198 protein-coding genes, 2 tRNA genes, 4 pseudogenes and 1 riboswitch (1 of these 205 cut by a window edge) are annotated in these 230,686 nt (G+C 61.2%); of the genes and pseudogenes, 78 read left to right on the top strand and 126 right to left on the bottom strand.

The genetic code is table 11. The features are described 5' to 3' along the window. From AD659_RS08855 to ccmA, 3 genes are all read right to left on the bottom strand, one after another. A protein-coding gene (locus AD659_RS08855; protein WP_053120321.1) for a heme ABC transporter permease crosses the window boundary here: on the bottom strand, positions 1-175 show its beginning. It extends 581 nt beyond the left edge of the window; 175 of the gene's 756 nt are visible here — the first part of the coding sequence; it begins with the start codon at positions 173-175; the stop codon falls past the left edge of the window. Positions 176-269: 94 nt separating this feature from the next. Continuing rightward, the gene (gene ccmB / locus AD659_RS08850; RefSeq protein ID WP_003183957.1) at positions 270-938 is read right to left on the bottom strand and encodes a heme exporter protein CcmB; all 669 of its coding nucleotides are present in this window, start codon (positions 936-938) and stop codon (positions 270-272) included. After that, positions 935-1,570 (bottom strand): cytochrome c biogenesis heme-transporting ATPase CcmA, encoded by a 636-nt coding sequence (ccmA, locus tag AD659_RS08845; RefSeq protein WP_053120319.1) that lies wholly within the window; start codon positions 1,568-1,570, stop codon positions 935-937. The genes ccmB and ccmA overlap by 4 nt, the downstream gene beginning before the upstream one ends. Positions 1,571-1,768: 198 nt before the next feature. Here ccmA and fliK point away from each other — a divergent pair, with 198 nt between their 5' ends. After that, positions 1,769-3,340, top strand: a complete 1,572-nt coding sequence (gene fliK / locus AD659_RS08840; RefSeq protein ID WP_053120313.1) for a flagellar hook-length control protein FliK — start codon at positions 1,769-1,771, stop codon at positions 3,338-3,340. Beyond that, positions 3,337-3,666, top strand: coding sequence for an EscU/YscU/HrcU family type III secretion system export apparatus switch protein (locus AD659_RS08835; protein WP_003199146.1), 330 nt, complete (start codon positions 3,337-3,339; stop codon positions 3,664-3,666). The genes fliK and AD659_RS08835 overlap by 4 nt, the downstream gene beginning before the upstream one ends. 497 nt (positions 3,667-4,163) lie before the next feature. On the opposite strand, the gene AD659_RS08830 is transcribed toward AD659_RS08835, so the two are convergent. The 49 genes from AD659_RS08830 to AD659_RS08590 form a co-directional block, all read right to left on the bottom strand. Beyond that, complete coding sequence (locus tag AD659_RS08830; RefSeq protein ID WP_003183966.1) at positions 4,164-4,559, bottom strand: DUF2802 domain-containing protein; 396 nt, start codon at positions 4,557-4,559, stop codon at positions 4,164-4,166. A 1-nt stretch (position 4,560) separates the two neighbouring features. After that, positions 4,561-5,046 (bottom strand): chemotaxis protein CheW, encoded by a 486-nt coding sequence (locus tag AD659_RS08825; protein WP_003199144.1) that lies wholly within the window; start codon positions 5,044-5,046, stop codon positions 4,561-4,563. 70 nt (positions 5,047-5,116) lie between these two features. Continuing rightward, complete coding sequence (locus tag AD659_RS08820; RefSeq protein ID WP_053120311.1) at positions 5,117-5,992, bottom strand: CheW domain-containing protein; 876 nt, start codon at positions 5,990-5,992, stop codon at positions 5,117-5,119. Between the two features lie 96 nt (positions 5,993-6,088). Beyond that, a complete protein-coding gene (locus AD659_RS08815; RefSeq protein WP_053120309.1) occupies positions 6,089-6,880 on the bottom strand; it encodes a ParA family protein in 792 nt (263 codons plus the stop codon). Positions 6,881-6,929: 49 nt separating this feature from the next. Further along, on the bottom strand, positions 6,930-7,814 hold the full coding sequence (gene motD / locus AD659_RS08810) for a flagellar motor protein MotD (protein WP_053120307.1): 885 nt from the start codon (positions 7,812-7,814) through the stop codon (positions 6,930-6,932). 15 nt (positions 7,815-7,829) lie between these two features. After that, positions 7,830-8,570 (bottom strand): flagellar motor protein, encoded by a 741-nt coding sequence (locus AD659_RS08805; RefSeq protein WP_003199135.1) that lies wholly within the window; start codon positions 8,568-8,570, stop codon positions 7,830-7,832. After that, the gene (locus AD659_RS08800) at positions 8,570-9,703 is read right to left on the bottom strand and encodes a protein-glutamate methylesterase/protein-glutamine glutaminase (RefSeq protein ID WP_053120305.1); all 1,134 of its coding nucleotides are present in this window, start codon (positions 9,701-9,703) and stop codon (positions 8,570-8,572) included. Before AD659_RS08800 ends, AD659_RS08805 begins: the two co-directional genes overlap by 1 nt. Positions 9,704-9,751: 48 nt before the next feature. Then, on the bottom strand, positions 9,752-12,010 hold the full coding sequence (locus AD659_RS08795; RefSeq protein ID WP_053120303.1) for a chemotaxis protein CheA: 2,259 nt from the start codon (positions 12,008-12,010) through the stop codon (positions 9,752-9,754). A gap of 28 nt (positions 12,011-12,038) precedes the next feature. Further along, positions 12,039-12,824, bottom strand: coding sequence for a protein phosphatase CheZ (locus AD659_RS08790; protein WP_053120301.1), 786 nt, complete (start codon positions 12,822-12,824; stop codon positions 12,039-12,041). A gap of 18 nt (positions 12,825-12,842) precedes the next feature. Next, positions 12,843-13,214, bottom strand: a complete 372-nt coding sequence (locus AD659_RS08785) for a chemotaxis response regulator CheY (protein ID WP_003199125.1) — start codon at positions 13,212-13,214, stop codon at positions 12,843-12,845. Positions 13,215-13,381: 167 nt separating this feature from the next. Beyond that, positions 13,382-14,125: an RNA polymerase sigma factor FliA gene (gene fliA, locus AD659_RS08780; RefSeq protein WP_003184000.1), complete on the bottom strand. Its 744-nt coding sequence runs from the start codon at positions 14,123-14,125 to the stop codon at positions 13,382-13,384. Next, positions 14,122-14,952, bottom strand: coding sequence for a flagellar synthesis regulator FleN (gene fleN, locus AD659_RS08775; RefSeq protein ID WP_003184001.1), 831 nt, complete (start codon positions 14,950-14,952; stop codon positions 14,122-14,124). The genes fliA and fleN overlap by 4 nt, the downstream gene beginning before the upstream one ends. A 115-nt stretch (positions 14,953-15,067) precedes the next feature. Next, positions 15,068-16,417: a flagellar biosynthesis GTPase FlhF gene (gene flhF / locus AD659_RS08770; protein WP_053120298.1), complete on the bottom strand. Its 1,350-nt coding sequence runs from the start codon at positions 16,415-16,417 to the stop codon at positions 15,068-15,070. A gap of 11 nt (positions 16,418-16,428) precedes the next feature. Beyond that, on the bottom strand, positions 16,429-18,558 hold the full coding sequence (flhA, locus tag AD659_RS08765; RefSeq protein ID WP_053121336.1) for a flagellar biosynthesis protein FlhA: 2,130 nt from the start codon (positions 18,556-18,558) through the stop codon (positions 16,429-16,431). Between the two features lie 231 nt (positions 18,559-18,789). Next, complete coding sequence (gene flhB, locus AD659_RS08760; RefSeq protein WP_053120296.1) at positions 18,790-19,926, bottom strand: flagellar biosynthesis protein FlhB; 1,137 nt, start codon at positions 19,924-19,926, stop codon at positions 18,790-18,792. Positions 19,927-19,929: 3 nt separating this feature from the next. Then, a complete protein-coding gene (gene fliR, locus AD659_RS08755) occupies positions 19,930-20,706 on the bottom strand; it encodes a flagellar biosynthetic protein FliR (RefSeq protein WP_172681719.1) in 777 nt (258 codons plus the stop codon). A 10-nt stretch (positions 20,707-20,716) separates the two neighbouring features. Then, positions 20,717-20,986 carry a flagellar biosynthesis protein FliQ gene (gene fliQ, locus AD659_RS08750; protein WP_003184009.1) on the bottom strand — a complete coding sequence of 90 codons (270 nt, stop codon included), beginning with the start codon at positions 20,984-20,986 and terminating at the stop codon, positions 20,717-20,719. A 23-nt stretch (positions 20,987-21,009) separates the two neighbouring features. Then, positions 21,010-21,759 (bottom strand): flagellar type III secretion system pore protein FliP, encoded by a 750-nt coding sequence (fliP, locus tag AD659_RS08745; protein ID WP_053120292.1) that lies wholly within the window; start codon positions 21,757-21,759, stop codon positions 21,010-21,012. Then, positions 21,759-22,196 carry a flagellar biosynthetic protein FliO gene (fliO, locus tag AD659_RS08740; RefSeq protein ID WP_053120290.1) on the bottom strand — a complete coding sequence of 146 codons (438 nt, stop codon included), beginning with the start codon at positions 22,194-22,196 and terminating at the stop codon, positions 21,759-21,761. The genes fliP and fliO overlap by 1 nt, the downstream gene beginning before the upstream one ends. Further along, positions 22,197-22,655: a flagellar motor switch protein FliN gene (gene fliN / locus AD659_RS08735; protein ID WP_053120289.1), complete on the bottom strand. Its 459-nt coding sequence runs from the start codon at positions 22,653-22,655 to the stop codon at positions 22,197-22,199. 60 nt (positions 22,656-22,715) lie between these two features. After that, the gene (gene fliM, locus AD659_RS08730) at positions 22,716-23,684 is read right to left on the bottom strand and encodes a flagellar motor switch protein FliM (RefSeq protein WP_053120288.1); all 969 of its coding nucleotides are present in this window, start codon (positions 23,682-23,684) and stop codon (positions 22,716-22,718) included. A 9-nt stretch (positions 23,685-23,693) separates the two neighbouring features. Further along, complete coding sequence (gene fliL / locus AD659_RS08725) at positions 23,694-24,197, bottom strand: flagellar basal body-associated protein FliL (RefSeq protein ID WP_053120287.1); 504 nt, start codon at positions 24,195-24,197, stop codon at positions 23,694-23,696. 236 nt (positions 24,198-24,433) lie between these two features. After that, on the bottom strand, positions 24,434-25,804 hold the full coding sequence (locus tag AD659_RS08720) for a flagellar hook-length control protein FliK (protein WP_053120285.1): 1,371 nt from the start codon (positions 25,802-25,804) through the stop codon (positions 24,434-24,436). A gap of 89 nt (positions 25,805-25,893) precedes the next feature. Further along, complete coding sequence (locus tag AD659_RS08715; protein ID WP_053120282.1) at positions 25,894-26,238, bottom strand: Hpt domain-containing protein; 345 nt, start codon at positions 26,236-26,238, stop codon at positions 25,894-25,896. Positions 26,239-26,269: 31 nt separating this feature from the next. Further along, positions 26,270-27,976: an ATP-binding SpoIIE family protein phosphatase gene (locus AD659_RS08710; protein ID WP_053120280.1), complete on the bottom strand. Its 1,707-nt coding sequence runs from the start codon at positions 27,974-27,976 to the stop codon at positions 26,270-26,272. A 5-nt stretch (positions 27,977-27,981) separates the two neighbouring features. Next, the gene (locus AD659_RS08705; protein WP_053120278.1) at positions 27,982-28,287 is read right to left on the bottom strand and encodes an STAS domain-containing protein; all 306 of its coding nucleotides are present in this window, start codon (positions 28,285-28,287) and stop codon (positions 27,982-27,984) included. Positions 28,288-28,389: 102 nt separating this feature from the next. Next, entirely contained in the window at positions 28,390-28,839 is a 450-nt protein-coding gene (gene fliJ / locus AD659_RS08700; protein ID WP_053120276.1) for a flagellar export protein FliJ, read from the bottom strand. Positions 28,840-28,845: 6 nt separating this feature from the next. Continuing rightward, positions 28,846-30,204, bottom strand: a complete 1,359-nt coding sequence (fliI, locus tag AD659_RS08695; protein ID WP_053120274.1) for a flagellar protein export ATPase FliI — start codon at positions 30,202-30,204, stop codon at positions 28,846-28,848. Then, complete coding sequence (fliH, locus tag AD659_RS08690) at positions 30,194-31,039, bottom strand: flagellar assembly protein FliH (protein ID WP_053120272.1); 846 nt, start codon at positions 31,037-31,039, stop codon at positions 30,194-30,196. Before fliH ends, fliI begins: the two co-directional genes overlap by 11 nt. A 7-nt stretch (positions 31,040-31,046) precedes the next feature. After that, positions 31,047-32,066: a flagellar motor switch protein FliG gene (gene fliG, locus AD659_RS08685; protein WP_003199086.1), complete on the bottom strand. Its 1,020-nt coding sequence runs from the start codon at positions 32,064-32,066 to the stop codon at positions 31,047-31,049. Then, on the bottom strand, positions 32,059-33,843 hold the full coding sequence (gene fliF, locus AD659_RS08680) for a flagellar basal-body MS-ring/collar protein FliF (protein ID WP_053120270.1): 1,785 nt from the start codon (positions 33,841-33,843) through the stop codon (positions 32,059-32,061). Before fliF ends, fliG begins: the two co-directional genes overlap by 8 nt. A gap of 15 nt (positions 33,844-33,858) precedes the next feature. After that, positions 33,859-34,185 carry a flagellar hook-basal body complex protein FliE gene (gene fliE / locus AD659_RS08675; RefSeq protein ID WP_003199082.1) on the bottom strand — a complete coding sequence of 109 codons (327 nt, stop codon included), beginning with the start codon at positions 34,183-34,185 and terminating at the stop codon, positions 33,859-33,861. A 249-nt stretch (positions 34,186-34,434) separates the two neighbouring features. Next, complete coding sequence (gene fleR, locus AD659_RS08670; RefSeq protein ID WP_053120268.1) at positions 34,435-35,829, bottom strand: sigma-54-dependent response regulator transcription factor FleR; 1,395 nt, start codon at positions 35,827-35,829, stop codon at positions 34,435-34,437. A 5-nt stretch (positions 35,830-35,834) separates the two neighbouring features. Continuing rightward, a complete protein-coding gene (locus AD659_RS08665) occupies positions 35,835-37,043 on the bottom strand; it encodes a sensor histidine kinase (RefSeq protein ID WP_053120267.1) in 1,209 nt (402 codons plus the stop codon). A 110-nt stretch (positions 37,044-37,153) separates the two neighbouring features. Continuing rightward, complete coding sequence (locus AD659_RS08660; RefSeq protein ID WP_003199076.1) at positions 37,154-38,629, bottom strand: sigma-54 dependent transcriptional regulator; 1,476 nt, start codon at positions 38,627-38,629, stop codon at positions 37,154-37,156. 169 nt (positions 38,630-38,798) lie between these two features. Further along, entirely contained in the window at positions 38,799-39,095 is a 297-nt protein-coding gene (gene fliT, locus AD659_RS08655) for a flagellar protein FliT (RefSeq protein ID WP_053120262.1), read from the bottom strand. 24 nt (positions 39,096-39,119) lie between these two features. After that, positions 39,120-39,524 (bottom strand): flagellar export chaperone FliS, encoded by a 405-nt coding sequence (gene fliS, locus AD659_RS08650; RefSeq protein WP_053120260.1) that lies wholly within the window; start codon positions 39,522-39,524, stop codon positions 39,120-39,122. A gap of 151 nt (positions 39,525-39,675) precedes the next feature. After that, positions 39,676-41,064 carry a flagellar filament capping protein FliD gene (fliD, locus tag AD659_RS08645; RefSeq protein WP_053120258.1) on the bottom strand — a complete coding sequence of 463 codons (1,389 nt, stop codon included), beginning with the start codon at positions 41,062-41,064 and terminating at the stop codon, positions 39,676-39,678. Positions 41,065-41,146: 82 nt separating this feature from the next. Next, positions 41,147-41,497, bottom strand: a complete 351-nt coding sequence (locus tag AD659_RS08640; protein ID WP_053120257.1) for a flagellar protein FlaG — start codon at positions 41,495-41,497, stop codon at positions 41,147-41,149. A 74-nt stretch (positions 41,498-41,571) separates the two neighbouring features. Then, positions 41,572-43,017 (bottom strand): flagellin N-terminal helical domain-containing protein, encoded by a 1,446-nt coding sequence (locus AD659_RS08635; protein ID WP_053120255.1) that lies wholly within the window; start codon positions 43,015-43,017, stop codon positions 41,572-41,574. 250 nt (positions 43,018-43,267) lie between these two features. Next, complete coding sequence (locus AD659_RS08630; RefSeq protein WP_053120253.1) at positions 43,268-44,197, bottom strand: ketoacyl-ACP synthase III; 930 nt, start codon at positions 44,195-44,197, stop codon at positions 43,268-43,270. Positions 44,198-44,512: 315 nt separating this feature from the next. After that, positions 44,513-46,099 (bottom strand): flagellar hook-associated protein 3, encoded by a 1,587-nt coding sequence (locus tag AD659_RS08625; protein WP_053120251.1) that lies wholly within the window; start codon positions 46,097-46,099, stop codon positions 44,513-44,515. 12 nt (positions 46,100-46,111) lie between these two features. Next, positions 46,112-48,127: a flagellar hook-associated protein FlgK gene (flgK, locus tag AD659_RS08620; RefSeq protein ID WP_053120249.1), complete on the bottom strand. Its 2,016-nt coding sequence runs from the start codon at positions 48,125-48,127 to the stop codon at positions 46,112-46,114. Between the two features lie 10 nt (positions 48,128-48,137). Continuing rightward, the gene (flgJ, locus tag AD659_RS08615) at positions 48,138-49,445 is read right to left on the bottom strand and encodes a flagellar assembly peptidoglycan hydrolase FlgJ (protein WP_408003300.1); all 1,308 of its coding nucleotides are present in this window, start codon (positions 49,443-49,445) and stop codon (positions 48,138-48,140) included. Positions 49,446-49,456: 11 nt separating this feature from the next. After that, the gene (locus AD659_RS08610) at positions 49,457-50,527 is read right to left on the bottom strand and encodes a flagellar basal body P-ring protein FlgI (RefSeq protein WP_162277324.1); all 1,071 of its coding nucleotides are present in this window, start codon (positions 50,525-50,527) and stop codon (positions 49,457-49,459) included. A 45-nt stretch (positions 50,528-50,572) separates the two neighbouring features. Continuing rightward, on the bottom strand, positions 50,573-51,268 hold the full coding sequence (gene flgH, locus AD659_RS08605) for a flagellar basal body L-ring protein FlgH (protein ID WP_053120247.1): 696 nt from the start codon (positions 51,266-51,268) through the stop codon (positions 50,573-50,575). Positions 51,269-51,340: 72 nt separating this feature from the next. Next, positions 51,341-52,126, bottom strand: a complete 786-nt coding sequence (gene flgG / locus AD659_RS08600; RefSeq protein ID WP_053120245.1) for a flagellar basal-body rod protein FlgG — start codon at positions 52,124-52,126, stop codon at positions 51,341-51,343. A 49-nt stretch (positions 52,127-52,175) separates the two neighbouring features. After that, positions 52,176-52,913, bottom strand: coding sequence for a flagellar basal body rod protein FlgF (locus tag AD659_RS08595; RefSeq protein ID WP_025212468.1), 738 nt, complete (start codon positions 52,911-52,913; stop codon positions 52,176-52,178). A 341-nt stretch (positions 52,914-53,254) separates the two neighbouring features. Further along, the gene (locus AD659_RS08590; protein ID WP_053120241.1) at positions 53,255-54,817 is read right to left on the bottom strand and encodes a sigma-54-dependent transcriptional regulator; all 1,563 of its coding nucleotides are present in this window, start codon (positions 54,815-54,817) and stop codon (positions 53,255-53,257) included. Positions 54,818-55,248: 431 nt separating this feature from the next. Here AD659_RS08590 and phhA point away from each other — a divergent pair, with 431 nt between their 5' ends. The 3 genes from phhA (at position 55,249) to AD659_RS08575 (ending at position 57,683) form a co-directional block, all read left to right on the top strand. After that, positions 55,249-56,034: a phenylalanine 4-monooxygenase gene (gene phhA / locus AD659_RS08585; RefSeq protein WP_053120239.1), complete on the top strand. Its 786-nt coding sequence runs from the start codon at positions 55,249-55,251 to the stop codon at positions 56,032-56,034. Positions 56,035-56,133: 99 nt separating this feature from the next. Then, positions 56,134-56,490 carry a 4a-hydroxytetrahydrobiopterin dehydratase gene (locus AD659_RS08580; RefSeq protein ID WP_003184087.1) on the top strand — a complete coding sequence of 119 codons (357 nt, stop codon included), beginning with the start codon at positions 56,134-56,136 and terminating at the stop codon, positions 56,488-56,490. Continuing rightward, a complete protein-coding gene (locus AD659_RS08575) occupies positions 56,490-57,683 on the top strand; it encodes an amino acid aminotransferase (protein WP_053120237.1) in 1,194 nt (397 codons plus the stop codon). Before AD659_RS08580 ends, AD659_RS08575 begins: the two co-directional genes overlap by 1 nt. Before the next feature lie 244 nt (positions 57,684-57,927). Here AD659_RS08575 and AD659_RS08570 read toward each other — a convergent pair whose 3' ends face one another. Then, on the bottom strand, positions 57,928-58,491 hold the full coding sequence (locus AD659_RS08570; RefSeq protein WP_053120235.1) for an NAD(P)H nitroreductase: 564 nt from the start codon (positions 58,489-58,491) through the stop codon (positions 57,928-57,930). A 161-nt stretch (positions 58,492-58,652) separates the two neighbouring features. Here AD659_RS08570 and AD659_RS08565 point away from each other — a divergent pair, with 161 nt between their 5' ends. Continuing rightward, on the top strand, positions 58,653-60,107 hold the full coding sequence (locus tag AD659_RS08565; protein ID WP_053120234.1) for a TrkH family potassium uptake protein: 1,455 nt from the start codon (positions 58,653-58,655) through the stop codon (positions 60,105-60,107). On the opposite strand, the gene AD659_RS08560 is transcribed toward AD659_RS08565, so the two are convergent. Next, positions 60,064-61,125, bottom strand: coding sequence for an AraC family transcriptional regulator (locus AD659_RS08560; protein WP_082341887.1), 1,062 nt, complete (start codon positions 61,123-61,125; stop codon positions 60,064-60,066). The genes AD659_RS08565 and AD659_RS08560 overlap by 44 nt on opposite strands. Positions 61,126-61,424: 299 nt before the next feature. Here AD659_RS08560 and AD659_RS08555 point away from each other — a divergent pair, with 299 nt between their 5' ends. Then, on the top strand, positions 61,425-61,736 hold the full coding sequence (locus AD659_RS08555; protein WP_053120230.1) for an Mpo1-like protein: 312 nt from the start codon (positions 61,425-61,427) through the stop codon (positions 61,734-61,736). Positions 61,737-61,748: 12 nt separating this feature from the next. Beyond that, a complete protein-coding gene (locus tag AD659_RS08550) occupies positions 61,749-62,336 on the top strand; it encodes an HD domain-containing protein (RefSeq protein ID WP_053120228.1) in 588 nt (195 codons plus the stop codon). 119 nt (positions 62,337-62,455) lie between these two features. Here AD659_RS08550 and AD659_RS08545 read toward each other — a convergent pair whose 3' ends face one another. Then, positions 62,456-63,271, bottom strand: a complete 816-nt coding sequence (locus AD659_RS08545) for a UDP-2,3-diacylglucosamine diphosphatase (RefSeq protein ID WP_053120226.1) — start codon at positions 63,269-63,271, stop codon at positions 62,456-62,458. 134 nt (positions 63,272-63,405) lie between these two features. Here AD659_RS08545 and AD659_RS08540 point away from each other — a divergent pair, with 134 nt between their 5' ends. Next, a complete protein-coding gene (locus AD659_RS08540; RefSeq protein ID WP_053120224.1) occupies positions 63,406-64,155 on the top strand; it encodes a helix-turn-helix transcriptional regulator in 750 nt (249 codons plus the stop codon). Between the two features lie 135 nt (positions 64,156-64,290). Beyond that, the gene (locus AD659_RS08535) at positions 64,291-65,181 is read left to right on the top strand and encodes a DMT family transporter (protein ID WP_053120222.1); all 891 of its coding nucleotides are present in this window, start codon (positions 64,291-64,293) and stop codon (positions 65,179-65,181) included. Here the strand turns inward: AD659_RS08535 and AD659_RS08530 are convergent. Further along, on the bottom strand, positions 65,175-65,462 hold the full coding sequence (locus AD659_RS08530) for an Rdx family protein (RefSeq protein ID WP_053120220.1): 288 nt from the start codon (positions 65,460-65,462) through the stop codon (positions 65,175-65,177). The genes AD659_RS08535 and AD659_RS08530 overlap by 7 nt on opposite strands. 71 nt (positions 65,463-65,533) lie before the next feature. On the opposite strand from AD659_RS08530, the gene AD659_RS08525 reads away from it, so the two are divergent. Beyond that, positions 65,534-67,723: a patatin-like phospholipase family protein gene (locus AD659_RS08525; protein WP_053120217.1), complete on the top strand. Its 2,190-nt coding sequence runs from the start codon at positions 65,534-65,536 to the stop codon at positions 67,721-67,723. A 169-nt stretch (positions 67,724-67,892) separates the two neighbouring features. Here AD659_RS08525 and AD659_RS08520 read toward each other — a convergent pair whose 3' ends face one another. The 3 genes from AD659_RS08520 to recQ all read right to left on the bottom strand — a co-directional run bounded on the left by AD659_RS08520 (position 67,893) and on the right by recQ (position 72,658). Further along, complete coding sequence (locus tag AD659_RS08520) at positions 67,893-69,866, bottom strand: FimV/HubP family polar landmark protein (RefSeq protein WP_053120215.1); 1,974 nt, start codon at positions 69,864-69,866, stop codon at positions 67,893-67,895. Positions 69,867-69,979: 113 nt separating this feature from the next. After that, the gene (locus tag AD659_RS08515; protein WP_003199001.1) at positions 69,980-70,414 is read right to left on the bottom strand and encodes a MarR family transcriptional regulator; all 435 of its coding nucleotides are present in this window, start codon (positions 70,412-70,414) and stop codon (positions 69,980-69,982) included. A 117-nt stretch (positions 70,415-70,531) separates the two neighbouring features. Further along, entirely contained in the window at positions 70,532-72,658 is a 2,127-nt protein-coding gene (recQ, locus tag AD659_RS08510) for a DNA helicase RecQ (protein WP_053120213.1), read from the bottom strand. 426 nt (positions 72,659-73,084) lie between these two features. Between recQ and AD659_RS08505 the strand changes: the two genes are divergently transcribed. Continuing rightward, a complete protein-coding gene (locus AD659_RS08505; RefSeq protein ID WP_053120211.1) occupies positions 73,085-73,672 on the top strand; it encodes a UPF0149 family protein in 588 nt (195 codons plus the stop codon). Positions 73,673-73,680: 8 nt separating this feature from the next. Next, positions 73,681-74,076: a YbaN family protein gene (locus AD659_RS08500; protein ID WP_053120209.1), complete on the top strand. Its 396-nt coding sequence runs from the start codon at positions 73,681-73,683 to the stop codon at positions 74,074-74,076. A 245-nt stretch (positions 74,077-74,321) separates the two neighbouring features. On the opposite strand, the gene AD659_RS08495 is transcribed toward AD659_RS08500, so the two are convergent. Further along, positions 74,322-82,163, bottom strand: coding sequence for a retention module-containing protein (locus tag AD659_RS08495; protein WP_053120207.1), 7,842 nt, complete (start codon positions 82,161-82,163; stop codon positions 74,322-74,324). A 453-nt stretch (positions 82,164-82,616) separates the two neighbouring features. Between AD659_RS08495 and AD659_RS08490 the strand changes: the two genes are divergently transcribed. The 3 genes from AD659_RS08490 to AD659_RS08480 all read left to right on the top strand — a co-directional run bounded on the left by AD659_RS08490 (position 82,617) and on the right by AD659_RS08480 (position 87,801). Further along, positions 82,617-83,975: a TolC family outer membrane protein gene (locus tag AD659_RS08490; protein ID WP_053120205.1), complete on the top strand. Its 1,359-nt coding sequence runs from the start codon at positions 82,617-82,619 to the stop codon at positions 83,973-83,975. A gap of 19 nt (positions 83,976-83,994) precedes the next feature. Then, the gene (locus AD659_RS08485) at positions 83,995-86,154 is read left to right on the top strand and encodes a type I secretion system permease/ATPase (protein WP_053120203.1); all 2,160 of its coding nucleotides are present in this window, start codon (positions 83,995-83,997) and stop codon (positions 86,152-86,154) included. Positions 86,155-86,436: 282 nt separating this feature from the next. After that, positions 86,437-87,801, top strand: coding sequence for an HlyD family type I secretion periplasmic adaptor subunit (locus tag AD659_RS08480; protein ID WP_053120201.1), 1,365 nt, complete (start codon positions 86,437-86,439; stop codon positions 87,799-87,801). 156 nt (positions 87,802-87,957) lie between these two features. On the opposite strand, the gene AD659_RS08475 is transcribed toward AD659_RS08480, so the two are convergent. Further along, positions 87,958-88,554, bottom strand: a complete 597-nt coding sequence (locus tag AD659_RS08475; protein ID WP_053120199.1) for a tRNA-uridine aminocarboxypropyltransferase — start codon at positions 88,552-88,554, stop codon at positions 87,958-87,960. A gap of 2 nt (positions 88,555-88,556) precedes the next feature. Continuing rightward, a complete protein-coding gene (locus tag AD659_RS08470; protein WP_053120197.1) occupies positions 88,557-89,450 on the bottom strand; it encodes a LysR family transcriptional regulator in 894 nt (297 codons plus the stop codon). 440 nt (positions 89,451-89,890) lie between these two features. Here AD659_RS08470 and speB point away from each other — a divergent pair, with 440 nt between their 5' ends. The 4 genes from speB (at position 89,891) to AD659_RS08450 (ending at position 94,393) form a co-directional block, all read left to right on the top strand. Then, positions 89,891-90,841, top strand: a complete 951-nt coding sequence (gene speB / locus AD659_RS08465) for an agmatinase (RefSeq protein ID WP_053120195.1) — start codon at positions 89,891-89,893, stop codon at positions 90,839-90,841. A gap of 9 nt (positions 90,842-90,850) precedes the next feature. Beyond that, a complete protein-coding gene (locus AD659_RS08460) occupies positions 90,851-91,258 on the top strand; it encodes a YybH family protein (protein WP_053120193.1) in 408 nt (135 codons plus the stop codon). Positions 91,259-91,309: 51 nt separating this feature from the next. Continuing rightward, positions 91,310-92,815, top strand: a complete 1,506-nt coding sequence (locus AD659_RS08455) for a purine-cytosine permease family protein (RefSeq protein WP_162277325.1) — start codon at positions 91,310-91,312, stop codon at positions 92,813-92,815. A gap of 189 nt (positions 92,816-93,004) precedes the next feature. Further along, the gene (locus AD659_RS08450; protein WP_053120189.1) at positions 93,005-94,393 is read left to right on the top strand and encodes a sodium:solute symporter family protein; all 1,389 of its coding nucleotides are present in this window, start codon (positions 93,005-93,007) and stop codon (positions 94,391-94,393) included. Between the two features lie 272 nt (positions 94,394-94,665). Here the strand turns inward: AD659_RS08450 and AD659_RS30345 are convergent, their stop codons facing one another. Next, positions 94,666-94,794, bottom strand: a complete 129-nt coding sequence (locus tag AD659_RS30345; protein WP_003198971.1) for a PA1414 family protein — start codon at positions 94,792-94,794, stop codon at positions 94,666-94,668. A 139-nt stretch (positions 94,795-94,933) separates the two neighbouring features. After that, a complete protein-coding gene (gene ptrR / locus AD659_RS08445; RefSeq protein WP_053120186.1) occupies positions 94,934-95,827 on the bottom strand; it encodes a putrescine utilization regulator PtrR in 894 nt (297 codons plus the stop codon). A gap of 104 nt (positions 95,828-95,931) precedes the next feature. Here ptrR and AD659_RS08440 point away from each other — a divergent pair, with 104 nt between their 5' ends. Continuing rightward, a complete protein-coding gene (locus AD659_RS08440) occupies positions 95,932-97,104 on the top strand; it encodes an MFS transporter (protein WP_053120185.1) in 1,173 nt (390 codons plus the stop codon). Here the strand turns inward: AD659_RS08440 and AD659_RS08435 are convergent, their stop codons facing one another. Further along, the gene (locus tag AD659_RS08435; protein ID WP_053120183.1) at positions 97,105-98,559 is read right to left on the bottom strand and encodes an NCS1 family nucleobase:cation symporter-1; all 1,455 of its coding nucleotides are present in this window, start codon (positions 98,557-98,559) and stop codon (positions 97,105-97,107) included. Between the two features lie 439 nt (positions 98,560-98,998). Next, positions 98,999-99,835 (bottom strand): CvfB family protein, encoded by an 837-nt coding sequence (locus AD659_RS08430; RefSeq protein WP_053120181.1) that lies wholly within the window; start codon positions 99,833-99,835, stop codon positions 98,999-99,001. A gap of 339 nt (positions 99,836-100,174) precedes the next feature. On the opposite strand from AD659_RS08430, the gene AD659_RS08425 reads away from it, so the two are divergent. From AD659_RS08425 to AD659_RS08415, 3 genes are all read left to right on the top strand, one after another. Continuing rightward, positions 100,175-100,363, top strand: a complete 189-nt coding sequence (locus AD659_RS08425) for a hypothetical protein (RefSeq protein WP_018607615.1) — start codon at positions 100,175-100,177, stop codon at positions 100,361-100,363. A gap of 195 nt (positions 100,364-100,558) precedes the next feature. Beyond that, complete coding sequence (locus AD659_RS08420; RefSeq protein ID WP_053120179.1) at positions 100,559-101,269, top strand: TorF family putative porin; 711 nt, start codon at positions 100,559-100,561, stop codon at positions 101,267-101,269. Positions 101,270-101,350: 81 nt separating this feature from the next. Beyond that, positions 101,351-102,217: a DUF6279 family lipoprotein gene (locus tag AD659_RS08415; RefSeq protein WP_053120177.1), complete on the top strand. Its 867-nt coding sequence runs from the start codon at positions 101,351-101,353 to the stop codon at positions 102,215-102,217. Between the two features lie 135 nt (positions 102,218-102,352). Here the strand turns inward: AD659_RS08415 and AD659_RS08410 are convergent, their stop codons facing one another. Next, complete coding sequence (locus AD659_RS08410) at positions 102,353-102,745, bottom strand: hypothetical protein (RefSeq protein WP_053120175.1); 393 nt, start codon at positions 102,743-102,745, stop codon at positions 102,353-102,355. Between the two features lie 185 nt (positions 102,746-102,930). Between AD659_RS08410 and AD659_RS08405 the strand changes: the two genes are divergently transcribed. From AD659_RS08405 to AD659_RS08395, 3 genes and pseudogenes are all read left to right on the top strand, one after another. Next, positions 102,931-103,662 (top strand): DUF899 domain-containing protein, encoded by a 732-nt coding sequence (locus AD659_RS08405; protein WP_053120174.1) that lies wholly within the window; start codon positions 102,931-102,933, stop codon positions 103,660-103,662. 409 nt (positions 103,663-104,071) lie between these two features. Further along, a complete protein-coding gene (locus tag AD659_RS08400; protein WP_053120172.1) occupies positions 104,072-104,344 on the top strand; it encodes a hypothetical protein in 273 nt (90 codons plus the stop codon). 52 nt (positions 104,345-104,396) lie between these two features. Next, positions 104,397-104,558 (top strand): annotated as a pseudogene (locus AD659_RS08395) (helix-turn-helix domain-containing protein); the annotation flags it as partial. Between the two features lie 240 nt (positions 104,559-104,798). Here AD659_RS08395 and AD659_RS08390 read toward each other — a convergent pair. From AD659_RS08390 to AD659_RS08380, 6 genes and pseudogenes are all read right to left on the bottom strand, one after another. Beyond that, positions 104,799-104,978 carry a hypothetical protein gene (locus tag AD659_RS08390; RefSeq protein WP_231987733.1) on the bottom strand — a complete coding sequence of 60 codons (180 nt, stop codon included), beginning with the start codon at positions 104,976-104,978 and terminating at the stop codon, positions 104,799-104,801. A 65-nt stretch (positions 104,979-105,043) separates the two neighbouring features. Beyond that, positions 105,044-105,745, bottom strand: coding sequence for a transposase (locus tag AD659_RS29130; protein WP_082343534.1), 702 nt, complete (start codon positions 105,743-105,745; stop codon positions 105,044-105,046). 63 nt (positions 105,746-105,808) lie between these two features. Continuing rightward, positions 105,809-105,937, bottom strand: a pseudogene (locus tag AD659_RS29125) (transposase domain-containing protein); the annotation flags it as partial. 135 nt (positions 105,938-106,072) lie between these two features. Further along, positions 106,073-106,411: an Imm45 family immunity protein gene (gene imm45, locus AD659_RS29120; RefSeq protein ID WP_197676978.1), complete on the bottom strand. Its 339-nt coding sequence runs from the start codon at positions 106,409-106,411 to the stop codon at positions 106,073-106,075. After that, positions 106,411-120,975, bottom strand: coding sequence for a hemagglutinin repeat-containing protein (locus AD659_RS08385; protein ID WP_082343533.1), 14,565 nt, complete (start codon positions 120,973-120,975; stop codon positions 106,411-106,413). The genes imm45 and AD659_RS08385 overlap by 1 nt, the downstream gene beginning before the upstream one ends. A 23-nt stretch (positions 120,976-120,998) precedes the next feature. Beyond that, on the bottom strand, positions 120,999-122,705 hold the full coding sequence (locus AD659_RS08380) for a ShlB/FhaC/HecB family hemolysin secretion/activation protein (protein WP_053120170.1): 1,707 nt from the start codon (positions 122,703-122,705) through the stop codon (positions 120,999-121,001). A 221-nt stretch (positions 122,706-122,926) separates the two neighbouring features. Here AD659_RS08380 and AD659_RS08375 point away from each other — a divergent pair, with 221 nt between their 5' ends. Then, the gene (locus AD659_RS08375; protein ID WP_053120168.1) at positions 122,927-123,202 is read left to right on the top strand and encodes a hypothetical protein; all 276 of its coding nucleotides are present in this window, start codon (positions 122,927-122,929) and stop codon (positions 123,200-123,202) included. Between the two features lie 237 nt (positions 123,203-123,439). Here the strand turns inward: AD659_RS08375 and AD659_RS08370 are convergent, their stop codons facing one another. Further along, entirely contained in the window at positions 123,440-124,786 is a 1,347-nt protein-coding gene (locus AD659_RS08370) for a DEAD/DEAH box helicase (protein ID WP_053120166.1), read from the bottom strand. A 193-nt stretch (positions 124,787-124,979) separates the two neighbouring features. Between AD659_RS08370 and AD659_RS08365 the strand changes: the two genes are divergently transcribed. After that, the gene (locus AD659_RS08365) at positions 124,980-126,278 is read left to right on the top strand and encodes a mechanosensitive ion channel family protein (protein WP_053120164.1); all 1,299 of its coding nucleotides are present in this window, start codon (positions 124,980-124,982) and stop codon (positions 126,276-126,278) included. A gap of 133 nt (positions 126,279-126,411) precedes the next feature. On the opposite strand, the gene AD659_RS08360 is transcribed toward AD659_RS08365, so the two are convergent. After that, positions 126,412-127,278 carry a carboxylate/amino acid/amine transporter gene (locus tag AD659_RS08360; RefSeq protein WP_053120162.1) on the bottom strand — a complete coding sequence of 289 codons (867 nt, stop codon included), beginning with the start codon at positions 127,276-127,278 and terminating at the stop codon, positions 126,412-126,414. 169 nt (positions 127,279-127,447) lie between these two features. Here AD659_RS08360 and AD659_RS08355 point away from each other — a divergent pair, with 169 nt between their 5' ends. Beyond that, positions 127,448-128,149 carry a cyclase family protein gene (locus AD659_RS08355; RefSeq protein WP_053120160.1) on the top strand — a complete coding sequence of 234 codons (702 nt, stop codon included), beginning with the start codon at positions 127,448-127,450 and terminating at the stop codon, positions 128,147-128,149. A 198-nt stretch (positions 128,150-128,347) separates the two neighbouring features. Here the strand turns inward: AD659_RS08355 and AD659_RS08350 are convergent, their stop codons facing one another. Beyond that, positions 128,348-128,947, bottom strand: a complete 600-nt coding sequence (locus AD659_RS08350; RefSeq protein ID WP_053120158.1) for an FMN-dependent NADH-azoreductase — start codon at positions 128,945-128,947, stop codon at positions 128,348-128,350. Between the two features lie 150 nt (positions 128,948-129,097). Further along, positions 129,098-129,412: a hypothetical protein gene (locus tag AD659_RS08345; RefSeq protein WP_053120156.1), complete on the bottom strand. Its 315-nt coding sequence runs from the start codon at positions 129,410-129,412 to the stop codon at positions 129,098-129,100. 50 nt (positions 129,413-129,462) lie between these two features. On the opposite strand from AD659_RS08345, the gene AD659_RS08340 reads away from it, so the two are divergent. The 5 genes from AD659_RS08340 (at position 129,463) to aqpZ (ending at position 134,972) form a co-directional block, all read left to right on the top strand. Beyond that, positions 129,463-130,386 carry a PA3225 family LysR-type transcriptional regulator gene (locus AD659_RS08340; protein WP_053120154.1) on the top strand — a complete coding sequence of 308 codons (924 nt, stop codon included), beginning with the start codon at positions 129,463-129,465 and terminating at the stop codon, positions 130,384-130,386. 14 nt (positions 130,387-130,400) lie between these two features. Then, positions 130,401-131,204, top strand: coding sequence for an alpha/beta fold hydrolase (locus AD659_RS08335; protein ID WP_053120152.1), 804 nt, complete (start codon positions 130,401-130,403; stop codon positions 131,202-131,204). 4 nt (positions 131,205-131,208) lie between these two features. Further along, positions 131,209-131,772, top strand: a complete 564-nt coding sequence (locus AD659_RS08330; RefSeq protein WP_053120150.1) for a peptidylprolyl isomerase — start codon at positions 131,209-131,211, stop codon at positions 131,770-131,772. Positions 131,773-131,856: 84 nt separating this feature from the next. Next, positions 131,857-133,689: an ABC transporter ATP-binding protein gene (locus AD659_RS08325; RefSeq protein ID WP_053120148.1), complete on the top strand. Its 1,833-nt coding sequence runs from the start codon at positions 131,857-131,859 to the stop codon at positions 133,687-133,689. Positions 133,690-134,282: 593 nt separating this feature from the next. Next, entirely contained in the window at positions 134,283-134,972 is a 690-nt protein-coding gene (gene aqpZ / locus AD659_RS08315) for an aquaporin Z (RefSeq protein ID WP_053120144.1), read from the top strand. A 16-nt stretch (positions 134,973-134,988) separates the two neighbouring features. Here the strand turns inward: aqpZ and AD659_RS08310 are convergent, their stop codons facing one another. The 7 genes from AD659_RS08310 to aceK all read right to left on the bottom strand — a co-directional run bounded on the left by AD659_RS08310 (position 134,989) and on the right by aceK (position 146,279). Continuing rightward, complete coding sequence (locus tag AD659_RS08310; RefSeq protein WP_053120142.1) at positions 134,989-136,113, bottom strand: GNAT family N-acetyltransferase; 1,125 nt, start codon at positions 136,111-136,113, stop codon at positions 134,989-134,991. Between the two features lie 140 nt (positions 136,114-136,253). Then, positions 136,254-137,564: an OprO/OprP family phosphate-selective porin gene (locus tag AD659_RS08305; protein ID WP_053120140.1), complete on the bottom strand. Its 1,311-nt coding sequence runs from the start codon at positions 137,562-137,564 to the stop codon at positions 136,254-136,256. Positions 137,565-137,833: 269 nt separating this feature from the next. Further along, positions 137,834-138,070: an anti-sigma factor family protein gene (locus tag AD659_RS08300; protein WP_053120138.1), complete on the bottom strand. Its 237-nt coding sequence runs from the start codon at positions 138,068-138,070 to the stop codon at positions 137,834-137,836. Continuing rightward, positions 138,064-138,675, bottom strand: a complete 612-nt coding sequence (locus tag AD659_RS08295) for an RNA polymerase sigma factor (protein WP_053120136.1) — start codon at positions 138,673-138,675, stop codon at positions 138,064-138,066. The genes AD659_RS08300 and AD659_RS08295 overlap by 7 nt, the downstream gene beginning before the upstream one ends. Positions 138,676-138,858: 183 nt before the next feature. After that, on the bottom strand, positions 138,859-139,980 hold the full coding sequence (locus AD659_RS08290; protein ID WP_053120134.1) for a beta-ketoacyl-ACP synthase III: 1,122 nt from the start codon (positions 139,978-139,980) through the stop codon (positions 138,859-138,861). 339 nt (positions 139,981-140,319) lie between these two features. Then, complete coding sequence (hrpA, locus tag AD659_RS08285; RefSeq protein ID WP_053120133.1) at positions 140,320-144,231, bottom strand: ATP-dependent RNA helicase HrpA; 3,912 nt, start codon at positions 144,229-144,231, stop codon at positions 140,320-140,322. A 326-nt stretch (positions 144,232-144,557) separates the two neighbouring features. Beyond that, complete coding sequence (gene aceK / locus AD659_RS08280; protein WP_053120131.1) at positions 144,558-146,279, bottom strand: bifunctional isocitrate dehydrogenase kinase/phosphatase; 1,722 nt, start codon at positions 146,277-146,279, stop codon at positions 144,558-144,560. Between the two features lie 130 nt (positions 146,280-146,409). Between aceK and AD659_RS08275 the strand changes: the two genes are divergently transcribed. Beyond that, positions 146,410-147,315: a DMT family transporter gene (locus AD659_RS08275; protein ID WP_053120129.1), complete on the top strand. Its 906-nt coding sequence runs from the start codon at positions 146,410-146,412 to the stop codon at positions 147,313-147,315. Positions 147,316-147,370: 55 nt separating this feature from the next. Here AD659_RS08275 and AD659_RS08270 read toward each other — a convergent pair whose 3' ends face one another. The 3 genes from AD659_RS08270 to cysK all read right to left on the bottom strand — a co-directional run bounded on the left by AD659_RS08270 (position 147,371) and on the right by cysK (position 150,848). Next, on the bottom strand, positions 147,371-148,234 hold the full coding sequence (locus AD659_RS08270) for a DMT family transporter (RefSeq protein WP_053120126.1): 864 nt from the start codon (positions 148,232-148,234) through the stop codon (positions 147,371-147,373). Positions 148,235-148,573: 339 nt separating this feature from the next. Beyond that, a complete protein-coding gene (locus AD659_RS08265) occupies positions 148,574-149,512 on the bottom strand; it encodes an aspartyl/asparaginyl beta-hydroxylase domain-containing protein (protein WP_053121330.1) in 939 nt (312 codons plus the stop codon). A gap of 361 nt (positions 149,513-149,873) precedes the next feature. After that, positions 149,874-150,848, bottom strand: coding sequence for a cysteine synthase A (cysK, locus tag AD659_RS08260; protein WP_053120124.1), 975 nt, complete (start codon positions 150,846-150,848; stop codon positions 149,874-149,876). A gap of 146 nt (positions 150,849-150,994) precedes the next feature. Here cysK and AD659_RS08255 point away from each other — a divergent pair, with 146 nt between their 5' ends. The 3 genes from AD659_RS08255 (at position 150,995) to AD659_RS08245 (ending at position 154,416) form a co-directional block, all read left to right on the top strand. Next, positions 150,995-152,071: a DUF748 domain-containing protein gene (locus AD659_RS08255; RefSeq protein ID WP_053120122.1), complete on the top strand. Its 1,077-nt coding sequence runs from the start codon at positions 150,995-150,997 to the stop codon at positions 152,069-152,071. 286 nt (positions 152,072-152,357) lie between these two features. Next, complete coding sequence (locus AD659_RS08250; RefSeq protein ID WP_003184225.1) at positions 152,358-153,203, top strand: AAA family ATPase; 846 nt, start codon at positions 152,358-152,360, stop codon at positions 153,201-153,203. Between the two features lie 34 nt (positions 153,204-153,237). Next, positions 153,238-154,416: a vWA domain-containing protein gene (locus tag AD659_RS08245; protein ID WP_053120120.1), complete on the top strand. Its 1,179-nt coding sequence runs from the start codon at positions 153,238-153,240 to the stop codon at positions 154,414-154,416. 214 nt (positions 154,417-154,630) lie between these two features. On the opposite strand, the gene AD659_RS08240 is transcribed toward AD659_RS08245, so the two are convergent. From AD659_RS08240 to AD659_RS08230, 3 genes are read right to left on the bottom strand one after another with little or no spacing between them, the layout of a single operon-like run. After that, positions 154,631-155,173 (bottom strand): DUF2937 family protein, encoded by a 543-nt coding sequence (locus tag AD659_RS08240; RefSeq protein WP_053120118.1) that lies wholly within the window; start codon positions 155,171-155,173, stop codon positions 154,631-154,633. 12 nt (positions 155,174-155,185) lie between these two features. Next, a complete protein-coding gene (locus AD659_RS08235) occupies positions 155,186-155,962 on the bottom strand; it encodes a class II glutamine amidotransferase (protein WP_053120116.1) in 777 nt (258 codons plus the stop codon). Between the two features lie 32 nt (positions 155,963-155,994). Beyond that, positions 155,995-156,492, bottom strand: a complete 498-nt coding sequence (locus AD659_RS08230) for a hypothetical protein (protein ID WP_053120114.1) — start codon at positions 156,490-156,492, stop codon at positions 155,995-155,997. A 135-nt stretch (positions 156,493-156,627) separates the two neighbouring features. Between AD659_RS08230 and AD659_RS08225 the strand changes: the two genes are divergently transcribed. Continuing rightward, positions 156,628-158,682, top strand: a complete 2,055-nt coding sequence (locus AD659_RS08225) for a S9 family peptidase (protein ID WP_053120112.1) — start codon at positions 156,628-156,630, stop codon at positions 158,680-158,682. 216 nt (positions 158,683-158,898) lie between these two features. Further along, positions 158,899-159,372, top strand: coding sequence for a cyclic nucleotide-binding domain-containing protein (locus tag AD659_RS08220; RefSeq protein WP_053120110.1), 474 nt, complete (start codon positions 158,899-158,901; stop codon positions 159,370-159,372). Positions 159,373-159,528: 156 nt separating this feature from the next. On the opposite strand, the gene AD659_RS29110 is transcribed toward AD659_RS08220, so the two are convergent. Beyond that, positions 159,529-159,816, bottom strand: coding sequence for a hypothetical protein (locus AD659_RS29110; protein ID WP_082343531.1), 288 nt, complete (start codon positions 159,814-159,816; stop codon positions 159,529-159,531). A 73-nt stretch (positions 159,817-159,889) separates the two neighbouring features. Here AD659_RS29110 and AD659_RS08210 point away from each other — a divergent pair, with 73 nt between their 5' ends. The 4 genes from AD659_RS08210 to AD659_RS08195 all read left to right on the top strand — a co-directional run bounded on the left by AD659_RS08210 (position 159,890) and on the right by AD659_RS08195 (position 162,109). Beyond that, entirely contained in the window at positions 159,890-160,576 is a 687-nt protein-coding gene (locus tag AD659_RS08210) for a spermidine synthase (RefSeq protein WP_053121328.1), read from the top strand. A 48-nt stretch (positions 160,577-160,624) separates the two neighbouring features. Then, on the top strand, positions 160,625-160,999 hold the full coding sequence (locus AD659_RS08205) for a YajD family HNH nuclease (RefSeq protein WP_053120106.1): 375 nt from the start codon (positions 160,625-160,627) through the stop codon (positions 160,997-160,999). A 184-nt stretch (positions 161,000-161,183) separates the two neighbouring features. Further along, entirely contained in the window at positions 161,184-161,654 is a 471-nt protein-coding gene (locus AD659_RS08200; protein WP_003198862.1) for an RNA methyltransferase, read from the top strand. A 77-nt stretch (positions 161,655-161,731) separates the two neighbouring features. Further along, positions 161,732-162,109 carry a YgaP family membrane protein gene (locus AD659_RS08195; RefSeq protein ID WP_053120104.1) on the top strand — a complete coding sequence of 126 codons (378 nt, stop codon included), beginning with the start codon at positions 161,732-161,734 and terminating at the stop codon, positions 162,107-162,109. Positions 162,110-162,307: 198 nt separating this feature from the next. Here AD659_RS08195 and AD659_RS08190 read toward each other — a convergent pair whose 3' ends face one another. Beyond that, positions 162,308-163,537, bottom strand: a complete 1,230-nt coding sequence (locus AD659_RS08190) for a hypothetical protein (RefSeq protein WP_053120102.1) — start codon at positions 163,535-163,537, stop codon at positions 162,308-162,310. Between the two features lie 32 nt (positions 163,538-163,569). Continuing rightward, positions 163,570-164,019: a YcgN family cysteine cluster protein gene (locus AD659_RS08185; protein ID WP_053120100.1), complete on the bottom strand. Its 450-nt coding sequence runs from the start codon at positions 164,017-164,019 to the stop codon at positions 163,570-163,572. 160 nt (positions 164,020-164,179) lie between these two features. Between AD659_RS08185 and AD659_RS08180 the strand changes: the two genes are divergently transcribed. Continuing rightward, positions 164,180-164,773: a nitroreductase family protein gene (locus tag AD659_RS08180; protein WP_053120098.1), complete on the top strand. Its 594-nt coding sequence runs from the start codon at positions 164,180-164,182 to the stop codon at positions 164,771-164,773. Positions 164,774-164,957: 184 nt separating this feature from the next. On the opposite strand, the gene AD659_RS08175 is transcribed toward AD659_RS08180, so the two are convergent. From AD659_RS08175 to AD659_RS08150, 6 genes are all read right to left on the bottom strand, one after another. Continuing rightward, entirely contained in the window at positions 164,958-165,890 is a 933-nt protein-coding gene (locus tag AD659_RS08175; RefSeq protein WP_053120096.1) for a D-2-hydroxyacid dehydrogenase, read from the bottom strand. Between the two features lie 126 nt (positions 165,891-166,016). Then, positions 166,017-166,310, bottom strand: coding sequence for a YcgL domain-containing protein (locus AD659_RS08170; protein WP_053120094.1), 294 nt, complete (start codon positions 166,308-166,310; stop codon positions 166,017-166,019). Continuing rightward, a complete protein-coding gene (rnd, locus tag AD659_RS08165) occupies positions 166,307-167,440 on the bottom strand; it encodes a ribonuclease D (protein WP_053120092.1) in 1,134 nt (377 codons plus the stop codon). The genes AD659_RS08170 and rnd overlap by 4 nt, the downstream gene beginning before the upstream one ends. Positions 167,441-167,561: 121 nt before the next feature. Further along, the gene (locus tag AD659_RS08160; protein WP_053120090.1) at positions 167,562-168,203 is read right to left on the bottom strand and encodes a class I SAM-dependent methyltransferase; all 642 of its coding nucleotides are present in this window, start codon (positions 168,201-168,203) and stop codon (positions 167,562-167,564) included. 69 nt (positions 168,204-168,272) lie between these two features. Beyond that, positions 168,273-169,922: a phosphoethanolamine transferase gene (locus AD659_RS08155; RefSeq protein WP_053120088.1), complete on the bottom strand. Its 1,650-nt coding sequence runs from the start codon at positions 169,920-169,922 to the stop codon at positions 168,273-168,275. A gap of 175 nt (positions 169,923-170,097) precedes the next feature. Next, on the bottom strand, positions 170,098-171,480 hold the full coding sequence (locus tag AD659_RS08150) for a glutamine synthetase family protein (RefSeq protein ID WP_053120086.1): 1,383 nt from the start codon (positions 171,478-171,480) through the stop codon (positions 170,098-170,100). 521 nt (positions 171,481-172,001) lie between these two features. Between AD659_RS08150 and AD659_RS08145 the strand changes: the two genes are divergently transcribed. Continuing rightward, the gene (locus tag AD659_RS08145) at positions 172,002-172,943 is read left to right on the top strand and encodes a LysR family transcriptional regulator (protein ID WP_053120084.1); all 942 of its coding nucleotides are present in this window, start codon (positions 172,002-172,004) and stop codon (positions 172,941-172,943) included. Here AD659_RS08145 and AD659_RS08140 read toward each other — a convergent pair. The 6 genes from AD659_RS08140 to AD659_RS08115 form a co-directional block, all read right to left on the bottom strand. After that, a complete protein-coding gene (locus tag AD659_RS08140) occupies positions 172,937-173,302 on the bottom strand; it encodes a 5-carboxymethyl-2-hydroxymuconate Delta-isomerase (protein WP_053120082.1) in 366 nt (121 codons plus the stop codon). The genes AD659_RS08145 and AD659_RS08140 overlap by 7 nt on opposite strands. Positions 173,303-173,406: 104 nt before the next feature. Further along, positions 173,407-174,330 (bottom strand): LysR family transcriptional regulator, encoded by a 924-nt coding sequence (locus AD659_RS08135; RefSeq protein ID WP_053120080.1) that lies wholly within the window; start codon positions 174,328-174,330, stop codon positions 173,407-173,409. 207 nt (positions 174,331-174,537) lie between these two features. Continuing rightward, entirely contained in the window at positions 174,538-176,622 is a 2,085-nt protein-coding gene (locus AD659_RS08130; RefSeq protein WP_053120078.1) for a DUF6311 domain-containing protein, read from the bottom strand. Beyond that, positions 176,619-176,954: a GtrA family protein gene (locus tag AD659_RS08125; protein ID WP_053121326.1), complete on the bottom strand. Its 336-nt coding sequence runs from the start codon at positions 176,952-176,954 to the stop codon at positions 176,619-176,621. Before AD659_RS08125 ends, AD659_RS08130 begins: the two co-directional genes overlap by 4 nt. Before the next feature lie 44 nt (positions 176,955-176,998). Continuing rightward, on the bottom strand, positions 176,999-177,709 hold the full coding sequence (locus tag AD659_RS08120; protein ID WP_053120075.1) for a class I SAM-dependent methyltransferase: 711 nt from the start codon (positions 177,707-177,709) through the stop codon (positions 176,999-177,001). 2 nt (positions 177,710-177,711) lie between these two features. After that, positions 177,712-178,680, bottom strand: coding sequence for a glycosyltransferase family 2 protein (locus AD659_RS08115; RefSeq protein WP_053120073.1), 969 nt, complete (start codon positions 178,678-178,680; stop codon positions 177,712-177,714). 303 nt (positions 178,681-178,983) lie between these two features. On the opposite strand from AD659_RS08115, the gene AD659_RS08110 reads away from it, so the two are divergent. The 3 genes from AD659_RS08110 to AD659_RS08100 all read left to right on the top strand — a co-directional run bounded on the left by AD659_RS08110 (position 178,984) and on the right by AD659_RS08100 (position 180,628). Beyond that, positions 178,984-179,175 carry a YegP family protein gene (locus AD659_RS08110; RefSeq protein WP_014337049.1) on the top strand — a complete coding sequence of 64 codons (192 nt, stop codon included), beginning with the start codon at positions 178,984-178,986 and terminating at the stop codon, positions 179,173-179,175. Positions 179,176-179,351: 176 nt separating this feature from the next. Then, positions 179,352-180,158 carry an AraC family transcriptional regulator gene (locus tag AD659_RS08105; protein WP_053120072.1) on the top strand — a complete coding sequence of 269 codons (807 nt, stop codon included), beginning with the start codon at positions 179,352-179,354 and terminating at the stop codon, positions 180,156-180,158. A 101-nt stretch (positions 180,159-180,259) separates the two neighbouring features. Next, on the top strand, positions 180,260-180,628 hold the full coding sequence (locus AD659_RS08100; RefSeq protein ID WP_053120071.1) for a cupin domain-containing protein: 369 nt from the start codon (positions 180,260-180,262) through the stop codon (positions 180,626-180,628). Between the two features lie 11 nt (positions 180,629-180,639). Here AD659_RS08100 and AD659_RS08095 read toward each other — a convergent pair whose 3' ends face one another. The 3 genes and pseudogenes from AD659_RS08095 to AD659_RS30465 form a co-directional block, all read right to left on the bottom strand. Continuing rightward, on the bottom strand, positions 180,640-181,386 hold the full coding sequence (locus tag AD659_RS08095) for a phytanoyl-CoA dioxygenase family protein (RefSeq protein WP_053120069.1): 747 nt from the start codon (positions 181,384-181,386) through the stop codon (positions 180,640-180,642). 12 nt (positions 181,387-181,398) lie between these two features. Further along, on the bottom strand, positions 181,399-182,178 hold the full coding sequence (locus AD659_RS30470; protein ID WP_425287141.1) for a methyl-accepting chemotaxis protein: 780 nt from the start codon (positions 182,176-182,178) through the stop codon (positions 181,399-181,401). A 78-nt stretch (positions 182,179-182,256) separates the two neighbouring features. Then, positions 182,257-183,033, bottom strand: a pseudogene (locus AD659_RS30465) (MCP four helix bundle domain-containing protein); the annotation flags it as partial. Between the two features lie 343 nt (positions 183,034-183,376). Here AD659_RS30465 and AD659_RS08085 point away from each other — a divergent pair. Together AD659_RS08085 and AD659_RS29940 are read left to right on the top strand one after the other, a co-directional pair. Next, on the top strand, positions 183,377-183,643 hold the full coding sequence (locus tag AD659_RS08085; protein WP_041475780.1) for a hypothetical protein: 267 nt from the start codon (positions 183,377-183,379) through the stop codon (positions 183,641-183,643). Positions 183,644-184,680: 1,037 nt separating this feature from the next. Then, on the top strand, positions 184,681-184,827 hold the full coding sequence (locus tag AD659_RS29940; RefSeq protein ID WP_167352862.1) for a hypothetical protein: 147 nt from the start codon (positions 184,681-184,683) through the stop codon (positions 184,825-184,827). Between the two features lie 154 nt (positions 184,828-184,981). Here AD659_RS29940 and AD659_RS08080 read toward each other — a convergent pair. The 5 genes from AD659_RS08080 to dapA all read right to left on the bottom strand — a co-directional run bounded on the left by AD659_RS08080 (position 184,982) and on the right by dapA (position 188,670). Then, positions 184,982-185,071 (bottom strand) — tRNA-Ser (locus AD659_RS08080). An 83-nt stretch (positions 185,072-185,154) separates the two neighbouring features. After that, the gene (gene purC / locus AD659_RS08075) at positions 185,155-185,868 is read right to left on the bottom strand and encodes a phosphoribosylaminoimidazolesuccinocarboxamide synthase (RefSeq protein WP_030141208.1); all 714 of its coding nucleotides are present in this window, start codon (positions 185,866-185,868) and stop codon (positions 185,155-185,157) included. Between the two features lie 27 nt (positions 185,869-185,895). Continuing rightward, positions 185,896-186,654, bottom strand: coding sequence for an MBL fold metallo-hydrolase (locus tag AD659_RS08070; protein ID WP_053120065.1), 759 nt, complete (start codon positions 186,652-186,654; stop codon positions 185,896-185,898). A gap of 4 nt (positions 186,655-186,658) precedes the next feature. Beyond that, complete coding sequence (gene bamC, locus AD659_RS08065) at positions 186,659-187,774, bottom strand: NlpB/DapX family lipoprotein (RefSeq protein WP_053120063.1); 1,116 nt, start codon at positions 187,772-187,774, stop codon at positions 186,659-186,661. A gap of 17 nt (positions 187,775-187,791) precedes the next feature. Then, the gene (gene dapA, locus AD659_RS08060; RefSeq protein ID WP_053120061.1) at positions 187,792-188,670 is read right to left on the bottom strand and encodes a 4-hydroxy-tetrahydrodipicolinate synthase; all 879 of its coding nucleotides are present in this window, start codon (positions 188,668-188,670) and stop codon (positions 187,792-187,794) included. A 316-nt stretch (positions 188,671-188,986) separates the two neighbouring features. On the opposite strand from dapA, the gene AD659_RS08055 reads away from it, so the two are divergent. Together AD659_RS08055 and AD659_RS08050 are read left to right on the top strand one after the other, a co-directional pair. Next, complete coding sequence (locus AD659_RS08055) at positions 188,987-189,547, top strand: glycine cleavage system transcriptional repressor (protein WP_003184325.1); 561 nt, start codon at positions 188,987-188,989, stop codon at positions 189,545-189,547. Between the two features lie 10 nt (positions 189,548-189,557). Next, on the top strand, positions 189,558-190,031 hold the full coding sequence (locus AD659_RS08050) for a peroxiredoxin (RefSeq protein WP_053120058.1): 474 nt from the start codon (positions 189,558-189,560) through the stop codon (positions 190,029-190,031). 133 nt (positions 190,032-190,164) lie between these two features. Here AD659_RS08050 and AD659_RS08045 read toward each other — a convergent pair whose 3' ends face one another. Further along, on the bottom strand, positions 190,165-191,235 hold the full coding sequence (locus tag AD659_RS08045) for an AI-2E family transporter (protein ID WP_053120056.1): 1,071 nt from the start codon (positions 191,233-191,235) through the stop codon (positions 190,165-190,167). 31 nt (positions 191,236-191,266) lie between these two features. Next, on the bottom strand, positions 191,267-191,506 hold the full coding sequence (locus AD659_RS08040; protein ID WP_053120054.1) for a sulfurtransferase TusA family protein: 240 nt from the start codon (positions 191,504-191,506) through the stop codon (positions 191,267-191,269). A 98-nt stretch (positions 191,507-191,604) separates the two neighbouring features. Between AD659_RS08040 and AD659_RS08035 the strand changes: the two genes are divergently transcribed. Next, complete coding sequence (locus AD659_RS08035; RefSeq protein WP_053120052.1) at positions 191,605-193,038, top strand: M48 family metalloprotease; 1,434 nt, start codon at positions 191,605-191,607, stop codon at positions 193,036-193,038. 62 nt (positions 193,039-193,100) lie between these two features. Here AD659_RS08035 and AD659_RS08030 read toward each other — a convergent pair whose 3' ends face one another. The 4 genes from AD659_RS08030 to rpoE form a co-directional block, all read right to left on the bottom strand. Then, positions 193,101-194,531, bottom strand: a complete 1,431-nt coding sequence (locus AD659_RS08030) for a DegQ family serine endoprotease (RefSeq protein ID WP_053120050.1) — start codon at positions 194,529-194,531, stop codon at positions 193,101-193,103. A gap of 233 nt (positions 194,532-194,764) precedes the next feature. After that, positions 194,765-195,715: a MucB/RseB C-terminal domain-containing protein gene (locus AD659_RS08025; protein ID WP_053120048.1), complete on the bottom strand. Its 951-nt coding sequence runs from the start codon at positions 195,713-195,715 to the stop codon at positions 194,765-194,767. Between the two features lie 12 nt (positions 195,716-195,727). Next, on the bottom strand, positions 195,728-196,315 hold the full coding sequence (locus AD659_RS08020) for a sigma-E factor negative regulatory protein (RefSeq protein ID WP_053120046.1): 588 nt from the start codon (positions 196,313-196,315) through the stop codon (positions 195,728-195,730). Between the two features lie 31 nt (positions 196,316-196,346). Next, a complete protein-coding gene (rpoE, locus tag AD659_RS08015; RefSeq protein WP_003172477.1) occupies positions 196,347-196,928 on the bottom strand; it encodes an RNA polymerase sigma factor RpoE/AlgU in 582 nt (193 codons plus the stop codon). A gap of 559 nt (positions 196,929-197,487) precedes the next feature. On the opposite strand from rpoE, the gene nadB reads away from it, so the two are divergent. Beyond that, on the top strand, positions 197,488-199,104 hold the full coding sequence (gene nadB / locus AD659_RS08010; RefSeq protein ID WP_053120043.1) for an L-aspartate oxidase: 1,617 nt from the start codon (positions 197,488-197,490) through the stop codon (positions 199,102-199,104). On the opposite strand, the gene AD659_RS08005 is transcribed toward nadB, so the two are convergent. After that, complete coding sequence (locus tag AD659_RS08005; protein ID WP_053120041.1) at positions 199,073-199,525, bottom strand: protein YgfX; 453 nt, start codon at positions 199,523-199,525, stop codon at positions 199,073-199,075. The genes nadB and AD659_RS08005 overlap by 32 nt on opposite strands. Then, entirely contained in the window at positions 199,509-199,763 is a 255-nt protein-coding gene (locus tag AD659_RS08000) for an FAD assembly factor SdhE (RefSeq protein ID WP_003184348.1), read from the bottom strand. Before AD659_RS08000 ends, AD659_RS08005 begins: the two co-directional genes overlap by 17 nt. A gap of 149 nt (positions 199,764-199,912) precedes the next feature. Here AD659_RS08000 and ygfZ point away from each other — a divergent pair, with 149 nt between their 5' ends. Beyond that, positions 199,913-200,854, top strand: coding sequence for a CAF17-like 4Fe-4S cluster assembly/insertion protein YgfZ (ygfZ, locus tag AD659_RS07995; protein WP_053120038.1), 942 nt, complete (start codon positions 199,913-199,915; stop codon positions 200,852-200,854). Between the two features lie 35 nt (positions 200,855-200,889). Further along, complete coding sequence (locus AD659_RS07990) at positions 200,890-201,711, top strand: HDOD domain-containing protein (protein WP_053120036.1); 822 nt, start codon at positions 200,890-200,892, stop codon at positions 201,709-201,711. 167 nt (positions 201,712-201,878) lie between these two features. On the opposite strand, the gene AD659_RS07985 is transcribed toward AD659_RS07990, so the two are convergent. Together AD659_RS07985 and AD659_RS07980 are read right to left on the bottom strand one after the other, a co-directional pair. After that, positions 201,879-203,270 carry a sensor histidine kinase gene (locus tag AD659_RS07985; RefSeq protein ID WP_053120034.1) on the bottom strand — a complete coding sequence of 464 codons (1,392 nt, stop codon included), beginning with the start codon at positions 203,268-203,270 and terminating at the stop codon, positions 201,879-201,881. After that, positions 203,263-203,934, bottom strand: coding sequence for a response regulator (locus tag AD659_RS07980; RefSeq protein ID WP_003198779.1), 672 nt, complete (start codon positions 203,932-203,934; stop codon positions 203,263-203,265). The genes AD659_RS07985 and AD659_RS07980 overlap by 8 nt, the downstream gene beginning before the upstream one ends. 233 nt (positions 203,935-204,167) lie before the next feature. On the opposite strand from AD659_RS07980, the gene AD659_RS07975 reads away from it, so the two are divergent. The 5 genes from AD659_RS07975 (at position 204,168) to AD659_RS07955 (ending at position 209,599) form a co-directional block, all read left to right on the top strand. After that, positions 204,168-205,460 (top strand): OprD family porin, encoded by a 1,293-nt coding sequence (locus AD659_RS07975; RefSeq protein WP_053120032.1) that lies wholly within the window; start codon positions 204,168-204,170, stop codon positions 205,458-205,460. Positions 205,461-205,537: 77 nt separating this feature from the next. After that, entirely contained in the window at positions 205,538-206,530 is a 993-nt protein-coding gene (locus tag AD659_RS07970) for a Bug family tripartite tricarboxylate transporter substrate binding protein (RefSeq protein WP_053120030.1), read from the top strand. 55 nt (positions 206,531-206,585) lie between these two features. Beyond that, complete coding sequence (locus AD659_RS07965; protein ID WP_053120028.1) at positions 206,586-207,047, top strand: tripartite tricarboxylate transporter TctB family protein; 462 nt, start codon at positions 206,586-206,588, stop codon at positions 207,045-207,047. A gap of 1 nt (position 207,048) precedes the next feature. Beyond that, positions 207,049-208,563 carry a tripartite tricarboxylate transporter permease gene (locus AD659_RS07960; RefSeq protein ID WP_053120026.1) on the top strand — a complete coding sequence of 505 codons (1,515 nt, stop codon included), beginning with the start codon at positions 207,049-207,051 and terminating at the stop codon, positions 208,561-208,563. Beyond that, the gene (locus tag AD659_RS07955) at positions 208,556-209,599 is read left to right on the top strand and encodes an AbrB family transcriptional regulator (RefSeq protein ID WP_053120024.1); all 1,044 of its coding nucleotides are present in this window, start codon (positions 208,556-208,558) and stop codon (positions 209,597-209,599) included. The genes AD659_RS07960 and AD659_RS07955 overlap by 8 nt, the downstream gene beginning before the upstream one ends. 106 nt (positions 209,600-209,705) lie before the next feature. Here AD659_RS07955 and ung read toward each other — a convergent pair whose 3' ends face one another. Then, positions 209,706-210,398: a uracil-DNA glycosylase gene (gene ung / locus AD659_RS07950; protein WP_053120022.1), complete on the bottom strand. Its 693-nt coding sequence runs from the start codon at positions 210,396-210,398 to the stop codon at positions 209,706-209,708. Between the two features lie 131 nt (positions 210,399-210,529). On the opposite strand from ung, the gene AD659_RS07945 reads away from it, so the two are divergent. Further along, positions 210,530-211,642 carry an enoyl-CoA hydratase/isomerase family protein gene (locus AD659_RS07945; RefSeq protein WP_053120020.1) on the top strand — a complete coding sequence of 371 codons (1,113 nt, stop codon included), beginning with the start codon at positions 210,530-210,532 and terminating at the stop codon, positions 211,640-211,642. 184 nt (positions 211,643-211,826) lie between these two features. Here AD659_RS07945 and AD659_RS29100 read toward each other — a convergent pair whose 3' ends face one another. Further along, positions 211,827-212,231: a hypothetical protein gene (locus AD659_RS29100; RefSeq protein WP_082341875.1), complete on the bottom strand. Its 405-nt coding sequence runs from the start codon at positions 212,229-212,231 to the stop codon at positions 211,827-211,829. Positions 212,232-212,535: 304 nt separating this feature from the next. Beyond that, a riboswitch (guanidine-I (ykkC/yxkD leader) is annotated at positions 212,536-212,637 on the top strand. Between the two features lie 60 nt (positions 212,638-212,697). Here AD659_RS29100 and AD659_RS07940 point away from each other — a divergent pair. The 14 genes and pseudogenes from AD659_RS07940 to AD659_RS07875 all read left to right on the top strand — a co-directional run bounded on the left by AD659_RS07940 (position 212,698) and on the right by AD659_RS07875 (position 227,346). Then, a complete protein-coding gene (locus AD659_RS07940) occupies positions 212,698-213,765 on the top strand; it encodes a putative urea ABC transporter substrate-binding protein (RefSeq protein ID WP_053120018.1) in 1,068 nt (355 codons plus the stop codon). Positions 213,766-213,780: 15 nt separating this feature from the next. Further along, a complete protein-coding gene (locus tag AD659_RS07935) occupies positions 213,781-214,596 on the top strand; it encodes an ABC transporter permease (RefSeq protein WP_053120016.1) in 816 nt (271 codons plus the stop codon). Continuing rightward, entirely contained in the window at positions 214,593-215,381 is a 789-nt protein-coding gene (locus tag AD659_RS07930; RefSeq protein ID WP_053120014.1) for an ABC transporter ATP-binding protein, read from the top strand. The genes AD659_RS07935 and AD659_RS07930 overlap by 4 nt, the downstream gene beginning before the upstream one ends. 13 nt (positions 215,382-215,394) lie before the next feature. Beyond that, positions 215,395-216,120, top strand: coding sequence for an urea amidolyase associated protein UAAP1 (locus AD659_RS07925; protein WP_053120012.1), 726 nt, complete (start codon positions 215,395-215,397; stop codon positions 216,118-216,120). A gap of 11 nt (positions 216,121-216,131) precedes the next feature. After that, a complete protein-coding gene (locus AD659_RS07920; protein WP_053120010.1) occupies positions 216,132-216,773 on the top strand; it encodes an urea amidolyase associated protein UAAP2 in 642 nt (213 codons plus the stop codon). Between the two features lie 300 nt (positions 216,774-217,073). Continuing rightward, positions 217,074-220,754, top strand: a complete 3,681-nt coding sequence (uca, locus tag AD659_RS07915) for an urea carboxylase (RefSeq protein ID WP_053120008.1) — start codon at positions 217,074-217,076, stop codon at positions 220,752-220,754. Positions 220,755-220,776: 22 nt separating this feature from the next. Further along, complete coding sequence (atzF, locus tag AD659_RS07910; protein WP_053120006.1) at positions 220,777-222,555, top strand: allophanate hydrolase; 1,779 nt, start codon at positions 220,777-220,779, stop codon at positions 222,553-222,555. Positions 222,556-222,802: 247 nt separating this feature from the next. Next, a pseudogene (locus tag AD659_RS07905) lies at positions 222,803-223,420 on the top strand (GGDEF domain-containing protein); the annotation flags it as partial. Further along, positions 223,413-223,631 carry a cysteine-rich CWC family protein gene (locus tag AD659_RS07900; protein ID WP_053120002.1) on the top strand — a complete coding sequence of 73 codons (219 nt, stop codon included), beginning with the start codon at positions 223,413-223,415 and terminating at the stop codon, positions 223,629-223,631. The pseudogene AD659_RS07905 and the gene AD659_RS07900, both read left to right, overlap by 8 nt. Before the next feature lie 35 nt (positions 223,632-223,666). Then, positions 223,667-224,359 (top strand): pseudouridine synthase, encoded by a 693-nt coding sequence (locus AD659_RS07895; RefSeq protein WP_053119997.1) that lies wholly within the window; start codon positions 223,667-223,669, stop codon positions 224,357-224,359. A 310-nt stretch (positions 224,360-224,669) separates the two neighbouring features. After that, complete coding sequence (locus AD659_RS07890; RefSeq protein WP_053119995.1) at positions 224,670-225,554, top strand: alpha/beta fold hydrolase; 885 nt, start codon at positions 224,670-224,672, stop codon at positions 225,552-225,554. Positions 225,555-225,716: 162 nt separating this feature from the next. Beyond that, positions 225,717-225,790: transfer RNA gene (locus tag AD659_RS07885), tRNA-Gly, on the top strand. A 141-nt stretch (positions 225,791-225,931) separates the two neighbouring features. Continuing rightward, positions 225,932-226,498 (top strand): hypothetical protein, encoded by a 567-nt coding sequence (locus AD659_RS07880; protein ID WP_053119993.1) that lies wholly within the window; start codon positions 225,932-225,934, stop codon positions 226,496-226,498. 548 nt (positions 226,499-227,046) lie between these two features. After that, positions 227,047-227,346, top strand: coding sequence for a DUF3077 domain-containing protein (locus AD659_RS07875; protein WP_053119991.1), 300 nt, complete (start codon positions 227,047-227,049; stop codon positions 227,344-227,346). A gap of 145 nt (positions 227,347-227,491) precedes the next feature. On the opposite strand, the gene AD659_RS07870 is transcribed toward AD659_RS07875, so the two are convergent. Continuing rightward, positions 227,492-230,686 (bottom strand): beta strand repeat-containing protein (locus tag AD659_RS07870; protein WP_156330582.1); only part of this gene is annotated, 3,195 nt, incomplete at its 5' end.

The following is a 230,686-nucleotide window of genomic DNA, read 5'->3' as shown; positions in this document are numbered from 1 at the left end:
AGATGATGCGGAAGCTGTTGCCCTGCTGGTAATCCGGCGGCGCGAAAGCCAGGCCCCAGACCAGGCCAACGCCGATCAGCAACAGGGCGAAGAGGCTCAACCAGGGCAACATTTTTCCGCTGATGCCGTAGAACCACTTGGGTGAGCCGAGCTTATGAAACCAGGTCCAGTTCATTGCTGTTTCCATCACGGTTGCGGCTCGTCATCACGAGCTGCCGGGGCTGCCTTAACTTCCGCAGAAGTGGTCAATGCTTGACCAGGCCTCATTATTATTCGCCGACGCTGATCTTCAGGCCAGCGGCTATTGCAAAGGGTGTCAGGGTTATCGCCAGGGCGGTCAGGCTACCAAGCCAGAGCAGATAACCGGTCGCGGGCATGCCCTGCAATGCCGCTTGCAAAGCACCACTGCCCAGGATCAGCACGGGGATATACAACGGCAGGATCAACAGCGCCAACAACAGGCCGCCGCGCTTCAACCCCACCGTCAACGCCGCGCCCACCGCACCGAGCAGGCTCAGCACCGGCGTGCCCAGCAGCAGCGACACCAGCAGCACCGGCATGCACGCGGCGGGCAAGCCCAGCATCATCGCCAGCAACGGCGAGAGCAACACCAGCGCCAGCCCGGAAAAAACCCAGTGTGCCAGTACTTTGGCCAAAACCAGAAGGGCCAGGGGGTGCGACGAAAGGACCCACTGTTCCAGTGAACCGTCTTCAAAATCACTGCGAAACAGCCCGTCCAGCGAGAGCAGGACCGATAAAAGCGCGGCCACCCAGACCAGTCCCGGAGACAAGGTTTGCAACAATTGAGTCTCCGGACCGACCGCCAACGGGAACAGCGCGATGACAATCGCGAAGAACACCAGCGGATTGGCCAATTCGGCCGGACGCCGGAACAACAGGCGCGCCTCGCGCGCAAGCAACAGGCCAAACACACTCATACGGCCCAGTTCCCCAGATCGATGTTGCGATAACCGGACGGCATCCGCGCCAATGTGTGGTGGGTGGTCAACAGCACCATGCCGCCGTTTTCGCAATGCCGGGCGAGGTGTTCCTCGAGCTGCGCGACGCCCTGCTTGTCCAGGGCGGTGAACGGCTCGTCGAGTATCCACAGCGGCGGGCTGTCCAGGTACAACCGGGCCAGGGCCACTCGGCGCTGCTGGCCGGCGGACAGGGTGTGGCTCGGCACATCCTCGAAGCCGCGCAGCCCGACCGCCGCCAACGCCTGCCAGATCGCCTCGCGGTCGGCCGGCGTATGCAGGGCACAGAGCCAACTGAGGTTTTCTTCGGGGGTCAGCAAATCCTTGATGCCGGCGGCATGGCCGATCCAGAGCAGGTTACGGGCCAACTCGCTGCGCTGGCTGTGCAAGGGCTGGCCATTGAGCAACACGTGGCCCGCGGTGGGCTGCATCAACCCGGCGAGCAGGCGCAACAGGCTGGTCTTGCCGCTGCCGTTGGGGCCACTGATCTGCACCATGTCGCCAGGCGAGAGTCTCAATTCGAGATGTTCGAAAAGCAGCCGCAAGTCTCGCTCACAGGCGAGGCCAACGGTTTGCAGGAGAGGACTGGTCAAGGGATCACGGGCCTTATACGGTTCAAGTCGGCGGTGCAGCGGCCGTTAAAGAGGTGCAGCATAGATGCATTGACGGCCCGATCCACAGAGCTGCGTCAACGAATTGCAAGATTTTCGCCGCTCCCGGAAAGACGGGCGGCATTATACATGCCCCAACCGACTCTCAAGAGCGCTTATTTCTCCAAGGTAAGACCGCAGATGACAGGCGACATGAACATCCTGCCGCTGCCCCAGGCCACGGCAACGACGCGTATGCCGGCGGTGACGGGTGAGCTGCTCAAGCTGCTGGCACCGGCCGAAGGGCTGATCGCCCCTGGCCAGACCGCCAAGGCCGAGGTGCTGTCGCTCAAGCAGGCGGACCAGACCTTCCAGCTGCTGCTCAAGGTCACGCTGGAGAGCGGCCGACAGGCCACCGTGCAGGCCACCAGCACCCAGCCATTGCCCCAGGGCACCAGCCTGGCCGTGACCCAGCCGTCCGCCAGCAACCTGGCTATTGCCGTGCAGCAGGCCGTCGCCTCCAGCGTTGCTACCTTGACGCGCATCGACACGGCGCAGATGCCGGTCGGCACGTTACTGCAAGGCAAGGTGCTGACCAGCCAGGCGCTGCCCCCACTGCCTGGGCAGCCGCTGGTATATCGGTCACTGGTGAGCCTGCTCAACACCGCCCAGGCCGGCAGAACCCTGGACATCGACAGCCCGCAACCGCTGCGCGTCGGCACGCTGTTGAGCGCCCAGGTACAAGATCCCCAGACGCTGAAATTCGTGCCCCTGAGCAACCGCCAGGAGCAACTGGCGGTGAGCCAGCAACTGGTCACCCAGGTAAGCCGCCAGGGCTCGCTGGACAGTTTGATCACCGCCCTGCAAAACCTGCCGGCCACTGACGACACCGGTACCGAGCTGCGCGCCGCGGTAACTCGCTTGCTGGCAGGCCTGCCGGATGTCCAGCAACTGAGCACGCCCAAGGGCTTGGCCCAGGCCATGGTCGCCAGCGGTGTGTTCCTGGAAAGCAAACTGCTCGCCGGACAGCCACCGAGCCTGGCGCCGGACACGAAAGGCGACTTGCTGAAACTGATTGCCCAACTGACACCGGCCCTGCCCGCTGCCACTAACCTCGGCGCCATCATCGCCGCCAACACACTGGCCCAGGCGCTGCCGAGTTTCGTGCGCAGCGCCTTGGGGATGCTCGGTCAGGTCAGCGCCAAACCGCCGCCCACCAGCTTTCCCCTGCCCTCGCGCCAGCTGAAGGAGCAAGACGAAGAAGGCGATCTGGAACACCTGCTGCGCCTGGCCGCGGCTGCCGTGTCACGCCTGCAAAGCCATCAGTTGTCGAGCCTGGAACAGACCGGCCTGACTGACGACGGTCGGCTGATGAGCACTTGGCAGTTGGAGATCCCGATGCGCAACCTGCAGGACATCGTGCCGTTGCAGGTCAAGTTCCAGCGCGAGGAAACCCCGCCCCGGCAGCAACCCGACGAGCGCCGGGAGGAACGCGAACCGAAACAGCAGCTCTGGCGGGTCGAGCTGGCGTTCGACATGGAACCGCTCGGCCCGTTGCAGATTCAGGCCCAGTTGCTCAGCGGCAGCCTGTCCAGCCAGTTGTGGGCAGAACGGCCGTATACCGCGAGCCTGATCGAAAGCAACCTGACCGCCTTGCGTGAACGCCTTGTGACCTGTGGCCTGAACGTCGGCGACCTGGACTGCCACCTCGGTACCCCGCCCCAAGGCCCCAAGACTCGCCTGGAACAACGCTGGGTGGACGAGACCGCATGACAACCCACACCGAACCCCGCCAGGCCATCGCGCTCAAGTACGACGGCCACCACGCCCCCACCCTCACCGCCAAAGGCGACGAAGCCCTGGCCGAGGAAATCCTGCGCATTGCCCGGGAGAGCGAAGTACCGATCTATGAAAATGCCGAACTGGTGAAGCTGCTCGCACGCATGGAACTGGGGGACAGCATCCCGGAAGAGCTGTACCGCACGATTGCCGAAATCATCGCGTTTGCCTGGAATCTCAAGGGCAAGTTTCCCCAAGGCTATGACCCGAACGCGCCGAGTGTCGAAAAGGATGTGACCGACCGCGGCGACGATTATTGATCACAGCTACAAAGGCTGTGCTTGGACTGGACTGATCACTCTGTAAGCGCCAGAAAACCTGTAGGAGGAGCTTGCTCGCGATGGGGTCCTGTCAGTCAACATTGATATTGACTGCCACACCGCTATCGCGAGCAGGCTCGCTCCCACATGGGTTCTGCGCCAGAGCGCGGGCAATCGTGGCGAGGGAGCTGGCTCCCGCTCGGCTCTGTAGGAGCTGTCGAGTGCAACGAGGCTGCGATCTTTCCCCAGACACTTGAGTCCCAAGCGAAAGATCAAAAGATCGCAACCTTCGGCAGCTCCTACACGCAGGCCAGCGGGAGCAAGCTCCCTCGCCACAGGGACTGCGTTTGGGTTGGAATGATCTGTGTGTGAGCACCAGAAAAACCTGTGGGAGCGAGCTTGCTCGCGATGGGGCCCTGTCAGTCGGCATTGATATTGACTGATATACCGCTATCGCGAGCAAGCTCGCTCCCACAGTTGGATCGGGGTGAAGGCGATCAGCCGCCCTTGTGCAGCTTGCTCATCAACTCCGCCTCGGCCTGGGTCAGGCCGCAGGCTTGGGTCAGTTCGTCGACGCTGGCGCCCATGCCCACCAGGCGGGCGGCCTGGGCGAAGGACAGGCTGGAGGGGTCGCGCTGTTCCAACTGGGCGAGTTTGTCCGGCAACGGCGCGACCACGGCACGCAGCTCATGGAGCGCTTCGCCCATGCGCACGGTGCCGTTCTGGTAATCGTCGACACGCTTGGCCAGGTCCTTGATGCGCTGGTCGCGCAGCGCATCGCCCTGGGCCTGCTGAGCGGCGATCTGCCGCTGGCCACGTATGTATGCCAGGAACATCGCCAACGTGCCTGCCCAGAAAAGGAACAGGACAATGACTGCTACCTCAAGAATCAAATCAGATACTCTCCAGTTCCGACCACTCTTCTTCGCTCATCATCTTGTCCAGTTCAACCAGGATCAGCAACTCGTTATTCTTGTTGCACACGCCCTGAATGAACTTGGCGGATTCTTCGTTACCCACGTTCGGTGCGGTCTCGATTTCCGATTGGCGCAGGTAAACCACTTCGGCGACGCTGTCGACCATGATGCCAACCACTTGCTTGTCGGCTTCGATGATGACGATCCGGGTGTTGTCGCTGATCTCGGCGTTCATCAGGCCGAAGCGCTGACGGGTATCGATCACGGTGACCACGTTGCCGCGCAGGTTGATGATGCCCAGTACATAGCTCGGTGCACCCGGTACCGGAGCGATCTCGGTATAGCGCAGCACTTCCTGAACGCGCATCACGTTGATGCCGTAGGTTTCGTTATCGAGCTTGAAGGTCACCCATTGCAGAATCGGATCTTCAGAACCCTTTTGAGACGACGCCTTATCATTCATACCCTGACCCCTCGAAAAACCGCCTGTGGCGGCGTGTATTCTGTCCGGCGACTGTGCGCCGCCGGTTGTCTTATTTCGGTTTCCGGACCGGCTTCTTGCTGCCGTCCAGGTGTTTTGCCCCGCCGCTGGCGATCAGCTCCGCCAGTTCGGAAACGTCCAGCAAGGCGCACATGTGCTCGATCACCGTACCGGCCAGCCATGGCCGTTGCCCTCGATGGCTGCGCCACTTGATCTCGTTCGGGTCCAGGCGCAGCGAACGGCTGACCTGGTGCACCGCCAATCCCCACTCATAACCTTGCACCGAAATCACGTATTGCAAGCCCTGGCGAAAGTCATCGCGATAACGGTCCGGCATCACCCAGCGCGCCGTGTCCAGCACCTTCAGGTTGCCTGCCTGGCTCGGCAGGATCCCGAGGAACCATTCCGGCTGCCCGAACAACGGCGTCAGTTCCTGCCCGGCCAGGGAGTAGATCGATCCCAGGCAGACCAGCGGCACCGCCAGGGTCAACCCGGCCACATCGAACAACAGACACTCGAACGGCTCGGCCGCCCAGGCCGGACGATCATCGCCCGGCACCGGTGGCGGTGGGCTGCTCGGCGGCAAGTGGACTTCCACCACCGGCGTCACCAGGCCCTGCAGCAACGGGGCAACGGTCGAGACCGGTGCCAGGATCGGCGCAGGTGCGTCCATGACCGCCAGTTGCGGCTTGATGAACGGTGCTTCGACCGCCGCAGCGATCACCGATTTCTGCGCGTCACGGGCCTGCTCTTCGAGCACGGCCGCTTGAAACTCATCCAGCACACCCTCGGCTTCGACGTGTTCGGGCAACGCCTCGATCACGCTTGGCGGTGGTGGCAATTCTTCGGTCGCTTCCTGCAACAGCCCATCCAGGTAGGACTGCAGGGCCATTTGCGGACGCGAGGTTGTCTTTATCGGGCGGCTCATGGGAACAGTGCGCCACTTGAAGAGGTTATCGGCATGAATGCGGTAGGACTTGAGCGCTCGCAAGCGAACGCGATGCCACTGGAAAGCCTCGTCACCTTAAGCCACCTGCTGCGGAACAAGCTGTTGGGCCAGCAGATGCTTGAGCAGCGCGCGGTAGGCCAGCACGCCACGGCTCTTGCCATCGAATTGCGAAGGGGTCACACCGGCACGGCTGGCATCCCGCAAGCGAGTATCGACGGGGATATAACCTTGCCAGATGTCCTCCGGGTACATGTCCCGCAACACGCGCAGGGTCCCCAGGGACGCCTGGGTGCGACGGTCGAACAGGGTCGGCACGATGTTGAAGGCCAGCGTCTGCTTGCGCGAGCGGTTGACCATTGCCAGTGTATTGACCATGCGTTCCAGGCCCTTGACCGCCAGATGCTCGGTCTGCACCGGGATCACCAACTGCTGGCTGGCTGCCAAGGCATTGACCATCAACAAACCCAGCAGTGGCGGGCTGTCGATGATCGCGTAATCGAAATCCTGCCACAGCTGCGCCAGACTCTTGGCGATCACCAGGCCCAGGCCGCTCTGCCCGGGCGACTGTCGCTCCAGGGTGGCCAGGGCAGTGCTGGACGGCAACAGGGAAATCCGCTCGTCGCTGGTGGATAACAGCAATTGTCCCGGCAGGCCCTCGGGCACAACGCCCTTGTGCAGGAACAGGTCGTAGTTGCTGTGCTCCAGGCTGTCGGGATCGTAGCCGAAATAGCTGGTCATCGAGCCATGGGGGTCCAGGTCGACGATGACCACGCGCTTGCCCGCCTCGGCCAGCAACCCGGCTAAAGCGATGGAAGATGTGGTCTTGCCCACACCACCTTTTTGATTGGCGACTGCCCAGACTCTCATTCGGATCGTTCCTCCCGGTCGAAACAGGCTCGACCGAGAAATAGCTCGGTTATAAAGCGGGTGACGGAGAATTGACGGCACTCTGTCTTCCCGGCGACTTGACCGGTGCCGGTGCAGTTTGTGTGCCAGCCCGCTTCAATGCCGCATCCGGTGTTGCATTGGCCGTACCGGTACCGGTCAGGCTGCGACGCACATCGAGGTTACGCGACACCACCAGTATCACGCGGCGGTTGCGTGCACGCCCCTCGGCGGTGGCGTTGTTGGCCACCGGCTGGAACTCGCCATACCCCACCGAAGCCAGGCGCCCGGGATTCAGACCCTGCATCGCCAGCATGCGCACGATGCTTGCCGAACGGGCCGAGGACAATTCCCAGTTGGTCGGGTACTGCGCGGTACGGATCGGCTGGTCGTCGGTGAAGCCTTCGACGTGGATCGGGTTGTCGAACGGTTTGAGGATCGCCGCGACCTTATCGATGATGTTGAACGCCATGTCGCTGGGCATCGCGTCGCCGCTGCCGAACAACAGGCTGGAATTGAGTTCGATCTCGACCCACAACTCGTTGCCGCGCACGGTCATCTGGTTGGAGCTGATCAGGTCGCCAAACGCCGCGCTGATGTCGTCGGCGATGCTTTTCAACGGATCGCTACTGCCGGCGATACCGGCGTCGACCTGCTCGCTGTCCTTGACCAAAGGTTTGGCCGGCGTAGTGGTCTTGGGCCGCTCCTCACCGATAGGAATGGGCTTGAGGGCCCGGTCGGAATCAGTGAAGACCCCGATCAACGCCTCGGAAATGACTTTGTACTTGCCTTCGTTGACCGACGAAATCGAATACATGACCACGAAAAAAGCGAACAGCAGCGTGATGAAGTCGGCGTAGGAAACCAGCCAGCGTTCATGGTTGACGTGTTCTTCACGATGCCTGCGACGTGCCATGCTCCATATCCCCCATCAGTCCATGAAGCCCTGGAGCTTCAACTCAATGGAACGCGGATTTTCACCTTCGGCGATCGACAGAATTCCTTCCAGCAGCATTTCGCGATAGCGCGACTGGCGCAACGCGATGGACTTGAGCTTGGCGGCGATCGGCAGCAGCACCAGGTTGGCACTCGCCACGCCATAGATCGTCGCGACGAAGGCCACGGCGATGCCGCTGCCCAGTTGCGACGGATCGGCCAGGTTGCCCATCACATGGATCAGGCCCATCACCGCACCGATGATGCCGATGGTTGGCGCGTAGCCGCCCATGCTTTCGAAGACCTTGGCCGCTTCGATGTCGCGGCTTTCCTGGGTGTAGAAATCCACTTCCAGGATGCTGCGGATGGCTTCCGGCTCAGCGCCGTCCACCAGCAATTGCAGGCCTTTGCGCGAGTAGCTGTCGGGTTCGGCATCGGCCACCCCTTCCAGGCCCAGCAAGCCTTCCTTGCGAGCGGTCAGGCTCCAGTTCACCACGCGGTCGATGCCACCGGCCAGGTCGACACGGGGCGGAAACAGAATCCAGATCAGCACCTGCATGGCGCGCTTGAACGCGCTCATGGGCGACTGCAACAGCGCCGCGCCAATGGTGCCACCGAGCACGATCAATGCCGCCGGGCCGTTGGCCAGCGCGCCCAGGTGACCGCCTTCCAGATAATTGCCGCCAATGATGGCGACGAACGCCATGATGATGCCAATCAGGCTGAGCACATCCATTACAGGCAGGCCTCGACCAGGTGTCTACCGATGTCGTCCAACCCGTACACCGCGTCGGCAAGATCGGCTTTGACGATGGCCATCGGCATGCCGTAGATCACGCAGCTGGCTTCGTCCTGGGCCCAGATCGCACTGCCGCCCTGCTTGAGCAGCCGTGCGCCTTCGCGCCCGTCGGCACCCATGCCGGTGAGCACCACCGCCAGAACTTTGTCACCGTAGGACTTGGCGGCGGAACCGAAGGTAATGTCCACGCAAGGCTTGTAGTTCAGACGCTCATCGCCTGGCAGGATTTTCACCGCGCCACGGCCGTCGATCATCATCTGCTTGCCACCCGGCGCCAGCAACGCCAGGCCTGGACGCAAGATGTCGCCATCCTCGGCTTCCTTGACGCTGATGTTGCACAGCTTGTCCAAGCGCTCGGCAAACGCCTTGGTGAACGCCGCGGGCATGTGCTGGATCAGCACGATAGGGGCCGGGAAGTTGGCCGGCAATTGAGTCAGGACCCGTTGCAGCGCCACCGGGCCACCCGTGGAGGTGCCGATGGCAACCAGCTTGTAGGCTTTGCGCTTGGGTGCCGGCGACGATGCACTGGCAGGCGCCGAGCGCGTCGGCGCAGGTGCCGGGGCGCTACGCACCGGTGCCGGACTGAAGCTGCTCGAAGGCGCAGGCGCAGGCGCCGGGCTTGGCGCCGCGACCGGGGCGGGTGCCGGCGCGCTGTAGGCACTGACACGGCGATTGCTGCGGGAAATGCTGTGGACCTTTTCGCACAGCAACTGCCGGACCTTGTCGGGGTTGCGCGAAATGTCTTCGAAATTCTTCGGCAGGAAGTCCACGGCCCCGGCGTCCAGCGCATCGAGGGTCACCCGGGCGCCTTCATGGGTCAGGGAGGAGAACATCAAGACCGGGGTCGGACAGCGCTGCATGATATGCCGCACCGCCGTGATGCCGTCCATCATCGGCATCTCATAGTCCATGGTAATCACGTCCGGCTTGAGGGCCAGGGCCTGATCGATCGCCTCTTTGCCGTTAGTCGCGGTACCGACAACCTGAATACTCGTGTCCGCCGAAAGAATTTCCGAGACGCGGCGTCGGAAAAACCCCGAATCGTCCACCACCAGGACTTTAACTACCATAAACACTCCGTTAGACGAGACGTGGCCCTGGGCCACGCCCCTCCAGAATCAAATACGCCGGGCGGCGTAACGCTTGAGCATGCTCGGCACATCGAGGATCAACGCGATGCGACCGTCGCCGGTGATGGTGGCGCCGGACATACCCGGGGTGCCCTGGAGCATCTTGCCCAACGGCTTGATGACCACTTCTTCCTGGCCCACCAACTGGTCGACGACGAAGCCGATCCGCTGGGTGCCCACCGAAAGGATCACCACGTGGCCTTCGCCCTGCTCCACATGCGCCGCGGAGCTGACCAGCCAGCGCTTGAGGTAGAACAACGGCAAGGCCTTGTCCCGAACGATGACCACTTCCTGGCCGTCCACCACGTTGGTGCGCGACAGGTCGAGGTGGAAGATCTCGTTGACGTTGACCAGTGGGAAGGCGAAGGCCTGGTTGCCCAGCATCACCATCAGGGTCGGCATGATCGCCAGGGTCAATGGGACCTTGATGACGATCTTCGAGCCCTGGCCCTTGGTCGAGTAGATGTTGATCGAACCGTTGAGCTGGGAAATCTTGGTTTTCACCACATCCATGCCCACGCCACGACCCGACACATCGGAAATCTCGGTCTTGGTCGAGAAGCCTGGGGCGAAGATCAGGTTGTAGCACTCGGTGTCGCTCAGGCGGTCGGCGGCATCCTTGTCCATCACACCGCGTTTCACCGCGATGGAACGCAACACGTTCGGGTCCATGCCTTTGCCGTCGTCGGAGATCGACAGCAGGATATGATCGCCCTCCTGCTCGGCGGCCAGAATCACCTTGCCACCGCGGACCTTGCCCGAGGCTTCGCGCTCTTCCGGCGACTCAATGCCGTGATCGACCGCGTTGCGCACCAAGTGGACCAGCGGGTCGGCCAAGGCCTCGACAAGGTTCTTGTCGAGGTCGGTCTCTTCACCCACCAGTTCCAGGTTGATTTCTTTCTTGAGCTGGCGAGCCAGGTCACGAACCAGGCGCGGGAAGCGCCCGAAGACTTTCTTGATCGGCTGCATCCGGGTCTTCATGACCGCGGTCTGCAGATCCGCCGTGACCACGTCGAGGTTGGACACGGCCTTGGACATGGCTTCGTCCTGACTGTTGAGGCCCAGGCGCACCAGACGGTTACGCACCAGCACCAGTTCGCCGACCATGTTCATGATCTCATCCAGGCGTGCGGTGTCGACCCGAACGGTGGTCTCGGCTTCGCTCGCCGGTTTTTCCGCTGGAGGCGCCGCCGGAGCCCGGGCGGGCGCCGGTGCAGCAGCGGCGGCAGGCTTGGCGGGTTCCGCCTTGGGTTCCGGTGCCTTGGCGGCGGGTTTGGGCGCAACCTTGGCCGCCGGTGCAGCCGCCGTGGCGGCAGCAGGCGCAGCGGAAGCGGTACCGACTTCGCTGAACTTGCCCTTGCCGTGCAGCTCATCGAGCAGTGATTCGAATTCGTGGTCGCTGATCAGGTCGCTACCTGCGGCAGCGGCAGCGGGCTTGGCCGGCGTCGGTGCCGAAGCGATGGCCGAATCCAGCGCGTCAACGGCAAAGTTGCCCTTGCCATGCAACTGGTCGAGCAAGGCTTCGAATTCGTCGTCGGTGATGTCCGAGCTGTCGCCCGCCGCTTTTGGGGCGGCCGGGGCGGCTGTCGGAACAACGGCATCCGGCGCGAACTGGCCCTTGCCGTGAAGCTGATCGAGCAGCGATTCGAATTCGGCATCGGTGATTTCGTCGCTGGCAGGCCCATCGGCGGCCTGCGCAACAGGAGCAGCCTGGGCAACTGGCGCCTCGGCCTGGGCCTTGACGGCACTCAGGGAGTCCAGCAACTGTTCGAATTCATTATCGGTGATATCGCCCGATGCCTCGGCGACCGGTTCTTCAACCGCCGCCTCGACAACTGGCGCCGCTTCGTCAGCCGATTGCGGCTCGGCCAGGCGCGACAGCGCGGCGAGCAGCTCGGGAGTGGCAGGGGTAATCGGCGAGCGCTCACGCACTTCGCTGAACATGCTGTTGACCGCATCCAGCGCTTCGAGCACCACGTCCATCAATTCCGAATCAACGCGACGCTCACCCTTGCGCAGGATGTCGAACACGTTCTCGGCAATGTGACAGCACTCCACCAGCTCGTTGAGCTGGAGAAAGCCGGCGCCTCCTTTTACAGTGTGGAAACCGCGAAAAATTGCATTGAGCAGATCCGCATCATCAGGTCGGCTTTCCAGCTCGACCAGCTGTTCGGACAGTTGCTCTAGAATCTCGCCGGCCTCAACCAGGAAATCCTGAAGGATCTCTTCATCGGCGCCGAAGCTCATTAATGGCTGCTCCTAAAATAGGGCTAAATCAAAATCCAAGGCTGGACAGCAAATCGTCCACATCGTCCTGACCGGACATAACGTCTTCTCTTTTATCGGCATGAATTTGCGGACCTTCACCCTGAGAGAGATGTTTTTGTGGATCTTTTTCAGCAAGCATCGCTTCACGGTCGTGTTCGATGCCTGCAAAGCGGTCGACCTGGCTAGCCATCAACACCAGTTTGAGCAGGTTGCTTTCCACTTCGGTGACCAGTTGGGTCACTCGCTTGATCACCTGGCCGGTCAGGTCTTGATAGTCCTGGGCCAGCAGAATGTCGTTGAGGTTGCTGGCCACGGCGCGGTTCTCGTTGCTGCTGCGCGTCAGGAAACCGTCGACCCGACGGGCCAGCTCCCGAAACTCTTCAGCACCGACCTCGCGACGCATGAACCGGCCCCAGTCGCTGCTCAAGGCCTGGGCTTCTTCGCTCAGGCCATTGACCAGCGGCGTTGCGCTTTCCACCAGGTCCATGGTGCGGTTCGCCGCGGCCTCGGTCAGCTTGACCACATACCCCAGGCGCTCAGTGGCGTCGGTGATCTGCGAGACTTCCTCGGCCTGCGGCATGTGCGGGTCGATCTGGAAATTGACAATCGCGCTGTGCAATTCACGCGTGAGCTTGCCCACTTCCTGATACAGACCACGGTCACGGGTCTGGTTGAGCTCATGGATCATTTGAACCGCATCGCCAAAGCGACCTTTTTCAAGGCTGTCGACCAGTTCGCGGGCATGTTTTTTCAGGGTCGATTCGAAATCGCCCATTGAAGATTCGTTGTCCATAGCTCCCCCGTGGCGCCGTTAACCGATGCGTTCGAAGATTTTTTCGATCTTCTCTTTCAACGCCTGGGCCGTGAAGGGTTTGACCACATAGCCGTTTACACCGGCCTGGGCCGCTTCGATGATCTGCTCGCGCTTGGCTTCGGCAGTCACCATCAGCACCGGGAGGTGCTTGAGTTTTTCGTCGGCACGCACCTGGCGCAGCAGGTCGATGCCGGTCATGCCCGGCATGTTCCAGTCGGTGACCAGAAAATCGAAGTTGCCACTGTGCAGCATCGGGAGCGCAGTGGTCCCGTCATCTGCTTCGGCCGTGTTGGTGAACCCAAGGTCACGCAACAGGTTTTTAATGATCCGCCGCATCGTTGAGAAGTCATCAACGATGAGGATTTTCATGTTCTTGTCCAATTCGACCTCCAAGCAGTCTTAAACGCGCCCAGCACCTGGACGCGCCATTTCAATCAATCCGGCACAACACTCGACAACGGTCTGGAGCACAACGGATGGAGACTGGCGCAGAACCTGCCAGGCCAGCCTCGTTCGCAGTGTCCCCACACTGCCTGTCAACGCGCTCGCCACTCCCCCAAACGCCCCCGCAAACGGGCCGCGCACTGGCTGTGTAACTGGCTGACCCGCGATTCGCTGACCCCCAGGACCTCACCGATTTCCTTGAGGTTCAGCTCTTCGTCGTAGTACAGCGCCAAGACCAGTCGCTCACGCTCCGGCAAATTGGCAATCGCATCCGCCAGCGCGCTCTGGAAACGTTCATCTTCCAGGTCACGCGATGGCTCCATGTGAGCACTTGCGCCATCCTCATGCAGCCCTTCGTGTTCGCCGTCCTGCAGCAGGTCGTCGAAACTGAACAGGCGGCTGCCCAAGGTATCGTTCAAAATCCCGTAATAATCATCGAGACTCAACTGGAGTTCGGCCGCAACCTCGTGATCTTTAGCGTCACGCCCGGTTTTCGCTTCAATTGCCCGAATTGCGTCACTGACCATGCGGGTATTGCGGTGCACCGAACGCGGTGCCCAATCGCCCTTGCGGACTTCATCGAGCATCGCCCCGCGAATGCGAATCCCGGCATAAGTCTCGAAGCTGGCGCCTTTGCTGGCGTCGTATTTGTTCGACACTTCAAGCAGGCCGATCATGCCGGCCTGGATCAAGTCCTCGACCTGGACACTGGCCGGCAACCGCGCCAGCAAGTGATAGGCGATACGCTTGACCAGTGGCGCATAACGCTCGATCAATTCGTACTGGGCGTCCCGTGCCGATTTTTTGTAGAGATGGTTGTAACCGCTGGCTGTCATAACACGGGCCCTGCTGTTTGTTGCACAAGACGCTCGACGAAAAATTCCAGATGCCCGCGGGGGTTGGCCGGCAGTGGCCAAGTATCGACCTTCTGGGCGATCGCCTTGAACGCCAGCGCGCATTTGGAACGTGGAAAGGCTTCATAAACGGCACGTTGCTTCTGGACGGCCTTGCGGACGCTTTCGTCGTAAGGCACTGCGCCGACGTATTGTAGGGCGACGTCCAGGAAGCGATCGGTGACCTTGGTCAACTTGGCGAACAGGTTGCGTCCTTCCTGTGGGCTCTGGGCCATGTTGGCCAGGACGCGGAAGCGGTTCATGCCATAGTCGCGGTTAAGCAGTTTGATCAGGGCGTAGGCGTCGGTGATGGACGTCGGTTCGTCGCAGACCACCAGCAGCACTTCCTGGGCGGCGCGCACGAAACTGACGACCGAGTCGCCGATGCCAGCCGCGGTGTCGATCACCAGCACATCGAGGTTGTCGCCGATGTCGCTGAAGGCCTGGATCAGGCCCGCGTGCTGCGCCGGAGTCAGGTGAACCATGCTCTGGGTGCCGGAGGCAGCCGGCACGATGCGAATCCCGCCCGGCCCCTGCAACAGCACGTCGCGCAGTTCGCAACGGCCTTCGATCACGTCAGCCAGGGTGCGTTTGGGGGTAAGCCCCAGCAACACGTCGACGTTCGCCAGGCCCAGGTCGGCGTCCAGCAGCATGACCCGTCGGCCAAGCTCTGCCAGAGCCAGGGACAAGTTCACTGACACGTTAGTCTTCCCGACGCCACCTTTGCCGCCGGTCACCGCGATCACCTGTACGGGATGCATGCTGCCCATGTTCGTTCTTTACCTTGTCTTCTTAGACGGAGGCCACATTACTGGCTGCGCGTTCGCATAAGGAACAATGCATGGCAGACCATCGATGTAGGTACAAAAAATATTCATGATTACCTCAGCCAACCTGCTTGGTCGGGCTGTGGTAGATATCAGCGAACATGTCAGCCATGGCTTCTTCGCTGGGTTCTTCCTGCATTTGCACACTCACGGCACGACTGACCAGTTGATGACGGCGCGGCAGATGCAAATCATCCGGGATCCGCGGCCCATCGGTCAGGTAGGCCACCGGCAGTTCATGACCGATCGCCAGGCTCAACACCTCGCCCAGGCTTGCCGTTTCGTCCAGCTTAGTCAGGATGCAGCCGGCCAGCCCGCAGCGTTTGTAGCTGTGGTATGCGGCGGTTAGAACCTGTTTCTGGCTGGTGGTTGCCAACACGAGATAATTTTTTGACTTGATACCGCGTCCGGCCAGGCTTTCGAGCTGCATGCGCAGGGCCGGATCGCTGGCTTGCAGGCCCGCGGTATCGATCAGCACGACGCGTTTGCGCAGCAGCGGCTCCAGCGCCTGGGCCAGGGATTGGCCCGGATCCACATGGGTCACCGACACATTGAGGATCCGGCCCAGGGTCTTGAGTTGTTCCTGGGCACCGATGCGGAAACTGTCCATGCTCACCAGGGCAATGCTCTGGGCGCCGTACTTGAGTACATAACGGGCGGCGAGCTTGGCCAGGGTGGTGGTCTTGCCCATGCCGGCAGGGCCGACCATGGCAATCACCCCGCCCTCTTCCAGCGGCTCGACTTCCGGCGTGGCGATCATGCGTGCCAGGTGCGCCAGCAGCATGCGCCAGGCCTGGCGCGGCTCTTCGATACCATTGATCAGTGCCAGCAGGTCGCGGGACAACGGGCCGGACAAGCCAATGCGTTGCAGGCGACGCCACAGGTTGGCCTGGGCCGGACGGCTGCCTTGCAGCTGGTTCCAGGCCAGGGAGCCGAGCTGGACTTCCATCAGCTCGCGCAGGCTGTTGAGTTCGAAGCGCATCGAGTCCAGGGCGCGCGGGTCGACCCCGCGGGCAGGCGCGGCGGGTGCCGGCTCCGGACGACGCGGTTCGGCCTGGGCCTGTTCGATCAGCGGCTCGGCAGCGGTCAACGGCAGGCCGGCGGTCAGCGGCTGACCGGCGAACAATTGACGATTGGTGCCCGCGGCACCCTCGCCTTCGCTGCTGCGCAGGCTCAGTTCGGCCTGGGCGCTGGCGATGCGCGATTGGGTCTTGCGCAGCTCGTCTTCGAGTTCCATGTTCGGAATCCGTGGAGCCAGCGCCGACAATTTGTAATCCAGGGCCGCCGTCAGCTCGACACCGCCGGCGATACGACGGTTGCCAATGATGGCTGCTTCAGCGCCCAGCTCGTCACGAACCAGTTTCATGGCCTGACGCATGTCTGCGGCGAAAAAACGCTTCACTTGCATAAACCACTACCTCAGCCGTTGGGCCCTACTGTCGCAACGATGGTCACTTGCTTGTTGTCCGGTATTTCCTGGTACGCCAGCACATGCAGCCCCGGGACCGCGAGGCGACCGAATCGCGAGAGCATCGCGCGAATCGGACCGGCCACCAGCAGGATCACCGGTTGGCCTTGCATCTCTTGCCGCTGGGCTGCATCGATCAGCGAACGCTGCAGCTTCTCGGCCATGCTTGGCTCCAGCAGAACACCCTCTTCCGAGCCTTGTCCTGCCTTCTGCAGACTATTGAGCAATATCTGTTCCAACCTTGGCTCCAAGGTGATCACAGGCAGCTCAGACTCAGTGCCTACAATGCTTTGGACGATTGCACGGGACACGCCGACGCGCACGGCGGCCACCAAGGCGGCGGTATCTTGACTCTTGGACGCGTTGTTGGCGATGGCTTCGGCAATACTGCGTATGTCGCGCACAGGCACTTGTTCGGCCAGCAGCGCCTGCAGCACCTTCAGCAACTGCGACAACGAAACCACGCCCGGCACCAGCTCTTCGGCCAGCTTCGGCGAGCCTTTGGCCAGTACTTGCAGGAGTTGCTGGACTTCTTCGTGGCCAATCAGCTCGCTGGAGTGCTTGTACAGGATCTGGTTCAAGTGGGTCGCCACCACGGTACTGGCGTCCACCACGGTATAACCGAGGGACTGGGCCTGGGCCCGCTGGCTGATTTCGATCCACACCGCTTCCAGGCCGAAAGCCGGATCCTTGGCGGTAATGCCGTTGAGGCTGCCGTAGACCTGGCCAGGGTTGATCGCCAGTTCACGGTCGGGGTAGATCTCGGCTTCGGCCAGGATCACCCCCATCAACGTCAGGCGATAGGCGCTCGGCGCCAGGTCGAGGTTGTCGCGGATATGCACGGTGGGCATCAGGAAGCCCAGGTCCTGGGAGAGCTTCTTGCGCACCCCCTTGATCCGCGCCAGCAACTGTCCCCCCTGGTTACGGTCGACCAACGGAATCAGGCGATAGCCGACTTCCAGGCCGATCATGTCGATCGGGGTCACGTCATCCCAGCCCAACTCCTTGGTTTCCATGGCGCGGGCCGGCGACGGCAACAGTTCCTGCTGGCGCTTGACCTCTTGCAGGGCCTGGACTTTCTGCACGTTCTGCTTCTTCCAGAACAGGTAGGCACCACCGGCCGCCATGGCCGCCATGCTCAGGAAGGAAACGTGCGGCATGCCAGGCACCAGGCCCATCACCGCCATCAGGCCGGCGGCAACAGCCAGAGCCTTGGGCGAGGCGAACATCTGCCGGCCGATCTGCTTGCCCATGTCTTCGGAGCCCGAAGCACGGGTCACCATGATCGCCGCCGCTGTGGATAACAACAGTGATGGCAATTGCGCCACCAAACCGTCACCAATCGTCAGCAAGGCGTAGACCTTGCCCGCATCGCCGAAGGTCATGCCATGCTGGAAGATGCCGACAGCCATGCCGCCGATCAGGTTGATGAACAGAATCAACAGGCCGGCGATGGCGTCACCGCGCACGAATTTGCTCGCACCGTCCATGGAACCGTAGAACTCGGCTTCCTGGGCCACTTCCAGACGACGCAGCTTGGCCTGGCTCTGGTCGATCAGGCCGGCGTTGAGGTCGGCGTCGATCGCCATCTGCTTGCCGGGCATCGCATCGAGGGTGAAACGCGCGCTCACCTCGGAAATACGTCCGGCGCCCTTGGTCACCACGACGAAGTTGATGATCATCAAGATGGCGAAAACCACGATACCGACCACGTAGTTGCCGCCGATCACCACTTCACCGAAAGCCTGGATCACCTTACCGGCGGCGGCGTGGCCGTCCTGGCCGTGGAGCATGACCACCCGGGTGGACGCCACGTTCAGCGCCAGGCGCAACAGCGTGGCCACCAGCAGGATGGTCGGGAATACGGCGAAATCCAACGGCCGCAGGGCGTATACGCAGACCAGCAGCACGACGATCGACAAGGCGATGTTGAACGTGAAGAACACGTCCAGCAGGAACGGCGGCATCGGCAGCATCATCATGGCAAGCATGACCAGCAGCAACAGCGGCACGCCCAGATTACCCCGGCTGAGGTCTACGACATTGCTGCGCGCGGCGCTGAACAACTGAGAGCGATCCACCAATATTCCCCGTTCCTGTGAAGCAAACTTTTGACGCCCGGAAGGGGCGCAGGCGGGGTATTGCAAGAAGCCTTCCAACTTTTCCCGGAGGCTGGAATAGAGGGGTTGAGAAGACGCCGACCTGTGGAAGCGAGCTTGCTCGCGATAGCGATTTGTCAGTCACTGCTGTAGGCAACCGATCCAACGCAATCGCGAGCAAGCTCGCTCCCACAGGGCTTGTATCAGCCAGACTCAGGAGTCGCGGCGCAAATCCGGCGGAATCGGCAAGTCCTTGAGCGGTTCGGGGCGCTTGCCTTTGCCGGCGCGGTGCTGACGGATCTGGTAGACGTAGGCCAGCACCTGGGCCACCGCCAGGTACAGGCCGCCAGGGATTTCCTGGTCGAGTTCGGTGGAGTAGTAGATCGACCGCGCCAGCGCCGGGGATTCGAGCAGCATCACCTCATTGGCCACGGCAATCTCACGGATTTTCAGCGCCAGGAAGTCACTGCCCTTGGCCAGCAACACGGGAGCGTTGCCTTTTTCGGGGTCGTACTTGAGGGCGACGGCGTAGTGAGTCGGGTTGGTGATGACCACATCGGCATCGGGGATGGCCGCCATCATCCGCCGCTGGGAGACCTCGCGCTGCAATTGCCGGATCCGCTGCTTGACCTCCGGCTTGCCTTCCTGGTCCTTGTGCTCGTCGCGTATCTCCTGCTTGGTCATCATCAGCTTCTGCTTGCTCTGATAGAGCTGGATCGGCACATCGATGGCAGCGATCAGGATCAGGCCGCAAGCCATCCACAACGTACTCCAGCCCACCAACTGCACGCTGTGGATAATCGCCTGCTCCAGCGGTTCGTGAGCAATGCGCAGCAGGTCGTCGATATCGGCCTGCAGCACCGTCAGCGCGACGAACAGGACCAGTAGGAATTTCCCCAGCGCCTTCAGTAGCTCCATGACCGCCGTGGTGGAAAACATCCGTTTGAGACCCGCAGCAGGGTTCATCCGGCTGAACTTCGGAGCCATGGTCTTGCCGGAAAACAGCCACCCCCCCAAGGAAATCGGCCCTAGAAAAGCTGCCAACAGCAAAAAAATCAGGATCGGTTGCAACGAAATGATCGCGATCTTGCCGGAATGCAACAGATACTGCGCCATGGCGCCAGGACTCAGCAGCACTTCCCGGGGCAGGGAGAAATTCAGGCGCATGATTTCCAGCAGATCCAATGCCAGTCCGCCGCCATATATCAGCAGCCCGCCGGCACCGGCGAGCATGATCGCAAGGGTGTTCAGCTCTTTGGATCGCGCAATCTCGCCCTTTTCCCGGGACTCACGCAGGCGCTTTTCCGTGGGGTCTTCTGTCTTGTCCTGACCACTCTCGCTTTCGGCCATGGTTCAGCGTGCCTGTGCCATGTCACGTAGCAACTGCAAAGCCTGAGTAGCCAGCGGCTGATACTGGTTGAGAATATCCCCCAGGCTGATCCAGAAAATCACCATGCCCAGTACGAGGGTCAGGGGGAAACCAATGGAAAAGATGTTCAATTGCGGCGCCGCGCGGGTCATCACGCCAAAGGCAATGTTGACCACCAGCAATGCGGTGATCGCCGGCAATACCAGCACCATCGCCGCCCCCAGGACCCAGCCGAGCTTGCCGGCGATTTCCCAGAAATGATTGACCAGCAAAGCGCTGCCGACCGGCATGGTGGTAAAACTCTCGGTCAGGACTTCGAACACCACTAGATGTCCGTTCATGGCGAGAAACAGCAACGTTACCAACATCGTCAGGAACTGACCGATCACCGCCGAGTTGACGCCGTTGGTGGGGTCGATCATGGACGCAAAGGCCATGCCCATCTGAATCGAGATGATTTGCCCGGCCACCACGAATGCCTGGAAGAACAGCTGCAGCGAGAATCCCATCAAGGCCCCGATGAGAATTTGCTCGGCCACCAGCATCAGCGCGCTGAGGTCCAGGGCATTGACCGGCGGCATCGGCGGTAGCCCAGGCGCGATGACCACCGTAATCGCCAGGGCGAAATACAAACGCACCCGGGTCGGTACCAGTGTCGTACCGAAGACCGGCATGCTCATCAGCACCGCGGTGACGCGAAACAGCGGCAGGATGAACGATGCCACCCAGGAACTGATCTGGGTGTCGGTCAGCGCGAGCATCGACATGAGATCAGCCGATCAACTGCGGAATACTGCCGTACAACTGCAGGATGTATTCCATGAAGGTTTGCACCAGCCAGGGGCCGGCGACGATCAACGTCACCAGCATCACCAGCAGGCGCGGCAGGAAGCTCAAGGTCTGTTCGTTGATCTGGGTCGCGGCCTGGAACATCGCCACCAGCAATCCCACCAGCAGACTGGGAATCACCAGGATGGCAACCATCATGGTGGTCAGCCAGAGCGCTTCCCGGAACAGGTCTACCGCTACTTCAGGCGTCATATCGTCCTACCTGCACAAAAGACCTAAACACCGCCGAAACTGCCTGCCAGGGTACCGATGATCAGCGCCCAGCCGTCCACCAGCACAAACAGCATGATCTTGAACGGCAGGGAAATGATCAGCGGCGACAGCATCATCATACCCATGGCCATCAGCACGCTGGCGACCACCAGGTCAATGATCAGGAACGGGATGAAAATCATGAAGCCGATCTGGAATGCGGTTTTCAGCTCGGACGTCACGAACGCCGGCACCAGGATAGTCAGCGGCGCCTGGTCGGCACTGGGGATGTCGGTGCGCTTGGACAGGCGCATGAACAGTTCCAGGTCACTGCTGCGGGTCTGGGCCAGCATGAAATCCTTGATCGGCACTTCAGCCTTGGCCACGGCATCCTGGGCAGTGATTTTTTCTGCCAGGTAGGGTTGCAGCGCATCCTGATTCACCCGGTCGAACACCGGCGCCATGATGAACATGGTCAGGAACAGCGCCATGCCGGTGAGGATCTGGTTCGAGGGGGTCTGTTGCAAGCCCAGGGCTTGGCGCAGGATCGAAAAGACAATGATGATCCGGGTGAAACTGGTCATCAGCATGACGAACGCCGGAATGAAGCTCAGCGCGGTCATGATCAGCAGGATCTGCAGGCTGACCGAGTATTCCTGGGCGCCTTCGGCATTGGTCCCCAGGGTGATCGCCGGGATCGATAGCGGGTCGGCGGCGAACGCCAACGGTGCGGCCAGCATCAGGGCCAATGCCAACAGAATGCGCAACGGCATTACTTTTTATCCTTCTGGTCTTTCCCCAGCAGCTCCATGAGGCGCTGGGCAAATTCGGGGCTGGCCGGCTCGGTGGCGGGCACCTGAACGGGCTCCTTGAGGACGTGCAAGGCGGTGATGGTGCCGGGGCTCAGGCCCAGCAGGATCTGCTCGTTGCCAACCTGCACCAGCACCAGCCGGTCCCGCGGACCGAGCGCGCGGGAACCGACGATGTCGATGACCTGGCCCTTGCCGGCCGGCCCCGCCTGCTGCACGCGCCGCAGCATCCAGGCGAGAAAGAAGATCAAGCCCAGCACCAGCAGCAAGCCAAGTACCAGTTGCGCCAGTTGCCCGGCGACACCCGTGCCCGACGCCGGCGCAACGGCCGCCGTGGCAACCGGTTCGGCCGCCAACACGCTCAATGGCAGCATCGACGCTGCGGCGAGGAAACCTTTCACTCAGCGCAGCTTCTTGATGCGTTCGCTCGGACTGATCACGTCCGTCAGGCGAATGCCGAACTTCTCGTTGACCACTACCACTTCGCCATGAGCGATCAAGGTGCCGTTGACCAACACGTCGAGCGGCTCGCCAGCCAGGCGGTCCAGCTCGATCACCGAGCCCTGGTTGAGCTGCAGCAGGTTGCGGATGTTGATATCGGTGCTGCCCACTTCCATCGAGATCGACACCGGGATATCGAGGATCACGTCCAGGTTCGGCCCGTCCAGCGTCACCTGTTCGTTGCTCTTGGGCACGCTGCCAAACTCTTCCATCGGCAACCGATTGGAGCCGTGATTGCCGCTATCGGCGGCCAGCAAGGCATCGATGTCAGCCTGCCCGGCATCGCCGGTTTCTTCCAGGGCCGCAGCCCATTCGTCGGCCAGCGCCTGGTCATCCTGGGTGTTCATATCGTTAGCCATCATTTGTCCTCGGCGGGCAAAAATCAGTTAGAAACGCAAAACTTAAAAATTCGACACCGCTCAGCGGCGTTCGATCGGCTCGATCACCTGCAACGCCAGGTTGCCTTTGTGAGAGCCCATCTTGACCTTGAAGGCCGGTACGCCATTGGCGCGCATGATCATGTCTTCCGGCATCTCGACGGGGATGATGTCCCCCGGCTGCATGTGCAGGATGTCCCGCAGGCGCAGTTGGCGCCGGGCGACCGTCGCGCCGATGGGCACATCGACATCCAGCACGTCCTGGCGCAAGGCATTGATCCAGCGCTCGTCCTGGTCGTCGAGGTCCGACTGGAAACCGGCGTCGAGCATTTCGCGCACCGGCTCGATCATCGAATACGGCATGGTCACGTGCAGGTCGCCGCCACCGCCATCGAGCTCGATGTGGAAGGTCGAGACCACAATGGCCTCGCTCGGCCCGACGATGTTGGCCATGGCCGGGTTCACTTCCGAGTTGATGTACTCGAAGTTCACTTCCATGATCGCCTGCCAGGCTTCCTTCAAGTCGATGAAGGCCTGCTCCAGCACCATGCGCACCACCCGCAGCTCGGTCGGGGTGAACTCACGGCCTTCGATCTTGGCGTGACGACCGTCGCCACCGAAGAAGTTATCCACCAGTTTGAACACCAGCTTGGCGTCGAGGATAAACAACGCGGTGCCGCGCAACGGCTTGATCTTCACCAGGTTGAGGCTGGTGGGCACGTACAGCGAATGCACGTACTCGCCGAACTTCATCACCTGCACGCCACCCACGGCCACATCGGCCGAACGGCGCAACATGTTGAACATGCTGATGCGGGTATAACGGGCGAAACGCTCGTTGATCATTTCCAGGGTCGGCATGCGTCCGCGAACGATGCGATCCTGGCTGGTCAGGTCGTAGCTTTTGACGCTGCCCGGTTCAGCAGCGTTTTCGGTCTGTACCAGACCGTCGTCGACACCATGCAACAGCGCATCGATTTCGTCCTGGGACAGCAGGTCCTGCACGGCCATGTCGTGTTCCTACTGCAATACGAAGTTAGTGAAGAGCAACTGTTCGATCACCACTTTGCCGAGCTCTTTCTGAGCCACTTCCTGCACGCTGGCCGTGGCTTTCTGGCGCAGCATTTCCTGGCCGACGGGGGTGGCCAGGGTGTCGAAACTCTGTCCGGAAAACAGCATCACCAGGTTATTGCGGATCAGCGGCATGTGCACCCGCAGCGCTTCCAGGTCAGCCTGGTTGCGACCTTGCAAAGTAATACTGACCTGCATGTAGCGTTGACGACCGTTCACGGTGTAGTTGGCCACGAAGGCCGGCGCCATCGGTTCGAAAATCGCCGGCTGCTTGCCCACTGGCGCAGCCTCGGCCGCCACTGCCGGTTTGCTTTGAGCGCTGTGCATGAAATACCAGGTAGCCCCCACGGACACGCCGATCGCCAGGAGCAAACCCACCACGATCATGATGATCAGCTTGAGTTTGCCTTTGGTTGCAGGGTCTTTTACAGCTGCTGCTTCGCTCTTCGCCATGCCAATAATCCGTCACTAATCGGGGTTTTCACTGTTGCACGGCAAGGCAGGAGCAAGTGTTATGCCAGAAATGTCGGTACGTGAGATGACGGGTAAGTACGATCTTCAGAGCCCAACAAAACCAATGTGGGAGCGAGCTTGCTCGCGATAGCGGTGGATCAGTCCCAGCAAAGGGTGACTGACAAACCGCTATCGCGAGCAAGCTCGCTCCCACATGAGGGGTGAACAGCGTTGGATCAGGCGTAGTAGTCGACCGCGCTGGTGCCGATGACGCTGGTCGTGCTGGCGGCCACTTCAGCGATGCTGGCCGGAGCGGCTTCATCCGCGGCATCCACCGCCCCACCGGAGGAAGTCGTACGCCCCGCCCTGGCTTGCTGCTGGGCCTGCTGCTCCTGGTTCTGCGAACCACGGGACTGATCCGACACGCTGACGTCGACCTGGCCCATGCCCTGCTGGGTAAAACTTTCACGCAGGCGATGCAACTGGCCTTCGAGGGCTTCGCGAACGCCGGAGTGGGCGCTCATGAACGTGACCTGGGTCTGCTGGTCCGGCACCATGTTCACCCGGATATCCAAGCGCCCGAGTTCGGCGGGTTGCAACTGGATGTCGGCCGCCTTGAGATTGACGCTGGACAGGTACATTACCCGGTTGACTACCTCTTCGGTCCAACCGCTCTGGTTCATCGCGATAGGTTGGTTGACCGGCACCGCGTTGGCGGTCTTGGGCGTAGCGGCCTGGGTCAGTGCGGCCAGGCGGTTGGCGAAATCGTCCACGCGGGTGTCGCTGGACGCAGACCCCAAGTCCTTGAGGCCCTCGCTGATCAAACCGCCGAAAGCCTTGTCGCCGCCCTGGCTGCCGGACTCGGTGCTGTTCTGATCGGCTTGCACGCCGAGCATGCTGGCCATACCGGCGGCAAAGGTCTGCGCCGACGTCGGCTCACCGTCGAGGGACGCCGGGGCAGCGCTCTTGGGTTGTGCCTGGCTGGTGGCTGAAACATGACCGCCCTGCTCCATCGCCAAGCGCAAGGCGGGCAATGCGTCGAGCGGATCGGCTTGTGGATCGAAGGTTGGATCGACGACCGGGACAGCAGGCTGGACCGGCGCGCCCGACAGGACAACCGGTACCGCGACTGCGCCGGTTAACTGGGCCTCAGCCGCGACCACCACGGGGGCAGGTTCCACCGGGGCTGTCGCGACCGGCACCGTCATGTCCGGCAGCACGCCTGGGTCAAGGCTCGGATCTACAGGAGCCGCATCCGCCACAGGCGGTTCAGCCGAGGCCGCGCCGTCATCGCTGGCAGCCTTGTCGTCGGCACTGGTCGGTTTTTCCGCGGGCAAGGGTTTGCCGCTATCGGCAACCGTCGGCTCCGGGGCGGCAGACGTTTCGTTGCCGGTGTCTTTTTTGACGGTGTTGTCAGCGGCCTTGTCGCGCGCCGGTTTCACCGAAGGCTCAGGGGCCGTGGCTTTGGCAGGCGCCTGCTTGGCGAAGACTTGAGCGAAGCTGGAGGCTCTATCCCCGAGGTCCGGGGCCGCTGCCGGTGAATTGACGGCGACCTGGGGCTTGGCCTGGACAGGGGCCTGCAGCAATGAATTGGGGGTAATGGGCATAAAAAAGTCTCCGCTGCACTGGAATCATAGGTACAGTCGAGACTAGGCAATGCAAGGCACGGGCCAACGTTTTACCCGGCCATCAACTCTCAGCAGTGGAAGCCTTCACGCTCTTCCCGGCACAGCTTGCGGACGTGGGCGAATTCGCTGTCGATTTCGTTGACCAGGCTCTCGATGCCGCCCAATGACGGCTGCTTGGCGCGCTGTTCCAGTTCGCCGCACAACTCGGCCAGGCGGATGGCGCCCATGTTGCTGCTGCTGCCCTTGAAGCTGTGGGCGGTAGCGCTCAGTTTTTCAGCGTCCCGCGCTTCATGCAGCACGCGCAGGCGAGCCTCGGAGTCGTTGAGAAATGTATCCAGTAACTCCAGATACCCCTCCTCCATGACTTCTTTCAACGTGCTGAGCACGTCGCGGTCCAGATGAATCTCGTTCACTTGCTCGCTCCCTGATCAAGAATGGCCCCAATTATGCCAGAGCCTCCCAGAAAAACTCCACGCGCGCTCTACGACCATCGTCTGACCAACTGGCCTGGTGGCTCAACTGGCGTACCAGGCTCACGCCGCGCCCCGACAACCGATCACTGTCCACGGGCCGTGCCAGCACCCGGGCGACATCGAACCCCTCGCCACTGTCTTCGACCTCGATGGTCAGGCGACCGCCCTCGCCGTTTGGCGAAACGTGCAAGTGCACCCGCACGTAACCGTCGCTCAGCTCATCCAGGCGCGTGTTGCGATCGCTGTAGTATCGGGCGAAACCCGCCGCATCACGCTTGAGACTCGAGTCGAGCCCCAGCACGCCGTGATCCAGCGCATTGGAGTAAAGCTCCGACATGACGCTGTAGAGGGCACCACTCTGCGCCCTGAGCCCATGCACCTCAAGCAGCAACTGCAACAGGTAGGGCATCGGGTTGAAGCGCTTGAGCGTCTGCGCCCGAAACTCGAAGCTCACCGACCAATCCAGCGGGCTGGACTGGCCGCTGTCGGAATAGACCGGCGGTGGTGGATTGAGTTGCGTCGGGGCGACCAGTCGCACCTCGACCATGCTGAAGTCGTCCCGGGCCTCACCGCGAAAATCGCGCAGGGCCTGCTGGATATCCTCAAAAAGACGGTCAGGCTCACGGTTGGCCGAAAATACCTGCTGCAACCGCTCCACGCCAAACGGTTGGTCATCACGGTCACTGGTTTCTATTACGCCATCCGACAACAGGAACACGCGGTCCCCCAGCGACATCGGATGCACTTCGGTGCGGTCATCGAATAACTGCGGCGTGAGTACGCCCAATGGCAAGTGCCGCGCCGGAAGCGGCGTGCGCACGCCGCTGAGGCTGTCATGCAGGTAACCATCGGGCATTCCGCCGTTCCAGATCTCCACTGTGCAACGCTGGAAGCTCAGGCATAACAGCGTCGCACAACAGAACATATCCACCGGCAGGATGCGCTTGAGCTTGGCATTCATCTCCCGCAGGATCTGCGCCAGGCCGTAGCCTTTGGCCGTCATCCCGTAGAACACTTCCGCCAGTGGCATCGCACCGACCGCCGCCGGCAGACCGTGCCCGGTGAAATCCCCCAGCAGGACGTGCATGTCGCCGGCCGGGTTGAACGCCGCCAGCAGCAAGTCGCCATTGAACAAGGCATAGGGTGATTGCAGGTAGCGGATGTTTGGCGCGCTCAGGCAGCCGGAGTGGGCGATCTTGTCGAACACGGCCTTGGCGACCCGTTGTTCGTTGAGCAGGTAGTCATGGTGCCGGGCGATCTGGTCGCGCTGTTCCACCACCGTGGCCTGCAACCGGCGCAAGCGGTCCATGGCCTTGATCTTGGCCGCCAGGATCACCTGGTTGTAGGGCTTGGCCAGAAAGTCATCGCCGCCGGCTTCCAGGCAACGGGCCAGGGCTTCGCTCTCAGTCAGCGAGGTGAGGAAAATGATCGGGACCAATTGATCCCCAGCCAACTGCTTGATTCGCTGCGCGGCTTCGAAGCCGTCCATCACGGGCATCATCGCGTCCATCAGCACCAGGTGCGGACGCTGTTCCAGATAGACGTCGACCGCTTCTGCGCCATCGGCCGCGGTGAGCACATGGTGACCCTGGCGGCGGACAATGGTCGACAACAGCAGTCGATCAGCGGCACTGTCTTCGGCAATCAGGACCGTCAGTGGCTCCGACGACGATTGCATGGCGATCAACTGATGTCGAACAGCTTGTCGAAGTTGGAGATCGCAAGGATTTTCTTGACGTCGCTGCTGCTGTTGACGACCCGGATGTCCGAGTCGTCGCCACCGGCATGATCACGTAACAGCAAGAGCATGCCCAAGGCGGAACTGTCGAGATAGGTGGCCTTCTTCAAATCCACCACAATAGACTCGGGCTTGCTATTGAGCCTCTCGTAAGACTCGCGAAACTCCTGGTGCCGTCCGAAATCGAATCGACCTTCGATCGAAATCGTCAACTTCTTCCCATCTTGGGATACTTCTGTAACGACTGACATGTTCAGCTTCCCTGTCATGGACATACGTGTACAAGGTGTAGCATCAGGTAAAGATCTGAGCAAGGTTTTGCCTCGATCATCCGACAAAATCCTGGTTCCCTATCAGTAGGGATTCTGCCGCGGCAGGCGCTGGGACAATTCATCGAGCAGTTTCTGTTCGCGTCTGTCTTCCAGTTGCCGCGCCTCATCGATATAGCGCTGTACCAGTTTGCGCAGCCCTTCGACCCGGGCAAACGCCTCTTGCCAGCTCTGGCGGGCCTTCTCCAGATTGTTCTGGTGCCAGACCAGGCTTTGGCGCTGCTGGTCGATGGCGGTGCCCAACTGCGCCAGGAACCCCTGGTAACCCAGCAGCCATTGCCCGGAGACGCCGTGGCTGCCACGGGCAATCCACTGTTCCTGATATTCGAGTCGAAAGTTTTCAAGGTCTGCCAGCTTGCTCTCGGCAACGGCCACTTGCCCCTGGAAATACGCCAGTCGCTGGACAGCGGTCTTCTCGGCCTTCTCCGCCATGTCCACCACGGGGGCCAGGCGCGCCGCACGACTCGTGGCCATGGCCGGTTACGTGCCTGAGACCGGAGCGAAAATAGTCTGCAAGTGCGCTTCGCTGGCGCCCATGCCGATGTTGTCGTTCAAGCTCTGGCGCAGGTAGACGGCCATGGATGGGTAAAGACTGATGGCAGTGTCGGTCTCGCGGTCGCCGCCGGGCACATAGGCGCCGACGCTGATCAGGTCGCGGCTCTGCTGGTAGCGCGACCAGTATTGCTTGAACTGCTGGGCCCGCTTCATGTGCTCGGCGCTGATCACTGACGGCATGACCCGGCTGATGGACGCCTCGATGTCGATAGCCGGGTAGTGCCCTTCTTCAGCCAGGCGCCTGGACAGCACGATGTGGCCATCGAGTACGCCCCGGGCCGAGTCGGCGATGGGGTCTTGCTGGTCATCGCCTTCGGACAGCACGGTATAGAACGCGGTGATCGAACCCCCGCCCTTTTCCGCATTGCCGGCGCGTTCGACCAGTTTCGGCAGCTTGGCGAAGACCGAAGGCGGATAACCCTTGGTGGCCGGCGGCTCGCCGATAGCCAGGGCGATCTCCCGCTGGGCCTGGGCGAAACGGGTCAGCGAATCCATCAGCAACAGGACGTTCTTGCCCTTGTCGCGAAAATACTCGGCAATACGCGTGCAATACATGGCCGCCCGCAAACGCATCAGCGGCGCATCGTCCGCTGGCGACGCCACCACGACCGAACGCTTGAGCCCTTCCTCGCCGAGGATGTGCTCGATGAATTCCTTGACCTCACGGCCCCGCTCGCCAATCAGCCCCACCACGATGATGTCGGCTTCGGTGAAGCGGGTCATCATGCCCAGCAGCACACTCTTACCCACGCCGGTACCTGCAAACAGGCCCAGGCGCTGGCCGCGACCGACCGTCAACAAACCGTTGATGCAACGGATGCCCACGTCCAGCGGCACGCTGATGGGGTCACGCTTGAGGGGGTTGATCGTCGGGCCGTCCATCGGCACCCAGTCTTCGGCCTTCATGCCGCCCTTGCCGTCCAAGGCCCGTCCGGCCCCGTCCAGCACCCGCCCGAGCATGCTCATGCCCATGGGCAGGCGACCGTTGTCGGCCAGGGGCACCACGCGTGCGCCGGGGGCGATGCCCGCGACACTGCCCACCGGCATCAAGAAGACCTTGCTACCAGAGAAGCCCATGACTTCGGCTTCGACCTGCACCGGGTGGTAGCTGTCGTCGTTGATTACCATGCAGCGACTGCCCATGGCGGCACGCAGGCCCTCGGCTTCGAGGGTCAGGCCGACCATGCGCAGCAGGCGCCCTTCCAGAATCGGTTGGCCGGCCAGCTCACTGGCCTCGGCGTAACTGCCCAGGCGCTTGCTGAAGCTGGTTCGCTCAAGGCGCATCGCGGCTGTCCAGTGCAGAAGCGTCCAATTCAGGCACGTCCAACCCAGCATCGGCTGGCGCCGCATCGGCACCGATCAGAGGTTCGTCCGGCAACTCGAGGCTCAGGTCGGCCGCGGCCGGGTGCAAGGCCTGCTCGTGCAATTGGTCGAACAACTTGGCCATGATCTGGCTGATGCGGGTCTCGACGGTGGCGTCGATGCGGCTGTGTTCGGTTTCCACCCGGCAACCGCCCGGCAGCAGCGTCGCGTCCTCGACGATACGCCAGGTTTCTTCATGACGCTCGCGCAGGGCCTTGACCAGTTCGAAGTCCTGGGGATTGATGTACAGCCGCACATTGCCCACGCCCAACGGCAACAACTTGAGCGCTTCGCGCATGACCTGCTCGATCTGGGTCGAGTCGATCGCCAGTTCGCGCTGGATCACTTGCTTGGCGATGTGTTGCACCAAACCCACCAGGGATTTCTCGATCTGGGTGTCCTGCTCGGCAATGGGGTCGAACAGGTTGAGCATCAGCGATTCCAACGCACGGAGCTTGGCCGTCAGCGCCACGTCGGCTTCCTGGCGGACCTTGAGCGTGGTGCTGTGGAAGCCTTCCTTTTCACCCACGGCGAAGCCTTCGTTATAGGCCTCCTGGCGAATGCTCTCGACTTCCTCGAGGGTCAGTGGCTGGACTTCTTCCAGCGGCACCTCCTCCATCTCCGGCAGTTCTTCCACCGGCTCCGGCTCCGGCTCCGGCACGTGGGGGTCGAAGCTGGGCAGCGACCAGACGTCGAAACCACCGACGTCCCGGGCGCGGATCAGGTCGCTGGGTGCTTCATCACTCTTGGCAGACATAACGACCTTAGATCATCTCTTCGCCGCCCTTGCCACCGAGAACGATCTCCCCGGCTTCGGCCATGCGGCGGGCGATGGTGAGGATTTCCTTCTGTGCGGTTTCCACGTCGCTGACGCGCACCGGGCCCTTGGCCTCGAGGTCGTCGCGCAACAGTTCGGCCGCCCGTTTGGACATGTTCTTGAAGATCTTTTCCTTGACGCCTTCGTCCGAGCCCTTGAGGGCCAGTACCAGCACGTCGGACGACACTTCGCGCAACAGGGCCTGGATGCCACGGTCGTCGACATCGGACAGGTTGTTGAACACGAACATGAGGTCTTCGATCTGACCGGACAGGTCTTCGTCGAATTCGCGGATCGAGTCCATCAACTGACCTTCGATCGAACTGTCGAGGAAGTTCATGATGTCCGCCGCGCGCTTGATGCCACCCAGGGTGGTGCGCGAGGCATTGGAATTGCCCGAGAATTGCTTCTCGAGAATCTGGTTCAATTCTTTCAGGGCGGCCGGCTGCACGGTGTTGAGCGACGACACCCGCAGGATGATGTCCAGGCGCACCTTGTGGTCGAAGTTGCCCAGCACTTCACCGGCCTGGTCCGGGTCGAGGTAAGCCACCACGATCGCCTGGATCTGCGGGTGCTCGTAACGGATCACGTCGGCAACGGCCCGTGGCTCCATCCACTTGAGGCTGTCCAGGCCGCTGGTATTGCCGCCCAGCAGGATCCGATCGATGAGACCGTTGGCCTTGTCCTCGCCCAGGGCCTGGGTGAGCATCTTGCGCACGTAGTCGTCGGAACCGACGCCCAGGCTAGTCTGATCGCCGACGATGTCGACGAACTCGCTCATCACCTGCTCGACCTGCTCACGGTGCACGTTGCCCATCTGCGCCATGGCCACGCCGACGCGCTGGACCTCCTTGGGTCCCATGTGGCGCAGCACTTGGGCAGCGTCGGTCGAACCCAGGGACAGCAGCAGGATCGCGGCTTTGTCGACCCGGGACAATTTGGCAACAGCGGCTCGATTATCACTCATCTGCGTTAATCCACTCTTTCACGACCTGGGCCACACGACCCGGGTCTTCTGCCACCAGACTCTTGATGGCGTTCAACTGAGCGTCATAGCCTTCGCTCGGGCTTGGCAGCAGAATGCTCTGCGGCCCGCCGAGGCTGACGCGATCATTGGCCAATTCGCCATCCAGGCCGCCCATGCCTCCCAGCTCGACATCACCCAAACCTGCCAACTGCTTGTTCTTGCCGCCACCGGTGATGTTGTTGAGCACCGGACGCAGCACGCCAAACACCAGCACCAGGATAAACAGCACACCCAGTACTTGCTTGACCACATCCCAGAACCAGGGTTGCGAATAAAACGGAATATCGGCGATCACCTCGCCACGCTCCGAAGAGAACGGCACGTTGATCACGCTGACGCTGTCGCCGCGGCTGGCGTCGAAACCGACGGCGTCCTGCACCAGGCGAGTGAAGCGCGCCAATTCGTCGGCACTCCAGGGCGCACGGCTGGTTTCGCCGTTGGCCGGGTTGACCTTGACCTGGTCGTCCACTACCACGGCAACCGACAGCCGATTCAAACGGCCCTGCTGCTGCTTGGTGTGACTGATGGAACGGTCGAGCTCGAAGTTCTTGGTGGATTGCTGACGCTTGTCGGCCGGGTACGGCGCGAGCATCGGCTGGCCGGTGGCCGGGTCCATGATCTGCTGGCCATTGGCGTCGATCAGCGGCTGGCCTGGCTGCACCATGCCGGCGGCCGCCGTGGCGCCCCCGGTGGTTTGCGGTGCGCTGGCTGGCGACGGCGGCTGGTTGCTCAGGGCACCCGGCACGCCTTGCGGGCCATTGCTGGCGGTACGCTGCTCACTTACCGATTGCTCGCTGCGCAACGCTGGTTGATCCGGGTTGAACTGCTCGGAGGTGGACTCGACGGCACTGAAGTCGACGTCGGCCGACACTTCGGCTTTATAGCGATCGTTACCCAGGATCGGTTGCAGGATGTTGTGCACCCGCTGGGTCAGCATGCCTTCCATGCGACGGCTGTAATCGAATTGCTTGCCGGCCATGGTCAGTTCGGAGTTTTCCGCCTGATCGGACAGCAGGTTGCCTTTCTGGTCGACCACGGTGATCTGCGACTTGCTCAGCTCAGGTACGCTGGTCGCCACCAGATTGACGATGGCCAAGACCTGGCCTGGCTCCAGGGAGCGACCCGAGTAGAGTTCGACCAATACCGAAGCACTGGGCTTGCGCTCATCGCGCACGAACACCGAGCTTTTCGGAATCGCCAGGTGCACGCGGGCGCCCTTGACGTTGTTCAGGCTGGAAATGGTCCGCGCCAGCTCACCTTCCAGGCCGCGACGATAACGGGTCGCTTCCATGAATTGGCTGGTGCCCAGGCCCTGGTCCTTGTCGAGGATCTCGAAACCGATGTTGCCATCGGTCGGCGTCACGCCAGCGGCGGCGAGCTTGAGGCGCGCACGCGCGACGTCGTCGGCCTTGACCAGCAAGGCACCGGAATTGGGTTCGACGGTATAGGGAATGTCGGCAGAAGCCAGGGTCTCCATGACTTGCTTGGCATCCATGCCCTCCAGGCTGCCGTACAGCGGACGGTAGTCTGGCTGCTGGGACCACAACACCACGGCGAAACCAATCGCCACGCTGGCAGCCAGGCCGACCAACAGGCCGACCTGACGCAACATGGTCATCTCGGAGAGATTTTCCAGGAAGGACAGGCCGAACAACGGCGGTTTGCCGTCTACCGGAGTGGCCTTGGCTGGAACGTTATCAACGGCTGCTTCTGCCATGACTCAATAATTTCCTTAAACCGGCATCTGCATGATGTCTTGGTAGGCTTGAACCAGTTTGTTGCGAACCTGGGTCAGCGCCTGAAACGAGACACTGGCTTTCTGCGAGGAGATCATTACGTCCGTCAGGTCGACGCCACTTTTGCCAATCTCGAAAGCACTGGCCAACTGGTTCGACGCCTGCTGGGTATCGTTCACTTTATTGACGGCCTGACCGAGCATGTCGGAAAAGCTGCTGCCACCCACCTGGGGGACCGCGACCGATTTAGGCTGGGCCATGGCGTCCATTTGCATGGCCCGCATGTCCAACATCAACCGATTAAATTCAATACCTTGGCTCATGGTCTATTCTCTCTGGCGGCCCGCATTTTTTTGACACTTACTCAGCGGGTACTCAGGTATTAGCAACAAGGGTGCCAGCTCCATGGCGATAAAAAACAAATGCGCACGCGAGCTCATCCAAACTCCTGTGGGAGCGAGCCTGCTCGCGATAGCGGTCTGTCAGTCAACATCTACATCGTCTGAATCATCGCCTTCGCGAGCAGGCTCGCTCCCACAGGTTTTAGCAGTGCAATTCCTTGGATCAATGATTCAACTGGCGAACAGATAAGCCTCGACGTCCATGCCGGCGTCGCGCATTTGCGCCAGCTTGTAGCGCAGGGTGCGCGGGCTGATCCCCAGGCGTTCGGCCGCTTCCTTGCGACGACCGCGTTCGGCGCGCAGGGTGTCGATGATCATCTGGAACTCGCGACGCCGCAGATCGTCGCCCAAGGCACCGACCGAATCGCCCTCGACATCCACCGGGGGCGCGAAGGTTGCTGTCGGTGCCGGTGCCAATGCGGGCAATGGCGCACAGGCTACCGGGCCGGCCAGGCAGAAATCCTCCGGCTGGATCAAGCCGCCCTGCTGCAGGATCAAGGCCCGCTGGATGGCGTTATCCAACTCCCGGACATTACCGGGCCAGGGGTAAGCGATCAGGCAAGCCTGGGCTTCGGCGGACAGGCGCGCCGACGCGTGCTTCATTTTATTGACGTGCTTGTTCAGCAGGCGCTCGGCCAGCGGCAGGATATCGGCGGTGCGCTCGCGCAACGGACGCCAGGCCAACGGAAACACCGACAGACGGTAATAGAGGTCTTCACGGAAACGCCCCGCCGCCACTTCGCCGGCCAGGTCGCGGTTGGTGGTCGCCACCACGCGGATGTCCAGGCTGATGGGCTTGCGCGCCCCGACCCGCTCCACTTCACGCTCCTGCAATACCCGCAACAGCTTGGCCTGCAGGCCCAACGGCATTTCGGAAATCTCATCGAGCAGGATCGTCCCGCCGTCAGCTTGCTCGAACTTGCCAGCCTGGGCCGCAATGGCACCGGTGAACGACCCCTTTTCGTGGCCGAACAGCGTCGCCTCGAGCATGTTGTCGGGGATCGCCGCGCAATTGATGGCAATGAACGGTTCCCCGGCGCGCCGGGATTGTTGATGGATGTAGCGCGCCAGCACTTCCTTGCCCGTACCGGACTCGCCGGAAATCAACACGGTTGAGTCACTGCGCGCGACCCGTGCAGCCAACTCCAGCAGTTGCGCACTGGCCGGCTCGATGGCCACCGGGCCTTCGCCCTCCACCGCGAGACTGCCCAAGGCATGGCGCGCGACCAGGTCCAGCAGTGCTTTTGGCTCGAACGGCTTGACCAGGTAATCCGCAGCGCCCTGGCGCATGGCGTCCACCGCTCGCTCGACGGCACCGTGAGCGGTCATCAGCAGGACCGGCAGTTGCGGCTGACGGGCGCGCAACAGGCCGAGCAATTGATGGCCGTCCATGCCCGGCATGTTGACGTCACTGACCACCAGGCTGAACGCCTCCCGACCCACCGCCAGCAGTGCTTCTTCCGCCGAACCGACGGCAGCGTAATCGTGCCCGGCCAGCACCAGCGTATCGGCCAGTGCTTCGCGCAGGGCCCGGTCATCCTCAACCAGCAACACCTTGATCGCCATTGCGTTCACTCCACCCCTGGCGCGTTGGAAAACAGCGGCAGGATCACCGTCGCACAGGTGCCACGGCCCAGCCGCGAGCGCAGGTGCAATTCTCCCTGATGGGCGCGGGCCACGGCCTTGACCACAGTCAGGCCCAGGCCGGTGCCGGTGGTCTTGGTGGTAAAGAATGGCTCGCCCAGGCGCGCCAGCACCGCCGGTTCGATGCCGCTGCCGTTGTCGCTGACCGACAGGCGCAAGGTGTTATTGCGTGTATATAAGTGCACTTTCAGCCGGACGTCGCCGCCGCTGGCCTGGATCGCGTTTTCAATGAGGTTCAACACCGCGCCCACCAAGGTGTCGCGGTTGCACAACACTTCACCGACATGGCTATCGCACTGCCAGCGGATCGGCAATTCCTGCACATGGGTCAACGCTGCGGCCTGCAGCGATTGGAGCAAGGCCTTGGGGCTGACACGGTCGGTCAACGGCAGCTCGCCGCGGGCGAACACCAACATGTCGCGCACTTGGTGTTCCAGCTCATGCAGGCGCTCTTTCAAACGTCCGGCAAAGCGTTGCTGGGTTTCCACTGGCAATTGCTGCTCAGTCAGATGACTGGCGTAAAGCAGCGCGGCGGAAAGCGGCGTACGAATCTGATGGGCCAGCGAGGCCACCATTCGCCCCAGGGAAGACAGGCGCTCATGGCGCGCCAACTGGTCTTGCAGGTGACGGGTTTCAGTCAAGTCATTGAGCAACACCAGTTGCCCTGGCTCGGCGTCCAGCGAGCGCGTCGAGATGGACAGGCGCCGACCGTCCTTGAGGGACACTTCATGGCCGTCGTCTTCACGAGGTGCAAAGCAGCGGGCGATAACATGCCGCCACAACTCGCCTTCCAACGGCAGGCCGAGCAATTCGCAGGCCGCCGGGTTGGCTTCGCGCACGAAACCGTGGGCGTCGATGACGATGACGCCGCCAGGCAAGAGGTCGAGAAGGTTTTGCAGCCGATTGGCCAGGCGTTCCTTTTCCGCCAACTCCTGCATGCGCTGGGCACTGACCACGGCGAGTTCACCCTTGAGTTCGGTGACCCGGGCTTCGAGCAGGCTGTAGGAATCGGTCAGTTGGCTGGACATCTGGTTGAACAGCGAAAATGCCTGCTCAAGTCCAAGCCGGCTCGCCTGTTCGGCGGACGGCAGGTGTCCCGGTTCGGGGACAGGAGACATCTGGGCGGCTTGGGTCATCGTGCTCTCTCGCTTGGCTGACCGTCAGTTAAACGGAACGTTGCGAGGGCTATAGCAATACCCGTGCCGAAAAAAAACCGCCTGAAAATCAGGCGGTTGGAAAACAGGCGTCAATCATCCGCCTGTTCATCTCCTTCGCGGCGACTCATGCCGTACTTGCGCATCTTCTCCACCAGGGTGGTGCGGCGGATGCGCAGGCGCTCTGCCGCACGGGCCACGATACCGTTGGCATCGTCCAGCGCCTGCTGGATCAACCCTTGTTCAAGGCCTCCCAGGTAATCCTTGAGGTCCAGGCCTTCGGGCGGCAACAAGGCATTGGCGGTGAAGTCCGGCGTGTGGCCGTTGATCGCCACCCGTTCCTCCAGGTCGCTGCGCAGGCTGTCGACCATTTGCTCGTCTTCGTCGTCGACGTAGCGGAATTTCTTCGGCAGTTCGTTCACGCCGATCACCCCATACGGGTGCATGATCGCCATGCGCTCCACCAGGTTGGCCAGCTCCCGGACGTTACCCGGCCAGCCATGGCGGCACAGGGACATGATCGCCGCCGAATTAAAGCGGATCGAGCCGCGCTTTTCGTGCTCCATGCGTGAGATCAGCTCGTTCATCAGCAACGGGATATCTTCGACACGCTCACGCAGCGGCGCCATTTCGATCGGGAAAACATTGAGGCGGTAATAGAGGTCTTCGCGGAAACTGCCGACCTCGATCATGCTTTCGAGGTTCTTGTGCGTGGCGGCAATGATTCGCACATCGACGCTCTGGGTCTTGTTGCTGCCCACGCGTTCGAAGGTGCGCTCCTGCAGGACCCGCAACAGCTTGACCTGCATCGGCAGCGGCATGTCGCCGATTTCATCGAGAAACAGCGTACCGCCATTGGCCAGTTCGAAACGCCCGGCGCGGCTGGTGATTGCGCCAGTGAAGGCGCCCTTCTCATGGCCGAACAGTTCGCTTTCCAGCAACTCGGCCGGGATCGCGCCACAGTTGACCGGCACGAACGGCGCCTCGCGGCGCTTGGAGTGGTAATGCAGGTTGCGCGCAACCACTTCCTTGCCGGTGCCCGACTCACCCAGGATCAGCACACTGGCGTCCGTATCGGCGACCTGCTGCATCATCTGGCGCACATGCTGGATCGCCCGGCTGGTGCCGACGAGACTGCGGAACAGGTTGGGTTCGCGATGCCGGCCGCGCTCGCGGGCCTGATCGTACATCTCGCGGTAAACCTGCGCGCGGTGCAGCGAATCGAGCAGCTTGCTGTAGCTGGGCGGCATTTCGAGGGTGGAAAGCACCCGGCGACGCTGGTCCTCAGGCAAGTCAAGGGAAGAATTTTCGCCCATTAACAAAACCGGAAGGAACTCATCCCAGGTTGAGAGTGTCTTTAGCAAGCCCAAAAGCGTTGCGGGAGCATTTACGGTCCCGATAAGGACACAGATGACTTCCCGACTGGACGACAATGAGCCGACTGCCTGCTGCCAATCATGGCTTCCGCAGGGTAAATTTTCTTCGCCAAGAAAATTCAGGATCACCGCCAAGTCGCGGCGGCGGACGCTATCGTCATCGATCAGGAGAATTTTGGTTTCACGCCACATGCAATAGCAACTTCCCTAGTCAACCCAATGCCCGAAATTAGGGGGCAAGCTAGACGCTTGCAGACTTGTTATGCCTGTAGACGCCTTAAATCTGTAAACAGCTACTAGTTAAGTCAAAAAACCGTGCACAGTCAAATTTATGGCGCAACGGACTCGGATTAACTGAGCATTAACCAAACAGATGGTAAACCTTTGCCGCGTTCTGTGCTTGATGGATCTGCTGCATCTCATCGACGATCGCCTGACGCTCTCCTGTCGCCGCCTCCAGTAATTGCCGGTACACCGTCAATAACGCCTCAAGATTGGTCCGTAATGCCGCCTCGTCTACCTGGGACTCGCTCAGGACGTCCTCCATGCAGGAACGACAAGCCAGATCCAGCTGGCTGATTGCCTCCCAGTCATGCTTGGCCAGGGCATCGACCAGGGCATCACGGGTTTGTTCGATTCGCTGCAGTGCTTGGCTCATGACATGATCCTCAGGCCCATCGGCTTATTGATTGGCAATCCCATGATCGCCAATTGCATCCCAACCACTTTTCAGCGTGTCGAGCAAACCCGAGACCTCATCGATGATCGCGACATCGTTGTTACGGTTGGCTTCCATGAGACGCGTCATCATGTAGGCGTACAAATTGTCGAGTTGCTGGAGGGACGCCGGGTCTTCGGTCTTTTCCGGATTCAAGCCATCACGCAGGCCGATGATAATGTCGACGGCCTTGCCCAGCATCAACCCCTTGAGCGCAATGTCACCCCGCGCCATCGCGCCCTTGGCCTGCGCCATCCGGTCCAGTCCGCCCTCCATCAACATCTGGACCAGGCGATGAGGTGAGGCTTCAGATACCTGGGCATGGGAATTGACCTTCTGGTACTGGCGAAGGGCTCTCAGGGGGTTCATGTTTCTACCTCGTAGCAGATAACTACTGGAAAAGGATCGCTCTGATCTTTATGTCGACTGAGCGCTGCATAACTTTAACGCAGGCTCGCCATCAATGAAAAAACCCAGGCGCTGCCATGGCAGCAAACCTGGGTTCTTGCACCGGGCTCAATCAGTCGTCGCTATTAGATTTATTGAGCGCATTCAGGGTGGCCAGGACGCTGTCACTCTGCGCCCGCAGTCGGGCCACCAAGGAGTCCATGGCGGTGTACTTGGCCGTCAGGCTCGTTTGCAGACTGACCATTCGCGCATCCAGGGTGTCCTGTTGCTTTTTCAGGTCGGTCAGGCTATCGGTCAGAGTCGCCGAGCGTGCGGCGAACACGCCGGTCTTGCTCAGCGCGAAGCTGTCAGTGGCGCTCTTCATGCGTGCCAGCAAACCGGTGTCGCCCGAGAAGATGCCATTGATGTCAGCCGCATTGGTCAACGCTGCAGCATCGAACAGCTTGTCATTGATCGACAGCAAGCCAGTCTTCTGGTCGGTCTGGACGCCGAACTGGGAGAGCGCTTTCAACTGGCCAGTGCCCGACATTGCGTTCAACTCGGTTCGCACCGCCGACAGCATCGAGCGCAACGAGGCATCGCCCGTCAACGCCCCGGACGTCACGGAACCGTCGGCATTGGTCGTGACCTGCGTCTCGGCGTTGGCCGCCTTGATCAACGCGTTGTAGCTGTCGACAAAGCCCTTGACCGACGATTTCAGTGTCGCACTGCTGGCCGCCACCGAGATGGTGGTCGGCGTCGCCGCACCACCACCGGATGGAACAACCGAAGCGCCCGTCAGCTTGAGGGTCACCCCACTCACCGCGTCAGCAATGGTATTGGTCTTGGACTCCATGGCCAGGCCATCAAGCTTGTACTGGGCATTCTGCGGAGTAGCCAGAATCGAAGTCCCGGTTTCCAAGCCGGAATCGCCCGTCAAGGTCAGGTCCGAACCGACACCGGTCGTCGTCGAGGTCAGCACCATGCGAGAGCCATTGGCATCCGTCACGATGTTGGCGCTCAAGCCCTGGTTGGCGTACTGGGAGTTGATCGAATCGCGAACTTGCTGCAAGGTCGCGCCGGCGGGAACGCTGACGGCGAATGTGTTGGTGCCCTGCTTGATATTCAGCGTAGTCGGTGCCGCACCGGCGTTCACTACCGAAGAAGCGCCACTGGCAAAGACCTTGGTGGAAAGCTTCGAAGCCGTGGCCAATTGAGTGACCAGCAGCGAAAAACTACCGGCTGCCGCACCGTTTCCCGTTGTCACGGTAGCGACTTTTTCATCGGACGACGAACCGGTCAACCCGCTAAAGCTGGAAGCGGTCTTCATGTTGTCCAATGCGCCACGGAAAGCATCCAGTGCCGCCTGGATTTTACCGATCGACGACAGCGAGGTGGTCGCTTTCAGCGTCTGGTTGTTGATTTGCGTCTGCTTCGGCGCCTTTTCGGCGGCGACCAGGGATGCCACGATCGCTTGAGTATCGATATTCGAACCAACACCACTAACCGTTGTACCCGCCATCATCTTTCTCCTTAATCCACTGGCTGCCGCTTTTTTGACTTAGAGCGCCTTAATCAGCGACAACAACAATATTCGTGCCAGCTCAGACCCTGTCGTTGAACAACAAGTTGCTGGCGTCCGACAGGCTTTGCGCCAGTTTCAGTGCGGTTTCCGAAGGGATCTGGCGAATCACGTCACCGGTTTCAGTGGCGATGACCTTTACCACGATCCGCCCGGAGGAATCATCAATGGAGAAATCCAGTTTGCGCTGCGCAGCCTGGACGAACTCCTGAATATCAGTCACGGCCTTTTCCAGATCCTCGCGCTTGGGCTCGGCATCCGGTGATACAACGGCCTCGGCCTTGGGCTGGTCCGATTTGCCGACAACGATGGGCGCTGCGCTCTGAGGGGCAACGGCCGGATAAGACAGGTTCAACTTTACGCTCATGTCCATGCTAGATCACCTCATCACGGAAAAGACAAAAGGGCACGTAAACGCGCCCTTCCGTCAATCACCAAGCGCTGGAATTACTGAAGCAGCTTCAGTACAGCGGATGGCAGTTGGTTCGCCTGGGACAGGATCGCAGTGGAAGCCTGTTGCAAGGTTTGTTGCTTGGTCAGCTGAGCGGTTTCCGACGCGAAGTCGACGTCCTGGACCACACCACGAGCAGCAGTGGAGTTGTCCGAGATGCTGCGCAGGTTAGCCACGGTGCTGTCGAAACGGTTTTGTACAGCACCGAGGTCAGCACGCTGGGAGTCGATGTTGGCAATGGCCTGGGTGATCACGTCAACAGCGTTTTGCGCGTTGGTGGCAGTGGTCACGTCAGTGTTGCTGACTACGGTTTTGGTCGAGCTGACGGTAGTACCGGCGGCTACGAACAGACCAGTAGCACCGGCACCGTTCATCGAGTAGCTGTTGGTGGAGTTCAGGGAAACAGCACCGGTCACCTGGATGGCAGTAGCAGCGGCGGCCACAGCGGCACCGTAAGTACCAGCACCATCTTTGGCAGCCACGGTGATACCGGCGATTGCACTGGCGTCACCTGCGTTCAGGGTGATGTTCTCACCGGTGTCGGACTTGATTTCCAGGTTGTTGGTGGTGGCGTTGAAGTTAACGCTGATGCCCAGTTTGGCGGCGTTGGACTTCAGTTGGTCAGCCAGACCAGCGGTGTCGGTTACGCCGACGATGTTGACCGCAGTACCCGAACCTACCTGAATGCTGAAGTTCGCAGTGCCAGGCGCAGCACCGGTGATGGCTGCGGTGTTTACACCGAAGCGTACTTCAGTGCTGGCGGTAGCCGACAGGCCGCCGATAGCGCCGTTCAGTTGAGCAGCGGTAGCCTTGGCAGACTGGCCGGCAGCAACAGTAATGCTAGCGGTCTGACCACCACCGGTGATTGCTACAGCACCGCCGGCAACACCGGTAGCGCTTGGCGCGATGGCCACGCTTTTCAGCTGCTGGGAGCCAATGCTGTTGGCCGATACGTCACCCAGGGACATGTTGATGGTTTCGTTGGCGTTTGCACCCACTTGGAAAGCGGTGGTACCGAACGAACCGTCCAGGATCTTGCGACCACCGAAGGTAGTGGTGGTAGCGATACGGCTCAGCTCAGCGGTCAGAGCGGCGTATTCGGAGTTGTTCGACTTACGGTCTTCAGCGCTTGGCGAGCCGTTGGCGGAAGCCAGGGCCAGGGTACGCATTTTCTGCAGGATGTTGGTGGATTCCTGCATCGCACCTTCAGCAGTCTGTGCGATGGAGATACCGTCACCGGCGTTCTTGATAGCAGTCTGCAGGCCGTTGATCTGGCTGGTCAGACGGTTGGAGATTTGCAGGCCAGCCGCGTCATCTTTAGCGCTGTTGATACGCAGGCCGGAAGACAGGCGTTGCATCGAAGTTTGCAGGGCGTCGGACGAACGAGTCAGGTTCTTTTGAACGTTCAACGATGCAATGTTGGTGTTTACTGTTAAAGCCATGACGAAATCCTCGTTGGATGGATACTGCGGCTTCCGGCCCTGACATCCGTCGGGTGTGGCCTAGAGAACCTACATACTAGTTATCGTCGTGAAGGTGCTTTGCTTGAGGAGATTTTTGGATATTTTTAGTGGCAGGGGGCCAGCCCTTTATTTTCAAGGCTTTAGCGCTTTTTTCTGGCGTCAAAAAAAACAAAAACGCCCGAGAACTTTTGTTCCCGGGCGTTTTTCATGCAACGACAAGCCGTACGGTTCAGCCGCGATAAAGGATCGCCGAGCCCCATGACAAGCCGACACCAAAGCCGCTGATGGCCACGCGCGTCCACTTGGAATCAAACACATGGTTTTGCAACAACAGCGGGATACTCGACGAGACCGTGTTGCCGGTCTCCAGCATATCCTTGACGAACCGCGCCGACCCACTCTCATCGAAACGACGCGCCACGGCATCGACGATGGCCGCGCTGCCTTGGTGAATGCAGAAGGCATCGATATCGCCCGCCTGCAAATTTGACTCCTCCAGCAACTCATGCAGATGCGCAGGGACTTTCAACAAGGCAAAGTTGAAAACCTGGCGACCGTTCATGAAGAAAACGCCATCGCTGACCTTGAGGTGCGGTGCACCGGAGCCGTCAGTACCGAATTTAGACTTGCCCAACTGCCAGATAGCGTTTTCACCCATCCAAGTGGCAGTGGCGGCATCGCCGAACAGCATGGTGGTGTTGCGGTCTTCCGGATCGACGATCTTGGAATACGGATCGGCAGTCACCAACAGGCCATTCTTCAGCCCTGCCGCCTCCATGAACCCCTTGAGGGCATAGAGGCCATACACGTAGCCGGAACAGCCCAGGGAAATATCAAAAGCTGCAACCTGGGTCGACAAGCCCAGCTTGTCCTGAACGATTGCAGCCGTGTGCGGCAAGCCTTCTTCATCGCCGTTCTGGGTGACAACAATCAAGCAATCAACGGATTCACGCTTGAGCTCAGGGTTGGCGGCAAACAATGCATTGACGGCTTCAACGCACAGATCGGAAGTTTCCTGTTCGGCCCCCTTGCGCGGCAAAAACGCCGAGCCAATCTTGCCAAGGATGAAAGTTTCGTCCTTGTCGAACTTTGCACCCTGGGCGTAGTTGTCAACCCCGGCCGCCGGCACGTAACTCGCTATATTTTTTATGCCAATCATTTATGGCTTCCCAGTAATAAACAGCTGAACACCGCCGCTCGCTGAATCGAAGGCGTCTACAGACCAGGGATCGGCCCCCCAAGGGAGCTAGCGCCGGGCCTCCAATATCAAACTAGACGGCCTACCACCCTCACCGCCCGCAGACAGGATACATTGAAGATGCGCGTTTTGACTGACGGGTCACTCAGCGATCAGCGGTTTATTTGATTTTATAGCCCTGATGACGCTCCACACCACTTCGCCACCCCTTGAAAAAACTCAAAAAAAAAGCCAGCTCCCTGTGACAGGAGCCGGCTGCAAGGGGTCAAGACCCGCTTAAAGCTTGTTGAACAGACCCAACTGAGAAATCTTCGAGAATGCCAGCTGTGCCGCCTGCAGCATCGTCTGCTGCAGGGTCAGGCGTGTCAGCACTTCGGCCGGATCGGTGTTCTTGATTCCGTTCTGGGTCGAATCGTTGATCAGGCCTGTGCTCTGGTTCTGATCGCTCTGCATGTCCATGACATTACCCCGGGCACCAATGGCGCCACGTGCCAGGTCGACCTGGTTCTTGGCATTGCCCAGGTTGGCGATGGATGACGCGATAGTGTCTTCCAGCAAGCGTTGTGCAGCGGGATTGCCCTGGGTCGGCGTATTCAGCGTCTGACGCAGTTGGCTGATGGTATCCAGCACGTTCTGGGTCTGATGGGTATTGACCGCTATGTCGAACTGGTCACCGGCAACGGGTGCGCCACCCCCCAGTGTGAAGCTGACACCTGCAGCAGTCGCCACGCCAGCGGCCACGGTTCCGGAGCTGACTGGAGTGCTGGTATTGGTCAGTGGACGGGCATACAGGTCGAACGTTGTCGGGCTGGTGAACTTCAGTACAGCCCCGCCTTCAGGGAAAAAGCTCTTGTAATCCGCTGCGTTGGTTACCGCAGCCTGGCCGATCACTGCTGTCGACCCGTTACCCGGGGCGCGGTTGCCGACGAAGCTGTCGGGCTTGGCCGCCAGCTGGAAACTGTGACCGGCAAGCACCGCATCAGCACTGGCAGCGTCAGCAGGGTTGTCACCCGCCTGGAAAGTAATATCGAGCTTGAACACCGCGCCGCGGAAGTTGATGTCGGAGCCACCCTCCTTCTTAGGGTCGAATACCCCGCCCTGACTCGCTTCCGCGGTCACGTCATTGCCCAAGGCATCGGTGATTACAAACTGGGTACTGCTGGTGAACGACAGAGTGTAGGGCTGGCCGCCACGGAAATTCGCATCGAAACTCGGATTGGAAGTGACCAGGCCTTCCGACACGGCCACGCGCCCATCATCAACTGCCGGCGCAGTCATCGTGGTCATGCTGCGACTGGCATTGATCGCCTGCTGGAATACATCCCAACCGGTATCGTTGAGCCCCAGGGACATCGAGTCACCGATCTTCAATTGCAGTTGAGTCTGGTCGCCCTGGTAGCTGTAGGTGCCGTCGCTGTTGCGCACAAAGGGCTCGGTATTGTTGCTGGCACCGGAAAAAATGAACTTGCCATTGGCATCCTTGCTGTTCATCAGGCTCAGCAATTGATCTTCGGACGCGCCGAGCTCGGCGGCAATGGACTTGCGGTCGTCGTCGTTCAATGAACCGCCGCCGGCACGTACCGCCAGCTCGCTGACCTTCTGCAGCACGTTGTTGATACTGTCCAGCACGGCCTCTTCCTGCGCCTGGGCCGTATTCAAAGCACTGATATTGGTGGTGTATTGCCCCAACATGGCTTTTTGCTGGTCGAGCTGCAGCAGACGGGCCGCACCGACCGGGTCATCCGCCGCGGTCTCGAGTTTCACGCCGCTGCTGGCCTGTTCAGCCGTCTTGACCAGGTTATTGAAGTTACGCTGATAGTTGGCAGCCGTCGCCGCATAGTACTGAGCAGTAGAAATACGCACGTTTACGGCTCCTTAAAGGGCGTTGATCAATGTGTTGAATGTGTCTTGCGCAGCCTTGATGATCTGCGAAGAAGCCGAGTAGTACTGCTGGTACTTGACCAGGTTGCCGGTCTCCTCATCAAGGTCGACACCGGACATCGAGTCGCGGGAGTTGCGCGCCTGGGTCAGGATGGTACCGGTAGCCGTGGCGTCGAGCTGGCCTTGCTTGGCCTGGGAACCGACCGATGAAACGAGAGCACCGTAGGCATCGGTGAAGCTCACGCCCGGACTGGTGGCATTGGCGCCGACCGTAGCCTTGGTTTGCAGGCCAAGCAACGCCTGGGCATTGCGGTTGTCAGTGCTGCTGGGCGTCGTCAAGGCGATATTGAAGCTGTCATCCGCAGCGGGACTGCCGCTGAGGGTCATCGCTACGCTGAACGTCTTGGGCGCACCACCGCCGTCGATGTAGGGCACCGAAATGCTCAAGTCGTTGTTCTGGCCAGGTACGATGCTGCCAGTGCCGATGCTGTTGCCCTTGGCGTCGAAGGCTTCATAGGCGGTCGCACTGGTCATGAGCAGGCGAATCGGCATCGAATTCTTGACCGCTGTCTGCACCTCCAGGCGCTGGACCGGATCGTAGATATCCAGGACCGTGCTCAGGGTCGGCTGACCGATGGCGCCAGTACCATCGTTGCCCGAGGCTTTGGTGGACGTCAGCGGCGCGGCGGTGGCCAATGTCTTGGCATCAGTCATGACGACTTGCATGTCAGCGGCGGAAGAGCGAGTCGGGGTAATCTTGAAACTGTCACCCGCGTTTACCGGGCCGGCATTGAGGCTCAGGCTGAAGCCGTCAATAACCGGAGCAGGTGTCGCGCCCAGCGTGAAAGTGCCCATGTCGGTGTTGTCTGACAAGCGACGTACGCTGTAGCCCGTAGCACTGGTAAACGTGACCTGATAATCGCTGGCCGCCAGCTTGCTGGTGTCCTTGATGGTCACGTCCAGATTGCCGGACGCCGGGTTGTTGTTAGCGTTGACAATGCTGCGCTGGCTGATGGCGGCAGCACTGTTGATGTCGTTGAACAATGACGCGCCAAAGTTACCGTTCTGATCCAGGCCCTGGCCCAACTGCCTGTTGACCTGATCGGTAACCACCATGGCGATGCGTCCCAGGCTGTTGACCGCCGGCGTCAGCACCTCATTGCGGTAGCGCAACAGGCCCCCTATCTGGCCGCCGCTCGTCACAGATGTGATGTCGAGCGTCGAGCTGCCACGCTTCATGATGATTGCGGAACGGGTCGGGTCGTTCTGGTCCACCGTCACCTGCAGGGTATTGGCAGTATTACCAATGACCAGGGGCTGGCCGCTGCCCAGGTAGATATCCATCCTGCCGTCGGTTTCGGTTACCTGCGCGCCCACCAGCGCAGACAATTGGCGTACGGCCTCATTGCGCTGGTCCAACAGATCATTGGGCATGCCACCGGCACCCGATCCCGAGGCCTCGCTGATTTTCTGGTTGTATGCCGCAACAGTGCTCGCCAGCTTATTGACTTGTTCGGCCATGGAGCCCAACTGGTCATTGATATAGGTGCTCTGTTGGGTCAACTGCTGGGAGATGGCGTTGAAGCGGTTGCTCAATCCCTGGGCATTGGTCAGCAACGCCTGGCGCGCAGCCGTGTCGTTGGAGTTGCCCGCCAGCGTCTGCAAAGATGCAAAGAAAGACTGCAGCGTCTTGGTCACGCCGGTACCGCTGTCAGACAGCAGCTTGTCCACCTGGGTGGCCTGCCCCAGGTAAATCTGTGCGTCGTTGTCGAGCGACGTCGAGGTTCGTAGCTGCGCGTCGAGGTAGCTGCTGTACACCCGGCGCACGTCCGCCAGTGTCGTACCGGAGCCGATGAACACGTTGCCGTACTGGTTCGATGCCTTGGTGGTTTGCACGGTCTGCTGACGCGAGTAACCAGCGGTATCGACGTTGGCAATGTTGTTACCGGTGGTCATCAATGAGGACTGGCTTGCGGACAGACCCGACATCCCGATATTGAGCAAACTCATGGTTCAGACCTTATAAAGTCGTGGTGGCACCAGCCGACGCGTAGTTTTGGTAACTCGTCATCTGCCGGGCTATGTTCGAAATCTTATTGGCGTAGTTCGGGTCGGTGGCGTAACCGGCCTTCTGCAACTCGCGTACAAACTGTTCCGGTTTATCGGCCGACTTCAGCACATCTTGATAGCGGCTGTTGCTTTGCAGCAGATTGACCAAGTCATGGAAACTGTCGCGGTACGAGGCGTAGGAACGGAACTCGGCCGTCTCCTTGACCATCTCGCCATTGCGAAATTCGCTGGTGATCGCCCGCGCCGAATCGCCCTTCCAGTTGGCGCTGGCCTTGATGCCGAACAGGTTGTGGCTGCTGCTGCCATCAGGCTGGCGCATCACCGATTTACCCCAACCGGTTTCCAGGGCGGCCTGGGCCACCAGGTAACGGGGGTCGACACCGATGCGGTCCGCGGCTTCCTTGGCCATTGGCAGCATGGCGTTGACGAATTCATCGGCATCGCGGAAGGCCTTGCGCGCCGGCGCCAGCGGTGGCTGGGCCACGGCGCGACCATAGACCTGCATGTCACCTTTGGGCTCGGACGCCTTGAGCGCGGCCAGCCAGTCGCCATTGGCCAGTTCGCCGGTGGCCGGCTTGACGGCGGCGATGGCGCGATCCGGCAGCAGGTTCTGCGCAGGGACATCGGCATTGGCCGCTGCCGAAGGCACCAGCCCGGCGAGCAGGCGGTCAGCCAGTTTCGGCGGCAGGGCCAAGCGACGCTGGTTGAGCAGTTCCATGTCGTTGCGATGGACGCCCTCAGCCCCTTGCGGCGCACTCACGGCCCGCGAAGCCCACAACGGACGCTGGCCATTGGTGCGCGACAACGGGCCATCGGTGGGCAGGGTCCCAGCCGCCACAGGCGTCGGCACCGGTGCCTGATTGACTTTGTCCTGCGCCTCTTGCTGCTTGGCAGCCGACAACGTCGCCGCCTCGCCGGACACCAATGGCTTGTTCTTCGACATCTGGCGCAACAGCACATCGGCCAGGCCGATACCACCGCCTTCGCGGGACATGGAAACGGCCAACTGCTGGTCGTACATTTCCTGGTATTGCTTGGCTTCCGGCGTGTTCATCGGGTTGTCCTTGCCCAAGGCCTCGGTGGCCGAACGCATGGACTTGAGCATTTCGCCGAGGAACAGCGACTCGAATTCCTGCGCCACTTTGCGCAGGTTGCCTTCGCTGTTCTTGTCGCCGACCTTGAGCTGGTTGAGGCGGTTCAGGTCCGAGTAGGACCCCGAATCCCCGCTGATCAAGGCGCCTTTGCGCATATCCACCATGGCCGTTTTCCTTAAATCACGATCAGGTCGGCTTGCAACGCGCCGGCCTGCTTCAAGGCTTCGAGGATGGCCATCAAGTCGCCCGGCGCCGCGCCGACCTGGTTCACTGCCCTGACGATTTCATCCAGGGTCGTGCCCGGGCCGAACTTGAACATCGGCTTGGCTTCCTGTTCGGCATTGACCCGCGAACGCGGGACCACGGCGGTCTGGCCATTGGACAATGGCCCCGGCTGGCTGACGATCGGGTCTTCGGTGATGGTCACGGTCAGGCTGCCGTGGGTCACGGCGGCTGGGGAAACCTTGACGTTCTGGCCGATCACGATGGTGCCGGTACGCGAGTTGATGATGACTTTCGCCACCGCCTGGCCCGGATCGACTTCGAGGTTTTCCAGGATCGACAGGTAGTCGACCCGCTGGCTCGGATCCAGTGGCGCGGTGACGCGAATCGAACCACCGTCGATGGCCTGGGCCACGCCTGGGCCGAGCATGTCGTTGATCTTGTCGACGATGCGCTTGGCCGTGGTGAAGTCGGAACGGTTGAGGTTCAAGGTCAGGCTGTTACCCTGGTTGAAACCGCTCGGCACCGCACGCTCCACCGACGCACCACCGGGGATGCGACCGGCCGACGGAACGTTGACGGTGATCTTCGAACCGTCGCGACCCTCGGCATCGAAACCGCCCACCACCAGGTTGCCCTGGGCAATGGCGTAGACGTTGCCGTCGATCCCCTTGAGCGGCGTCAGCAACAAGGTGCCGCCACGCAGGCTCTTGGAGTTACCGATAGACGAAACGGTGATGTCCACCTGTTGGCCCGGCTTGGCAAACGCCGGCAGATCGGCACTGATCGACACCGCCGCGACGTTCTTCAACTGCACGTTGCCGGAGCCGGCCGGCACCTTGATGCCGAACTGCGACAGCATGTTGTTGAACGTCTGCAGGGTGAACGGGGTCTGGGTGGTCTGGTCACCGGTGCCGTTCAGGCCCACGACCAGGCCGTAGCCGATCAACTGGTTGGAACGCACGCCGGAAATGCTGGCGATGTCCTTCAGACGCTCGGCTTGAGCGGCGAAGGCTGCCGACATCACCAGGGCACCGATCAACAGCTGTTTAAGATTCAACTGGGCCACCTAGAAAGGGAACTTCGGGCTGAGGAAGAAGCGATCGAACCAACCCGGTTGACTCGCATCGGCAAAGGCGCCGGTGCCCGAATAGGTGATACGCGCATCGGCCACGCGGGTGGACGGAACCGTGTTGTCAGTGGAAATGTCATCAGCACGGACCATGCCGGCAATGCGCACCAGTTCATCGCCCGTGTTGAGGGTCAGCCATTTTTCTCCGCGCACGGCGATGATGCCGTTGGGCAACACATCGGCGACGGTGACAGTGATCGAACCGGTCAGGCTGTTGCTCTGGCCGGATTGGCTGTCGCCCTTGGTGGCCCGATCGGAGCTGTACCCGGCGTTGAGGCTCAGGTCGCCGCCACCGATCGGGTTGTTGGTGGTCAGGCTGGAGCCGAACAGCGAGGTCAGGCCGACGCTGGTCTCGCTGGTCTTGTCGATCTGCGAGTTGGCGTTCTTGCTGGCCTGGGTCCGCTCGTTCAGGGTGATGGTGATGATGTCACCGACCCGGAAAGCCTTGCGGTCGCTGTACAGGTTCTGCTCGAAGCCGGCCTGGTAGATCGAGCCATTGTTGGCGGCAGCCGGCAACGGCGTACGCGGCAACACCGGAGCGTAATACGGGTCATTGGGCCTGGGTGTCGGCGCGACACAGCCCGCGAGTGCGGTGATCCCACTCAGTGCCAGAACAGATACGAAGCGTTTCATGACCCTACCTCTTGGTGTTGCAGGCGACCCTGGGGCCGCCCTGTCTACGTGATGACGGACGTTGCGACGTGATTACAGATTCTGCGTGACGAACGAGAGCATCTGGTCGGCAGTGGAGATCACCTTGGAGTTCATCTCGTAGGCGCGCTGGGTGGTGATCATGTTGACCATCTCCTCGACAGTGCTCACGTTGGAGGTTTCCAGGGTGTTCTGCAGCGTGGTACCGAAACCGTTCAGGCCCGGGGTGCCGACTTGCGGCGCGCCACTGGCAGCGGTTTCCAGGAACAGGTTGTTGCCCACCGCTTGCAGGCCGGCCGGGTTGATGAAGTCGGCGGTCTGCAGGTTGCCGATCACCTGGGCGGCCGGGTTGCCCGCCACGGTGATGGACACGGTGCCGTCACGGCCCACGGTGAAGGTCTGGGCATCGTTCGGAATGACGATGGCCGGTTCCAGGGCGAAACCGCTGGCATTGACGATCTGGCCGTTGGAGTCGAGGTGGAAGGTACCGTCACGGGTGTAGGACGTGGTGCCGTCCGGCTGCAGGATCTGGAAGAAACCGCGACCGTCGATGGCCATGTCCAGCGGCTGCTCGGTGGTTTGCAGGCTGCCGGCGTTGAAGTTTTTCTGGGTGCCGACAATGCGCACACCGGTACCCACTTGCAGGCCCGACGGCAGTTCGCTGTCCTGGGTCGACTGGGCGCCTGGCTGGCGTTTTACCTGGTAGAGCAGGTCCTGGAACTCGGCGCGATCACGTTTGAAGCCCGTGGTCGAGACGTTCGCCAGGTTGTTGGAAATAGTAGAAAGGTTGGTGTCCTGGGCGGACAGACCTGTTTTGGCAACCCAAAGAGCCGGAAGCATTCGATTCTCCTCGTACGCCTGTTTTTCGGCGCAGCGCTGTAATTAATAGTTAGATCTGCAAGACCCGAGCCATGGCTTCATCGCCTTCTTTGGCGGTGTTCATCATCTTGACGTGGAGCTCGAACTGCTTGGCCAGGGCCAGCACCGAAGTCATTTCATCCACGGCGTTGACGTTGCTCGCCTCCTGGAAACCCGACACCAACTGCACGTTGCCGTCGATGGGGGCAGGCTGACCGTCCTTGGTCCGGATCGAGCCGTCCAGGCCCTTGGTCATGGTCTTGAGGTCCGGGTTGACCAGCTTGATGCGGTCCACTTCAGCCATTACACGCGGGCCTTCGCCCATGGCGCGGATGCTGATAGTGCCGTCCTGGCCGATTTCGATTTTCTGCTCTGGCGGCACGGCGATCGGACCACCGTTGCCCATCACCGGCATGCCGTTGCCGGCCCGCAGCACGCCCAGGGCGTCAACATTGAGGCTGCCGGTGCGCACGTAACTTTCGCCGCCGTCAGGGTTCTGCACGGCCATCCAGCCCGGCCCGCTGACCGCCACGTCCAGGTCACGACCGGTTTCCACCAGCGCACCCGGGGTGAAGTCCGTGGCAGGCCGCTCGGACATGGCAAACGCCCGCGCCGGAAAGCTGTCGCCGAACACCGGCATCGAGCGCGCCTGCTCCAGGTCTTTCTGAAAGCCATTGGTGGAGATGTTCGCCAGGTTGTTGGCATGGGCCCGCTGCGCCAGTGCGTTCTGGCTGGCGCCGGTCATTGCCACATAAAGGTACTTGTCCAATGTCGTTCCTCTGCATGCCGGACGTTTGCCGCCCACTGCTGTGTTGCACAGCCTTAAGCAATTTGCAGACCAACTTTTTTCTGGCGCGGACGGGCCCGGTAAACAAAGGGCTTGGGGGGATCTGAAGGGATTATGGGTAGGTATCGAAGACGAAAAACCGGCGGTGTCGTGCCGCTTACGGCAAGTGTCCGCCTAACCTGATCAAATAGACGACCCGTGGCGAGGGAGCTTGCTCCCGCTGGGCCGGTCCGACGCCTCGGGCGTAGCGGCCCCACACTTTTGGCGATTGCTGCGCAATCGAGCGGGAGCAAGCTCCCTCGCCACGAAACGCCTATCTTTCTTTACGCGCCGGATTCTTTACCCACTTCATACTCACGCAACTTATTGGCAATGGTCGTATGGGAAACCCCCAGCCGCTTGCCCAGTTGCCGGCTGCTCGGGTGTTCGGAGTACAAGCGCTCCAGCACCGCTTTCTCGAAACGCCCGACGATCTCGTCCAACCCTCCGTCCAGGGAAAAATCGCCAAGGGGCTGACGCACCCCGTAATCCGGCAGACGGATATGCTCGGCCTTCACCTTCCCGCCGTCGCACAGGGAAACCGCCTGAAACAATACGTTTTCCAACTGCCGGACGTTGCCCGGCCAGTGGTAGTGACTGAGGCGGTCCATCGCCGCCGGGGCCAGCTTGGGCAGCGCACAGCCGATCTGGCGGCTGGCCTGGTCGAGGAAATGGTCCACCAGCGGCGCCAGGCCATCGAGGCATTCGCGCAGGGGTGGGATGTGCAGGGAAAGCACATTCAAGCGGTGGTACAAATCCTGACGGAATTCGCCTCGGGCGCAGAGTTCGGACAGGTCGACCTGGGTGGCGCAAATCACCCTGACGTCCAGATACACCTCTTCATCGCTGCCGACACGCCGGAAGCAACCGTCCTGCAGGAAGCGAAGCAATTTCACTTGCAAACGCGGGCTCATCTCCCCGACCCCGTCGAGGAACAGCGTTCCCCCGGCGGTCAGTTCCAGCAGGCCGAGCTTGCCTTCGGCCCGGGCGCCTTCGAAGGCCCCCGGCCCGTAGCCGAACAGCTCGGTCTCAGCCATGGACTCCGGCAGCCCGGCGCAGTTGAGTGCCATCAAGGGCGATTGCCCGCGCGGGCTCGCCAGGTGACAAGCGCGAGCCAGCAGTTCCTTGCCGGTGCCGGTTTCGCCCTCTATCAATAGCGGCGCGTCCAGCGGTGCCATGCGCCGGGCCTCACGGACCACCGCCGCCATCACCTTCGAACTCTGGAAAATGCTGTCGAAGCCGCGCAACTCCTGCTTGCGCACGTTGTAGATCCGTTCGCCCACCCGGTCGGCCCGATGCAGGGTCAAAACCGCCCCGGCCATGGCTTCGCTGTCATCGTGCTCCGATTGCAGTGGCGCGATGTCCGCCAGGAACACATCGCCCTTGACCTTGACCCGCAGGCCGTTGATGCGCGACTGGTTGGCGCGCACCAGTTCCGGCAAGTCGAAATCCTCGGCGTAGCGAGACAGGGGAATCCCCGGCACCTCGTCCACCCGCACCCCGAGCAACTGCGCCGCCGCCCGGTTGGCTGCGACGATGGAGCCGCCCATGTCGATGGACAGCACCGGAAACTCCAGGGCGCCGAGCAAGGCGTTGAGTTCCATGTGCCGACGCTCGCTGGGCATCAATCCTACGCGCTTGACGCCAAACACCCCGGCGATGCCTTCGAATTTCGGACGCAACGCCTGGAACTGGATGTTGATCAGGTTCGGGCAGTGCAGGTAGATGGCGTTGCCATGCTCACCACCGACCTCCCCCCGGGCGACGTTGATGCCGTACTCCACCAACAGGTTGAGGATGTCTCGCAGGATGCCGATGCGGTTCTGGCAATGGACTTTGATGCGCATGAAAAAGGCCCGATGTGTATAGAAGTTCGTGGTAAGCGAGCCGTTCCCGCTTGTAGGAGCTGCCGAGCGAAGCGAGGCTGCGATCTTTTCCCAGACAGTTGAATCCCAAGCGAAAAGATCAAGATCAAAAGATCGCAGCCTTCGGCAGCTCCTACGACGCAGCCCGGCCTTTGCCATGAGGGTTTCTGACCGGCAGCGGAAATAATCGTCAAGATTATGTGACAGCTGTAGGCAGATTCCCACCAGAAAATCCCGACAACATCGGTACACCCGTCAATTCGTAACGAAAATTTTACGAATTGACGATTCCCTCTCCCAATCCATCTTCGCCAGCCTACTGCACACGCCCCCGCTTCGAGTTATCTCTAATACATCGCTGGACATAAAAACAAACACATCTTCCCCCTGAGGGAAATCAGCAGGAGAGCAGCATGAAGCAGACGCAATACGTGGCCCGCGAGCCCGATGCGCAAGGTTTTATCCACTACACCGCTGAAGAACACGCGGTGTGGAACACGCTGATCACCCGCCAGCTGAAAGTCATCGAAGGCCGTGCGTGCCAGGAATACCTGGACGGCATCGACAAGCTGGGCCTGCCCCACGACCGCATACCGCAACTGGACGAAATCAACAAGGTGCTGGGCGAGACCACGGGCTGGCAAGTTGCCCGGGTGCCGGCGCTGATCCCCTTCCAGACCTTCTTCGAATTGCTCGCCAGCAAGCAGTTTCCAGTGGCGACCTTTATTCGTACCCGGGAAGAGCTGGATTACCTGCAAGAGCCCGACATTTTCCACGAGATTTTTGGCCATTGCCCGCTGCTGACCAACCCCTGGTTTGCTGAATTCACCCACACCTACGGCAAACTCGGCCTACAGGCCTCCAAGGAAGAACGGGTTTACCTGGCGCGCCTGTATTGGATGACCATCGAGTTCGGCCTGGTGCAAACCCCGCAGGGCCGACGCATCTACGGCGGCGGCATCCTCTCGTCACCCAAGGAAACCGTGTACTGCCTGTCCGACGAGCCTGAGCACCAGGCCTTCGATCCATTGGAGGCCATGCGCACGCCGTATCGCATCGACATCCTGCAACCGGTGTATTTCGTGCTGCCCGAACTCAAGCGCCTGTTCGACCTGGCCCACGAAGACATCATGGGTATGGTCAAGCGCGGTCGGGAACTGGGCTTGCATGCCCCGAAATTCCCACCCAAGGCGGCGTGAACCGCGTCTTTTAATCCCAATTGAGTCTGTTGCACGACGCGGCTTTGCTTTAGCGTGGGTGCATCGACGTTTTTCAAATATTCGATCCAGGAACACACCATGAACACTCTGAACCAAGCCCATTGCGAAGCCTGCCGCGCCGATGCCCCACAAGTCAGCGACGAAGAACTGCCGGTGCTGATCAAGCAGATCCCCGACTGGAACATCGAAGTGCGCGACGGCGTGATGCAGCTGGAAAAAGTTTTCCTGTTCAAGAACTTCAAGCACGCCCTGGCGTTCACCAACGCCGTCGGCGAGATCTCCGAGGCCGAAGGCCACCACCCGGGCCTGCTCACCGAATGGGGCAAAGTCACCGTGACCTGGTGGAGCCACTCCATCAAGGGCCTGCACCGCAACGATTTCATCATGGCCGCCCGCACCGATGACGTGGCCAAGACCGCCGAGGGCCGCAAATAATGCATTTCGATGCCATCGGCCGGGTCCCCGGCGACCCGATTCTCGGCCTGATGGAGGCCTACGGGGCGGACAGCAACCCGAGCAAGTTCGATTTGGGCGTGGGCGTCTATAAAGACGCTCAGGGCCTGACGCCGATCCTTCAATCGGTGAAGCAGGCCGAACAGCGGTTGGTGGACCGCCAGGTCACCAAGACCTACATCGGCGGTCATGGCGACGCCGCGTTCGGCCAGTTGATCAATGAATTGGTGCTGGGCGCCGACTCGCCGCTGATCAGCGCAAAACGCGCCGGTGCCACCCAGACACCCGGCGGCACCGGTGCCCTGCGCCTGAGCGCCGACTTCATCGCCCAATGCCTGCCGGGCCGTGGCGTCTGGCTGAGCAACCCGACCTGGCCGATCCACGAAACCATTTTCGCCACGGCCGGGCTCAAGGTCAGTCATTACCCTTATGTGGGCGCCGATAACCGCCTGGATTTCGAGGCGATGCTGGCGACCCTGAACCAGGCGCCCAAAGGCGATGTGGTGCTGTTGCACGCCTGCTGCCACAACCCCACCGGGTTCGACCTGTCCCACGAGCAATGGCGGCAGGTGCTGGAGGTGGTGCGCAACCGCGACCTGCTGCCGCTGATCGACTTCGCCTACCAGGGCTTCGGCGATGGGTTGGAGCAGGACGCCTGGGCGGTCCGGCTATTTGCCGAAGGGTTGCCTGAAGTGCTGGTCACCAGTTCCTGCTCGAAGAACTTTGGCCTGTACCGCGACCGTACGGGGGCGTTGATCGTCTGCGCCCGGGATGGCGAGAAGCTGGTGGATATCCGCAGCCAACTGGCAAACATCGCCCGGAACCTGTGGTCGACACCGCCGGACCATGGCGCGGCCGTGGTGGCGACCATCCTTGGCAGCCCGGAACTCAAAAGCCTGTGGGCCGATGAAGTCCAGGCAATGCGCCTGCGCATCGCGCAATTGCGCAGCGGTTTGCTGGAGGCCCTTGAACCCCATGGCCTGCGCGAGCGCTTCGCCCATATCGGCGTACAGCGCGGGATGTTTTCCTACACCGGCCTGACGCCGGAACAGGTCAAGCACCTGCGCGAGCGCCACAGCGTCTACATGGTCGGCACCGGCCGGGCCAACGTGGCCGGTATCGATGCGACGCGCTTGGACCTGCTGGCCGAGGCGATTGCTGACGCGTGTAAATAACACCACCGTCAGCCGTTGATCTTGTGGCGAGGGAGCTTGCTCCCGCTCGGCTCTGTAGGAGCTGGCGAAGCCTGCGATCTTTTGATCTTTCGCTTGAGACTCAAGTGTCTGGGGAAAGATCGCAGCCTCGTTGCACTCGACAGCTCCTACACTGCTCCTACACAGCTCCTACAGCCCAGCGGGAGCAAGCTCCCTCGCCACAGTGGATCAAACCGGCCTCAATCCATCCGCCGCCCTTGAGCCGTTATTGGCCCGTCCACTCCCGGACAAATTGCCCGACATCTTCCTGTGGCGCCGTGCGCGCTTCTTTCTGCGGCGTGCCCAGGTAAAGGAAGCCGATCACCTCTTCCCCCTCTTCAAGACCAAGCCCCCGGGCCACATGCGGCGAGTACGCCAGCTCACCCGTACGCCAAACGCCACCGACTCCCAGGGCATACGCGGCCAGCAGGATGCCATGGGCCGCGCAGCCGGCCGCCAGCAGTTGTTCGGATTTGGGGATCTTGAAATGGTCCTGCAGACGGGCGATCACCACCACGACCAAAGGTGCGCGCAACGGGCCGTTGAGGGCTTTTTCCACGACGGCGTCGGGTACCAGCGGGTCATTGAACTTTGCCGCTTCGGCCAGCAGTTCACCCATGCGCTGCCTCGCCTGCCCTTCAACCGTCAGAAAGCGCCATGGCCGCAACTGGCCGTGATCCGGTGCCCGCATGGCTGCGGCGAACATGAGCTCACGCTGTTCCGGCGTGGGGGCCGGGTCCACCAGGCGCGGGACGGAAACACGGTTGAGCAAAGCGTCGAGAGCCTGCATCGGCCACCTCCTGAAAAAATGTCCAGCTATTCTAGTGGCTGTGCGGCGAGTTCGTCAGCGCAAATTCCGCGGCCAAGCAGCCAGGCGCCGCCGAGTGCCGGTTTACAGGGCGCTGGTCGCAGGTAGAATGGCGCCCTTCCCTTTCAGCCTGAGCGGACTTCATGGCGTTGCCGACCCTGCGAATCATTGGTTTCATCATCGGCATCTTCCTGATCACCCTGGCGATCTTCATGGTCGTGCCCATGATCACGCTGATGGTCTTCGAGCGCACCCGCGACCTGCCGTCGTTCCTCTGGTCGAGCATGATCACTTTCCTCGCCGGCCTGGCGCTGGTGCTTCCCGGGCGCCCGGAACACATCCACCTGCGGCCGCGGGACATGTACCTGCTGACCGTCAGCAGTTGGCTGGTGGTGTGTATCTTCGCTGCGCTGCCGTTCCTGCTGACCCAGCACATCAGCTATACGGACTCGTTCTTCGAAAGCATGTCGGGCATCACCGCCACCGGTGCCACCGTCCTGAGCGGCCTGGACAACATGTCCCCGGGCATCCTGATGTGGCGCTCCCTGCTGCACTGGCTCGGCGGCATCGGCTTCATCGGCATGGCGGTGGCGATCCTGCCCCTGCTGCGCATCGGTGGCATGCGGCTGTTCCAGACCGAGTCATCGGACCGCTCGGAGAAAGTCATGCCCCGTTCCCACATGGTGGCGCGGCTGATCGTGGCGTCCTACGTGGGCATCACCATCCTCGGCACCCTGGCGCTCTGGTGGGCCGGGATGAGCCTGTTCGATGCCGTCAACCATTCGATGTCGGCGATCTCCACCGGCGGCTTCTCCACCTCGGACCTGTCCCTCGCCAAGTGGACCCAGCCGGCGGTGCATTGGGTCGCCATCGTCATCATGATCCTCGGCAGCCTGCCGTTTGCCCTGTACGTCTCGATGTTGCGGGGTAATCGCCGGGCGTTGATCAAGGACCAGCAGGTCCAGGGGCTCATTGGCGTGTTGCTGGTGACCTGGCTGGTGCTCGGCACCTGGTACTGGGCCACCACCGACCTGCATTGGCTGGACGCGCTGCGGCACGTGGCGCTGAACGTGACGTCCATCGTCACCACCACCGGCTTCGCCCTGGGCGACTACAGCCTGTGGGGCAATTTCTCGCTGATGCTGTTCTTCTACCTGGGGTTCGTCGGCGGTTGTTCGGGTTCGACGGCCGGCGGGATCAAGATCTTTCGCTTCCAGGTCGCCTACATCCTGCTGCGGGCCAACCTTAATCAACTGATCCATCCTCGTGCGGTGATCAAGCAGAAATACAACGGTCATCGCCTCGACGAAGAAATCGTCCGCTCGATCCTGACGTTCTCGTTCTTCTTCGCCATCACCATCTGCGTCATCGCCCTGCTGCTGTCGCTATTGGGCGTGGAATGGATGACGGCCCTGACCGGCGCGGCCAGTACCGTGTCCGGCGTCGGCCCGGGGCTGGGGGAAACCATCGGGCCAGCCGGCAACTTCGCACCGCTGCCGGACGCGGCCAAGTGGATTCTGTCGGCGGGCATGCTGCTGGGCCGGCTGGAGATCATCACGGTGTTCGTGCTGTGTATCCCGGCGTTCTGGCGTCACTGACCGGCTCAGGCTGGCTCGCCAACCGTGCCCGGTATTCGCCGGGCGTGGTGTCGAACCAGCGGCGAAAGGCCCGGAAAAAATTGCTTGGATCGGCGAATCCCAACAGGTAGGCGATTTCCAGCAACGTCATGCCCGCCTGCGCCAGATACTGCTCGGCCAGCTCGCGTCGAGTATCTTCCAGCAGGCTCTGGAAACTCGTGCCCTCTTCCTGCAAACGCCGCTGCAAGGTGCGCTGGGACAGGTGCAGTGCCTGTGCCACCACGTCACGCTTGGGCTCACCTTGGGGCAACAGCCGGCACAACACCTGTCGCGCCTTGTGCGTCACGCGGCTTTCCGAAAAACGCGCGAGGTACTCCCCGGCAAACCGGTCGTGAAGTTGCGCCATGGCTTCATTGGCCGTCGGCAGCGGCGCCTCCATGTCGGCCCGTTCGAAGATCAGCGCGTCATAGGGCGCGCCAAACACCAGCGGCGCAGGGAAGGCGCGCTGGTAAGGTGCCAGGTCCGAGGGCTCGGCGCCCTGGAACAGCACCTTCACCGGGCGCAGGGTGCGCCCGGTCAACCAACTGCACAGGGCTAGCGCACAGGCCAGGGACGCCTCGGCGCTTTGGCGGGTCGGGGGCAGATGGTCGCCGTGCACAGTCAGGATCAGCCCATAACCGCCTTCCAACGGACGAAAACTCAAGTCGGCGCTTTCGGCGATGATCCGCTGGTACCGCACCAGCCGTTGGAAACCCTCCACCAGGGTGCGACTGGACATCAAGGCGTAGCCGGCCACATGGAACGAAGCCGGGCGCACCACTTTACCCATGTTCAAGCCAATGGCCGGGTTTCCCGACAACTCCACCGCCCGTTGCCAGAGCCGCGTCATCGAGTCCTGGGGGAAACGCGCATCCGGATCGTCCAGTGCCTCAAAGTCCAGCCCCAGTTGCTTGAACAGCGCCCGACAATCCAGGCCGTCCATTTCCAACGCCTTGACAATCCCCATCGCCCAGCTTGAAGAAGTGGTTCGTTCGCTCATGACGTTTTACTTGCATGACGAGCCGCAGGGTACGGCTGGATTTGCGAAGGATAGCAGTGTCCGGTCTTACCAATAACGCCCCTTTTGGACGAGCGGCTGTTGTTGTCAGGCAAGGCGCCGCGACGAGTCATAGCCCGCTATGGCGAGGAGCGGCAACGCAGCATGACGACAACAGAAGCCGTCCAAGAGGGGCGTTATTGGTAAGACCGGACACTAGAGTGGCGCTGATTGTCACTGGCCGTAGCAATTGATAGCTCTAGACTTCAAGTATCAGAACAATAACCACAGAGTCAGCCGTCGTGGAAAACGCTAAACGATTCAATACTTTCGCCGAGTTCTACCCGTATTACCTCAGCGAACACAGCAACAGCACCTGCCGACGATTGCATTTCATCGGCACCTCCCTGGTCATCCTGGTATTCGCCCTGGCCCTCGTCGTTGGCGCCTGGTGGCTGTGGGTCGCCCTGCCGGTGGCCGGCTACGGCTTTGCCTGGGTCGGGCATTTCTTCTTCGAAAAAAACCGTCCCGCCACCTTCCAGCATCCGCTCTACAGCCTGCTCGGCGATTTCGTCATGTACCGCGACATGCTGCTGGGCAAGGTTGCGTTCTGATAAGGAGTGTCGATGAGCAACCATGCACGCTTTACCCACATGCAGGAAGGTACTGCAGAAGATTGGGCGATCATCGCGGCCGATTTCAGCGCCTACGCCCGACAATTGCCAGGCCGGATCCTGGCCCACTTGCAACTGCTGGACGGTGATTTCGGTGGGTTCCCGGTGGATCGCCTGACCCATTCCCTGCAAACCGCCACCCGCGCCTACCGCGACGGGCGGGACGAGGAGTATGTGGTCTGCGCCCTGCTCCACGACATTGGCGACACCCTCGGCTCGTATAATCACCCGGACATCGCCGCGGCGATCCTCAAGCCCTTCGTCAGCGCCGAAAACCTGTGGATGGTGGAAAAGCACGGGATTTTCCAGGGTTACTACTTCTTCCATCACCTGGGCATGGACCGGCACCTGCGCGAGCAGTTTGTCGAACATCCGCAGTACCAGGCGACCATTGATTTCTGCGCGAAATATGACGCGGCGGCGTTCGATCCCGAGTACGACACGCTGCCGTTGAATTTCTTCGAACCGATGCTGGAAAGGGTGTTTGCCGCGCCGAAGCAATCGATCTACAAGGCGGCGATGACTGAAACACCGGCCTGACGAACACCAAACGTCCCCTGTAGGAGCTGACGAGTGCAACGAGGCTGCGATCTTTTGATCTTTCGCTTGAGACTCAAGCGTCAGGGGAAAGATCGCAGCCTCGTTGCACTCGTCAGCTCCTACGCAGGTTCGGCGACTTTCAGGGCTTTCAACTGCGCTTCGCGCGCCTGGGCCTCCGCCAACCGGTACAACTCGATCGACCCGTCCCAATGCTCGATCAGCGCCGTGCAGGATTCGACCCAATCGCCACAATTGAGGTATTCCACCTCGCCTACCCTGCGCATCTCGGCGTGGTGGATGTGCCCGCAGACCACGCCATGCAGTTCGCGCTTCACGCACTCGTGGGCGATGGCTTCTTCGAAATCGCTGATGAAGCTGACGGCGGTCTTGACCTTGTGCTTGAGGTACGCCGACAGCGACCAGTAGCCGTAGCCATAACGGGCTCGCCAATGGTTGAGCCAGCGATTCAGCGTGAGGGTGAATTCGTAGGCCGAGTCCCCGAGGAACGCCAGCCAACGGTGGTAACGGGTGATGACGTCGAACTGGTCGCCATGGATCACCAACAGGTGCCGACCATCGGCGGTGACGTGCACCGCTTCGTCCACCAATTGGATATTGCCCAGGATCAGCTTCGAATAGCGCCGCAGGAATTCGTCATGGTTGCCGGTGACGTAGATCACTTCGGTGCCGCGCTTGCTCATGGTCAGCAAGCGGCGGATGACGTTGGTGTGGGCCTGGGGCCAATACATGCCACCGCGCAGCTTCCAGCCGTCGATGATGTCCCCTACCAGGTAGATCTTGTCGGCGTGGTAGCCCTTGAGGAACTGCGACAGGTGCTCGGCCTGGCAGTCCCGGGTGCCCAGGTGCACATCGGAGATCCACAGGGTGCGTACACGCTGCTTGCGGCTGGGTTTGGCGAGCTCGGCGCTGGTCATTGGGCAACCCTCTGATCGTTTTCGCCACTGTGCACCCCAGCGGTTAATGGCCCATGACAAACACAAGTCCATTGCATGACAGCGCCGGGCGTTGCCCCTCGGTGTATGCTGGCGGCCTGACACGGGAGACCGCGATGCGACCGATCCTCACGCTACGCCACTACAGCCACGACTTGATCGCCCACAGCCATGACCATGCGCAACTGGTGTTCGGGCTGTCCGGCGCGCTGGATTTCGAAGTCGAAGGCCGTGGCAGCCAAGTGGTGCAACAGAGCTTCGTGGTGGTACCCGCCGGCGCCCATCATGGCTGTGGCAGCCCCCACGGCAGCCGCTGCCTGGTACTGGATGTGCCCAGTGACGACTGGGTCGGACAATGCCTGGGGGATCACGCCGACGCCAGCCGCCGCTTGCTCGACGACAGCGCTCGCCTGCCCCTGGACGCAGGACAGAGCCAGTTGGTCAGCTGGCTGGCGAGCAGTCCGGTGGACGATCCGGTGATCGCCCAGCAAGGCGCGGTGCTGCTACTGGCGAGTCTCAACGGCGTTCGCCAGCAAACCCTGGGTGGCCGGCGCCTGCCCTACGCCGCGCTCAACGCCCACATCGACCAGAACGCGGCCTACCCGCTGCAAGTGGCGGACCTGGCACGGGTGGCCGGCCTTTCCAGCGCCCGCCTGCATGCGCGCTTCATCGCCGAGTGCGGGCAAACCCCGATGGAGTACATCCGCAGCCGCCGCTTGCACCAGGCCGTGGCGTTGTTGCGTGAGTCGGACTTGCCCATCGGCGAGATCGCCCACCGGGTCGGCTACAGCTCCCAGAGTGCCTTCGCCGCGGCGGTGCTGCGGGAATTCGGCGCCTCGCCAGGCAAGCTGCGGCACCCACGCTAGGTTCGCGCTAAAAATCGCTAGGATCGCGACAGACGCCATCCCCTCCCAGACGCTTAAATGCCTTATAGGAGCCGTCAGCTCCTACAGGGATAGATGTTTATCCGTTGGTTTTGGCTTAACTGTTGAAGGATTGAAATGACGCCTCGTACCGCCCTCGGCGCCCTGCACATTGGCGCACTCATGTTTGGCCTGACCGGTGTCTTCGGCAAACTCGCCGCGGCTTCGCCGGCGGTCATTGTGTTCGGTCGCGCCGTCTTCGCCGTGCTGGCCCTGGCGGTGTTTGCCCGGTTCGCCAGTAGCAGCCGCTGGCAGAAACTGCGGGCGCAGGATAGCCGACGATTGCTGCTGGGCGGCCTGTTGCTGGCCGGGCACTGGGTGAGTTTCTTCATCGCCGTGAAAGTGGGCGGCGTGGCGATCGCCACGTTGGGGTTTGCCAGTTTCCCGGCCTTCACGGTGTTGCTCGAGGGGCTGATCTTCCGCGAGCGGATTCGCGCCAATGAAATCTGGCTGGTGGTGTTAGTGAGCGTCGGCCTGGTGCTGGTCACGCCAAACTTCGACCTGGCCAGCGGTGCCACTACCGGTTTGCTCTGGGCCGTGGCGTCGGGGCTGCTGTTTTCCCTGTTGTCATTGACCAACCGCGCCGGCGCCGCCCATGTGCCGCCGGTGCAGGCCGCGCTGTGCCAGAACGTGGTGGTCGGGCTCTGCCTGCTGCCGATGGCCGCGCCACAATTGAGCGACGTGCGCCCCATCGACTGGTTGTGGATCGGCTTGCTCGGCGTGTTCTGCACCGGCCTGGCCCACAGCCTGTTCGTCGCCAGCCTGGCCGTGATCAAGGCCCGCAAGGCGGCGGTGGTCTTCGCCATGGAACCGGTCTACGGCATCGCCATGGCCTGGTGGTTGTTCGACGAGAGCCCGACATTGCGCATGTTGTTGGGCGGCGTGGTGATCATCGCGGCCATCGTGATTTCAAGCCAGGCGGGCGGCTCGAAAAAACCGCAGGTGGAGACCCAAGCCACGTCTCACTGACCCCGATCGTTGTGACCCAGGTCCCGCTCCGGGTCGATCCGGTCGCGGACCCGCTGCTTGAGGACCTTGGCCTCGGGAAAACCACCGTCGGCCTTGCGCTCCCAGATCTGCACACCGTCGCAGTTGATGTGGAACACACCACCGGTGCCCGGCACCAGCGACACTTTGCCCAGATCGTCGCCAAAGGTACTGAGCAGTTCCTGGGCCAGCCAGGCGGCACGCAGCAGCCATTGGCACTGGGTGCAATACGTGATGATGACTTCTGGTTTGTGTTCGGTCATTGCGGGTGAGCTCCTGGGTTCGAAGGCGTCGTTATAATACCTGCCTTTGATCGCCCGCCCCGAGATTGACGATGCGCCGCCTGCTCCCCCTCCTGCTTCTGCTGCTGTTGCCCCTTTTCGTCCAGGCTGTCGAAGCGCCACGCCCGAAAATCGGCCTGGTGCTGTCCGGCGGCGCGGCGCGCGGGCTGGCCCATATCGGTGTGCTCAAGGCCCTGGAAGAGCAAGGCATCAAGATCGATGCCATTGCCGGCACCAGCATGGGCGCGGTGATCGGCGGGCTGTATGCCTCGGGCTACAAGATCGACGAACTGGAAAAACTCGCCTTGGGCATCGACTGGCAACAGGCCTTATCCGATGCGCCACCCCGCAAGGACGTGCCCTTCCGGCGCAAGCAGGATGACCGCGATTTCCTGGTGAAGCAGAAACTGAGCTTTCGTGACGACGGCAGCCTCGGCCTGCCCTTGGGCGTCATCCAGGGCCAGAACCTGGCCCTGCTGCTCGAAAGCCTGCTGGCCCACGCCAGCGATACCCGGGATTTCGACAAATTGCCGATCCCGTTTCGCGCCGTTGCCACCGACATTGCCACGGGCGAAAAAGTAGTGTTCCGCAAAGGCCACCTGCCCAAGGTCATTCGCGCCAGCATGTCGATCCCGGCGGTGTTCGCCCCAGTGGAATTGGACGGTCGGCTGCTGGTGGACGGTGGCATGGCCGACAACATCCCGCTGGATGTGGCCCGGGAAATGGGCGTGGACATGGCCATTGTGGTGGACATCGGCACGCCGCTGCGCACCCGCAAGCAACTGGTCACGGTGGTGGACGTGCTGAACCAGTCGACCACCCTGATGACCCGGCGCAACTCTGAAGAGCAACTGGCAACCCTGAACAAAGACGACGTACTGATTCAACCGGCCCTGGCGAGCTTCGGCTCTACCGACTTCGGTCGGGCCCGGGAAATGATCGACGCCGGCTACCGCGCCACCCGCATACTCGACACACGCCTGGCTCCTCTACGCCCGTCCGAAGCGCCCGACGCCGAACTCATGGCCGCGCGCACGCCCAGCGAACGCACGCCGGTCATCACCGCCATCCGCGTGGAGAACGACTCGAAAGTCGGCGATGACGTGATTCGCTATTACATTCGCCAGCAGATCGGCGAGCCGCTGGACCTGGGGCGCCTGCAGACCGACATGGGCACGCTGTACGGCCTGGATTACTTCGAACAGGTGCAATACCGCGTGGTCCATAAAGGCCCGGACCGCACGCTGGTCATCAGCGCCCGGGGCAGACGTACCGGCACCGACTACCTGCGGCTGGGGCTGAGCCTGTCCGACGACATGCGCGGCGACAGTGCTTTCAACCTGGGGGCCAGCTATCGGGTCAACGGCATCAATCGCCTGGGTGCCGAATGGCTGACCCGGGCGCAGATCGGCGACAAGCAGGAGTTGTACAGCGAGTTCTACCAGCCATTGGATGTCGGCTCGCGCTACTTCATCGCCCCCTATGGGCAATTCGAATCACGCAACGTGGAGTCCATCCTGGACAACGATCCGGTGGCCCAGTATCGCGTCGAACGCTATGGTTTCGGGCTGAACGTGGGCCGCCAGATCGGCAACAGCGGTGAAATCCGCTTCGGTGTCGGCCAGGCCTGGGGCAAGGCCGATGTGCGCATCGGCGACCACGACCAGCCCAGCGAGAATTTCAACGAGGGCTTCTACGAGCTGAAATATTCGTTCGACTCCCTCGACAGCGTGTATTTCCCCCATGAAGGGGAAGACATCGGCCTGAGCTGGCGCCAATACGAACCGGGACTGGGCTCCGATCAGCGTTACCGTCAGTGGGAATTCAAACTGGACAAGGCGCTTAGCAGCGGCCCCGACACCTTCATCCTCGGCGGTCGCTACGGTCGCACCCTGGACACCGCCGAGGTGGTGACTTCCAGCTTTGTGCTGGGCGGGGCTCGGCAATTGTCAGGCTTTCGCGAAGACGGCGTATCCGGGCAAAACATGAGCCTGATGCGCGCGGTGTATTACCGCCGGCTCACGCCGAGGGCCTACTTGCCCCTGGACTTCCCGCTGTACATCGGTGGCTCCTTGGAGCGCGGCCGGGCCTGGAACAACGACAACGAATTCGACAGCGGCTACATCAACGCCGCGAGCATTTTCCTCGGTTTCGATACACCGCTGGGGCCACTGAATTTCAGCTATGGGTTTAACGACGATGATGAACAGGCGGTGTATTTGAACCTGGGGCAGACGTTTTGAGGGGTTGGGTGTTTGCCTGGGCTGGATTGATGGCCTGACCCACCGCAATCGCGAGCAAGCTCGCTCCCACAGGGATTGGTGGTGAACGGCCATCTCATGAACACCCGAAACCCATGTGGGAGCGAGCTTGCTCGCGATGAGGCCAGCAGCTACAACCCCTTGACGGCACTTAGCGAATCCCTGCCAGCAGAACCCGGGCGGTCTGCTTGAGGGGTTCGTCACCCTCTTCGAGCAGCTCTTCAAGCAGAGTGACGGCGGTTTTCAGGTCGCCATCGTCGATGCAATTCTGTGCCTGTTCCAGTTTGACCGAATGTTCCGGGGCCTGGGGTTCGAGGGACAGGGTGTCCAGGGAAACAGGTTCAAGGGTCAGCGGCTCAAATTCCAGCGCCTGCTCTTCATCGGCAAAACCGTCGAGGAAGGCATCGTCCAGCGACTCGGTTTCCAAGGGGGCTTCCCATTGCAGGTCCGGTTCGTCGAAACCCGAAAGCGACAAGCCCTCGGCACCGTCGGCTGCCCGTGGTGCAGCCCGATGTTCTTCGGCAGGCGTGTCCTGGTCATCCGCCAGGTCCCAACTGGTTTCCATGGACAGGGCATCCAGATCCAGCTCGAACTCATCACCAGGCGCCTGCTCAGGTTCAGGTTCAGGCGCAGGATCCGGTACGTGGGGTTGTGCCGGAGCCACTATCGGTGCGGTGATCGCGGCAACCTTGGGATAACGCCCACGGATTTCCTCCAGCGTCCCGGCCCCCACACCTTGTGCCAGCAGATGATTTTCCTGGGCCTGGAAACCGATGACATCGCCCTGTTTACCCAGTACCTCCAGCAACTTGAGGCCTAGGTCGGTGCGTTCCGGCTCCGCCAGCAAGGCCGCGCGCAACAGCCCCGCCGCCTCGGTGAATCGGCCGTAGGTCAGATAGATGCCAACGCCCTCCAGCACATCCCCCAGGGGCGCATCGCCGTTGTTGAACGAGGCCGCGGCCTCGGACGGCTCCGTGTCGGGGATAGATGCAAAGGTTTCGTCGCCCTCCTCCAGCATCGGCTCGGGGCGCTCGGTCAGCGGCGCCTCGTCGGCCTGCTGTTGGCGGCGCCGAATGAACAGTAACAACACGAGCAATCCCAACAGGCCCACCAAGCCTGCCACCCATGTCCAATCGATGCCCTCTGGCTCCGCCGGCGGTTCTGTAGTGGGGGATGCGTCTGGAGCCGGTTCCGACGCAGGGGGGGCCGGTTGCGGTGGCTCCGTCGTAACAGGGGTTGGAGCCGTCTCGGTGAGCCGGGCCTGCAGTTCGCCGATCTGCTGGCGCTGCCCGGCGATTTCCTGGTCCTGGGCCTGGAGCCGCGCTTGCAGTGCCTCGATGGTCTTTTGTTGCTGCTGGTTCTGCAGCACGCTGGCGGCCAACTGCTCATCGGACGCGGCGGAGACCTGGCCGGCGGTGGATGCTGCCGACGTCGGCAGCACAGCCGCGTCAGGCAATAACAGGCGCTGACCGATGGAAAGCCGATCACTGCCCGGGTTCAAGGCCTGGATGCCTTGCACCAGCTCATTAACCGACGCGTTGCTGCCGGCGTCATGCAGGCGCTGGGCAATCACCCAAGGGTTGTCCCCCTGCACGACCGTGTAGCGCTTGCCCTGTACAGCCGGGGGCGGCTTGATGGCCGGGGTGGCCTGGCTCGGCTCAGACTCCGAGGTCGTAGAAGGTTCGTCACGGGCCGGCACGATACCCGGCGTGCCCGGTGGATCGATCAGCACGGTGTATTCACGCAGTACGCGCCCGTTGGGCTGATTGAGCTGCACCAGGAAACTCAGGAAAGGTTCCTCCACCGGTTTGCTGGAGGTCACCCGAATGAAACTGCGCTCCCCGCGCAAAACCGGCGTAAAGCGCAGGTTATTGAGAAAGAAACCCCGCTCCACACCCGCTCGACTGAAATCGTCCGGGCTCGCCAGGCTCGCCGACAGATCGCCCTCGCCGATCCCGGCCACATCGACCAGGGCGATATCGGCACGCAACGGCTGGTTCAGGGCGGAATGGAGCGTGATCTCGCCAAGCCCCAGCGCTGACGCCAGGACCGGAAACCCCAGGGTACCCACGATGATCGACACGTTGATCCAACTGCGCAACGTGGACTGCAGACTTTCAAGCATGGGTATCCCTTTCGACTACCAGACTGAGCGGAAACGCATCCAATACGATCGCTTAGTACTGGTTATAGTTCGCTAATCGCCGATTCTCAAAAGTCTGACGCCAGGGATATGCCTCAGGATTTTTCCAGGTTGGCCAGGATCGTGCCGTGAACCCGCATGCAGACGCGCATGTCCGCCTCGTCGACACCTTCGAACAGCTCCCGACGCAATTGCGTGGCAATGGTTTCGATTTGTTCGATCAGGGGAAGCGCCGGGGCGCAGAGCACGATTTTCTTGGCCCGGCGGTCTTCGGCCACCGCCTGGCGCTGCACCAGGCCTTGGGTTTCCAGGCTGTCGAGCAAGCGGGCCAGGGTCGGACCTTCGACGGCGACACTCTGGGCCAACTCACGCTGGGTCGGCGCCTGTTCGAAACGGGCCAGGTGCAGCAGCACCAGCCAGCGCGCCTGGGACAAGCCCAGCCCGGCCAGGCGGCGATCCAGTTCGGCACGCCAGCCTCGGGACATCTGCGCCAGCTGCATGCCAAAACGGTGTTGATCGGTTAACGGCATAAAAAACTCATCAGATCTGAAATAGAGAAAAACTAATTATTAGTCAGCTAAGCATGCGCTTTGGATTCAAGCAAGGTTCGCTTTGTACTGAATCGTTAAAGGAGCGCAACTCACTGATCAGACTTCAAATTCCGACTGCAATGCAGCCCTGACGCAATACAGCACCCCTTCGGGCACCCGTCCGACAAACAGTGCGGCAACTTCAGCGACTGGCGGTAACTCGCCTTCGCCATCCAGGAACGCGTCCTGTACCTCGCCCATCAGCTCCTCGGGCAGATCCAGTGCCTGTTCCAAGGATAACTGCTGTTTGCCGATGGCCTCGGCCAGCATCGTGTAGACGTTCTTCTCCGAGCACTGCAATTGCCCAGCGATCTGCAACGGCGTCATGCCGGCCCGGGCCAGCGTGATGAGCTCGTGGCGTACATCGGCCACCGCTTTCGGCGCTTCGGCCTCGCCGCCCAGCACCTGGAGGAAAGCCTCGCCATAACGCTCCAGCTTGCGCGCACCGACGCCGCTGACCCGGGCCATTTCCGCCAGGGAGGTGGGCTGGCTGCGGAGCATTTCCAGCAGGGTCGAGTCGGGGAAGATGACGTAAGGCGGTACGCCGTGTTCCTCGGCCAGCTTGCGACGCAAGGCGCGCAAGGCTTCCCATTGATCGCGCTCTTCGCCACGGACCAGTTGGCTGGCCTGGCTCTTGCTGCTCTTGACCGCCGTTGCCGGCTTGAGGTCGCGGCGCAGTTCGAGGGTGACCTCGCCCTTGAGCAGGGGCCGGCAGGTTTCGGACAAGCGCAGGCCGCCGTAACCTTCCAGGTCGATGTCGGCCAGGCCGCGGGCCACCAGTTGGCGGAACAATGTGCGCCACTCATTTTCGGTGCGCGCCTTGCCCACGCCGAACACCGACAGGTGCTGGTGGCCGAAGTTGCGGATCTTCTCGTTGTCCTTGCCCAGCAACACATCCACCAGGTGCCCGACGCCATAACGCTGGCCGGTGCGGAAAATCGCCGATAAGGCCTGGCGGGCCGGCTCGGTGGCGTCCCAGGTTTCCACGCCATCGACGCAGTTGTCGCAATGCCCGCAAGGCTGGGGCATGTCTTCGTCGAAATAGGCGAGCAAGGTCTGGCGACGGCAGCGGGTTTCTTCGCACAGCGAGAGCATGGCGTCGAGCTTGTGCTGCTCCAGGCGCTTGTGGCGTTCATCGCCTTCGGAGTTCTGCAGCATCTGCTTGAGCATCACCACGTCTTGCAGGCCGTAGGCCATCCAGGCATCGGCCGGCAAGCCGTCACGGCCGGCACGCCCGGTTTCCTGGTAATACGCCTCGAGGGACTTGGGCAGGTCCAGGTGCGCGACAAAACGTACGTTGGGTTTGTCGATGCCCATGCCGAACGCCACGGTGGCCACCATGATCAGGCCTTCCTCGTTGAGGAAGCGCTTCTGGTGATAGGCCCGCAGGTCGTTGGGCAGGCCGGCGTGATACGGCAACGCCGGGAACCCTTGCTCGCACAGGAACGCCGCGACTTCATCGACCTTTTTGCGCGACAGGCAATAGACAATGCCGGCATCGCTGCGGCGTTCGGCGAGGAACGCCAGCAGCTGCTTGCGCGGCTGCTCCTTGGGCACGATGCGGTAGAAAATATTGGGACGGTCGAAACTGGACAGGAACCGCTCGGCATTCTGCAAGTGCAGGCGCTCGACGATTTCCTCGCGGGTGCGCTTGTCGGCGGTGGCGGTCAGGGCGATGCGCGGCACGTCAGGGAACAGTTCCGCCAGTTGCCCCAGTTGCAGGTATTCACGTCGGAAGTCATGGCCCCATTGCGACACGCAGTGGGCTTCGTCAATGGCGAACAGGGCGATTTCCAGGCTCTGCAGGAACGCCAGCATGCGCGGCTGCACCAGGCGTTCCGGGGCCAGGTACAACATTTTCACTTCGCCGCGCTTGATCCGCGTCGCCAGGTCCCGCTGCTGCTCGGCGCTGAGAGTGGAGTTCAGCGACGCGGCGGCGACCCCCAGTTCCTCGAGAGTCGCAACCTGGTCGTCCATCAGCGCGATCAGCGGCGAAACCACCACCGCCAGGCCGTTGCGCAATAGCGCCGGCACCTGGAAGCACAAGGATTTGCCGCCGCCGGTGGGCATGAGCACCAGGGCATCGCCACCGCTGGCCACGCGCTCAATAATGGCACCCTGGCGGCCACGGAAACTGTCGTAGCCGAAGATGTCCTTGAGAACGCGTTGAGCCTGTTCGAGCATAGAAACTCCAAAAATCACCGAAACATCCCTGCAAGGCTGGTTCAGAATCACAAACGCTGCACCGGCAAATCGTAAGTGCGCGTTTCGAACCGGCGGGACGCCGCAGGGCATCACAAAACGCGGCAGTATACCCGAGGCCTTCGTTGCAAAGGGGGCTGCTGACAAGAGGTGATCAAGCAGGCGATTGCACGCCGTGCGCCCTGTAGGAGCTGCCGAGTGCAACGAGGCTGCGATCTTTCCCCAGCCAATTGCATCTAAAGCGAACGGCCAACAGATCAAGATCAAGAGATCGCAGCCTTCGGCAGCTCCTACAGGTATCGCGGCCCGCCCGTGGGCCCAAGTCGAAGCAAATACACCACGCGGCTGGCCTGGGCGCTCAAGAAGGCCTAGAATTCCCGCATTGTTTATTCCCCAAGGTAGCCCGTAATGTCCTTCGCTGAGCAACTGACCCGCCTGCAAGTCTTCCTCGACGCCGATGAACTGCACGAGGAAGCGCTGGACTACGTGGCCGCTCACGGCTACCTGACCGCCCTGTCGATCTGCTCCGAACAAGTGCCGGAGCGTGAGTGGATCGACGCCCTCTTCGCCGAAGAGCCGCATTACGCCGACGAAGCCGAGCGCGAGGTAATCGAAACCACGCTGGTGTTGCTCAAGGCCCACATCGCCCGTCAACTGGCTTCCGACGAAGAATTCGAACTGCCGTGCGAACTGGACCTGGGGGATGACCCGGACGATTCGGAACTGCGTGGCTGGTGCATCGGCTTCATGGAAGGCGTGTTCCTGCGCGAAGCCGCCTGGTTCGAAACCGCCGAAGAGGAAGTCAGCGAAATGCTGCTGCCGATCATGGTGGGTTCCGGCCTGTTCGATGAGCAACCTGAATTTTCCGACATCGCCGCCGACGCGAACCTGATGGACGACATGATCGTCCAGATCCCCGAAGCCCTCACCGCCCTGTATCTGCTGTGCAACGCCCCGGACGAGAAACCGGCGATCCTCAAGCCTCGCCACCACTGAGTGACCGGGTGCCCTCGCCAGTCGGCAACCGCCCGCTGATCCTGCGTTACGCTCTACTGGCCATCGGCTGGTTGAGCGTGGTGCTGGGGGTCATCGGCATCTTCATTCCCGTCCTGCCCACCACCCCCTTCCTGCTGCTGGCCGCGGCCTGCTTCGCCCGCAGTTCGCCGCGCTTCTACCAATGGCTGGTAGGCCATCCCCGCCTCGGCCCGTGGATCAGCGACTACCTCAGCGGCAACGGCATCCCGCTCAAGGGCAAGGTCTACGCCATCGGGCTGATGTGGACGAGCATCCTGCTGTCCTGCTACCTGGTGCCCCTGCCATGGGCGCGGGGGTTCATGCTCACCAGTGCGGTGCTGGTGACGGTTTATATTCTCAGGCAGAAAACGCTGCGCAGCCCCTGAGTTTCCCCTATGGCGAGGGAGCTTGCTCCCGCTGGACCTGTAGGAGCTGGCGAAGCCTGCGATCTTTTGATCTTGATCTTTCGCTTAGGACTCAATGAGTAGTGGAAAGATCGCAGCCTCGTTGCACTCGACAGCTCCTACACAGTTCCTACAGCGCAGCCGAGCGGGAGCAAGCTCCCTCGCCACAAAGGCAAACCCCGCCACATCCAAACTGGACATGGCGGGGTTTGTTGTTTCAGCTCACCTCACACCGTATCCACCTTCAACGAATGATCATTCAACATCCCATTGATGATAGTCGCCGTGTCCGCGCCGCCAATGATGCCCCCCGCGCCCGGCGTGACGCCGTAGTGACTGGCGAGGTTGACGCCGGCCAGGTCGATGGTCTGGTTCGGCGTGGCGCCGGCAATGGCGCTGACGTCGATGCTGGTGATCACCGACGCACCGCTGCCGCTGACAGAGAAATGCAGGTAGTCATCCAGTGACGCAGCGCTGCCATTCTCCCCTTGCAACAGCTGGGACAGGTCGAGTTTGTCGACGCCGGGCGCGAAGTCGGTGATCACGTCGTGGCCGCTGTTGCCGGCCTGCCATTGGAAGGTATCGGCGCCGCTGCCGCCGGTGAGGGTGTTGTTACCCAGGCCGCCAATCAGCAGGTCATTGCCGCCTGCGCCATTGAGCACGTCATGGCCCAACCCGCCGTCGATGCGGTTGCTGGCGCCGTCACCGACGAGGGTGTCGTTGAAGTTCGAGCCCACCAGGTTTTCCACGCCGCTCAAAGTGTCGGTGCCCGCGCCCAGGGTGTTCTGCGCCGCCAACAGGCCCAGGTTCACCGTGACCGCCGACGTGGCGTGGGCGTAGCTGGCGGTATCGTTGCCGGTGCCGCCATCGAGCAGGTCCTTGCCCGCGCCGCTGTAGAGCACGTCATCACCTGCCCCGCCCTGCAAAGTGTTGTTGCCCGATCCGGCGCTGAGGGTGTCGTTGCCGTCGCCCGCGTTAAGGGTGTTGTCACCATTGCCGGCCAGCAACACATCGTCGCCACTGGTGCCCGTCAGGGTATGGCCCGCCTGATAGCTGATGCCAACCGACGCACTGTCGCTGCCGCCGTGGTTGTCGCTGGCGGTGTAGCTGCCGTGGTAATCCGCTGTTTTGTCCTGCGCCCCGGCATAGTCGACGGTCAGGGTCAGTTGATAGTTTTCCGCAGCGTTGGCATTACCGCCGCCGGGATTGGCGATGTTGGTGACGTGGATCTGGTAATTGCCATCCGCTGCCGCAGTGAAAGAAGCACCGTCGTTGATCGCGATGAAAGGCCCGCCGTTGAGTGAATATTCCATCGCAATGCGACCGGCCGACAGGTTGTGGTCCAGGGTGAGGGTCTCGCCCTGCTTGAGGCTTATATTGAGCCGGTCTTCGTCGTTGGCATTGTTGTTCGACACCATCCCCAGTGCACCGCTGACCACCAGCATCGCCGTCATGCTCGCGGTATTGGCGACGAAAGCACTGCGGCTGAGGTTGATCGACTGCACGTTGTTGCCGGTGAAGCTGGCCGTGCCGATGCTGCCGGTAAAGTCCCCGCCCTTGGCGAGCCATCCGGTATTGAAACTGGTGGGCGACGCGGTGAGCGGATCGCCATTGGCGTCACTGTCATTACCCAGCAACAGCTCGCCTGGAATCACGATGTTGCCCGACAGCACGTTGGTGATGATGTTGTCGTCGACCGCGATCGGTGGACTGTTGGGCACGACGTTGATCACCAGGCTGGAGCTCGCCAGGTCACCATCATTATCAATGACGGTGTAGCCGATGTGCTCGGTGATCAGGGTGCCGGTGGTGGTCTGGGAGGTGTAGCTGAACGCACCGGTATCCAGGTTGACCACCAACGTACCGTCGTGGTCGGTGGCGATGCTCAGTGTGTTGGTGGCGGTATTGAAGGAACCATGGTTGACCCCGCCGCTGGCGGTCAGCGCACCGTGGCCACCGTTGGCCGCCGGGTCGTAGCTGTACGTGGTGCCATCGACCACCAGGCTTTTGACAAACCCGCCATCGGCGCCGAACGAGCCCCCCTCGCCCAGCAGGTTGCCGGTGACCGGCGCACCTTGCACCGTGCCGGAGAGCACCGAGTTGAGCTGGTTCAGGTCAGTGACCACCACCGCGTTGGTGTTGGTGTGGGCACTGCCGTCGTAGGCCAGCGGGTCGAGGTGGGCGTTGCTGACGCCGCTGCCCAGGCCGATGGCGTAGTTCTTGATGTCATTGGCATCGAGGAAGGCTTTCCACGCGACTTCGTCCGCCGAGCCGATTTCGCCCAAGGTCGGCTTGCCGTCGGAGAAGAAATAGCCAACGTTCTGTGCGCCGGTCAGTTGGCCGGGATTTGCGAACGCCATCTTGGCCGTCGCCACGGCCGCATCATAATTGGTGTCACCGTTCGCGCTCAGCGCGGAGATCAGCGTCTTGGCAGTTGCCACATCCACCCACATGCCGCTCTGGTCGGTGGCGCTGCCGCTGAAGGTCACGAGCTGGACTTTCACATCGCCCAAGTCATCGTATTTATCGAGCAAGGCGCTGATTGCCTGTTTCGCCAGGTCCATCCGCGAGAGCCCCGACACGCCGGAGGGGTCCTTCATGCTGCCGGAGACGTCGAGCACGATCAGCAGGTTCGAATCGATCTCCACCGCGGTGACCGAACGCTCGGACGCAACGGCCTTTGGCACGTCATCGACGATGCTGACCACCAGGCTGCCGGTGGTGCTGTTGCCCAGGGAATCGGTGGCCTGGTAGGTGAAGCTCTCGTTCAACACGTTCGGGCCATCGTTGGCGTGGGGCGTGGTCGTGGCCGGTGAGGTCAGGGTGTAGGTGTACGAACCGTCGGGCTGAAGCTGCAACTGACCGTAGGCGCCAGTGGCATTGCCCACCAGGGTGAACGTGACGGCGCCCGTCGCTCCGCTGATCGAGCCGACCAAAGTCCCACTGGCGGTTTCACCGGTGGCGCTCGGGTCGCTGCCGGTGACCGTGCCGGGGGCCAGGTCCTGGCCGTCCTGGTTCAGGTCGAGGGCTTTTTCATAGACGGTAATGTCGTGGTCGGTTTCTGCGACGAGGCAGCTGTTGTGCACGTCAATGGTGACGGTCGTGGTGCTCTCATCACCATCGGCGTCACGCACGGTGTAGGTGAAGACATCGGTCGCGCCCGGGGCGCCGACAGCGTCGGGGTTGCTGTGATAGACAGCGTTGCCGTTGGCGTCCAGGGTCAGGTAGCCGTAGGTGCCATTGATCTGGGTGTTCAAGCCACCGATGGCAGGGTTCGAGGTGTCGTTGCCGGCGCGCACACCGATGACCGCACCGCCGTCGGCACCGAGTACGTCATTGTCCAGGACGTTGCCATTGACCGTCCCACCCTCCACCACCGAAGCGACATCGCAGTGAGCCTTGGGCATGTCGTCGACGATGTCGATCACGATGGTGCTGGTGACGGTGTTGCCCAACGAGTCCGTGGCCTGATAGGTGAAGCTCTCGCTCAGCACGTTCGGGCCATCGTTGGCGTGAGGCGTGGTCGTGGCTGGCGAGGTCAGGGTGTAGGTGTAGGAGCCGTCGGGCTGCAGCGACAGTTGGCCGTAGGCACCGGTGGCGTTGCCCACCAGTGCGAAGGTCACTGCGCCCACGGCGCCGCTGACCGAGCCGACGAGGCTGCCGCTGGCGGTCTCGCTGGTGGCGCTCGGGTCGCTGCCGGTGACCGTGCCGGGGGCCAGGTCCTGGCCGTCCTGGTTCAGGTCGAGGGCTTTTTCGTAGACGCTGATTTCCTGGTCCGGCGTGGCGACGAGGCAGACGTCATGGACATCGATGGTGATGGTGGTGGTGCTTTCATCGCCATCGGCGTCGCGCACGGTGTAGGTGAAGACATCGGTTGCACCAGGGGCGCTGACGGTGTTCGGGTTGCTGTGATAGACAGCGTTGCCGTTGGCATCCAGGGTCAAATAGCCGTAGGTGCCGTTGATCTGGGCGTTCAGGCCGCCAATCGCCGGGGTCGAGGTGTCGTTGCCAGCACGCACGCCGATCACGGCACCACTCGCGGCCGGACCGTCGGCACCGCCTTCGTCGTTGTTGAGGACGTTGCCACTGACCGTCCCGCCCTCATCCACCGAGGCGGAATCAGCATGGGCGGTCGGCAGGTCATCGACGATATTCACATCCAGGTTGCCGTTGGCGGTGGAGCCGTTGTCATCAGTGACGACGACCGCAAATTGCTCGCTAACGCTGTTGGCACCGTTGGCGGTTGGATGGGCTTCGTTGTCCAGCAAGGTGTAGCTGTAACTCACCACACCGGTAGCAGCGTTGAAGCCTGTAATGGTCAGGGTATTGCCCAGCGCGGTCGTGATCGACTGTGGGAAACCGGCCGCTACGCCGTTGGTGACGACGTTGATACCGCCCACGCTCAGGGTCTGCACACCGTCCAATGCGGTCACGGTGAACGTGCCGCTTTGGGTCAGCGCCGATGCATCCGGGCTGCTGCCGTCGCTGAGGTTTTTTTCCTGCAACGACAGCTCGCCACCTTCGGTGTCGAGGCCGGTGATGATCACCGGGTCGTCGTTGTTGTGCACTTGCAGCACCAGGTTCGCGGTGCTGGTATCGCCATCGGCATCGGTCAGGGTGTAGGTGAAGGTTTCGCTGCCATCACCGCCGCCGTGCAAGCCTTTGAAATCGGCATCGGTGGTGTTGAGGGTGTAGGTGTAGGAACCGTCGGCATTGAGCACCAGGGTGCCGTAAGTGCCGGTGAAGGTGCCGGGGGTGATTGGGCCGGACGCCACCTGGTCCGCGCCTTGGGTGTCGTTGGTCAGCACGCTGCCGGTCAGGGTCAGGTTGGTTTCCGAAGCGGTACCGTTGCTGTCGTCCACGGCCTTGGGCAGGTCGTCGACGATGTTCACGTCCAGGTTGCCGTTGGCCGTGGTGCCGTTGTCGTCGGTAGCGACTACGGCGAATTGCTCGCTAACGCTGTTGGCACCGTTGGCGGTTGGATGGGCTTCGTTGTCCAGCAAGGTGTAGCTATAGCTGACCACGCCGGTGGTGGCGTTGTAGCCAGTGATGGTCAACGTGTTGCCCAGCGCGGTGGTATTCGATTGTGGGAAACCAGCCGCTACGCCACCCGTCACTACATTGATACCGCCAACGCTCAAGGTCTGCACACCGTCCAACGCCGTCACGGTGAACGTGCCGCTTTGAGTCAGCGCCGATGCATCCGGGCTGCTGCCGTCGCTGAGGTTTTTTTCCTGCAACGACAGCTCGCCACCTTCGGTGTCGAGGCCGTTGATGATCACCGGGTCGTCGTTGTTGTGCACTTGCAGCACCAGGTTCGCGGTGCTGGTGTCGCCATCGGCATCGGTCAGGGTGTAGGTGAAGGTTTCGCTGCCATCACCGCCGCCGTGCAAGCCTTTGAAATCGGCGTCGGTGGTGTTGAGGGTGTAGGTGTAGGAACCGTCGGCATTGAGCACCAGGGTGCCGTAAGTGCCGGTGAAGGTGCCGGGGGTGATGGGGCCGGACGCCACCTGGTCCGCGCCTTGGGTGTCGTTGGTCAGCACGCTGCCGGTCAGGGTCAGGTTGGTTTCCGAAGCGGTACCGTTGCTGTCGTCCACGGCGTTGGGCAGGTCGTCGACGATGTTCACGTCCAGGTTGCCGTTGGCCGTGGTGCCGTTGTCGTCGGTAGCGACTACGGCGAATTGCTCGCTAACGCTATTGGCACCGTTGGCGTTTGGATGGGCTTCGTTGTCCAGCAAGGTGTAGCTGTAGCTGACCACACCGGTAGCAGCGTTGAAGCCTGTTATGGTCAGGGTATTGCCCAGCGCGGTCGTGATCGACTGTGGGAAACCGGCCGCTACGCCGTTGGTGACGACGTTGATACCGCCAACGCTCAAGGTCTGCACACCGTCCAACGCCGTCACGGTGAACGTGCCGCTTTGGGTCAGGGCCGATGCGTCCGGGCTGCTGCCATCGCTGAGGTTTTTTTCCTGCAACGACAGCTCGCCGCCTTCGGTGTCGAGGCCAGTGATGATCACTGGGTCGTCGTTGTTGTGCACCTGCAGCACCAGGTTCGCGGTGCTGGTGTCGCCGTCGGCGTCGGTCAGGGTGTAGGTGAAGGTTTCGCTGCCGTTGCCACCGCCGTGCAAACCTTTGAAATCGGCATCGGCGGTGTTGAGGGTGTAGGTGTAGGAACCGTCGGCGTTGAGCACCAGGGTGCCGTAAGTGCCGGTGAAGGTGCCGGGGGTGATCGGGCCGGACGCTACCTGATCCGCACCTTGGGTGTCGTTGGTCAGCACGCTGCCGGTCAGGGTCAGCTGGGTTTCCGAGGCGGTACCGGCGTTACTGTCGTCCACGGCTTTAGGTAAGTCATCGACGATGTTCACGTCCAGGTTGCCATTGGCAGTGGTGCCGTTGTCGTCGGTGACAACTACGGCGAACTGTTCGCTGAGGCTGTTGGCGCCGTTGGCATTTGGATGAGCTTCGTTGTCCAGCAAGGTGTAGCTGTAGCTGACCACGCCGGTAGCTGCGTTGTAGCCGGTGATGGTCAGGGTGTTGCCCAGCGCAGTGGTGATCGATTGTGGGAAACCGGCCGCCACGCCGCCCGTCACCACATTGATGCCGCCCACGCTCAAGGTCTGCACACCGTCCAGCGCAGTCACGGTGAAGGTGCCACTTTGGGTCAGGGCCGATGCATCCGGAGCGCTGCCATCGCTGAGGTTTTTCTCCTGCAACGACAATTCGCCACCTTCAGCATCCAGGCCCACCAGCACCACCGGGTCGTCATTGTTATGCACCTGCAGCACCAGATTCGCGGTGCTGGTGTCGCCGTCGGCATCGGTGAGCGTGTAAGTGAAGGTTTCGGTTCCGCTGCCCCCACCATGCAACGCGACAAATTGCGGGTCGCTGGTGTTCAGGGTGTAGGTGTACGTGCCGTTGGGGTTGAGCACCAGGGTGCCGTAAGTGCCGGTGAACGTCCCGCCAATGATCGGTCCGCTGTCGGGGCCGGTGGGGATCCGGTCGGCGCCCTGATGGTCGTTGGGCAATACGTTGCCGGTGAGGGTGACCAGGGTTTCCGACGCCGTGTTGGCATGGCTGTCGTCAATCGCCTGGGGCACGTCATCGGTGATGTTGACGTCCAGGGTGCCGGTGGCCGTGTCGCCGTCGGTGTCGACGGCCACCACCGGGAACTGCTCGGTGATGCTATTGGCACCACCGCCGGCAGGATGGGTTTCATTGTCCGTCAGGGTGTAGGTGTAGTTGACCACCCCGGTGGCCGGGTCATAGCCGGTGACGGTCAACGTGTTGCCCAGAGGCGATGTAATGGTCAGGGGGAAACCTGAGGGCACGCCGCCGCTGATCACGTTGATGCCGCCGATGCTCAGGCTGCTCAGCCCGTCAGGCGCGGACACCGTGAAGGTGCCATTTTGCACCAGCGCCCCCGGATTGCTGGACGTACCATCGGCCAGATTGGCCTCGTTGGTGGTCAGTTCGCCGCCCTCGACATTGACCCCGTCTAGGGTCACGGGATTGTCCGGCGTCTCAGGGGTTACCGGTGGCGTGGTTGCGTCGTCGCCATTATCCGGATCGCCGGCCAGGCGCAGCAGTGGAAACTCGGGAATCCCGTTGAACCCGGCCGTCGGGAAACCGATCAGCGGATCGACCTCCCCGCCGACTTCTTCCAGCAGCACAAAACTGTGTCCACCGCCCACGCCCCCCGGGTTGCCACCCTCGGGGCCGGCGGCCGTGGCTTCACCGGTCTGGGTCGGGTCGGCACCGGCGGCGATGGCTTGCTGCAGCTTTTGCACATCGGTCAGTTGCGCGTCACTCGGTGTCGCCGCGTCGGGCGTGTCGACATGAGGCGCATGGTTGGCTAGCAACTGCGGGGTCAAGGTCAGGTCGCTTCCGCGGCCCAAGGTCAATGTCTGGCCGTTCTGCAGATGAACCGCCACGGCCCCTTCGGCACCGGTGACCAAGTGTTCGCCGGCATAGAGCCGATCGCCTTCGACCAGAGGCCGCTGCTGGCCACCAGGCGCTTGCGCGAAAACTTGCCCGACCACTTTGCTGACGATACCGATGAGCGCTGCCATGTGCATTTCCTCCGTTGCCGACCGCAGTCGGCACCTGTGTGGGTGAAGAATCCGTCCTCAGATTGGCGACCCGCAAAGCTGGAAAATCTGCCAGCTTTCGTGAAAGCAAGAGGTGCTGGCAATTCGCCTAAACGACAAAAAACCGTCACAAAAAACCACCTCATCCGTCGCCCTTTCGGCACGTCTTCACATCGCTTAAAAATCTGCATGGAACTTTTATTGACGCCTAAAAGCCGTCAGAACCCGCAGATTCAAAGGCTTTCGCTTTGAACAATGTGCCGGTTTTTTATCAGCACATAAGTTTTTTTCGGCATAACCATTATGAGAAATTCTTCTTAGGTTTCGCGCAGGATGTTCTTAGCTGTGTTGTTACAAGGTTGAAACGGTTTTGATCTTTAATACGTCAATAAATTGGCGACAACGAAGCACTACAGACCTCAGGAGATGCACCCCATGCGCGTTCTAACCCCCCTCTGCAGCGCGGTTTTGCTGGCCATGGCCTGCTCTTCTCAGGCGCAGGCCATGTCGTTGACCGAAGCGATCCAGAGCACCATCGCGACTCACCCGGAACTGGCACAACGGGTGGACAGCCGTCTGTCGGCCAATGAAGACGTCAAAGTCGCCCGGGGGGGCTTTTTCCCATCGGTGGATCTCAATGCCGGTTATGGCCGTGGCTACAGCGACAACACCAACACCCGGGCGCTGGGCAACCACCACACCAATATCCTCACCTACACCCAATCGGAGCTGCGTCTGCGGCAAATGATCTTCGACGGCTTCAACACCGCCAATGAAGTGGAACGCACCCAGGGCGTGGTCAATTCCCGGGCCTATTACGCCCAGGGCACCGCGCAGGATCTGGCGCTGCGCACCATCGAGGTCTACCTGGAGGTGCTCAAGCGCCGGGAACTGGTGACCCTGGCCAAGAACAACCTGCAGGCGCACCTGCGGGTCAACGACCAGATCGGCCTGCGCACCGAGCGTGGCGTGGGCAGCACGGCCGACTCCGACCAGTCCAATGCCCGTCGGGCCCTGGCGGAAAACAACTACGACACCGCCCAGGTTGACCTGGCCGACGCCGAAGCGAACTTCTACAGCGTGGTGGGGCGCATGCCTGATGAACTGGAAGCGCCGCCCTCGACCAAAGGCGAACTTCCCGCCGACCTGCGCGAAGCCCAGCAAAGCATGGTGGATAACAACCCGTACCTGAAATCGGCCCAGGCCGACATTCAGTCCGCCGAGAGCCAATATGAAGTGGCAAAGTCGCCGTTCTACCCGCGCTTCGACGCGGAGGCAGCGGTGGGCGCCAACAACAACCTCGGCGGCGAAGAAGGCCACGACAACAACTGGCGACTGGGTGTGGTGATGAACTACAACCTGTTCCGCGGTGGCAGCGACAAGGCACGACTGGCATCCAATGCCCACCAGATCAACCAGGCCATGGACATCCGCAACAATGCCCTGCGCCAGCTCAACGAAGACACGCGCCTGGCCTGGAACGCCATGCTCAACGCCCGCAAACAGACCCCCACCGCCCGCGAATACGCTGACACCACCGCCCGCGTGCGCGCGGCGTACCAGGATCAGTTCGGCCTCGGCCAGCGCACCCTGCTCGACCTGCTCGACAGCGAAAACGAGCTGTACAACGCCAACCGTCGCTACACCGAAGTGCGTTACACCGAGGAGTACTCGATGTACCGGGTGCTGGCGAACATGGGCCTGCTCTTGCACAAACAACGGATCGTGCTGCCGGCCGATGCGGTCGCGCAGACCGAAGTCAAGAACCAGGCACGGCTGCCGGAACTGAAGTAATCCAGTGGGAGTGATCAGCATGACCCGCATGGAACCGGTAATCCCCGGCGCCGATCCGCGCCTGAACTTCGATGATCCGTTGCTGGACGGCCTGTTGATCCTCTGCAAACTCCATGGCGCGACGGTCAGCCGCGCCAGCCTCAGCGCCGGGCTTCCTATGGCGCACCAACGCTTGAGCCTGGACCTGCTGCCCCGCGCAGCGGCCCGGGCGAGCTTGCAGGCGCGGCTGTTGCGTCGTGAGCTGGCGGACATCTCAGCCCTGAACCTGCCGGTGATGCTGATCCTGGCGGGGGGTCGCTGCGCGGTATTGCGGCGTTGGGGCGAGGATGGCAAGGCGCTGATCCTGCCCAGCGAAGCCGATGGCGGCGAGCAGTGGGTCAGCCGCGAAGAATTGACCCTCGATTACAGCGGCCAGGCTTTGTTCGCCCGGCCGCGCCATGAACTCGAAGACCTGCGCGCCCCGCTGGTGCCGCGGGTCGAAGCGTGGTTTCGCGACACCCTGAAACTGTCGCGCTGGCTGTACAGCGACGCGATCCTGGCGAGTTTCCTGATCAACCTGCTGGGCCTGATGGTGCCGCTGTTCGTGATGCAGACCTACGACCGCGTGGTGCCGAACCAGGCCACGTCCACTTTGTGGGTGCTGGCCGTGGGGCTGTTGATTGGCACTGGTTTCGAACTGGTGCTGCGGGTGGTGCGCGCCCATCTGCTGGACACCGCCGGCAAGAAAACCGACGTGATTCTGTCCGCCACCCTGTTCGAGCGCATCACCGGCATGGCGATGAAGGCCAAACCGGTGACAATCGGCGGCTTCGCCCAGAGCATCCACGACTTCCAGGGCCTGCGCGAATTCCTCACGGCGGTGACCCTCACCAGCCTGATCGACCTGCCCTTCGCCGTGCTGATGCTGGTGGTGATCGGCCTGCTCGGCGGCTGGCTGGTGGTGATTCCCGTGGTGGCGTTTCCGATCACCATTGTTTTCGCCATGATCATCCAGGCGCGGCTGCGCGACACCGTACAAAAAAGCCTGGCCCTCGGCGCCCAGCGCCAGGCCCTGCTGATCGAAACCCTCGGTGGCCTGGAAACCCTCAAGGCTTGCAGCGCCGAAAGCGAGCGCCAGCATCAATGGGAAAGCACCCACGGCGCCCTCACCCGCCTGGACAGCCATGCGCGCAACCTCTCGGCGCTGGCGACCAACGGCACCTTGTTCCTGCAACAACTGGCGGGCATGGCGACCATCGTCGCCGGGGTCTACAGCATCATTGCCGGCAACCTCAGCGTCGGCGCCCTGGTGGCAACCTACATGCTCGGCAGCCGCGTACTGGCCCCGCTCGGGCAGATCGCCGGGCTGATCACCCGCTACCAGCAAGCCCAGCTCACCATGCGCAGCACCGATGCCCTGATGGCGCTGCCCCAGGAGCGTGACGCCAGGCAGCGGCCCCTGGACCGCACCCAATTGCAGGGCGCGCTGGACGTCAGCGGCGTGACGTTCCACTACAACGGCCAGAGCGCCCCGGCGTTGGCCAATATCAGTTTCAGCCTCAAGCCCGGCGAACGGGTCGGGATCATCGGCCGCAGTGGCTCGGGCAAGAGCACCCTGGCGCGCCTGGTGATGGGTTTCTATGCGCCGGAGGAAGGCCAGTTGTTGCTCGACGGCCTGGACCTGCGGCAATTGGACGTCGCCGACCTGCGCCAACAGATCGGCTACGTCGCCCATGACCTGCCGCTGCTGGCCGGCAGCCTGCGGGACAATCTCACGCTGGGCGCGCGCTACATCAGCGACGCGCGCATGCTCGAAGTGGCGGAACTGACCGGTGTCACTGAACTGGCGCGCCAGCACCCCCAAGGTTTCGACCGCCCGGTGGGCGAGCGCGGGCAACTGCTGTCTGGCGGCCAACGCCAGGCCGTGCTACTGGCCCGAGCCTTGTTGCTCGACCCGCCGATCCTGCTGCTGGACGAACCCACCAGCGCCATGGACAACAGCAGCGAAGACGTCTTGCGACAGAAGCTTCACACCCACGTACAAGGCAAGACCGTGCTGCTGGTCACGCACCGCACCTCGATGTTGAGCCTGGTGGACCGGTTGGTGGTACTGGATAACGGCCGGATCGTAGCGGACGGGCCGAAGGACGCGGTGATCGATGCACTGCGCAAGGGGCGGGTGGGCTCCGCGGCGGTATAGCTGCCAGCACATACCCCTGTTTGGTCCGGCGGGGACATGGTTAACACCTGTGGCGAGGGAGCTTGCTCCCGCTCGGATGTAGGAGCTGTCGAGTGCAACGAGGCTGCGATCTTTCCACTGGCAATTGAGTCGAGAACGAAAGATCAAGATCAAAAGATCGCAGGCTTCGCCAGCTCCTACAGAGCCCAGCGGGAGCAAGCTCCCTCGCCACAAAAGCAGTGTTCTGCCTCATTGCAATAATCGTCTTCGGCTTTATTTTCTCTCACCAACGGGTACCGCCCCATGTCTGCTCAAACACCGGATTCAGCCGCCCGAAGCTACTTCGGCAGTTTCAGCAAAAGCGCCGAAAGCGAGTTCATGCCGGAAACCGCCGGCGCCACGCTGCAGGATTCGCCCCGGCGCTCGCGGGTGACCGTGTGGTTGGCCGCCGGGTTGATCATCACCGGGCTGGTCTGGGCGAAGTTGGCGGTCTTGCAGGAGGTCACCACCGGCGAAGGCAAGGCGATCCCGTCGAGCAAGATCCAGGTGATCCAGAACCTGGAGGGCGGCATCGTCACCGAGATATTCGTGCGTGAAGGCCAGATGGTGAACAAGGGCGACACCCTGCTGCGCCTCGACGATACGCGGTTCCTGTCGAACAAGGGCGAGAGCGAGGCGGACCGCTATGCCCTGACGGCCCAGGTCGAGCGCCTGTCGGCCGAAGCTGAAGGGCGGCCCTTCGCGCTCTCGGCAGAGGTCACTGCCAAGGCCCCGCAAGTGGCCGAGGACGAACGCTCGCTGTATGAACAACGCCAGCGGCGCCTGGCCAGCGAACAACGGACCCTGACCGAGCAACTGCGGCAGAAGACCCAGGAACTGGCGGAGTTTCGCTCCAAGCAAGGCCAGTTCAGCTCTGCCCTGGCCTTGCTGCAGGAAGAAATGAACATGTCCGCCCCGCTGGTGCGCACCGGGGCGGTGTCGCCGGTGGAGATCCTGCGGCTCAAGCGCAGCGCGGTGGAAATCCGTGGCTCGCTCAACGCCACCACCCTGGCGATTCCCCGGGCCGAATCGGCGATCAACGAAATCAAGAGCAAGATCGACGAATCGGAACAGACCTTCCGCTCCGAGGCGGCCAAGGACCTCAACGAGAAACGCACCGAACTGTCAAAAATCACCGCCTCGAGCATCGCCATCGACGACCGCGTGACCCGCACGACGGTGGTCTCGCCGGTGCATGGGGTGATCAAGCAACTGAAGGTCAACACCATCGGCGGCGTGGTGCAGCCAGGCAACGACATGGTGGAAATCGTGCCCCTGGAAGACAACTTGCTGATCGAAGCCAAGGTCCGTCCCCAGGACGTGGCGTTCCTGCACCCGGGCCAGAAAGCCATGGTCAAGTTCAGCGCCTACGACTACACGATCTATGGCGGGCTCAGCGCCAAGCTCGAACTGATCGGCGCCGACACCATCACCGATGACAAGGGCAACAGCTTCTATTTGATCCAGGTGCGCACCGATAAAAATCACCTGGGCGGGGATGCCAAACCGTTGCTGATCATTCCGGGAATGGTGGCGACGGTGGACATCATCACCGGGGAGAAAAGTGTTCTGGATTACCTGCTCAAGCCGGTGTTGAAGGCGCGGACCGAGGCGATGCGCGAACGCTGATCCGGACTCACTTAACCCTGTGGCGAGGGAGCTTGCTCCCGCTGGGCTGCGAAGCGGCCCCAAACCCTTCACCTCGGTGTATCAGACAGACCGCGTCGGTTGGTTTTGCGATGGCTGCGCCATCGAGCGGGAGCAAGCTCCCTCGCCACAGGGCCTCTATTCCCCACCATGGTTCTTCAGATAGGTCTCCTCCCCCATCGCCGCAATCTGCCCCTCGATCAACGCCTCGAACGGCCTCAGCAACGGCTCGAAGCTGGCCGGCGCTTCCAGGACCTGCAAGGCCTGAACAATCGCCTCCACCGTCGACAACGCCCCCGGCCCGGGCGCCTTGCGCAAGCGGTAGCGAGACACGCCGCCGTCGGCCAACGTCACCCTCGGCAACGCCGCCAGCAACGGGTTGAGGTGCAACAGCTTGCGTGCCTTGCGCCAAGTGCCGTCGGGCACGACCAACAGCAGCGGCTCATCGGACGGCGCATAGGTTTGCAGCGGCTGTGAATCATCAGCCGGGAACAACAACCGCGCCCGATAACCCGGTTGGTTGAGCAACCGGGATAAATCCTCGAACACCTCGCCCACGATCAGTTCGGCATTGCGCAGCCCCAACGCCGCCAGCCGGGCGGTGTTCAGGGCGTGGTTCACTTCACTGGGATGCTGCAACAGCAAGACGCGGGTGCGGCTGTCGAGGCTGGGGATCAACGGGCATAGGCAATGGCTTTGCGGCCTGAGGCAATGGGGGCATTGGAGTCTGGACATGGTCAGGCCTGGTTCAGTTGAGCTTTGAGCAAATCACGGAAGGTCTGGATCAGCGGCTCGCGGCTGCGGCCACGGCGCACGATCATCGAAAACGGCGCCTGATAGCCGAAAGTCGCCGGCAGCAGCACGCGCAAGTCGCCCTTGTCGACCCAGGCCTGGGCGTAGTGCTCGGGCAAGTAGCCGACGTAGGCACCGGACAGCACCAGGATCAACTGCGCCTCCATACTTTCCACTGTGGCGGCGCTGTGCTTGAAGCCGTGGCGGGCCAGTTCGGCCTGGCTCCAGTAACCGCGCCCGACCATGCGCTGCTGGGTGATGACTTGTTCGGGGATGCGCCGCTCGTTGAACAGCGGGTGGCGATTGCTGCAATACAACCAGTGCTGCTCACGGTACAGCGGCATGTAGACCAGCCCGCTCATGCGCGTGGAAAACGCCCCGATGGCCAGGTCCAGGCGGTTGTCCTGCACGCCGAGTTGCAGCTCGTAAGGGCTCAGGACCGACAGGTGCAAATGCACCGCCGGATGCTCCTGGCTGTAGGCACCGATGGCTTCGGCGAACGGCAAGGCCTTGTCGCTGACGGTAGAGTCGATCACCCCCAGGTTCAGCGTGCCGCGCAGTTCGCCCTTGAGCGCGGCGGCGTACTGCTCGAAGCCTTCGAGCTCGCCCAACAGGCGCAGGGTTTCCTGATGGAACAGCTCGCCCTTGCTGGTCAGGCTGAACCCGCCCCGGCCGCGATGACAGAGCACCAGGCCCAGGGCCGATTCCAGCTGGCTCATGTATGTGCTGATGGCCGACGTGGACAGGTTGAGCTCGTGCTGGGCGTTGGCGAAGCCCTGGTGCCGGACCACGCTGACGAAAATGCGCAGCAGCTTCAGGTCGGGTAGAGCGTTGGCCATTGGGGATGTCTCCGGATCACACATAGACAGAACTTGTCGCGCCTTTGTGGCGAGGGAGCTTGCTCCCGCTCGGCTCTGTAGGAGCTGGCGAAGCCTGCGATCTTTTGATCTTGATCTTTCGCTTGAGACTCAAGTGGCTGGGACAAGATCGCAGCCTCGTTGCACTCGACAGCTCCTACACAGCTCCTACACTGCTCCTACACAGCTCCTACACAGCTCCTACACAGCTCCTACACAGCTCCTACAGCCCAGCGGGAGCAAGCTCCCTCGCCACAGGGGGGCATCATGTCCCCTGAATTGCGTTGTTGCGGAGTCTATCGCCCCATCGCGCATTAGTTTAGAAAAATCTGAACTAAGTATTTGCCGCCAGCGATTCTTCACGGCAACGGCATTTCGCAGAATCGGCCCCTGATAAATAAAACAACGATGAGGCCCTACCCGTGGACAAGATTCTTCACCAACCACTGGGCGGCAACGAAATGCCGCGCTTCGGCGGCATCGCCACCATGATGCGACTCCCCCATTTGCAAACCGCTGCCGGCCTCGACGCCGCGTTCGTCGGCGTGCCGCTGGACATCGGCACCTCTCTGCGCGCCGGGACCCGTTTCGGGCCGCGGGAGATCCGCGCCGAATCCGTGATGATCCGCCCCTACAACATGGCCACCGGTGCGGCGCCGTTCGACTCGCTGTCGGTGGCGGACATCGGTGACGTGGCGATCAACACCTTCAACCTGCTGGACGCGGTACGGATCATCGAAGAGTCGTACCACAAGATCCTCGAACACGACGTCATCCCCCTGACTCTGGGGGGCGACCACACCATCACCCTGCCGATCCTGCGGGCGATCCACAAGAAACACGGCAAGGTCGGCCTGGTGCACATCGACGCCCATGCCGATGTGAACGACCACATGTTCGGCGAGAAAATCGCCCACGGCACCACCTTCCGCCGCGCCGTGGAAGAAGGCCTGCTCGATTGCGACCGCGTGGTGCAGATCGGCCTGCGCGCCCAGGGCTACACCGCCGAGGATTTCAACTGGAGCCGCAACCAGGGTTTCCGCGTGGTCCAGGCCGAAGAGTGCTGGCACAAATCCCTGGCGCCGTTGATGGCCGAAGTGCGCGAGAAAGTCGGCGGCGGCCCGGTGTATCTGAGCTTCGACATCGACGGCATCGACCCGGCCTGGGCGCCCGGCACCGGCACTCCGGAAATCGGCGGTCTGACCACCATCCAGGCGATCGAGATCGTCCGTGGCTGCCAGGGTCTCGACCTGGTCGGTTGCGATCTGGTAGAAGTCTCGCCGCCGTACGACACCACCGGCAACACCTCGCTGCTGGGCGCCAACCTGCTGTACGAGATGCTCTGCGTACTGCCCGGCGTAGTGCATCGCTGAGGCGTCGCCATGAACGATCACGATCAAATACTCGAGGCCGCCGCAAAACTGGTGTCGGCCTTCGCCCGCAATGACCGCGACGCCTACTTCGGTGCGTTCACGGCCGATGCGAGTTTCGTGTTCTACACCCTCGAACACCCCCTGCTGTCACGCGATGCCTACCAGGCGTTGTGGGATCGCTGGCGGTCCGAGGATGGCTTCGAGGTGCTGAATTGCACTTCGAGCAACGCCTTCGTCAGCCTGCGAGGGGACGTGGCGATTTTCATCCATGACGTGGCCACCCAGCTGCGCATGCAAGGGGAGCTTCACTTTAGCCAGGAGCGCGAAACCATTGTGTTTCGCCAAGAACAACAAGGCCTATGGCTGGCCTGTCATGAACATTTGTCCGCAATGCCGGAAGGGCTGCCACCCCCTTAGCCAAGCAGGTGACGTTCACATCCGATGAACGCGCCTCGATGATCGGAGCAGATCATGCATAACAATAACGATAAAAGCCTTACGCAGATTGAAACCAACGGGGTCGAACAGATTCCCGACCATGAACGCACCGCTGGCCCGGGAGACCTGTTTCGACTGATCTTCGGCGGTGCCAACACCTTTGCCACCGCCGTGCTCGGCAGTTTCCCGGTGCTGTTCGGCCTGTCCTTCCAGGCCGGTGTCTGGGCGATTGTGCTGGGCGTGTTGGTGGGTTCGATCATCCTCGCCCCCATGGGCCTGTTCGGCCCGCTCAACGGCACCAACAATGCGGTGTCTTCCGGTGCGCATTTCGGCGTGCACGGACGAATCGTCGGCTCGTTCCTCTCGTTGCTGACCGCCATCGCGTTTTTCTCGCTGTCGGTGTGGAGTTCGGGCGATGCGTTGATCGGCGGCGCCAAGCGGCTGATCGGCGTGCCGGAAACCGACCTGAGCCTGGGCCTGGCCTACGGCCTGTTCGCCCTGCTGGTGTTGACCGTGTGCATCTACGGCTTCCGCTTCATGTTGTGGGTCAACCGCATCGCCGTGTGGGCCGCCAGCCTGCTGTTCCTGCTGGGCATTTTTGCCTTCGCGCCGAGCTTCGACAGCCAGTTCGCCGGCACGGTCAGCCTCGGCCAGCCGGGTTTCTACGCTGCTTTCATCGGCGCGGCGCTGGTGGCCATGAGCAACCCGATTTCCTTCGGTGCGTTCCTCGGTGACTGGTCGCGCTACATCCCGCGCAACACGCCCAAGCGCCGCATCATGCTGGCCGTGATCGCGGCGCAACTGGCGACGTTGATCCCGTTCCTGTTCGGCCTCGCCACCGCCACCATCGTGGCGATCAAGGCGCCGGACTACATCGCGGCCAACAACTACGTGGGCGGGCTGCTGGCGGTGTCGCCGGGGTGGTTCTTCCTGCCGGTGTGCCTGATCGCGGTGATCGGCGGCATGTCCACCGGCACCACATCGCTGTATGGCACCGGGTTGGACATGTCCAGCGTCTTCCCGCGGGTGCTGTCGCGGGTCAAGGCGACGTTGCTGATCGGCGTGCTGTCGATTGCCTTCATCTTCATCGGGCGCTTCGCAGCGAACCTGGTGCAGAGCGTGTCGACCTTTGCCGTGCTGATCATCACCTGCACCACACCGTGGATGGTGATCATGATCATCGGCCTGCTGGTGCGCCGCGGCTTCTACTGCCCGGACGACCTGCAAGTGTTCACCCGCGGCGAAACCGGCGGGCGCTACTGGTTCAGCCACGGCTGGAACTGGCGCGGCCTGGGGGCGTGGATCCCCAGCGCGCTGGTGGGGTTGTGCTTCGTCAACCTGCCGGGCCAGTTCGTCGGGCCGCTGGGGGAGCTGGCTGGCGGGATCGACATCAGCCTGCCGGTGACCCTGGGCCTGGCCTCGGTGGTGTACCTGGCGTTGCTGGGGCTGTTTCCGGAACCGGCGGCGGTGTATGGGCCGGGGGATCCGCGGAGCACTGATCCGCTCACCCCGTCAGAACTGCGGCAGACCGCCTGACTGACCAATTCCCGTGGCGAGGGAGCTTGCTCCCGCTGGGTTGCGCAGCGACCCCAGATTTTCCGACTTGAAAAGCGGCGACTGCTGCGCAGTCGAGCGGGAGCAAGCTCCCTCGCCACAAAAGCTCGTTCGCCAGGGACAGCAGCACTTCATCCCGTACATAAAAAAGACAATCGGAGACACGCCACCATGGCTTTGGACTTAATCGTCGTTCTCATCTACGCCACCGGCATGATCGCCCTCGGCTGGTACGGCATGCGCCGCGCCAAGACCCGTGACGACTACCTCGTCGCCGGGCGCAACCTCGGCCCGGGCTTTTACCTGGGCACCATGGCCGCCACCGTGCTGGGCGGCGCATCGACCATCGGCACCGTGCGCCTGGGCTACGTCTACGGCATTTCCGGGTTCTGGCTGTGCGGCGCCATCGGCCTGGGCATCGTCGGCCTGAGCCTGTTCCTCGCCAAGCCGTTGCTCAAGCTGAAGATCTACACCGTGACCCAAGTGCTGGAACGCCGCTATAACCCGGCCGCGCGCCAGGCCAGTGCGCTGATCATGCTGGTGTATGCGCTGATGATCGGTGCCACCTCGACTATCGCCATCGGCACCGTGATGCAGGTGCTGTTCGGCCTGCCGTTCTGGGTGTCAATCCTGGTGGGCGGTGGCGTGGTGGTGCTGTATTCCACCATCGGCGGCATGTGGTCGCTGACCCTCACCGACATCGTGCAGTTCCTGATCATGACCGTTGGCCTGGTGTTCCTGCTGATGCCGATGTCCATCGGCGACGCGGGCGGCTGGGACGCAATGGTAGCGGCATTGCCGGCCAGCTACTTCGACTTCACCGCCATTGGCTGGGACACCATCCTCACCTACTTCCTGATCTACTTCTTCGGCATCTTCATCGGCCAGGACATCTGGCAACGGGTGTTCACCGCCCGCAGCGAAGGCGTGGCCAAGGTCGCCGGCACCGCCGCCGGCCTGTACTGCGTGCTGTACGGCCTGGCCGGGGCGTTGATCGGCATGGCGGCCAAGGTGTTGCTGCCGGACCTGGAGAACGTCAACAACGCTTTCGCCAGCGTGGTGCAGACCAGCCTGCCCAACGGTATTCGTGGCTTGGTGATCGCCGCGGCCCTGGCGGCCTTGATGTCCACCGCCGCGGCGGGCCTGCTCGCCGCGTCCACCACGGTGGTCCAGGATTTGTTGCCCCGCCTGCGCCAGGGCCGTGAAAGCGGCAGTGGCGACGTCCACGAAAACCGCATCGCGACCCTGCTGATGGGAGCAGTGGTCCTGGTGATCGCCCTGGTGGTCAGCGACGTCATCAGCGCCCTCACCCTGGCCTACAACCTGTTGGTGGGCGGCATGCTGATCCCGCTGATCGGCGCCATCTACTGGAAACGCGCCACCACCGCCGGCGCGATCACCAGCATGTCGCTGGGCTTCGTGACCGCACTGTTCTTCATGTTCAAGGATGGCCTGGATGCGAACACGCCGATCTACTACAGCCTGAGCGTGGCGCTGGTGAGTTTTGTGTTGGTGAGCTTGATGTCGCCAGGGCCGAAAGTGGTGGCCAAGGCGGTTTGACCGGTACGACACAGCACCCGAGGCGAGGGAACATGCCCTCGCAGGATTACGGCCCGTAGGAGCTGTCGAGTGCAACGAGGCTGCGATCTTTCCACTGACAATTGAGTCGAGATCAAGATCAAAAGATCGCAGGCTTCGCCAGCTCCTACAGAGCCCAGCGGGAGCAAGCTCCCTCGCCACAGGGGTTCACATCGCCAATAAAAAGATCGCAGTTCCGGGCCATCTCGATTGAAATGGTCCGGAACTGCGATCTCTCCAAATTCCTGGTGGGTTTACCGGCGGCGCGGTTGGCGGCGGCGTTGCTCGTCATCGGTGCGGATCGGTACCGGCTGCATCGGCGGCTCGATCAGGCCAAGCGCGACACCCAAGTCGTGAAGCCAGTTCTGGATTTTCTCTTTCATCGTGGTGCCCCCTCAGGGTGGTGCGAGCGGCAGATTTCTGTGGCCCCTTCGCACTGATAATAGTCCGATGTTCTACGCAATGCTCGTCTCAGTTTGCAATGATCTGTTACTGAATTGATCCAAATCCACCTCCCGGAGTTCAAGCCGATTGCGCCGTGATCATTGGCGCTCGCGGCCAGGCCTGTTGCTGCAATTCAATCCAGGCATTCAAGTTGGCCCCAACCATGCCTTTACGCCACATCAGCCAAGTGGTGGCGCTGGCAAACGGCTCGGCCAGCGGATGCACCGTCACCCGCTCGCGGCCCGGCAGGCTCGCCAGCATCGACTCGGACATCAACGCCACCCCGGACCCGGCGATCACACACGCCAGCATCCCCTGGTAAGACTCGATTTCCATCGCCCGGCCCATGGTTGCATGGTCATGGGCAAACCAGGCTTCCAAGCGCATCCGGTACGAGCAACCACGGCGGAACGTGAACACCGCACGGCCCTGCACGTCCAACGCACTGCGCACCGGCGGGTGATCGGCCTCGGTGATCAGCACCAACCGCTCGTCGCACAACGGCACGCCATCCAACCCCGCCAGCTCCAGCGGGCCGTCCACCAACGCCGCGTCGAGCCGATTGGTGAGCAGGCCTTCAAGCAGTTCACCACTCGGCCCCGATTGCACTTGCAGGTTCACCGCCGGATACGCCCGATGATAAGTCGCCAGCAGGTCCGGCAGATGCGTCGCCGCCGTGCTGTACATCGTGCCTAGCAGAAAATCCCCGGCCGGCTGCCCGCCCTGCACGGCGGCGTGGGCTTCGTCGTGCAAGGCGAAGAGCTTGGCCGCATAGTCCAGCAGGACTTTTCCTGCCGGCGACAACTGCAAACGCTGACGCTCGCGAAGGAAAAGGTCCACACCCAGTTGCTCTTCAAGCTGCTTGAGCCGGGTCGACAGGTTCGATGGCACCCGGTGCAGGCGCTCGGCCGCCCGGGTGATGGAACCTTCCTCGGCCACGGCCTGAAAAATCCGCAGTTGGCTGAACTCCATGACCTTCTCCAAAAAAGAACAAGTTACTCACTATTATTCATTTTTAATGAAAGTCAATCAGTCCTAGCCTGACGGTCATTCGCCCCGACACCCGGAGACCGACCATGTCACCTCTAATTCGCCTGCTCGGCAGTTTCATCGCCCTGATGATGGCCATGGGCATTGGCCGCTTCGCCCTTACACCGCAGTTACCTCATTTGATCGGCGAAGGTCAGGTCGACTTGACCGCCGCCGGTCTGATTGCTGCCGCCAACTACCTGGGCTATTTCCTCGGCGCGCTGGACGCCATGTTCGCCCGGCGTCCTGAACAGGTGCGGCGACGGTTGCTCGGCGGCCTGTGGCTGTGCGTGCTGCTGACCTTGGCGTCGTTTTGGGCCTGGGGGTTCTGGCCGCACTTGGCATTGCGCTTTGGCACCGGCGTGGCGAGCGCTTGGGTGATGGTGATGATCACCGCCCTGAGCCAACCTTTGGCCGCAGCGACGGGACGGCCACGGCTCGGCGCCCTGGTATTTGCCGGACCTGGATTGGGGATTTTTCTGACAGGTTTGTTGGCGTTGGGCTCGAACCTGCTGGGCCAGACCTCCGCGACCCTGTGGCTGGTGTACGCCGGCGTGGCGCTGGCGATGTTGCTGATGATTTTGCCGATCCTGCCGCAACCCGCCGCGACCGCGACCGTTGCCGCGCCGGTCAGCGCCTCGCCGAATCGAGGCATCGCTCGGCTCGGCGTGGTGTACGCCTTGTACGGCGTGGGCTACATCATTCCGGCCACGTTCCTGTCGCAAATGGCCTCCGCGCAGTTCCACGGACAGTGGCTGGCCGACCTGTTCTGGCCCTGCTTCGGCCTGGCCGCCGCCATTGGCGTGTTGCTGGTCAGCCTGCGGCGGCCGAACCCGAACAGCACCGGTCGCTGGCTGATCGGCACGCTCTGGCTGCAAGCCGCCGGGGTGTTTGCCTGCCTGCTGGGCAGCGGGCCGGGGCTGGCGTTGGGAGTAATCCTGTGTGGCGCGCCGTTCCTGGCCTGCATGCAGTTGGTGATGCTGCGCTCTCGGGAACTGGCGCCCCACGCCACCCAGCGCAACGCCGGGCTGTTGACCGCCTGCTTTGCCGTGGGCCAGCTCAGCGGGCCCTTGCTGGCGGCGTTGAGCAGCCATTTCAGCGGCGGCCTGCAACCGGCGTTGATCATTGCCGGCAGCGGTTTGCTGCTGGCCGGCGGCCTGTTGCTGCGGCCCGCCAGCCGGGGCGCGGCAAGCCCTTGCGCCCAGACCGCCCTGCGTTGATCAGGCCTGGCCGGCCGGGCTGAATGCCTTGCTCGACTGCACGGCGGGCTCACGTCGGGCCAAGGCGAAATACAACACCCCGCCGAGGAAACAACCTGTGAACCAGGCAAAGTTGGCCATCGGTTGCAGCAGCGGCGTGAAGGTGATCGCCACGCCCATCAGCGTCGCCGGGACCAATGCCTTGACCGCGGTCCAGTTGATGCCGCCGCTGTAGTAATAACGCCCGCTCGGCCCGTCATCGAACAGCGCATCGACGTCGATCTGCTGTTTTTTGATCAGGTAGTAATCCACCAGCAGGATCCCGAACAGCGGGCCGATGAACGCTGCCAGCACATCCAGGGTGTAGTGGATCACTTCAGGGTTGTTGAACAGGTTCCACGGCGTGATGAAAATCGAGGCCACCGCTGCGATCATGCCGCCGGCGCGCCAGCTGATCTTGCTGGGGGCGACGTTGGCGAAGTCGAACGCCGGAGAGACGAAATTGGCGACAATGTTGATGCCGATGGTGGCGGTCACGAAGGCAAAGGCGCCCAGCAAGACCGCCACATCGTTGTCGATGCGCGCCACGGTGGCAATCGGGTCGTGAAGCATTTCACCGAACACCGGCAAGGTCCCGGAAACAATCACCACGGTGACCAGGGAGAACGCCAGGAAATTCACTGGCAGCCCCCAGAAATTGCCCCGGCGCACGTCAGACATGCTCCTGCAGTAACGGCTGAAATCGCCAAAGTTCAGGGTCGGGCCGGAAAAGTACGACACCACCAGGGCCGTCGCCACGATCACTTGGCCAAACGCTTGCCAGCCGGACAGCGACTTTTCCGCCAGGGTGAAGCTGATGTTGCTCCAACCGGCCTTCCACACGATCCAGCCGGCCAACAGGAACATCACCGCATACACCACCGGTCCGGCCCAATCGATGAAACGCCGGATCGATTCCATGCCGGTCCAGAACACCAGCGCCTGGACAAACCACAGGCTGAGGAAACCGAACCAACCCAGGTAGGACAAGCCGGCAAAATGCGGCGTCGCGTAGGCTTCCATCGAAGGAAAAAACCGCAACACCACGATGATCAGCGCACTGGAGGCCAGGTACGTCTGAATCCCGTACCAGGCCACGGCGATCAAGCCACGAATGACTGCAGGAATATTCGCCCCGAACACGCCGAACGCCAACCGGCAGATCACCGGATACGGCACCGCCGCCTGCTGGCTCGGCTTGGCGACCAGGTTGGCGATCAACTGCACGATGCAGATCCCGCCGAGCAAGGCAATCAACACCTGCCAACTCGCCAGGCCCAACGCGAACAGGCTGGCGGCAAACACATAACCGCCCACACTGTGCACATCGCTCATCCAGAACGCGAAGATGTTGTACCAATTCCATTTCTGCGGCAGCGGGCCCAAGTCTTCGTTATAGAGGCGGGGGCTGTAGCCGTTGGGCAATTGCTCGGACATTGCGGGGCTCCTTTTGAGTACCGCCGTGCCCCCGTATCGACCTGCTCACCATACTGCGCACGGGAGCCGGCATGGTTTGTATACGCGTTGCTACGCAGAATGCGTGCCATAGACGTGGAATGTTAGACAAACCGGGGTGTGTAGCGGGAGTTAAAGTCGAGCAGGAGCAGGCATGCGCCCACGAACAGGGCGTGGATGCATGCTAAAGGTGCAGGAGTTTGTATACAGAGATGAGCGCCCGTGGCGAGGGAGCTTGCTCCCGCTGGGCTATGTAGGAGCTGGCGAAGCCTGCGATCTTTTGATTTTGATCTTTCGCTCGGGACTCAATTGGCGCTGGAAAAGATCGCAGCCTCGTTACACTCGACAGCTCCTACACAGCTCCTACACAGCTCCTACAGCCCAGCGGGAGCAAGCTCCCTCGCCACAGGGAGGCGTGCAGTTAGATCAATTCAATGCGATCGGCATGAATGACAATCTGCCCATTCTTGTACAGCGCACCAATGGCCTTCTTGAAGTTGCCCTTGCTCACGCCGAACAGGCTGCTGATCAGTGCCGGATCACTCTTGTCGCTGACCGCCAGCGTGCCGCTGTTCTCGCGCAACTTGGCGAGGATCTTCGCATTCAGGCTGGTGGCCGCTTCCTGGCCGACAGGCTGCAGGCTCAGGCTGATCTTGCCGTCCGGGCGGATTTCCTTGATGAAGCCTTTTTCCTGTTTACCCGCGCGCATGAACTTGAAGATTTCATTCTTGTGGATCAGGCCCCAGTGCTTGTTATTGATGATCGCCTTGAACCCCATGTCGGTGGCTTCGGCGACCAGCAAATCCACTTCCTGGCCCGGCGTGTAGTTGGCCGGGGTTTTGTCCAGGTAACGATCCAGGCGCGCCGTGGCAGTGATGCGGCGGGTGTGCTTGTCGAGGTAGACGTGCACCACGCAGTATTCGCCGGCGGTCATCTGGCGTTTTTCTTCGGAGTACGGCAGCAACAGGTCCTTGGGCAGGCCCCAGTCCAGGAACACGCCGATGCTGTTGACCTCAACCACTTTCAGGCTGGCGAACTCACCGACCTGGACCTTGGGTTTTTCCGTGGTGGCGATCAGTTTGTCGTCGCTGTCCAGATAAATGAAAACATTGAGCCAATCTTCATCTTCGCTGGGAATATCCTTGGGAATATATCGATTGGGCAGCAGGATTTCGCCGTCCGCACCGCCGTCCAGATATAAACCGAAGTTAGTGTGTTTAACCACTTGCAAACTGTTGTAGCGCCCGACTAAAGCCATTTCCAATACCCTCATTGCGTGGGCGGCATTCTACCCGGTTTTGCGGCACGATTCGTGGCCGCCGGCAAGGTTTGCCGACAAGGCCCGGCACAACCCTTGATTTTCCTGGGTTTTCGCCCCAGGGGCGGCCATTCGTCAGGCCGGCGACCGTGCGTACCGTCCGCGCCTGGTGCGATATTTTTCTCACGGTTGTTATTTAAAACAGCGACTTAGGGCAATTATTTCCGAATAACGGCTGAAGGCTCCCATCACGACAACGATCATTCAGAAGGATATTTGCCAAGCAATTGTCAAGTATTTCCTGTACGATGCCTGGCCCAATTAATTATCTACAGGTTAATGGCCGTCATGCGCGTAAAAGCATCCAACAGCAAAGCAAAGCCAGCTCCAGCCGTTGAAACCAGCGAGTCGATCAACGACCAGATCGCTGCGTTCCTCAAGTCCGGCGGCGAGATCCAGCAAATTGCCAAAGGCGTCAGCGGCCAGACATTCGGCCCGTCCAAGCAGATCAGCCTGGGCAAGAAGTAACCTGCGCGTCACCTGGTCCCAAAGCGCTTTGAGCTTCGAAGCGCTTGGACTGGAACCCTCCCCCGCCCCACCCATTTCCGATGAATCGACGAACGGCCTTCGCTGCCGAGCATTCGCCGGTATGCTTGCACCTCTCTAGCCCAAGCGTTTCAGCTCAATTACCGATCCTGCTTCTCGCTTTTCATGGAGTGAAGCATGCGCGCCCCTACCGTTCTGCTGATGATCAGCCTGCTGACCTGTTCCCTCGCCCAAGGGCAGGTGTTCCAGCGCGAACTCGGCGACTTCGACCTCAAGCTCGGCACCACCCCCAGCCGCAGCATGGCCCAGGGCCTGGTCACGCCGTCGAGCACCGGTTCGTTTCATGGCGGCCTTGACCTGAGCCACGACAGCGGCTGGTACGTCGGCCAGTGGTCACCCAGCGCCGGCCTATCCGCCGATCTGGAGGTCGATTCCTACATGGGTTTTAAACAACCCTTCGACCAGACCCTGGGCTACGAAGTCGGCCTGATCCATTACAGCTACCCCACCGTCGATACCCTCGACAGCCAGGAGTTCTACGGCGGCCTGACCGTGCTCGGCAGCCGTTTCGGCGCGGCCCTGAGCAACGATCCGGACAAACAGAACAGCACACTGTTTGCCGACCTGGGCGGCAACGTGCCGTTTGGCATTGGCATCAGCGCCAAATACACCACCCACCAGCTCAACACGCCAGTCTCGGTCGAGAACGGCTACGTAGGCAGTTTCAGCGACTGGTCATTGAAAATTTCCCGTCCGTGGAAGGGCATCGACCTGGACCTGATCTACAGCGACTCAAGCCTCAGCGGCAGCAGTTGCTCGGCATACTCCGGCCACAACAGCGAATGCGACAGCCTGCTGACCCTCAAGATGGCCCACCCTTTTTACTAAGCGTTACGCATTTAATCGGCTGAACTGCCGCGCGTCTGCGATGCTCCAACAAAGCACCTATGCCTTCGCAAGGACTCGCTCATGTCGCGCTGGTTAACCCGCACTGCCATGCTCATCGCCCTGCTGCTGGCCGTCACCGCCTGCAGTCGTATCGGCCTGGCCTATCGCAACCTCGACCTGATCATTCCCTGGACGCTTAACGATTACCTGGAGATCAACGGCGAGAAAAAGGACTGGTTCAACGAACGTCTCAAGGAACACCTGAGCTGGCATTGCACCACGCAACTGCCCGGCTACCTCGACTGGCTGGATCGCCTCAAGACCATGGTGCAGACCGACCAGGTAACTGACGAGGCCCTGCAACAACGCACCCTGGAAGCCAAGGCCGCCATCGCCGAAACCGCCCGGGCAATCACTCCCTCGGCCATCGAACTGCTGCAAGGCCTGAGCGACGACCAAGTCGATGACATGGACGCCGCCTTCGTCAAGGACCAGCGCAAACGCCAGCAGCAATACCTCAAGCCGACGTTGCAGGAGCAGATCCAACAACGCAGCGAACGCATGGAAAAACGCCTGAACGACTGGCTCGGCCCGCTCAACATCGCCCAACGCCAGCGCGTCGTGGCGTGGTCCACCGCCCTCGGCGACCAGAACCAGCAATGGATCGCCAACCGCGCCCACTGGCAAAACCAGTTCAGCGAAGCCGTGGCCCAACGCCACAGCCCCGACTTCCCCAAACGCATCGAGCAGTTGCTGGTCAACCGCGAAAGCCTCTGGACGCCCGCCTACCGAGAAGCCTTCAGCAAAACCGAAGCCCAGGCCCGCAGCCTGCTGGTGGACCTGATGGCCGAAAGCACCCCACCCCAGCGCGAACGGCTGCTGAAGAAAATCGACGGGGTGAAGAAGGATTTCACTGACTTGAAGTGCCTGAAAGCAACACAGCCCTGAAGCCCACCACAGATCCATCTGTGGGAGCGAGCCTGCTCGCGATAGCATTCTGACAGGCAACTCATCTATGACTGTCAGGCCGCTATCGCGAGCAGGCTCGCTCCCACATTTGGAATCAGTGCCGACCTGTACCTGTCAGGCAATCTGCGCCTTAGAAGCCAAATCATCAAAGGTAAACTCATCCAGCGCATCCTCCTGCTCATCCAAAACCTGGCGCGGATGATCATTGCCCGGGATGCTGCTATCAATCAGGCTCAACAACCGCGAGCCCCGCGGCGTCAGCACAAAATTCTCGCCGTTGCCGCCCTCTTCCTCCGGCCGCGGCTCGATATAGCCACGCTCCAGCAGCACCTTTTCATACTCCCCGGCGAGCGCCTTCAGATGATCGAGGTTCTCGATCGCCTCGCCTGCGGCTGCTTTCTCCGCCGCGTACAGCTCCGCATAAGGTCGAGGGGTAAAGCTGTGGCCGGCGCCGTTCTGCACTTCGTGCAACAACCGTTCGATCAAGTCCCAGTTATAAGTCGTCATCCTGGTCCATCCTCCAAAGAGTGAGATGCCTACCTAGGTTGTGACCGAGGCGCCGCGCCGCCGTTCAGCCGGGTTTCCGGGCGGTCTCAACCTTGAGCCGACCAACGGCCTGTCGAATTGCTCCGAGGCCAAACGACCAACTGTTGAAGGCCGATTTCACGGCTCTGACCACAGGAGAAACCACCATGAACGTAGAGAACCATCCAGTCGTCTCGCGGGAAGAATGGCTCGCCGCCCGCCGCGAACACCTGGCCCACGAAAAAGCCTTCACCCGCGAACGGGACAAACTCAGCGCCGAACGCCGCGCCCTGCCCTGGGTAAAAATCGACAAACCCTACCGCTTCCAAGGCCCCCACGGCGAACTGAGCCTGGCCGACCTGTTCGGCGGCCGCAGCCAACTGATCATCTACCACTTCATGTTCGGCCCCGGCTGGACAGAAGGCTGCCAGGGCTGCTCTTTCCTCTCCGACCACATCGACGGCGCCAACCAACACCTGGCCCACCACGACGTGGCCGTGGTCGCCGTCTCCCGCGCCCCCTACGCCGAATTCCAGCCCTTCAAACGCCGCATGGGCTGGGCCTTCGACTGGGTCTCGTCGGAAGGCTGCGACTTCAACTACGACTTCGGCGTCAGCCTCAAAACCGAAGACACCGCCGCTGGAAAAGCCACCTACAACTACGAACAAACCGACACCACCGAAGGCGAACTCCCAGGCCTGAGCGTCTTCTATCGCAACGAAGCCGGCGACATCTTCCACACCTACTCCACCTACGCTCGCGGTTTGGACATCCTGGTCGGCACTTACAACTACCTCGACCTGACGCCCAAAGGCCGCAACGAAGACGAAATCATGGACTGGGTGCGGCATCACGATAAATACGAAGAGGCCAAGCCCCATGGCTGCTGCCACAGTTGATGCGCCAGCCAGCCCAGTCGAGCGCGATCCCGTGGCGAGGGCGCTTGCTCCCGCTCGACTGCGCAGCAGTCGCCCGCTTTAAGCCGACAAATGCCAGGCCAAACGTCCTACATGAAGCTCGGAAAGCGGTGTCTTGTGGCAGTGGAGCAGGCCAGCCTATAGTCCCTCGTCGCCCAAAAAGGCGATTCGGGTTTGGCGACTCGATTACAGAGAATGCGAAAGCTACCAGCTGATTGCAGGTACCGACGCACCCGCAAAGCCGCTATATTCCACGGCGGCTGTGCGCGGGAGATCTTCTGATCTGCCGGTTTTCTCTGTAACCGGTTCGCCAACCTGCGCACAGCCACCACCCAATCGTTTGGCGACGACTGAGTGATGGCTTTCAGCCAATCAAACAGAGATCTTCAAAATGAATCGATACATGCCCATCACTGGCATCGACTGCGTCCCCGCAACGTTGCTCATCGATACCGAAGCCCCGCTCGATGTTCTCTTCGAAACCGCCGACTACCGCATCCGCACCGTGACTCAACTGCTGGAAAACATCGCCTTCCGCACGGATATCAGCTCCGATACGGTAGTGCTTTCGGACTTTTGCAAGATGCTGACGATAGCGTTGCGCGATGGGTGTGATGTGATGGACGTGATTGGGAGGCGGCTGCGAGCGCAAGCTGCTGAATAACGAAAACGGGCGACCTTTGGGTCGCCCGTTTTTCACATACGCGGAGAGCAACATGATTGAGATCTTTACAGAGTTTGACCCCGCAGAATATCTCAGCACTCCAGAGGCCATTGCGGAGTTCATGAGAGATGCCCGGGAAACCGACGATGCAAGCTACATCGCCAAAGCGATGGGAGTATTCGCACGCGCCAAGAGGATGACCGAACTGTCCAAGGGATGAATCACACGAAAGCGAGCTTTCCTACCTGCAACAAATCAACATCCTCGCGAGCAAACCCGCAGATCGGGGCTCTTGGGTACCAACCAAGTTTCACATCTAAAATCTACACAGATATGTGGTCTGCCCCTGAAGAACCGTAGTCCAAGGTCCGCCTTTTTTTGCAGGTATATCAGCTAGTTAGCCGTTAAGTAAGTGCCATTCAAATCTGTCCCCTTTTTCACGCGGTTCTCACAGCTACAGCTGCCAAAATGTCAGACAAACCCCATATTCATCCAGAAGATCATCAGCAGTTTCGAACTGAAATACCTTATCCGGAAAACAGTCAGATAATGCATCGCTCCAATACTTGGCGATCTGCTTGGCAAATAAATGACAAAGGCGATAATCTTCCTCCGCCAGACCGACCTTAAACATGGGTCGACTAGGCGCTTCTTCCCACTTTGAAAAGAACTGATTTATTGCGAAAAAAGGGGACAGATTTATTTTTCCAAATCAATCCTTGGCCGGCCCTGCCCTCGCTGCTCTATTCGTACACCAACAATCCGCTCTACCTCGTCCACAAAACGGCTCGTCCCCGTTAACTGGCCTCGCTGCAAAGCATCTCTAATCAATCCGATCTCATCCGCTGGAACGGCTTGGCGTACGAACGCCTCATACCGACGACAACGCTCCGCAGTTGTATTACCCAGAGCAACAAAGCATGGATCAGCATCCAGCCAATGGCCGTCTGGCACATTACCTACCCGGGCTCGATAACTCGACCATGGGTAATCCGCAGCATCAGCCACCATACGAGCCCGTACAGGATTCAGCTCGATGTAACGGCAACAGGCAAGCAAGTAAGAATCCGACTGCACCACACTGGATTTGTAACGGCTTTCCCATAAAGTGCCTGAACGCCCCTCCAACCGATTGCGGTAGCGCGTCGCACGTGCCGCCAGAACCTTCATCAACTGCCCCAACCCAGCGACCGACTCCCCCGGAGCCAGCAACAGATGGACATGGTTGGTCATCAGGCAATAGGCGTAGACCTTTACGCCAAATGCATCCTTAAGCTCACGCAGATCCGTAAGGTAGCGTTGATAATCCTCGGCGACGGCAAACACCACCTGACGGTTATGACCGCGTTGTACGATATGGTGTGGGTAATTCGGTAAAACAATACGTCCCATCCTGGGCATATGTGATTCCTCCTCCGTGGAAGCTTTCAGCGTAGCAAAAAATCAAAAAATAAATCTGTCCCCTTTTTCCAGTACGTGGCGTAGCCACGCATAAGGCTCTTGACCATTTGCTTTGGCGGTCTCGATCAAACTGTAGAGCTGCGCACTGGCTGCCGCGCCCTTGGGCATATCGCTGAACACATTTTCCTTTTTGGTGGACGAGAGCATTTAGAAAAACTCGAGCAGGCCCTGCGCAACGGGGTGCATTATCAGCCGCAGAGCCTGGAGTAGATTTGTGGGCCCCCCTCAGGATCCGATCCCGATTAACAACCATAACCAGCCAACACTTTAACGATCTATCAAATCAGAAGGAATCTCTGCTTGCTTAAATAAATAAACCTTCTCAACAGGGCAGTCGGGATATATCCATTTTGCCCAATTTTCAACCAGCCACTCTCTCGAGATTTCTCGAGTACCTGAAAAGCGACTTTCAACAGGCAAGCGCACCACTAAAAGCCCTGCCTTATTACCGGAGGCAACAGCAATAGAATGCCCGTATTGGTCGTCTGGGATATCAACGACCATGAAATCTACGATTTCCTCATACGGCCATCGAGCAGGGAGTCGAAATATCTGCCCACGAGTTACCGCCGGAGCCAAACTATCGACTAATTTTATACCTTTCATTACTTAACCCTCAAATCATGCCCACCAGATGTGTCCTTTGAATTAGGGACAGCAACCAAATCAAAATAAAACTCGCTAACGTGTTTTCCTGTTTTGCCATGCACCTGCTCCAGCCTACCATGCTGAGTGTCCAAAGCATAAAGGAACCCGTCTCCCGTCGTATACACGTCTCGATCGTTTATTCTTGTTAGGCGATTATCTTTCTTCCAGCCTAATGCCTTAGCCAACTCCCTCCCCCTGCTTTTTACAACCGCGACCCTTTCATCGTAGGGAAGACCAACTAGGCTCTTCTCAAAATCTTCCGCGGACTGCCCCCAAGGTAAACTGTAAAGAATACCCGGCGAGGGATTGTCAACAGAAGGATTGGTATAACTGGTGCCTCCCCCCTCAACAATCGGACTACCATCGGTACTGCCTGGCACAGAAGGTAGATCAACTCCATCTCCGATGCTTACAGGATGAAGTACATCGGTATCTTCTGCCGGGTAGTCTAGTATCCCGTATTTAGGATCAAGCAATTTAACTGGAAAGGTGGTGCCAAATATGAAGAGCCAAAGCTCCGCCGACAACGAAAGTTGTTGTTGCCCTGCGTAACCGGCCTCGTCCAAAGAGGCTACAACCGAATTCGCCACCACCCGCAAGTTTTCTTGGTTTTGTGGCGAGTTTTCGGTTGAAAGCAACGCCGCCCCCAAAGCGGCAATGGCGCCGCCGGCCACCAGGGGTATTGGTACAAAATTCGAGACTTCAGGATGAGGATTCTGCATGTTTTGGAGCAACACCAACATCCGGTACGCCTGATCGGGATTTTGACCTGCCATATCGGCTATCTTTTTCGCAAGGGCCTGCACCTCAGCCGTTTCAGCACCGTTAGTAATATCCCGTAATGCATCGCCCGCGACTACTTCTCTGCGCTCGGCATCACGACTACCCAACTGCCGTTTAAAGGCTCGGATTGCAGTGACTTTGTTTGCATCGTCAAAACTATTGCCCACCGCAATATTGGCAGCACCGAAAAGCAAGTCCGTTAAAATATTTAACGATTCAAGACTATTTTCGCCGTAGTTCTCAACGCTTTTTTCCCATGTGTCGAGTGTCTTTTTCGGATCGAGTACCGCGTCGACAGAAGTACTGGACGCATACAGCTCCGTCCGATGCTCCTTATCCCTAGTAATTTCGTACGCCTTGCTCACATCCCGATTGAGCCCCGCAGTTGAGGCCGTACCCGTGACATTGTCGTCACGCACAACAATCTCACCCGCCCCCACCGTGGCGCGGAGAATTTGCTCACGATCCTTGTTGTAGTTGTAACCCTCAAGCGCCCAGCTATTTTTCTCCTTTCCTTCCATGCCCTTGTTGGGTTTGTCGGCTTGCGCTCCACCACCAGTGTTGTAGCTACCGCTGACATTCAGGTAGTAACCGTGCTCATTGTCTTTGCCGGTGATATCGCGGAAACCCAATGTATCGGTATCGAGCTTCAAGTTGCCATTATCAGCAGCCACTACCGCCCCATCCAGCTGCGTATGGTCCTGCGTACGGATGTCGACTTTGTTCTTGCCGCTGATGACTGTCTGGTTCTCGACCCAATTGGTTTTGCCATTGGTCTGGCCGTAACCCACCGAGCCGCTGACGGTTACACCGTAACTTACGGCGACCGTAAGGCTCGCATCGAACTCTTTACCCTCGGCTTTGCCTGTATTCGGCACCGAGGTTACGGTGAGGTTACGACCCACATCACCGATCACCTCATCCCCGCGTAACGTGGCACCAGCAACGGTAGTGTCACGCCCGCTCTCAAAGTTCAGCTGGTTGCCGGCGTAGAGGTACGCCTCTTGCTGCTGGATCCCTTCTCGCTCCAGATTTCCAAGGCCGACATTAACGCTGCCATACACACCAACACCGTCTTGGCCCAGTATGAGGCCGCCTTCAGCTCCCCAACTGCGGCGGCTGCTTTCACTGCTAGAGGCGTTTTGCGCCGACAGGACCTTCAGGTCGTTACCAGCCTTGAGCTTGATATCCCGCTCGGCATTCGCCTCGGTACCGATCAGGGTCAGGTCGTTTTTGGCGTTCAGGTTGATGTCATTACCGGCGTTGAGCTGTGTCGCCGTGGAGGTGCCCTGTGTCGACTCGTCTTTGCCGCCGGCGTTGCTCACCCCGACACCCAATTTGAAACCGCCGGTGGTCCCGCCCTTCACACCGCCTTTGCTTTGGGTTTGACGGCTATCCGTGCTTTCAGCCCCGTGAGCTACATCGAGCGTGATGTTGCGTCCACTGACGTTGATGTCATGTCCAGCGTCGAACCGACTGCCAGCTACATTCACGTCGTTACCGGCCTCAAGGCTGATATCGTTACCGGCCGAAAGACTTGAAGGGCGATTAGTCAGTGATGTTTGGGTCTGACTCTCGCTCGTACTTGAACCGCCAATGTGCCCGTCAAATTTGGGTCCGCTAAAAAACTGATCCAGCGCATCGACAGTTTTCAACACGCTCGACGTTTTGCTGACACCGTCTTCACCCTTACCCGAATCGCCCAAGGTATCCATGGTCTTGCCGAAGTTGTAAGCAACAGTGGTCGTGGTGCCGTTACGTTTTACACTTTCGGTGGTGGTGACTTGATTACGCTCGTTGACGGCAAGGATGTTGATGTCATGAGCCGCTTTCAACTTGATGTCGTTATCGGCCTGGAGGTCAGAACCCAATTGATTGATGTTGTGTCCGGCATCAATCCGTACATCATGCCCTGCTTCGACAAGGCTACCTGCCGCCGTATTGCCGTTGGCATCACGCCCTTTCTTGATCGTTTCATTGCCCACGAACGTGGTAAAGCCGTTGCTATCGACATCCTGCTTGATGCCGTAGCTTTTATCGGTTTTCCAGCTATTGCTCCTGTGTTGATTGGTACCGGCGAGTATGTTCACGTCACGGCCGGCATCAAGCGTCGCATTCCGATCAGCGCTGACGCCACTGCCGACGATGTTGATATCTCGGGCAGCGTCCAGTATGGCATCGTTCCCCGCCGTGATCTGACTGCCGACGCTGGTGTTGCTGACCACTTCGCGGCCTTTTTTATGGGATGCACTCAGGGTAATGTCGGCCCCTGCCCCAGGCGTGCCAGCAAATAGGCCAACCGTGTCCTTGAAAGACAGGCCCACCTTTTTCTTGTATTCCTCGACCCGACTGTAAGCTAGATCATCCGCAGCGGTGAGACTGATGTCGCCGGTCTTATCGACCAAGCCCGCGTGCAACTCTGCATTGTTTTTCGCTGTGATTTCACTCGCTTGCATGCCAATGTCATGGCCGGCAATGACCACCACATCGTTATCAGCGCTCAATTCGCTACCCACTTGAGTCACATGAGTCTGCAACTGACTTTTGCCGCTTTTGGACAGGCCGAACAAACCGGTTTTAGTCTTTTTGCTGTAGGCCCCGCTTTCTTCAGTACCGGAAACTACCGCCACGTCTTCGGTGGCGCCAACGACCAGATCACTGCCGGCCTTCAGCTCGCTACCGATAACCGTGACATTTCGCCCGCCATTCAGACTGACATTGCCATCTCCGTCGACGGATGTGTTAACGGTCAGATCCCGTCCCGCCTCGATGACCGAGGCGACATTGGTACTGCTGTAACTTTGTTTCTCCGTCGTCTTGCTCCGACCGAACGAACCTTTTTTCTTCTTGTAGTAGTAAGAAGAACTTTCATCTTGTGCGGAGGCAATGATGACGTCTTGATCAGCGTCGAGACTGATGTCTTCTTCGGCCTTGATTCGGCTGGCGATAACGCCCAAGTCATTGCCCGCGTAGAGCGCAATATCGCGGCCAGCATTGAGCGAGGAAGCTTGCTGTGTGACGCTGTGTTTTTCCTCCTTGCGTCTTTTGCTGCGGGAAACAAAATCGCTCGTATCGGCGGCCGACGTGATAAGGAGATCGGAGCCCGCGCCCATCTCAATATCGCGTTTGGCATCCAGCCGACTGGCAATGGCTGTCACATCACGCTCAGCGCTAATCGAGAGATCCCGCCCAGATGTAACTTCCGCGCCATGCTGCTTGATGGTCTGGTTGAGGAAGTTGTTGCCTCGCGAAACCGTACTGCGGTCCTGAATGGATGTGATATTCACGTCACGACCGGCAGTGAGCTCCAGATCACGTCCGCTTTGAACAACACCCCCAATGTTGTTGATGTCTCGACCGGTATCGATTTGCAGGTCATTCGCTGCCTCGATTCTGGAAGCGTTATCAAGATAATCGCGATGAGTTGAGTTGTTGCCGAACCGGGTATCGATACCCGTCACATCACGTTGATTGATCACATCCCCGTGGGTGGTGGTCAGGCTCACGTCACGACCGGCAATGATGCCGCCCGATTTGTTGACAAGGTTGTTACCGGCCAGAAGATCAAGTCGACCGCCCGCTTCGATCAGCCCAGCGTTGGTGAGATCGCTGCCCGCTTTAGCGGAAAGTTTATCAGTGGCACGCAATGTACCCGCGTTAGCTAGAGCCTGCCCTGCGATCAGATTGACGTCCCCGCCTTGGATCAACGCACCATTGGGTGCCAAACGGTTATTGGCCTGGGCCATATACAGCACCGGCACCAGCACCTTTTCGCCATTCACTTCGTGCTCTTCGAGCCAGACGATGTCGTGGGTCAGGGCGGCGACTTGTTGGGCGGTGAGGGTGACGCCTACCGACAGGTTGAGGGCGTCCTTGCTGGCGATGGCGTTGTTCATCAGGTACGTGAACATCGCCTCGTCGGAGGTCTGGCCGTCGATGAAGCGTTGGCCGGTGCGGGCGACGACGGCCTGTTGGATGAGTCGTTGTTCGAACAGGCCGTCACCCAACCGCTTGGCGCTGGTGTCCGCGTCGTAGCCGAGTTTCGTCAGCAGATAATCCGAGCTGGTGAATGACTTGAGGTTGGTAAGGACCGGGTTGGTTTCGATCAGGTATTTTTGCGGTTTGGAAGCCACGGTTGTGCTGGGTAGCCCCGTGACCCGCGCCACCGTTTGACCGGTGACAGGCACTGGCGCGCTTACCGAGGCGTCGGTTGGGCGACTGACGCCAATTGGCGGCGTGCCCGAAGTGTCCAGCGCAATGTCGGCGCCACGGGTGATGGTGCCATCGAGGCTATGCCCTGGCAGTTGCGGCGTGCCTGTGGATGAGTCCGTTGGGGCGGTGACCTGAATGGCGGACGCGCCGGCGGTGACGCCGCCGTTGTCACGAGTCAACAACTGCACCTGTCGTTCGGCGGCGGAAACCTGGGTGACATCGGCGATCTCGATGTCGCGCACATTGGTGATCGGCGCGGCGGTGGATCGATTCGATGCGCTCACGCTGGCGCCGCCGATTGTCCAGTTCTGCGCCACGACCGGGGTCTGGGAGGCTGACGTGTCGCTGGCGCCCTGCCCGTTCAGCCGGAACAGGCCGTTTTGCCCGGTGGGGAGGCTGAAGCCGGGGAGTGTCAGGGGGTTTATTTGTTGTTGGGCCAAGTCCGGTGGGAGTTGGCTGTTCAGGGTCACGACCGTGGTTTTGCCTGATCCTGCGGCGGCGGTTGTGGTGTTGCGGGACGACGTTGTGATGCCGGTGGAGAATGGGCGCTCCACACCGTTGGTGATTTTGTTTGTTGCGGTAATGGAGACGTTGCCGCCGGCTTGGATGATGGCTGGGGCAAAACTATCGGATGCGGTAGAAGTAAAAACCTCCTGTTTAAATGGAACAAGTCTTTTTATAAAATCTGGCAACTCGGTCCGAACACCCGAAGAATACTTAGACTCATTAAAAACTACTACTTTTGTTCCTCCACCGCTATAGCTATCAACCATATTAACCACAGGACCAACAATCTGATAATATTCCCTATCTACAGGTTTGTTAGTGGTCATAAAATTACGCGACAGAACAAAACTTTCATTCCCCGCAGCATTCCAAAAACGAATATCCTTATTGTAGCCAGAATCATTGTATAAGTTATAATCCACAACCCTCTGCAACTCTTCCCCATTCTGGATATTATTATAATTTATATATTGATAACTCGTATAGTCCCCCAGCGCCGTGCCGGAATTTTCAAAATTATCGACGACTATAGAAATATCACCTGCAGCTGCAGTAGTTGAGTTTGAATTAAGAAATGACGCACCATTGACAGTTAAATTTCTCCCAGCACTCAATGAGGCCGCCCCTGCGGTAGAGTCCCCGGATATCAAGACACGGTACTGCTGCTTATAGACTAGGTAGTAGGGTATCTGTTCGTATCCATATTGAGGAAGCGAATCACAACTGTTGCAACGAAAGCCCAACGCCGACGAATACAACTCCGCCTCAGTCTTAAAATCCCCCCGCTTATTGATAATCGAATCCGCATTAATGGAAAAATCCCGCCCACTCTCCATGGTGCCCGAATCATTCTCCATCAACGCCGACCGTCCCCCCAGGTCATTGCGCGCTACATCAATGTTCTCTAGGGCATAAACATCCGACTTACGGTTGGTAAAACTCCCCACCCGCAACTTCATGTCCCCACCGCTAAACAAAAACCCACCCTGGTCGTTCAACAAGGTCGAAGCCGTCAGTTTCAAACCATCCGCACCGGCAACCGTCCCATAGTTATTAATGGTGCCCGCAGTGATATTCAGCGCACCCGCCGATGTCAGTCGCCCGTAGCTGTTCAGGCTACCCAGGCCACCGCGCCCACCGATCGTCGTGGTCCCGCCGCCGGTGATACTTGCCACGCTACTCAAGTCGATCGCAGCGGCATCTACCGTCATGTCGCCCAGGCTGGTGACCCGGCCATTGCCGCTGTACCGCCCGGTCAACTGCAAGCTCAGGCCACCATCACTGGCGATCAACCCATTGTTGACCCAATTCCCACCCTTACCTTCCAGTTGCGTCGAAGCCAGCAACTGCCCCGTCGCGGTCTGGGTGAAGTTGTTGACGTCGACCGTCAGCCGTCCGGCCTGGATGGCGCTGGTGTTGGTCCAGGTGTCGGCTTTGAGCGTCAGGCCGCCACGGGTGACGATGTCGCCGCCGGCGCCAGTGACGTTGGCCAGGGAGATGTCGAAGGTGCCGTCGCCCAGGTGCAGCAATTGGCCGCTGCTGTTGAGGAAGCTGTTAGCGGACAGGGTCAGGTGAGTGTTGGCGCTTTCCAGCTTGCCGTTGCGGTTGTCGAAAAGGCTGCCGATCTGGAAATCGGTTTTGCCCGCGCCCCCGAGGGCCCGCAGTTGGCCGGTCTGGTTATCGAGGCTTGCCGCGCTCACCACCAAGGTGCTGTCGCTTTCCAGAATGCCGCCACGGTTGGTCAGGGCGCCGTCCAGATCCAAATGGATGGCGTTGCCGGCGATCTGCCCGGCGGTGTTGTCCAGGCTGGCTCCGGTGCCGGCGACCTTGATCAGTCCAGAGGCATAGAGACCGCCGCTGCGGTTGTTGAAGCTGGCGGTGTCGATGACGACATCGCCGGCCTGCGCGGCGATTCGACCACCGTTGTTGTTCAGCCCGGCCAAGGCGCGCAGGTCCAGGCGTTGGCCTTGAATCACGCCACCCTTGTTGTTCACATCGAAGCCGTTGCGCAGCACGCCCACGGTTCTCGCCTCAAGGGCGCCTTTGAGGCTGGCGAGGGTGCCACCACGGTTGTCGATATTCGCCGCGGTCACGTTGACATCGCCGGTTTGGGCGATGAGCTTGCCGCCCTGGTTATCCAGATTGCCGTCCAGTTCAAGCTTAAGGCCAGTCTGGCCTTGCATCTCACCCTGGCCGTTGGCAAGGGTCGCGGCATCGAGTGCAACGTCGGCCGTCTGGCTGTAGATCAGGCCGTTGTTATGGTTCTGCACGGCCCCGGAGGCAGTAATCACCAGCGCATTTTTCGCGGCGACGGTGCCGGTATTGCTGTTGTCCAGGCTGTCGGTGAGCAAGGTCAACAAACCTTGGCTGGCGATCTGGCCGCCCTGGTTGCTGATCTGTGTGGCGCGTTCGACCCGCAATGGGCCGACGCTGGCAATTTTGCCATTGGTGTTGGTCAGGGCACCAAGCAGATCCAGGGTCACGGCGGCGTTGCCGATCAGGCTGCCGCCGCTGTTGTCCAGTGTGGTCCCGGTAAAGCTCAAGGTTTTTTGCGCGTTGACGGTGCCGCCGGCATTGCCCAGGGTGATGGCGTTCATGACCAGGAGGGCGCCGCTGTCGATCAGGCCGCCCTGGGCGTTGTTGAGCAGACCGCCAGTGACCGTCAGGGTCTGGTCGCTGCCACTGGACAGAATCCCGCCGCTGCTGTTGTCCAGGCTGGCGGCGCTGACGGTGAGTTTTTGCTGACCGACCAGCGCACCGGCGCCACTGTTGAGCAGTGCTCCGCTGAGGGTGACGCCGACGTCGCCATTGCGGCTGGAGAGCGTGCCGTTGTTGCGGTTGTCGAGGCTGGTACCCCTGACGTCCAGCCCCTGCCAGCCAGAGATCAAGCCGTTCTGGTTGATCAGACTGGTGGCGTTGAGGCTAAGCAGGTTGCTGCTGATCAGCTTGCCACCGGTATTATCGAGGGTGCGTCCGGCCAGGGTGAAGCTCTGGCTGCTGGACACTTCACCGCCCTGGTTATTCAGGTCGCGCAGGCCGTTGAGGGTCAACGGACCTTTAGCGGTGATCAAGCCATTGCGATTGTTCAGGTCATGGCCGCCCAGGTTCAGCGTCATGGCCTGTTCGCCCAACAGACGACCACCGTTTTGCGTCAGCGCCGCCAGGGTCAGATTCATGTCGCCCTTGGCCGACACTTCGCCGCCGTTGCTGGAGTCCAGCGAATCGGCCCCGAGGGTGAGGTCGCCTTGGGCATTGATCAGGCCATTGGCGCTGTTGTTCAGGGCCATGGCATTGAGGACCAAAGCACCGCCCGCCAGCACACTGCCGCCCTGGTTGTTCAGGTCGCCGCTGTTGAGCGTGAGCAACTGCGCGGCGCTGATCAGGCCTTGAGCTTGGTTATCCAGTTGCTGATCGACCGTCAGGATCAGATTGCCACGACTGGTGAGCGTGCCGCCGTTGTTGTTCAGGCTTTGAGCATGAGTATCGACGCTGGCCGCACCGATCAGGCCTTTGACGTTGTTCAGCGCCTGGGCGATGCGCAGGGTCAGGCCCTGGTTGCTGAGCAGCCGGCCGCCGTCGTTGTTGAGGTTTTTAGCCGCCAGGGTGAGGGCCAGGGCACTGGAGATTTCGCCGGCCTGGTTGTTCACGCCGCTGAGGTTTTTCAGCAGCAACGCGCCGGGGGCGTTGATCAAGCCGCTCTGGTTGTTGAGCTGGCCGTTGTTCATGTCCAGGCTCAGCGAGGTGTTGCTGAACAGTTGACCGCCCTGTTGATCCAGGCCGGAAACCGAGGCGGTCAACGCGCCTTGGCTGCCGATGCGACCGCCCTCCTGGTTGGTGACCTGGGCAGCGGTGAGATCCAGCGTGCTGCCACTGTTGAGCCGCCCCTTCTGGCTGTTGTCGAACGCACCGGTAGTGACGTTTACCGCGCCTTTAGCGCTGATGTTGCCCTGCTGACGATTGTCCAGTGCCGCGCTGGTAAGCAACAACGCGCCGTCGGTCACCAGTTCGCCGCCCTGGTTGTCGAGACGTCCCAGGCTGTGCACGGTCAGGTCCGCCGCGCTGGACAGGCTGCCGCCGGTGTTGGTCAGGTTGGCGGCGCTGACATTCATCGTGCCTTCGCTGCTGAGTTGGCCCTGGGTGTTGAGCAGATCGCGGCTCAGGTTGATGCGCTGGTTCTGCTGGCTGATCAGGTAGCCGCCGCTGTTGTCTAGGAAGCCGCCATCGAGGCTTAACTGAGTCTTGGCACTGAGCAGGCCCTTGGTGCGGTTGAGCAGTTTATCGACCGTCAGCTTCAGCGCTTGCCCGGCGAACACCTGGCCGCCGTCGCTGTTGTCGAGGTTCTGGCTGAGCAGCGTGACGTCCGCGTTGCCCGACAGCTCACCGCCACGGTTGTCGAGATCGTCAACGTCGAGTTCCAGCGCTTTTGTCGCGCCGATCAAACCGGCCTGACGGTTGTCGAGACTGGCGGCCTTCAGCGTCAGGGCGTCGGTGCTGATCAGCGTGCCCTGGCGGTTATCGAAGCTGTCGAGGGTGGCATCGAGCCCGGTCTTGCCGGCGATATTCCCGGCGCGATTGTCCAGGCGATCAGCGACCAGCAACAGTGCACCGTCGGCAATCAACGAGCCGCGCTGGTTGTCGAACACGGCTGCCACGTTCAGGTCGAGGCGGTCACGACTGCTGATCAGGCCATCGCGGTTGTCCAGGCTGGCGCTGCGGCTGTCCAGGGACGCTGCCGAGATCACGCCACGGGCGTTGTTGAGCACCTGGGCGGTTCTGAGCATCAGGCCTTGGCTGCTCAGCAATTTACCGCCGCTGTTATTGAGGTTTTGCGTGGTCAGGGTGAAGGCTTGCTGGCTGGAGATTTCCCCGTCCTGGTTATTGACGTCCTTGAGGTTGCTCAACAACAACGCACCCGAGGCGTTGATCAGGCCGCCCTGGTTGTTCAACTGACCGTGGTTCAGGTCCAGGCTCAGGCGGGTGTTGCTGAACAGTTCACCTTGCTGCTGATCCAGCCCGGTGACTGACGCGGTCAGGGCTTGGCTGCTGGCAATACGGCCTGAGGCATTGTTTACCTGCGTGGCGTTGAGCGTGAGCGTAGTGCCCGAGGTCAGGCGCCCGCCCTGGCTGTTGTCGAGGGCACCGGTGGTGACTTGGGTCGCGGCCTTGCCCGAGATCAGGCCCTTTTGGCTGTTATCCAGGCTGGCGCTTTCGAGGGTCAACGCGGCGTCGGTGCTGATGGAGCCACCTTGGTTGATCAACGCGCCAGCACTGATGATCGACAACAGAGCGGCGCTGCTCAGGCTGCCCGCGGTGTTATCGAGACTGCCTGCGTCGACACTCAACTCGCCTTCGCTGCTGATCAGCCCCTTGTTGTTCAACAGTGCGTGATCGAGGGTGATCACCAGACCGTTGAGGCTGTTGAGCACGCCTTCGCTGTTGTCCAGCGTGGTGCCGCTCAGGGTCATGCGGCCTTGGGCATGGATCAGCCCTTTGCTCTGGTTGATCAGCTCAGCGACCTTCAATTCCAGGTCAGTGCCGGCGATGAGTTTGCCGCCCTCGCTGTTGTCCAGGCGCTGGCCGCCCACCTTAAGGCCAAGACCTGCGGAGAGTTCGCCCGCGCGGTTGTCGATCTGCCCCACCTGCAGATCCAGCGCTTTTGTAGTGCCGACCAAACCGCCGTTGCGGTTATCCAGCGTGTTGCCGGTCAGGCTCAAGTTGCCTTGGGCCACCAGCGCACCACCCTGCTGTTGCAGGGTATCGATAACGGCGGCGAGGTCGGTTTGGCTGGAAATACGACCGAGGCCGTTCTGCACTTCAGCGGCCTTCAAGGTCAGCGGGCCGACGCTGGTCAGCAGACCCGCGCTGTTGTCCAGACGCGAGCCTTCGAAGGTGACGCTACTTTTGCCCGCGATGACGCCGTTATCACGGTTATCCAGTTGATCGACCGTCAATTGCAGCGCCTTGTCGGCGCGCAGGCTCCCGCCACGGTTGTCGAGCGAATCGCTGTGCAGGGTCAGCAGGTCATTGCCGGCCAGGCGACCGCCGCGGTTGTCGAGGTGGCCGGTTTGCAGGTCAAGCGCGCCTTTGGCAAGCACTTCGCCCTGGTTCTGATTGTCCAGCTGGCCGCTGATGCGCGCGGTCAGGCTGCCGTCGCTGATCAATTGGCCGCCGTTGCTGTTGTTCAGGCTGGCCGTCTTGATATCCACGGCCTTGCCCGAACCGAGCACGCCATTGCGGTTGTCCAGCGCGCCGCCAAGATCAATGCTCAAGGCGCTGTCGCCCAGTACCTGGCCGTTGCTGTTATTCAAGACCATCGCGTTGAGCCGGGTCAGGCCCGCGCTGGAGATTTCGCCGTCAAGGTTGGTCAACGTGCCGTCGATGTTTACGCTCAGGTCCGCATCGCTGCCCAGGTTGCCGCCGCTGTTGTCCAGGCTCGCAGCGCGCACGTCCAGGCCGTTGGCCGAGATCAGGCCCTTGGCGTTATTCAACGCTTGGTCAACGACCAGATCGAGACGCTGCTGACTGACGATCGAACCGGCGCGGTTGTCCAGGCTCGTGGCATTCAGGCTGAACGCCTGGTCGCTGGAGATTTCGCCGTCGCGGTTGTTCACCGCCGCCAGGTTTTTCAACAACAGACTGCCCGGGGTGTTGATCAGCCCGCCCTGGTTATTCAACTGCCCATGGTTGAGGTCGAGGGAAAGGCGGGTGTTGCTGAACAATTGGCCGTTCTGTTGATCAAGGCCAGTGACACTGGCATCCAGGGCTTTGGCACTGGCGATGCGGCCATTGGTGTTATTCACCTGGCCGGCCTTCAATAGCAGCGTATCGCTGCTGATCACGTTGCCGCCGATGTTGCTCAGAGTACCCGCGCTGTCGAGGCTCAACGCACCGATGCCGGAGATCTGGCCGCCGTCGTTATTCATCTCGGCTGCTTTGAGGCTGGCCGTGGTGTCGCTTTTCACGCTGCCCTGGGCGTTGAGCAGTGACCCACCCAGGTTCAGGTTCAGGCCTTGCTGTGCATAAAGCGATCCTTGGCGGTTATCCAGTCGTTGCGCGTCGATCGCCAAGGCCGCCCGTGTGGAAATCAATCCCTTGGTCTGGTTGGTCAAGCGTTCGAGGGTCAGGCGCAAGTCGCCATAGGCGATCAGCTTGCCGCTCTCGCTGTTGTCCAGTTCGGTGCCGAGCAAGGCCAGAACGCCCTGGCTCGACACTTCGCCGCCGCGGTTATCCAGTGCGCCGACGTTGAGGCTGGCTGCCTGGGTGGCGGTGACGACGCCGCCCTGGCGGTTATCCAGGCTCGTCGCGTTGAGGGTCAGCAGCCCGGTCGATGACAGCAACCCGGCCTGATTGAGCAACTGCGCCGAAATGCTGGCGGTGAGCGCTCCGTCACTGAGCAATCGGCCTGCCGTATTGTCCAGTGATGCCGCCGTCAGTTGAACGCTTTTGCTGGCAGAGAGACGTCCGCTGCGGTTGTTCACCTGGCCGCTGGCGTTGATGTCGAGCATCTGCCCCGCCGCCGCCAGACCGGCCACGTTATCCAGCGAAGCGACGCGCAACGTGACGTTGCTCATGCTGTTGAGTTCGCCGCTGTTGTTGTTCAACTGCCCGACATTGGCCGTCAGGTTGCCATTGCTGCTGACGAGGCCCCGGGCGTTGATGAGCTTATCGGCGGTGATGTTCAGCGTCGTGCCGCTCAGCACCCTGCCCTTGTTTTGATTGTCCAGGGTCCCGGCTTTGATCGTCGCGGTTTGCCCGGCGCTCAGGGTGCCGGCCTGGTTACTCAACGTCTGCGCAACATTGGCCGTCAGGTTGCGGCTGGCAATAACGCTGCCGCTGTTGCCGAGGCTCTGCGCCGTGAGGCTCACATCCCCCGTCGCATTGCGCGTCGTATCAGCATTGACCCCCGCTTCAATAATCCCGTTATTGCTCAGTTGCCCAGCCGCATTCAGCGTGATGCTGTCCCGCGCCGCGAGGGTTTGCTGGTTGCTCAAGTTGCCCTGTGTCTGGGCGTTCAGCGTGGTCCCCGCGTAGGCGGCCCCCCGAGCATCGAGGCTGACAGCCTTGACGTTGATGGCGCCGCTGGCCGACGTCTCGGCCAGGCTCAAGTGACCATTGGCATCGAGTTGGATATCGCCGCCGCTGGCGATCAGTTTGCCGTCCAGCTTCACGCCGACGCCGGCCTCGGTGCCCACCAGCTTGATCGCGCCGGCGTACATGCCCCCCAGGGCCGAGGAGTCGATGGCCAGTTGCGGTTTGGCGCTGCCGTCATCGGCGCGGGCTGTGGCGTCGAGGGTATTGGCGTTGACGTCGTTGCGTCCGGCCACAATCGTCAGGTTCTTGGCCTGGATTTCGGCGTTGATCCTGGCGCTGCGGGTGATGATTTCGAAGCGATCAACGTTGTTGGCGTTGAGGCCCGCTCCTTCGATGGCGACGCTGCCCTGGTCCACCTGATAACGATCCAGCCGACCGTTTTCCACCATCGGTTTACCGGTACTCAAGGTCACTTTCGGGCTGTTGATAAAACCGCAACCATTGCAGGTGATGCCATAGGGGTTGGCGACGATGACATGGGCCGACTGCCCCGCCACTTCGGTGTAGCCGCGCAACTGGCTGGGGTTGCCGCCGTTGACCTCGTTGAGAATGGTCGTGGCGGCCGTACCGTTGAGGTTCGGGTTGCCGATAATGATCCCGCCCAGTTGCGTGGACTGCGTGCGGGCGGTGGCGTTGTTGAGGATCACGCCGTTGCTGCCGACGTTGTAATCGCTGAACTGGTTGTGAGACAGGCCGCTGCCATTGGGCTTGGCGATGTTGACGATGGGCACGCCGTTACCCGCCCGGTCCAGGCCGGTGCCCGGCGCGCTGACCACGATGCCGTCGGCCTGGGCCCACATCGGTTGCCAGAACATGACGTTGGCCAACAGGAACGCCAGGCCACGCTTGGGCATGCCCCAGAACTGCTCGCGGGGTTGCAGGGCAGCGGAAGGTTGGCGGGCCAGGAAGGTGTATTGGCGGTCGTCCATGTTCAGGTCTCGTTGCAGCAAAATTAAATGGATACATCCACGCGGAAATAGATCGGCGCTTCGCGCTCGGTCAGGGCATCCGGGCGTTCCAGGGAATGGGCGAACGTGACGCTGGCGTTCAGGTGTTCACCACGGGCGAACAGCTCCAGCGAGTTGCTGGACATGCGCCCGTGCTGATCGCCGTTGTAGCGATCACCGCGAATCACGCCTTGGTCGTAACCGAAGCTGGTGCCGTATTCGGCGAACACCGGGCGCAGCCATTCCAGGGTCACCGGGCGGCTCCAACGCAGGTCATTGCGCCAGTAGCCGCCGCTGTCGCCGGACAGCGACTGATCCTTATAGCCACGGATCGATGACTGGCCGCCCAGGCTCATGCGCTGCGGGCTGAACAGCACGTCTTCGCTGCGCTGGCCAGTCATCAGGCTGCTGAAGCTGAAGGACTCGCCCCACACCTGGAACGGTTGCAGGTAGCTGGCGGTGGCGGTGTATTTGCGGTAGCGGGCATCGGCCTGGCCGGGACCCGGATCGTTGTCGTCCTGGGCATCGAAGGCGCCGATCCCCTCTTGCATGCCCAAGTCGAGGTTGACGAAAGCATTGCCAACCCGCCGGCCATGGTTGATGCCGAACTGCGCTTCGCTGAGCCGATTGCTGCTCACCGCCAGCTTGCTGTCTTCGATAAAGTTGTTGGTGCGCAGGTACGCCAGGCCCGTATTGAGGGAGGTCTTGCTCAGGGCGTCGCGGTGGATCACCCGCTCGACCCGCAACTGATGGTTCTGGCTGTCGCCGGTCTGCTTGAAGTTGAAACCGTTGGCCGGGATCTGCGAGCGGTATTCGCTCTGGCTGTAGGTGTAACTGACGTTCCACCAGCCCCAGGGCAGGTTGTAATAGAGCATGGCGTTGTTGGAGGTGTGCTGGTGGTCGGTCATCGCGTCGTGGCCGCCGCGCAACATCAACTGGTCGGCCAGGCCCAAGGGGCTGTCCCATTCGAAACTGCTGCCCCACTGCTGCTCGCCGGTGCTGCGCTGGCCGTCGTTGCTGCGCGACAGGCCGGCGCGCCAAGGCTTTTTCGGTTCATTGGTGACCCGCACCTCACTGCCGCCGACGTTCTGGCCGGGGGTCAGTTCCATCTTTGCCTGGTTCGACGGCAGGCGATTGAGCTGATCGACCATCTGCTCGATTTCCCGCAGGTTGACCAGGTCACCGGCCTTGCCGGGAAAGGCCATCGCCAACTCGCGGTCCGATAGCTGGCTGGTCTCGGCGCCCTTCAGACCTTCCAGCCGCCCTTCCACCACCAGCACTTGCAGCTGACCGCTGGAAAGATCCTGCTGCGGCAGATAGGCGCGGCTGGTGACCAGGCCTTTTTCGATGTAATGGTCGGTGATGACTTTGAGCAGCTCGTTAAGCTGCGGCACGCCCAAGCATTGACCGATGTAGGGCTTGAGCAACTGCTCGCGCTCGCCGGCGGAAAGACTGTCGGCGCCCTTGAGCTCGAGGGTCTTGATGGGGAAGCAACGGCTATCGGCAGGTGTTGTTGGCTGGCTCGGCTTGGCCTCCTTCCCGGGCAGGTCCTTGAGTTCCTCCAGGCGACGGCGCTGCTCTTCGAGCAAGCGATTCTGGCGCTCGCGGATCAAGTCCGTGTCGCCAGGCGTGGGGGCGGCGTGAGCCAGGGTCAGTGGAGAAAGGCATAGCAAAGCCACGCACAACCTCGCCCAAAAGGCGGGTGAGGACATGTTCGATCCCTCGAGCGGAAAGTGACATCAAAATAGTGGCGCGATATTAATGAGCCATCATTTTGACGTCAACTAAATGGATTGGGCTTTGAGGCTATTAGCCCGTCCATTCATCAGAAATCGGCGACCCTCTTTCGAAAGCGAAGCCTCGATCGTCAAATGAACTTTTCTTCCCAGGCTGGCCTCCACCGTTTAACCGCCCAACAAAGGAATACGAGGCCATGAAAACCCTCATTGCACTCACCGCCGCCGCGTCCCTTACCTGCGCCCTGCCCGCCTGGGCCACTTGCACGCCTGAGGAAGCGACCGTAAAGCGTGAACAACTGGCCAAGGAAGTGACCAAGATCACCGAACAGAACCCGGCCAAGGCCAAGGAAATCAACGATGAGTTGCAGAAAATGGACATGGAGACTGCCAGCAAGGATGTGCCGGACAAGTGCCAGTTGATCGATAAGCGTTTGCAGGAGTTGGAAGAGGCGCAGAAGAAGGCAGAGTGATTGCCGAGCGAGCACGGTCAGCTTTTGTGGCGAGGGAGCTTGCTCCCGCTGGGGTGCGCAGCGCCCCAAAAGTCTGGTATCCGCGCGTTAATCAAACCGTTTTGTTGGGGGCTGCTGCGCAGCCCAGCGGGAGCAAGCTCCCTCGCCACAGGGATCTGCGCCAATCTTGGGTTTTTAAGTCACGCATAAAAAAACCGGACTCAAAGTCCGGTTCTTTTATCAAGCACTACCGTCGACTCACTCAGCCGCCGGCGCCTCTGGCTTGCGGCGCTTGAGGGGGGCCATGCCGTCCTTGCTGACCAGCGACGGGGCGTCGGTCTTCGGGCGGTTGGCGGTCTTGCGCTTGGTCGGGGCCTTGGCGCCGGTTTTCTTCTTGTCGCCCTTGGCGTCGACCTTTTTCTTCTTCACGCCCACGGCCTTGCCCGAGGCCTTGACCTTTTTCGGTCCGCCGTAGGTGCCTTTGACTTCCTTGATGGTACGGCGCTCGAAGCTCTGCTTGAGATAGCGCTCGACGCTCGACATCAGGTTCCAGTCGCCGTGGCAGATCAGCGAGATCGCCAGGCCGTCATTGCCGGCGCGGCCGGTACGACCGATGCGGTGCACGTATTCGTCGCCGCTGCGGGGCATGTCGAAGTTGATGACCATGTCCAGGCCTTCCACGTCCAGGCCGCGGGCAGCGACGTCGGTGGCGACGAGGATCTTCACGCCGCCCTGCTTGAGGCGATCGATGGCCAGCTTGCGGTCCTTCTGGTCTTTCTCACCGTGCAGTACGAACGCCTTGTATTCCTGGGCAACGAGACGACCGTAGATACGGTCGGCCATGGCCCGGGTGTTGGTGAACACGATGGCTTTTTCGTAGGTCTCGTTGGCCAGCAACCAGTTGACGATCTGCTCTTTGTGCTGGTTGTGGTCGGCGGTGATGATTTGCTGACGGGTGGTGGAGTTCAGTTGGCTGACCGCGTTGAGCTGCAAGTGCTCGGGGTTGTTCAGCACCTTGGCGATCATCTCGCGCAAGCCCGAACCGCCAGTGGTGGCGGAGAACAGCATGGTCTGCTGGCGGTTGACACATTCGTCCACCAGGCGCTGCACGTCTTCGGCAAAGCCCATGTCCAGCATGCGGTCGGCTTCGTCCAGCACCAGCACTTCGACTTCCTTGAGGTCGAGGTTGCCGGCGTTCAACTGCTCGATCATCCGCCCCGGTGTACCGATCAGGATGTCCGGCACCTTGCGCAGCATCGCGGCCTGGACCTTGAAGTCTTCACCGCCGGTGATCAGGCCGGACTTGATGAAGGTGAACTGCGAGAAGCGCTCCACTTCCTTCAAGGTCTGCTGGGCCAGTTCACGGGTCGGCAGCAGGATCAGGGTCTTGATGCTGACGCGGACCTTGGCCGGGCCGATCAGGCGGTTGAGGATCGGCAGCACGAATGCGGCGGTCTTGCCGCTGCCGGTTTGCGCCGTCACCCGCAGGTCACGCCCCTGGAGCGCGAGCGGAATAGCCGCTGCCTGCACCGGCGTTGGCTCGACAAATTTAAGCTCGGCCACGGCTTTGAGCAGGCGTTCGTGCAGGGCGAATTGGGAAAACACGGGTGCTACCTCGAAGAAATGCAAAAAAACAGCTGCATAGGGTAACGGTTTCGAGCGCGAAGGCCGAGTTTCTTTATACAAACGGCGGTAAATCAGTGCATTTTTATCAGCCGTTATTGCATCAACGGTCACTTGAGCGGGCTTAAATGCTCTAATCGCGCCGTCGCGTCTTTATAGAAGAATCGTTTCGTCCATGGACATCAAACAACTCTGGGTCAACCTCCAAGACCTCTGGGGTGCCCTTGACCAGCACCCGCTCCTGCATTCCAGCCTCGCCCTGATGTTGCTGCTGGTCATCGCCCTGGTACTGGGGCGTGTGTCGCGCTATCTGATTCTGCACGCCGCCAAATTGCTCGGGCGGCAACCGGCCTTGCATTGGGTCAACGACCTGCGCCAGAACAAGGTCTTTCATCGCCTGGCGCAGATGACGCCGTCGCTGATCATCCAATTCGGCCTGCACCTGGTGCCGGAACTGAGCAAGACCAGCATGATTTTCCTGGGCAACGTCGCCCTGGCGTTCACCATCCTGTTCATGGTGCTGAGCCTCAGTGCCCTGCTCAGCGCCCTGCTGGACGTCTACGCACGCACCGAACACGCGCGTACTCGCTCGATCAAAGGCTACGTGCAACTGACGAAGATGGTGCTGTATGTGTTTGGCGCGATCATCATCGTCGCCACGCTGATCGACCGCTCGCCGTTGTTGCTGCTGTCGGGCCTGGGTGCGATGTCGGCGGTGATCCTGTTGGTCTACAAGGACACGCTGCTGTCGTTCGTCGCCAGTGTGCAGTTGACCAGCAACGACATGCTGCGGGTCGGCGACTGGATCGAGATGCCCCAGGTCGGCGCCGACGGTGATGTGGTGGACATCACGCTGCACACGGTCAAGGTGCAGAACTTCGACAAGACCATCGTCTCGATCCCCACTTGGCGACTGATGTCCGAGTCCTTCAAGAACTGGCGTGGCATGCAGCAGTCCGGCGGGCGACGGATCAAGCGCAGCCTGTTCATCGACGCCAGCGGCGTGCGTTTCCTGCATGACGAGGAGGAACAGCACCTGACCCAGGTCCGCCTGCTGACCGACTACATCAGCCGCAAGCAGGCCGAGCTCAAGGCCTGGAACGAGGCCCAGGGCAACGTCGCGGCCATGTCGGCCAACCGCCGGCGGATGACCAACCTGGGCACCTTCCGTGCCTATGCCCTGGCCTATTTGAAGAGCCACCCGGAAATCCAGCCGAACATGACCTGCATGGTCCGGCAGATGCAGACCACTGCCCAGGGCATTCCGCTGGAAATCTACTGCTTCACCCGCACCACCGCGTGGGCGGACTATGAGCGCATCCAGGGAGATATCTTCGATTACCTGCTGGCGGTGATGCCGGAGTTCGGGTTGAACCTGTACCAGCAGCCGAGCGGCACGGACCTGCGCTCGGGATTGTTGCCGGCGGTGCTGGGGGCGAGCCACCTGCCGGAGCCGCAGAAGCAGGTGGTTTGACCTTCAAACACCATGCCCCTCAAACACCAGAGATCCCTTGTGGGAGCGAGCCTGCTCGCGAAAGCGGAGTGTCAGACAACAGATATACCGACTGACACGACGCCTTCGCGAGCAGGCTCGCTCCCACAAGGGGTCAGCGTGTAGCTGGCGGTTGGCGAACCCCCAACCGACTGATCCACACCGCCGCCAAGATCACCGACCCACCCAGCAGCAATCGCCCCAGTGCCTCGTGCTGGTTCCAGATCAGCAGGTTCACCAGCAGCCCCACCGGCACGTGCAGGTTGTTCATCACCGCCAGCGTCCCGCCGTTGACCTGGCACGCGCCTTTGTTCCACCAGTACAGCCCCAGCGCGGTGGAGACCAGGCCAAGGAATACCAGCACACCCCATTGCAACGGCGCTTCGGGCCAGAAGTTGGACTTGCCGAACAGCAGGAACGCCGGCAACGCCACCATCAGCGCACCGAGATAGAAGTAACCGAAACGCCGGTAATGCGGCAGATCGCTCGGGTGGCGGGCCACCAGGTGTTTGTAGAGCACCTGCCCGGCGGCATAGGTGAAGTTGGCCAGTTGCAGCAGCAAGAAGCCCATGAAGAAGTCCGGATTGATCCGGTCATAACGAATCACCGCCGCACCGGCCACGGCCACCAGCGCCGCAATCAGTGCCCAGGGATTGAAGCGACGGTTCAGCGCGTCTTCGATCAAGGTCACGTGCAAAGGTGTAAGGATGGTAAACAGCAGCACCTCGGGCACCGTCAACACCCGGAAGCTCAGGTACAGGCAGACGTAGGTCACGCCGAACTGCAAGGCACCGATCAACAGCATACCGCGCATGAACGACGGCTCCACCTGGCGCCAGCGCGTCAACGGAATGAATACCAGTCCCGCCAGTACCACGCGCACCAGCACCGCGAAATAACTGTCCACATGCCCGGCCAGGTACTCGCCGATCAGGCTGAAGGAAAACGCCTGGATCAATGTCACAAACAGTAGATAGCCCATACCGCCCCTCGTTTCGAATGGCGGCGACGATAGCGGGTTTAAGGGGCCGGTGCGAGTATGGCGGTCGTTACTGAACACAAGTCGGGGTCACGGCCCTATCAATGCGCTGACCGCAGTACTGTCGACCAATATCGCTCAAATTTTCGCAGAGGATAAGGAAGCCAAACGAATGCAACGTATCGAGTTTCGAAAAATTATCGACCTCAGCCATATCATCAGCCCGGACATTCCACTTTGGCCTGGCGACCCTCCGGTGACATTCGATGGAGTGGCATCACCGGAAAAGGATGGGTATTACCTGCGACGCTTCGGCATGGGCGAGCACAGTGCAACCCATATGAACGCGCCGAACACCTTCTTCCCCAATGCCATCGGGATTGACACCTATGAGCCAGCGTCCCTGGTCAGACCGGCCGTCGTGATCGATGTACGTCTCCAGGCCCGGGACCATCCAGACTATGTGATCGGCATTCAGGATGTCGAAAAATGGGAGCAGGTTCATGGGCGTATCGACCCGGGTTCTGTTGTGCTGTTTTACACGGGGTGGCAAGCCCTGTGGGACGACCCCAAGCGCTTTATCAATGAAGATGCGAACGGCCCGCACTTTCCCGGCATAGGCGCCGCGACCACACACTTTCTGCTAGAGGAACGCCGGATAGCTGGCGTCGGTATCGATACCCATGGCGTCGACCCGGGCCAGGATACGGTTTACGCCACCAACCGCCAGATTCTGGCGAAAGACGGCATCGTTCTCGAGTGCCTGACTCATCTCGATCAGCTACCGGCGAAAGGCACGACACTGGTCATTGGCGTGCTCCGACTGAAAGAGGGCTCGGGTTCTCCTGTTTCCGTCATGGCGTTCGTCCCCTGAGCCCATCGCCGTTTGGGGAGCAGGCACACACTCCAGCGCAGATCATCCAGGCAAAAAAAAGCCCGATCTCGCTCAAGCGTTCAATCGGGCTGATGCACTCAGGAGCAATAAGTGCAAAGGGAGGTTCGATGCGCAAAACGGTTTGAAGGGAAGCGCCAAGTCACTAGACCACCTGGCGATTACCTGAGGATTAACGGATCAGGCGACCTGGGACAGTTTGGCGTTGGCCTGATTCAAACCCTTCTCCTGGAACTCGCCACCCAGGTTCATGCCCTCGGCATGGATGAAGGTCACGTCGTGGATACCGATGAAGCCCATGACCTGGCGCAGGTAGGGTTCCTGATGGTCGGTGCTGCCTCCGGCGTGAATGCCGCCGCGGGCGGTGAGCACGAAGGCGCGCTTGTCGGCCAGCAGGCCTTGGGGTCCGGTGGGGGTGTATTTGAACGTCACGCCGGCACGCAGCACGTGGTCGAGCCAGGCCTTCAGGGTGCTGGGAATGGCGAAGTTGTACATCGGTGCCGCCATCACCAGTACGTCGGCAGCCAGCAGCTCATCGGTCAGTTGGTTGGAGCGTTCCAGGGAAGCGTTTTCAATGTCGTTGCGCTGTTCGACAGGCTTCATCCAGCCGCCCAGCAGGTTGGCATCCAGGTGCGGCACCGGGTTGATGGCCAGGTCGCGAACGCTGATTTCGTCGGCCGGGTGCGCAGCTTTCCACTGGCTGATGAACGTCTGGGTCAGTTGGCGGGAAACCGAGTCTTGCTGGCGGGCACTGCTTTCGATGATCAGAACGCGGGACATGGCTTGTAGGCTCCATCTGAGAATGTTGTCAGTCGATGGAGTGAAGATTAAACGTGAGCATATCGATGAAAAAGCGCAAATAACTGCTGTAAAGCATCGATATTTTCGTTTATAAGCGGAGCAAGCAATGTCACCTGCCCCGCTGCCGGGCTATTTCGGCTGACAGGTCAGCTTGATGCGCAGCTTGATGATGTTGCGGTTGAACTTGGCGGTGGCGTTCTTGAACTTGCCGGCGGCGACTTCGATCCTGCGGGTGCGCGGTGCCTCGGGGCCATTGTTGAAAACCACGGTGCAGGCCGCGTCGGTGCTGCCGTAGTTGTTGACCTGGATGGAACCGATGTCGGCATCGGTGTCATAGGCGTTGTAGTCGATGCTCAGGCCGTTGAGGTGTTTTTCCACATCGATCGGGTAGGCAAACGCAGTCAGTGGCAGCAAGGCCAGCACCACACAACAGATTTTCTTCATTCGGCAGTCTCCACCAAGGGACCGCCAGCTTAGGACAAGAGGAGCCCGATATGAAAGCGCCCCGCGTGACCCTGGATCAATGGCGCACCCTGCAGGCCGTAGTCGACCACGGCGGTTTCGCCCAGGCCGCTGACGTGCTGCATCGCTCCCAGTCATCAGTGAGCTACACCGTGGCCCGCATGCAGGATCAACTCGGCGTACCGTTGCTGCGCATCGATGGGCGCAAGGCCGTGTTGACCGAAGCCGGCGGTGTGCTGCTGCGCCGCTCGCGGCAACTGGTGAAACAGGCCAGCCAATTGGAAGACCTGGCCCACCACATGGAGCAAGGTTGGGAAGCCGAAGTACGCCTGGTGGTCGACGCGGCCTATCCGAACGCCCGCCTCGTTCGTGCCTTGACCGCGTTCATGCCGCAAAGCCGTGGCTGCCGGGTGCGGCTGCGCGAAGAAGTGCTGTCGGGTGTCGAAGAAGTGCTGCTCGAAGGCGTGGCCGACCTGGCCATCAGCGGTTTCAGCATTCCCGGCTATTTGGGTGCGGAATTGAGCGATGTGGAATTCATCGCGGTGGCCCACCCCGAGCATGCCCTGCACCGCCTCAATCGCGAGCTGAACTTCCAGGACCTGGAAAGCCAGTTGCAAGTGGTCATCCGCGACTCCGGTCGCCAGCAGCCCCGCGACGTCGGCTGGCTCGGCGCCGAACAGCGCTGGACCGTGGGCAGCCTGGCCACCGCCGCGAGTTTTGTCGGCAGCGGCCTGGGGTTCGCCTGGCTGCCCCGGCACATGATCGAGCGGGAACTCAAGGAAGGCGTGCTCAAGCGTCTACCCTTGGAACAGGGAGGCAGCCGCAATTCGACCTTCTATCTTTTTTCAAACAAGGAAAAACCCCTGGGCCCGGCCACGCAAATCCTGATCGAATTGCTGCGCACCTTCGACACCGCGCCGCTGGATGCGCCGTTCGCCGCCCCTGAACAAGCCTGACAAGGATTTCGCCGATGGCCTATTTCGAGCACGAAGGTTGCAACCTGCACTACGAGGAATACGGCCACGGCACGCCCTTGGTGCTGGTCCACGGGCTGGGCTCCAGCACCCAGGACTGGGAAAAGCAGATCCCGACGCTGTCCGCCCGCTACCGCCTGATCGTGATGGATGTGCGCGGCCATGGCCGCTCCGATAAACCCCGCGAGCGCTACAGCATCGCTGGCTTCAGCGCCGACCTGAGCGCGCTGATCGAACACCTCGACCTCGGCCCGGTGCACCTGGTGGGCTGGTCCATGGGCGGCATGATCTGTTTCCAATTGGCGGTGGACGAGCCTGAACGGGTCAAGAGCCTGTGCATCGTCAACAGCGCGCCGGAGGTCAAGATCCGCACGCCCGACGATTGCTGGCAGTGGTTCAAGCGCTGGAGCCTGATGCGCCTGCTCAGCCTGGAAACCATCGGCAAGGCCCTGGGTGCCAAGTTGTTCCCCAGGCCTGAACAAACCGAGTTACGCCTGGAAATGGCTCGACGCTGGGCAAAGAACGACAAACGTGCTTATCTCGCCAGCTTCGATGCAATCGTCGGCTGGGGCGTTCAGGAACGACTTTCACAGGTCGCCTGTCCAACCCTCGTCATCTGCGCCGACCACGACTACACCCCGGTGGCGCTGAAAGAAGCCTATGTTGAGCAGTTGCCCAACGCACGGCTGGTGGTCATCGCCGATTCACGGCACGCTACCCCACTGGATCAACCCGAACGCTTCAACCAAACCCTGCTCGACTTTTTGACCGCAACCGATTCCACCACTCAGGATCTCTGACCTCATGCTGAAAAAAATCGCCCTTGCCGCCGGTACCGTACTGTTTGCCGCCAACCTGATGGCCGCCACGCCGGCCAAGGCACCGCATGTATTACTGGACACCACCAACGGCCAGATCGAAATCGAACTGGACCCGGTCAAGGCCCCCATCAGTACCAAGAACTTCCTTGAGTACGTGGACAGTGGTTTCTACAACAACACGATTTTCCATCGGGTGATCCCGGGTTTCATGGCCCAGGGCGGCGGCTTCACCCAGCAGATGCAGCAGAAAGACACCAAGGCGCCGATCAAGAACGAAGCCAGCAATGGCCTGCACAACGTTCGCGGCACCTTGTCGATGGCCCGCACGTCCAACCCGGATTCGGCCACCAGCCAGTTCTTCATCAACGTGGCCGACAACGCTTTCCTCGATCCGGGCCGTGACGCCGGCTACGCGGTGTTCGCCAAAGTGGTCAAGGGCATGGACGTGGTGGACATCATCGTCAATTCCCAGACCGCCACCAAACAAGGCATGCAAAACGTGCCGGTCGACCCTGTGATCATCAAGTCGGCCAAGCGCCTCGACTAAACGCACAGGGCAAGCCTGAGCGGCGCCGGCGACCCCGCGCCGCTCACAGCAAAAAAAGGAGAGCCCTGCCCGGGCTAGGTACCCATGGTTTATCGCCGTTTCGAAAAATTGATCGACATCTTCCGCGACGCCCCGACCTCGGCCCCGCCGAACCGCGTCCTGCCGTTCTACACCTATTATCTGAAACAGGTCTGGCCCAGCTTCGCCGTGCTGCTGGTGGTCGGCCTGATCGGCGCACTGATCGAAGTGGCGCTGTTCAGCTACCTGAGCCGCATCATCGACCTGACCCAGGGCACGCCCAACGTCGACTTCTTCAAGGTCCATGGCCTGGAGCTGGCCTGGATGGCCGTGGTGGCGCTGGTCTTGCGGCCCATCTTCGTGGCCCTGCATGACCTGCTGGTGCACCAGACCCTGAGCCCCAGCATGACCAGCCTGATTCGCTGGCAGAACCACAGCTACGTACTCAAGCAGAGCCTGAATTTCTTCCAGAACGACTTCGCCGGGCGCATCGCCCAGCGCATCATGCAGACCGGCAACTCCCTGCGCGACTCGGCGGTGCAGGCGGTGGATGCGTTGTGGCACGTGCTGATCTACGCCATCAGCTCGCTGGTGCTGTTCGCCGAAGCCGACTGGCGCCTGATGATCCCGTTGTTGATGTGGATTGCCGCCTACATCGGCGCACTCTGCTATTTCGTACCGCGGGTCAAGGAACGCTCGGTGGTGTCGTCCGATGCCCGCTCCAAGCTCATGGGGCGGATCGTCGACGGCTACACCAACATCACCACCCTGAAGCTGTTCGCCCACACCAACTTCGAACAGCAATACGCCCGCGAAGCCATCGAGGAACAGACCGAGAAGGCCCAACTGGCCGGGCGCGTGGTGACCAGCATGGATGGGGTCATCACCAGCATGAACGGGCTGTTGATCGTCGGCACTACAGCCCTGGCGCTGTGGCTGTGGACCCAATCGCTGATCAGCGTGGGCGCCATTGCCCTGGCCACCGGCCTGGTGATCCGCATCGTCAACATGTCTGGCTGGATCATGTGGGTGGTCACCGGCATCTTCGAAAATATCGGTATGGTCCAGGACGGTTTGCAGACCATCTCCCAACCCGTCAGCGTCACCGACCGCGACCAGGCCAAGCCCCTGGCGGTGGCCCGGGGCGAGGTGCGCTTCGAACATGTGGATTTCCACTATGGCAAGAAAAGCGGGGTGATCGGCGACCTCAACCTGACCATCAAGCCCGGCGAGAAGATCGGCCTGATCGGGCCGTCCGGCGCCGGTAAATCCACGTTGGTCAACCTGCTGCTGCGCCTCTATGACGTACAAGGCGGGCGCATCCTCATCGACGGCCAGGACATCGCCGAAGTCGGCCAGGAAAGCCTGCGCGAGCGCATCGGCATGATCACCCAGGACACCTCGCTGCTGCATCGCTCGATTCGCGACAACCTGCTCTACGGCAAGCCCGACGCCACCGATGCGCAACTCTGGGAAGCCGTGCACAAGGCCCGGGCCGATGAGTTCATCCCATTGCTGTCGGACGCCGAAGGCCGCACCGGCTTCGATGCCCATGTGGGTGAGCGTGGCGTTAAATTATCCGGCGGCCAGCGCCAGCGCATCGCTATCGCACGGGTGCTGCTCAAGGACGCGCCGATCCTGATCATGGACGAAGCGACGTCGGCGCTGGACTCGGAAGTCGAGGCGGCGATCCAGGAAAGCCTTGAGACCCTGATGCAAGGCAAGACCGTCATCGCCATCGCCCACCGCCTCTCCACCATCGCCCGGATGGACCGCTTGGTGGTACTGGAAAATGGCCGCATCGCCGAAACCGGCAGCCATGCCGAGTTGCTGGCTCATGGCGGCTTGTATGCGCGGTTGTGGCAGCATCAGACCGGTGGCTTCGTGGGGATCGACTGATCCACCGCTGCCCCCGTGGCGAGGGAGCTTGCTCCCGCTGGGGCTGTAGGAGCTGTGTAGGAGCTGTGTAGGAGCTGTCGAGTGAAACGAGGCTGCGATCTTTCCCCTGACACTTGAATCTCAAGCGAAAGATCAAGATCAAGATCAAGATCAAGATCAAGATCAAGATCAAGATCAAGATCAAGATCAAGATCAAGATCAAGATCAAGATCAAGATCAAGATCAAGATCAAGATCAAGATCAAGATCAAGATCAAGATCAAGATCAAGATCAAGATCAAGATCAAGATCAAAAGATCGCAGGCTCCGCCAGCTCCTACAGAGCCCAGCGGGAGCAAGCTCCCTCGCCACAGGGTCCGGTTTGAATCAGCAATACTGAAAAAATCTGTCCAGTATCCATTTAGCCCACACCGCAACGACATACTCCCCGCCGACCACGGCCGAAACCGCCACCGTCCATGACGCTGGCGGTTTTTTATGCCGCTGGATTTGTCGCCACACTCTGCTGTACTCAGCCCAGGTTCTGGAGATGAACCTGTCGTAATGCTGCTGGATGCATAACCGAATATCACGACTGTTTTTTCAAGGATGCTTATGTCTTTACTCAAACGTTCAACGACTGAGTTGTTGGGTACGTTCTGGCTGGTGTTGGGCGGCTGCGGCAGCGCAGTATTGGCCGCCTCCGGCATTGGCGTTTTGGGGGTGGCCCTGGCCTTCGGCTTGACGGTGTTGACCATGGCCTTCGCCATCGGTCACATCTCGGGTTGCCATTTGAACCCCGCCGTTTCGTTGGGCTTGTACGTGGGTGGGCGGTTTCCAGCCAAGGAGCTGCCTGCCTACGTCATCGCCCAAGTCATTGGCGGTGTGCTGGCCGCCGCGTTGATCCACTTCATCGCCAGCGGCAAGGAAGGTTTTGACCTGGCCGCGTCCGGCCTGGCCTCGAACGGTTACGGCGAGCATTCGCCTGGTGGGTATTCAATGACGGCGGGGTTTGTCACCGAGCTGGTCATGACGGCCATGTTCATTCTGATCATCCTCGGCGCGACCGATAAGCGCGCACCGGCCGGCCTGGCACCGATTGCCATCGGCCTGGCCCTGACACTCATTCACCTGATCTCGATTCCGGTCACCAATACGTCCGTCAACCCGGCCCGCAGCACTGGCCCGGCGCTGATTGTCGGCGGCTGGGCCATCGAGCAACTGTGGCTGTTCTGGGTGGCTCCGCTGCTGGGTGCCGTCATCGGCGGTGTCTCGTACCGCTGGCTGGGCCAGGAAAACCGCTGAGCCCCACTTGCGACGATCAGCACTGCCGATAAGGCAGTGCTGTCCTCGCCTCTTCGGCATACGCCAACACACCCTCCTGTTCCCGGGCGAGAAAATCTGCAACCGCGGCTTTCAACCCGGGATGGCGCAAGTAGTGCCACGAGCGAGTAATCACCGGCTCGAAGCCGCGAATCAATTTGTGCTCGCCCTGCGCACCGGCGTCGAAACGCTGCAAGCCGTGGGCAATCGCGTAGTCCATGCCCTGATAGAAACAGGTCTCGAAATGCAGGCGATCAAACTCCGCCAGGCAGCCCCAGTACCGCCCGTAGAAACTGTCGCCGCCCACCAGGCTGAAGGCCATCGCCACCGGCCGTGACCCTTGCTTGGCCAACACCACGCGAATGGCCTCGGGCATGCGTTCGGCCAGCAGGCTGAAGAAGGTCCGGGTCAAGTAGGGCGCCTGCCGTCGTACTGCATAGGTGTTGGCGTAACAGGCGTAGACAAAATCCCACTGTGCCTCGTCCAACTGATGCCCTTCGAGCCATTCGAAGTCAATGCCCTGCCCCGCCACCTGCTCGCGCTCCTTGCGCATCTGCTTGCGCTTGCGGGAACTGAGGGCATCGAGGAAATCCTGGAAGTCGCGATAACCGCGATTTTGCCAGTGATACTGGCAGCCGATCCGCTGCAGCCAGCCTTCTTGCCCGGCGAGCGCCGTGTCGGTGAACGCATCGGTGAAGTTGATGTGGGCACTGGAAAGCCCTTCGATTTCCAGGTAGCCGGGCACGCTGCCCAGCAGCTCCAGACCGTCCTCCACCCGCGCCGCCAACAGCCGCGGGCCACTGACCGGGCTGAACGGTACCGCCGTCAGCAGCTTGGGGTAATAGTCGATGCCGGCCCGGGCACAAGCGTCGGCCCAGCCGTGGTCGAACACGTATTCACCGTAGGAATGCCATTTGCGGTAACTGGGCAAGGCTGCCAGCAGACGATCGTCTTCAATGTGCAGCAAATGCTCGGCTTGCCAACCGGATTGCGGGCCCAGGCTGGCGCTGTCTTCCAGGGCGCTCAGGAAGGCGTGGCGCAAGAAGGGTTGGTTGGCGGGCACCAACGCGTCCCACTCCAGAGACGCGATGGCGGACAGGCTGTCCAAGACGTGAAGCGGCATGCGGTTCCTCGATAGCCGGACGACGGATGAAGCGAGTATCGCCGATCCTGACCACGCACACATAAAAAAACCCCGCCAGAGGCGGGGTCGAAAGGAGCTTTAACGGATGAACGTGCAGCGGTGTATCAAGTCAGCGCGATTCAGAACACGTACTGGGCACGAACAACAAAACCGTCGCCATCGTCATCGCCATTGGCGTTGGTGACTTTGTCAGTCTTGGCCTTGACGTAGGCACCGGTGATTTTCACCGCTTCGTTGGCGTACCAGTTCACGCCCAGGTTGTGCACCTTGGCTTCGGCATCGCCCACTTCACGGGTGGCCGAGGCGGTGGTGATGTTGTCGTCTTCGACGGTCATGCTGTCGAAGCGGTAGAACACTTCCCAAGCGCCGATGGACTTGTTCTGAGGCTTGATCGCGTCGAACTTGCCGACTTTATAGCCACGGGACTCACCGGTGATGGTGTAGGCACCCTGGACGTAGAAGCCGTGGCCCTTGAGGTCTTCGAAGGCGTCGCTGTCAGCCTTGGTCTTGCGGGAGATGTATTCACCCTGGATCGACGCTGGGCCCATGGCGAAAGCGGCTTCCAGGCCGAAGGCGGTGTCGGTGTCGTAGGAACCGGCCGGCGAGTTGTTGGCGCCGCCCAGGACCGGACGATTGCCGTTAGGACCGGCATCGTTGCCGCCCAGGGTTTCAACGCCACGCATGCCCAGACGGGAGCGGTAACGAGCGTCGAATGCGGTGTCGGAAACGTCGCGGGAGGCCACGTTCAAACCGAAGTGCAGCACGTTACCGGCTTCGTGCATCGGGGCGAACACGAAGCGACCGTTGGCTTGCTTGATGCTGTTGCCGTCGGTGTCGTCGGTGTCTTTGCTGAATACACCGGCCGAGGCGTAGAACGAATCGGCGAAGGTGCTGGAGGCCTGGATGCCCAGACCGTTCTGATGGCCGTTGGCCCAGTCGATCAGGTCGTAGGCGGCGTTACGCTCAGGCGCGGTCACCCACTTGGAGCTGGTGGCTTTTTCCAGGCCGAAGTCGGGGTCGAAGCGACCGACCTTGATCGATACCGGCTTGAAGCCGTTATAGGCCAGGGACGCTTCGTCGAAGTAGCCGTTATCGGAGTCGCCGCTGTTGTGGGCGAAATCGTAGTTGATGGTGTAGGCCCAATCCGTGTACAGCACACCCGACAGCTCCAGGAAGCCACGACGGATGTAAGCGGCATCGGCCTTGTCGCCATTGTCGGTGTAGATACCGTCGAACTGGCTGTAGTCAGCCTGCAAACGACCGCCGAGCTTGAAGCTGAACTCTTTGTCAGTGGTAGCGACCTCAAGGCCGCCCTTGGTTTTGACCACGATATCGGCGCCGTCGGTGGTGACGGTACCGGCGAAAGCCTGGGCGGTTACTGCCATTGCCAGTGCGCTGGCGGCAACACCTGCGAAGTGCTTACGGATCATCGAAGAATTCCCCTGTTGGTAGTCTATGCGTTAGAAAACACGCGGAACTGGGCCCGCTGGTGTTGGGAGGGGATCTTGGCGGCCGGTTGTGTCAGGCGAGTTGCTATCACATAAAGATTTTATGACAGCGGAACTTTTTACTTCGAATGGGAATAACTGTAGGAGCTGGCGAAGCCTGCGATCTTTTGATCGTTCGCTTGAGATTCAGTTGGCGGGGGAAAAGATCGCAGCCTCGTTGCACTCGACAGCTCCTACCAGCTCCTACGGGTTTAGCGGATGTTTTTGCGCCGTTCGGCGGCGAGTTTCTCGGCGAGGTGATCCAGGTCGGGAATCGGCGGTTTCGGCAGTTTTCTGAGGGTCGCCTGCATCAGGCGCATCTGGCGGATGAATCGTCGGCAATTAGGACAGAACATCAGGTGATGGCGCACCAGCAGGCGTTCACGAAAGCTCAGTTGCCCGTCGAGGTAGTCGCTGGAGCGGGCCACTTGTTCCTTGCAGGTCAGCATTCGCCGGTTTCCTCGAAATGTTCAACAGTCGCGAAGACCTTCAGTCGGGCGCGATGCAACAGCACGCGTACATTGGAGAGCGAGATGTCCAGAAGATTACAGATTTCGTCCAACTCCAGGCCCTGTTGTTCCCGCAGGGTCAGCACGCTGCCTTGCAATTCCGACAGGCTGAGCAAGGTGTGCTCCAGGCAATCGCGCAATTCGCCCATCGTCAGCAACGCTTCGGGCGTGTCCTGGTGCCAGGCGAACGGCGCCAGCAGCCAGTGGCCGTCAGCGGCGAAACGCTCATCGCCAAGGGTGCCGTGGGGGGCCGGAAGGTCATCGAGCAGCACTTCCCGGCGGTTCTGCTTGTAGCGTCCCTTGGCGGCGTTGGCGGTGATGGTCAACAGCCAGGTCTTGAGGCTGGAACGGCCTTGGAAACCATTGAGATTGCGCACCACCGACAGCCACGCGTCCTGCACCACTTCGTCGGCATGGCGACTGCCGACGATGGCATAGGCCACGGCGCGCATCGGGCTCTGGTAGGTGCTGACCAGTTCCTTGTAGGCTTGCTGCTCACCGGCCAGGAGGCGTTGGAGCAGGAGAGTGTCGTCGGTGACTGTCATTCAACATCCCAAGATTTGCATCACTGCAATGCTTTTGTGGCGAGGGAGCTTGCTCCCGCTCGGTTGCGCAGCAACCGCAAGATCTTGGGGGTCGCTTCGCAACCCAGCGGGAGCAAGCTCCCTCGCCACAAAAGCTCCCTGCCACAGCAAGCGCCCTTGCCCAAAAAATCTGGACCAGCCAGATCAATGCTTACGCAAAATCACGCTGCCAATCGAATAACCGGCGCCGAACGAACTGAGGACGGCAACCGAACCGCTGGGCAGGTCATCCTGGTAAGTGTGGAATGCAATCACCGAACCGGCCGAGCTAGTGTTCGCATAGCGGTCCAGGATCACGGGAGCTTCCGCTTCGGTGGCTTCGCGCCCCAGCAGTTTGCGCACGATCAGGTGGTTCATGCTCAGGTTGGCCTGGTGCAGCCAGAAGCGCTTCACATCGCCAACGCTCAACTGGTTCTCTTCCAGGTGGGCACCGATCAGTTCGGCCACCATCGGGCAGACATCCCGGAACACCTTGCGGCCTTCCTGGACGAACAGCTTGTCGCGACTGCCTATGCCCTCTTGCGCGGTGCGGTTGAGGAAGCCGAAGTTGTTGCGGATGTTGTTGGAGAACTTGGTCAGCAGCTTGGTGCTGACCACGTCGAACTGGTGCGGCGAGGTCGCCAGGTCGGCGCGCTCGATGATCACGGCAGTGGCCGCGTCGCCGAAGATGAAGTGGCTGTCGCGGTCGCGGAAGTTCAAATGGCCGGTGCACACTTCCGGGTTGACCATCAGGATCGCCCGGGCCTGGCCCAGTTGCACGCTGTTGGCGGCAGCCTGGATGCCGAAGGTCGCTGAGGAACAGGCCACGTTCATGTCGAAACCGAACCCTTCGATGCCCAGGGCTTCCTGGACTTCGATAGCGATGGCCGGGTACGCACGTTGCAGGTTGGAACAGGCGACGATCACCCCGTCGATGTCGGCGGCCGTACGGCCGGCGCGCTCCAGGGCTTGTTTCGCGGCGCCAACGGCCATTTCGCAGAGCACCGACCACTCGTCGTTGGAGCGCTCGGGCAGGCGTGGGGTCATGCGCAGTGGATCGAGAATACCGTCCTTGTCCATGACAAAGCGGCTCTTGATGCCCGAGGCTTTTTCGATGAACGCGGCGTTGGATTCGGTCAATGCCTCGACTTCCCCGCGCGCGATGGCGTCGGCGTTATCGGCGTTGAATTGCGCGACATAGGTATTGAAAGATTGCACCAGCTCTTCGTTGGAGATGCTGTTGGCCGGGGTGTACAGGCCGGTGCCGCTGATGACGACGTTATGCATGGGTCGTGTCTCTGATCTGTTCAGGCAGAAAGTATTGGCACCGACGTACCAACACGCAAAGGGACTTTTCCCATCCGGGGAAGCAGCCCTGGCATCGCTTTATTCCGGATCCGCCCGTGGCATTGAAGCCCAAAACCACGGGACCGGCATTTATAGGCGCGAAGTTTGCCATAAACGCTGGGGTTTGGCCCATGCTCCATTCATTACGACACCCTGCCCTGTGGGAGCGAGCTTGCTCGCGATTGCGCTGGTTCAGCCTGCATTGATGTTGACTGACACACCGCTATCGCGAGCAAGCTCGCTCCCACAAGGTTCTGAAGGGTTGTCGGGTTGGTGTGATCACCCCTCCACCTGCCCCCACTGCTTGCCCAGGCGCTTGTCGGAAATCGGCACCTTGGTGCCCAGTTGCTGGGCGAACAGCGACACCCGGTATTCCTCCAACCACCAGCGGTACAGCTCCAATTGCGGGTCGCGCTTGCCTTCCTGGGCGTGTTTGCTGGCGCGGGCCTGGTATTGGGCCCAGAGGTTCGACAGTTCGCCACTCCAGACCCGGTCTTTCTGTACCTGGCTGCCGAGCTTCTCGAAGCGTTGTTCGATGGCCCTGAGGTAGCGCGGCAGTTCCTTGAGCCACTGGTGCGGGGTTTCCCGCACGAAGCCCGGGTACACCAGGTGGCTGAGTTGCTGCTTGATGTCGTTCAACGCCACGGCCTGGGCCAGGTCGATCTTGCCCTTGAAGCGTTTTTGCAGGCCATGCCAGAGCTTGAGGATGTCCAGGGTCAGCTTCGCCAGGCGTTCGGCGTGCTCGGTCCAGCCACCACGCTTGCGCTCGGCCAGGGCAGCCAGCGCGGCGCCGTCACGGGGCAGGCTCGCTTCACCTTCGAGCACGCAGCTGTCGAGGCTGGCGAGCAGGATGTCTTCCACCAGGCCGTCGATACGACCCAAGTCGCGGTACAGCAAACCCAGCTCCGTCAGCCCCGGCAACTTGCCCCGCAGGAACTTGGCCGACTCGGCCAGTTGCTGCATGAGCAAGCGCTGCAAGGCGCGGCGATGCTGGAATTCGGCTTCGGCCGGCGTCGGGAAGCGCCCTTCCTTGACCACGCCGCCCTCTTCCACCAGCGCCGGGTAGACCGTCATCGACAACCCGGCAATCTTCTGCTGCGTTTTCTCGGCCACCGGCGCGAAGACCTTCGCCTCCACCGGTGCCTGGCTTTTTGCCGTTTGCGGCACGGCCAACGCCGCTTGGCTGGCTTCGGCAAAACGCGCCGTCAGTTCGGCCAGGTCGCGGCCCTCGCCGAGGAACTTGCCCTGGCCGTCGACGATTTCCAGGTTCATGCGCAAATGGCTTTCAACCTGTTGGGCCGCTTCGGCCCAGGCTTCGTCGCTGACCCGCGCCCCGGTCATGCGCAGCAGCTCACGGCCCAGGGACTGCGGCAGCGAGCCCTCGGCAAACGTGATGCGTTGCAGCGCCGCCTTGACGAAGTCCGGCACCGGCACGAAGTTCTTGCGCAAGGCCTTGGGCAGGTTGCGCACCAACGCGATGCACTTGGCCTCGATCATCCCCGGCACCAGCCATTCCAGGCGCTCCGGCGGCAGCATCGGCAGCAGCGGCGCCGGCACCCGCAGCGTCACGCCGTCGCGCGGGTGGTTGGGCTCGAAGTGATAGCTCAGCGGCAAAGTCAGGTCACCGACGCGCAAGGTGTCGGGGTACTGCGTCGCCGTGACCTCGCTGGCTTCGCGGGCCAGCACGTCTTCCTCGCGCATGATCAGTAATTGCGGGTCTTTCTGGCTGTTGATCCGGTACCAGCTGTCGAACGTCGCGGTCTGGTGGATCTCGGCCGGCAAGCGTGCGTCGTAGAACGCAAACAGCGTTTCTTCGTCGGCCAGGATGTCGCGGCGGCGGGCCTTGGCTTCCAGTTCGTCGAGTTGCTCCAGCAAGCGGGTATTGGCGCCCAGGCACTTGGCCTTGGACTGGATCTCGCCGCGCACCAGTGCCTCGCGGATGAACAGTTCACGGGACACCACCGGATCCACCGGCCCGTAATGCACCGGCCGCCGCCCGACGACGATGAGCCCGAACAGGGTAATCTGCTCGTAGGCCACCACTTGCCCGCGCTTCTTCTCCCAATGGGGTTCGAAGTGGTTTTTCTTGATCAGGTGCCCGGCCAGCGGCTCGATCCAGTCCGGTTCGATCTTGGCCACCATACGCGCGTACAACTTGGTGGTTTCCACCAGCTCGGCGGTCATCAGCCACTGCGGACGTTTCTTGCCCAGGCCCGACGAGGGGTGTACCCAGAACCGCCGCTGGCGAGCACCAAGGTAATCACCGTCTTCGGTTTTCTGGCCGATCTGACTGAGCAAGCCCGAGAGCACCGCTTTGTGCAGCTTCGGGTAGTCGGCCGGGTCTTTGTTGAGGCTCAACTGCATGTCGCGGCAGATCAAGCTCAACTGGCGATGGGAATCGCGCCACTCGCGCAGGCGCAGGTAGTTGAGGAAATTCTTGCGGCACCAGTTGCGCAACGGGCTGGCGGTCAGGGCCTGGCGCTGCTCTTCGAAACCGCGCCACAAATTGACCAGCCCGGCGAAGTCCGAGTCGGCGTCTTTCCATTGAGCGTGGGCCTGGTCGGCCGCTTGCTGGCGTTCCGGCGGACGCTCGCGCGGGTCCTGGATCGACATGGCGCTGGCGACGATCAACACTTCCTGCAAACTGCCCAGCTTCGCCGCTTCCAGCAGCATACGACCCATGCGCGGGTCCACCGGCAGGCGCGCCAACTGCCGACCCAACGGCGTCAACTGGCTGTTGCGGTCCACCGCCGAGAGTTCTTGCAGCAGGTTGAAACCGTCGCTGATGGCCTTGCCATCCGGCGGCTCGATGAACGGGAAATCGGTGATCTCGCCAAGGCGCAGGTGCAGCATCTGCAGGATCACCGCCGCCAGGTTGGTGCGCAGGATCTCCGGGTCAGTGAACTCCGGCCGCCCAAGAAAATCCTCCTCGCTGTACAGCCGCACGCAAATCCCCGGCTCCACCCGTCCGCAGCGGCCCTTGCGCTGGTTGGCGCTGGCCTGGGAAATGGCCTCGATGGGCAGGCGCTGGACCTTGGCCCGATAGCTGTAGCGACTGATGCGTGCGGTACCGCTGTCGATCACGTAGCGGATGCCCGGCACGGTGAGCGAGGTTTCAGCGACGTTGGTCGCCAGCACCACCCGACGGCCCGGGTGGGATTGGAAGATCCGTTGTTGCTCGGCCGGGGACAATCGCGCATATAACGGCAAGATCTCGGTGTGCTTGAGCTGGGCCTTGCGCAGCATTTCCGCCGCGTCGCGAATCTCCCGCTCCCCCGGCAGGAACACCAGCACATCCCCGGGGCTGCGGCGCTCGCTGCGCTCGTAGGCGGCGATTTCGTCGAGGGTGGCGAGTATCGCCTGGTCGACGGTCAAGTCGTCCTCGACCCGGTTGCCCTCTTCATCCTGTTCCAGGGTCAGCGGGCGATACCAGGTTTCCACCGGGAAAGTGCGGCCCGAGACTTCCACGATCGGCGCGTCGTCGAAGTGCTTGGAAAACCGCTCCAGGTCGATGGTCGCCGAGGTAATGATGACTTTCAGGTCCGGGCGACGCGGCAGCAGGGTCTTGAGGTAGCCGAGCAGGAAGTCGATGTTCAGGCTGCGTTCGTGGGCCTCGTCGACGATGATCGTGTCGTAGCGTTCGAGGTAGCGGTCGTTCTGAGTCTCGGCCAGCAGGATGCCGTCGGTCATCAGCTTGATCAGGGTGTTGGCGTCGCTCTGGTCCTCGAAGCGCACCTGATAGCCCACCAGCGCCCCCAACGGCGTGGACAGTTCCTCGGCCACGCGGCTTGCGACGCTGCGGGCGGCGATCCGGCGTGGCTGGGTGTGGCCAATCAAGCCATGCTGGCCGCGGCCGATTTCCAGGCAGATCTTCGGCAACTGGGTGGTTTTGCCCGAGCCGGTTTCGCCGGCAATGATCAGCACTTGGTGCTTGAGCAGCGCCTCCTTGATTTCGTCACGCTTGGCGGCGATCGGCAAATTGTCGTCATAGCGGATCACCGGCAGGCTCGCCTTGCGCGCCAGCACCTGATCGCACGACGCCTGCATGCGCGCCACCCACTGGGCCAGCTTGGCCTCGTCGGGCTTCTTGCGCAGCTCGAGCAACTGCCGCCGCAACCGGTGACGGTCGGCGAGCATGGCGTGGTCGAGGTTTTTCAGCAGTTTGTCGATAGCGGGGGCTTGATCAGTCATCAGGTACGCAAGGGTCGTCGGTTTGAGCAAGGGGGCGATTGTCGCAGATTTGCGGTCATTGCGCCGAACACACAAAGCAGCCCCACCGCCATACCCTTGTGGGAGCGAGCTTGCTCGCGATGGCGGTGTGTCAGTCGACATTCATGCTGGTTGATCCACCGCTATCGCGAGCAAGCTCGCTCCCACAGGGGATTTGCGTCAAGGCTGCTTTTGTGGCGAGGGAGCTTGCTCCCGCTCGGCTGCGCAGCAGCCGCAAAATCTTGGGACCGCTTCGCAGCCCAGCGGGAGCAAGCTCCCTCGCCACAGGGTACTTCACTCGCCTGGCGTTATTCGTTGTCCAGGTCCTTGCGCCGATACGGGAACACATCGATCACCTTCCCCGCCCGGATCGCCTCCTGCAGGCTTTTCCAGTAGTCGGCGTTGTACAACTCGCCGTGCAACTGGTCGAACAGCTTGCGCTGCCCGGCGTCGGCGAACAGGAACGGCGGGAATTCTTCGGGGAAGACGTCCAGCGGGCCGATGGAATACCAGGGCTCGGAAGCCATTTCGTCTTCCGGTGTGCGGGGCTGGGGAATGTGACGGAAGTTGGCTTCGGTGAGGAAGCAGATTTCATCGTAGTCGTAGAACACCACGCGGCCGTGGCGGGTCACGCCAAAGTTCTTGAGCAGCATGTCACCGGGAAAGATGTTCGCCGCCGCCAGTTGCTTGATGGCCAAGCCATAGTCTTCCAGCGCCTCGCGCACCTGGTCCGGGTTGGCGTTTTCCAGATAGAGGTTGAGCGGCGTCATCCGGCGTTCGGTCCAGCAGTGGCGAATCAGCACGGTCTCGCCGTCCACCGACACCGTCGATGGGGCCACTTCCAACAGTTCCTCCAGGCAGGCCGGCTCGAATTTGCTCAGGGGAAAGCGGAAATCGGCGAACTCCTGGGTATCGGCCATGCGCCCGACCCGGTCGACGCTTTTCACCAGTCGGTACTTCTCGATCACCGTGGCCCGGTCGACGTTTTTCGACGGCGAGAAGCGGTCCTTGATGATCTTGAACACCGTGTTGAAGCCTGGCAGGGTGAACACGCTCATGACCATGCCGCGCACGCCCGGCGCCATGATGAACTGGTCGTCGGTGTTCGCCAGGTGGTTGATCAGCGCCCGGTAGAACTCGGATTTGCCGTGCTTGTAGAAACCAATGGAGGTGTACAACTCGGCGATGTGTTTGCCCGGCAGGATGCGCTTGAGAAAGCCGATGAATTCCGCCGGCACCGGCACGTCCACCATGAAGTACGAGCGGGTGAACGAGAAAATGATCGACACCTGCGCCTCGTCGGTGATCAGCGCATCGATCTGGATCCCCCGGCCCTCGCGGTGCAGCAGCGGGATCACCAGCGGCCATTGATCGTCGCGGGTGTAGATCCGGCCCACCAGGTAGGCGCCCTTGTTGCGGTAGAGCACCGAAGAAAACAACTCCACCGTCAGTTCCGGGTCCTTGCAGACCCAGTCCGGCAGGTTCTCGCGCAACTGCGCTTCGAGGCGCTGCAGGTCCCCCACCAAATCGGCGTAGTCCTCGCTGAAACGGTAATCGGCGAAGACGCTCGCCAGCATCCGATCCAGTTGGCCCTGGGGCTTGTAGGTGCGCGTCTGGGCGGCGCGGGCCCGGCGCAGGCTGGGCCGGGTGGTGTGGATGAACATGGTGCCGTCGCTGATCAGGTCGTGACTGAACAGCCCGCAGAAGATCGAGTTGTACCAGGTTTCCGACAGTTCATCGTCGAAGCGCAGGTCGATCAGGCTGATGTAGGCGCTTTTGACCAGCGGCCAGCAACTCACGTCCATCAATGTTTCGTCATCGAAGGCCTTGTGCAGCCTGGCGACGGTTTCGAAAACTTTTTCTTCATACAGATTGATGCGCGCCGCCGAAGCCGCTTGGGCTTCCAGCCACTGGGCCTGCTCGAACCGGGCGCGGGCACCATCGGTGATCTGCCGGAAATGCTCACGATAATCGTCGAAGCCGTCGAGGATCGAACGGGCGATTTCGAGGGCGGGCCATGGCTGCGGCATAAGGTAAACCTCGGCGGGTCGTGCTTGTTATTGGCGACTGAGCTTAGAGGCCAATCACGCGGCAACGCAACCATTGCCATCGGTATGCAGGGCAGCGACACTTGCCACCCCATCAAGGAAGGAGTGGCTCGTGAACCTCGTCGATATCCTGCGTTTACTGTCATTGGCCGCCATCTGGGGCGCCAGCTTCCTGTTCATGCGCATCATCGCACCCGTCATTGGCACAATCCCCACTGCGTTTTTTCGTGTATCCATCGCCTTCGTCGGGCTGCTGGTGATCCTGGCGCTGATGCGCGTCGATTGGAATTTTCGCGGCAAGCTCAAAGTCGTGATGGTGCTGGGTCTGATCAATTCGGGCATTCCGGCCACGTTCTATTCGCTCGCGGCCCAGGTGCTGCCGGCCGGTTACTCGGCGATCTTCAATGCCACCACACCGTTGATGGGGGTGTTGATCGGTGGTTTGTTCTTCAGCGAACAACTGACCCTGGCCAAGGTCAGCGGGGTCTTCCTTGGGCTGCTCGGCGTGGGCATCCTGACCCGCGCCGGCCCGGTGGCGTTCGACCTGCAATTGCTGATGGGCGCCCTCGCCTGCCTGCTGGCCACGACCTGCTACGGCTTTGCCGGTTTCCTCACTCGGCGCTGGCTTGATCATCAAGGTGGCTTGGACAGCCGCCTCTCGGCCCTGGGCAGCATGTTCGGCGCCACGGTGTTCTTGCTGCCGCTGTTCGGCTACAGCGTCATCAGCCAGCCGCCAGCCAGTTGGGGTGGCTGGAACGTCTGGTTGTCGCTGCTGGGGTTGGGCCTGGTGTGCACCGCGCTGGCGTATATCCTTTACTTCCGCTTGCTCAGTTCCATCGGCCCGGTCAAGTCCATGACCGTGACGTTCCTGATCCCGCCGTTCGGCGTGTTGTGGGGGGCGTTGCTGTTGGATGAGCCGTTGGGGATGGCGCATTTGTATGGCGGGGTGTTGATTGCGGCGGCGTTGTGGTTGGTGCTCAAGCCTTCCGTCGCGAAACCGGCTGAGGTGTCTACCTGATAAAACATCAGCGCATCTCGCGATGGCGGTTGTTCAGTCAGCGAACCTCTAAAAGTCAGCCACCTTTACGAAACACAAACACCAACCCCACGATGATCAACACCATCCCCAGCAAGCTCAGCAACGCCAGCCGGTTGCCAAACACCAGGTAGTCCATGATCGCCGTCACCGCCGGCACCAGGTAGAACAGGCTGGTGACATTCACCAGATTGCCACGGGCGATCAAACGGTACAGCAGCAACGTCGCCAAGACCGACACCACCAGCCCCATCCACAACACCGGCACGAGGAATCCCGCGCTGTATTCGAAGTGAAACGGCTGGAACGGCACGAACACCGCACACAGCACCAGCCCGGCCAGGTACTGCACCGGCAGCGTGCCCAGGGGATTGTCGGTGATGCGCTTCTGCATGATGGAACCGGCGGTCATGCTCACCAGTGCCAACAACCCACACAGCATCCCCGCCAGAGACATGCCGGCCAGGCCGATGCCCTGGTACACCACCATGACCAACCCGACCAAGCCCAGCACCAGGCCGAACATCCGCGCCCCGGAACGCCGGCGCTCCATGAGCACTACGGTCAGGATCGGTTGCACGCCCATCAGGGTGGCCATCACCCCGGGCGTGACATTCATTTGCAGCGCCAGCAGATAAAAAATCTGATAGGCGCCCAGCAGCACCAGCCCGGTGGTCATCGCGTACAGCATCGGCTTGCCAGTCTTGGGCAACTTGAACTTGAGCAACGGAATCAACAGCACCAGCGCGAACAGCGCGATGGCAAAACGGATCAGCAGAAACGCGAAGGGTGAGGCGTGGGCCAGGCCCAGTTTGGAAAAGATCGCCCCGCTGCTCCACAGCAAAACGAACAGGCTCGTGGAAGCCGCCGCCAATAAGGCGTTTTTGGAAAGGGAAAACATGGATACCACCTGTAGTCAGGCAAAAAGCCAACTCAGCCGAAGCTGAAGTCCAGTAGTTTTTTTCAGGCGGGCACAGGGGATGGCAACCGTTGCCGATCAGCCCTGAATGCCAACACCCGGCGGTGATACGACGGCGTACACCGATGAGCTACTGACAGGTGGGGGGTATTGACCGATCTGCGCAGGCTGCTGATTCCCACACGGCACGACGCCAGCGTTGAACGCTGGAACCACGAGCGCGATGACAGGGAATGCAGGCATGAGCCGATCTCTTGGAGAGTGGGTTAGAAAACCCGAAGAGCACTGACTATAACCAGCGCCCGATGGACTACGCAATGGTTAAACGAATAACCAATAGCCAAGCGCCGTCAGCACCACCACCGCCAACACCGGCCGCATTACCCGGTAGGCCTTGGGATGCTTGCGTTTGAACTGCTTGACCCGGCCACTGATGCCGTCGCTGAACGACTTGCTCCAGGCGTAAGCCCGGTTGATGCCGCCGACGTGTTCATCGTCCAGGTTCTGTGGCGCGGTGGCGCGGCCGAGGAACGCGCTGATGGTGCGGTTGAGACGGGTCATCAGCCGGCTTTTCAAGGGCCGCTCGACATCGCAGAACAGGATTACGCGGGTCTGCGGGGTTTCGTTCTTGACCCAGTGCACATAGGTTTCATCGAACATGACGTCTTCGCCATCGCGCCAGGCGTAGATCTGACCGTCGACGAAGATCCGGCAGTCCTCGGAATTCGGGGTGGAGAGCCCCAGGTGATAACGCAACGAACCGGCGAAGGGGTCTCGATGAGGGTTCAGATGGCTGTCACCGGGCAGCAGGGCAAACATCGCGCCCCGGACGTTGGGGATCCGACTGACCAGCTCGACCGTCCTGGGACACAGCAATTGCGCCGACGGCAGCGGTTTGTCGTACCACTTGAGGTAGAAGCGCTTCCAGCCCTTCTTGAAGAACGAGCCGAAACCGGCGTCGTTGTTCTTCTCGGCGGCGCGAATGTAACCCTCGTCGAACAGGTGCATGGCCTCATCGCGAATGACTTGCCAGTTGTCCTTGAGCACATCCAGTTCCGGGAACTTGCTGCGATCCAGGTAAGGCTTCGAGGGCACGCCGGAAAACAGGTACATCAAGGCGTTATAAGGAGCGAACAGTGCCGAGTGGTTGACGAACTGGCGCAACACCGGCAAACGCGCCTTGCCACGCAAATGCACATAAAGCGTACTGCTCACAAACAGCAGCAACACCGAGGCCTTGGCGACAAACGAAACGGTCATTTTTTGTAACTCCTTGTCCAAAAACAACTGACGCAACGCCAACTGCCCGACGTAGCCGAGGGCCATGTTAAACACCCATGGCCCGGGTAAAAACCGTCTGACGCAAGATTCTCTGTTGAGTGAAGCGCAATAAACACTTTTTAACAGGCGCCACCTGAACCTTGGCTGACGCATCGAACAATCACCCAATCTCCCTGAGATGGCGAGGGCTTTTGTGGCGAGGGAGCTTGCTCCCGCTCGACTGCGGAGCAGGCGCCCCGGATTCAACGCGGGTCGCCAAATCGCAGGGGCGCGCTTCGCACGCCAGCGGGAGCAAGCTCCCTCGCCACAAAAGCGCCTCGCTACAACTGTGAATCCATCGTTACTGCTGGGTCTCCTGCTCGGTAAACAGATCACTGAACAACATGCTCGACAAGTACCGCTCGCCCGAATCCGGCAGGATCACGACGATGGTCTTGCCCTGCATTTCCGGTTTTTCCGCCAGGCGTACGGCCACGGCCATCGCCGCGCCGCAGGAGATCCCGCAGAGGATGCCCTCCTCCTGCATCAAGCGCAGGGCCATCGCCTTGGACTCGTCGTCGGTGACCCGCTCGACCAGGTCAACAATCGACAAATCGAGGTTCTTCGGCACGAAGCCGGCGCCGATCCCCTGGATCTTGTGGGGGCTGGGCTTGATCTCATGGCCCGCCATCGCCTGGGTAATCACCGGCGAAACTTCAGGCTCGACCGCCACCGACAGGATCGGTTTGCCGCAGGTGTTCTTGATATACCGCGAAACCCCGGTAATGGTTCCGCCGGTGCCCACGCCCGCGACCAACACGTCCACTGCGCCATCGGTGTCGTTCCAGATTTCCGGGCCCGTGGTTTTTTCGTGGATCGCCGGGTTCGCCGGGTTATCGAATTGCTGCGGCATGAAGTATTTGGACGGATCGCTGGCCAGGATCTCGGCGGCTTTTTCGATGGCACCCTTCATGCCCTTCGCCGGCTCGGTGAGCACCAGCTCGGCGCCCAGGGCCTTGAGTACCTTGCGGCGCTCGATGCTCATGGAGGCCGGCATGGTCAGCATCAATTTGTAGCCACGGGCGGCGGCGACGAATGCCAGGCCGATCCCCGTGTTGCCTGAAGTCGGTTCGACGATGGTCATGCCCGGCTTGAGTTTGCCCGAGCTTTCAGCGTCCCAGATCATGTTCGCGCCGATCCGGCACTTGACCGAATACCCTGGGTTACGCCCCTCGATCTTGGCCAGGATGGTCACGCCACGCGGCGCAATGCGGTTGATCTGTACCAGTGGCGTATTGCCGATGGAATGGGCGTTGTCAGCGAATATACGGCTCATGGCTGGGTCCTTGATGGGGCGGAATTGAAGCTTTTAAAGGTATGCCTGTTGCCCATGGGCGTCCAGTTGCACCGAACGTTCCCGTTGTTGCGACAGTCAATGGCATTAGGAGGCGCTCCCCCAACAAACGCTGGAGACTGACAGACATGAAGCGTCGATACCGCTGGCCACTGTGGGTTTTCGCCACCCTCGTCGCGGTGCTGGTGGCCCTGCATTTCGCCCTGCCCTACCTGGTGCGCGACTACCTGAACGATAAACTGGCCGACATGGGCGATTATCGCGGGCAGATCACCGACGTGGACCTGGCCCTGTGGCGCGGTGCCTACCGGATCAACGACCTGGAAATCGTCAAGGTCGACGGCAAGGTCCCGGTGCCGTTCGTCAACGCACCGCTGGTGGACCTGTCCGTGAGCTGGCACTCGCTGTGGTACGACCATGCAGTGGTGGCCGAGGTGGAATTCGCCCGCCCCGAAGTGAACTTCGTCGACGGCGGCGCCAACCGCCAGAACTCCCAGACCGGCCAGGGCACCAACTGGCGCGAGCAACTGGGCAAGCTATTGCCCATCACCTTCAACGAAGTGCGCATCAGGGAGGGCAAGGTCACCTTTCGCAACTTCAACTCCAAGCCGCCGGTCAACCTGCGGGCCACCGACGTCAACGCCAGCTTCTACAACCTGACCAACGTGGTCGACACCGAAGGCAAGCGCGACGCCCGTTTCGAAGGCAAGGCCCTGGTGGCCGAACATGCCCCCCTGGAGATGCAGGCCACCTTCGACCCCTTGAGCAACTTCGAAGATTTCGATTTCCGCCTGCGGGCCAGGAACATCGAACTCAAGCGCCTGAACGACTTCGCTGCGGCCTACGGCAAGTTCGATTTCAATGCCGGCCACGGCGACCTGGTGATCGAGGCTGAAGCCGATAAGGCCAGGCTCAGCGGCTACATCAAGCCGCTGCTGCGTGATGTTGATGTGTTCGACTGGCAGCAGGATGTGGAAAACCAGAACAAGAACATCTTCCGCTCGGTCTGGGAGGCGTTGGTGGGCACAGGCGAAACGGCCCTCAAGAACCAGCGCAAGAACCAGTTCGCTACCCGGGTGGAACTCAGCGGCAACGTTCACCAGCAGAACATCAGCGCCTTCGAAGCCTTCCTGCAGATCCTGCGCAACGGTTTCGTCCAGGCCTTCAATGCCCGCTATGAGCAACCGCCCCCGTCGACCGACTAGGGCTTGCGGCTTTTTGTGGCGAGGGAGCTTGCTCCCGCTCAAGTGCGCAGCGCTTGCAGGCTTTTTGGGGCTGCTTCGCAGCCCAGCGGGAGCAAGCTCCCTCGCCACAAGGTGATGATGCCCCATAGAGTGATAGCCGAGACTGAGTCAACATGTGACGCCCCATTCAGAGACTGAATACAGCGTCTGCGTTCACAGTCGGCGAGGCCTCGCGGTATAGTCGGGCACGACATTTATTTCGCGCGCCCCGCCTCGCCGGGCCGGCGACACCGTTCGAGGAACTGAGATGAAGTTCGAAGGCACCAGCGCCTACGTGGCCACCGATGACCTGAAACTGGCCGTGAACGCCGCCATCACCCTGGAGCGGCCGTTGCTGGTCAAGGGCGAACCGGGCACCGGCAAGACCATGCTCGCCGAGCAACTGGCCGAGTCCTTCGGCGCACGCCTGATCACCTGGCACATCAAGTCCACCACCAAGGCCCACCAGGGCCTGTACGAGTACGACGCGGTCAGCCGCCTGCGGGACTCGCAGTTGGGCGTGGACAAGGTCCACGACGTGCGCAACTACCTGAAGAAGGGCAAGCTCTGGGAAGCGTTCGAGTCCGAGGAGCGGGTGATCCTGCTGATCGACGAAATCGACAAGGCCGACATCGAGTTCCCCAACGACCTGCTGCAAGAGCTCGACAAGATGGAGTTCTACGTCTACGAGACCGACGAAACCATCAAGGCCAAGCAGCGCCCGATCATCATCATTACCTCCAACAACGAAAAGGAATTGCCGGACGCGTTTTTGCGCCGCTGCTTCTTCCACTACATCGCCTTCCCCGACCGCGTCACCCTGCAGAAAATCGTCGATGTGCATTACCCGGACATCAAGAAGGACCTGGTCAGCGAAGCGCTGGACGTGTTCTTCGACGTGCGCAAGGTGCCAGGCCTTAAGAAAAAGCCTTCCACCTCCGAACTGGTGGACTGGCTCAAGCTGCTGATGGCCGACAACATCGGCGAAGCGGTGCTGCGCGAGCGTGATCCGACCAAGGCCATTCCGCCGCTGGCCGGCGCCCTGGTGAAGAACGAACAGGACGTGCAATTGCTCGAGCGCCTGGCGTTCATGAGCCGTCGCGGCACCCGCTGATCCTCTTCGTCCAACAAGAGCGAGGGCGATTGCCATGCTGCTTAACCTGTTCAATGAGATGCGCGCCGCCAAGGTGCCCGTGTCGGTGCGCGAACTGCTGGACCTGATCAACGCGCTGAAACAGCGGGTGATCTTCGCCAACATGGACGAGTTCTATTACCTGTCCCGGGCGATCCTGGTGAAGGACGAACGACATTTCGACAAGTTCGACCGGGCGTTCGCCGCGTACTTCAATGGCCTGGAGAAACTCGACGATCACCTCCAGGCGCTGATTCCCGAGGACTGGTTGCGCAAGGAGTTCGAGCGCTCGCTGACCGACGAGGAACGGGCGCAGATCCAGTCCCTGGGTGGCCTGGACAAGCTGATCGAAGAATTCAAGAAACGCCTGGAAGAACAGAAGGAACGCCATGCCGGTGGCAACAAGTGGATCGGCACCGGCGGCACCAGCCCGTTCGGCTCCGGCGGCTTCAACCCCGAGGGCATTCGGGTTGGCGACGCCGGCAAGCGCCAGGGCAAGGCCGTGAAGGTCTGGGACCAGCGCGAATACAAGAACCTCGACGACCAGGTGGAATTGGGCACCCGCAACATCAAGATCGCCCTGCGCCGCCTGCGCAAGTTCGCCCGCCAGGGCGCGGCCGAAGAACTGGACATCGACGGCACCATCGATCATACCGCCCGGGACGCCGGCCTCTTGAACATCCAGATGCGCCCGGAGCGACGCAACACCGTCAAGCTGTTGCTGCTGTTCGACATCGGCGGCTCGATGGACGCCCACGTGAAGATCTGCGAAGAACTGTTCTCGGCCTGCAAGACCGAGTTCAAGCACCTGGAGTACTTCTACTTCCACAACTTCGTCTACGAATCGGTGTGGAAGAACAACCTGCGCCGCACCTCGGAACGCACCTCGACCCAGGATCTGCTGCACAAGTACGGTGCCGACTACAAAGTGATCTTCATCGGCGACGCCGCCATGGCGCCCTATGAAATCACCCAGGCCGGCGGCAGCGTCGAGCATTGGAACGAAGAAGCCGGTTATGTGTGGATGCAGCGCTTCATGGAGAAATACAAGAAGCTCATCTGGATCAACCCGTACCCCAAGGACACCTGGGGCTATACCGCCTCGACCAACATCGTGCGCGAGTTGGTGGAAGACCGGATGTACCCGCTGACGTTGCGGGGGTTGGAGGAAGGGATGCGGTTTCTTTCCAAGTAAGATGCTTGCTGCCCATCAGGGCAGAGCAGGCTCGTCCCCACACTGGATCTTCGTCACACAAGAGATCCCTGTAGGAGCTGGCGAAGCCTGCGATCTTTTGATCTTGATCTTTCGCTCAAGACTCAATTGCCAATGGAAAGATCGCAGCCTCGTTGCACTCGGCAGCTCCTACAGTGCCCAGCGGGACTTCGCAAAATTCCCTCGCCACAACAGGCTACAGCCCGCGCAGGTCACGCTCTTCGATCGGCCGGCTCTGGCGCAGGCGCTTGCCGCCCAGCACCACCCAGTCGATCAGGCGGAACAGGCATTCCAGGCCGAACGACAGCAACATCGCGCCGCTGATGCCCCAGATCATCGCCTCGGGGGTCAGCAGGATCTGGTAGCTGTAGCCGTTCCAGGTTTCCTTGCGGATGTCCGGATCGGCGGCCAGCGCCACTTGCAGCAGGCGGATGTACCACGGGCCTTGCATCGCCTGGAACTGCTTGTCCAGAGCCTGTTGGCGCACGAGCAAGGTGTTCAGGCTGTCGGCATCGCTGCGAAAGATCGGGTCTTCGCTGGCGCGGTAATGGGCCACCAAAGCCTGCATGTCGCCTTTGAAGAACTGGTTGGCGGTGCCCTGGAAGCCTTGCAGGCCGGTCTGCGCCTCGATCAGGTGCGCCTCGATCCGCTTGGCGTAATCATTGATGAAACCCGGCACCTGGACCCCAACCAACAAGCCCACCGCGAACAACACCAGCCGTAGATAACTGAGCAACATAACGTGACGTCCTTATTCGGTCCGGCCGTGGCTGACGCATTCGCCGCGTCGCCACAGGCTCCATTGGCCCGGTTCGTAGCGGGTCCAGGTTTCGTTTTCGGTCAAGGGTTCGGTGGCGATCACCGTGACCACGTCGTTGGGTGTGGTTTCCGCCTGGAAATCGACAATCACGTCCACATCCTTGAGCCGCGCCGGGCCGAACGGCGCGCGACGGGTGATCTGGGCCAGTTTGGTCGAGCAGTAGCAGAACAGCCAGTCGCCATCGCTGAGCAGGCAGTTGAACACGCCTTTGCTGCGGTATTCGGTACAGGCTTCGATCAACGACGGCAGCAACTGTTCCACTTCCACCGGCTCGGGGAAGGCCTGGCGCACGCGGTTGAGCAAATCGCAGAACGCCGCTTCGCTGTCAGTGTCGCCCACCGGACGGTAGAAACTCACACCCGGCTGGAAATCGGCGAGCTGGCCGTTGTGGGCGAAACACCAGTTGCGGCCCCACAACTCACGTACGAACGGATGGGTGTTGGACAGGCAGACCTTGCCGACGTTGGCCTGGCGGATGTGCCCGATCACCACTTCGCTCTTGATCGGATAACGCTGCACCAGGTTCGCCACTTCCGATTCGCTGCTGGCGGCCGGGTCCTGGAACAGGCGCAGGCCACGGCCTTCATAGAAGGCGATACCCCAACCGTCCCGGTGCGGCCCGGTCTTGCCACCGCGCTGCATCAGCCCGGTGAAGCTGAACACGATGTCGGTCGGCACATTGGCGCTCATGCCCAGTAATTCACACATGCTCGAACTCTCGCTTCAAGGGGCAGGCCTGCTTACAGGCGCGGTTCGATACGCGAACGCTGGGGGTTGCTCGGCACGGGCGGGCGACCGTAACGGTCATCCCCGGCGACGCCGAACGGTGGTTCGTCCTCCGGCTCATCGGCCGCGGCGGCGGCTTTTGCAGCGGCGGCCCGCTCCTTGCGCGCATTGGCGGCCCGCTCGATGGGGAAGCGGATCAACACGATCACCAAGTAGAGGCCGAAGGCGATCATGCCGTACATGAGCAGGTCGGATGCCGCCCGCCAGACGTTGTTGCCGACCTTGAACAAGATGTCCAGGGCGACAATGGCCAAGGCCGGGGCAACCTTGTCCTTCACCGGGTCGACGACGGTGGGGCTGAACAGCAACACCGCCATCAGCAAGCGCAGCGGTTCGCGCAACCAGCGCCACATCCAGCGGGTCATGCGCATCCACACCAGCAGGCAGCCCAGGGCGGCGAAGGCGTAGAGGCCCCAGGCGATCAGATAGTCATTCTCGGTCATGGTGTCCATGGCAAGGCAGGCAAAGAGACGCTTATAGTAACGGCTTTTCGCGCGTCAGGCTGCCCCGGCGTCTGGCGAATGGCCTGTGCGGTGGCTTCTGTCCAGGCCGCGTGTCCCTTTTCGTACAACGTTCGAGAGCCTTCCATGTCCCTATCTGCCCACGTTTCCACCGCCCCGATTGCCCGCAGGGACGCCGGTGTCGACCCGTACGCCTGGCTGCAGGAACGCGACACCGACGCCGTGCTCGACTACCTCAAGGCGGAAAACAGCTACCAGGAGGCGCAACTCGCCGACCAGGCCGAACTGCGCGAAACCCTGTTCCAGGAAATCAAGGGCCGGATCCTCGAGACCGACCTGTCGCTGCCCTCGCCCTGGGGCCCGTATCTGTATTACACCCGCACCACGGCCGGTGACGAATACCCGCGCCACTACCGCTGTCCGCGTCCGACCGACGACAGCCTGACCGTGGACGAGAGCCGTGAACAACTGCTGCTGGACCCCAACGTGTTGGCCGGCGGCGGTTTCTTTGCCCTGGGCGCCTTCAGCATCAGCCCCGACCACCAGCGCCTGGCCTACAGCCTGGACACCACGGGCGACGAGATCTACACCCTGTTCGTGAAGGAGTTGTCCAACGACAAGGTCAGTGAACTGTCCTTCGACCATTGCGACGGCAGCATGACCTGGGCCAACGACAGCCTGACGCTGTTCTTTGGTGAACTGGACGACACCCACCGCCCCCACAAGCTCTGGCGCTATCGCCTGGACGGCACAGCCGCCGAGGAAGTGTTCCATGAGCCGGACGGACGTTTCTTCCTGCATTGCTACCGTTCGAGCTCGGAAAAGCAGTTGATCCTGTCCCTGGGCAGCAAGACCACCAGCGAAATCTGGGTGCTCGACGCTGCGCAGCCGCAACTGCCCTTCACCTGCCTGGCGCCACGCCAGGAAAACCATGAGTACGACGTCGACCACGGCCTGCTCGATGGCCAATGGACCTGGCTGATCCGCAGCAACCGCGACGGGATCAACTTCGCCCTGTACCAGGCCGCCGACACCGGCGTGGCACCGACCGAGGCCGACTGGCAGAACCTGATTCCCCACAGCGACACGGTGATGATCGACGGCCTGAGCCTGAACGCCGGGGCCATGACCTTGAGCCTGCGTGAGGGCGGCCTGCCGATCATCGAGGTGCATCCCCAGGGTTTGCCAGCGTATCGGGTGCAACTGCCAGACGCGGCCTACAGCCTGCATGTACAGAACAGCCTGGAGTTCGTCAGCGATCGCATCCGCCTGCGCTACGAGGCCCTGAACCGTCCGGCGCAGATCCGTCAGTTGGACCTGGCCAGCGGCGCGCAGGTGGTGCTCAAGCAAACCCCGGTCCTGGGCCCGTTCGACGCCGATGCCTACGTCAGCCAGCGGCTCTGGGCAACGGCAGCGGACGGCACCCAGGTGCCCATCAGCCTGGTGGTCCGGCGCGAAGATCTCGGCCGGCCGGTGCCGCTGTACCTGTACGGCTACGGTGCCTATGGCGAGAGCCTCGACCCGTGGTTTTCCCATGCGCGGCTGAGCCTGCTCGACCGCGGCGTGGCGTTTGCCATCGCCCACGTGCGCGGCGGCGGCGAGCTGGGGGAAGCCTGGTATCGCGCCGGCAAGCAAGAACACAAGCACAACACGTTCGACGACTTCATCGCCTGTGCCGAGCATTTGATCGCCAACGGCTTCACCACCGCCGAGCAGTTGGCGATCAGCGGCGGTAGCGCCGGTGGCCTGCTGATCGGCGCGGTGCTCAACCAACGCCCGGAGCTGTTCAAGGTGGCGATAGCCGAAGTGCCGTTTGTCGATGTGCTCAACACCATGCTCGACCCGGACCTGCCGCTGACGGTCACCGAATACGACGAATGGGGCAATCCAGAGGAGCCGGACGTTTATGATCGGATCCGGGCCTATGCCCCGTACGAAAACGTCAGCGCCCAGGCGTACCCGGCACTGCTGGTGATCGCCGGCTACAACGACAGCCGTGTGCAGTACTGGGAAGCGGCCAAATGGGTGGCGAAACTGCGCGCCACCAAGACTGACGACAACCCCCTGCTGCTCAAGACCGAACTGGGCGCCGGCCACGGCGGAATGAGCGGGCGTTACCAGGGATTGCGTGACGTAGCGCTCGAATATGCATTTGTCTTGAAGGTTTTGGGGGTGGTCTGAGGAACTCTGTGGGATGGCCGGGTCTTAGCTCCATGCGCCGGCCCCAGATAAACCCCAGTCCAGTGTGGGAGCGAGCCTGCTCGCGATAGCGTCAGATCAGCCAGTTCAATGTTGACTGACACGCCGTCATCGCGAGCAGGCTCGCTCCCACAGGGGAATTGCCTTATATCCAAGCACTCTGAAACCGCAACAAACACAAAAAAAGACCGTGACAACATGTCAGAACCGACCTTACTGAACAAAGAAATCCGCGACTGGCTGATGGACTGCGGTCTGTTCGACCAGTTGCTGCCTGTCGATTTCGCCGCGGCGTCAGGCTATTTCAGCATCAGCGCCATCGCCGAGGGCCAAGCGATTTTCCGCGAGGGCGATGCCGGCAGCTTCATGTGCATCATCCACACCGGCCAGGTGGCCGTGCAGAAAACCGGCCCCGACGGCCAACCCGTGACCATCGCCACGCTGCGCAGCGGCCGGGCCTTCGGCGAAATGGCCGTGCTCGACGGCGAACGGCGCTCGGCCAGTTGCATCGCCGCCAGTGATTGCCAGTTGCTGAACCTGGGCAAGGATTCCCTGGAGAAAATGCTCAACGACGCCCCCAAGATCGCCGCCAAGATCATCCGCGCCCTCGCCGTCTCCCTGTCCAAGCGCCTGCGCATGGCCGATGGGCAGCTGTTGTCGCAGCAGGTCTGATTCTTTCTAACAGTTGAAACACAGAACTTGTGGGAGCGAGCCTGCTCGCGAAAGCGGTAGACCAATCAACATAGATGCTGGCTGATCCGACGCTATCGCGAGCAAGCTCGCTCCCACAGGTTTGTGCCTCAGCTGTTTCATCGACAGGCTTCAGATCTACCCCCCCGGCGACTTGGCCTTCACCGGCTTCGGCTCCATGCCCGGTATCGGCTGGTCCTTGGGCGGTTTGGGCATTTCGATCGGCGGCAACAAGGGTGGCCCACCGCTTCCGGGGCCGGCCTTGGGCACACCGTTGGGCGTGACCGGCGGATACGGCATGGGGGTGGCGGTGCCCGACGATCCGGGGACGCTCGGCGGGTTGACCGGAATCGTCGGTTGTTGAGCCTGGGCGTAACTTATTGAGAGCGCCGCCAGGGCAATGGCCGTTAGAATGATGGACTTCATCAATGGCTCCGTGGCTATTGTCTGCTTTAAGGCTAGTCGTTACCGCGCCGGTCTGCCCTCCTACGAGATTTCCATGAAACGTTTCGTTCTGCTCGACACCACGCCCATCCCTGAAAACGGCGGTGCCCTGTGCCTGTTCGAGTACGGCGAAGACTTCGTCATCAAGATCCAGGGCGGCGACGGCGGGCAACTGATGAACACCCGCATGCACGGTTCCGAAGATGCCCTGGCGGAGATTCCCTGCCGCAAGGTCGCCGGTCGTCCTGGCTCGCGCGTGCTGATCGGCGGCCTCGGCATGGGCTTCACCCTCGCCTCGGCCCTCAAGCACCTGGGCAAGACCGCCGAAGTGGTGGTGGCCGAGCTGGTGCCTGGCGTGGTGGAGTGGAACCGTGGCCCCCTGGGTGAAAAGGCCGGGCGGCCGCTGGCGGACCCGCGCACGGTGATCCGCATGGAAGACGTGGCCAAGGTGCTGCAAGCCGAACCCCAGGGGTTCGACGCAATCATGCTCGATGTCGACAACGGTCCGGAAGGCCTGACCCAGAAAGCCAACAGTTGGCTGTATTCGGCCGGTGGCCTGGCCGCCTGCGCCAAGGCCCTGCGACCCAAGGGCGTGCTGGCGGTGTGGTCGGCCAGTGCTGACCGGCAGTTTTCCGACAAACTGAAGAAGGCCGGCTTCAAGGCCGAAGAGGTGCAAGTGTTCGCCCATGGCAACAAAGGCACCCGCCACACCATCTGGATTGCCGAGAAGCTCAAGGGCTGAGCTAAACTCTGTCCAACCGTCATCAGTCTTTTCTACAAAGGTGAACCCATGAGTTCGTCAACGCCACCGTCCAACACCGCCAAGCTGGACCGCATCCTCGCCGATGCCCAGCGCGACCGGGAAATGGGCTACCGCGACAAAGCCCTGAAAATGTACCCCCATGTCTGCGGCCGCTGCGCCCGTGAGTTTGCCGGCAAGCGCCTGAGCGAACTGACCGTTCACCACCGCGACCACAACCACGACAACAACCCGCAGGACGGTTCCAACTGGGAACTGCTGTGCCTGTACTGCCACGACAACGAACACTCGCGCTACACCGACCAGCAATACTTCGGCGACGGCTCCCTGAGCACCCCGAAAATCGCCAAGGCGACCCACAACCCCTTCGCCGCGCTGGCCGGGTTGATGAAAAAAGACGAGTAATCGTCATCACCAAGGCCGCCATCGCGAGCAAGCTCGCTCCCACAGGGTTTTGTGAACGCCGAAAATCCAATGTGGGAGCGAGCCTGCTCGCGATGGCGATCAAACAGACACCACACATCTCGAACCTGACCACCCTCCCCCATTCCCCGTATAATCGCGCCTTTTCCCCAAAGGCACCCCGCCCGTGGCCAACAAACGCTATAGCTGCATCGGTCTGTTCAACCCCAAGTCACCGGAAAACGTCGGTTCGGTCATGCGTGCCGCCGGTTGCTACGGCGTGGCGTCAGTGTTCTATACCGGCAAGCGCTATGAACGCGCCGCCGACTTCGTCACCGACACCAAGAAAGTCCACTACGACATCCCGCTGATCGGTATCGACGACCTGAAGAAAATCCTGCCCCTGGGCTGTGTGCCGGTGGCCGTTGAATTGGTGGAAGGCGCTCGCCCACTGCCCGAATACACCCACCCGGACCGGGCGTTGTACATCTTCGGTCCGGAGGACGGCTCGCTGGACAAGGACATCCGCGACTGGTGCGAAGACGTGGTGTACATCCCCACCACCGGTTGCATGAACCTGGCCGCCACCGTCAACGTCGTGCTGTACGACCGCATGGCCAAAGGCAACAACACCCGTTCGGGGCCGCAATTCCGCTGATCGGTGCAATATTCGATTGAACAAGGCAATCGCTCGGGCAGTCAGCTTTATACCAATCCCCACACTGGAGACAGATCATGAGCGATAACAATCCGTTCGAGCCGATTGAGCGCACCCCGTTCCAATCCCATCCGCCGCAAAACGTGCACGGCTGGGAACGCATTGGCTCGTTGGCCGGCGGTGTGCTGATGATGGGCAAAGGCTTGCGTCGTGGCGGGGTAATCGGCCTGGCTCAACTGGCGATCGGCGGCATGGCCCTGGCACGGGGCATCACCGGGCATTGCTCGGCCAAGAGCCTGCTGGAAAAGAATCGCCAGAACCTGGACCACGCCCGCGCCCGCATCGAGCAGGCCGGTGAGGAGTTGAGTCGCCTGAAAGCCAATGCCGAGGCGGCGACTGGCACGGCTACGGTGACGGGGAATGATTCGTTGAATTCGCCGAAGGTTGGGCTCTGAATTTGCCCCGGAGCAAGCTCCTTTCACAGAGGTTTAAAAATCGCACAGTTTCGTGGCGAGGGAGCTTGCTCCCGCTTGAGTGCGAAGCGCTCACCGCTTTTTTGGGGCCGCTGCGCGCCCCAGCGGGAGCAAGCTCCCTCGCCACACAAGCCTCCAGGCCATTGCGCAAAACTGTGGGGCTTGCTCGCGATGGCGATGTCACTGAAGTAACCGGCTATCGAGCACCGTGGAAGCCCCACCCAGGACACTTTCACTGAGCTGCACAAACTCCTGGGTATCGACCGTTTCCAACCGCATCGCCCCCTGCAACACATCATCCAGCGAACGCTTGTTGCGGGTCTTCAGGCGAATCTCACGGTCCAGCTCCTGCAACAGCAATACCGCCTTGGCCACCGCCGCCGGGCTGATGTGCTCACCGCGCAAGCTGGTGACAGCCTTGCTGTCGCGGGCGAGCCGGTCGTTCAAGGTCTGGTAGCGCTCATCACTCAAGCCACCGGCGCGGCGCAGCAGTTCGACCGCGTAATACTCGGTCAGCCCCTCGCTGATCCAATCGCTACGATCCTGATCATTGACCCGCGCCAGCGACTGAACCAATTCCCGCAACAATGGGCTGTTGCCCCGCTCGCTGACCAGCGGCGGTCGGCTGTGCAGGTAAATCGAGTCATGTCCAGCCTGGGCGCCGCGCCACAACGGATCGCCGGCGCCGACAATCAGCAACTTGGCCGGATGGCGCGGCACCAGCGCTTGCACTTGCGGCCAGACGAAGGTCAGCAGCGTCAGCACATCCATCCGGCGCATGCCCTGGCCCCGGGGCGAGGCCACCGTCACTTCGGTTTCTCCCAGGCGCGTGCGGCGGCTGCCCAGTTTGCCGGCGAGCATCCAACCGGTGGGACGGTCGAACAGGCGCGAGGGATTGTCGATGCGAAAACGTTGCTTGCCGATGCGTGGCCAGGGCGTCTCGATGCTTTTCCAACCATCGGGCAATTCAACCTCAAGACGAGCCACCAGCTCGACGCCGTCCTGTTGGTCGAGCTTGGCCGACGGCACCAGATCGTCGCCGCGCAGCAACGCCCACGTCGGGGTCATGCGGGTTTCGAAGGTGGCGTTCTTGCGGGCATGGCTGATGCGCACGCGGTAGCTCAGGCTGGCCTTGTCGGCAGCCGGACGCCACACGCCGCGCGCCTCCGTGCCGGGGGTGAGTTGCCATTGGCCGTCGGCCTTGAAATCGCTGTAGCGGCTGCCGTCGCCGAGGTCGAAATCCAGGCTGCGCACCGCCGAACCCCGGGCCAGGGTCAGGCGCACCTCGGCTTGATCGCTCTGCGGCAACAGGTGCACGTGATAATCCAGATCGACTTTCTGCGCCGCCCACAGCGGCCCGCACACCGCCAGCAGCCCGGCCGCCAGCATCCGTTTCAATCCTGCAGCCATGGGTTCTCCCTGGTGGCGCGTCGCCCGCTGGTTCAGCCGGCGCGGAAAATCAGATGATCTTCCCAATCGTCTTCCGGCACGCTGCCTTCGGCCAGCATGCGTCCGGACTGGGAAATACGTTCGTGGTGCACGGCATCGCGATCGCCGCAGATCAGGTGGTGCCACAATGGCAAGTCCTTGCCTTCGCTGACCAGCCGATAACCGCAGGTCGGCGGGAGCCATTTGAACTCATCAGCCTTGCCCGGCGTGAGCTGGATGCAATCGGGCACGAACTCACGGCGATTGGGATAGTCGGTGCACTGGCAGGTTTTCAGGTCCAGCAGTTTGCAGGCGATGCGGGTGTAGTAGACGCTGTTGTCGTCTTCGTCTTCGAGCTTTTGCAGGCAGCACAGGCCACAGCCGTCGCACAGCGATTCCCATTCCTGCGGATCGAGCTGATCGAGGGTTTTACGTATCCAGAACGGTTCAACTTTGGCGGCCATGGCTCGAGCATCAACATCAGGTGGTGAAAAGGCCGACAGTCTAGTGCCGGGGCCTCTTGAGGCCAAGCATTGGCGACTGCCGGTAGACAGGGGCTTGTCAGGCCGGGCGATGGGACGTAGGTTGCTTGATTGTCTTTCCACACTCGAACCAGGTAAGCCCATGAGCGCCAACTCCCGCATTGCCGATTACGCGATCCACCCTCAGTTCATCGAACGCTGGTCGCCCCGTGCCTTTACCGGCGAAAGCATTGCCGAAGAAACCCTGCTGGGCTTTTTCGAGGCCGCACGCTGGGCGCCGTCGGCGTACAACTCTCAACCGTGGCGTTTCCTGTATGCGCGCCGCGACACGCCGAACTGGGAGCGTTTCCTCGGGCTGCTCAACGAATTCAACCGCGGCTGGGCCCAGCACGCTTCGGCCCTGGTGATCATCGCCTCGAAAACCACCTTCGCCGTGCCCGGTGCTACTGAAGAAACTCCGGCCCTGTGCCACACCTTCGACACAGGCGCGGCCTGGGGCCACCTGGCGCTGCAAGCCAGCCTCAGCGGCTGGCACACCCACGGCATGGCCGGTTTCGACCAGGAACTGACCCGCAAGGAACTGAAAATCCCGGAAGGCTACGCCCTGCACGCCGCCGTGGCGATTGGCAAGCTGGGGGACAAATCGACCCTGGCCGAATACCTCCAGGCCCGCGAAGTCCCAAGCCCGCGCCGGCCGTTGAGCGAACTGGTGGCAGAAGGCGACTTCACCCTGTAACCCTGTTTTGTAACCGCTAAGGACCGACTGTGTAGGCTTGCTCCCGCCGAGCTGCGTTGTAGGAGCTGTCGAGTGCAACGAGGCTGCGATCTTTCTCCAGACACTTGAATCTCAAGCGAAAGATCAAGAGATCGCAGGCTTCGCCAGCTCCTACAGGGCCGGACGGAGCACGCGCCCTCGCCAGTCAGTAACCCCGGCTGAAATCCACTTCCCCGCGCAGTGCTTCGCCCGCTTGGTAGGCCTGCAGGTTTTCCAGGAACAACTGCACCATCATCGGTGGCGAGGTCGGTGCCGAGCTGTGGCCGGTCAGCAGCAGGCCCCAGGCAGTCCAGAACGGATGGCGCTGTGGCAATGGCTCCTGGCGGCAGACGTCGATCACCGCACCGGCCAGGTGCCCTTCCTTCAACGCCTGCACCAGGTCCGCATCCACCACCGCCACGCCACGGCCAACATTGATGAACAACCCGGTCGGCTTGAACTGCTTGAACAGCGCCGCGTCGTACACATCATGAGTCTCCGGCGTGTTGGGCAGCAGATTGATCACGTAATCCACCTCCCCCACCAGCCGCGGCAGATCCTTCAGTGCCCCGACCTCGATGAACGGTGCCAATTCCCTGGCTTCGCTGGCGATGCCGTACAGTTGCACGCCGAACGGCACCAGGAACTGCGCCACACGCTGGCCGATATCCCCCGTCCCGACGATCAACACCTTGCGCCCAGCCAGGCCTTGGCCCTGGCGGTTGTCCCACTTGCGCTCGACCTGGCTGACCAACCGGGCCAGCACCTCGCGCTCATGGCCGAGCATGTAGGTCAGCACATACTCAGCCATCACCTGGCCAAAAATGCCCACCGCACGGGTCAGGCGGTAATCGCGGCTCAAGCCATCGGCCAGCAGCGGCGTGATACCCGCCCAGGTCGATTGCAGCCAACGGGGCTGGTGGCCCTGACGCAACAGGGTGGCCAGCAGATCAGGCTGGCCAAGCCAGACCGGGCAATCGCTGGCCAGTCGCGACAACTCGGCGGAATCGCCGCTGGTCAGGACTTCAATATCGGGTGCCGCCTGACGCAGAAGCTGGGCATACACCGCGTGATCGTGTTCGGCAATCAGAACGCGCATGAATCAAACCTTTCAAAAACAGTACAGACGACCGCCGACAGAGTGTCGCTCCATCCCTGCGATCGTCGTCAATAAACCAATTCCAGTGTTTCAAAAAGACACCCAGAACAGGTGCCTCCGAGAGCATCAGACCGGGTCGTTGCGGCGCAACAACTCTTCAGGCAAATGCTCGATGTACTCGTCTTCGGCCGGCGGCATCTGCAAGTGATAGCCCTGGGTGTCGAGGTTTTCCAGCACCTTGTTGATGTCTTCCCGGGACAGCTCACGCTCGGGGCTCAGCACCAGGTCGAAGGCGTGGATCGCCTTGCCAAAAGCGGCCATCAGTGGCTCGGGCACACGCTTCAAGGCGTCGCTCTTGAGCACATACAGGTACATCTCGTTTTTCTTCGAGCTGCGGTAGATGGAGCAGATACGTTTCAAGGCTGTTCTCCGGCAGTGGCCAGGCTGTCGAGCAGCGCCTGGCCCATCAATTCGCGGCGCCAGCCACGCAGCGAATCGGGCAATTGGTAAGGGCCCTCGGGGAAGCCGCTCTTGATCAGCGCTTCGAGGGTTTTCTTGCGCAGCATCAGCTCCGGGGCGATGTCCAGGCGCTCGGCTTCAGCCTGCCCCAACGCCCGCAGGCGCTTGACCAAGGCAGCGGCCTCGATGGGCAACGGCTCGGCCACGGCCGGTGGCCATTGCTCGGGCGGGATGCTGGCGGCGCGCTGGATCAAGTCCAGCAGAAACTGACCGTCCTGGCGCACGGTGCGCGGGTGCATGTCTTCGATCTTCGCCAGCGCGCCGAGGTTATCCGGCTGGGTACGGGCCAGGGGCCACAGCGAATGCTCGCGGATGATGCGGTTGCGCGGCAGGTCACGGGCCCGCGCCTCGTGTTCGCGCCAGGCGCACAGCTCACGCAACACAGCCAATTGGGCGCGGGACAGTTTCCAGGCCAGCTTGGCCTCGCGATAGACCTCGTACGGGTCGACTTCGCGGCGCAGATTGGCCACCAGTTCGGCGCCATCCTCCAGGACCCAGCGGTATTTTTCGTCGGAAAGCTTCGGGCGCAGTTGTACGAAAACTTCTGCCAGATGCACCGCATCCTCTGCCGCGTAGCTGATCTGCGTCTCGGACAGGGGCCGCTGCAACCAGTCAGAACGGGTCTCGCCCTTGGGCAACTCGATGCCCAGCACTTCCTGCACCAGCCGCGAATAACCCATGGAAAAACCCAGGTTCAGGTAAGCAGCAGCCAGTTGTGTATCGAACAGCGGCGCAGGCAGGCTACCGGTCAGGCGCAGCAGCACTTCAAGGTCTTCGCTGCAAGCGTGCAACACCTTGAGCACCGCCGGGTTCTCCAGCAGAGCGGCCAAGGGCTGCCAGTTGTCGATGGTCAAGGGGTCAATCAGGTAGGCACGCTTGCCGTCGCCGATCTGCAGTAAGCCAGCAATGGGATAAAAAGTGTCGACCCGCATGAATTCGGTGTCGAGGGCGACGAATGGCAACTGTTGCCACTCGGCGCAAAACTGACCGAGGCTATCGTTGTCGCGAATCCAGTGAATATCGATGGCCACACGGCTCTCCCTTGAAGAATGGCGCGCAGTATATATCGCCGCTGGCGATTGCGAGCATCCATAGAGCAACCGTCTGAGAGAAATCGCCTGCGAAAAAGCAAGAATAGTCCTACATCAAGACTTAACTGGTCTTACGTAATACATAAACACGCGTCAGCGCAAAACCGGGCAGGAAATCCTGATACCACAGCACGCTGAAACCGGCCTGGCGGAACTCGGCTTCGACATCGACCTTGTCGGCCAGGCTTCGTGGCGGCACCTGGCCAATCTTGAAGCGTCCTTCGACTCGCACCGAAACGATCACCGTGTCGCGGCTGACCCGATGAAACTCGTGCAACAGCGCCAGGCGATGCTCGCTGGCGCTGACGTGACGAAACAATTGCAGACAGAAAATACAATCCACCGCGTTGGCCGACAGCCCGAGGGTGAATGCCGAACTCGGGAAGGTCTTGACCCGCTGGAGCAACCCGTCGCCATGGTGGCTGAGCGCATGTTCAAGCATGTTCGGCGACGGGTCCGCCGCCAGAATGACCCGGTTGGCGTGCTCGGCCAGCACCGGCCAGAACCGCCCCGCGCCACAAGCCACATCCAGCACCAGCCCCGGCTCGCCCGCCACCTTCAGGGCGTTGCGCACCATGTGTTCGTCGCGCCAGAACGCCAGGCGCAAACGTCGAGGCGCCGGCCGACAGCAAACCTGCGCATGCTCCTGGTCATGCTGCCTGGCGAACTCGAGCTCGACGGTGGATGGAGGTGGCCCGGACATACAAACGGCTCTTGGAAAAGGACTGGATGACAGGTTAACCAACCTCGCGTGAAAAAAAGGTCCAGGCGCTCATTCCCGCGCCAGGACACCGTCAATCACCGCGCCGCGGCAGTTAGCGAACAGGTCCAGGTCGCGGTTGTAGACCTGGCTGTTGACTTCCAGCAGCCCGAGCATCGAGTGGAACAGGTTGTCCTGGCTCAAGGGTTTTTCCCGGCTTAGCTGCAGGCAATGGGTGTCGACCGAAAAAGACTTCTGATAGCTGTCGGAGAACCAGGCCAGCATCGCCACGTGCTTCTGTTGCTCCGGGGCGAGCATGTAGGGCGTGCCATGGAGAAACAGGTTGTATTCGCCCAGGGACTCGCCATGGTCCGACAGGTACAGCATGGCCGTGTCGACCTTGTCCTGGTTGGCCCGCAGCAGATCGATCAGGGTCGACAACACATGGTCGGTGTACACCAGCGTGTTGTCGTATCCATTGACGATGCTGTCGCGGCTGCAATTGTTCAGCGCGTTGCTTTCGCACACCGGGGTGAAATGCTCGTACTCCTTGGGATAGCGCTTGAAGTACTCCGGCCCGTGGCTGCCCATCTGATGCAGCACCAGCACGGTGTCCTTGTCGAGGGTGTCGATGAAATGCTGCAGTCCCTGGAGCAGGATCTCGTCGCGGCACTCGCTATTGGCGCACAGCGTCGGATCCTTGAGATTGCTGACATCCTGCAGCGTGACCCGATCGCAGGTGCCCTTGCAGCCAGACTGGTTGTCCCGCCAGATCACCTCCAGCCCGGCGCGCTTGAGCACATCCAACAAGCCTTCCTCATTCTTGGCCTTGCTGGCGTCATAGTTCTTGCGCCCCATGTTGGAGAACATGCAGGGCACCGACACCGCGGTTTCAGTGCCGCAGGAGTGCACGTCGGTGAAGGCGATCAGGCCGGCCTCCTTGTCCAGTGTCGGCGTGGTGTCGCGGTGATAACCGAGGATGCCGAAGTTCTCGGCCCGGGCACTCTCGCCCACCACCAGAACCGTCAGGGATTTGCGCCCGTGGGTTTGCCAGGCCGGGTTGCGACTCGCGTCTTCGCCCAGGGTGATGAACGGCTGCTTGGCCGACGCGACCTGCTCACGCAAGTACCCGAGCGACGCACCGATGTAATTGCTCGGCACCACCATCAAGCGCAACTCGTGGTGGTTGCGAAACAGTGACGACAAACCTTGGTAGTTGGCCAGGGCAACCACGCCGATCACCGCCGCCGAGGCCACGCCGACCAACAACTTACTTAATAACTCCTTCGGCCAACGACGATAGTTGATCGGCGTCTTGAACAACAACCAGCACGGCAAGACACCCAATAAGCCGACATAGACAAACAACTTCAGCGACAACAGATCACGGACTTCCGTGGCATTGGTTTCAGCGAAGTTGCGTAACATGCCGGCATCGATCAATACGCCGTATTGCGCCATGAAATACGCCACGCCCGCGCTGATCAGGAACAGCAGCATCAACGCAGGCTTGAGCAGCGGGCGGAAGGCCACGAGCGTCAACACCAGGTTGAACGCGCAGAAAATCATCAGGCCAAACGCCACGCACATCAGCAGGCCTCGCGCGTCAGCCGTCGTGATCGCCAGCAAGTGTTGCCAAAGCACGAGGTTGAAGGCCACTAACAAAAAGGCACTGGCGGCCAGCGTCACCCACTCGGGGCGCACGGCTTTAATGGTCAGCATGATGGTTGACGGCTTCCTGAAGTTGCTCTTTGAAAAAGAAGTGCCGCAGAAAACATGTGAAAAAACGTTTTCTACGGCAACACAAACTTTAGGTAGCCCACCATCAATTTTTCGTGAAAAAGTTGCTATTAAATTATTATTTAAGCGGCAAGCCCCAATCAGCTTGAAGCTGCTACTAAGCCTGATTCAGATACCAACGCCAATCCTGCTCCCTGACCTCCCCCATGAACTGACGGTATTCGGCGCGCTTGACCGCCAGATAAACACCCAGGAACGCCTCGCCAAACGCTCCCCGCGCCCAAGTCGAAGCCTCGAGGGCCCGCAGGGTGGTGAGCCAGTCGGTGGGCAACAGTTCGGTCGCCTGGGCGTAGCCGTTGCCCTCCACAGGTTTCCCAGGATCGCACTGTTCACGCAGGCCGTGATGGATGCCGGCCAATATCGCCGCGGCCGCCAGGTAAGGGTTGGCATCGGCGCCGCAGATGCGATGCTCGATGTGCCGCGAGAACGCCGGGCCGCCCGGTATCCTCAGGCTCACGGTGCGGTTGTCCACGCCCCAGGTAGCGGCCAGCGGTGCGTAGCTGTTGCTTTGGAAGCGCCGGTAGGAGTTGGCGTTGGGGCAAAACATCAACAACGAATCGAGCAAAGTGTCGAGCATTCCGCCCACGGCATGGCGCAGCAGTGGCGTGCCGTCGCCGGCTTCACTGGCAAACAGGTTGTGGCCATCGCGGTCGGCCAGGCTGATATGCATGTGCAGGCCGGAGCCTGCCAAATGCTCGAACGGCTTGGCCATGAAACACGCTTGCATGCCGTGCTTGTGGGCCACGCCCTTGACCAGTCGTTTGTAGCGCACCGCTTCATCCATGGCTTGCAAGGCATCGCTGCGGTGTTCGAGGGTGATCTCCACTTGCCCCGGTGCGTATTCGGAAATGGCGGTCCGGGCCGGAATGCCTTGCAGCTTGCACGCAGCGTACAGGTCGGCGAGGAACGGCTCGATCTGCTCCAGTTCACGTAAACCATAGACCTGGGTGGCGTTCGGTCGGCCACCGTCGACGTCCCGCGCCGGTTGCGGCCGGCCTTGGCTGTCGCGCTGCGCGTCCAGCAGATAAAACTCCAGCTCCGCCGCCATCACCGGGTAATAACCGTCGGCCTGCAGGGCCTCAATCACCTGGCTGAGCAGATAGCGCGGATCGGCGACGGTGGCAGGCATGCCTTCCTGGGGATGCATGCTGACCTGCACCGCCGCCGTGGGAATCAACCGCCACGGCATACGCTGCAAGCCGCCACTGAGGGGATAGGCGCGGCAATCGATGTCACCGACGTCCCACACCAGCCCGGAATTTTCCACATCATCGCCATGCAGGGTCAGCCCGAGGATCGTGCTGGGCAGTGGCCGGCCACTTTCGTAGACCGCCAGCAACTCGTCCCGGTGCAACAACTTGCCCCGGGGCACGCCGTTGTTGTCGAGAATGAACAACTCGAACAGCTCGATATCGGGGTTCTGGGCAAGGAACGCCTGGGCGTGTTGCACGGGTGCAAAAGAAACGTTGGCAAGGCTCATGAGAAGGCTCGTATTTCCATGTCGGACGGGCGACAAGGCGCCGTCAGTCTGTGCTCGCCATTGAGCGGGCACCGTGAATGATCAACAGGAAATGCGAGTGTCTGGAGGACGCGCATGGCGACAATGCCAGAGCGCCCAAAAAGCCAGCTCGGACGGCAATGCACTGAGGGAGGGGACGATGGCTGGCGTGCGCTTGCCGACCGGATCGACTGCGGCGGATGAAGGGTATTGCTCTGCCGGGGGCCAACCGTCCATAAGCGCATCACAGGAAACACATCCGGCAAGCGTCCCACGGCATCATGGGCGGTTAAAGCTGGATTTGATGGAGCTTGGATCGCCGCAAACTAAACATAGGCAAACGGATCGGTCGTTGATCGACACGTCGTGTTCCCTACAGTATCTGTCCCCTTCCCGACCAAGAAAGCGCCTGCCCGGCATTCTCTTGGCACCATCGTTCCGTTAGGATCATCAGCCTGGTTTGCGCAAGAACCGCGCAAGGAGCACAGCGAGAGACAGAACGGATGCTGAACAGTAACGCCCTCAGAAAGCTCGACATGCAGGACCTCATGGTGTTTAGCGCCGTGTACGAGCAAAGCAGTGTCACCGGCGTGTCCGAGGCACTGTGCGTCAGCCAGTCAACCGTCAGTTATTGCCTCAAGAAACTGCGAACCTGCTTCGAAGACGAACTGTTTATCAACACCCGCACCGGCATGCGCCCCACCGGTAAGGCCGAGGGCATGTACGACCACGTGCGCACCATTTTGCAAAGCATCAACTTGTGCCATGCCGGTGCGCCAATCTTTGATCCGACCCGGCAAGCCATCACGTTCAACATCTGCGCACCGGAATATTTCGAATACCTGATCCTGCCGCACCTGCTGCAAGGCTTCGATTACGCCAACCTGCCGGTGGTGGTGAACGTGCACAGACTCGAAGCCGACATTCCCGCCGAAGAGTTGCGCGATGGCAGCCTGGACCTGGTGATCGGCTTCGGCCCGAACGTCCATCGCGACCATGCCGACTTCAAGACCCGGCAGCTATTGGAGGAGGACCTGGTCTGCGTCGTGGACAAACGGGCGACCCCACTTGAGCCGCAGTTGAGCCTTCAGTCTTTCGTACGGCGCCGACACGTGTTTGCGACGCCTTGGGCGTCAGCGAGCAACAGGGTGGACGGCTGGCTGGCACGGCAGGCCCAGCAACGGCAAATCGCCGCGCGCGCCAACAGCTACAGCGCCGCCCTGAAGATGATCACCGGCACCGACTTCATCCTGACCCTGCCCCGCCGCATTCAGAAATTGCTGGCCAACGAGGCGATTTTCAATCACCACGAAGCGCCCATGGGCCTGCCGGGGTTTACCTTGGACATGCAGTGGAACCCGGCCCTCGATCAGGACAGTGCCAACGCCTGGCTACGCGAACAGATCATCAAGGCCTGCGCCCATGCGACGCCTGATCGTCATTGACCGATCAAGGCCTTGGCATACGGTTCCCGGTCAATGTCGAGGATCTCCACGCACAGTTGCACGCTGACCTCGGTCGGCCATGGCCCCAGGTCCTGGATCACCGCCAGCAGGCTGTCGGCCAATTGCTTCTTGATTTGTGGCGAGCGTCCGCTGAGCAAGGCCAGCTTCACGTGCACGAAACCCCGTTCAGCAAGAGCTGTGCCCACCCGGAAAGTCTCCAGTTTCACGGCCCGGCTCTTGATGTCCAGCTCGGCCCCGAATTGACCGGAACCCACCAGCGCATTGTTCAGGCGCATCAGTGCGACGTCGGCATTCAGCTCGGACAGGTTGGCGGTGTATTCCATGTGCAGGTGAGGCATGTGTTCGACTCCGATTCGAAAAGATGACGAGGGGATTTCAGCCGTCACAACCTTACCTCGACTTTATTCGTTCAGGCAGTTTTTTGTTTCAGTGCAGGCCGTTGTCAGGGCTGTTCCAAGGGCACCCGTTCGCCCATGAAGGCCTCCAACCGCGACCGTAACCAGCGCTCGGCCGGATCACTGTCGACATGACTCAGCCAGACCATGGACAAATCCAGAGTCGGGGTCTTGAAGGGAAAGGGTTCGTTGAACAGGTGCCCCGAGGCCGCCATGGCGGCGGCGGTATAGTCCGGCAGGCTGGCGATCAGGTCGGTGCCGGCCAGCAACGCCGGCAATGCGCTGTATTGCGGCACCGACAGCACGACCTGGCGCGTGCGTCCGATCTCGGCCAGCCATTCGTCAGCGAACCCGGCGACGTTGGCGGTATGGGACACCAGCACATGAGGCCGTGAGCAGTACTCGTCCAGGGTCAGCGGCGTGTCCGACGCATCGGCGCGCAACACGCGGGGTTGGATGTGGCGCAACAGTTTGCGCTTGGCGTTGGCCGGCAGGCCGCGCGTCTGGCTGATGCCCACGGTGATGTCGCCCGATGCCAGCAAATCGGGGATGCGCCAGTAATCGACATGCTGGACCACGAACACGATTTGCGGCGCCTCTTGTCGCAGGCTGCTCAACAGCGGCGGCAACAGACCGAACTCGACGTCGTCCGACAGGCCGATGCGGAAGGTCATGGCGCTGTTGGCGGGATCAAAATCGTGGGTCAGGCTCAGCGCCACCGACAGCGAATCGAGCGCCGGAGAGAGATGCTGGATGATTTCTTCGGCCCGGGCCGTCGGCTCCATGCGGTGACCGACGCGAATGAACAGCGGGTCATTGAACATCTTGCGCAAACGATTGAGGGCCGAGCTGATGGTCGGCTGGCCCAGGAACAGCTTTTCCGCCACCCGCGTCACGTTACGCTCAAGCATCAGCGTTTCGAACACCACCATCAGGTTGATGTCGGCCTTGCGCAATTCGTTGCGGTTCATCCACTGCCCCTCGACTCCTTGATTGGGTGCAGTGTAGAAACGCTGGGATTGTGCGTCTATGCGCTAAAAGTCCAGTCGCCTGCTTTTGTGGCGAGGGAGCTTGCTCCCGCTCGGTTGCGCAGCAACCGCAAAATATTGGGGCCGCTTCGCAGCCCAGCGGGAGCAAGCTCCCTCGCCACAGTGAGTAAGCCATTGTGAAGTGGAAAACTACTTCACAATCAGCGATTTCAACCCCAGCGCCATGACTCGCTCATCGCTCCCCAACCCCAACGCCTTGGGACTGATGGCATCAGGTAAATGGAACTGCACGCGCAACCGCCCCTCCGCGCCAATCGTTTCTCGAATGGCCTGCGTCAGGGGCAGTTCCAGGGTGTTGTCCTGCAAGCGGGTGAACTGCGTCGACAGCGCCGCAACGCCGTTGATCGAGACCTCCACCCGCTGGCGCGTGTGCGAGGGCTGCACGAACGCCGCTGTTTCGATCGACAGGGCACGCGCTTCTGGCGGTATGCGTAAAACAACCTCAGCCTCAAGCCCTTCCGACCAGGTCCCCCATTCCTCGACACGCCCCCAGCCGTCGGACAACATGGCGTTGATTCGGCTGAACACCTGGCGCTCACCGATCTTCACCTGCACGTCCAGCGTTTCGTCAGCAAATGGCGGGCATTCGGTGCAAGTCTTCCAACCCGGCGCCAGCACCACGAGGCCATCGATACGGGTCAACAGATCGGTCTGACGATTGACGATTTTCGCCGCCTGATGCGCGGCGCGAGCGTCGAGGATGTACAGCGAGTCCGCGGCGTACTGCCCGCTGGCAAGCATCTGCTCGGCGTTCCGCAAGGCTCGCTCGATCGCCCGGTCGCTCATGCGTCCCAAGTACACGCCATCGGTTTCCAGGCCATGCGTCAGCGCGTATTGACTGGTCAGCAGCCAGTTGTCCGGCTGGTTCTGCGGCAACAGCGTACGGACTTTCGAATAATGACGGGCCGCACTGGCCCAGAATGGATCATTCATGGACGTGGGCCAACTCGAAGCCGTCGGCGTCATCCGGCTCTGGCGCAGGCCGGCCCATCCCGCGCGGGTATCCAGGACTTGCACCACCAGGGCGATGGCCAGCAGACACGCCGCCGTCCGTGGTTTGTTGCCGCGGATCACCAGGAAAATGACAGCAAATACGATGGTGTAGAACACCGGCCAGAACATCCGGCCGGCAGCACGAAAAATGTTTGCCAAAAGCTCAAGGGGTTTGGGCAGCCAGTAATGCACGTTCTGCATGCCGATGCCGAGATGGTTGGTCAGCGAAAACAACGTCAGCCCGATCAATGCCCACAGCAACAGGCGCCTGTGGCGCACGGCATTCGCCAAACCGGTGTTGCCTTGCAACCATGCCACGCCAGCGCAGATCGCCAGCATGATGACGCCCAATCCCAGGTAGTTGAAACCTTCGTAATCCCCGGGGCCCTGGGGCATGTCGCGCAAGGTATATGACCAGCCGCTGGGGTTGACCAGCGACATCACGTTCAGGCGATACAACCCATAACCGCCCGCCACGGTCCCGCCGCCCACGCTGAAATAACCCGCCTGCCAGCAACAGAACGCCACCAGCAAAAACAAGCCACCCAGCTCAATCAAGGCCTCGCGCCGGGACAACCGCTCCTTGATGGCCTGGCTGGCAAGGTCGGCCAGCCAGATCAACGCCACCATGGCCAATAGATACGCATGCACCAGCGCGGTGGCGGCCAACAGCACGCCCCAGGCCAGTCGCCGCTTCTGCAAGCCGGGCCGCAGCGCCAGGTACAGGGCCGCCAGGATCAGGAAATGCCCGGAGAGTGACAGGTGCCCGCCCATGCGCAGAAACATCGGCGGCGAAAATACAAACAAGCCGGCGCCCAACAGCCTGATCCACAGCGACGGCGTCAGCAGGCCGACCAATTTCCAGGCGAACCAGGCTTGCAGGATGAAGCAGGCCAGCAACCACAGGCCAAAATACTGGAACGTCTCGGGAAGCCAGGCGTTGAAAGGTTTGAACAGGAACGCCAGCAACGGATTGGAATCGGAAAAAATGATGCCGTTGCCCAACTCCAGGCCATAGGAAGGGTTCATGCCCAGCGGAAAGGTCCAGGGTGAGTTGCGGAAAAACGCCCAGCCCATGTAATGGGTCGCCGCATCCCCCTCCCCCAGCCAGGCGATGTTCGTCGGGTCCAGCACCCGAGGACCGATCACCAGCAGGAACGCCAGCGCGCCCAACAATATGGGCAACAAGGAAACCGGGAAACGCTGACTACGAACGGTCATCGATACGTCCAGAAATTATGCAGGATGAAGGTGTACACCGGGATGATCAGCGCCACGACCATGATGCCCGCCAGGTAACCCAGGCCGACGCTCTGGGCCGCCCAGGCCACCAGCATCGCCAGCCCGAACCCGCCGATCGAGACCACCACGAAACGGCCGAGGGTCCGGCCATGCAAGCGGCTGGAAAAACTCCAGAGGGTGTTGACCAGGTACGACACCACGGTCGCCACGACAAAGGCGAAGCCATTGGCCAACGGCGGGTTTGCCAGGATCAGGTGCACAAACAGCACGGCAGCCACCACGTGGACGCCAGTGACGAACAGTCCCGTCATGGCAAAGCGCAAGGCTCGTTGCAGCAAGGGCGAGTGCGTCCAGGTCACGGCTTCTGCGCCAGACAGAACACCGTCAGGCCGGCAATGCGATTGGCGCCCATGAACGGACGCTCCAGGCTGCACAGTGTCCTCAACACGCCATTGACCAGCGGATGATGCCGCGCCAGCTGCGACTTGGCCGGCGCCCCGGCAGCGTTGCGTTGCAACAGGCGCAGGCCGGCGGCAATAGGAAAGACCAGGCCGAAGTAATACGCCCCTTGCTGGACCTGCAAACCGGCCTGCGCCACGACGTTTTCCAGCTGCTTGAGGGTATAGCGGCGCTTGTGCTCGAGAAAATCGTCATGCCCGCTCCAGAGAAACTGGAACGCCGGCACGGTGATCAGGAAGCGGCTGCCGGACGGCACTTTGTCGACGTAAGCCTTGAGCAGGCCCACGTCATCATCCACGTGTTCCAGCACATCCATCAGCAATACCAGGTCGGCGTCCAGCGTGTCGATGGCGCGTCGGTAGCGGACCGGTTTACCCGCGGTGCTGGCGTCGGAGTCGGCCGGGTAGCTGATGTCCACGCACCAGGCCTGGGCCGTTGCGGTATGGGTCAACAGGTGATGGGAAAAAAAGCCCGACCCGGCGCCCACGTCCAGCAATGTATTGGCCGAGGTGCCCTGGAGCATATGAAGCATGGCCCGTGCTTTCGACCGGTAGTACCAGTGCTGCTCGATATCGGGACCGAGGATGTCGGTTTCCTTGAGGTCCATGGTCAATCCTTGGCGTCATAGATGCGCCGCACCAGGAAAACCGGCCGACGCTTGGATTCGATATAGGTGCGGCCCAGGTATTCACCCAGCACGCCGATGCCGATCAATTGCAGCCCGCCCAGGAAGGTGACCGCGACCATCAGCGAGGCATAACCCGGCAAGTCGACCCCGGAAATCAGGGTCCGCAATACGATGAAGATAGCGAACGCAAAGGACACCAGCGAAACGCAAAGCCCCAGGTACGTCCAGATACGCAGCGGTTCGGTGCTGAAGCTGGTGATGCCTTCGAGGGCAAAATTCCACAGGCGCCAGCCGTTGAACTTGCTTTCACCGGCGGCACGTTCAGGCCTGACGTAATCCACGTAGGTGGTCCGGAACCCCACCCAGGCAAATAGCCCTTTCATGAAGCGCCGCGATTCCGGCAGGGTTTGCAGGGCATCGACCACACAGCGGTCCATCAAGCGAAAATCGCCGACATTTTCCGGCAGCTTATGGTCGGCGATTTTGTTGTGCAGCCGATAGAAGCCGTTGGCGGATACCTGCTTGGCCCAGGAGTCGGAGTCGCGGTTGATCCGATGCCCCAGCACCACTTCGGCGCCGTTGCGCCAATGGGCAATCATTTCCAGGATCACTTCGGGAGGGTCTTGCAAATCAACGTCGATCGGCACCACTGCCTGGCCACGAGCGGCTTGCAGGCCGGCGCTCAATGCCGCCTCCTTGCCGAAGTTGCGACTCAGGTCGACGATCCGGATACGCGGGTCGGCCTTCTGCCTGTCCAGCAGCAGCTCCAACGTATCGTCCACGCTGCCGTCGTTGACGAACACCAGTTCCAGGCTCACCCGCGATTCATTGGCAAAAACCTGGTCGATCCTGGCCATGAACAAATCGATGGTCTGGAATTCGTTGTAGACCGGGATGACAAGCGAAAGCGTTAGACGACCTTGTAGATCCACTCCTGGATATTCAGTCACTTGATGGCTCTTTTTCTTATAGTGTTTTCAGTCCCTTCGGGCTTCCGGCCCTAGGCGTCGAAACGTATTAAGCAGGACCAGGCAGGGCAACGCAAGGATCAGGCCCGAACTTCCAGCCGACCACATGTTCGCAACATGACTTTTTCCATGACAATAGTCGAATGCCCGATCCAGGCTCATTTCCGGCAATATTTGATCATCAATGGAAACGATTTTCCTGTAGCCAAAACTACCTGCTTGGCTAGGCTTGCAGCCACATGTTCAATGCATGTCTTAAATGAATGAATCGCAGGGAGCGAACCGATGTATTTTGAAATCTATCGACAGACCCGAGGCACCCCGAGCACCGGAAAAGGCCAATGGCGCTGGCGCTTGAGGGCCGGCAACCACGAAACGATCGCCAGTGGCGAATCCTACGTGAACAAGAGCGACTGCCTTCACGTCATCGGGCTGATCAAGAATGTCCAGGGTGAAACGCCGGTAAAGGAAATCTAGCAGCGCCACCAGGGCTCTGTAGGAGCTGGCGAAGCCTGCGATCTTTTGATCTTGATCTTTCGCGTGAGACTCAAGTGTCTGGGGAAAGATCGCAGCCTCGTTGCACTCGACAGCTCCTACACCGGTTCAGCTTTTTTTGCGGTAGGGTATACGGACAAAGCAGGAGGCCCGGTGCAATGACTCGATTCATCCACAACCGCGACTGGCTGGTGCGGGCGCCTGAATCGAGGAAGATGGAACGCATCGAGGCTTATTTCAGTGGGCATGGCTACACCAGCCATCGCCATGACACCTACGCCATCGGCATCACGCTTTCGGGCGTGCAGAGCTTCAATTATCGCCACAGCAAACGCCACAGCCAACCCGGCGGCACCATCGTCCTGCACCCGGACGAGGTACACGATGGCGAAGCCGGGACGAGCGAGGGTTTTCGCTACCGGATGTTCTACATAGAACCGTCGGTGATCCAGCACGTGTTGGGCGGCAAGCCGTTGCCCTTCATCGAAGGTGGATTGTCCAACGCCCCTCGCCTCAACATCGCGACCCGCCGATTGTTGAACAGCCTGGATCACCCCCTCGACCCGCTGGAGGAAGAGGACGCCATCTACGACGTGGCCCAGGCACTCGACATCGCGGCGGGCAACCGACGTGGACGGCGATTGATCGACTACCCGGCAGCAGAGCGTGCCCGCCTGTTCATTCACGATGCCCTCGGCCAGGTGATCACCCTGGATGACCTGGTGCGGGCAAGCGGCAGGGATCGATGGAGCCTGTCCCGGGATTTCCGGGCGCTGTACGGCACCAGCCCCTATCGCTATATCACCCAGCGCCGCCTGAACGAAGCCCGGCGCCTGGCATTCAATGGCACGCCGCTGAGCGAAGTGGCCTTGGCCTGCGGTTTTTTCGATCAGAGCCACATGACCCGGCTGCACACCCAAGCCTTCGGTATTTCACCGGCACGCTGGCTGAACATGCTGCGCTAAGGCAGCGGCTGCGCACGGCAAAAAGCTGCACGATCATCCAATACGCACGTTGGCTCGGACAATAAAGTAGGACGCACTACCCGACCAAGGAGCATGCCTCGATGACTCGTTATAGCCCCATCAACTTCGCCCATAAATACACCTTGTTCCAGGAACAATGGATGCCAAAAGTCGTGGCCGAAATGAACGACTACCAATTCAAGCTCGCCCGGCTTGAAGGCGATTTCGTCTGGCACACCCACGCCGACACCGATGAAACCTTCATCGTGCTGGAGGGCGAGCTGCGCATCGACTTTCGCGACGGTGCAGTGACCCTTGGCCCGGGCGAGATGTATGTGGTCAAAAGAGGTGTCGAGCACAAGCCCAGCGCCGCCCAGGAAGTGAAACTGCTGTTGATCGAGCCTCGCGGCGTCATCAATACCGGCGAAGAAACCAATGAGCGAACGGCAGCCAATGATGTGTGGATCTGACTGAGCCAGGCTCAATCGTATTCAGCTTCCTGGTGATCGCCCAATAACCGCCGCTGGCGAGGTGTGGCGGCGGCCAGGACCTCAGGGTTGAACTGCCAGTGCAGATAAGGTGAGAACTTCTGTGCGACCATCCGCCGACCGTAGTGCACCTGGAGCAGGTAGCGCGTGCGATCGGCGGTCCGGTTATCGCTGCCGGCGTGCCACAGCTCGCTGCGCAGAACCAGCACATCGCCCGCTCGGCACAGCACTGGCTGCGCGGTACGGCCCTGCCAATGCGTTTCGCCCGCAGTGGGCGCCCGACCGGCCTTGTGGCTGCCAGGAATCACCTGGGTCGGGCTCAAGTCGGCGTCGATGTCATCCAAATAAAATTGCGCGGTGAACACCTGCATCGGCAGCTCGAAGGTCGGATCGGCCAACAGCGTTGGCGGCAACGCCATCGCCAGGTAATCCAGGTGCAACGGCGCCCCCTTGAGACCCGGGTGACAGCGCCAGGCCGTCTGGCCGATGACATGGCAGTCATCACCCAGGGCCGTCTCGGCCAGCTCGATCACGCCGGCCACATCCAGGAACGGCAGCCAGAACGGGTCGCGATTGAACACACATTTGTAATGATCGATGACGCCGCTGTAGTCCCAGTGCTGAGGCTTCAACTGGTCGATGGCATGGCGCAGGTTGGCAATCTGCGCGGCGTCCAGTACGGCTGGCATCAGGACGAACCCGTCCTGATGCAACGCTCGCAGACTATCGCTGATGGCCACAGCGCGCCTGCCTCAGGTGCGGAAGCGGCCGACCAGCCCAGCCAGGTTTTGCGACAGAGAGGACAGCTGTCGGCTGGCATGCATGCTCTGGGCGGAATTGGCAGCCGCTTCGTTGGACAAGTCGCGGATATCGGAAATGTTGCGGGCAATCTCTTCGGTGACGCTGCTCTGCTCCTCACAAGCACTGGCGATCTGCGCGGCCATGTCGTTGATCCGCTGGATCGAACCGCCGGTACCGCTGAGCACCTGATCGACCCCCGCCGCACGCTCGACGCTGTCCCGAGCCTTGCTGCTGCCCACATGCATGGCTTGCACAGCCTTGGCGACACCGCTCTGCAACCGCTCGATACGAACCTGAATGTCTTTGGTCGAGTCTTGGGTGCGGGCCGCAAGCGCCCTCACTTCATCGGCCACCACGGCAAAACCACGGCCCTGCTCACCGGCCCGCGCCGCTTCGATGGCGGCGTTCAGCGCCAACAGGTTGGTTTGTTCGGCGATGCCACGGATCACTTCGAGCACGGCGCCGATACTGGACGTTTCCTGGGCCAATGCCTCGATCGTGCCCGAAGCGCTCTCCACTTCCTGGGCCAACTGGCGGATCGACTCGATGGTACTGCTGACCACCTCGGCGCCGTCACGAGACTGGCTGCTCGCCTCCTGCGCGGCGCCCGAGGCGTTCGCCGCGTTATGCGCCACTTCATGCACCGCTGCGCTCATCTGGGTGGCGGCGGTACTGACCTGATCGAGCGCCGCGTGCTCGCTGCTGATCAATCGGTCATTCGTCGAGGCCATGTCGGCCATGGCCCGCGCTGCGGAGTCTACCTCTCCCGTCACCCGCCCGACTTCGGCGATCAATGGCTGCAACTTGTCGAGAAAACGGTTGAAGGCACTGCCGAGTTGTCCCAGCTCATCGGCCGAACGTACCTCAAGACGCCCTTTCAAATCGCCACCGCCCTCGGCAATCTGCTCGACGCGGTGCAGCAAGCGACGCATGGGGCTCAACACCACCAGCGGCAGGGCAACCAGCACAAGGACGCAACCGAGCAGGCCGATCAACAGAATCACGCCCTGATGCACTCCGACTGTCTCACCGTTTTCAATCGCAGCATCGCCTTCGCGATGGGACGCCGCATCTTCCAGCTCACCCAGCTTGTCGATGGAATCACGCATGGTTTCAAACAGGCGCTCACTGTCACCGAAGCTCAGCGCACTGGCACCCTGCGGATCGCCTACCGACAGTTCGAGGACCCGCCGCGAAACCTGCATCCATTTACCGAAGCTGTCATTGAACTGACTGACCAACGCCTGCGCCTCGGCACCGGGCTGCATCGCGGCGTATTTCTGCACACGGTCGTAAGCCTGCTTCGCATTTTCGCCATGACTGGCGCTCAGCGCTTGCAGGTGCTCGCCTGCATGACCATCCAGCAGACTGCGCTCGGCCACGAACGCCTGGTAAAGATCACGGTCGGCATTGAGCAACAGGCTGATGGCCGGCAGATAACGCTTAGTCAATTGCGTACTGGATTCGGTCACCTGACTGATGCCGCGCATCCCCGCGCCCCCCATCAGGACCAGCAACACAGCCAGGAACGCTATCGGGAGAGTGATTTTCCAGCGAAAGCCCAAGTCGGCGAAGAACCGCAGCATGGTGTCACTCCTTACACGGGGGGAATACCTGCCTATCGGCAGCCATGTCTTGAGCTATAGCCCATTAGTCTGATTGTCACAAAGGTTTTGGTGTGAAGGGCTGTGGTTATTCAGAATGCGGAGGGGAGTTGAGCTGGATAAAAAAGTATGGGTTGGACGCAGTACCGTGGGGGAATTGTCTGACATTTTCCGCTCACATAATTCAGGGAAGCGTCCTACGCATCGTCTGATTGATGATCTTTACAGAAAGGCCCTATAGTCCAAGCGTCGTTCGTAAGAGCGGCTTGGGTTTGGCGACTCGATGACAAATGGTAAGAAAGCCTTCAATCAAACGGAGTTTGAAATGAACAGATACATGGCTCTTACTAGTAATGCCGACGATCAACCCCTTTTCGTCGATACCTCCGCACCGTTGCACATCCTGCTCGACACGGCGGGCTATAGAATTCGCGCGGTTACCCAGCTTTTAGAGAACCTCGCAATGCGAGGGGATATTCCGAGTGACTCAGTAGTCCTTCAGGACTTTGCACAACTGTGCTGCATCTCCTTGAGGGATGGTTGCGACGTGCTTGATGTCATCGCCCGACGGTTGGATGCAGAGCCGGCCTAGTTCAAAGGGCTCTCACGGGTAACACCGATCAGAAAGTGGATGCCACGAGGAAACACACAAACCGTGGCGAGGGAGCTTGCTCCCGCTGGGTCGCGAAGCGGCCCTGTTTTTGGTGCTGCTACGCAGCCCAGCGGGAGCAAGCTCCCTCGCCACAGGGTGATTACCCGGCTTTATATCGCTTAACTGACTGGCATTACTCTCACGGGGCCCATCGTCGAAACGAGCATGGTTCGATAACACCAAACCTCCGGTTGCCAGGACTCGATTAGTCACACAAGCCGATCAGCATGAATACACACACCTCGGAGACTCCGATGGCTACCACAAAAAAATCGACAAATCGCACAAAAAAAAAGCGCTTCAGACCAGTCTGAATAAAACTGAAGTAGCACCCCTCGCATTGCGTCAGCTAACTGACCGTTACTTACCAACGTACGAGCTGGATGGAGGCCTTTTGACCGAAGATCAGATAGCCGCAATTCGCACCTCTAGCCTCGCTACGGCTTTTCCGGAGGAACGTGTAACTAGAAAGCTCTATTAACCTATGACAGCGCCTTTTCGCCCACTACCGACGTTAAGTCACGCTTAGTCTTCTTGGCGCTCACGACGCCGATTGGCGTCTGCCTGATTTCGAATGCAACAGGCCACGAGAGGCAGGCTGGACACTCTCGGGATTGTGCTTGATGTCATCGCCCGACGGTTGGATGCGGAGCCGGCCTAGTTCAAAGGGCCTCTCACGGGTAACACCGATCAGAAAGTGGATGCCACGAGGAAACACACAAACCGTGGCGAGGGAGCTTGCTCCCGCTGGGTCGCGAAGCGGCCCTGTTTTTGGTGCTGCTACGCAGCCCAGCGGGAGCAAGCTCCCTCGCCACAGGATGATTGCCCGGCTTTATATCGCTTAACTGACTGGCATTACTCTCAAGGGTCCATCTTGTCGAAACGAGCATGGTTCGATAACACGAAACCTCCGCTTTGCCCAGACTCGATTAGTCACACAAGCTGATCAGCATGAATCCACACCCTCGGAGATTCCGATGACCACCACAAAAAAAGTCGAAGAAGCGCGCAGAAAAGTCATTCACGAAGAGCTGACATTTCTTGACGTTCGACAAGCAGCGCGTGATGGTCAGAAAGTGTTTGATAGATTTTTAGTTACTAGCAAGCTTGCTACTAAAAAGTAGTTCGGGATGCCAACCGTTAATTCGTGTCCCTTTTGAAGAGTATGGCAATTTTTAAATCTGCATTCATGCCCTAAAAACGCCCTAAACCAAACGCCAAAAACGAAAAAGCCCCTGAAATGTTCAACCATTTCAGGGGCTTAGTCATACACAATAATGGCGGAGAGATAGGGATTTGAACCCTAGGTACTGTCGCCAGTACAACGGATTTCGAATCCGTCCCGTTCGGCCACTCCGGCATCTCTCCAGTGGCGCGCATCATACCAGCACATTCGCCGGAAGCGAACCCCCGAGCGAATTTTTTTCCGTGCTATCAGATGCTTGCGTTGATTACAGCGGCACACCCAGGCGCTGGGCGACTTCTTCGTAGGCTTCGATGACGTCACCGAGGCCTTGGCGGAAGCGGTCCTTGTCCATCTTCTTCTTGGTGTCCTTGTCCCAGAGGCGGCAGCCGTCCGGGCTGAACTCGTCGCCCAGGACGATGGAGCCGTCGCTGAACACGCCGAACTCAAGCTTGAAGTCCACCAGCAACAGGCCGGCGTCGTCGAACAGCTTGGTCAGCACGTCGTTGACCTTGAGGGACAATTCCTTCATGCGCGCCAGTTGCTCGGCGGTGCCCCAACCGAATGCCACGACGTGGGATTCGTTGATGAACGGGTCGCCCTTGGCGTCGTCCTTCAGGAACAGCTCGAAGGTGTAGGGGTTGAGCTTCATGCCCTCTTCCACGCCCAGGCGCTTGACCAGGCTGCCGGCGGCGTAGTTACGCACGACGCATTCGACCGGGATCATGTCCAGCTTCTTGACCAGGCATTCGTTGTCGCCCAGCAGTTTGTCGAACTGGGTCGGCACGCCGGCGGCTTCGAGCTTCTGCATGATGAAGGCGTTGAACTTGTTGTTCACCATGCCCTTGCGGTCCAGCTGTTCGATGCGCTTGCCGTCGAACGCCGAGGTGTCGTTGCGAAACAGCAGGATCAAGCGGTCGGCGTCGTCGGTCTTGTAAACCGACTTGGCTTTGCCGCGGTAGAGTTCTTCACGTTTTTCCATGATGGGCTCCGCTTGCTAAGTAGTGGGCTAGGCGATATGTCGCCAGTCGAGCCCTGAATCTTGATCGGCCAGTTGCAGCCAGTCCGGGTCGCACCCGAGGGTGTCGACAAAACATTGCCGGGCCAGCTGCGGCAGGTTGTTCTTGCTGCTCAGATGGGCCAGGACCAGGTGTTGCAGGCCTTGCCAGCCCAACTCGGCCACCAGGAACGCTGCCTGGTGGTTGTTCAAATGTCCGTGCTCCCCGCCGACCCGCTGCTTGAGAAAGTACGGGTAGTAACCACGGGCCAGCATGTCACGGCAGTGGTTGGACTCGATCATCAACGCATCGAGGTCCCGGTAACTGTCCATCACCCTGTCGCAATACGACCCCAGGTCGGTGAGCAACCCGAAGCGCCGCTCACCGTCGCTGAACACGTATTGCGTCGGTTCCCGGGCATCGTGCGCCACGCTGACCACGCTGATATCCAGGCCACCGATACGCAGTTGCTCGCCACCGGCCACGAAACCGGCTGGCTCGATGGGCTTGCGCAGGCCTTCCAGCGTGCCACGACTCAGGTACACCGGCACATTGTAGCGCCGAGACAGCAAACCCACGCCATGCACGTGGTCGGCATGTTCGTGGGTTACGAGTATCGCGCTCAGTTGCGCCGGGTGCACACCCAGGCGCAACAGGCGTTTCTCGGTTTCCCGCAGGGAGAAACCACAATCGACCAGCACATACGTGCCAGCACTGGCGACCAGCGTGCCGTTGCCCTGGCTACCGCTGCCGAGAACGGCAAAACGCATCGGATCAGCCCAGGTTATCCTGAATCACGCTCAACACCTTGCGGGCCACATCGGCCGGCGCCACGGTATTGATGTTTTTCTCGACGGTGACCTGGACGTTGTCGCCGACCTTGCTCAGGCGAACCTGATAACGCTCGGCGCGGGCTTCGACTTCTTCCTTGTCCGGCTTGCTGCCGAACAGGCCACTGAAGAAGCCAGGCTTCTCGTCTTTCCTCTCGGCCTTTTCAGCCAGGTTGATGTAGTACAGGCCCAGGCTGCGGTTGATGTCTTCAACGCGCCACTCGCCCTGCTCCAGCGCACGGCCAACGCTCGACCAGGCACGGTCCAGGTCGGAGCCAACGTTGAGCACCGGGTTGCCGCTGCCGTCTTCGTTCAGGCTGACGCGGCTCGGCGTATCGTAGTCCCGGGTCGCCAGCATCGACACCGAACCGCCCTGCTCTGCGGTACGGCTCATGCTGGCAAGCATGTCGTCCACCAGCGCAGCGTCGAGACCGGTATTGACCGAACGGTTGGTGAAGGCCACGTCGGCGGTGCTGCCGGCGGGACGCTCGGCGCTGACCACGTAGATTTCACTGGTGTTGCGCTGCACGCCCGGCTCGATGCGCACCCGCACGCGGGTTTCGCTGTCGGCCGCGACACCGGAGGCGCTCAGGCGCTTGGCCATGGCGGCGGACAGTTCATCGGAGCGCTGCCAGGTGGTGGTGAACTCGCCGGTTTGCGGGCGCTGTTCGTCCAGGCGGAAACCGTTGTCCTGGAAGAACTGGATCGCTACAGGCCAGACTTCGGCCGGTGGATGCTGGCCCATGACCCAGCTGGAATCGCCACTCTTCTGCAGGGTGTAGTCGCTGGCATCGGCCACGGCCGACAGCGGCTGCGGACGTGGAACGATGTATTCGCCCTTGACGCTGTCGTCCGCGACGTTGCGCGGGATCGGCAGCAGCGGATCCAGGCGCTTGGCGACGTTGACGTCTTGCGGCAGTTGCATCGGTGCAGTCTGTTGCGCTTGCAGGTAATCACTACCACGGTCGCGGAAGTAACCCTCCGGCCCCCAGATCCATCCGCAGCCGCTGGTGCTGGAGATAATCAAGGCAAGTGCGGAAAGTCCGGCCATTCGCTTCATGCGTTGTACTTCCTCAATTAAACCAGGACGCCGGACTGGCGCAGGGCCTGCCGCAGCGGTTCGTGACAGGGGGTGCTCAGCCAGGTCAGTGGCAGGCGGATGCCATCGTGCATCAGGCCCATTTCGACCAAGGCCCACTTCACCGGAATCGGGTTGGCCTCGATGAACAGGTCCTTGTGCAACGGCATCAGTTTTTCGTTGATGGCCCGTGCGGTCTCGGCGTCGCCCTTGAGCGCGGCCTCGCACAGGTCGGCCATTTCGCGTGGGGCAACGTTGGCCGTGACGGAAATGTTGCCCTTGCCACCCAGCAGGATCAGCTCGACCGCGGTCGGATCATCGCCGGACAGCACGATGAAGTCCTTGCTCACGCCATCGAGGATGGCCTTGGCGCGCTTCATGTCGCCGGTGGCTTCCTTGATGCCGATGATGTTCGGCACGGTGGACAGGCGGATCACAGTCTCGGCCTGCATGTCGCAAGAGGTGCGGCCGGGAACGTTATAGAGGATCTGCGGGATGTCGACGGCTTCGGCAATGTGCTTGAAGTGCTGGTACAAGCCTTCCTGGGTCGGCTTGTTGTAGTACGGGACGACCAGCAGGCAGGCATCGGCACCGGCTTCCTTGGCATTGCGGGTCAGCTCGACGGCTTCGCGGGTCGAGTTGGCACCAGTACCGGCGATGACGGGGATGCGACCGTTGACCTGCTTGACCACGGCACGGATGACTTCGATGTGCTCATTGACGTCGAGGGTTGCCGACTCGCCGGTGGTACCGACGGCGACAATGGCATGGGTGCCGTTCTCAAGGTGGAAGTCCACGAGTTTGCTGAGGCTGGCCCAGTCAAGATGCCCTTGTGCATCCATGGGTGTGACCAGTGCCACCATACTGCCCGCAATCATGAAACCGCTCCTGCCGGAAAAAGAGAGCGGTAATGGTACTGGCGCCAAGATGCTTGTACAAGCGAACTACCATTCCCCTTGGCGATGGTTTTCGCTACCCTTCAGGCTTTGATCGGTACCGACAAGCTCATACGCCGGTTTCCAGCCTCCGTTTTCGACGTCACAAGCCCCGATCCCGGGTTCATCCTGATGCATTCCTGCTGTCCCGGGGATGCAACGCAACCCCGGGCACAAGGCTTGAGCCGTTCGTTTTCCCGGGCCGGGCGCCGTGTCGAGCGGCCAAGGTACCGACCGCTCATCGCTTTAGGAATGCTGCATGTCCACCCCCACAGTCCGCGAACAATTCCTTGTTATCAGTGCCCTCGGCGCCAACCCCATGGAGCTGACTAACGTCCTGTGCCGCGCCAGCCATGAAAATCGCTGCGCCGTCGTGACCTCACGCCTGACCCGTCATGGTGAATGCAGCGCACTCGTGCTCGAGATCTCCGGCAGCTGGGACGCCCTGGCGCGCCTGGAAGGCAGCCTGCCGGTGCTGGCCAAGAAGCATGCCTTTACCGTCAACGTGGTGCGCAGCGCCGCCCTGGAGAACCGTCCCCAGGCCCTGCCCTACGTGGCCTACGTGAGCTCGGCCTACCGTCCGGACATCATCAACGAGCTGTGCCAGTTCTTCATGGACCATCACGTCGAGCTGGAAAACCTGACCTGCGACACCTACCAGGCTCCGCAGACGGGCGGCACCATGCTCAACGCCACGTTCACCGTGACCCTGCCCGCCGGCACCCAGATCAGTTGGCTGCGCGATCAGTTCCTGGATTTCGCCGATGCGATGAACCTGGATGCCCTGATCGAACCGTGGCGCCCACAAAACCCAATGTAAGGAAGCGTTCATGGCCGTTGCCGTCGACCAGCCGGTTACCGATTTCGAGGCGCCCGCCACCAGCGGGCAGACCGTCAGCCTCGCCGCCCTCAAGGGCAAGCAGGTGGTGATCTACTTCTACCCCAAGGACAGCACCCCCGGCTGCACCACCGAAGGCCAGGGTTTTCGCGATCAGTACGCCCAGTTCCAGGCCGCCAACACCGAAGTGTTCGGCGTCTCCCGGGACAGCCTGAAGTCCCACGAGAACTTCAAGTGCAAGCAGGAATTCCCGTTCGAGCTGATCAGCGACAAGGACGAGGCCGTCTGCCAGTTGTTCGACGTGATCAAGCTGAAAAAGCTCTATGGCAAGGAATACCTGGGCGTTGATCGCAGCACCTTCCTGATCGACAAGAACGGCGTGCTGCGCCAGGAATGGCGTGGCGTGAAAGTGCCGGGGCATGTGGATGCGGTGTTGGCGGCGGCCCAGGCCCTCAACAAGGGCTGAAACTTTCGCTGCCTGTACTGGCGCCATCGCGAGCAAGCTCGCTCCCACAAGGATTTGATTAACACCACCAATCCAGTGTGGGAGCGAGCTTGCTCGCGATGGGGCCATAAGCCCCACACCATTATTTAAAGAGCTACAACAACGGCGCCACCACCGGCTCCTTGCTCGGCCACGCATCCAGCACTGCCTTGAACAGCGTCGCCAGGGGAATCGCAAAGAATACCCCCCAGAAGCCCCACAGCCCGCCAAACAGCAGCACCGCACAGATGATCGCCACTGGATGCAGGTTCACCGCCTCGGAGAACAGCAGCGGGACCAGCACGTTGCCGTCCAGGGTCTGGATGATCCCGTAGACCGCCATCAGGTAGATGAACTGATCGCTCCAGCCCCACTGGAACAGCGCAATCAAGGCCACCGGCACGGTCACCACCACGGTGCCGACGTAAGGCACCACCACCGAAATGCCCACCAGCAGCGCCAACAGGGCGGCGTAATTGAGTCCCATGGTCACGAAGCCGATATAGGTCACGCCGCCGCAGATGAAAATCTCGATGACTTTCCCGCGAATGTAATTGGCGATCTGCCGGTTCATCTCCTGGGCCACCCGGGTAATCAGCGCCCGCTCACGCGGCAGGTAGCCACGCACCCAACGCCCGATCATTTCCCTGTCCTTGAGGAAGAAAAACACCAGGATCGGCACCAGCACCAGGTAGATCATGACGTTGACCAGAAGTGGCAGGCTCGACAGCGAAAACGTCAGCGCCCATTGGCCGAACTTACCGATCTCGCCGCGCACCACTTCGATGGTCTGCAACACCTGCTCATCGGACACCAGGTGCGGATAACGCTCGGGCAGTAGCAATAGCAGGGACTGCCATTTGGCGAGCATCCCTGGCAACTCGTTGAACAAGGTCACCAACTGGTGCCAGAGCAGCGGCACGATCACCACGATAAACACCACCAGCACGCCCATGAACAAGGCGAACACCAACCCCACCGCCGCAGTGCCGGGCAGCCGCAGACGCTCCAGCGTCGTGACCAATCCCTGCATCAGGTACGCCAGCACCATCCCCGCCAGCACCGGCGCCAACATGCCGCCCAGGGTGAGCACAGCGGTAAAGGCCAGGAACAGCAGCACAGCCAGGACCACCGCCTCTTCATCGGAGAAGTAGCGCTGAATCCAGTCGCGTAACACTTTGAACATTAAAAATCCTTAAGAGACGCTGTCGGTTTTTTCAGGCCTTTTTCAGCCAGTAACGGTAGACGCCGTTTTCGTCTTCTTCACGCAGCAGCGTATGACCGGCCAATCGGGCGAAGGTGCGAAAGTCGCGCTGGGAACCCGCATCCGTGGCGATCACCTTGAGCACACTGCCACTGGCCAGGCGGTTGAGTTCCAGCTTGGCCTTGAGCAACGGCAACGGACAGTTCAGGCCGCTGGCGTCCAGTTCGGCATCATGGGCTACAGCATCAGTCATGGGTTCGCTCCGCGGCAGGTCGTTGAGCGGCCTAGAATATCTGGTCCCAGGCCCGGTGTCCGGCTACAGTAGGGTCTTTGTCAACTAAGGCTTCGTGCATGACATTTCTGCGCCCCACCCTGCTGACGCTCGCTTGCCTGCTTGCCTCACCGGGCTTCGCCGACGACTTGCCGTCACTTGGCGACGCCAGTTCTGCCATCGTCTCGCCAGAACAGGAGCATCAACTGGGCCGCGCCTGGCTGGCCCTGCTGCGCAGCCAGGTTTCACAGCTCAACGATCCACAGCTCAAGGACTACGTCGAAACCAGTGTCTACAAGCTGGTGGAGACCAGCCAGGTCAACGACCGGCGCCTGGAATTCATCCTGATCAACAGCCCGCAGCTCAACGCCTTCGCCGCACCGGGCGGCATCGTCGGGGTCAACGGCGGCCTGTTCCTCAACGCCCAGACCGAGGGCGAATACGCCTCGGTCATGGCCCACGAACTGGCCCACTTGTCACAGCGTCACTTCGCTCGCGGCGTCGAAGCCCAGCAACGCATGCAGGTGCCGATGATGGCCGCGCTGCTGGCCGGCATCGTGATTGCCGCCGCCGGGGGCGGTGACGCCGGGATCGCGGCCATCGCCGGGACCCAGGCCGCCGCCATCCAGGAACAACGGCGCTTCTCGCGCCAGAACGAACAGGAAGCCGACCGCATTGGCATCCAGAACCTGGAGAAGGCCGGCTACGACCCGCGATCCATGCCTAGCATGTTCGAACGCCTGATGCGCCAGTACCGGTTCGATGCCAGGCCTCCGGAATTCCTGCTGACTCACCCGGTGACCGAATCGCGGATCGCCGACACCCGCAACCGCGCCGAACAGGCCAAGCCGGGCGGCATCGAGGACAGTGTGCGCTATCAACTGATTCGCGCACGGGTCCAGTTGACCTATGAAGAAACCCCGGGCCTGGCCGCCAAGCGCTTCCGGGCACAGCTGGATGAAAACCCGAAGAGCGATGTGGCGCGCTATGGCTTGGCGATCGCGCAGATCAAGGGCGGGCAGTTGAATGAAGCACGGGAGAACCTCAAGCCGTTGCTGGCCAAATCGCCCAACGAGATCATCTACAACCTGGCCCAGGTCGACCTGGACATCACCAACAACAAGCTGGCCGACGCTCAGTCCCGCGTCGACCGGATGCTCACCCAGTACCCGGGCAACTATCCGCTGAACCAGGTCCGCGTCGACCTGCTGCTCAAGCAGAACCGCCCCGCCGATGCCGAGAAGGCCCTGGAAACCTTGCTCAAGTCCCGCCCGGACGATCCGGACGTCTGGTACATGGTGGCCGAGACCCGCGGGTTGTCAGGCAACATCATTGGCCTGCATCAAGCCCGTGCCGAGTACTTCGCCCTGGTGGGCGACTACCGTCAGGCCATTCAACAACTGGACTTCGCCAAACGGCGCGCCGGCACCAATTTCCCCCTGTCCTCACGCATCGATGCGCGGCAGCGGGAACTCATGGAGCAGGAACGCATGGTCAAGGACATGATGGGCTGAGCATTCGCCAGGCATAAAAAAACCGCCTCTTTCGAGGCGGTTTTTTTTCAGCGGCTAACCGATCATTCGGCCAGCTTGAAAGTGATGAAGCTCGCACGCCCCTGACGCAGGACCCGCATCGACACCGAACGATTCTTCGGCAATGCCTTGGCGATGTCGGTGAACTCCTTGGCCGAACCAATGGCCTGGTTGTTCAGGTGCGTGATGATATCGCCCGGCTGGAGACCGATCAGCGCGGCAGGACCGTCCTGCACTTCCTTGATCACCACCCCGCCCTGAAGCTCCAGGGTGCGCTTCTGCTCTTCGGTCAGCTCGACCACGGCCACGCCCAGGCGGTTGCTGCTGCGTTCGACGCCGGACTTGGGCAGCGAATCCAGCTCTTTGCCCTCTTCGGGAATGGCGCCGACGGTCAATTCGACGTTCTTGCGCTTGCCTTCGCGAATCACTTCCAGATTGGCCTTCGCGCCGGCCTTGAGGGCCCCCACCAGGTGCGGCAGGTCGGCGGACATGACGATCGGCTGGCCGTTCATGCTCAGGATCACGTCGCCTACTTGCAGGCCGCCCTTGGCAGCCGGGCCACCTTCCTGGATCTGCGCCACCAGCGCACCGGCGGGTTTATCCAGCCCGAACGACTCGGCCAGGTCCTTGTTCACTTCCTGGATCACCACGCCCAACCAGCCGCGACTGACCTTGCCTTCGCTTTTCAGTTGGTTGGACACATCCATGGCCACGTCGATTGGAATGGCGAAGGACACCCCCATGAAACCGCCCGAACGGGTATAGATCTGCGAGTTGATGCCGACCACTTCACCGTCGAGGTTGAACAGCGGGCCACCGGAGTTACCCGGGTTGATCGGCACGTCGGTCTGGATGAACGGCACGTAGTTTTCGTTCGGCAGGCTGCGACCGATGGCACTGACGATACCCTGGGTCACCGTGTGGTCGAAGCCGAACGGCGAACCGATGGCAACCACCCATTGGCCGGCTTTCAGGTCCTGGGATTTGCCCAGCTTGAGCACCGGCAGGTCCTTGCCCTCGATTTTCAACAGCGCCACGTCGGAACGTGGATCGGTGCCGATCAGCTTGGCTTTGAGCTCGCTGCGATCGGCCAGGCGCACCAGGATCTCGTCGGCATCGGCGATCACATGGTTATTGGTCAGGATGTAGCCATCAGGCGAAATGATGAAGCCCGACCCCAGGGATTGCGCTTCGCGCTGGCGACCGCCGCCGGGCGAACGGGGTTGTTGCGGCATGCCGCGCTCGAAGAACTCCCGCAGCATGGGCGGCAAGCCTTCCAGGTCGGGCATCTGCTGGTCCGATACACGGCGATCCGGCAGCTTCTGGGTCGTGCTGATGTTCACCACGGCGGGTGAAGCCTGCTCGACCAGTTGCGTGAAATCAGGCAATTCCACCGCCACGGCAGGAACGGCCTGACCGAGCACCAGCACGGTGGCAAAAATGGAGAGATAGGTTTTCAAGCGTGGTATCGACATACGGCTCCCGTTACGACGAGCATGGTTAAGCGATATGGAGCAAGGAATACCAGGGAAAGATACGCCGGTATTTTTGTTCCGGGAACAGACAAGGCCAGAGCCGAGCGGCTCTGACCTATAGAAAAAAAGCTGGGTTTTTGCAAATGAAAATGCTGACAGGAAGTTTCGGCATTTCGATCAAGCCCTGGCGTCATCGGCCTCTCGCGCAATCGAACCCCCGTGCGGCCAACAGGCTATTGAGTCGCCGTGACGTCAGAGCGCATGGACAGCGCGATCCGCTCCGCCGTACCGATCGGGATCTCGCCGACCACCGTGACCATCATCTCGCCCTGGGGCGTGGTGAGCCTGCGGGAGACGGCAGCCGTTGGGCCGAGCTGAGTCCGGGTATCGGTGGCGTTGGCGCCGTTCAACGGTTCAAGGAACACCGAGAAGCGCGCCAGGCCGTCGTCGTACATCAAGCTGCTGACCTGGACCTGGGTGTCCGGGTCCTTGCGTGCAGCGCTGCTGGTCAGCTCGAAGCCGGGCGGCAGCCAGTCCGAGTGCCAAGCGGTCTTCGCCGCGACAGTCTTGACGGGGTCCTGCGCGACAGGTTTGCATTCGGCGCTGGCCTGCAAATCAGCGTCTGCGGGCGCGGCAACATTCATGCGGGTGAACTGGAAGCGTTCGAGCAACTGCCCCTTGTCATTGAGCAACAAGGATTTGAGCGGCAGGCCGGTCTCTTTGTCCAGGTGCAGCTCGAAGCCGTAGCGATGCTGATCCTTGGGCGTCAACGCCACAATGACCGCTTGACGCCCGGCCACACGTGACTTGCCAATGACGGCAAGGTCATACCAATTCTTGAGTTTTTGCGGATCGAGCGCACGTGAAGTGCTATCCGGCGTATTGCCCAGCCCCGCGATCAAGGAGCCGCTGACGCATTGAGTATGCCCATCAATGCGCACGACTTCCTGTGCCGAGCCGTCGAGCTGGAGTAACCGCTCGCGGACCTTGCCATCCTGGACACGATGCCAGATGTTATGGGTAGAAAAACTACCGTTGCGCTCGTAAACGAAAGTACCCTGGAAGCTCTGCTGTTGCTCGGCTTGACTCAGGCGGCTCAACCAGTCCTGAGCGTCATCGGCATGGGCTGGAATCGCACACCAGCCACCAACAAGCAGAAGCGTGAATAGAGGTATGGCGCGCAATGGCTTTCCTTATTAACGGTTTTCCAGGCTGGCTGCACGGGCGTAAGGCAGCGCGCTTTCAGTACCTTTCAGGGCAGCTTGCTGGGCATGCTGACGCAGGTAGTTGGGCAGACGCTGATCATGCCAACCAGGTTGGCCTTGCAGAACGCCGTTGGCCATGGGGCCTGCGGTTTCCGAGCCTTCGCTGTAACCGGCCAGCACTGCCGGGCCCTTGACCTGTGGAGCGGCCAAGCCAGGCTGATTGGACTGCTGCGCCATCTGCACGCCAGCAATCTCATCCTGGTTGTACAGGCGCACACCGGCCAATACAGCAACGGTGACCGACGCGGCTACTGCCAGGCGACCCAGGCTGCGCCATGGTCCGCGGGAGGCTTTTGCCGGTACGGCTTCGTCAGCCAATGCAGCAGAAACAGCAGCGGCAATGTCCAGGCGTGGAAGCAACAAGTCCTTGTGCATGACAGCCCGGGCGATCTGGTAACGAGCCCAGGTCTCACGTGTTTCAACATCGTCGAAGGCATTCAATACCCGACGTAATTCAAGTTCGTCCGCTTCGTTGTCCATAACTGCGGACAGCGATTCCTGCAGGGCTTCACGACTCATGGCGTTCCTCTCTTGGCTGTCGCCGCTGTCTCTAGTTTTCCTGCAACAACGGTTGCAGGGCTTTATCGATGGCCTCCCGAGCGCGGAAAATCCGGGAGCGCACGGTGCCCACAGGACATTGCATGACGCTCGCAATGTCTTCGTAACTCAGACCGTCGAACTCACGTAAAGTTAACGCCGTACGCAAATCTTCAGGCAGTTGCTGGATGGTCCGATGGACAGTGCCTTCGATCTCATCCCGCAGCAACGCACGTTCCGGTGATTCGAGATCCTTGAGGCCATGATCGCCATCGTAGAACTCGGCATCTTCGGAACTCACATCGCTATCCGGCGGCCGGCGGCCGCGTGAAACCAGATAGTTTTTCGCCGTGTTGATGGCGATGCGGTAAAGCCACGTATAAAACGCGCTGTCCCCGCGGAAATTACCAAGTGCGCGGTAGGCCTTGATGAAGGCTTCCTGAGCGACATCCTGCGCTTCATGGGTGTCGTGCACGAAACGCACGATCAACCCGAGAATTTTGTGCTGGTATTTCAGCACTAGCAGATCGAAAGCTCGCTTGTCGCCGCGTTGGACGCGCTCGACCAGCTGCTGATCCTCTTCCTGGGTTAGCATGAACACTCCTCGATAAGCTCGAAGGAGGCTTGCATTACTAATTGTCCGGGCTTGCAAACATAGACTCGGGCTTTTCGCAAAAGTTCTCCCCCTTCCAAGCAAGTTTCCGGCGCGCTCTGATCTCGGCACGCACGAAAAACGCAGCAGGAGATTCCCCGGCTGCGCGAATAATCTGTCGCCGGGCCTGTTGGCAGAGACTCCAATGGAAATCTTGCATCAACCCGACGCTGCTCCCTTTTGCAGACAACCGTCTATTGAACGTAGGCGCTTGGCAAAAGTTCCCGCTATTTATAGCGCTGCAAATAGAATAATGGACGACCATGACGTGATAAACAGCGTTCTGTCCTCGAAACAGCCGCCTTTGTCGACCCAGAGCCAAACGGATGATCCGACGAAGCGTGTCGCTTTTCTGTCACGCTGGTTTCACATTGCCATGAACGCCCGGCTATTGTGCCGGTCCCCCCCTCTATATACTAGTGGGCTGCGTGGCTGCCAGCCCCGTTTAAGCGGCGTCTGGCGCCAACCCCGACCCGGGTCGCCTTGAGCGGAAACCATTCGAATGAGCCAACAGTTTCAACACGATGTTCTGGTAATCGGCAGCGGAGCCGCCGGATTGAGTCTGGCCCTGACCTTGCCTGCGCATTTGCGCATCGCCGTACTGAGCAAGGGCGACCTGGCCAACGGTTCGACCTTTTGGGCCCAGGGCGGCGTCGCAGCCGTGCTGGACGATACCGACACCATTGAATCCCATGTCGACGACACCCTCAACGCCGGCGGTGGCCTTTGCGATCCGCAAGCGGTGCGTTTCACCGTCGAGCACAGCCGGGAAGCCATCCAGTGGCTGATCGACCAGGGCGTACCGTTTACCCGTGACGAACAATCGGGCACCGAAGACGGTGGTTTCGAGTTCCACCTGACCCGCGAAGGCGGCCACAGCCATCGGCGCATCATCCATGCGGCAGACGCCACTGGCGCAGCGATTTTCAAGACCCTGCTCGCCCAAGCGCAACAACGGCCGAACATCGAATTGCTGGAACAGCGCGTCGCGGTCGACCTGATCACCGAAAAACGCCTGGGCCTGGGCGGCGATCGCTGCCTCGGCGCTTACGTGCTCAATCGCGGCACCGGCGAAGTCGACACCTACGGCGCGCGCTTCGTCATCCTGGCGTCCGGTGGCGCAGCGAAAGTCTACCTTTATACCAGCAACCCCGACGGCGCCTGCGGCGACGGTATCGCCATGGCCTGGCGTTCGGGTTGCCGGGTGGCGAACCTGGAGTTCAACCAGTTCCACCCCACCTGCCTCTATCACCCACAAGCCAAGAGCTTCCTGGTGACCGAAGCCCTGCGTGGCGAAGGTGCCCACCTGAAGCTCCCCAACGGCGAGCGCTTCATGCAACGCTTCGATCCACGCGCCGAACTGGCACCACGTGACATCGTCGCACGGGCCATCGACCATGAAATGAAGCGTCTGGGTATCGATTGCGTTTACCTGGACATCAGCCACAAGCCCGAAGCGTTCATCAAGAGCCACTTCCCGACGGTGTACGAGCGCTGCCTGGAATTCTCCATCGACATCACCCAGCAACCGATCCCGGTGGTGCCGGCGGCGCATTACACCTGCGGTGGCGTGATGGTCGACCAACGGGGCCGCACCGATGTGCCGGGCCTGTATGCCATCGGCGAAACCAGCTTCACCGGCCTGCACGGTGCCAATCGCATGGCCAGCAACTCGCTGCTGGAGTGTTTCGTCTACGCCCGCTCGGCGGCGGCAGACATTCTCGAGCAATTGCCGCAGATCGCCATCCCGGCGGCCCTGCCCTCCTGGGACGCCAGCCAGGTCACCGACTCGGACGAAGACGTGATCATTGCGCACAACTGGGACGAACTGCGGCGTTTCATGTGGGATTACGTCGGCATCGTGCGCACCAACAAGCGCCTGCAACGGGCACAGCATCGGGTGCGCTTGTTGCTGGATGAAATTGACGAGTTCTACAGCAACTACAAAGTCAGTCGCGACCTGATCGAACTGCGCAACCTGGCCCAGGTGGCCGAACTGATGATTCGCTCGGCCATGGAGCGCAAGGAAAGCCGGGGGCTGCATTACACCCTCGACTACCCGAACCTGCTGCCCGAGGCGCTGGACACTATCCTGGTGCCGCCCACCTACGCCGGCTGAACCTGAGCCGCACCCGCAGGCGCCGATGAATATCCGGCGCCAGCGCGTCGCGCGGTACGCACAGCGAGCGGACCCGCCGCTCGCCCTGCAGGCGAAAACGCAGCACGATGATCATCGGCAGCGCCAGGCTATCAGGGCGCAGCTGCACCGCCCGCCAGCCATCGGCCCTGCTCCAGAGCTGCCAGCCCGCGGCATTGCGACGCAACCTGCTGAAGGCCTGGCGATGGGTCAGCCTTATATGCCGGGGAATCACCCACGCGCCATGGGCCAGGCACGATACGACACCGAGCGCTGCGGACCAGGACGGGACGGACAGCACAAACAACGAACCCAGGGCCAGAAACTGGGCCAGCAAATAGGCCCCCAGCAATTGCCCGGAGGCCTGCCAGTGGCATTCGAAGCGATTACTTGGGTTGGACACGGTCCAGGATCATCCGGACCATGCGCTGCAACTCAGGGTCTTCGGATTCGCTGCGTTCCATGAACCAGCCGAACATGTCCTGGTCTTCGCATTCGAGCAGGCGGACGTAGCATGCACGGTCCACTTCATTGAGATGGGGATACACCTCTTTCACGAACGGCACCAGCAACACGTCCAGCTCAAGCATGCCGCGGCGGCTGTGCCAGTAGAGGCGATTCAGTTCAACATCTTCGACCATGGAGCGCTCCTCAAATAGAGCGCAAGTATACAGACCCCGCCGCAGCGGAACAGACAGCTTTGGTCGGGCACCATCGATCCTTTGTGAACTACCCATTTCAAGGGCGTCCCCTTATGATGTCTACCAGACTTTTTACCCTGCGATGACCCATGGCTGATTCCGCTTTTTTCTGCACCCTGTCCCACGAAGGCGTCCTCGCGGTCCGCGGCGTGGATGCCAGCAAATTCCTGCAAGGCCAATTGACCTGCAACCTCGACTACCTGAGCGACAACCGGGCCAGCCTCGGCGCCCGCTGCACGCAGAAAGGCCGGATGCAATCGAGTTTCCGCATTCTGCTCGAAGGCGATGGTGTGTTGATGGCCATGGCCACCGAACTGCTCGAACCGCAACTGGCGGATCTGAAAAAATATGCGGTGTTCTCCAAATCCAAGCTCACCGATGAAAGCGCCGCCTGGGTTCGCTTCGGCCTGGAAAACGCCGACAAGACGCTGATTGGCCTGGGCCTCGAACTGCCGGGCGACACCGACAGCGTGGCGCGCCATGAAACCTTGATCGCCATCCGTGTCTCGCCCGGACGCGCCGAATTGTGGGCCCCCGCCGAACAGGCACAGGCGCTGCAGGCCCGCCTGGGCGCCGAACTGGCCGAGGCGGACCTGAACCCCTGGCTGCTGGGCCAGGTTCGCGCCGGGATCGGCCAGGTCATGCCAACCACCCGCGAACTGTTCATCCCACAGATGCTCAACCTGCAAGCCGTCGGCGGCGTCAGTTTCAAGAAAGGTTGCTACACCGGCCAGGAGATCGTCGCCCGCATGCAATACCTGGGCAAGCTCAAGCGGCGCCTGTATCGCCTGCAACTGGACGCCAGCGAGCTGCCGGAACCCGGCACGGCGCTGTTCTCCCCCACGCATGGCAGCTCCATCGGCGAAGTGGTGATTGCCGCTCGCGGCGAGGGAAACATTGAACTGCTGGCGGTATTGCAGGCCGAAGCAGCAGAAGACGACAATCTGCACCTGGGTGCCTTGGAAGGCCCTCGTCTTCAATTGTTGGACCTGCCTTACGAACTGGACCGCGACCGCGAAATCCAGCGCTGATCGCAGCATTTGTCGCAATACCCTAGAGAACCGAAATGAGCGATTTGGCGGATAAGGTCCAACGGGATTTGGTGCAGGCCATCGATAACGATGACTTGGTTCTGCCAACATTACCGGAAGTGGCCCTGCAGATTCGCCGGGCCGCCGAAGACCCGGAAATCAGCGTCAGCAACCTGAGCAAAGTGATCGGCCGCGATACGGCGCTCTCGGCGCGCCTGATAAAAGTGGTCAACAGCCCTTTGCTGCGCGCCACCCAGGAAGTCACTGACCTGCACACGGCCATCACGCGACTGGGCGTCAACTACAGCAGCAACCTGGCCATCGGCTTGGTCATGGAGCAGATTTTCCATGCCCGCTCCGAGGTGGTGGAACTGAAGATGCGCGAAGTCTGGCGCAAGAGCCTGGAGATCGCCGGCGTCAGCTATGCACTGTGTCGCGGCTACACCCAACTCAAGCCCGACCAGGCCGCGTTGGGTGGGCTGGTGCACCAGATCGGCGTGCTGCCGATCCTTACGTATGCCCAGGACAATAACGAACTGCTGTCGGACCCGGTCAGCCTCAACCACGTCATCGAAACAATTCATCCGGTGCTGGGGGATAAATTACTCAGCGTCTGGGAGTTCCCGGAGCGGTTGGTGAAGCTGCCGGGGTTGTACCTGGATTTCAGCCGGGACTCCAAGCAAATCGATTATGTCGACCTGGTGCAGGTCGCCGCGCTGTATTGCTACAAGGACACCGACCATCCCCTGGCCAGGATTGACGTATTCGGCGTCCCGGCCTTCAAGAAACTGGGCATTGACCCGGAGAACAAGGCCCGCTGCGCGGATATCGACGAAGCGCGGTCGATGTTCTATTAGACATCTGAAGCCATGAAGGTCTCTCTGGCCATGCCGCTCTTTTGTGGTCAGGAGACGCTTTTGTGGCGAGGGAGCTTGCTCCCGCTCGGTCGCGCAGCGACCGCAAAGCTTAGGGCTGCTTCGCATCCCAGCGGGAGCAAGCTCCCTCGCCACAGGGTTTTGCATCGTCAGGTCTCTCCGGGAATAAAACTCACCCGCACCTTCAATCCACGCTCCAGCCCATCGTGCAAGGTGATCTGCGCCAGATGCGCGCGGCAGATTTCGCCGACGATCGCCAACCCGAGCCCCGAACCGGCCACTTGCTGGTTGCGTCGATAGAACCGCTCGAACACCCGGTCCCGTTCGTGCAGCGGAATCCCGGGCCCGTCGTCCTCGACTTCCAGCACCGCCGGTGCTGAAACCCGCAGAATCACATTGCCACCCGATGGGGTATGAGCCAGGGCGTTGTCCACCAGATTGCTCAACAGCTCGTTCAAGAGGGTCGGCTCGCCCCGCAGCCAGACCGGTTCGTCGGCTTCCAGCGCCAGCGCCACCCCTCGGGCATGGGCCAGCGGGGCCATGGCCATGCCCAGTTCACGGGCCAACTGGCTGAGATCGAGCAACTGCGCGCCGCCTTCGGCAATGGCCCGGGCGCCGTTTTCCACCCGCGCCAGGGACAGCAACTGGTTGGCCAGGTGAGTCAATCGATCGGTCCCCTGAGCTGCGGTTTCCAGGGTTTCACGCCAGGTCGTCGGCTCGCTGGCGCGCAAGCCCAGCTCCAGGCGCGCCTTGAGCGCGGCCAAGGGCGTGCGCAGTTCATGGGCGGCATCGGCGATGAACTGCGCCTGGCGCTCGAACTGCCCGCGCAGACGCTCGGTAAAATGGTTGAGGGCCCGCACCAGCGGCCATAATTCGTGTTGCACTTCCACCAGGGGCAACGGCCGCAGATCGTCCGGCTGGCGCTCTTCCACCGCCGTGCGCAAGCGCTCCAGCGGACGCAACGCCGCGCTGACGGCAAACCACACCAACAGCAGCGCGCCCACAGCCAGCATGCCCAGGCGCAACAGCGTGTCAGCCATCAGGCCCCGGGCCATGCTGACCCGCGCCTCTTCAGTCTCGGCCACGCGAATTTCCGCCATGCCGTTCATGTTCGGCTCGCTCACAGCCTTGAGCAGGCTCACCACCCGCACGGTCTGCCCTTGATACTGGGCGTTATAAAAACGGGCCAGGGCAGGGTAATCGTCCGTACGTGGCGTCCCGGGTGGCGGGCCAGGGAGGTTTTCGTAACCGGAGATCAATTTTTTGTCGATGTCATTGACCTGGTAATAAATGCGTCCGGCGCTGTCGTAGGCAAAGGTGTCCAGGGCCACGTAGGGCACATCCGCGCTGAGGCTGCCGTCGCGCTGGGACAGGCCCGCGGCGATGGTCCGGGCCGAAGCCAGCAGGGTCCGATCGTAGGCGGTGTCCGCCGCTTCGCGACCGTTCCAGTAGGCGCTCAAACCGCTGGCGAGCATCAGCACCACCAACAGCAACGCCAGGTTCCTGAGCAGCCGCCAGCGCAGGCTGTCGGGCTTATGCATTGCGGTTTTCCAGCAGATAGCCCAAGCCGCGGAATGTCACGATCGCCACCGCATGACCGTCGAGTTTCTTGCGCAGGCGGTGGACATAGATTTCGATGGCGTCGGGGCTGGCCTCTTCGTCCAGGCCGAACACCTGGGCCGCCAGTTGCTCCTTGCTCATGACCCGCCCCGGCCGGGCGATCAAGGCTTCCAGCACGGCTTGCTCGCGGGAGGTCAGGGTCAGCAATTCATCGTCGAGGGTAAAACGGCGGGTGTCCAGGTCATAGACCAGCCCGCCACAACGCTGCTGGCGTTCTCCGCCCAGTACGCTGCGGCGCAGCAGGGCCTTGACCCGGGCCTCCAGCTCCGTGAGTTCGAATGGCTTGGCCAGGTAATCGTCGGCCCCCAGGTTAAGGCCATGGACGCGGTCCTTGACGTCGCTGCGGGCGGTCAACATCAACACCGGCAAGGTCTTGCCGCGGGCCCGCAGGCGCGCCAGCACCTCGAAGCCGTCCATGCGCGGCAGCCCGACATCGAGGACCGCCACGGCGTATTCCTCGCTGCTCAAGGCCAGGTCGGCCGCAACGCCATCATGCAACACATCCACGGTCAAACCGGTGCTCTTGAGCGCCTGGGCAACGCTTTCGGCGAGCTGCAGATGGTCTTCGACGAGCAGGACACGCATGGTTATTCCTCGATTCAGGGATGGCCGACGCCATTCTTTGGCGCGGAGTTTACAGCCGCATCCGCCACTGTGAAGCCAAAAAACACACTGAAAGCTTTTGAAAGGTTAGCGAAAGGTTGGGCCGTTAGAGTCCTCCCACGGACGGTTTCGGCTGTCCGTCGCGACGCACATCGCGAACGAAAAACGCCTCGAAGCGTTTTCGCCAAATAAGAACAATAAAGCGGAGTACCACCATGCTGTCCATGCAGCCCCAGGCCCCAGCGCCTGCTCGCCTTTCCCGCTTCAACAAGACCGCCCTGGCCAGCGCCGCCGCCCTCGCCGGCTTTTCGCCGATGAGCCAGGCTGCCTTCATCGAAGACAGTACGGCAACCTTCGAAACCCGCAACATGTATTTCAACCGCGACTTCCGCGACGGCACCAACGCGCAGCAATCCAAGCGTGACGAATGGGCCCAGGGGTTCATGCTCAACCTGCAATCGGGCTACACCGAAGGCACCGTGGGGTTCGGTATCGACGCATTGGGGATGCTTGGGGTCAAGCTCGACTCCAGCCCGGACCGCACCGGCACCGGCCTGCTGCCCACCCACGACGATGGTCGCGCCGCTGACGAATATTCCAAGCTGGGCCTGACCGGCAAGGTGAAGATCTCCGCTACGGAGCTGAAAATCGGCAGCCTGATTCCAGAACTCCCCATCCTCAAGCCCAACGACGGGCGCATCCTGCCGCAGACCTTCGAAGGCGGCATGTTGACCTCCAACGAAATCAAGAACCTGACCTTCACCGGCGGGCGCTTGAACAACGCCAAGGATCGCGACGACACCAACTACGAGGACATTGCCCTCAACAACAAGAACGGCCGTTTTGCTGGCAGCGTGGCCGGCGAGCATTTCAGTTTCGGCGGCCTGGACTACAAGTTCACCGACAAGATCACCGGCCGTTATCACTTCGCCCAGCTCAGCGAAGTCTACAACCAGCACTTCTTCGGCCTGGTCTCTTCCCACGCCATCGGCCCCGGTACGTTCGGCACCGACCTGCGCCTGGCGATCAGTGATGACCAGGGCGCAGCCCGCGGCGGCAAGATCGACAACAAGGCCCTCAATGGCCTGGTGAGCTACGCTTTGAACGGCCACAAGGTCAGCGCCGGTTACCAGCACATGTCCGGTGACAGTGCCTTCCCCTATGTCGATGGCAGCGACCCATACCTGGTCAACTTCGTACAGATCAATGACTTTGCCGAAGCCGACGAGCGTTCCTGGCAAGCACGCTACGACTATGACTTCGGCAAGCTGGGGATCCCGGGGCTGAGCTTCATGAGTCGCTACATAAGCGGCGACAACATTTCGCTGCGCAACGGTGACAGCGGCAAGGAATGGGAACGCAACAGCGAGATCAAGTACGTGGTGCAAAGCGGCACGTTCAAGGACGTTGCCGTACGCCTGCGCAACGCGACCTACCGTTCCAACTATTCGGCCCGCGATGCCGATGAAATGCGCCTGCTGGTCAGCTACAGCGTCGCGCTCTGGTAACCGACGGTCGCCGGGTCCACGAGGGTCCGGCGCCACCCTACTGGCAACACACAACAACAACTCCTGTGGAGACGATGATGAACCTATCACTGCGTAAAGTAGCCCTGGCAGCCGGATGCCTGATGTTCGCCGGGCAATTGCTCGCCGCTGATCCATCCAAAGAGCCCAAGCGCCCCGAATGCATCGCCCCGGCTTCCCCTGGCGGCGGTTTCGACCTGACGTGCAAACTGGCGCAAAGCGCGCTGGTCAACCAGAAGCTGCTGACGAAACCGATGCGCGTCACCTACATGCCCGGCGGTGTCGGCGCGGTGGCCTACAACGCCGTGGTCGCCCAGCGTCCGGCCGATGCCGGCACGCTGGTGGCCTGGTCCAGCGGTTCGCTGCTGAACCTGGCCCAAGGCAAATTCGGCCGCTTCGATGAAACCAATGTGCGCTGGCTCGCTGCCGTGGGCACCAGCTATGGCGCCATCGCCGTGAAAAGCGATTCGCCCTACAAGACCCTCGACGATCTGGTACAGGCCCTGAAGAAAGATCCAGGTTCGGTGGTGATCGGCTCCGGCGGCACCGTGGGTAGCCAGGACTGGATGCAGACGGCCCTTATCGCCAAGGCAGCCGGTATCAACCCTCGCGACCTGCGTTACGTGGCCCTCGAAGGCGGCGGCGAAATCGCCACCGCGCTGCTCGGTGGGCACATCCAGGTCGGCAGTACGGATATTTCCGACTCCATGCCGCACATCCAGAGCGGCGACATGCGCCTGCTCGCCGTGTTTGCCGAGAAACGCATCGACGAGCCGGAAATGAAAGACATTCCGACCGCTGTGGAACAAGGCTACAACATCGTCTGGCCGGTGGTTCGCGGCTTCTACCTCGGGCCGAAAGTCAGCGATGAAGACTACGCCTGGTGGAAAGACGCTTTCGACAAGCTGCTGGCTTCCGAAGAGTTCGCCAAGCTGCGCGATCAGCGCGAGCTGTTCCCGTTTGCCATGACCGGCCCGGAACTGGACACCTACGTGAAGAAGCAAGTGGCTGATTACAAGGTGCTGGCCAAAGAGTTCGGCCTGATCCAGTAATCCTCCCTGTTCTCGCGGCGGCGCCGGTACTGTCGGCGCCGCCCAGGAGTTAGTCATGCTCACCATCCAACGTATTTTTGCCGCGGTGCTGCTGCTGGTCTGTATCGGCCTGGCGCTGATGGCCTGGCCCTATCAGGCCGCGTTTTCCTACGAACCGGTCGGCCCGCGCGCCTTTCCATTATTGATCCTGGGACTGATGGGCCTGGCGCTGCTGTACATGCTGTTTCGCCCTACGCCCGTGGTGCACAGCGAGGACGACCCGCAACTGGACCGCGAAACCCTGCAGAAGATCGGCATCTGCGTGGCGCTGCTGCTGGTCTTCGCCGGGACCTTCGAACCCCTGGGCTTCATCGTCGCCAGCATCCTGGTCGGTGTGCCGATGGCGCGCCTGTATGGCGGTCGCTGGGTACCGAGCGTGGTGATCATCAGCCTGATGGCCATCGGTCTTTATCTGTTGTTCGACAAGCTGATGGACGTGCCGCTGCCCCTGGGCCTGCTCGACGTCCTGGAGAATTGATATGGATACCCTGAATTATCTCGGCCAGGGTTTTGGCGTTGCACTGACCCCCTACAACCTCGTCACAGCCCTGAGCGGCACCTTGATCGGCACCGTGGTCGGCCTGCTGCCGGGCCTGGGCCCGATCAACGGCGTGGCGCTGCTGATCCCGATTGCCTTCGCACTGGGGCTGCCGCCGGAATCGGCGCTGATCTTGCTGGCGGCGGTGTACCTGGGGTGCGAATACGGCGGACGCATCAGCTCGATCCTGCTTAACATCCCCGGTGAAGCCTCCACCGTGATGACCACCCTCGACGGCTACCCGATGGCTCGCCAAGGTCTGGCCGGGGTGGCGTTGTCGCTGTCGGCGTGGAGCTCGTTCATCGGTGCGCTCATCGCTACCTGCGGCATGGTGTTGTTCGCACCGCTGCTGGCCAAATGGGCGATTGCGTTCGGGCCGGCGGAATACTTCGTCCTGATGGTGTTCGCCATTGTCTGCCTCGGCGGCATGGCCGGCGACCGACCGCTCAAGACCTTCATCGCGGCGCTGATCGGCCTGTTCCTGTCCAGTGTCGGGATCGACGCCAACAGCGGCGTCTATCGCTTCACCGGTGACAACATCCACCTGACCGACGGTATTCAGTTCGTCGTGCTGGTGCTGGGCTTGTTCTCCATCAGTGAAATCCTGTTGCTGCTGGAGAAAACCCATCGCGGCCAGGAAGCGGTGGAAGCCACCGGGCGGATGATGTTCAACCTCAAGGAAGCGGCCTCGGTGTTCTGGGTGAACATCCGCTGCGGCGTGCTGGGTTTCATCATGGGCGTATTGCCTGGCGCGGGCGCGACCCTGGCCAGTGCCGTGGCCTACATGACTGAAAAACGCATGGCCGGCGCCAGTGGCACGTTCGGCCAAGGCGACAAGCGCGGCCTCGCGGCGCCGGAAACCGCCATCGGCGGCGCGGCCTGCGGTGCGCTGGTGCCAATGCTGACCCTCGGCGTTCCCGGCTCGGGCACCACGGCGGTGATGATCGGCGCGCTGTCGCTGTACAACATCACCCCCGGTCCCCTGCTGTTCCAGCAACAGCCGGACATCGTCTGGGGCCTGATCGCCTCGTTGTTCGTCGCCAACATCATGCTGGTGATCCTCAACATCCCGATGATCCGCATCTTCACCCGTATCCTGGCAGTGCCGAACTGGGCGCTGGTGCCGGTCATTGCGATCATCACCGGGATCGGCGTCTACGCGGTGCATGCCACCACGTTCGACCTGTTCCTGATGATCGGCATCGGCATCTTCGGCTACATCCTGCGCAAGCTGGATTTCCCGCTGTCGCCGGTCCTGCTGGGCTTCATCCTCGGTGGGCTGATGGAGCAGAACCTGCGGCGTGCGCTGTCGATCTCCAACGGCGCGCTGGAAATTCTCTGGTCGAGCCCGATCACCTTCGGCTGCTGGATCCTGACGGCGATCATGTTGTTCCTGCCCCTGCTGCGCATCTGGCGTCGTCGCAGTGCCCAGCGTCGTGCCCTGGCCAATGTCTAAGGCAACAACCTTCAGACAATGGTGGGGAACACCGCTGGTCGGTCTGGCCGGCGGTTACCTGGCCAGCCTGATCGGCTGGCCATTGCCCTGGATGGTCGGCTCGTTGCTGGCGATCATCCTGGTGCGCTGTCTCACGCCGTGGCAACTGATGGAAATCCCCGGCGGCCGCAAATGCGGCCAATGGGTGGTGGGCATCGGCATCGGCCTGCACTTCACCCCCGTGGTGATGGAGCAGGTCCTGAGCCACTTCGGCCTGATCTTCTTCGGCGCGCTGATCACCAGCGTGTCCAGCGTGGTGAGTGTCTGGCTGATGCGGCGCACCGGCGAGGACCGCGCCACCGCGTTCTTCTCGAGCATGCCGGGCGGTTCCGGCGAAATGGTCAACCTTGGCGCCCGCAACGGCGCGGACCTCAGCCGTGTCGCGGCGGGCCAGAGCCTGCGGGTGCTGGTGGTGGTGCTGTGTGTGCCGGCGGCCTTCAAGTACCTGTTGGGCGACGGCACCCCAATGCAACACCCCACGACGGTGGACTGGCTGTGGCTGGCAATCCTGTTCCCGGCGGGCGCCCTGCTCGCCTGGGTCTGGGAGCGCTTGCGCCAACCCAATCCCTGGTTGTTCGGGCCGTTGCTGGTGAGCGCGGCGGTGAGCATCGGTTGGGACCTGCACATTGGCCTGCCCAACGGCGCCAGCCAGCTCGGCCAGTGGCTGATCGGCAGCGGCTTGGGTTGTCATTTCAACCGGCAGTTCTTTCGTCGGGCACCGTCGTTCATGGGCCGCACATTGGTTGGCACAGTGTTGACGATGCTGATCGCCACCCTGGCGGCCTTGGGCCTGAGCACCCTGACCCATCTGGATCTGCGTTCGTTGACCCTGGGCATGATGCCCGGCGGCATTGCGGAAATGAGCCTGACGGCGGAGACGCTGCAATTGTCGGTGCCGTTGGTGACGGCGTTGCAGGTGATGCGGTTGTTGTTCGTGCTGTTTCTGGCGGAGCCGTTGTTCAGGTATTGGACGAGCAGGCCGGGTTCGGACTTGTAGACCGAATTGCCTTCATCGCGAGCAAGCTCGCTCCCACAGGGACTTGTGTTGCCTGGAACCCTGTGGGAGCGAGCTTGCTCGTGATCGGGCCTTCATGGCCAACCGCTCAAACCGGCGGCAACCGCCACTCGATCGGCTGCTCGCCATGCTGCTGGAGAAACTTGTTGGTCCGGCTGAAATGGCCACAACCAATAAAGCCTCGGTGGGCCGACAGCGGTGACGGGTGGACCGAGGTCAACACCAGATGCTTGGTCGCGTCGATCAGCTTCTGCTTGCTCTGGGCATGGGCGCCCCACAGCAGGAACACCAGGTTCGACTGGTGTTCGCTGACCACCTCAATGACCCGGTCGGTAAAGTGTTGCCAACCTTTCTTGGCATGGGCATTGGCGTTGGCGCGCTCCACGGTCAAGGTCGTGTTAAGCAGCAACACGCCTTGGTCGGCCCAGCTTTGCAGATAACCGTGATTCGGGATGTCGATGTTCAAATCACGCTTCAATTCCTTGTAGATGTTCACCAGCGACGGCGGTGTCGGCACGCCTGGTTGCACCGAGAAGCACAACCCATGGGCCTGGCCTGGACCGTGGTACGGATCCTGTCCGAGAATCACCACTTTGACCTTGTCCAGCGGCGTGGAATTGAGGGCATTGAAAATCAACGATGCCGGTGGATAAATTTCCTTGCCGGCGGCGTATTCACTGCGCAAAAACTCACGCAACTCCGCCATGTAGGGCTGGTCGAACTCGGCACGCAGTGCCTGCTTCCAGCTCGGTTCGAGTTTGATACGGTCGTCAGCAGTCATGGTTGCATCCGGTAAAAACAATGGGCGCACCCTAGGAAAGCCTACAGGGCTTGTCAATTGATCTGACGCAGAACCGGCACTTTCCCACGCAGCGGTCATACTGAACATTCAATTTTCTGATCGAGGTCACGATGAATCTGCACTTCGAAGAACTCACCGGCATCGACGGTGCCCGTATCGGCATCGCCACCCTGGACGCCGAGAAATCCCTGAACGCCCTGTCCCTGCCCATGATCAACGCCTTGCGTGATCGCCTCGATGCCTGGGCCCGAGAACCGCAGGTCGTTTGTGTGCTGTTGCGCGGCAATGGCGCCAAGGCCTTCTGCGCCGGCGGTGAAGTGCGCAGCCTGGTGGAGGCCTGCCGCGCTCATCCCGGCGAAGTACCACCGCTGGCAGCACAATTCTTCGCGGCGGAATACCGCTTGGACTTCAACCTGCACACCTACCCAAAACCCTTGCTGTGCTGGGGCCACGGCTATGTACTGGGTGGCGGCATGGGCCTGCTGCAAGGCGCCAGTACCCGCATAGTCACGCCCAGCAGCCGCCTGGCGATGCCGGAGATCAGCATCGGCCTGTACCCGGATGTCGGCGCCAGTTGGTTCCTGTCGCGCCTGCCCGGCAAACTCGGGCTGTTTCTCGGCCTGACCGGCGCCCACATGAATGCCCGGGACGCCATCGACCTGGGCCTGGCCGACCGTTTTCTGCTGGACGAACAACAGGACGACCTGATCGAAGGCCTGCTGCAACTCAACTGGCAGGAGCAGACCGAGATGCAGCTCAACAGTTTGCTCAAGGCCTTGCAGCAGGAGGCCATCACCCAACTGCCCGAAGCCCAATGGCTGCCGCGACGGTCGAAAATCGATGAGTGGTTGGATGTCAGCGATGTGCGCTGCGCCTGGAAAGTCCTCAGCCTGCTGGTGGACCACCCTGATCCGCTGATCGCTCGGGCCGCCAAGACCATGACCGAAGGCTCGCCATTGACCGCTCATCTGGTCTGGGAACAGATCGCTCGAGCCCGGCATTTATCGTTGGCCGGTGTGTTCCGGATGGAATACACCTTGAGCCTCAACTGTTGCCGCCATCCGGAGTTCAGCGAAGGCGTGCGAGCGCGGCTGATCGACAAGGATCACAAGCCTCGTTGGCATTGGCCGGACATCAACCATGTGCCCGAAGCGGCGGTCGAGGCGCATTTTCACAAGGCCTGGGAAGGACGGCATCCGTTGGCGGATTTGTCCAACGAATAAACGAGCCTGAAAAGAGATCCCTGTGTGGGAGTGAGCTTGCTCGCGATAGCGACATGTCAGACACATCAATGCTGGCTGACCCGACGCCATCGCGAGCAAGCTCGCTCCCACAAAGGTGATCCCATAAGGTTATTTCAGGCATAAAAAAGCGGCGCTCAATGCGCCGCTTTTTGCTGTCTGTCCATTACCGATGGCTACCCCGTCCATCATGATCACCGCGTCCCCGATGATCGTGCCCGCGGTCACGTCCGCCCCGGCCACGGCGGTCGTCGTTCCAGCCACCCCGATCGCGGCCGTCCCAGCCCCCTCGGTGTGGATAAGACCGGTACGCCGCTCGCGGTGGCGAGTAGTAGCGTGGGCCTTGTTGGTAATAGCGCGGTGCCGAGTAATAGCGCGGCGCCGGTTGGTAGTACCGCGGGGCGTAATAGCCGCGCGGTGCCGAATAGTAACTCCCGCCACCGCTGTAATAGGCCGGCGCCGGTGAGGTATAGACCTCGGAACGGTAGTAGCTCGAGTCTCCGTCGTAATAAGGCACGCAGGCCGAAAGAGTCAAACCGAGAAACGCAATGAGCAGCAGTCGTCGATACATGGCGGCCTCCTGGACCGCGGATGGGCCACATCAGCGACGCTGATGGGCGGCAGTCAACGTTGTGTGACTGACACAAACTCAGACAGCGAAATCGGAATCTGGTGCGCCATGGCAACAACTAGAAACATGTCGCTCGTCGCCCTCTTCCGGTGCGCGATAGCACCACAAGCAAGCACAAATCCGTGCTCACTCCCCCTCTTCTCACACCTACCCTCTCTGGCCCGGGCCTTTGCCCGAATTGGCACGGCTCTCGCTTTAACAAACTCCGTGCAGGAGTCATCACAGGTTCGCGGCACCACAATTTGCAATGGCTGACTAGGGTTCCGGCTCGCTTCTGGCGAGTGGCTGGTCCGAGAGTTGGCGACCTCCAGTTGAGGTTACACGGCGGGACAAAAGCCCGGGAGACAAGCCACCGTTCGCGGTGCCGCGTTGCTCCTGTCCGCCCTTGATCAACTGGAGAACCACCATGTTCAAGCTTCGTCTGTCCGCCCTGCTCCTCGCCGCGCTCTCGGCCCTCATGAGCCTCTCGTCCGCCGCCGCACAAAAAGACCACTTCAGCGTCTGCTGGACCATTTACGCCGGCTGGATGCCCTGGGAATACGCCGGCAGCCAAGGCATCGTCGATAAATGGGCGAAAAAATACGGCATCAAGATCGATGTCGTGCAGCTCAACGATTACGTCGAATCCATCAACCAGTACACCGCCGGTCAGTTCGATGGCTGCACCATGACCAACATGGACGCCCTGACCATTCCCGCCGCCGGCGGCGTGGACAGCACCGCGCTGATCGTCAGCGATTTTTCCAACGGCAACGACGGCATCGTCCTCAAGGGTGAGGGCAAGAAAGTCGCTGACCTCAAGGGCATGGACGTCAATCTGGTGGAACTGTCGGTGTCCCATTACCTGCTCGCCCGGGCCCTGGATTCGGTTGGCCTCGCCGAGAAAGACCTGAAAGTCGTCAACACCTCCGATGCCGATATCTCCGCTGCCTTCAACACCGACCAGGTCAAGGCCGTCACCACTTGGAACCCGATGCTCTCGGACATCAAGGCCCAGCCCGGCGTGAGCGAAGTGTTCAACTCCAGCCAGGTGCCCGGCGAGATCATGGACATGATGGTGGTCAACACCCAGACCCTGAAGGACAACCCGGCCCTGGGCAAAGCGTTGACCGGCGCCTGGTTCGAAGTGGTGGCACTGATGAACGCCAAGAACGCCGCAAGCCAGGCCGCGCTGGAGCACATGGCCAAAGCCTCGGGCACTGACCTCAAAGGTTTCCAGGCGCAACTGGACACCACCAAGCTGTTCGCCACGCCCAAGGAAGCCCTGAGTTTCGCCACCAGCGAGCAACTGCCCGCCACCATGGGCAAGGTGGCCGCGTTCTCGTTCCAGCACGGCTTGTTGGGCGAAGGCGCCAAGGACACGAACGCGGTCGGCATGGCGTTCGCCAATGGCGTGACCCGCGGCGACAAGGCCAACCTCAAGCTGCGCTTCGACCCGACCTACGTACAGCTGGCCGCCGACGCCAAGCTGTAAACCGGAGGACCTGGCATGCGCCTGATCAACCGCTACCCGGATCGTCCCAGCCGCTTGTTGCTGGTGATCCTGCCATTCGCGCTGGTGTTGTTCGCCTACTTCATGGGCTCGGCCGAACGGTTGACGGACAACCCCAACGACAAACTGCTGCCCAGCGCCGTGCAGATGGCCGATGCAGTCAAACGCCTGGCCTTCACCGCTGACGCTCGCAGCGGCGACTACCTGCTCTGGCAAGACACCGCGTCGAGCCTGCGCCGGTTGGCCATCGGCCTGGGCATCAGCGCCCTGGCCGGGCTGTGCCTGGGCATCGCCGCCGGCACGCTGCCGCTGTTGGGCGCACCGCTGTCGCCGTTGCTCACCGTGGTGTCGATGGTGCCGCCACTGGCGATTCTGCCGATCCTCTTCATCGTTTTCGGCCTCGGGGAATTGTCGAAAGTGATGCTGATCGTCATCGGCATCACGCCGTGCCTGGCCCGCGACCTGGAACAACGCGCCCGGGAAATTCCACCCGAGCTGCTGATCAAGGCCCAGACCCTCGGCGCTTCGACCTGGACCCTGATGCTGCGGGTGGTGTTGCCGCAATTGCTGCCGCGCCTGTTGATTTCCTTGCGGCTGATGCTGGGATCGGCCTGGCTGTTCTTGATCGCCGCCGAAGCCATCGCCTCCACCGATGGGTTGGGTTATCGGATTTTCCTGGTGCGTCGCTACTTGGCGATGGACGTGATCCTGCCGTACGTGGTGTGGATCACCCTGCTCGCCTGGCTGATGGACTGGGGCCTCAAGCGCCTGACCCAGCGAGCATTCCCTTGGTACGAGGGGGCGAAGGCATGAGCTTCATTACGGTGAACAACGTCTGGCAACAGTATGCCGACCAGGTGGTACTGGAGCGGTTGAACCTGCGGGTCGCCGAGGGTGAGTTCTGCACCCTGGTAGGCGCATCGGGTTGCGGCAAGTCGACTTTCCTGCGCTTGCTGCTGGGCCAGGAACGCGCCAGTCGCGGACAAATCCTGCTGGATGGCCAGCCGTTGGCCGGTGAACCCGACGCGAGCCGGGGCGTGGTGTTCCAGCGCTACTCGGTGTTCCCGCACCTGACGGTGCTGGACAACGTGGCCCTGGGCCTGGAGTTGCCACGCTCGCCGCTGCTGGGGCGTCTGTTCGGCAGCGCCAAACGCCTGGCCCGCGAAGACGCCGCACAACTGCTGGACAAGGTCGGCCTGGGCCATGCGCTGGACAAGTACCCGGCGCAACTGTCGGGCGGCATGCAACAGCGACTGGCGATTGCCCAGGCGCTGATCATGAAGCCCCGCGTCCTGCTGCTGGACGAACCCTTCGGCGCCCTCGACCCGGGCATTCGCAAAGACATGCATGCCTTGTTGCTGGCGCTGTGGCGCGAAACCCGGCTGACGGTGTTCATGGTCACCCATGACCTGTCCGAAGGTTTCAGCCTCGGCACGCGCCTGCTGGTGTTCGACAAGGTCCGCGCCGATCCCCACGCCCCCGGTGCCTACGGCGCACGCATTACCTACGACATTCCATTGAACAGCGACCGCCGCACCGCCCGTGCCGCCGTCGACGCCCTGCCCGCCGATCTGGCCGGCACTGTGCGTATCGCTTGAAAGGAGCTTTTTCATGACCGATTCGATCCAGCTGTTTCCCCCCTTCGCCGAAGAGCTGCTGCCCGGTGGCGGCCACCGTTCCTTCGCGCTCAAGCGCGACCAATTGCTGCGCCTGACCGACCTGCGCGGCGGGGCCAACGTGAGCCTGACGCTGCTCAACGCCAACGAGAAAACCGAACGCCTGAACCTGCCCGACAGCCTCAAATGCCAACACACCGCCAAGCTCACCGCCGGCCATTGCCTGTATTCGGACATGGGCCGGGTACTGGCGGCGATCACCGCCGACACCTGCGGCTGGAGCGACAGTCTGGGCGGTGTGCTCTGCGCCGAGGAAGTCGTTGAAAAATACGGTCAGGGCCGCTACCAGGAACTGCGCAACGGCTTCTTTCGCAACGGCACCGACAACCTGCTGGTGGAACTGGGTAAATGGGGGCTGGGCCTGTCCGACCTGCTGATGACCCTCAACCTGTTCAGCCGGGTCGACGTCGACGCGACCGGCCACTTTCACTTCGTCGAGGGCAATTCCAAAGCCGGCGACTACATCGAGCTGTACGCACCGATGGACACCCTGGTGGTGCTGACGGCGCTGCAGCACCCGATGGACCCGAACCCGCAATACGCCCCGCAACCGCTCAAGCTCAGTTGGATGAACGCCGACGCCAGCGTCGCCGAACATTGCCGCCAATCGCGCCCGGAAAACCTGCGCGGCTTCATCAACACCGACCGCCTGTTCGCCTGAGGATCGTCGCCATGTCACTCGCCATCGCCACCGCACACAAACAACCCGAGACCGCCGTCTACCGCGCCACGATTCCCGCCGGGGAACCGTGGCTGACCGAGGTCAAGGCCGGCCAGACCCTGCGCATCCTCGACCTGGAAGGCAACCAGGCGGTCGACACGCTGTTCTACAGCCTGGCCAACCCCAAGGAACGCTATGACGTACAGCGCACCCTGCGCCGGCAGAACAGCGTCTACCTGAGTACCGGCAGCGTGCTGTATTCCAACCTTGGCCACCCGATGCTGACCATCGTCGAAGACACTTGCGGGCGCCACGACACCCTCGGCGGCGCCTGCGCCCAGGAAAGCAACACCGTGCGCTACGCCCTGGAAAAGCGCCACATGCACAGCTGCCGCGACAACTACCTGCGGGCCTGCGTCCATGACGGTCGGCTGGGCAAGGGCGACATCGGACCGAACATCAACTTCTTCATGAACGTGCCGGTGACCGCCGACGGTGGCCTGACCTTTGAGGACGGGATCTCGGCCCCGGGCAAATACGTCGACCTGCGGGCGGAAATGGACGTGATCGTCCTGATCTCCAACTGCCCGCAACTGAACAACCCCTGCAACGCCTACAACCCCACCCCTGCGGAGCTGTTGATATGGAACTGAAACTCGCGCGTCTGCGCCGCTGGCTGTTCGCGTTGTGCCAGAGCCGGTCGGGGCAGTGCATCAAATAGCACTAACACCTACAACCTCATGTGGGAGCGGGCTTGCTCGCGAAAGCGGTCCGACAGTGACATTGATGTTGACTGACACAGCGCTTTCGCGAGCAAGCCCGCTCCCACAGGGTTCAGCAGTGTTTGTAAGGTTGATTATTTCGCTCACGGGGACGACCCCGTCGGCCATCGAAAACTGCGGGACGGCCCGCATCCCAGTTCAGGCAGCACACAGGCCTGAGGGGGCAATGCCATGTTCGAAAAAATCCTCATCGCCAACCGTGGCGCCATCGCCTGCCGCATCCTGCGCACCTTGCGCGAACTGAAGGTCGAAGGTGTCGCGGTGTATTCCCAGGCCGACGCCGCCAGCTTGCATATCCAGCAGGCCGATGAAGCTCACTGCCTGGGCGAAGGGGCGGCGGCCGGTACTTACCTGGCGGTGGACAAGCTCCTGGCGATCGCCAAAAGCAGCGGCGCGACCGCAATCCATCCCGGCTACGGTTTCCTTTCGGAGAACGCCGCCTTCGCCGAAGCCTGCGAAGCCGCCGGTATCGCCTTCATCGGCCCGACGCCCGAGCAACTGCGCGTGTTCGGCCTCAAGCACACCGCCCGCGACCTGGCCCGCCAGCACGGCGTACCGCTGCTCGAAGGCACCGAACTGCTCGACAGCCTCGACGCCGCCCTATTGGCGGGTACCCAGCTCGGCTATCCGGTGATGCTCAAAAGCACCGCGGGTGGCGGCGGCATCGGCATGCGCGTGTGTCGCAGCGCTGCCGACCTGAGCGAATCCTTCGAAGCGGTCAAGCGCCTGGGCCAGAACAACTTCAGCGATGCCGGGGTGTTCATCGAAAAGTACATCGAACGGGCGCGGCATCTGGAAGTACAGGTCTTCGGCGACGGTCTGGGCCAGGTGATCGCCCTGGGCGTGCGCGACTGCTCGGTGCAACGGCGCAACCAGAAAGTCCTCGAAGAAACGCCAGCGCCGAACTTGCCCGAGGGCATGGCCGAGGCACTCTGCGCAGCGGCGATCCAACTGGCCCTGGCCGTGAACTACCGCAGCGCCGGCACCGTGGAGTTCGTGTTCGACAGCGACGCCGGGCGCTTCTACTTCCTGGAAGTGAACACTCGCCTGCAAGTCGAGCACGGCGTCACCGAGCAGGTGTGGGGTGTGGACCTGGTGCGCTGGATGGTGCAACTGGCGGCCGGTGATCTGCCACCCTTGAGCGAGCTGGGCCGGGGTTTGAAAGCCGAGGGGCACGCGATCCAGGCGCGCCTGTATGCCGAAGATCCGGGCCGGGATTTCCAGCCAAGCCCGGGGCTGCTCACCGCTGTGGAATTTCCCCAGGCCGACGGCAAAGCTCTGCGCATCGATACCTGGGTCGAGGCCGGCTGCCAGATTCCGCCCTACTTCGACCCGATGATCGCCAAGGTCATTCGCTGGGCGCCGACCCGCGAACAGGCGCGCCTGGGCCTGCACCAGGCACTGGACGACAGCCTGCTGTACGGCGTCGAAACCAACCGCCACTACTTGCAACAGATTCTCCTCGACGCGCCGTTTGCCAGCGGCCAGCCCTGGACCCGCTGCCTGGAAACGTTGGTCTATCGCGCCAACACCGTCGAAGTGCTCAGCCCCGGCACCCAGACCAGCGTCCAGGATTATCCCGGCCGCCTCGGTTATTGGGCGGTGGGAGTGCCGCCGTCGGGACCGATGGACAGCCGTTCGCTGCGCCTGGGCAATCGCCTGCTCGGCAACGAAGAAGGCGCGGCGGCCTTGGAAATCACCATGAACGGGCCGCTGCTGCGTTTCAACTGCGCTGCCCGGGTGGCGGTGACCGGTGCGGTGATTGGCCTGACGCTCGACGGCGAAGCCGTCCCGATGAACACCCCTTTGTCGATTGACGCCGGCTCTACCTTGGCAATCGGCAACATCTCCGGTGCCGGAGCACGCAGCTACCTGTGCCTGCAAGGCGGCGTACAGGTGCCGGATTACCTGGGCAGTAAAAGCACCTTTACCCTCGGCCAGTTCGGTGGTCATGGCGGCCGCGCGTTGTGCACCGGTGACGTGCTGCACCTGACGGCGCTGGACAAGCACTCGATGTTGGCGCCGACGAGCGCACCGATGCTGGATCTGCCGAGCGTGCGGCAGATCCGCGTGATCTACGGTCCCCATGGCGCGCCCGAATATTTCACCGAGCGCTACATCCAGACCTTCTTCGACACGGCCTGGGAAGTGCACTTCAACTCCAGCCGCACCGGGGTCCGACTGATCGGGCCGAAACCCGAATGGGTCCGCGCCGACGGTGGCGAGGCGGGGCTGCATCCGTCCAACATCCATGACAACCCCTACGCCATCGGTGCCGTGGATTTCACCGGCGACATGCCCGTCATCCTCGGCCCCGACGGCCCGAGCCTGGGCGGTTTCGTCTGCCCGGTGACGGTGATCGAAGCGGACCTCTGGCAGTTGGGGCAGCTCAAGGCGGGGGACAAGGTGCGGTTTGTGCCGGTGGACTTGAAGACTGCCCGCGCGTTGGCAATGGATTTTCCTGGTGGCGAGGGAGCTTGCTCCCGCTCGAGTGCGCAGCGCTCGCCAGACAATATACCTGCCGCTGAAAAGTTGGGGCCGCTGCGCGCCCCAGCGCGAGCAAGCTCGCTCGCCACAGATTCATGTGATAAACAAATATTGGTGTCGCCTGTGGTGTTGGATATCGGCCGAGACGATACCCGGCTGGTTGCTCGCCTGGCCGGCGACACCCACCTGCTGCTGGAAATCGGCGCCCCCGAACTGAACCTGGTGCTGCGCTTTCGCGCCCACGCCTTGATGCAGGCCTTGGAACAAAAACAACTGCACGGCGTGATCGACCTCACGCCGGGCATTCGCTCGCTGCAAGTGCATTATCAACCCGAGCAAATGCCCCTGGCCGATCTGCTGAACATCATCGTCGGTGAATGGGGCACGGTGTGCGCCGCGCAGGACCTGCAAGTGCCCTCGCGCATCGTCCATTTGCCGCTGTCCTGGGATGATCCGGCCTGTCAGTTGGCTATCGAAAAGTACATGACCACGGTGCGCAAGGACGCGCCCTGGTGCCCGAGCAACCTGGAATTCATCCGCCGCATCAACGACCTGCCCAACCTCGACGAAGTACAACGCACGGTGTTCGACGCCAGCTATCTGGTGATGGGGCTCGGGGACGTCTACCTCGGCGCGCCGGTCGCCACGCCGCTCGACCCGCGCCACCGACTGGTGACCACCAAATACAACCCGGCCCGGACCTGGACCGCGGAAAACTCGGTGGGCATCGGCGGCGCCTATATGTGCGTGTACGGCATGGAAGGGCCTGGCGGCTATCAGTTCGTCGGGCGCACGTTGCAGATGTGGAATCGGTATCGGGACGTCGCCGCCTTCGACGGCAAGCCCTGGCTGTTGCGGTTCTTCGACCAGATCCGCTTCTACCCGGTCAGCGCCGATGAACTGCTGCACATCCGCCGCGAATTCCCGCTGGGCCGCTTCGACCTGAAGATCGAGCACAGCCAGCTCAACCTCGCTGACTACCAGCATTTCCTCGCGCAGGAAGCCGACAGCATCGCCGCGTTCCGACAGCAGCAACAAGGCGCCTTCGACGCCGAGCGCGAGCGTTGGATCGCCAGTGGCCAGGCGCATTTCGACAGTGAAGAGCCGGCCATCGCAGCCAGCGAAGATTCGCCGCTGACTGACGGTCAACTGAGTGTCGACAGCCACATCGCCGGCAACCTCTGGCAGGTGCAGGTCGACGTGGGCGCGCGGGTCGCCGCTGGTGATGTGCTGGTCATTCTGGAGTCGATGAAAATGGAAATCCCGCTGCTTGCACCCTCGGCCGGCGTCGTGCGCGAGGTGCGCGTCCAGCCCGGTTCGGCGGTGCGCGCCGGACAGCGCGTCGTGGTGCTGGACCGTGACTGAACTCAATCAAAGGATTAACACCATGAACCTCTCTCTTCGCTTGGACGACCTGCGCACCACCTACCGCAGCGGCGAACTGACGCCACGCCAACTGCTGTTGGGACTAAGGGAAAAAGCCGCGGCGCTGAACCCGGACTATCACCTGTTCATCCACCTGCTGACGGCCGAGCAACTGGAACCCTACCTGGCCGCGTTGGAAAGCCGCGACCTGGAGAGCCTGCCCTTGTACGGCGTACCGTTTGCCATCAAGGACAACATCGACCTGGCCGGTATTCCGACCACGGCAGCCTGTCCGGCGTTTGCCTACGTGCCAGACCGCTCAGCGACCATTGTCGAACAGTTGCTGGCACTGGGCGCGATCCCCCTGGGCAAGACCAACCTCGACCAATTCGCCACTGGCCTCAATGGCACCCGCTCGCCCTACGGCGCCTGCCGTAACAGCGTGCTGGCCGATTACCCGGCCGGCGGTTCGAGCGCTGGCTCGTCGCTGGCCGTGGCCTTGGGCGTGGCGAGTTTTGCCTTGGGCACCGACACCGCCGGCTCCGGTCGGGTGCCCGCGGCGCTCAACAACCTGGTGGGGTTGAAGGCCACCCTGGGGTTGATCTCCACAGCGGGTGTGGTCCCGGCTTGTCGCACCCTGGACTGCGTCACCACCTTCACGGCGACGGCGAAGGAAGCCAGCCAGCTCTTGGCGCTGACGGCCCGGCCAGACCCTCGTGACGATTACAGCCGCTACAACCCGCAGTGGAACGACGGCGCCGCGTTCGGCGCGCCGCGGCGCTTTCGTTTCGGCGTACCGCGCCAACAGGACTTGGAGTTTTTCGGCTGCCAGGAAGGTCCGCACCTGTTTCAGGACGCCATCGACCGACTCGAACGCCTGGGCGGTGAAGCGGTGGAACTGGACTTGTCGCCGTTCCTGGAAGCCGCACGGCTGCTGTATGAAGGCCCCTGGGTAGCCGAACGCTACAGCGTTGCCGGCCCCTTGATGGCGCGCGAGCCGGAAGCCGTACTGCCAGTCATCCGCGCCGTCCTGGCGAAAGCACCTACGGTGGATGCCGTGCAAACCTTCCGCGCCCGCTACCGTTTGCAAGCGCTCAAAGCCCGATGCGACAGGCTCATGGACACGCTTGATTGCGTCCTCACTCCGACCATCGGCCGTCCGGTGACCCTCGCCGAACTGGCCGCCGAACCCGTGCTGCGTAACTCCGAGCTGGGTTACTACACCAACTTCATGAACCTGCTGGACTACGCCGCCGTCGCTGTTCCCACTGCGTTCATGGCCAACGGCTTGCCTTGGGGCGTGACGCTGTTCGGTCGAGCCTTCACCGATCAATACCTCTTGAGCGTGGCCGATGCCTTGCAACGCCAAGAGGACACGGCCTTGTTCGTGCCAGCGAACCCGGCGCGCCACGACCGGGCGCGGCTGGTCGTGTGTGGCGCGCACCTGGACGGACTGGCGCTGAACTGGCAACTCAAGCAACGCGGTGCGCGCCTGATCGAGTCCACCCAAAGCTCACCGGACTACCGCCTCCATGCCTTGGCCGGCGGCCCACCCTTGCGTCCCGGCATGGTTCGGGTCCGCGAAGGCGGTGTAGCGATCGAGGTCGAGGTCTGGGAACTGCCGAGCAGTGAACTGGGCTCGTTCCTGACCGGCATCCCCGCACCGTTGGGACTGGGCAAGGTGCAACTGGCCGATGGCCGCTGGGAAAGCGGATTCATCTGCGAGTCGTATGGCCTGGACGGCGCACGGGACATCAGTCACCTGGGCGGATGGCGGGCTTACCTAGCTACACGTCAGTAAACAGTACCCTGTGGCGAGGGGATTTATCCCCTCGCCACAATCAAACCTGCAAATCCGACTGTCTTTTCCCACAACGCCACTAAACTGATTTCATTGGGTCTGCGCCAAGGGAATCGCCATGTCGCTCCGTTCGCCGTTGTATTCCCAGCGCAAGCCGCTCCTGGCCGTGGTGGCGCTGCTCGGTACAGGTTTTCTGATCATTACATTGCTGGGCTATTACGCAGCCCATGTCTCGGTACGCGAACACATTCTCAAGACGCTGTACGTGAACCTGCTGATCGGCCTGCTCGTGACGCTGGCGGTCCTGGCCATCCTTTATCGGCTAATCAACAACTACCAGCAGCGCATCGACGCCCAGGCCACCCTCGACGGCCTGACCGAACTGCCGAACCGCCGAGGCTTCGACCTGCTGGCGGTGCAGGCCCTGCATGAAGCCCAGCGCGAGCCCAAACCCTTGACGGCGCTGCTGGTGGAACTGGACGACTTCAAGCGGCTGGACACCACCCACGGTCATATCGCCACCGATCAACTGCTGAGCGGATTCGCCCGCGACCTGACCGAAAGCCTGCGGCATTCAGACATCGTCTGTCGCTGGAGCACCGATGCCTTTGTCGTCCTGCTCAAGGACACCGATGGACAGACCGGTCTGAAAATCGCTGAGAAAATTCGTCAGCACATCGAAAAGCAGCGTTATTTCTGCAGTGGGAAACAATTGCAGGTCACCGTCAGCCTCGGCCTGACCACCTTGCAGGACGAAGACACCTTGCACAGCCTGCTGTCGCGGACCGATCATGCGCTGCAACGCGCCCGGCAAACCGGGTGCAACCGAACCTGCGTGGAAATGCCTCACTCCAGTTATGAATAAACCCGACCTTTGCCCAGCCTGCGGCGGCACCAACGACTGCACCCTGGCCGACCCACGAACCGCCGACCGGGCCTGCTGGTGTTACGGCGTGAGCATCGACCCGGCCGTGCTCGAAGCATTGCCGGCCGAGCTGCGGGATCAGTCCTGCCTGTGCCCACGCTGCGCCCGTGTCGAAGCCCAGTTGCGCGCCAAGCCCCAGCCAATCGCGTAAGATGCCCGCCCTCCACCGCCCTGCCTGAACTGCCCATGCGCGTCGACCGTTTCCTCAGTAACCTGCCGCGATTCAATCGCCAACAAGTGCGCCTGTTGCTGGTGGAACGCCGGGTGCGAATCGACGGCCAGACCGTCAGCGATCCCCATGCACCGGTACGTGAATTCAGTCGCGTCGAAGTCGACGACGAAGTGCTGCAAACAGGCCGCCCGGCGCGCTACTTCATGCTGCACAAGCCGCCCGGCTGTGTCAGTGCCACTCGCGATCCACAACACCCCACCGTCCTCGACTGGCTGGACGAGCCGGACAAGGACGACCTGCACATCGCCGGGCGCCTGGATTTCAACACCACCGGGCTGATGCTGATCACCAATGATGGAACCTGGTCCCGACGCCTGACCCAACCGCAGACCAAACTGCCCAAGGTCTACTACGTCGAAACCGAGCACACCATCACCGACGAATATGCCGACACCTTCGCCCGCGGCCTGTACTTCGCCTTCGAAGACCTCACCACCCAGCCCGCAGAACTGACGCTGCTGGGGGAGAAATCGGCGCGTTTGAGCATCGTTGAAGGGCGCTACCACCAGGTCAAGCGCATGTTCGGCCACTTCAACAACAAGGTGCTGCGCCTGCACCGCGAGCGCATGGGCCCGCTGGTGCTGGACGCCCATCTCGAGCCTGGCCAATACCGCGCCTTGAGCCCCGAAGAAATCCATCTCATCTGAGCCCACGACCGCTGGGCAGAAGTGTCGAACAATTTTCCGATAGGGACTTGCGCAACGGTCGCCCCCCTGCTTGAATCAAACCGTCGGCCGAAATGTGACCGACGAGTCACCTCATACCTCTAAGAAACTTTTTGCCGGCGGGAACCCTCAGGTTCCGCCTTATCCGCCCGGCAAACTGCCCGCCATAACAATACCCGTCGACCGGCTGTCATGGATCGACATGGGCCTTATCTTCCAGGCGTATGCCTACCTGTCACATTGCCCGTGCAATCTCATTGCGCGCATACCCGCTTGCCAGGAGTCTTATGACATGAGGCCAGAAATCGCTGTGCTGGATATACAGGGTCAGTATCGGGTTTACACGGAGTTCTATCGCGCAGACGCCGCACAAAAGACCATCATCCTGGTCAACGGCTCAATGGCCACCACCGCGTCGTTTGCACAGACCGCCAAAAACCTCTACCCGCAATTCAACGTCGTGCTGTACGACCAGCCCTACGCGGGCAAGTCCAAGGCCCACAATCGGCACGAGAAAATGCTGACGAAGGAGATCGAAGGGCAGATCCTCCTGGAACTGATCGACCACTTCGCCGCCGAGCACGTGTTGTCGTTTTCCTGGGGCGGCGCCGCCACTCTGAGCGCCCTGGCCCAGCGGCCACGACGCATCGAAAAAGCGGTGATCAGTTCGTTCTCGCCGGTGCTCAATGCGCCGATGCGCGACTACCTGGAGCGTGGTGTGGATTACCTCGGCAGCCTGGACGGCGACCGTGTCGGTCACTTGGTCAACAGCACCATCGGCAAGCATCTGCCGCCGCTGTTCAAGCGCTTCAACTATCGCCACGTCAGCAGTCTGGCCGAGCATGAGTACGGGCAGATGCACTTCCACATCACCGACGTGCTCCACAGCGACCAGCAGTGCTACGTCAACGCGGCCAAGAAAATCAACGTGCCGGTGCTGTTCCTGAACGGCGAATGGGACGAATACACCTCCGCCGCCGACGCCAGGCTCTTTGCCAACCACGTCGAGCACAGCACCTTCAGCACGCTGCAAGCCACCGGGCACTTCCTGGACATGGAGCACAAAGCCGCCTGCCGCGACAGCCGCAACGCCTTGCTGGGCTTCCTAACGCCGGAACCCCACGAAAGCCGACCGCGCTACAGCTACGTGCAGGGCTACCATGCACTGGCCATCTGAAACCGAGTCCTGGCGAGCAAGCCCCTTCCCGCCCCTTCAGCACAGGGGCTTGCCCGCCAACGACCGCTCTGGTTTGAGGCTAGCGTAGACGACTGGCCGCATGCGATGTGAAGAAAAACTTCAAATCCGTGCCCACATCTGGTACAAAGTCAGCCGCTCTGAGCGGGTGTCGTATAATGGCATTACTCCAGCTTCCCAAGCTGATAACGAGGGTTCGATTCCCTTCACCCGCTCCAATCGAATTCTGCTCCCGCGTCGTATGTTGTTTTGGCGAGGGATTAAAAAACCGGCTCTTGGTGGCCGGTTTTTTTTGGTCTGGAGTTTGTGGGAGTTGCGCCCCTGAGGTTCACACCGAGTACCTATGAAGGAGAGCAAGGATGCACCTGATTGACTCATATCTGCCTACGTATCAGTTCAGTGAATTGCATACGGTGGACATCCCCGTAGACCCTTCCCATGCCATGGCGGCAATCCTCGCCCACCGTCCCGAAGACGACCGTTTTTTTCGGTATGCAATCAAGCTTCGCGAACTCCCCATGCGCCTGCTGGGTCGATCTCCGCATCCAGGCACTGATCAACGCGCTTCATTTGGCATGGATAATTTCACGTTGCTTCAGCGCAACGGCGACGTAGAGGTCGCCTACGGGCTCGCCGGCAAACTGTGGAAAGCCGACTACGGCCAAGTCGTTGTCGCGGATGACGAAGCGTTCGAGCTATTCAATGAGCCGGGGAATGTGAAGCTGGTCATCAGTTTCAGCTGCCAGTTGCTGCGACCGGGCTTGACGAGGGTCACCACGCAAACGCGGGTGCATTGCCTCGACGCTGATGCGTTGCGAAGTTTTACGTCGTATTGGTATTTGATTCGCCCGGTCAGTGGGCTTATCCGTCGGCGCATGCTGAAGGCTATTGCGAGGCGTTGCGCAGCCTCACAACGGGGCCTTTGAAGGAAAAACAACAGCCTGAGAATAAATGAATCCCGTGGCGAGGGAGCTTGCTCCCGCTTGAGTGCGAAGCGCTCACAAGAGGGGCTGCTGCGCAGCCCAGCGGGAGCAAGCTCCCTCGCCACGTATCGCATGACCCCAGGGGAGATTTGTAGGCAAAATCCGAGAATTGCGTAGGGGGGGGCGCTTACTTTGCTTTTCGGCGAGTTTTCGCCTTGTTGCCCTTGTCCTTCGATGGCTACTCTCCAGACGTCGCTGCAAATCAGCGATCGGGCTTGGAAACCCGTGAGTCACGAAACCGCACGCCTCATAAGTGCAGAGGTAGTTTTACGCCTGTAAACTTGTGTTTTTGGCGGCTGTGCGTGGGACGCCTCTGGGCGTGCCGGTTTCCTTGACTCCCGGTTTCCAACCTGCGCACAGCTGCCACCCATTCGCTTGGAACGAAAGTGGCAGCTCCAGACGTCAAGGAGCTAGACAATGCACAGCAACTCGCTTTTCGATCATTCGTTCAACTCTCGGCCTCACTACCTCGTCATCAACGGAGGCAGGCTATGAACGAAGATACGACTCTCAAAACCATCGGCTACACCCCCTTCAACTATTCCGCTGATCGAGCACTGTTCCGTGTCAACGGCGGCGTACGCATCCAAGAGACATTGGAACGGGCGTCGGATCTTTTGCATCTCGCTCACCGGCTTGCCGAAGACGCGGCGTTTGAAAAGAGCACCGACCGATACGCCTGGGCTGCGCACTTTTTGTTGGAGATGAGCAAGGCGGTGATTGATGACGTTGTGAAAGTCATTACGCCTAGATCGGAAGTTGAAGTTGGAAAAAAAGCCGAGAAACAATAGATAGACCGTACGTTTGAGAATGGGAGCCGCGAGACTCCCACCTAACGACAAAACAAAAAGCCCCGGTGCTTTTCGCAGCGGGGCTTTTTGTATCTTGGGCGCCTACTTGTGTCGTTCGTTGCTCGGCAAGAACGCTATCTGCTGTTTAGGAAAACAGATCATTGGCAAATTGGTTAACGCCCGACAGAGTGATGAGCTGCATATCAGCTGTCTGGATCTGTTCGATGGTGTCGTAACCTGCATACCAATCCTTGAGGCGCACACCTTCTTCCGGTGTCTGCCCTGGAGCGAAGCTTGATCGGTGCAGATAGAGGTCATCACCGATGCGATCAGCCAACAGTTCAGAGCTGCTGATATATGACAAAACCAATTTGTCGCCGCTGCTGATGCCGTCGTCCTGAATCGTCACTAACGTTGGAGTATTGATGGTATAGGTATCGTCACCCTCACCACCGTTGGCAAAACCATCGTTCTGCAATATCAGCCTGTCATCCCCTTGACCTCCTGACAGTGAAAAGTTCACGCCAGTACCGGTCAACAAGTCGTTGCCTTCCCCACCATCAGCCATGCCATGTGCCACAGTGATAACGTCACCTCCGGCCTCACCGTAGGCTTGAGTACCCTCGTCGCTGGCAGCCGTAACGATGGTGTCGTTACCGTTGCCGCCATACAGGATGTCTGCCTGCGGCCCATTCGCCGAACTAGCGACTTTGAAAGACCCTATCGACGAGGTCAGCCCACCGTAGAGGTAATCATTGCCGTCCCCGCCGTCGATGACGTCGTTGCCCCATCCGCCCTCCAGATAATTGACACCCGTGTTTCCAACCAGGACATCGTTGAAGTGACTGCCCAACACGTGTTCGATGTTGAGCAATACATCACCTTCGGCATCGCCACCTTGATTGATTTGAGTCTGCAAGTTGATCGAAACGTCTGTTGTGCTTGTAATGTAAAAAGCACTGTCTAAACCTGCGCGCCCATCGATGACATCTGCCCCGGTTCCACCCAGGAAGATGTCCTTCAGACCAGAGCCCGATAGCGTGTCGCTAAAATTGCTGCCTTGGAACATTTCAATGTTGGCGTAGGTATGACCAGCAGTCTCCCCTGTGTTAGAGCCGTTGGTCAGGTCGATCGTCACCGCGCTGTCAGACTGTTCGTAAGTGACTAGATCCACGCCACCCGCGCCATCCTGCATCATGGACGAACTACCGCCATAGAAAATGTCGTTGAAATTCGATCCCCTGATCACCTCGATCCCGGTGTAGGTGTCACCTGCCGCGATCCCGGAATGCACACCCGTCTTGAGGTTGATGCTCATGGCGTCTTTGCTGTCGAGATAGCCCGCGATGTCAGAGCCGGCACCGCCGATGAACTGATCCGCACCCGCGCCACCGAACAGTGTGTCGTTACCCGAACCGCCGGTAATGATGTTGTCGCTGTCGTTGCCATAACCGGTGAATGCGCCAGTGCCGACGTAGGTCAAGCGCTCGACGTTGGCCGCCAGGACCGTGCCGCTGGGATTGAGCGTCGACACGCGGACTTCATCGTCGCCGCCACCGGCCTGTTCGATGATGGTGGGGGTGTACCCCATGCCGATGTTGTAGATGTCGTCGCCGGCGCCCCCTTCCAGCCGTACCCCTGTGACGATGCTGTACGGACCGGCGGAGAGCACGTCATTGAAGGCGGAGCCTATGACGGTTTCGACAGCCGTTAAAATAGTGCCTTCGGCATCTCCGCCCGTTCCTGCGGTTCCCGTCCCGAGACGGACATTGACGTTTACCCCGGCAGTCGAGCCCGAGTAGTCGACCGTGTCGACCCCGGCACCGCCGTCAAAATCGATACCGCTACCATCACCAATAAAGGTGTCGTTGAAATTCGACCCTCTGATCACCTCGATCCCGGTGTAGGTGTCACCTGCCGCGATCCCGGAATACACACCCGTCTTGAGGTTGATGGTCACCGCTTCTTTGCTATCGGTATAACCCGCTACGTCATAGCCAACACCGCCGATGAACTGATCCGCACCCGCGCCACCGAACAGTGTGTCGTTACCCGAACCGCCGGTAATGATGTTGTCGCTGTCGTTGCCATAACCGGTGAATGCGCCAGTGCCGACGTAGGTCAGGCGCTCGACGTTGGCCGCCAGGACCGTGCCGCTGGGATTGAGCGTCGACACGCGGACTTCATCGTTGCCGCCACCGGCCTGTTCGATGATGGTGGGGGTGTACCCCATGCCGATGTTGTAGATGTCATCGCCGGCGCCCCCTTCCAGCCGTACCCCTGTGACGATGCTGTATGGACCGGCGGAGAGCACGTCATTGAAGGCGGAGCCTATGACGGTTTCGACAGCTGTTAAAATAGTGCCTTCGGCATCTCCGCCCGTTCCTGCGGTTCCCGTCCCGAGACGGACATTGACGTTTACCCCGGCAGTCGAGCCCGAGTAGTCGACCGTGTCGACCCCGGCACCGCCGTCGAAATCGATACCGCTACCATCGCCAATAAAGGTGTCGTTGAAATTCGATCCTCTGATCGCCTCGATGTCGGTGTAGGTGTCACCTGCAGCGATCCCGGAATGCACGCCCGTCTTGAGGTTGATGGTCACCGCTTCTTTGCTGTCGGTATAACCCGCGATGTCAGAGCCGGCACCGCCGATGAACTGATCCGCGCCCGCGCCACCGAACAGTGTGTCGTTACCCGAACCGCCGGTAATGACGTTGTCGCTGTCGTTGCCGTAACCGGTGAATGCGCCAGTGCCGACGTAGGTCAGGCGCTCGACGTTGGTCGCCAGGACCGTGCCGCTGGGATTGAGCGTCGACACGCGGACTTCATCGTCGCCGCCACCGGCCTGTTCGATGATGGTGGGGGTGTACCCCATGCCGATGTTGTAGATGTCGTCGCCGGCGCCCCCTTCCAGCCGTACCCCTGTGACGATGCTGTACGGACCGGCGGAGAGCACGTCATTGAAGGCGGAGCCTATGACGGTTTCGACAGCCGTTAAAATAGTGCCTTCGGCATCTCCGCCCGTTCCTGCGGTTCCCGTCCCGAGACGGACATTGACGTTTACCCCGGCAGTCGAGCCCGAGTAGTCGACCGTGTCGACCCCGGCACCGCCGTCAAAATCGATACCGCTACCATCACCAATAAAGGTGTCGTTGAAATTCGACCCTCTGATCACCTCGATCCCGGTGTAGGTGTCACCTGCCGCGATCCCGGAATACACACCCGTCTTGAGGTTGATGGTCACCGCTTCTTTGCTGTCGGTATAACCCGCGATGTCAGAGCCGGCACCGCCGATGAACTGATCCGCGCCCGCGCCACCGAACAGTGTGTCGTTACCCGA

Source organism: Pseudomonas thivervalensis (assembly GCF_001269655.1).
Classification (GTDB): domain Bacteria; phylum Pseudomonadota; class Gammaproteobacteria; order Pseudomonadales; family Pseudomonadaceae; genus Aquipseudomonas; species Aquipseudomonas thivervalensis.
Note: the sequence above shows the minus strand (reverse complement) of the source record. Positions and strands in the feature narration are given on the sequence as shown.

Coding starts and splice junctions, on each gene's coding strand:
- ccmB (WP_003183957.1), bottom strand. CDS start 938: ATGAGTGTGTTTGGCCTGTTGCTTGCGCGCGAGGCGCGCCTGTTGTTC.
- fliK (WP_053120313.1), top strand. CDS start 1,769: ATGACAGGCGACATGAACATCCTGCCGCTGCCCCAGGCCACGGCAACG.
- AD659_RS08835 (WP_003199146.1), top strand. CDS start 3,337: ATGACAACCCACACCGAACCCCGCCAGGCCATCGCGCTCAAGTACGAC.
- AD659_RS08825 (WP_003199144.1), bottom strand. CDS start 5,046: ATGAATGATAAGGCGTCGTCTCAAAAGGGTTCTGAAGATCCGATTCTG.
- AD659_RS08820 (WP_053120311.1), bottom strand. CDS start 5,992: ATGAGCCGCCCGATAAAGACAACCTCGCGTCCGCAAATGGCCCTGCAG.
- AD659_RS08815 (WP_053120309.1), bottom strand. CDS start 6,880: ATGAGAGTCTGGGCAGTCGCCAATCAAAAAGGTGGTGTGGGCAAGACC.
- motD (WP_053120307.1), bottom strand. CDS start 7,814: ATGGCACGTCGCAGGCATCGTGAAGAACACGTCAACCATGAACGCTGG.
- AD659_RS08805 (WP_003199135.1), bottom strand. CDS start 8,570: ATGGATGTGCTCAGCCTGATTGGCATCATCATGGCGTTCGTCGCCATC.
- AD659_RS08800 (WP_053120305.1), bottom strand. CDS start 9,703: ATGGTAGTTAAAGTCCTGGTGGTGGACGATTCGGGGTTTTTCCGACGC.
- AD659_RS08795 (WP_053120303.1), bottom strand. CDS start 12,010: ATGAGCTTCGGCGCCGATGAAGAGATCCTTCAGGATTTCCTGGTTGAG.
- AD659_RS08790 (WP_053120301.1), bottom strand. CDS start 12,824: ATGGACAACGAATCTTCAATGGGCGATTTCGAATCGACCCTGAAAAAA.
- AD659_RS08785 (WP_003199125.1), bottom strand. CDS start 13,214: ATGAAAATCCTCATCGTTGATGACTTCTCAACGATGCGGCGGATCATT.
- fliA (WP_003184000.1), bottom strand. CDS start 14,125: ATGACAGCCAGCGGTTACAACCATCTCTACAAAAAATCGGCACGGGAC.
- fleN (WP_003184001.1), bottom strand. CDS start 14,952: ATGGGCAGCATGCATCCCGTACAGGTGATCGCGGTGACCGGCGGCAAA.
- flhF (WP_053120298.1), bottom strand. CDS start 16,417: ATGCAAGTGAAGCGTTTTTTCGCCGCAGACATGCGTCAGGCCATGAAA.
- flhB (WP_053120296.1), bottom strand. CDS start 19,926: ATGGCCGAAAGCGAGAGTGGTCAGGACAAGACAGAAGACCCCACGGAA.
- fliR (WP_172681719.1), bottom strand. CDS start 20,706: ATGCTCGCGCTGACCGACACCCAGATCAGTTCCTGGGTGGCATCGTTC.
- fliQ (WP_003184009.1), bottom strand. CDS start 20,986: ATGACGCCTGAAGTAGCGGTAGACCTGTTCCGGGAAGCGCTCTGGCTG.
- fliP (WP_053120292.1), bottom strand. CDS start 21,759: ATGCCGTTGCGCATTCTGTTGGCATTGGCCCTGATGCTGGCCGCACCG.
- fliN (WP_053120289.1), bottom strand. CDS start 22,655: ATGGCTAACGATATGAACACCCAGGATGACCAGGCGCTGGCCGACGAA.
- fliM (WP_053120288.1), bottom strand. CDS start 23,684: ATGGCCGTGCAGGACCTGCTGTCCCAGGACGAAATCGATGCGCTGTTG.
- fliL (WP_053120287.1), bottom strand. CDS start 24,197: ATGGCGAAGAGCGAAGCAGCAGCTGTAAAAGACCCTGCAACCAAAGGC.
- AD659_RS08720 (WP_053120285.1), bottom strand. CDS start 25,804: ATGCCCATTACCCCCAATTCATTGCTGCAGGCCCCTGTCCAGGCCAAG.
- AD659_RS08710 (WP_053120280.1), bottom strand. CDS start 27,976: ATGCAATCGTCGTCGGAGCCACTGACGGTCCTGATTGCCGAAGACAGT.
- AD659_RS08705 (WP_053120278.1), bottom strand. CDS start 28,287: ATGTCAGTCGTTACAGAAGTATCCCAAGATGGGAAGAAGTTGACGATT.
- fliJ (WP_053120276.1), bottom strand. CDS start 28,839: ATGGCCACGAGTCGTGCGGCGCGCCTGGCCCCCGTGGTGGACATGGCG.
- fliI (WP_053120274.1), bottom strand. CDS start 30,204: ATGCGCCTTGAGCGAACCAGCTTCAGCAAGCGCCTGGGCAGTTACGCC.
- fliH (WP_053120272.1), bottom strand. CDS start 31,039: ATGTCTGCCAAGAGTGATGAAGCACCCAGCGACCTGATCCGCGCCCGG.
- fliG (WP_003199086.1), bottom strand. CDS start 32,066: ATGAGTGATAATCGAGCCGCTGTTGCCAAATTGTCCCGGGTCGACAAA.
- fliF (WP_053120270.1), bottom strand. CDS start 33,843: ATGGCAGAAGCAGCCGTTGATAACGTTCCAGCCAAGGCCACTCCGGTA.
- fliE (WP_003199082.1), bottom strand. CDS start 34,185: ATGAGCCAAGGTATTGAATTTAATCGGTTGATGTTGGACATGCGGGCC.
- fleR (WP_053120268.1), bottom strand. CDS start 35,829: ATGGCGATCAAGGTGTTGCTGGTTGAGGATGACCGGGCCCTGCGCGAA.
- AD659_RS08665 (WP_053120267.1), bottom strand. CDS start 37,043: ATGACCCAAGCCGCCCAGATGTCTCCTGTCCCCGAACCGGGACACCTG.
- AD659_RS08660 (WP_003199076.1), bottom strand. CDS start 38,629: ATGTGGCGTGAAACCAAAATTCTCCTGATCGATGACGATAGCGTCCGC.
- fliT (WP_053120262.1), bottom strand. CDS start 39,095: ATGAGCCAAGCACTGCAGCGAATCGAACAAACCCGTGATGCCCTGGTC.
- fliS (WP_053120260.1), bottom strand. CDS start 39,524: ATGAACCCCCTGAGAGCCCTTCGCCAGTACCAGAAGGTCAATTCCCAT.
- fliD (WP_053120258.1), bottom strand. CDS start 41,064: ATGGCGGGTACAACGGTTAGTGGTGTTGGTTCGAATATCGATACTCAA.
- AD659_RS08640 (WP_053120257.1), bottom strand. CDS start 41,497: ATGGACATGAGCGTAAAGTTGAACCTGTCTTATCCGGCCGTTGCCCCT.
- AD659_RS08635 (WP_053120255.1), bottom strand. CDS start 43,017: ATGGCTTTAACAGTAAACACCAACATTGCATCGTTGAACGTTCAAAAG.
- AD659_RS08630 (WP_053120253.1), bottom strand. CDS start 44,197: ATGATTGGCATAAAAAATATAGCGAGTTACGTGCCGGCGGCCGGGGTT.
- flgK (WP_053120249.1), bottom strand. CDS start 48,127: ATGAGTTTGCTCAATATCGGGATGTCGGGTCTGTCCGCAAGCCAGTCC.
- flgJ (WP_408003300.1), bottom strand. CDS start 49,445: ATGGTGGATATGCGCAAAGGCGCCTTGATCAGCGGGGATTCGGGGTCC.
- AD659_RS08610 (WP_162277324.1), bottom strand. CDS start 50,527: ATGTCGGCAGCCTTCGCCGCTCAAGCCGAGCGTCTGAAGGACATCGCC.
- flgH (WP_053120247.1), bottom strand. CDS start 51,268: ATGAAACGCTTCGTATCTGTTCTGGCACTGAGTGGGATCACCGCACTC.
- flgG (WP_053120245.1), bottom strand. CDS start 52,126: ATGCTTCCGGCTCTTTGGGTTGCCAAAACAGGTCTGTCCGCCCAGGAC.
- AD659_RS08590 (WP_053120241.1), bottom strand. CDS start 54,817: ATGCGCATCAAAGTCCATTGCCAGAACCGCATCGGCATCCTGCGAGAC.
- phhA (WP_053120239.1), top strand. CDS start 55,249: ATGAAGCAGACGCAATACGTGGCCCGCGAGCCCGATGCGCAAGGTTTT.
- AD659_RS08580 (WP_003184087.1), top strand. CDS start 56,134: ATGAACACTCTGAACCAAGCCCATTGCGAAGCCTGCCGCGCCGATGCC.
- AD659_RS08575 (WP_053120237.1), top strand. CDS start 56,490: ATGCATTTCGATGCCATCGGCCGGGTCCCCGGCGACCCGATTCTCGGC.
- AD659_RS08570 (WP_053120235.1), bottom strand. CDS start 58,491: ATGCAGGCTCTCGACGCTTTGCTCAACCGTGTTTCCGTCCCGCGCCTG.
- AD659_RS08565 (WP_053120234.1), top strand. CDS start 58,653: ATGGCGTTGCCGACCCTGCGAATCATTGGTTTCATCATCGGCATCTTC.
- AD659_RS08560 (WP_082341887.1), bottom strand. CDS start 61,125: ATGAGCGAACGAACCACTTCTTCAAGCTGGGCGATGGGGATTGTCAAG.
- AD659_RS08550 (WP_053120228.1), top strand. CDS start 61,749: ATGAGCAACCATGCACGCTTTACCCACATGCAGGAAGGTACTGCAGAA.
- AD659_RS08545 (WP_053120226.1), bottom strand. CDS start 63,271: ATGACCAGCGCCGAGCTCGCCAAACCCAGCCGCAAGCAGCGTGTACGC.
- AD659_RS08540 (WP_053120224.1), top strand. CDS start 63,406: ATGCGACCGATCCTCACGCTACGCCACTACAGCCACGACTTGATCGCC.
- AD659_RS08535 (WP_053120222.1), top strand. CDS start 64,291: ATGACGCCTCGTACCGCCCTCGGCGCCCTGCACATTGGCGCACTCATG.
- AD659_RS08530 (WP_053120220.1), bottom strand. CDS start 65,462: ATGACCGAACACAAACCAGAAGTCATCATCACGTATTGCACCCAGTGC.
- AD659_RS08525 (WP_053120217.1), top strand. CDS start 65,534: ATGCGCCGCCTGCTCCCCCTCCTGCTTCTGCTGCTGTTGCCCCTTTTC.
- AD659_RS08520 (WP_053120215.1), bottom strand. CDS start 69,866: ATGCTTGAAAGTCTGCAGTCCACGTTGCGCAGTTGGATCAACGTGTCG.
- AD659_RS08515 (WP_003199001.1), bottom strand. CDS start 70,414: ATGCCGTTAACCGATCAACACCGTTTTGGCATGCAGCTGGCGCAGATG.
- recQ (WP_053120213.1), bottom strand. CDS start 72,658: ATGCTCGAACAGGCTCAACGCGTTCTCAAGGACATCTTCGGCTACGAC.
- AD659_RS08505 (WP_053120211.1), top strand. CDS start 73,085: ATGTCCTTCGCTGAGCAACTGACCCGCCTGCAAGTCTTCCTCGACGCC.
- AD659_RS08495 (WP_053120207.1), bottom strand. CDS start 82,163: ATGGCAGCGCTCATCGGTATCGTCAGCAAAGTGGTCGGGCAAGTTTTC.
- AD659_RS08490 (WP_053120205.1), top strand. CDS start 82,617: ATGCGCGTTCTAACCCCCCTCTGCAGCGCGGTTTTGCTGGCCATGGCC.
- AD659_RS08485 (WP_053120203.1), top strand. CDS start 83,995: ATGACCCGCATGGAACCGGTAATCCCCGGCGCCGATCCGCGCCTGAAC.
- AD659_RS08480 (WP_053120201.1), top strand. CDS start 86,437: ATGTCTGCTCAAACACCGGATTCAGCCGCCCGAAGCTACTTCGGCAGT.
- AD659_RS08475 (WP_053120199.1), bottom strand. CDS start 88,554: ATGTCCAGACTCCAATGCCCCCATTGCCTCAGGCCGCAAAGCCATTGC.
- AD659_RS08470 (WP_053120197.1), bottom strand. CDS start 89,450: ATGGCCAACGCTCTACCCGACCTGAAGCTGCTGCGCATTTTCGTCAGC.
- AD659_RS08460 (WP_053120193.1), top strand. CDS start 90,851: ATGAACGATCACGATCAAATACTCGAGGCCGCCGCAAAACTGGTGTCG.
- AD659_RS08450 (WP_053120189.1), top strand. CDS start 93,005: ATGGCTTTGGACTTAATCGTCGTTCTCATCTACGCCACCGGCATGATC.
- AD659_RS30345 (WP_003198971.1), bottom strand. CDS start 94,794: ATGAAAGAGAAAATCCAGAACTGGCTTCACGACTTGGGTGTCGCGCTT.
- ptrR (WP_053120186.1), bottom strand. CDS start 95,827: ATGGAGTTCAGCCAACTGCGGATTTTTCAGGCCGTGGCCGAGGAAGGT.
- AD659_RS08440 (WP_053120185.1), top strand. CDS start 95,932: ATGTCACCTCTAATTCGCCTGCTCGGCAGTTTCATCGCCCTGATGATG.
- AD659_RS08435 (WP_053120183.1), bottom strand. CDS start 98,559: ATGTCCGAGCAATTGCCCAACGGCTACAGCCCCCGCCTCTATAACGAA.
- AD659_RS08430 (WP_053120181.1), bottom strand. CDS start 99,835: ATGGCTTTAGTCGGGCGCTACAACAGTTTGCAAGTGGTTAAACACACT.
- AD659_RS08425 (WP_018607615.1), top strand. CDS start 100,175: ATGGCCGTCATGCGCGTAAAAGCATCCAACAGCAAAGCAAAGCCAGCT.
- AD659_RS08420 (WP_053120179.1), top strand. CDS start 100,559: ATGCGCGCCCCTACCGTTCTGCTGATGATCAGCCTGCTGACCTGTTCC.
- AD659_RS08415 (WP_053120177.1), top strand. CDS start 101,351: ATGTCGCGCTGGTTAACCCGCACTGCCATGCTCATCGCCCTGCTGCTG.
- AD659_RS08410 (WP_053120175.1), bottom strand. CDS start 102,745: ATGACGACTTATAACTGGGACTTGATCGAACGGTTGTTGCACGAAGTG.
- AD659_RS08405 (WP_053120174.1), top strand. CDS start 102,931: ATGAACGTAGAGAACCATCCAGTCGTCTCGCGGGAAGAATGGCTCGCC.
- AD659_RS08400 (WP_053120172.1), top strand. CDS start 104,072: ATGAATCGATACATGCCCATCACTGGCATCGACTGCGTCCCCGCAACG.
- AD659_RS08390 (WP_231987733.1), bottom strand. CDS start 104,978: ATGTTTAAGGTCGGTCTGGCGGAGGAAGATTATCGCCTTTGTCATTTA.
- AD659_RS29130 (WP_082343534.1), bottom strand. CDS start 105,745: ATGCCCAGGATGGGACGTATTGTTTTACCGAATTACCCACACCATATC.
- imm45 (WP_197676978.1), bottom strand. CDS start 106,411: ATGAAAGGTATAAAATTAGTCGATAGTTTGGCTCCGGCGGTAACTCGT.
- AD659_RS08385 (WP_082343533.1), bottom strand. CDS start 120,975: ATGGACGACCGCCAATACACCTTCCTGGCCCGCCAACCTTCCGCTGCC.
- AD659_RS08380 (WP_053120170.1), bottom strand. CDS start 122,705: ATGTCCTCACCCGCCTTTTGGGCGAGGTTGTGCGTGGCTTTGCTATGC.
- AD659_RS08375 (WP_053120168.1), top strand. CDS start 122,927: ATGAAAACCCTCATTGCACTCACCGCCGCCGCGTCCCTTACCTGCGCC.
- AD659_RS08365 (WP_053120164.1), top strand. CDS start 124,980: ATGGACATCAAACAACTCTGGGTCAACCTCCAAGACCTCTGGGGTGCC.
- AD659_RS08360 (WP_053120162.1), bottom strand. CDS start 127,278: ATGGGCTATCTACTGTTTGTGACATTGATCCAGGCGTTTTCCTTCAGC.
- AD659_RS08355 (WP_053120160.1), top strand. CDS start 127,448: ATGCAACGTATCGAGTTTCGAAAAATTATCGACCTCAGCCATATCATC.
- AD659_RS08350 (WP_053120158.1), bottom strand. CDS start 128,947: ATGTCCCGCGTTCTGATCATCGAAAGCAGTGCCCGCCAGCAAGACTCG.
- AD659_RS08345 (WP_053120156.1), bottom strand. CDS start 129,412: ATGAAGAAAATCTGTTGTGTGGTGCTGGCCTTGCTGCCACTGACTGCG.
- AD659_RS08340 (WP_053120154.1), top strand. CDS start 129,463: ATGAAAGCGCCCCGCGTGACCCTGGATCAATGGCGCACCCTGCAGGCC.
- AD659_RS08335 (WP_053120152.1), top strand. CDS start 130,401: ATGGCCTATTTCGAGCACGAAGGTTGCAACCTGCACTACGAGGAATAC.
- AD659_RS08330 (WP_053120150.1), top strand. CDS start 131,209: ATGCTGAAAAAAATCGCCCTTGCCGCCGGTACCGTACTGTTTGCCGCC.
- AD659_RS08325 (WP_053120148.1), top strand. CDS start 131,857: ATGGTTTATCGCCGTTTCGAAAAATTGATCGACATCTTCCGCGACGCC.
- aqpZ (WP_053120144.1), top strand. CDS start 134,283: ATGTCTTTACTCAAACGTTCAACGACTGAGTTGTTGGGTACGTTCTGG.
- AD659_RS08310 (WP_053120142.1), bottom strand. CDS start 136,113: ATGCCGCTTCACGTCTTGGACAGCCTGTCCGCCATCGCGTCTCTGGAG.
- AD659_RS08305 (WP_053120140.1), bottom strand. CDS start 137,564: ATGATCCGTAAGCACTTCGCAGGTGTTGCCGCCAGCGCACTGGCAATG.
- AD659_RS08300 (WP_053120138.1), bottom strand. CDS start 138,070: ATGCTGACCTGCAAGGAACAAGTGGCCCGCTCCAGCGACTACCTCGAC.
- AD659_RS08295 (WP_053120136.1), bottom strand. CDS start 138,675: ATGACAGTCACCGACGACACTCTCCTGCTCCAACGCCTCCTGGCCGGT.
- AD659_RS08290 (WP_053120134.1), bottom strand. CDS start 139,980: ATGCATAACGTCGTCATCAGCGGCACCGGCCTGTACACCCCGGCCAAC.
- hrpA (WP_053120133.1), bottom strand. CDS start 144,231: ATGACTGATCAAGCCCCCGCTATCGACAAACTGCTGAAAAACCTCGAC.
- aceK (WP_053120131.1), bottom strand. CDS start 146,279: ATGCCGCAGCCATGGCCCGCCCTCGAAATCGCCCGTTCGATCCTCGAC.
- AD659_RS08270 (WP_053120126.1), bottom strand. CDS start 148,234: ATGTTTTCCCTTTCCAAAAACGCCTTATTGGCGGCGGCTTCCACGAGC.
- AD659_RS08265 (WP_053121330.1), bottom strand. CDS start 149,512: ATGACCGTTTCGTTTGTCGCCAAGGCCTCGGTGTTGCTGCTGTTTGTG.
- cysK (WP_053120124.1), bottom strand. CDS start 150,848: ATGAGCCGTATATTCGCTGACAACGCCCATTCCATCGGCAATACGCCA.
- AD659_RS08255 (WP_053120122.1), top strand. CDS start 150,995: ATGAAGCGTCGATACCGCTGGCCACTGTGGGTTTTCGCCACCCTCGTC.
- AD659_RS08250 (WP_003184225.1), top strand. CDS start 152,358: ATGAAGTTCGAAGGCACCAGCGCCTACGTGGCCACCGATGACCTGAAA.
- AD659_RS08245 (WP_053120120.1), top strand. CDS start 153,238: ATGCTGCTTAACCTGTTCAATGAGATGCGCGCCGCCAAGGTGCCCGTG.
- AD659_RS08240 (WP_053120118.1), bottom strand. CDS start 155,173: ATGTTGCTCAGTTATCTACGGCTGGTGTTGTTCGCGGTGGGCTTGTTG.
- AD659_RS08235 (WP_053120116.1), bottom strand. CDS start 155,962: ATGTGTGAATTACTGGGCATGAGCGCCAATGTGCCGACCGACATCGTG.
- AD659_RS08230 (WP_053120114.1), bottom strand. CDS start 156,492: ATGGACACCATGACCGAGAATGACTATCTGATCGCCTGGGGCCTCTAC.
- AD659_RS08225 (WP_053120112.1), top strand. CDS start 156,628: ATGTCCCTATCTGCCCACGTTTCCACCGCCCCGATTGCCCGCAGGGAC.
- AD659_RS08220 (WP_053120110.1), top strand. CDS start 158,899: ATGTCAGAACCGACCTTACTGAACAAAGAAATCCGCGACTGGCTGATG.
- AD659_RS29110 (WP_082343531.1), bottom strand. CDS start 159,816: ATGAAGTCCATCATTCTAACGGCCATTGCCCTGGCGGCGCTCTCAATA.
- AD659_RS08210 (WP_053121328.1), top strand. CDS start 159,890: ATGAAACGTTTCGTTCTGCTCGACACCACGCCCATCCCTGAAAACGGC.
- AD659_RS08205 (WP_053120106.1), top strand. CDS start 160,625: ATGAGTTCGTCAACGCCACCGTCCAACACCGCCAAGCTGGACCGCATC.
- AD659_RS08195 (WP_053120104.1), top strand. CDS start 161,732: ATGAGCGATAACAATCCGTTCGAGCCGATTGAGCGCACCCCGTTCCAA.
- AD659_RS08190 (WP_053120102.1), bottom strand. CDS start 163,537: ATGGCTGCAGGATTGAAACGGATGCTGGCGGCCGGGCTGCTGGCGGTG.
- AD659_RS08185 (WP_053120100.1), bottom strand. CDS start 164,019: ATGGCCGCCAAAGTTGAACCGTTCTGGATACGTAAAACCCTCGATCAG.
- AD659_RS08180 (WP_053120098.1), top strand. CDS start 164,180: ATGAGCGCCAACTCCCGCATTGCCGATTACGCGATCCACCCTCAGTTC.
- AD659_RS08175 (WP_053120096.1), bottom strand. CDS start 165,890: ATGCGCGTTCTGATTGCCGAACACGATCACGCGGTGTATGCCCAGCTT.
- AD659_RS08160 (WP_053120090.1), bottom strand. CDS start 168,203: ATGTCCGGGCCACCTCCATCCACCGTCGAGCTCGAGTTCGCCAGGCAG.
- AD659_RS08155 (WP_053120088.1), bottom strand. CDS start 169,922: ATGCTGACCATTAAAGCCGTGCGCCCCGAGTGGGTGACGCTGGCCGCC.
- AD659_RS08150 (WP_053120086.1), bottom strand. CDS start 171,480: ATGAGCCTTGCCAACGTTTCTTTTGCACCCGTGCAACACGCCCAGGCG.
- AD659_RS08145 (WP_053120084.1), top strand. CDS start 172,002: ATGCTGAACAGTAACGCCCTCAGAAAGCTCGACATGCAGGACCTCATG.
- AD659_RS08140 (WP_053120082.1), bottom strand. CDS start 173,302: ATGCCTCACCTGCACATGGAATACACCGCCAACCTGTCCGAGCTGAAT.
- AD659_RS08135 (WP_053120080.1), bottom strand. CDS start 174,330: ATGAACCGCAACGAATTGCGCAAGGCCGACATCAACCTGATGGTGGTG.
- AD659_RS08130 (WP_053120078.1), bottom strand. CDS start 176,622: ATGACCGTTCGTAGTCAGCGTTTCCCGGTTTCCTTGTTGCCCATATTG.
- AD659_RS08125 (WP_053121326.1), bottom strand. CDS start 176,954: ATGACGGGACTGTTCGTCACTGGCGTCCACGTGGTGGCTGCCGTGCTG.
- AD659_RS08120 (WP_053120075.1), bottom strand. CDS start 177,709: ATGGACCTCAAGGAAACCGACATCCTCGGTCCCGATATCGAGCAGCAC.
- AD659_RS08110 (WP_014337049.1), top strand. CDS start 178,984: ATGTATTTTGAAATCTATCGACAGACCCGAGGCACCCCGAGCACCGGA.
- AD659_RS08105 (WP_053120072.1), top strand. CDS start 179,352: ATGACTCGATTCATCCACAACCGCGACTGGCTGGTGCGGGCGCCTGAA.
- AD659_RS08100 (WP_053120071.1), top strand. CDS start 180,260: ATGACTCGTTATAGCCCCATCAACTTCGCCCATAAATACACCTTGTTC.
- AD659_RS30470 (WP_425287141.1), bottom strand. CDS start 182,178: ATGGCCTCGACGAATGACCGATTGATCAGCAGCGAGCACGCGGCGCTC.
- AD659_RS08085 (WP_041475780.1), top strand. CDS start 183,377: ATGAACAGATACATGGCTCTTACTAGTAATGCCGACGATCAACCCCTT.
- AD659_RS29940 (WP_167352862.1), top strand. CDS start 184,681: ATGACCACCACAAAAAAAGTCGAAGAAGCGCGCAGAAAAGTCATTCAC.
- purC (WP_030141208.1), bottom strand. CDS start 185,868: ATGGAAAAACGTGAAGAACTCTACCGCGGCAAAGCCAAGTCGGTTTAC.
- AD659_RS08070 (WP_053120065.1), bottom strand. CDS start 186,654: ATGCGTTTTGCCGTTCTCGGCAGCGGTAGCCAGGGCAACGGCACGCTG.
- bamC (WP_053120063.1), bottom strand. CDS start 187,774: ATGAAGCGAATGGCCGGACTTTCCGCACTTGCCTTGATTATCTCCAGC.
- dapA (WP_053120061.1), bottom strand. CDS start 188,670: ATGATTGCGGGCAGTATGGTGGCACTGGTCACACCCATGGATGCACAA.
- AD659_RS08055 (WP_003184325.1), top strand. CDS start 188,987: ATGTCCACCCCCACAGTCCGCGAACAATTCCTTGTTATCAGTGCCCTC.
- AD659_RS08050 (WP_053120058.1), top strand. CDS start 189,558: ATGGCCGTTGCCGTCGACCAGCCGGTTACCGATTTCGAGGCGCCCGCC.
- AD659_RS08045 (WP_053120056.1), bottom strand. CDS start 191,235: ATGTTCAAAGTGTTACGCGACTGGATTCAGCGCTACTTCTCCGATGAA.
- AD659_RS08040 (WP_053120054.1), bottom strand. CDS start 191,506: ATGACTGATGCTGTAGCCCATGATGCCGAACTGGACGCCAGCGGCCTG.
- AD659_RS08035 (WP_053120052.1), top strand. CDS start 191,605: ATGACATTTCTGCGCCCCACCCTGCTGACGCTCGCTTGCCTGCTTGCC.
- AD659_RS08030 (WP_053120050.1), bottom strand. CDS start 194,531: ATGTCGATACCACGCTTGAAAACCTATCTCTCCATTTTTGCCACCGTG.
- AD659_RS08020 (WP_053120046.1), bottom strand. CDS start 196,315: ATGAGTCGTGAAGCCCTGCAGGAATCGCTGTCCGCAGTTATGGACAAC.
- rpoE (WP_003172477.1), bottom strand. CDS start 196,928: ATGCTAACCCAGGAAGAGGATCAGCAGCTGGTCGAGCGCGTCCAACGC.
- nadB (WP_053120043.1), top strand. CDS start 197,488: ATGAGCCAACAGTTTCAACACGATGTTCTGGTAATCGGCAGCGGAGCC.
- AD659_RS08000 (WP_003184348.1), bottom strand. CDS start 199,763: ATGGTCGAAGATGTTGAACTGAATCGCCTCTACTGGCACAGCCGCCGC.
- ygfZ (WP_053120038.1), top strand. CDS start 199,913: ATGGCTGATTCCGCTTTTTTCTGCACCCTGTCCCACGAAGGCGTCCTC.
- AD659_RS07990 (WP_053120036.1), top strand. CDS start 200,890: ATGAGCGATTTGGCGGATAAGGTCCAACGGGATTTGGTGCAGGCCATC.
- AD659_RS07985 (WP_053120034.1), bottom strand. CDS start 203,270: ATGCATAAGCCCGACAGCCTGCGCTGGCGGCTGCTCAGGAACCTGGCG.
- AD659_RS07980 (WP_003198779.1), bottom strand. CDS start 203,934: ATGCGTGTCCTGCTCGTCGAAGACCATCTGCAGCTCGCCGAAAGCGTT.
- AD659_RS07975 (WP_053120032.1), top strand. CDS start 204,168: ATGCTGTCCATGCAGCCCCAGGCCCCAGCGCCTGCTCGCCTTTCCCGC.
- AD659_RS07970 (WP_053120030.1), top strand. CDS start 205,538: ATGAACCTATCACTGCGTAAAGTAGCCCTGGCAGCCGGATGCCTGATG.
- AD659_RS07965 (WP_053120028.1), top strand. CDS start 206,586: ATGCTCACCATCCAACGTATTTTTGCCGCGGTGCTGCTGCTGGTCTGT.
- AD659_RS07960 (WP_053120026.1), top strand. CDS start 207,049: ATGGATACCCTGAATTATCTCGGCCAGGGTTTTGGCGTTGCACTGACC.
- AD659_RS07955 (WP_053120024.1), top strand. CDS start 208,556: ATGTCTAAGGCAACAACCTTCAGACAATGGTGGGGAACACCGCTGGTC.
- ung (WP_053120022.1), bottom strand. CDS start 210,398: ATGACTGCTGACGACCGTATCAAACTCGAACCGAGCTGGAAGCAGGCA.
- AD659_RS07945 (WP_053120020.1), top strand. CDS start 210,530: ATGAATCTGCACTTCGAAGAACTCACCGGCATCGACGGTGCCCGTATC.
- AD659_RS29100 (WP_082341875.1), bottom strand. CDS start 212,231: ATGTATCGACGACTGCTGCTCATTGCGTTTCTCGGTTTGACTCTTTCG.
- AD659_RS07940 (WP_053120018.1), top strand. CDS start 212,698: ATGTTCAAGCTTCGTCTGTCCGCCCTGCTCCTCGCCGCGCTCTCGGCC.
- AD659_RS07935 (WP_053120016.1), top strand. CDS start 213,781: ATGCGCCTGATCAACCGCTACCCGGATCGTCCCAGCCGCTTGTTGCTG.
- AD659_RS07930 (WP_053120014.1), top strand. CDS start 214,593: ATGAGCTTCATTACGGTGAACAACGTCTGGCAACAGTATGCCGACCAG.
- AD659_RS07925 (WP_053120012.1), top strand. CDS start 215,395: ATGACCGATTCGATCCAGCTGTTTCCCCCCTTCGCCGAAGAGCTGCTG.
- AD659_RS07920 (WP_053120010.1), top strand. CDS start 216,132: ATGTCACTCGCCATCGCCACCGCACACAAACAACCCGAGACCGCCGTC.
- uca (WP_053120008.1), top strand. CDS start 217,074: ATGTTCGAAAAAATCCTCATCGCCAACCGTGGCGCCATCGCCTGCCGC.
- atzF (WP_053120006.1), top strand. CDS start 220,777: ATGAACCTCTCTCTTCGCTTGGACGACCTGCGCACCACCTACCGCAGC.
- AD659_RS07900 (WP_053120002.1), top strand. CDS start 223,413: ATGAATAAACCCGACCTTTGCCCAGCCTGCGGCGGCACCAACGACTGC.
- AD659_RS07895 (WP_053119997.1), top strand. CDS start 223,667: ATGCGCGTCGACCGTTTCCTCAGTAACCTGCCGCGATTCAATCGCCAA.
- AD659_RS07890 (WP_053119995.1), top strand. CDS start 224,670: ATGAGGCCAGAAATCGCTGTGCTGGATATACAGGGTCAGTATCGGGTT.
- AD659_RS07880 (WP_053119993.1), top strand. CDS start 225,932: ATGCACCTGATTGACTCATATCTGCCTACGTATCAGTTCAGTGAATTG.
- AD659_RS07875 (WP_053119991.1), top strand. CDS start 227,047: ATGAACGAAGATACGACTCTCAAAACCATCGGCTACACCCCCTTCAAC.